194 protein-coding genes and 1 pseudogene (1 of these 195 cut by a window edge) are annotated in these 230,686 nt (G+C 63.5%); 129 read left to right on the top strand and 66 right to left on the bottom strand.

What is annotated here, in order from left to right:
• Positions 1–74: the beginning of a carbohydrate ABC transporter permease gene (locus PQT43_RS12440; protein ID WP_267268186.1), read on the bottom strand. The gene continues 889 nt to the left of window position 1, outside the view; the window shows 74 of its 963 coding nt (coding positions 1–74); it begins with the start codon at positions 72–74; its stop codon lies off the left edge, out of view.
• A gap of 21 nt (positions 75–95) precedes the next feature.
• Positions 96–1,370 carry an ABC transporter substrate-binding protein gene (locus PQT43_RS12435; protein ID WP_170003472.1) on the bottom strand — a complete coding sequence of 425 codons (1,275 nt, stop codon included), beginning with the start codon at positions 1,368–1,370 and terminating at the stop codon, positions 96–98.
• A gap of 165 nt (positions 1,371–1,535) precedes the next feature.
• On the opposite strand from PQT43_RS12435, the gene PQT43_RS12430 reads away from it, so the two are divergent.
• Together PQT43_RS12430 and PQT43_RS12425 are read left to right on the top strand one after the other, a co-directional pair.
• On the top strand, positions 1,536–3,101 hold the full coding sequence (locus tag PQT43_RS12430) for a carbohydrate porin (protein ID WP_102879346.1): 1,566 nt from the start codon (positions 1,536–1,538) through the stop codon (positions 3,099–3,101).
• 126 nt (positions 3,102–3,227) lie between these two features.
• A complete protein-coding gene (locus PQT43_RS12425) occupies positions 3,228–4,124 on the top strand; it encodes a carbohydrate kinase family protein (protein WP_267268188.1) in 897 nt (298 codons plus the stop codon).
• Between the two features lie 3 nt (positions 4,125–4,127).
• Here the strand turns inward: PQT43_RS12425 and PQT43_RS12420 are convergent, their stop codons facing one another.
• The gene (locus tag PQT43_RS12420) at positions 4,128–4,517 is read right to left on the bottom strand and encodes a MerR family transcriptional regulator (protein ID WP_102879344.1); all 390 of its coding nucleotides are present in this window, start codon (positions 4,515–4,517) and stop codon (positions 4,128–4,130) included.
• Between the two features lie 73 nt (positions 4,518–4,590).
• On the opposite strand from PQT43_RS12420, the gene PQT43_RS12415 reads away from it, so the two are divergent.
• The gene (locus tag PQT43_RS12415) at positions 4,591–5,661 is read left to right on the top strand and encodes an SDR family oxidoreductase (protein ID WP_110595690.1); all 1,071 of its coding nucleotides are present in this window, start codon (positions 4,591–4,593) and stop codon (positions 5,659–5,661) included.
• Positions 5,662–5,782: 121 nt separating this feature from the next.
• On the opposite strand, the gene PQT43_RS12410 is transcribed toward PQT43_RS12415, so the two are convergent.
• From PQT43_RS12410 to PQT43_RS12400, 3 genes are all read right to left on the bottom strand, one after another.
• Positions 5,783–6,643: a hypothetical protein gene (locus PQT43_RS12410; RefSeq protein WP_272754004.1), complete on the bottom strand. Its 861-nt coding sequence runs from the start codon at positions 6,641–6,643 to the stop codon at positions 5,783–5,785.
• Positions 6,644–6,752: 109 nt separating this feature from the next.
• Complete coding sequence (locus PQT43_RS12405) at positions 6,753–12,209, bottom strand: WGR domain-containing protein (RefSeq protein ID WP_272754003.1); 5,457 nt, start codon at positions 12,207–12,209, stop codon at positions 6,753–6,755.
• A complete protein-coding gene (locus PQT43_RS12400) occupies positions 12,197–13,399 on the bottom strand; it encodes a M48 family metalloprotease (protein ID WP_268561401.1) in 1,203 nt (400 codons plus the stop codon). The genes PQT43_RS12405 and PQT43_RS12400 overlap by 13 nt, the downstream gene beginning before the upstream one ends.
• A gap of 286 nt (positions 13,400–13,685) precedes the next feature.
• On the opposite strand from PQT43_RS12400, the gene PQT43_RS12395 reads away from it, so the two are divergent.
• Entirely contained in the window at positions 13,686–15,377 is a 1,692-nt protein-coding gene (locus tag PQT43_RS12395; RefSeq protein ID WP_110595694.1) for a SulP family inorganic anion transporter, read from the top strand.
• Between the two features lie 72 nt (positions 15,378–15,449).
• On the opposite strand, the gene PQT43_RS12390 is transcribed toward PQT43_RS12395, so the two are convergent.
• Entirely contained in the window at positions 15,450–16,109 is a 660-nt protein-coding gene (locus tag PQT43_RS12390) for a hypothetical protein (RefSeq protein ID WP_123728193.1), read from the bottom strand.
• A gap of 339 nt (positions 16,110–16,448) precedes the next feature.
• On the opposite strand from PQT43_RS12390, the gene PQT43_RS12385 reads away from it, so the two are divergent.
• The gene (locus PQT43_RS12385) at positions 16,449–17,309 is read left to right on the top strand and encodes an RNA ligase family protein (RefSeq protein ID WP_102865020.1); all 861 of its coding nucleotides are present in this window, start codon (positions 16,449–16,451) and stop codon (positions 17,307–17,309) included.
• Positions 17,310–17,323: 14 nt separating this feature from the next.
• The gene (locus PQT43_RS12380; protein ID WP_272754001.1) at positions 17,324–18,481 is read left to right on the top strand and encodes an AAA family ATPase; all 1,158 of its coding nucleotides are present in this window, start codon (positions 17,324–17,326) and stop codon (positions 18,479–18,481) included.
• Between the two features lie 39 nt (positions 18,482–18,520).
• Here PQT43_RS12380 and PQT43_RS12375 read toward each other — a convergent pair whose 3' ends face one another.
• The 5 genes from PQT43_RS12375 to PQT43_RS12355 form a co-directional block, all read right to left on the bottom strand.
• Complete coding sequence (locus PQT43_RS12375) at positions 18,521–21,013, bottom strand: fimbria/pilus outer membrane usher protein (RefSeq protein ID WP_272754145.1); 2,493 nt, start codon at positions 21,011–21,013, stop codon at positions 18,521–18,523.
• Positions 21,014–21,183: 170 nt separating this feature from the next.
• Complete coding sequence (locus PQT43_RS12370) at positions 21,184–21,924, bottom strand: fimbrial biogenesis chaperone (RefSeq protein ID WP_272753999.1); 741 nt, start codon at positions 21,922–21,924, stop codon at positions 21,184–21,186.
• Between the two features lie 69 nt (positions 21,925–21,993).
• Positions 21,994–22,584, bottom strand: a complete 591-nt coding sequence (locus PQT43_RS12365) for a fimbrial protein (protein WP_272753998.1) — start codon at positions 22,582–22,584, stop codon at positions 21,994–21,996.
• A gap of 453 nt (positions 22,585–23,037) precedes the next feature.
• A complete protein-coding gene (locus tag PQT43_RS12360) occupies positions 23,038–24,057 on the bottom strand; it encodes a fimbrial protein (protein WP_272753997.1) in 1,020 nt (339 codons plus the stop codon).
• A gap of 417 nt (positions 24,058–24,474) precedes the next feature.
• Positions 24,475–24,957 (bottom strand): hypothetical protein, encoded by a 483-nt coding sequence (locus PQT43_RS12355; protein WP_272753996.1) that lies wholly within the window; start codon positions 24,955–24,957, stop codon positions 24,475–24,477.
• 569 nt (positions 24,958–25,526) lie between these two features.
• On the opposite strand from PQT43_RS12355, the gene PQT43_RS12350 reads away from it, so the two are divergent.
• The 8 genes from PQT43_RS12350 to PQT43_RS12315 all read left to right on the top strand — a co-directional run bounded on the left by PQT43_RS12350 (position 25,527) and on the right by PQT43_RS12315 (position 44,926).
• Positions 25,527–25,862 (top strand): hypothetical protein, encoded by a 336-nt coding sequence (locus PQT43_RS12350; protein WP_102879333.1) that lies wholly within the window; start codon positions 25,527–25,529, stop codon positions 25,860–25,862.
• Between the two features lie 92 nt (positions 25,863–25,954).
• Positions 25,955–26,884 carry a hypothetical protein gene (locus PQT43_RS12345; RefSeq protein WP_272753995.1) on the top strand — a complete coding sequence of 310 codons (930 nt, stop codon included), beginning with the start codon at positions 25,955–25,957 and terminating at the stop codon, positions 26,882–26,884.
• Between the two features lie 2 nt (positions 26,885–26,886).
• Positions 26,887–30,444: a hypothetical protein gene (locus PQT43_RS12340; RefSeq protein ID WP_267268203.1), complete on the top strand. Its 3,558-nt coding sequence runs from the start codon at positions 26,887–26,889 to the stop codon at positions 30,442–30,444.
• On the top strand, positions 30,441–31,808 hold the full coding sequence (locus PQT43_RS12335; protein ID WP_102879330.1) for a hypothetical protein: 1,368 nt from the start codon (positions 30,441–30,443) through the stop codon (positions 31,806–31,808). The genes PQT43_RS12340 and PQT43_RS12335 overlap by 4 nt, the downstream gene beginning before the upstream one ends.
• Positions 31,809–31,823: 15 nt before the next feature.
• Positions 31,824–42,248: a hypothetical protein gene (locus PQT43_RS12330; protein ID WP_272753994.1), complete on the top strand. Its 10,425-nt coding sequence runs from the start codon at positions 31,824–31,826 to the stop codon at positions 42,246–42,248.
• Between the two features lie 67 nt (positions 42,249–42,315).
• Entirely contained in the window at positions 42,316–42,708 is a 393-nt protein-coding gene (locus PQT43_RS12325; RefSeq protein ID WP_272753993.1) for a hypothetical protein, read from the top strand.
• Positions 42,699–43,697 (top strand): DegT/DnrJ/EryC1/StrS family aminotransferase, encoded by a 999-nt coding sequence (locus PQT43_RS12320; protein WP_272753992.1) that lies wholly within the window; start codon positions 42,699–42,701, stop codon positions 43,695–43,697. The genes PQT43_RS12325 and PQT43_RS12320 overlap by 10 nt, the downstream gene beginning before the upstream one ends.
• Positions 43,694–44,926 (top strand): hypothetical protein, encoded by a 1,233-nt coding sequence (locus tag PQT43_RS12315; RefSeq protein WP_272753991.1) that lies wholly within the window; start codon positions 43,694–43,696, stop codon positions 44,924–44,926. The genes PQT43_RS12320 and PQT43_RS12315 overlap by 4 nt, the downstream gene beginning before the upstream one ends.
• 20 nt (positions 44,927–44,946) lie before the next feature.
• On the opposite strand, the gene PQT43_RS12310 is transcribed toward PQT43_RS12315, so the two are convergent.
• Complete coding sequence (locus PQT43_RS12310; protein WP_221812222.1) at positions 44,947–45,771, bottom strand: enoyl-CoA hydratase/isomerase family protein; 825 nt, start codon at positions 45,769–45,771, stop codon at positions 44,947–44,949.
• A gap of 164 nt (positions 45,772–45,935) precedes the next feature.
• On the opposite strand from PQT43_RS12310, the gene PQT43_RS12305 reads away from it, so the two are divergent.
• From PQT43_RS12305 to PQT43_RS12285, 5 genes are all read left to right on the top strand, one after another.
• Positions 45,936–46,745, top strand: coding sequence for an AraC family transcriptional regulator (locus tag PQT43_RS12305; RefSeq protein ID WP_272753990.1), 810 nt, complete (start codon positions 45,936–45,938; stop codon positions 46,743–46,745).
• Positions 46,746–46,830: 85 nt separating this feature from the next.
• Positions 46,831–47,466 (top strand): LysE family translocator, encoded by a 636-nt coding sequence (locus PQT43_RS12300; protein ID WP_220039253.1) that lies wholly within the window; start codon positions 46,831–46,833, stop codon positions 47,464–47,466.
• 190 nt (positions 47,467–47,656) lie between these two features.
• Positions 47,657–48,073 carry an NUDIX hydrolase gene (locus tag PQT43_RS12295; protein WP_170005055.1) on the top strand — a complete coding sequence of 139 codons (417 nt, stop codon included), beginning with the start codon at positions 47,657–47,659 and terminating at the stop codon, positions 48,071–48,073.
• A gap of 228 nt (positions 48,074–48,301) precedes the next feature.
• On the top strand, positions 48,302–48,907 hold the full coding sequence (locus PQT43_RS12290; RefSeq protein ID WP_102880055.1) for an SCO family protein: 606 nt from the start codon (positions 48,302–48,304) through the stop codon (positions 48,905–48,907).
• Positions 48,907–49,386 (top strand): copper chaperone PCu(A)C, encoded by a 480-nt coding sequence (locus PQT43_RS12285; protein WP_267268209.1) that lies wholly within the window; start codon positions 48,907–48,909, stop codon positions 49,384–49,386. The genes PQT43_RS12290 and PQT43_RS12285 overlap by 1 nt, the downstream gene beginning before the upstream one ends.
• 108 nt (positions 49,387–49,494) lie before the next feature.
• Here the strand turns inward: PQT43_RS12285 and PQT43_RS12280 are convergent, their stop codons facing one another.
• The 3 genes from PQT43_RS12280 to PQT43_RS12270 form a co-directional block, all read right to left on the bottom strand.
• Positions 49,495–50,112 carry a class I SAM-dependent methyltransferase gene (locus PQT43_RS12280; RefSeq protein WP_213666390.1) on the bottom strand — a complete coding sequence of 206 codons (618 nt, stop codon included), beginning with the start codon at positions 50,110–50,112 and terminating at the stop codon, positions 49,495–49,497.
• 80 nt (positions 50,113–50,192) lie between these two features.
• Positions 50,193–51,533, bottom strand: coding sequence for a DUF6687 family protein (locus PQT43_RS12275; protein WP_267268210.1), 1,341 nt, complete (start codon positions 51,531–51,533; stop codon positions 50,193–50,195).
• A gap of 36 nt (positions 51,534–51,569) precedes the next feature.
• Positions 51,570–52,985, bottom strand: a complete 1,416-nt coding sequence (locus tag PQT43_RS12270) for an MFS transporter (protein ID WP_267268211.1) — start codon at positions 52,983–52,985, stop codon at positions 51,570–51,572.
• 214 nt (positions 52,986–53,199) lie between these two features.
• Between PQT43_RS12270 and PQT43_RS12265 the strand changes: the two genes are divergently transcribed.
• The 5 genes from PQT43_RS12265 (at position 53,200) to PQT43_RS12245 (ending at position 56,856) form a co-directional block, all read left to right on the top strand.
• Complete coding sequence (locus PQT43_RS12265) at positions 53,200–53,877, top strand: helix-turn-helix transcriptional regulator (RefSeq protein WP_272753988.1); 678 nt, start codon at positions 53,200–53,202, stop codon at positions 53,875–53,877.
• Positions 53,874–55,352: an alpha/beta hydrolase gene (locus PQT43_RS12260; RefSeq protein ID WP_272753987.1), complete on the top strand. Its 1,479-nt coding sequence runs from the start codon at positions 53,874–53,876 to the stop codon at positions 55,350–55,352. The genes PQT43_RS12265 and PQT43_RS12260 overlap by 4 nt, the downstream gene beginning before the upstream one ends.
• A 90-nt stretch (positions 55,353–55,442) precedes the next feature.
• Positions 55,443–55,913, top strand: a complete 471-nt coding sequence (locus tag PQT43_RS12255) for a sn-glycerol-3-phosphate transporter (protein WP_123390800.1) — start codon at positions 55,443–55,445, stop codon at positions 55,911–55,913.
• A 113-nt stretch (positions 55,914–56,026) separates the two neighbouring features.
• Positions 56,027–56,617, top strand: coding sequence for an AzlC family ABC transporter permease (locus PQT43_RS12250; RefSeq protein WP_272753986.1), 591 nt, complete (start codon positions 56,027–56,029; stop codon positions 56,615–56,617).
• On the top strand, positions 56,614–56,856 hold the full coding sequence (locus tag PQT43_RS12245) for a hypothetical protein (RefSeq protein ID WP_267268214.1): 243 nt from the start codon (positions 56,614–56,616) through the stop codon (positions 56,854–56,856). The genes PQT43_RS12250 and PQT43_RS12245 overlap by 4 nt, the downstream gene beginning before the upstream one ends.
• 18 nt (positions 56,857–56,874) lie before the next feature.
• On the opposite strand, the gene PQT43_RS12240 is transcribed toward PQT43_RS12245, so the two are convergent.
• On the bottom strand, positions 56,875–57,345 hold the full coding sequence (locus tag PQT43_RS12240) for a hypothetical protein (protein WP_272753985.1): 471 nt from the start codon (positions 57,343–57,345) through the stop codon (positions 56,875–56,877).
• Positions 57,339–57,794 carry a glucosaminidase domain-containing protein gene (locus PQT43_RS12235; protein WP_242553852.1) on the bottom strand — a complete coding sequence of 152 codons (456 nt, stop codon included), beginning with the start codon at positions 57,792–57,794 and terminating at the stop codon, positions 57,339–57,341. The genes PQT43_RS12240 and PQT43_RS12235 overlap by 7 nt, the downstream gene beginning before the upstream one ends.
• A gap of 224 nt (positions 57,795–58,018) precedes the next feature.
• Between PQT43_RS12235 and PQT43_RS12230 the strand changes: the two genes are divergently transcribed.
• A complete protein-coding gene (locus PQT43_RS12230; RefSeq protein WP_110651786.1) occupies positions 58,019–58,231 on the top strand; it encodes a FecR/PupR family sigma factor regulator in 213 nt (70 codons plus the stop codon).
• Positions 58,232–58,242: 11 nt separating this feature from the next.
• Here PQT43_RS12230 and PQT43_RS12225 read toward each other — a convergent pair whose 3' ends face one another.
• Positions 58,243–59,187, bottom strand: a complete 945-nt coding sequence (locus PQT43_RS12225) for a site-specific integrase (protein ID WP_267268216.1) — start codon at positions 59,185–59,187, stop codon at positions 58,243–58,245.
• 477 nt (positions 59,188–59,664) lie between these two features.
• Here PQT43_RS12225 and arnB point away from each other — a divergent pair, with 477 nt between their 5' ends.
• The 11 genes from arnB (at position 59,665) to PQT43_RS12170 (ending at position 71,672) form a co-directional block, all read left to right on the top strand.
• A complete protein-coding gene (gene arnB / locus PQT43_RS12220; protein WP_267268217.1) occupies positions 59,665–60,804 on the top strand; it encodes a UDP-4-amino-4-deoxy-L-arabinose aminotransferase in 1,140 nt (379 codons plus the stop codon).
• A gap of 5 nt (positions 60,805–60,809) precedes the next feature.
• Positions 60,810–61,829: an undecaprenyl-phosphate 4-deoxy-4-formamido-L-arabinose transferase gene (arnC, locus tag PQT43_RS12215; protein ID WP_102864990.1), complete on the top strand. Its 1,020-nt coding sequence runs from the start codon at positions 60,810–60,812 to the stop codon at positions 61,827–61,829.
• Positions 61,826–63,832, top strand: a complete 2,007-nt coding sequence (arnA, locus tag PQT43_RS12210; protein WP_253084749.1) for a bifunctional UDP-4-amino-4-deoxy-L-arabinose formyltransferase/UDP-glucuronic acid oxidase ArnA — start codon at positions 61,826–61,828, stop codon at positions 63,830–63,832. Before arnC ends, arnA begins: the two co-directional genes overlap by 4 nt.
• Positions 63,832–64,716, top strand: coding sequence for a 4-deoxy-4-formamido-L-arabinose-phosphoundecaprenol deformylase (gene arnD, locus PQT43_RS12205; RefSeq protein ID WP_110651792.1), 885 nt, complete (start codon positions 63,832–63,834; stop codon positions 64,714–64,716). Before arnA ends, arnD begins: the two co-directional genes overlap by 1 nt.
• Complete coding sequence (gene arnT, locus PQT43_RS12200) at positions 64,713–66,362, top strand: lipid IV(A) 4-amino-4-deoxy-L-arabinosyltransferase (protein ID WP_267268219.1); 1,650 nt, start codon at positions 64,713–64,715, stop codon at positions 66,360–66,362. Before arnD ends, arnT begins: the two co-directional genes overlap by 4 nt.
• Positions 66,359–66,703, top strand: a complete 345-nt coding sequence (arnE, locus tag PQT43_RS12195; RefSeq protein WP_267268220.1) for a 4-amino-4-deoxy-L-arabinose-phosphoundecaprenol flippase subunit ArnE — start codon at positions 66,359–66,361, stop codon at positions 66,701–66,703. The genes arnT and arnE overlap by 4 nt, the downstream gene beginning before the upstream one ends.
• Positions 66,700–67,113, top strand: coding sequence for a 4-amino-4-deoxy-L-arabinose-phosphoundecaprenol flippase subunit ArnF (gene arnF / locus PQT43_RS12190; protein ID WP_110651794.1), 414 nt, complete (start codon positions 66,700–66,702; stop codon positions 67,111–67,113). Before arnE ends, arnF begins: the two co-directional genes overlap by 4 nt.
• Entirely contained in the window at positions 67,110–68,474 is a 1,365-nt protein-coding gene (locus PQT43_RS12185; protein WP_267268221.1) for a UDP-glucose dehydrogenase family protein, read from the top strand. Before arnF ends, PQT43_RS12185 begins: the two co-directional genes overlap by 4 nt.
• Complete coding sequence (locus tag PQT43_RS12180; protein ID WP_267268222.1) at positions 68,475–70,100, top strand: ArnT family glycosyltransferase; 1,626 nt, start codon at positions 68,475–68,477, stop codon at positions 70,098–70,100.
• 42 nt (positions 70,101–70,142) lie between these two features.
• Positions 70,143–70,658 carry a GNAT family N-acetyltransferase gene (locus PQT43_RS12175; protein ID WP_267268223.1) on the top strand — a complete coding sequence of 172 codons (516 nt, stop codon included), beginning with the start codon at positions 70,143–70,145 and terminating at the stop codon, positions 70,656–70,658.
• Between the two features lie 309 nt (positions 70,659–70,967).
• Entirely contained in the window at positions 70,968–71,672 is a 705-nt protein-coding gene (locus PQT43_RS12170) for an HPP family protein (RefSeq protein WP_102879305.1), read from the top strand.
• Positions 71,673–71,865: 193 nt separating this feature from the next.
• On the opposite strand, the gene PQT43_RS12165 is transcribed toward PQT43_RS12170, so the two are convergent.
• Positions 71,866–72,729 (bottom strand): LysR family transcriptional regulator, encoded by an 864-nt coding sequence (locus PQT43_RS12165; RefSeq protein ID WP_110595725.1) that lies wholly within the window; start codon positions 72,727–72,729, stop codon positions 71,866–71,868.
• 263 nt (positions 72,730–72,992) lie between these two features.
• On the opposite strand from PQT43_RS12165, the gene PQT43_RS12160 reads away from it, so the two are divergent.
• Positions 72,993–74,099 carry an enoyl-CoA hydratase/isomerase family protein gene (locus PQT43_RS12160; protein ID WP_267268224.1) on the top strand — a complete coding sequence of 369 codons (1,107 nt, stop codon included), beginning with the start codon at positions 72,993–72,995 and terminating at the stop codon, positions 74,097–74,099.
• 4 nt (positions 74,100–74,103) lie between these two features.
• Positions 74,104–75,255: an acyl-CoA dehydrogenase family protein gene (locus tag PQT43_RS12155; protein ID WP_272753983.1), complete on the top strand. Its 1,152-nt coding sequence runs from the start codon at positions 74,104–74,106 to the stop codon at positions 75,253–75,255.
• Between the two features lie 398 nt (positions 75,256–75,653).
• On the opposite strand, the gene PQT43_RS12150 is transcribed toward PQT43_RS12155, so the two are convergent.
• Together PQT43_RS12150 and PQT43_RS12145 are read right to left on the bottom strand one after the other, a co-directional pair.
• A complete protein-coding gene (locus PQT43_RS12150) occupies positions 75,654–77,249 on the bottom strand; it encodes a type VI lipase adapter Tla3 domain-containing protein (protein WP_336314621.1) in 1,596 nt (531 codons plus the stop codon).
• Positions 77,249–79,417 carry a T6SS effector phospholipase Tle3 domain-containing protein gene (locus PQT43_RS12145; RefSeq protein WP_267268227.1) on the bottom strand — a complete coding sequence of 723 codons (2,169 nt, stop codon included), beginning with the start codon at positions 79,415–79,417 and terminating at the stop codon, positions 77,249–77,251. The genes PQT43_RS12150 and PQT43_RS12145 overlap by 1 nt, the downstream gene beginning before the upstream one ends.
• A 272-nt stretch (positions 79,418–79,689) precedes the next feature.
• Here PQT43_RS12145 and PQT43_RS12140 point away from each other — a divergent pair, with 272 nt between their 5' ends.
• The gene (locus PQT43_RS12140; protein WP_253085533.1) at positions 79,690–80,454 is read left to right on the top strand and encodes an SDR family oxidoreductase; all 765 of its coding nucleotides are present in this window, start codon (positions 79,690–79,692) and stop codon (positions 80,452–80,454) included.
• Between the two features lie 120 nt (positions 80,455–80,574).
• Here PQT43_RS12140 and PQT43_RS12135 read toward each other — a convergent pair whose 3' ends face one another.
• The 6 genes from PQT43_RS12135 to PQT43_RS12110 all read right to left on the bottom strand — a co-directional run bounded on the left by PQT43_RS12135 (position 80,575) and on the right by PQT43_RS12110 (position 87,383).
• Positions 80,575–81,348, bottom strand: coding sequence for an enoyl-CoA hydratase (locus PQT43_RS12135; protein WP_102863560.1), 774 nt, complete (start codon positions 81,346–81,348; stop codon positions 80,575–80,577).
• Between the two features lie 20 nt (positions 81,349–81,368).
• Complete coding sequence (locus tag PQT43_RS12130) at positions 81,369–82,496, bottom strand: acyl-CoA dehydrogenase (protein ID WP_110595731.1); 1,128 nt, start codon at positions 82,494–82,496, stop codon at positions 81,369–81,371.
• 12 nt (positions 82,497–82,508) lie between these two features.
• Positions 82,509–83,699: an acetyl-CoA C-acyltransferase gene (locus tag PQT43_RS12125; RefSeq protein ID WP_102879296.1), complete on the bottom strand. Its 1,191-nt coding sequence runs from the start codon at positions 83,697–83,699 to the stop codon at positions 82,509–82,511.
• 12 nt (positions 83,700–83,711) lie between these two features.
• Positions 83,712–84,473 (bottom strand): SDR family NAD(P)-dependent oxidoreductase, encoded by a 762-nt coding sequence (locus tag PQT43_RS12120; protein WP_123390772.1) that lies wholly within the window; start codon positions 84,471–84,473, stop codon positions 83,712–83,714.
• Between the two features lie 14 nt (positions 84,474–84,487).
• Complete coding sequence (locus PQT43_RS12115; RefSeq protein WP_102879294.1) at positions 84,488–86,152, bottom strand: AMP-binding protein; 1,665 nt, start codon at positions 86,150–86,152, stop codon at positions 84,488–84,490.
• Positions 86,153–86,360: 208 nt separating this feature from the next.
• Entirely contained in the window at positions 86,361–87,383 is a 1,023-nt protein-coding gene (locus PQT43_RS12110) for an AraC family transcriptional regulator (protein WP_102863555.1), read from the bottom strand.
• A gap of 388 nt (positions 87,384–87,771) precedes the next feature.
• Between PQT43_RS12110 and PQT43_RS12105 the strand changes: the two genes are divergently transcribed.
• The 7 genes from PQT43_RS12105 (at position 87,772) to PQT43_RS12075 (ending at position 96,077) form a co-directional block, all read left to right on the top strand.
• Positions 87,772–89,043: an ABC transporter substrate-binding protein gene (locus PQT43_RS12105; protein ID WP_272754142.1), complete on the top strand. Its 1,272-nt coding sequence runs from the start codon at positions 87,772–87,774 to the stop codon at positions 89,041–89,043.
• Between the two features lie 157 nt (positions 89,044–89,200).
• A complete protein-coding gene (locus PQT43_RS12100; RefSeq protein ID WP_253085532.1) occupies positions 89,201–90,127 on the top strand; it encodes a carbohydrate ABC transporter permease in 927 nt (308 codons plus the stop codon).
• Between the two features lie 10 nt (positions 90,128–90,137).
• Complete coding sequence (locus PQT43_RS12095) at positions 90,138–90,968, top strand: carbohydrate ABC transporter permease (protein ID WP_102863552.1); 831 nt, start codon at positions 90,138–90,140, stop codon at positions 90,966–90,968.
• 23 nt (positions 90,969–90,991) lie between these two features.
• Complete coding sequence (locus tag PQT43_RS12090; protein ID WP_102879290.1) at positions 90,992–92,095, top strand: ABC transporter ATP-binding protein; 1,104 nt, start codon at positions 90,992–90,994, stop codon at positions 92,093–92,095.
• A gap of 31 nt (positions 92,096–92,126) precedes the next feature.
• A complete protein-coding gene (locus tag PQT43_RS12085) occupies positions 92,127–93,629 on the top strand; it encodes a mannitol dehydrogenase family protein (RefSeq protein ID WP_253085531.1) in 1,503 nt (500 codons plus the stop codon).
• Positions 93,626–95,119 carry a xylulokinase gene (gene xylB / locus PQT43_RS12080; protein WP_253085530.1) on the top strand — a complete coding sequence of 498 codons (1,494 nt, stop codon included), beginning with the start codon at positions 93,626–93,628 and terminating at the stop codon, positions 95,117–95,119. Before PQT43_RS12085 ends, xylB begins: the two co-directional genes overlap by 4 nt.
• 13 nt (positions 95,120–95,132) lie before the next feature.
• Positions 95,133–96,077: a carbohydrate kinase family protein gene (locus PQT43_RS12075; protein ID WP_253085537.1), complete on the top strand. Its 945-nt coding sequence runs from the start codon at positions 95,133–95,135 to the stop codon at positions 96,075–96,077.
• Positions 96,078–96,194: 117 nt separating this feature from the next.
• Here the strand turns inward: PQT43_RS12075 and PQT43_RS12070 are convergent, their stop codons facing one another.
• On the bottom strand, positions 96,195–97,496 hold the full coding sequence (locus PQT43_RS12070; RefSeq protein WP_123391138.1) for an OprD family porin: 1,302 nt from the start codon (positions 97,494–97,496) through the stop codon (positions 96,195–96,197).
• 647 nt (positions 97,497–98,143) lie between these two features.
• Here PQT43_RS12070 and PQT43_RS12065 point away from each other — a divergent pair.
• The 17 genes from PQT43_RS12065 to PQT43_RS11985 all read left to right on the top strand — a co-directional run bounded on the left by PQT43_RS12065 (position 98,144) and on the right by PQT43_RS11985 (position 116,512).
• Entirely contained in the window at positions 98,144–99,496 is a 1,353-nt protein-coding gene (locus PQT43_RS12065; RefSeq protein ID WP_110653237.1) for a UDP-glucose dehydrogenase family protein, read from the top strand.
• On the top strand, positions 99,493–100,512 hold the full coding sequence (locus PQT43_RS12060; protein WP_102879285.1) for an NAD-dependent epimerase: 1,020 nt from the start codon (positions 99,493–99,495) through the stop codon (positions 100,510–100,512). Before PQT43_RS12065 ends, PQT43_RS12060 begins: the two co-directional genes overlap by 4 nt.
• A 57-nt stretch (positions 100,513–100,569) precedes the next feature.
• The gene (locus tag PQT43_RS12055) at positions 100,570–101,322 is read left to right on the top strand and encodes a sugar transferase (RefSeq protein ID WP_102879284.1); all 753 of its coding nucleotides are present in this window, start codon (positions 100,570–100,572) and stop codon (positions 101,320–101,322) included.
• Position 101,323: 1 nt separating this feature from the next.
• A complete protein-coding gene (locus PQT43_RS12050) occupies positions 101,324–101,968 on the top strand; it encodes a CpsD/CapB family tyrosine-protein kinase (RefSeq protein WP_102863544.1) in 645 nt (214 codons plus the stop codon).
• A gap of 22 nt (positions 101,969–101,990) precedes the next feature.
• Positions 101,991–103,010: a polysaccharide biosynthesis/export family protein gene (locus PQT43_RS12045; RefSeq protein WP_102879282.1), complete on the top strand. Its 1,020-nt coding sequence runs from the start codon at positions 101,991–101,993 to the stop codon at positions 103,008–103,010.
• A gap of 11 nt (positions 103,011–103,021) precedes the next feature.
• Entirely contained in the window at positions 103,022–104,614 is a 1,593-nt protein-coding gene (locus tag PQT43_RS12040) for a GumC family protein (protein WP_110597023.1), read from the top strand.
• A complete protein-coding gene (locus PQT43_RS12035) occupies positions 104,599–105,726 on the top strand; it encodes a glycosyltransferase family 4 protein (RefSeq protein WP_110653184.1) in 1,128 nt (375 codons plus the stop codon). The genes PQT43_RS12040 and PQT43_RS12035 overlap by 16 nt, the downstream gene beginning before the upstream one ends.
• Positions 105,723–107,084 (top strand): O-antigen ligase family protein, encoded by a 1,362-nt coding sequence (locus PQT43_RS12030; RefSeq protein ID WP_170002835.1) that lies wholly within the window; start codon positions 105,723–105,725, stop codon positions 107,082–107,084. The genes PQT43_RS12035 and PQT43_RS12030 overlap by 4 nt, the downstream gene beginning before the upstream one ends.
• Before the next feature lie 27 nt (positions 107,085–107,111).
• Positions 107,112–108,077, top strand: coding sequence for a glycosyltransferase (locus PQT43_RS12025; protein ID WP_102879278.1), 966 nt, complete (start codon positions 107,112–107,114; stop codon positions 108,075–108,077).
• Positions 108,070–109,206: a glycosyltransferase gene (locus PQT43_RS12020; protein ID WP_102879277.1), complete on the top strand. Its 1,137-nt coding sequence runs from the start codon at positions 108,070–108,072 to the stop codon at positions 109,204–109,206. Before PQT43_RS12025 ends, PQT43_RS12020 begins: the two co-directional genes overlap by 8 nt.
• Before the next feature lies 1 nt (position 109,207).
• On the top strand, positions 109,208–110,206 hold the full coding sequence (locus PQT43_RS12015; RefSeq protein ID WP_272753979.1) for a polysaccharide deacetylase family protein: 999 nt from the start codon (positions 109,208–109,210) through the stop codon (positions 110,204–110,206).
• Positions 110,203–111,510 (top strand): lipopolysaccharide biosynthesis protein, encoded by a 1,308-nt coding sequence (locus PQT43_RS12010; RefSeq protein ID WP_110653188.1) that lies wholly within the window; start codon positions 110,203–110,205, stop codon positions 111,508–111,510. The genes PQT43_RS12015 and PQT43_RS12010 overlap by 4 nt, the downstream gene beginning before the upstream one ends.
• A complete protein-coding gene (locus PQT43_RS12005; RefSeq protein WP_253085527.1) occupies positions 111,510–113,435 on the top strand; it encodes a hypothetical protein in 1,926 nt (641 codons plus the stop codon). The genes PQT43_RS12010 and PQT43_RS12005 overlap by 1 nt, the downstream gene beginning before the upstream one ends.
• Positions 113,432–114,136 (top strand): GNAT family N-acetyltransferase, encoded by a 705-nt coding sequence (locus tag PQT43_RS12000; protein ID WP_102863534.1) that lies wholly within the window; start codon positions 113,432–113,434, stop codon positions 114,134–114,136. Before PQT43_RS12005 ends, PQT43_RS12000 begins: the two co-directional genes overlap by 4 nt.
• On the top strand, positions 114,133–115,257 hold the full coding sequence (locus tag PQT43_RS11995) for a GNAT family N-acetyltransferase (protein WP_267268236.1): 1,125 nt from the start codon (positions 114,133–114,135) through the stop codon (positions 115,255–115,257). The genes PQT43_RS12000 and PQT43_RS11995 overlap by 4 nt, the downstream gene beginning before the upstream one ends.
• Positions 115,254–116,033, top strand: coding sequence for a ChbG/HpnK family deacetylase (locus tag PQT43_RS11990; protein WP_102879272.1), 780 nt, complete (start codon positions 115,254–115,256; stop codon positions 116,031–116,033). Before PQT43_RS11995 ends, PQT43_RS11990 begins: the two co-directional genes overlap by 4 nt.
• Positions 116,034–116,248: 215 nt before the next feature.
• Positions 116,249–116,512, top strand: coding sequence for a DUF2790 domain-containing protein (locus tag PQT43_RS11985; RefSeq protein WP_102879271.1), 264 nt, complete (start codon positions 116,249–116,251; stop codon positions 116,510–116,512).
• A gap of 57 nt (positions 116,513–116,569) precedes the next feature.
• On the opposite strand, the gene PQT43_RS11980 is transcribed toward PQT43_RS11985, so the two are convergent.
• Positions 116,570–116,836, bottom strand: coding sequence for a DUF1652 domain-containing protein (locus PQT43_RS11980; RefSeq protein WP_102863530.1), 267 nt, complete (start codon positions 116,834–116,836; stop codon positions 116,570–116,572).
• Positions 116,837–117,175: 339 nt separating this feature from the next.
• Between PQT43_RS11980 and PQT43_RS11975 the strand changes: the two genes are divergently transcribed.
• Positions 117,176–117,481 carry an NIPSNAP family protein gene (locus PQT43_RS11975; RefSeq protein WP_102863529.1) on the top strand — a complete coding sequence of 102 codons (306 nt, stop codon included), beginning with the start codon at positions 117,176–117,178 and terminating at the stop codon, positions 117,479–117,481.
• A gap of 107 nt (positions 117,482–117,588) precedes the next feature.
• Here PQT43_RS11975 and ilvA read toward each other — a convergent pair.
• Positions 117,589–118,611 (bottom strand): annotated as a pseudogene (gene ilvA, locus PQT43_RS11970) (threonine ammonia-lyase, biosynthetic); the annotation flags it as partial.
• 301 nt (positions 118,612–118,912) lie between these two features.
• On the opposite strand from ilvA, the gene PQT43_RS11965 reads away from it, so the two are divergent.
• Positions 118,913–119,113 carry a ParD-like family protein gene (locus tag PQT43_RS11965; protein WP_102863527.1) on the top strand — a complete coding sequence of 67 codons (201 nt, stop codon included), beginning with the start codon at positions 118,913–118,915 and terminating at the stop codon, positions 119,111–119,113.
• Positions 119,110–119,874 (top strand): type I methionyl aminopeptidase, encoded by a 765-nt coding sequence (gene map, locus PQT43_RS11960; protein WP_110597033.1) that lies wholly within the window; start codon positions 119,110–119,112, stop codon positions 119,872–119,874. Before PQT43_RS11965 ends, map begins: the two co-directional genes overlap by 4 nt.
• Positions 119,875–119,877: 3 nt before the next feature.
• Here the strand turns inward: map and PQT43_RS11955 are convergent, their stop codons facing one another.
• Together PQT43_RS11955 and PQT43_RS11950 are read right to left on the bottom strand one after the other, a co-directional pair.
• Positions 119,878–120,819 carry a magnesium transporter CorA family protein gene (locus PQT43_RS11955; protein WP_110597034.1) on the bottom strand — a complete coding sequence of 314 codons (942 nt, stop codon included), beginning with the start codon at positions 120,817–120,819 and terminating at the stop codon, positions 119,878–119,880.
• A gap of 7 nt (positions 120,820–120,826) precedes the next feature.
• On the bottom strand, positions 120,827–122,413 hold the full coding sequence (locus tag PQT43_RS11950) for a RimK family protein (protein ID WP_102879267.1): 1,587 nt from the start codon (positions 122,411–122,413) through the stop codon (positions 120,827–120,829).
• Positions 122,414–122,506: 93 nt separating this feature from the next.
• Here PQT43_RS11950 and rimI point away from each other — a divergent pair, with 93 nt between their 5' ends.
• Entirely contained in the window at positions 122,507–123,610 is a 1,104-nt protein-coding gene (gene rimI, locus PQT43_RS11945) for a ribosomal protein S18-alanine N-acetyltransferase (protein ID WP_102879266.1), read from the top strand.
• A 111-nt stretch (positions 123,611–123,721) separates the two neighbouring features.
• Here the strand turns inward: rimI and PQT43_RS11940 are convergent, their stop codons facing one another.
• The 3 genes from PQT43_RS11940 to lpxO form a co-directional block, all read right to left on the bottom strand.
• Positions 123,722–124,873 (bottom strand): PQQ-dependent sugar dehydrogenase, encoded by a 1,152-nt coding sequence (locus PQT43_RS11940; RefSeq protein ID WP_272753978.1) that lies wholly within the window; start codon positions 124,871–124,873, stop codon positions 123,722–123,724.
• Positions 124,874–124,951: 78 nt separating this feature from the next.
• On the bottom strand, positions 124,952–125,326 hold the full coding sequence (locus tag PQT43_RS11935) for a hypothetical protein (RefSeq protein ID WP_102879264.1): 375 nt from the start codon (positions 125,324–125,326) through the stop codon (positions 124,952–124,954).
• A gap of 162 nt (positions 125,327–125,488) precedes the next feature.
• Positions 125,489–126,388, bottom strand: a complete 900-nt coding sequence (gene lpxO / locus PQT43_RS11930; protein ID WP_102863520.1) for a lipid A hydroxylase LpxO — start codon at positions 126,386–126,388, stop codon at positions 125,489–125,491.
• Here lpxO and PQT43_RS11925 point away from each other — a divergent pair.
• The 4 genes from PQT43_RS11925 to PQT43_RS11910 all read left to right on the top strand — a co-directional run bounded on the left by PQT43_RS11925 (position 126,351) and on the right by PQT43_RS11910 (position 130,764).
• Positions 126,351–126,746: a hypothetical protein gene (locus PQT43_RS11925; RefSeq protein WP_253085522.1), complete on the top strand. Its 396-nt coding sequence runs from the start codon at positions 126,351–126,353 to the stop codon at positions 126,744–126,746. The genes lpxO and PQT43_RS11925 overlap by 38 nt on opposite strands.
• 1 nt (position 126,747) lies before the next feature.
• Complete coding sequence (locus PQT43_RS11920) at positions 126,748–127,482, top strand: alpha/beta fold hydrolase (RefSeq protein WP_110597037.1); 735 nt, start codon at positions 126,748–126,750, stop codon at positions 127,480–127,482.
• A 249-nt stretch (positions 127,483–127,731) separates the two neighbouring features.
• A complete protein-coding gene (locus tag PQT43_RS11915; protein ID WP_102863518.1) occupies positions 127,732–129,318 on the top strand; it encodes an ABC-F family ATPase in 1,587 nt (528 codons plus the stop codon).
• Between the two features lie 258 nt (positions 129,319–129,576).
• Positions 129,577–130,764, top strand: a complete 1,188-nt coding sequence (locus PQT43_RS11910) for an MFS transporter (protein WP_123390727.1) — start codon at positions 129,577–129,579, stop codon at positions 130,762–130,764.
• 1 nt (position 130,765) lies between these two features.
• On the opposite strand, the gene PQT43_RS11905 is transcribed toward PQT43_RS11910, so the two are convergent.
• Together PQT43_RS11905 and PQT43_RS11900 are read right to left on the bottom strand one after the other, a co-directional pair.
• Positions 130,766–131,803, bottom strand: coding sequence for an alpha/beta hydrolase family protein (locus PQT43_RS11905; protein WP_102879260.1), 1,038 nt, complete (start codon positions 131,801–131,803; stop codon positions 130,766–130,768).
• A gap of 263 nt (positions 131,804–132,066) precedes the next feature.
• Entirely contained in the window at positions 132,067–132,678 is a 612-nt protein-coding gene (locus PQT43_RS11900; protein ID WP_272753977.1) for an FMN-dependent NADH-azoreductase, read from the bottom strand.
• Positions 132,679–132,808: 130 nt separating this feature from the next.
• On the opposite strand from PQT43_RS11900, the gene PQT43_RS11895 reads away from it, so the two are divergent.
• Positions 132,809–133,717, top strand: a complete 909-nt coding sequence (locus PQT43_RS11895; RefSeq protein WP_102863515.1) for a LysR substrate-binding domain-containing protein — start codon at positions 132,809–132,811, stop codon at positions 133,715–133,717.
• An 11-nt stretch (positions 133,718–133,728) separates the two neighbouring features.
• Positions 133,729–134,073: an MmcQ/YjbR family DNA-binding protein gene (locus tag PQT43_RS11890; protein WP_181433961.1), complete on the top strand. Its 345-nt coding sequence runs from the start codon at positions 133,729–133,731 to the stop codon at positions 134,071–134,073.
• Here the strand turns inward: PQT43_RS11890 and PQT43_RS11885 are convergent.
• Both PQT43_RS11885 and PQT43_RS11880 read right to left on the bottom strand, forming a co-directional pair.
• A complete protein-coding gene (locus PQT43_RS11885; RefSeq protein WP_267268243.1) occupies positions 134,070–134,492 on the bottom strand; it encodes a DUF1294 domain-containing protein in 423 nt (140 codons plus the stop codon). The two genes, PQT43_RS11890 and PQT43_RS11885, sit on opposite strands and share 4 nt — an antisense overlap.
• Positions 134,489–135,319: an undecaprenyl-diphosphate phosphatase gene (locus tag PQT43_RS11880; RefSeq protein ID WP_272753976.1), complete on the bottom strand. Its 831-nt coding sequence runs from the start codon at positions 135,317–135,319 to the stop codon at positions 134,489–134,491. The genes PQT43_RS11885 and PQT43_RS11880 overlap by 4 nt, the downstream gene beginning before the upstream one ends.
• 295 nt (positions 135,320–135,614) lie before the next feature.
• On the opposite strand from PQT43_RS11880, the gene PQT43_RS11875 reads away from it, so the two are divergent.
• The 9 genes from PQT43_RS11875 to PQT43_RS11835 all read left to right on the top strand — a co-directional run bounded on the left by PQT43_RS11875 (position 135,615) and on the right by PQT43_RS11835 (position 143,722).
• Complete coding sequence (locus tag PQT43_RS11875; RefSeq protein WP_272754141.1) at positions 135,615–137,249, top strand: methyl-accepting chemotaxis protein; 1,635 nt, start codon at positions 135,615–135,617, stop codon at positions 137,247–137,249.
• Positions 137,250–137,337: 88 nt separating this feature from the next.
• Entirely contained in the window at positions 137,338–137,901 is a 564-nt protein-coding gene (gene pnuC / locus PQT43_RS11870) for a nicotinamide riboside transporter PnuC (protein ID WP_102879254.1), read from the top strand.
• Positions 137,898–138,422: an AAA family ATPase gene (locus tag PQT43_RS11865; RefSeq protein ID WP_102863510.1), complete on the top strand. Its 525-nt coding sequence runs from the start codon at positions 137,898–137,900 to the stop codon at positions 138,420–138,422. The genes pnuC and PQT43_RS11865 overlap by 4 nt, the downstream gene beginning before the upstream one ends.
• Before the next feature lie 329 nt (positions 138,423–138,751).
• Complete coding sequence (locus PQT43_RS11860) at positions 138,752–139,204, top strand: hypothetical protein (protein ID WP_102879253.1); 453 nt, start codon at positions 138,752–138,754, stop codon at positions 139,202–139,204.
• Position 139,205: 1 nt separating this feature from the next.
• Positions 139,206–139,784 (top strand): adhesin, encoded by a 579-nt coding sequence (locus PQT43_RS11855; protein WP_110597041.1) that lies wholly within the window; start codon positions 139,206–139,208, stop codon positions 139,782–139,784.
• A 63-nt stretch (positions 139,785–139,847) separates the two neighbouring features.
• Positions 139,848–140,843 (top strand): heme utilization protein, encoded by a 996-nt coding sequence (locus PQT43_RS11850; protein ID WP_253085519.1) that lies wholly within the window; start codon positions 139,848–139,850, stop codon positions 140,841–140,843.
• Between the two features lie 64 nt (positions 140,844–140,907).
• The gene (locus tag PQT43_RS11845; protein WP_213666421.1) at positions 140,908–141,588 is read left to right on the top strand and encodes a C39 family peptidase; all 681 of its coding nucleotides are present in this window, start codon (positions 140,908–140,910) and stop codon (positions 141,586–141,588) included.
• Between the two features lie 49 nt (positions 141,589–141,637).
• Positions 141,638–142,372, top strand: coding sequence for a hypothetical protein (locus PQT43_RS11840; protein WP_267268244.1), 735 nt, complete (start codon positions 141,638–141,640; stop codon positions 142,370–142,372).
• 54 nt (positions 142,373–142,426) lie between these two features.
• Positions 142,427–143,722 (top strand): hypothetical protein, encoded by a 1,296-nt coding sequence (locus tag PQT43_RS11835; RefSeq protein ID WP_102879248.1) that lies wholly within the window; start codon positions 142,427–142,429, stop codon positions 143,720–143,722.
• Positions 143,723–143,791: 69 nt separating this feature from the next.
• On the opposite strand, the gene PQT43_RS11830 is transcribed toward PQT43_RS11835, so the two are convergent.
• Positions 143,792–145,117 carry a sigma-54 dependent transcriptional regulator gene (locus tag PQT43_RS11830; RefSeq protein WP_110597043.1) on the bottom strand — a complete coding sequence of 442 codons (1,326 nt, stop codon included), beginning with the start codon at positions 145,115–145,117 and terminating at the stop codon, positions 143,792–143,794.
• Positions 145,118–145,470: 353 nt separating this feature from the next.
• Here PQT43_RS11830 and PQT43_RS11825 point away from each other — a divergent pair, with 353 nt between their 5' ends.
• On the top strand, positions 145,471–145,737 hold the full coding sequence (locus tag PQT43_RS11825; RefSeq protein ID WP_102863502.1) for a hypothetical protein: 267 nt from the start codon (positions 145,471–145,473) through the stop codon (positions 145,735–145,737).
• A 183-nt stretch (positions 145,738–145,920) separates the two neighbouring features.
• Here PQT43_RS11825 and PQT43_RS11820 read toward each other — a convergent pair whose 3' ends face one another.
• The 4 genes from PQT43_RS11820 to paaY all read right to left on the bottom strand — a co-directional run bounded on the left by PQT43_RS11820 (position 145,921) and on the right by paaY (position 151,088).
• Positions 145,921–148,068, bottom strand: a complete 2,148-nt coding sequence (locus tag PQT43_RS11820) for a phosphocholine-specific phospholipase C (protein ID WP_102879246.1) — start codon at positions 148,066–148,068, stop codon at positions 145,921–145,923.
• A 241-nt stretch (positions 148,069–148,309) separates the two neighbouring features.
• Positions 148,310–149,320, bottom strand: coding sequence for a poly(ethylene terephthalate) hydrolase family protein (locus tag PQT43_RS11815; RefSeq protein ID WP_267268245.1), 1,011 nt, complete (start codon positions 149,318–149,320; stop codon positions 148,310–148,312).
• Positions 149,321–149,506: 186 nt separating this feature from the next.
• Positions 149,507–150,430 (bottom strand): phenylacetic acid degradation operon negative regulatory protein PaaX, encoded by a 924-nt coding sequence (gene paaX, locus PQT43_RS11810; protein WP_267268246.1) that lies wholly within the window; start codon positions 150,428–150,430, stop codon positions 149,507–149,509.
• 64 nt (positions 150,431–150,494) lie between these two features.
• Positions 150,495–151,088: a phenylacetic acid degradation protein PaaY gene (gene paaY, locus PQT43_RS11805; protein WP_102879244.1), complete on the bottom strand. Its 594-nt coding sequence runs from the start codon at positions 151,086–151,088 to the stop codon at positions 150,495–150,497.
• Between the two features lie 448 nt (positions 151,089–151,536).
• Between paaY and paaG the strand changes: the two genes are divergently transcribed.
• From paaG to paaZ, 10 genes are all read left to right on the top strand, one after another.
• Positions 151,537–152,328, top strand: a complete 792-nt coding sequence (paaG, locus tag PQT43_RS11800; RefSeq protein WP_102863586.1) for a 2-(1,2-epoxy-1,2-dihydrophenyl)acetyl-CoA isomerase PaaG — start codon at positions 151,537–151,539, stop codon at positions 152,326–152,328.
• 187 nt (positions 152,329–152,515) lie between these two features.
• Positions 152,516–153,835, top strand: coding sequence for a phenylacetate--CoA ligase PaaK (gene paaK, locus PQT43_RS11795; RefSeq protein WP_102879242.1), 1,320 nt, complete (start codon positions 152,516–152,518; stop codon positions 153,833–153,835).
• Between the two features lie 178 nt (positions 153,836–154,013).
• Positions 154,014–155,015, top strand: coding sequence for a 1,2-phenylacetyl-CoA epoxidase subunit PaaA (paaA, locus tag PQT43_RS11790; RefSeq protein WP_102879241.1), 1,002 nt, complete (start codon positions 154,014–154,016; stop codon positions 155,013–155,015).
• Positions 155,016–155,045: 30 nt separating this feature from the next.
• Entirely contained in the window at positions 155,046–155,327 is a 282-nt protein-coding gene (gene paaB, locus PQT43_RS11785; RefSeq protein ID WP_110597045.1) for a 1,2-phenylacetyl-CoA epoxidase subunit PaaB, read from the top strand.
• A gap of 8 nt (positions 155,328–155,335) precedes the next feature.
• Positions 155,336–156,097: a 1,2-phenylacetyl-CoA epoxidase subunit PaaC gene (gene paaC / locus PQT43_RS11780; RefSeq protein ID WP_272753974.1), complete on the top strand. Its 762-nt coding sequence runs from the start codon at positions 155,336–155,338 to the stop codon at positions 156,095–156,097.
• Positions 156,084–156,614, top strand: a complete 531-nt coding sequence (gene paaD / locus PQT43_RS11775) for a 1,2-phenylacetyl-CoA epoxidase subunit PaaD (RefSeq protein WP_272753973.1) — start codon at positions 156,084–156,086, stop codon at positions 156,612–156,614. Before paaC ends, paaD begins: the two co-directional genes overlap by 14 nt.
• A gap of 29 nt (positions 156,615–156,643) precedes the next feature.
• Positions 156,644–157,720, top strand: coding sequence for a 1,2-phenylacetyl-CoA epoxidase subunit PaaE (gene paaE, locus PQT43_RS11770; protein ID WP_272753972.1), 1,077 nt, complete (start codon positions 156,644–156,646; stop codon positions 157,718–157,720).
• 49 nt (positions 157,721–157,769) lie between these two features.
• Complete coding sequence (locus tag PQT43_RS11765; RefSeq protein WP_253085511.1) at positions 157,770–158,078, top strand: DUF485 domain-containing protein; 309 nt, start codon at positions 157,770–157,772, stop codon at positions 158,076–158,078.
• A complete protein-coding gene (locus PQT43_RS11760) occupies positions 158,075–159,721 on the top strand; it encodes a cation acetate symporter (RefSeq protein ID WP_272753971.1) in 1,647 nt (548 codons plus the stop codon). Before PQT43_RS11765 ends, PQT43_RS11760 begins: the two co-directional genes overlap by 4 nt.
• Positions 159,722–159,784: 63 nt before the next feature.
• Positions 159,785–161,839 carry a phenylacetic acid degradation bifunctional protein PaaZ gene (paaZ, locus tag PQT43_RS11755; protein WP_272753970.1) on the top strand — a complete coding sequence of 685 codons (2,055 nt, stop codon included), beginning with the start codon at positions 159,785–159,787 and terminating at the stop codon, positions 161,837–161,839.
• A gap of 252 nt (positions 161,840–162,091) precedes the next feature.
• Here the strand turns inward: paaZ and zwf are convergent, their stop codons facing one another.
• On the bottom strand, positions 162,092–163,609 hold the full coding sequence (gene zwf / locus PQT43_RS11750; RefSeq protein WP_102879232.1) for a glucose-6-phosphate dehydrogenase: 1,518 nt from the start codon (positions 163,607–163,609) through the stop codon (positions 162,092–162,094).
• Complete coding sequence (gene gnd / locus PQT43_RS11745) at positions 163,606–164,586, bottom strand: phosphogluconate dehydrogenase (NAD(+)-dependent, decarboxylating) (RefSeq protein WP_102879231.1); 981 nt, start codon at positions 164,584–164,586, stop codon at positions 163,606–163,608. Before gnd ends, zwf begins: the two co-directional genes overlap by 4 nt.
• A 481-nt stretch (positions 164,587–165,067) precedes the next feature.
• On the opposite strand from gnd, the gene PQT43_RS11740 reads away from it, so the two are divergent.
• The 5 genes from PQT43_RS11740 to PQT43_RS11720 all read left to right on the top strand — a co-directional run bounded on the left by PQT43_RS11740 (position 165,068) and on the right by PQT43_RS11720 (position 170,162).
• Positions 165,068–165,241 (top strand): DUF6026 family protein, encoded by a 174-nt coding sequence (locus PQT43_RS11740; protein WP_170002794.1) that lies wholly within the window; start codon positions 165,068–165,070, stop codon positions 165,239–165,241.
• A gap of 258 nt (positions 165,242–165,499) precedes the next feature.
• Positions 165,500–167,242 carry a phosphoethanolamine transferase CptA gene (locus PQT43_RS11735; protein WP_267268250.1) on the top strand — a complete coding sequence of 581 codons (1,743 nt, stop codon included), beginning with the start codon at positions 165,500–165,502 and terminating at the stop codon, positions 167,240–167,242.
• A gap of 275 nt (positions 167,243–167,517) precedes the next feature.
• Positions 167,518–167,742 carry a hypothetical protein gene (locus PQT43_RS11730; RefSeq protein ID WP_102879229.1) on the top strand — a complete coding sequence of 75 codons (225 nt, stop codon included), beginning with the start codon at positions 167,518–167,520 and terminating at the stop codon, positions 167,740–167,742.
• 321 nt (positions 167,743–168,063) lie between these two features.
• Positions 168,064–168,738: a heavy metal response regulator transcription factor gene (locus PQT43_RS11725; RefSeq protein ID WP_102863484.1), complete on the top strand. Its 675-nt coding sequence runs from the start codon at positions 168,064–168,066 to the stop codon at positions 168,736–168,738.
• Positions 168,735–170,162 (top strand): heavy metal sensor histidine kinase, encoded by a 1,428-nt coding sequence (locus tag PQT43_RS11720; protein ID WP_267268251.1) that lies wholly within the window; start codon positions 168,735–168,737, stop codon positions 170,160–170,162. Before PQT43_RS11725 ends, PQT43_RS11720 begins: the two co-directional genes overlap by 4 nt.
• A gap of 65 nt (positions 170,163–170,227) precedes the next feature.
• Here PQT43_RS11720 and PQT43_RS11715 read toward each other — a convergent pair whose 3' ends face one another.
• The 7 genes from PQT43_RS11715 to PQT43_RS11685 all read right to left on the bottom strand — a co-directional run bounded on the left by PQT43_RS11715 (position 170,228) and on the right by PQT43_RS11685 (position 177,499).
• A complete protein-coding gene (locus PQT43_RS11715; protein WP_267268252.1) occupies positions 170,228–170,719 on the bottom strand; it encodes a GNAT family N-acetyltransferase in 492 nt (163 codons plus the stop codon).
• A 157-nt stretch (positions 170,720–170,876) separates the two neighbouring features.
• The gene (zapE, locus tag PQT43_RS11710; protein ID WP_102879227.1) at positions 170,877–172,004 is read right to left on the bottom strand and encodes a cell division protein ZapE; all 1,128 of its coding nucleotides are present in this window, start codon (positions 172,002–172,004) and stop codon (positions 170,877–170,879) included.
• Positions 172,005–172,108: 104 nt separating this feature from the next.
• Positions 172,109–172,447, bottom strand: a complete 339-nt coding sequence (locus tag PQT43_RS11705) for a ketosteroid isomerase (RefSeq protein WP_102879226.1) — start codon at positions 172,445–172,447, stop codon at positions 172,109–172,111.
• Positions 172,448–172,499: 52 nt separating this feature from the next.
• Entirely contained in the window at positions 172,500–173,219 is a 720-nt protein-coding gene (locus PQT43_RS11700) for a helix-turn-helix transcriptional regulator (RefSeq protein WP_272753967.1), read from the bottom strand.
• Positions 173,220–173,440: 221 nt separating this feature from the next.
• Complete coding sequence (locus PQT43_RS11695; protein ID WP_267268253.1) at positions 173,441–175,876, bottom strand: TonB-dependent siderophore receptor; 2,436 nt, start codon at positions 175,874–175,876, stop codon at positions 173,441–173,443.
• A gap of 161 nt (positions 175,877–176,037) precedes the next feature.
• On the bottom strand, positions 176,038–176,994 hold the full coding sequence (locus tag PQT43_RS11690) for a FecR family protein (protein ID WP_102879224.1): 957 nt from the start codon (positions 176,992–176,994) through the stop codon (positions 176,038–176,040).
• Positions 176,987–177,499: an RNA polymerase sigma factor gene (locus PQT43_RS11685; RefSeq protein ID WP_272753965.1), complete on the bottom strand. Its 513-nt coding sequence runs from the start codon at positions 177,497–177,499 to the stop codon at positions 176,987–176,989. Before PQT43_RS11685 ends, PQT43_RS11690 begins: the two co-directional genes overlap by 8 nt.
• A gap of 257 nt (positions 177,500–177,756) precedes the next feature.
• Between PQT43_RS11685 and PQT43_RS11680 the strand changes: the two genes are divergently transcribed.
• Together PQT43_RS11680 and PQT43_RS11675 are read left to right on the top strand one after the other, a co-directional pair.
• Positions 177,757–179,196, top strand: a complete 1,440-nt coding sequence (locus tag PQT43_RS11680) for a nucleobase:cation symporter-2 family protein (protein WP_272753964.1) — start codon at positions 177,757–177,759, stop codon at positions 179,194–179,196.
• 167 nt (positions 179,197–179,363) lie between these two features.
• The gene (locus PQT43_RS11675; protein WP_102879221.1) at positions 179,364–179,825 is read left to right on the top strand and encodes an LEA type 2 family protein; all 462 of its coding nucleotides are present in this window, start codon (positions 179,364–179,366) and stop codon (positions 179,823–179,825) included.
• A gap of 3 nt (positions 179,826–179,828) precedes the next feature.
• Here PQT43_RS11675 and glsB read toward each other — a convergent pair whose 3' ends face one another.
• On the bottom strand, positions 179,829–180,737 hold the full coding sequence (gene glsB / locus PQT43_RS11670) for a glutaminase B (RefSeq protein ID WP_102863474.1): 909 nt from the start codon (positions 180,735–180,737) through the stop codon (positions 179,829–179,831).
• 503 nt (positions 180,738–181,240) lie between these two features.
• On the opposite strand from glsB, the gene PQT43_RS11665 reads away from it, so the two are divergent.
• The gene (locus PQT43_RS11665; RefSeq protein ID WP_272753962.1) at positions 181,241–182,494 is read left to right on the top strand and encodes a ferredoxin reductase family protein; all 1,254 of its coding nucleotides are present in this window, start codon (positions 181,241–181,243) and stop codon (positions 182,492–182,494) included.
• Here PQT43_RS11665 and PQT43_RS11660 read toward each other — a convergent pair whose 3' ends face one another.
• Complete coding sequence (locus PQT43_RS11660) at positions 182,495–184,030, bottom strand: MFS transporter (RefSeq protein ID WP_267268255.1); 1,536 nt, start codon at positions 184,028–184,030, stop codon at positions 182,495–182,497. It abuts the gene before it with no gap.
• A gap of 127 nt (positions 184,031–184,157) precedes the next feature.
• Between PQT43_RS11660 and PQT43_RS11655 the strand changes: the two genes are divergently transcribed.
• Together PQT43_RS11655 and PQT43_RS11650 are read left to right on the top strand one after the other, a co-directional pair.
• Positions 184,158–185,072 carry a LysR family transcriptional regulator gene (locus tag PQT43_RS11655; protein WP_110653217.1) on the top strand — a complete coding sequence of 305 codons (915 nt, stop codon included), beginning with the start codon at positions 184,158–184,160 and terminating at the stop codon, positions 185,070–185,072.
• Positions 185,069–185,617: a GNAT family N-acetyltransferase gene (locus PQT43_RS11650; protein WP_416375917.1), complete on the top strand. Its 549-nt coding sequence runs from the start codon at positions 185,069–185,071 to the stop codon at positions 185,615–185,617. The genes PQT43_RS11655 and PQT43_RS11650 overlap by 4 nt, the downstream gene beginning before the upstream one ends.
• A gap of 14 nt (positions 185,618–185,631) precedes the next feature.
• Here the strand turns inward: PQT43_RS11650 and PQT43_RS11645 are convergent, their stop codons facing one another.
• A complete protein-coding gene (locus PQT43_RS11645) occupies positions 185,632–186,552 on the bottom strand; it encodes a carbon-nitrogen hydrolase family protein (RefSeq protein WP_267268256.1) in 921 nt (306 codons plus the stop codon).
• An 84-nt stretch (positions 186,553–186,636) separates the two neighbouring features.
• Here PQT43_RS11645 and PQT43_RS11640 point away from each other — a divergent pair, with 84 nt between their 5' ends.
• Positions 186,637–187,572, top strand: a complete 936-nt coding sequence (locus PQT43_RS11640) for a LysR family transcriptional regulator (protein WP_272753960.1) — start codon at positions 186,637–186,639, stop codon at positions 187,570–187,572.
• On the opposite strand, the gene PQT43_RS11635 is transcribed toward PQT43_RS11640, so the two are convergent.
• Positions 187,544–187,798, bottom strand: coding sequence for a hypothetical protein (locus tag PQT43_RS11635; RefSeq protein WP_011061196.1), 255 nt, complete (start codon positions 187,796–187,798; stop codon positions 187,544–187,546). The genes PQT43_RS11640 and PQT43_RS11635 overlap by 29 nt on opposite strands.
• A 234-nt stretch (positions 187,799–188,032) precedes the next feature.
• On the opposite strand from PQT43_RS11635, the gene PQT43_RS11630 reads away from it, so the two are divergent.
• Positions 188,033–188,353: a DUF883 family protein gene (locus PQT43_RS11630; RefSeq protein WP_102863467.1), complete on the top strand. Its 321-nt coding sequence runs from the start codon at positions 188,033–188,035 to the stop codon at positions 188,351–188,353.
• Between the two features lie 56 nt (positions 188,354–188,409).
• Here the strand turns inward: PQT43_RS11630 and PQT43_RS11625 are convergent, their stop codons facing one another.
• Positions 188,410–189,447, bottom strand: a complete 1,038-nt coding sequence (locus tag PQT43_RS11625; RefSeq protein WP_213666435.1) for an Ldh family oxidoreductase — start codon at positions 189,445–189,447, stop codon at positions 188,410–188,412.
• Between the two features lie 290 nt (positions 189,448–189,737).
• On the opposite strand from PQT43_RS11625, the gene PQT43_RS11620 reads away from it, so the two are divergent.
• A complete protein-coding gene (locus PQT43_RS11620; protein WP_102863465.1) occupies positions 189,738–190,739 on the top strand; it encodes a FecR family protein in 1,002 nt (333 codons plus the stop codon).
• A gap of 52 nt (positions 190,740–190,791) precedes the next feature.
• Here PQT43_RS11620 and pvdQ read toward each other — a convergent pair whose 3' ends face one another.
• Positions 190,792–193,125, bottom strand: a complete 2,334-nt coding sequence (pvdQ, locus tag PQT43_RS11615) for a bifunctional acylase PvdQ (RefSeq protein WP_272753953.1) — start codon at positions 193,123–193,125, stop codon at positions 190,792–190,794.
• Between the two features lie 299 nt (positions 193,126–193,424).
• Here pvdQ and PQT43_RS11610 point away from each other — a divergent pair, with 299 nt between their 5' ends.
• A complete protein-coding gene (locus tag PQT43_RS11610; protein ID WP_102863463.1) occupies positions 193,425–193,805 on the top strand; it encodes a fe2+ zn2+ uptake regulation protein in 381 nt (126 codons plus the stop codon).
• A gap of 17 nt (positions 193,806–193,822) precedes the next feature.
• Here the strand turns inward: PQT43_RS11610 and PQT43_RS11605 are convergent, their stop codons facing one another.
• Positions 193,823–194,011 (bottom strand): hypothetical protein, encoded by a 189-nt coding sequence (locus tag PQT43_RS11605; RefSeq protein WP_042941707.1) that lies wholly within the window; start codon positions 194,009–194,011, stop codon positions 193,823–193,825.
• Positions 194,012–194,182: 171 nt separating this feature from the next.
• On the opposite strand from PQT43_RS11605, the gene PQT43_RS11600 reads away from it, so the two are divergent.
• Complete coding sequence (locus tag PQT43_RS11600; protein WP_256596732.1) at positions 194,183–194,311, top strand: hypothetical protein; 129 nt, start codon at positions 194,183–194,185, stop codon at positions 194,309–194,311.
• A 93-nt stretch (positions 194,312–194,404) separates the two neighbouring features.
• Here the strand turns inward: PQT43_RS11600 and PQT43_RS11595 are convergent, their stop codons facing one another.
• Positions 194,405–195,319, bottom strand: a complete 915-nt coding sequence (locus tag PQT43_RS11595; protein ID WP_102863462.1) for a LysR family transcriptional regulator — start codon at positions 195,317–195,319, stop codon at positions 194,405–194,407.
• Between the two features lie 118 nt (positions 195,320–195,437).
• Between PQT43_RS11595 and PQT43_RS11590 the strand changes: the two genes are divergently transcribed.
• Positions 195,438–196,433 (top strand): aldo/keto reductase, encoded by a 996-nt coding sequence (locus PQT43_RS11590; RefSeq protein WP_123390676.1) that lies wholly within the window; start codon positions 195,438–195,440, stop codon positions 196,431–196,433.
• A gap of 48 nt (positions 196,434–196,481) precedes the next feature.
• Here the strand turns inward: PQT43_RS11590 and PQT43_RS11585 are convergent, their stop codons facing one another.
• Complete coding sequence (locus tag PQT43_RS11585; RefSeq protein WP_102863460.1) at positions 196,482–197,018, bottom strand: hypothetical protein; 537 nt, start codon at positions 197,016–197,018, stop codon at positions 196,482–196,484.
• A gap of 454 nt (positions 197,019–197,472) precedes the next feature.
• Here PQT43_RS11585 and PQT43_RS11580 point away from each other — a divergent pair, with 454 nt between their 5' ends.
• The 16 genes from PQT43_RS11580 (at position 197,473) to PQT43_RS11505 (ending at position 218,472) form a co-directional block, all read left to right on the top strand.
• A complete protein-coding gene (locus PQT43_RS11580) occupies positions 197,473–199,467 on the top strand; it encodes a methyl-accepting chemotaxis protein (protein ID WP_267268260.1) in 1,995 nt (664 codons plus the stop codon).
• Positions 199,468–199,546: 79 nt separating this feature from the next.
• Positions 199,547–200,002 (top strand): SRPBCC family protein, encoded by a 456-nt coding sequence (locus PQT43_RS11575; protein ID WP_267268261.1) that lies wholly within the window; start codon positions 199,547–199,549, stop codon positions 200,000–200,002.
• An 85-nt stretch (positions 200,003–200,087) separates the two neighbouring features.
• Entirely contained in the window at positions 200,088–201,800 is a 1,713-nt protein-coding gene (locus PQT43_RS11570) for a copper resistance system multicopper oxidase (protein ID WP_272753950.1), read from the top strand.
• The gene (locus PQT43_RS11565; protein WP_416375918.1) at positions 201,790–202,719 is read left to right on the top strand and encodes a copper resistance protein B; all 930 of its coding nucleotides are present in this window, start codon (positions 201,790–201,792) and stop codon (positions 202,717–202,719) included. Before PQT43_RS11570 ends, PQT43_RS11565 begins: the two co-directional genes overlap by 11 nt.
• Before the next feature lie 154 nt (positions 202,720–202,873).
• Positions 202,874–203,323 (top strand): DUF411 domain-containing protein, encoded by a 450-nt coding sequence (locus PQT43_RS11560; RefSeq protein WP_102879207.1) that lies wholly within the window; start codon positions 202,874–202,876, stop codon positions 203,321–203,323.
• Positions 203,320–203,757 (top strand): YqaA family protein, encoded by a 438-nt coding sequence (locus PQT43_RS11555; protein ID WP_102863454.1) that lies wholly within the window; start codon positions 203,320–203,322, stop codon positions 203,755–203,757. Before PQT43_RS11560 ends, PQT43_RS11555 begins: the two co-directional genes overlap by 4 nt.
• A gap of 501 nt (positions 203,758–204,258) precedes the next feature.
• Positions 204,259–205,827, top strand: a complete 1,569-nt coding sequence (gene glgA, locus PQT43_RS11550; RefSeq protein WP_267268263.1) for a glycogen synthase GlgA — start codon at positions 204,259–204,261, stop codon at positions 205,825–205,827.
• Positions 205,828–205,841: 14 nt separating this feature from the next.
• Positions 205,842–207,638, top strand: coding sequence for a malto-oligosyltrehalose trehalohydrolase (gene treZ, locus PQT43_RS11545; RefSeq protein WP_110653228.1), 1,797 nt, complete (start codon positions 205,842–205,844; stop codon positions 207,636–207,638).
• Positions 207,635–209,716, top strand: a complete 2,082-nt coding sequence (gene malQ, locus PQT43_RS11540; protein WP_272753948.1) for a 4-alpha-glucanotransferase — start codon at positions 207,635–207,637, stop codon at positions 209,714–209,716. Before treZ ends, malQ begins: the two co-directional genes overlap by 4 nt.
• Positions 209,713–212,499: a malto-oligosyltrehalose synthase gene (locus tag PQT43_RS11535; protein ID WP_272753947.1), complete on the top strand. Its 2,787-nt coding sequence runs from the start codon at positions 209,713–209,715 to the stop codon at positions 212,497–212,499. The genes malQ and PQT43_RS11535 overlap by 4 nt, the downstream gene beginning before the upstream one ends.
• A 21-nt stretch (positions 212,500–212,520) precedes the next feature.
• Entirely contained in the window at positions 212,521–212,820 is a 300-nt protein-coding gene (locus PQT43_RS11530; RefSeq protein ID WP_102879202.1) for a DUF2934 domain-containing protein, read from the top strand.
• A 115-nt stretch (positions 212,821–212,935) separates the two neighbouring features.
• On the top strand, positions 212,936–215,095 hold the full coding sequence (gene glgX, locus PQT43_RS11525; protein ID WP_272753946.1) for a glycogen debranching protein GlgX: 2,160 nt from the start codon (positions 212,936–212,938) through the stop codon (positions 215,093–215,095).
• 334 nt (positions 215,096–215,429) lie between these two features.
• Complete coding sequence (locus PQT43_RS11520) at positions 215,430–216,188, top strand: PIG-L deacetylase family protein (protein ID WP_102863443.1); 759 nt, start codon at positions 215,430–215,432, stop codon at positions 216,186–216,188.
• An 84-nt stretch (positions 216,189–216,272) separates the two neighbouring features.
• Positions 216,273–217,091 carry an endonuclease/exonuclease/phosphatase family protein gene (locus PQT43_RS11515; protein WP_102879200.1) on the top strand — a complete coding sequence of 273 codons (819 nt, stop codon included), beginning with the start codon at positions 216,273–216,275 and terminating at the stop codon, positions 217,089–217,091.
• 45 nt (positions 217,092–217,136) lie between these two features.
• Positions 217,137–217,280, top strand: a complete 144-nt coding sequence (locus PQT43_RS11510; protein WP_253085497.1) for a hypothetical protein — start codon at positions 217,137–217,139, stop codon at positions 217,278–217,280.
• 214 nt (positions 217,281–217,494) lie between these two features.
• A complete protein-coding gene (locus PQT43_RS11505; protein WP_102879199.1) occupies positions 217,495–218,472 on the top strand; it encodes an autotransporter domain-containing protein in 978 nt (325 codons plus the stop codon).
• A gap of 57 nt (positions 218,473–218,529) precedes the next feature.
• Here PQT43_RS11505 and glgB read toward each other — a convergent pair whose 3' ends face one another.
• The 3 genes from glgB to PQT43_RS11490 form a co-directional block, all read right to left on the bottom strand.
• Positions 218,530–220,764, bottom strand: coding sequence for a 1,4-alpha-glucan branching protein GlgB (glgB, locus tag PQT43_RS11500; RefSeq protein WP_110596902.1), 2,235 nt, complete (start codon positions 220,762–220,764; stop codon positions 218,530–218,532).
• Positions 220,761–224,111: a maltose alpha-D-glucosyltransferase gene (gene treS / locus PQT43_RS11495; RefSeq protein ID WP_272753945.1), complete on the bottom strand. Its 3,351-nt coding sequence runs from the start codon at positions 224,109–224,111 to the stop codon at positions 220,761–220,763. The genes glgB and treS overlap by 4 nt, the downstream gene beginning before the upstream one ends.
• Positions 224,112–224,248: 137 nt before the next feature.
• Positions 224,249–226,243 (bottom strand): alpha-1,4-glucan--maltose-1-phosphate maltosyltransferase, encoded by a 1,995-nt coding sequence (locus tag PQT43_RS11490; protein WP_267268269.1) that lies wholly within the window; start codon positions 226,241–226,243, stop codon positions 224,249–224,251.
• Between the two features lie 204 nt (positions 226,244–226,447).
• Between PQT43_RS11490 and PQT43_RS11485 the strand changes: the two genes are divergently transcribed.
• From PQT43_RS11485 to mapR, 4 genes are all read left to right on the top strand, one after another.
• Positions 226,448–226,627, top strand: a complete 180-nt coding sequence (locus PQT43_RS11485) for a hypothetical protein (RefSeq protein WP_102863437.1) — start codon at positions 226,448–226,450, stop codon at positions 226,625–226,627.
• Between the two features lie 171 nt (positions 226,628–226,798).
• Positions 226,799–227,032, top strand: coding sequence for a DUF3203 family protein (locus PQT43_RS11480; protein WP_253085495.1), 234 nt, complete (start codon positions 226,799–226,801; stop codon positions 227,030–227,032).
• 208 nt (positions 227,033–227,240) lie between these two features.
• Positions 227,241–228,656: a cytochrome c oxidase accessory protein CcoG gene (gene ccoG / locus PQT43_RS11475; RefSeq protein WP_102863435.1), complete on the top strand. Its 1,416-nt coding sequence runs from the start codon at positions 227,241–227,243 to the stop codon at positions 228,654–228,656.
• Between the two features lie 155 nt (positions 228,657–228,811).
• Entirely contained in the window at positions 228,812–230,221 is a 1,410-nt protein-coding gene (gene mapR, locus PQT43_RS11470) for a GntR family transcriptional regulator MpaR (protein WP_053151441.1), read from the top strand.
• The last annotated feature ends 465 nt before the right edge of the window (positions 230,222–230,686 follow it).

Here is a 230,686-nt window from a genome sequence, read left to right as displayed (position 1 = left end):
CGGCGACGCTGTAGGGGCGTCTCCCGGGTGAGCAGGAGCGCGTCACTGGAGACGTGGGTAGTAGAGACAGACATGGTGATTTCCTTCCCTGTGGCTTACCAGTTCCGACGTTTGATGCGTGTGAGTTCGCTTTCCAGTTCGGCCAGTGCCTGATCGACAGGCAATTCGCCCGCCAGCACGCCATGCACGCGATCGAAGAACGCATTGGAGACCCGTGGATAGCGATCGGCGGTTATTGAGGCGGGGCGCATGACCCCGTCGTTGAGGATGCTGTGGAGCTGAGCGTAGTAAGGCATGGCCGCGAGCAGTTCGGGATCCTGATACAGCGACTCGATCACCGGGTTATAGGCGCCTATCAGGGCACGGCGTTTTTGCTGTTGGGCGCTGGTCAGGTAGCTCACCAGCTCTGCGGCCAGTTTGGGCTGGGTGCTGTAGCGCGATACCGCCAGGCCCCACCCGCCGAGGGTGGATGCATGGTTGCCGGTCTCGCCGCCTCGGGGCAGGGGAGCGACCCCAACCTTGTCTTTTACGGCACTGTCCTGGCTTTGCACCAGGGCCCAGACATAAGGCCAGTTACGCATGAACAGCGCATTTCCCGACTGGAATACGCCACGTCCTTCTTCCTCGGTGTAATTGAGCACGCCACGCGGGGAGATGTCTCCTACCCAGCTTTTGGCCAGGGTCAAGGCAGCTCTTGAGGCCTGGGTGTTAACGATGATGTCTCCTCGTGGATTGACCAGTCCGCCTCCCGGTTGGCTGCTGATCCACTCCAGCGCATTGCACGTCAGCCCTTCGTAGGCGCGCCCCTGAAATATGTAGCCCCACACATTGGGGTTGCCGGCGTTGCGCTCGGCCTGTTGCACATCTCTGGCGGTAGCGGTCATTTCCTCCCACGTCTGGGGCACCTGCTTGTTGTACTTCTCGAGCAAGTCCTTGCGGTAATACAGCAGGCCCGAGTCGGTGAACCACGGCATGGTCACCAGCCGTCCGTTTACCGTGGCGTTATCAATCTGGGCCTGGAAGTAGCCTTGGGTCGCGTCGGCTGGGAGCCCCTCGCGCAGATCCATCAGATGTTTGGCCAGCATCCCCGGCCACACCATATCGATTTGAATGATGTCGATGTCGGTGGACTGCGCACTGAGGATCTGTTGGTAGAACGACAGCCTTTCGGTCGCCGAGTTAGGCGTGGAAACCACCTCGACGTGGTTGCCGGTCTGCTTCGACCACGCGTCGACTGCCTCCTTGCAGAGTTGTAACTCTGCACCTACCGCACCGCACGAGATCGTCAAATCAGCGGCGGTGGAGACCGACGGAAGTCCGGCACTGAGGGTGAGCAGCACTGCTGGAAGGAGAGATTTGAGCTGTTTCATGAAGGCCTCTTTATTTTTGTTTTTAGAGAAGTTAACGTTAACACGGCAAATGTAACAGCACATTTTCGATAAGGCATCTTTTTTGTCGAATTGGACCCTCACCACTCGCGAAAAAAGCGCTCTGTCGCTGGAACAAAACAATAAAAATAAAACAGGGAAATCCACATGCAGAAAGCATCAAGATGGCTACTTGCAGGCGTGCTCAGCAGCTCGGCGGCGACCTCTCAGGCCGCGACTCTGGAAGAGCGCATGGCCGCGTTCGAGGCCCGCGCCAGTGCAGCGGAAAAGCGCGCAGCCGCAGCCGAACAGCAAACCCAGGCACTTGCCAGAGAATTGCAACAGATCAAGCTCGCCACCTCCGCTTTGCAGCCTGCAGCATCCACTGCATCCCAGGCCACGAATCCCGTTGTGGACACCCGACTGGCAAAACTCGAAGCCCGCCAGGAAAGCATGGAAAAGCAGGCCAGCACTTCAAACCTCACTGATGGATTCAGCTTCAACGGCTACGCCCGTTCCGGATTGCTGATCGACGAGGGGCTTGGTGGTGGTCGCGGCGGCCCTTATACAACTCCGGCCGGATCGGTGGGGGGAGCGGTCGGGCGGCTCGGTAACGAAGACGACACCTACATGCGCATAGACCTGTCGAAAGAAATCTATGCGCAGAATGGCACCCGTTCCAAATTCACGGTCTCCATCGCCGACGGAGTGGAAAGCTCCAATGACTGGACCGCCGACGAAAGCAAACTGAACGTGCGCCAGGTGTTCACAACGCTCGACCATATCGCTGCGTTCAAGGGCAATCCCGTGTTCGAGAACGCCACCCTGTGGGCAGGCAAGCGATTTGACCGGGATAACTTCGATATCCACTGGATGGACTCGGACGTCGTCTACCTGGCCGGTACCGGCGGTGGAATCTACGACGTGCAGATGAACAAGGATTGGCGCTCGAATTACTCCTTGATCGGGCGTAGCTACGGGGATTTCAGTCAAGGAGGGCTTAATGCCGATGTGGCGAGTTACATCCTGACCTCCAACCAGTTCTTCGAGGAGGGCCAGTGGCAGTGGATGTTCAATGGCATCGGCGCAAAGAAAAACGATTTCGGTACCCGCACCAATAAAGCGGGTTTGACGCCTGCGGATTCCGGCTTGCACAGCATGCTGGCCAATCACCAGAAAAACTTTTTCGGCAGAGAAGGCTTCTTCAAAACGGCACTGCTCTATGGGCAAGGTCTGGGGGCAGAGGTCAAGAACCTTGGTTCGGATGGTGAACTGATTGACGAGGCCCGGGCTCTGCGTCTTGCTCTTTACGGCGAGACTCCAATTGCGCCTGACTGGCGCATCGGACCCAGCTTGCTGGCCGAGCAGAGCAAGGATAGATACGTCAAGGGTGACGACTACCGCTGGCTGACCTTGAACATGCGCTTGGCGAACACAATCAACAGCAACTTCGAGATGGCCTACGAACTGAGCTGGCAAACCATGGACCTCGACCCCAAGGGCTATCTACAACGTAATGCGGTCGACGGTAACTTCTGGAAGTTCACCGTCGCCCCGACATTCAAACTTGACGTTGGAGACCTTCTCACACGTCCGGAAATGCGAGTGTTCGCAAGCTACATGAATTGGTCTTCGGATCTGGACAAGTACAGTACCTCAGACTCCTTCGGCAAGACGGACTTCAACGCCGGAGGTGTATGGCAATACGGTATACAAATGGAAACCTGGTTTTAATAGTTGAACGCGCCGGCAAACACGCCTTCAGCGCGTCTGCCGGCTGTTGTTGCATTGAGTAAGAAACTACCGGTCGGAACTGATCAGCCAGCAGTTATCCCGGTAACAAAAAATTGAGGAAATGAGATGGTATTGCCTCGCGCGGTCATATTTGGCGAAGCCCTGATCGACCTTGTCCAAGGCACGCCTGGACAGTGGAAGGGTTACCCCGGTGGTGCACCCTGGAACGTTGCACGAGCCTTAAGTCGCTTGGGTGTCAGCAGCGCCTTTGCTGGGTCGGTGAGCTTAGATTCATTGGGTGACGAGATCGTTTTGCAGTCGGAAGCGGCAGGATTGGATATGCGTTTTATCCAACGAGTCGATCGAGATCCTCTGGTCGCCATCGTTCCATCGAGCCGTCCTCCAAGGTACTTTTTTGCTGGAGAGGCCGATCTGTTTTTTGATCCGGACCTGATGCCCGAAGGATGGCTCAAGCAAGCAGAGCTGTGTCATTTCAGCTGCATCAGTTTAGCTCGACAGCCACTCGCAGATACGCTGGTTAACATTGCTCAGCAGGCCAAAGAAGCCGGTAAACGGGTTAGCTATGATCCGAACTGGCGCAATTTAATGGGTAGCCATTATCGGGAGCAGACCTTCCCGACCATGACCAGCCTTGCTGACATGATTAAGCTGTCCGACGAAGACCTGCGGCACATTTATCCAGGGCTGAGCGAACAGCAGGCAATGCATGAGCTTCGCGCGCTTAATCCTCAGGCGCAGATATTGTTGACCCGTGGGGAACACGGGATGACTCTCCACACCCCGGACAGCCAACTCGATCAGCTGGCTATTGCCGTGAACGTGCAAGACACGGTTGGAGCAGGGGACGCTTGTATGGCCGGTTGGCTGGCTGCAGAGTTGTTGGGGATCGCAGGCTTGAGAGAGCGCCTGCGATTTTCAGCGGCTTGCGCATCCATATCCTGCCGCCATGCCGGAGCCCATGCTCCTTCGCTGACTGATGTGGAAGGTTTGCTCACTACCTAGCGTTCAGTTGGAAGCGTTGCTCAATCGCTGAAGCTCAAGTTGCCTGGCGGCACTGGCTTCGAGGTTGGCACGCTCTTCATCCAGATACTGATAAATGCTCTGGAGGTTGGCGATCTTCTGTGTGATTTCTGCCATCTTCTTTTCGATTAACTTAGCGCCTTCAGCACAATCGATCTGCTTGTTGCGTTGCGCATCCAGAATCTCGCCTATTTCCCCCAGGGAAAACCCCATGCTTTGCGCGCGCTGGATAAAGTCCAGATCTTGCAGGGTTTGCGCTGTGTAAACGCGATAGTTGTTCGTTCGCCGCTGCGATGAGATCAGGCCGATTTGCTCGTAGTAGCGCAGCGTATGGCGACTGGCACCACTGCGGGCCTCGATTTCACCGATCTTCATAAAACATCCCTTGACTGTAGAGTTGGGTCGATAGTTTACGCTTGATTTCTTACCTTAAACAAGGAACGGGGAAATGAGCGTGGAGTGCTTTGTCACGGGGGGTACCGGCTTTATCGGCCAACATCTGGTGGCTCATCTGAGTGCAAAAGGTCACACCGTTCGGGTGTTGATGCGGCGCCCAGAGCGACTGACTGAATTGCGCGAGCAAGTCGTCAAATTGGGAGGGAGTGCAGCCCGGGTATTTGCCGTAGCTGGCGATCTGGAGCGGGACAACCTCGGTCTGAGTCCTGCTGACCGAGAACAGCTAAGGCAGGCCAGAGTCGTATTTCACCTGGGCGCCCACTTCGCCTGGGGGCTGTCCTTGGAGCAGTCTCGTGCGGTGAACGTAGAAGGGGCAAAGCGGGTGGCGCTGTTGGCGGTGGAGCAAAACAGCCGCTTAGTGATGATCGGCGGCTACATGCTGAAAAACCATGAACATCTGCAACGCATCGGAATAGATCCTCGTTCTGCGCAGCAGACCCATTGGCCTGCCGTCTACCGGCGTGTTGGCGGTTACGAGGCGAGCAAGCTGGAGGCGCATTTTGCGACCCTGGAGCTCATGTCCGCCAAAGGCGGGGAGATCACCGTTGTCCACCCCGCGACAGTTTGTGGCCACAGCCGCACGGGGCATATCCTTGACGGCCAGCCGCTGGTGGAGCTGATACGCAACCTGATACAGGGAAAGCTCACTGCCGTGCCCGGTACCGCCAAGCACTGGCTGCCACTGGTCACCGTGGATTACCTGGTTGAGCTGATGGTGGTGAGTGCTTTTGATCCTGCCATGGTGGGCCAGGAACTGCTGGCGCTGGATGAGCAAACTCCCAACTTGCAAGAACTGCTGGTACAGGTCGCACAACCTTTGGGCTTGAAGCCTCCCAGGCATCACATTTCGCTGCGATTGCTGAAGTTGCTGCTGAGCATTCCTCCCGTCGCCCGGTTTATGAATACAAAACCCGAAGCCTTGGACTTTATCCAGACCACTCGTTTTGATACGGCGGCGGTCGAGCAGTTTGCCAAAAGCCATGGAATCGCCAAGCCAGATATACGTCAGTCCTTGCAGCACACCGCAACGTTCGTCAACTCATCTTGCATAGCCAAGGGCTAAGCCCGCCGAGTTCGCCCTTCGGGGCGACACCGCAGTCATCCGCACTATGCTGCGGCAGCTGTGGCGGTGCTGATGGCCAGTGTCGAATCCAAGGCGTGCGGCTGGAGTACGCCTTTACACTTCAGAGGGCGATTAGCTTCCTGCTCGGGTCTTGCTGCATGAAGAGCAGGATGTCGAAAACCCGACCCGGTTCGACTTGAAGGGCAGGGTGATCGCTCTTCTGAACGGCCTTAATCAACAACTCCTTGTTTTGCCCCCAACAGTGGCCAAGCGAGAAGGGCAGTCTGCAGAGCTTTTGACCAGCAGCTTTGAGGGTGTCGCTGGGGAGCAGGTACTGAGTGCTACTGAATCCTCGAAAGCCCGCGTGCTTCAATCCATTCCTGACCTGGCTATCCAGTGCTGGCATGAATCCCGTTATGAGGAGTAATGCTTTCATGGGGTAGGTGACGTTGGTGTTATTAGCGAACAGAGCGTCTGCCAACATCCTCAAGACCCCGAGCAGCTCTGCATCAAAGTGAACCGCTGACGGATACATTCCCTCGGTGGTGAAGATCCGTCGATCTTCGGATGACAGCGCGAATGCCCCCAGTTGGTGAGTGTCAAAACGGACAAGCTTGGCGTGCAGGTTCGGATTGCAAAGTCCGGCTGCGGCTTCAGCCGGCAGATGCAGTATTGGGGCTTTCCGCGAGCCAGCGCCCCAGTTCAACAAGGCATTTCGAAGCACGTCGGCTAATAATTCGGCGTTATGCGGCGTAAGTGTCGCCAGGTAGGCCTTGGAGACCTCCCTAACCCGAAAGAAGTCCTCATGGTAGGAGGAGTTGAAGCTGTTGATCGCTGAACGGATATCTTGCTCTTCACCAATCACTCTAAGCATGTCTGATCCATTGAATACGGCGGGCAAGCACTTTTGATTTGCGCCCTGGGGGTGATGAAATAGCGCAGCGTCCGGCGCCTTGCTCATGTTGTGGAGCTGAATGCTCATGAATTGATGTTCATGAGCATTCAGCTCTCTATGGGGCCGCCCCTTTTCGAGCCGCTGCAGCGCGTGCAGATTGAATGCGCTTGTCTCTTTCGTGCTAGAGCGACGCAGCTCACCCCTGGGCGATTGACCCTGCCTGCTCTTGATAGCCTTTACGCAGTTTCTCCGCGATCAGCTTTTCTGCTTCACGCAAAGCGCGTTCGGGACTGTCGAGGGACTTGATCAGGGTCTGGCCCTTGGTGCCGATACGGCCGAAATTCACCATCACCTCAGCCTCGGCGACGCCGATACGCCAGAACTTGTTGGAATTGCCCTCACCAAAGGTGAACTCGCGCATCAAGGGTGACGCTTGAGTGGTGACTGGCGGCTGGGCTTGGATCTCGATGGTTTCCTCTGGCTGTTGCGGTTCTGGAAGTGCAACGGCTTCCTCGCCCCTGAGTAACGCTTCGATGCGATTGAGCACCTCTTCTTGGTCGCGCAGCCAGTCATTACTGAGCACGTCGATGATCTTCCAACCAAAGCTGCGTAGTACCGTCGGGCGGAAAATGTAGCGCTCACGTACGTCAGGGGCGGCCGCGGTATCACTGTCCAGCAGTACGCCGAGGCTGAAGTGTTCACCACTGGCGTCACTGATCGCGAGGTCGCAACGGAACTGCGAACGTCCGACATATTCCTGAACCGAATGCCCGCGCTTTCGCAACGCGGCAGCGAGGGCGCCGCGCAGGTGATCCTTGGGCAGGCTGACGGCAAAGGACTGCTTGGCGCCCGGATTGAGGTTGGCGAGGATACCCTGGGAGCGCGGCGCATCCCCGTTGGCACTGGCCTGGGCGAACTGCAGGAACGCGCGCAGTGCGGCGGCACCATCGTTGTGGGTGTTGGTGATGGCTTCGGACTCGATGCTGGAGACAATCGCCATGCGCTTGCGGGCGCGACTGAAGATCACATTGAGGCGTTTTTCCCCACCACGCTGGTTGATCGGGCCGAAGTTCATCAGCATCTTGCCGTTCGGTCCTGGCGCGTAACAGATGCTCAGGATGATCACATCACGCTCATCGCCCTGGACGTTTTCCAGGTTCTTGACGAACAGGCCATTGAATTGCCCGGCATCTTCACGCACGTACTCGCGCTCAAGCCGTGTGGCAAAGGCCGAGTCGCCGCTGGCCAAGTCTTCCAGGGCCTGCTCGATGGCGCCTTGCTGGGCCTCGGAAAAGGCCACGATACCCAGGCTCAGACCCGTCTCCCGTTGCAGCAGCTCCCGTACCAGGTTGGCGATGTACCGCGCTTCGGCCAGGTTGCTGCGGCTGAGGTAGACACCGTCGGTCATCTTCAAGAAGCTGATCGGGCTGTCGAGCAGCGCGTCGGCGCCGCGGATGACGGCCTGGGCGTCCGTGGAGTCCAGTACGGTTTGGGCCGGGGCAGGGCGCTCGATACGACGGTCGGGAATGGTGATCAGCCGCCCTTCGTAGAACGCCGCGTTAGAAAAGCTGATCAAGGCTTCGTGGCGGCTGCGGTAGTGCCAGGCCAGGAGGGTTGCCGGCAAGTTTCGCGCGGCCTGGCTCAGCAGGCTGTCGGCATCAAGGTTGATTGCGATCTGCTCACCATCCTCCATGGCAATCAGTTCGTTGTCGTCCTGGTCGCCGGCACTGGAGAAGAAGTTGGTCGGTGGCAATTGCATCTCGTCACCGACCACAATCACCTGCTGCGCACGGCTCAGTGCCGGCACGGCTTCTTCGCTGGGGATCTGACTGGCTTCGTCGAAAATCACCACGTCAAACAGGTCCGGTGTCAAAGGCAGGGTGTCGGACACCGACAGCGGGCTCATCAACCAGATGGGCTTGAGGTCGTTGATCACGAGGCCACTGTCGCCACTCGCCATTTCGCGAATGGAGCGATAGCGCATGGTCTTGCCCAGTTCATGTTCCAGTTCACGTCGGCCTTTGGCGTAGGCTTTCTTGAACTCACGGGCCTGGGCGTCGAGTTGAGTCACCGACATCGCCGATTGCTTCACATGCTCCAGAAAACGCTGGTGCAACGTGGCGCTAAGCACCTGCGCGTTGCTTTTGAGCAGGTTGCATTCAGCCTGGCTGACCTCGCGCGCGGCCAAACTCAAGGCCGGGCCGTCGAAGCGCGCCAGCTGCGGATTGGCGCGGTACAGGCGGGTCAGGTTTTCCTGGGCAATCAAACCGTCCAGTACGCGTTGCGCCAAGGCGTACTGTTGCACGACCGCCAGGCAGACAGGATCGGCTTGGTGCAGCTCATTGAGCAGGGGCAGGGTGTCGGGCAGTTCGTCGAGTTCTTCACGCAGATCGCGCAGGTACTCGGCCAACTCGACCAGGCTCAGCGCCGGGTCGAACACACAATGTTGCGCGACCAGCTCGGCCAAGCGCGCCACCGGCTGGCGCAGGCTGGCTTCCTGGCGTACACCGGACAGGGCGTCGGGATTTCCCCGCAGGCCCTCAACCCATTGGCGCAACAGCGGTGATGCGCTCAGTTGCTGGAGCAAGGCTTGCAGGTTGTGCAGGAACAGGTCGACATCCGGGATGCCGTAACGCTCTTGCAGGCGTTGCTGCTCGGCGTGCAGCTCGGCAGTGACGCGATGCTCGCGGGCCAGGTTGTCTAGCACGCTCCCGAAACTGGGTCGAATCGCGTGCTGACTGAAGTCGTAGCGTCGTTGCAATTCACCGCGCAGCCGCCACCAGGCCGGTTGCAGCCAACGCAGCAGCGAGCCTTCCAGCCGCTGTACCAGATCGATGGCAGCCTGAGTGTCCTGGGGCGCGAGTTTTTCACGCCAGTGGTGGGTGGATTCACGGGCGTTGTGTTGCTGTACGGCCAGTGCTTGCAGCGCGGCCTGCTCGGCGTGCAGCGCTTGGGCGCCTGATGAGCCCGGTTCCAGCAGGTCGAGGTGCGCTGCCAGGTTGGCGCTGGTCAATTGTTCGGCGGCCTGGGTCAGCACGCACGCATCCGCCAGGCGGGTGTCCCCGGACAACAGGCTCGACGATGACTCGAAAAATTGCTCGACGCTGTCCATCAGCCCACTGGCTTCATCCAGGAACGCCTTGAGTTGGCCGTAGGCATGTTCGTGGGTAATCAGGCTTGAGGCCAAATGGCTGAAAGGATGACGTGTGAAGCTGTCGAGGCCGAAACGTTCTTTGAACGCCTGATACACGCGCCCCGTCAGCTCGCTTTGTGCCTGCCACTGACGCCATTCGGGTAAACGTTCCAAGGCTTCGGGGGGCAGCTTGGCAGCAACGGGCGGCAGTTCGATCAGATGACCTACCAGCTCGCGTACCGAACATGCCAAGGACTCCGGCACCCCACGCATTGCCTGTTCAAAACGCTCGATCAAGCCCAACTGTTGGCTCAGGCCAGCCAGCAAGGTGTCGCGCCGGGCTTGCAACTGCGACGACTGCGCATCACCGGCGATCCAGCGCTCATAGCACTCGCGCAGGTTGCTCACGAAGGCCTTCTTGTCGGTCTGGGAATCGTGGATCAGGCAGCACAACTCACCCAGTTGACTTTGTTGCAGGCGATGGAACACAACGTCCAGCGCTGCACGCTTTTCACAGACAAACAGCACGCGCAGGCCACGAGCGGCGTAGTCCGCGATCAGGTTGGTGATGGTCTGGGATTTGCCGGTGCCTGGCGGTCCCTGGATGATGAAGTTACGCCCGGTACGGGCCAGGCTGACGGCCGCATTCTGCGTGGCGTCGCCTGCCACCACGTTCCACTGTTCGGGCAACGGGGTCGGCTCGGGGGCCTGGACCTCGACGTCCCGAGGCTCGATGGAGAACATCCGGTCAAAGGCTTCGTTCTGCGCCGGTTCGTCGATCAACTGTGCATAGTCACGCACCAGCGACATCTTTCGATAATTGAAGTTGGCCAGGGTCACCTGGGTCAGGTCTATGTCCCAGGCGTAACGATGCCCCTGGTTCTCGGGCATGGCGAAGGTGCTGTTTTCGGCGCTGCTGGCAACCATCTGAGGGTGCTGGTTGCGCAGAACGGGCTTGGCGCCTATGGCCAGACGCAGCGGCAACTCGCTGGGCAGCACCTTCTGCTGGAACAACTGCAGGCCCAGCGGACGGAAATCTTCGCGGTCGTAGCTGAAATCCGGCTTCAGCAAAGGCGTCGACATGCGCTGGCGGGCACGACGGCGCTGGAAGTGGTGCAGATGCTGCACGGCTTTCTGGTGGATCAGTTCGATTTGCGGTTTGCTTTGCAGGTGTAACTCGACGCCGGGCTCGGTCAGTTTGATCTGGCGCGCAATATCGGCGTGGATGTCTTGCACCGAAGTCTTTTGCAGGTCGACGGTTTCCGGCAACTGGATGTCGTAGAGCTGACGCAATTGATGACGCAGTACCGGGTTGAATTCGGCCTCGGTTTCGTCGCACTGCAACACGAACTGGTCACGTACCCCTTTTTTGCGACTCAACTCTACCGGCAACCACAGCAGCGGGGTGACGATGCGTTCTTCCGGCGTGTCCTTGAGGTTGTGCCAGCGCATGAACGCCACCACCAGGCGCAGGTTGCTGAAGCCGAATTCGGCGCGGTCGCGACGGGTTTCCTGGATGATGCGCTCCAGCGACGCCTGCAGCCAGGTCTGGTCTTCAAAGCGCAGCCATTGCTGCAGGCCGACAGGTTTGCCGCCCAGCACTTGCTCGGAGAATCCGCCGAAGGTGGGTTGCCAGGTACACAGCGCTTCGGGCCGGATACTTTCAATGCGCATCACCAACGGAACGCTGGCCACGGTCAAGTTGACGCTGGTCTGGGTCGGCCGGAAATACAGCAGGCGATTGCGACGCGAAAGGTCAAACAACCGGTTGCGCAGATGTTCCAGCACCACAGTGCGTCGCGAAGCCGGGCCTTCGGCCTGGGCCAACACACGCTCGACATCCAGGCTGGCCGGCTGTTCGCGCCAGGACTCCAAGCGGCGTGCCAGCGAGCCCACATCAGTGGCGCGCTCATGGCGGTTGAGCTCGGTCATCTCGACGATCAAGTTGGCCAGCACCGGGTTGAGCCGGCCATTGAGCTGGAACAGGTTGCGCCGGTGCGCGGCGAACGACTTGAGGTCGTTGACGTCGGCAAAATCCAAGCCGCAGGCCAGGCACGCGAGCAACTGACCGAGCTGGAAAATATCGGTGATTTCGTCGTGATGCCCGAGCCGATGTTCCCAACTGTGCAAGTCCGTGAGGAACACCGGGTGGTTGATGGGCTGCTGCGGGTCTTCCTGGACTTGCAGGTCGGTAATGGCCACGCCGGTTTCCGAATCCCGGGTCAGGCGGACCTTGCCGACGATATTCAGCGCCGACTCTGGATTGGGCTGCACCTCCTTGATCGCCTCCAGCGCCAGGCGCGGCGACTGGCCGTCGGGATGGCGCAGTTGCAGGGTGCGTTCCGGGCCTAGCACCACATCCAGGTAACTGAGCTGGGCGACATGCCCCCGCTCATGCAATAGCGCCACCTGGCGCAGCAGCGGCAGCGCCAGGAACAGCACATCGTCGATGGGCACGGCGGCGCCATCGTGGCTCTGCAGCAATTGAGCGAAGTTCAGCGGTTGAGTTATTGGGTCCATGTGTCGACCTCCGCCTTGAGCGCACGAACAATCGGGTCGAGCTCACGTTTGGGGAATTTGATATCGCGCTTGAGCACGTTGATGAAGTCGTCGGCGCTGCCGAGTTTTTTCGCCGTGCGAGCGGCATGCAGCAAGGCTTCATCCCGCAGGTCACGGTCGACCAGGCACAGGTCGAGCATGATGAAGTGCAGGTATTCGTGAATGCTCGCGTCGATGCGCTCGGCATTCAGCGTGCCGAGGTCCAGCGGTGTTTCAGGCGCCTTCCAGTCGGGAAAGAAGCCGCGCACCTGATTGAGCACCGCCTCGGACTGCAACACCGTGTTGCCGATGAAGCGGGCGATGAAGCCGCGGGTGAGGGCGGTCAACTCGACCTGGTCGGTCACGTCCAGGCGGTTGAGCGACAAGGGCCCGCGCAGTCGGCGGTGCAGCCAGGCGTCGGTATCCGGGAGCTGTCGCCACCAGCTTTCCACCGCTTGGGAACGCAGAAAAGTCTCCGGATGGGAAACGCCCTGGGACAACGGCGCATCCTTGCCATCCAGTTCACGGGCCTGCTGCAGATAACTGGCGGCATCGACGCTGAGAATCCCGGTGTGGACCTTGACCAGCGAGGTGATGGAGGCTTGCGCACAGCCAGCCGCCAGCGCCGCCCCGCGGTCGGCGTAGATTTCGGTGTGCAGGCTATATAAACGTGCGGTCTGTTCCAGGCTCGGAGGCGTGTACACATCGGCCATCGCGTGATTGAGAATCCGCTCGGCGGTGAGGTAGTCGCCCTCGTGCTCCGACCACAAGCGGTAATGCGCCAGTTCATGCCCCAGCAACGCCAGCAGCTCCTGAGCATCGAGTCGTTCAAGGATCGGCCCGTAGAACACCACATGCACCTCACCGGCCAGGTAATACAGGCTGGCATTCATGGTGCCATCGCCGGCCTGGTAGAGGGTCGCGGGGGCCTCGATCTGCAGGCGTTGCAACGCCGTCTCACAGGCCTGATAAGCCTGCGAGTGCGTTTCCGGGCTCAGGCGATAGGTGTCTCGCAGCAATTGGGCGCGCACATCCTGGGCGTGTTCCTGCTGAACGCCCAGGGATGAGGCCCAAGCCCACACCGCAGGTTCACTGGTTTTCAGGTAGTCGACCACCTGCTGGTGGTAAGGCAATGGCGTCAGGCTGGTGATATCCAGCGCGGGGGTACTCATCGTTCAAACATCCTTGAGGATACGGCTCCATGAGCTGCGCCTGCGCAGCAGAGGCTTGGGCTGGCATCCCGGTATCAGTGATCGGCAATAAAAGCGGAGCATACCTAGGGGTTGGTGAAATTACTTGTGAAAGTACATAACCCTTTCGATCGACGCAAAAGCTGCTCCAGCTCATGGCGCCAAGTGGCCCGATTCGCTTGAATACGCGCCCGCGTCGCCTGGCCAAACAAGAGGGCCGCCAGAGCGCAACCAAACATTAGAACGCAATACTTCGAAAGGACCCGGCATGTCGTTATCGCGCTGTCTATCTGGCCTGTCCAACTTGTTGCACTACCGCCGCGAGTGGTTTCGCGCCGACCTGCGGGCCGGGTTGTCCGTGGCGGCTATCCAGATCCCCATCGCCATCGCCTATGCGCAGATTGTCGGCCTGCCGCCGCAGTACGGGCTCTACGCCTGTGTGCTGCCGATGATTGTCTATGCCTTGATCGGCAGCTCGCGGCAACTGATGGTCGGCCCCGATGCCGCCACTTGCGCCATGCTCGGCGGGGCCGTGGCGCCTTTGGCCATGGGCGACCTGCAGCGTACCGTCGAATTGTCGATGATCGTCACCGTGCTGGTGGGCCTGATGCTGATTGCCGCCGGGATCGCCCGGGCGGGTTTTATCGCCAGCTTCTTCTCGCGGCCGATCCTCATCGGCTACCTCAACGGCATCGGTCTGAGCCTGATCGCCGGGCAAATGGGCAAGGTGGTGGGCTTCAAGATCGAAGGCGACGGCTTCATTCTGGGGTTGGCGGACTTTCTTCAGCGGCTGGGGGAGATCCATGGCCTGACCCTGGCCGTTGGCCTGGCCAGCCTGGGCCTGTTGATCTGGCTGCCGCGACGCTACCCGCGGCTGCCGGCAGCGCTGCTGACGGTGGCGCTGTTCACCTTGCTGGCCGGGCTCTTGGGCTTCGACCGCTTCGGGGTGGCGATCCTCGGCCCTGTGCCGGCCGGGATTCCCGAGTTGTCCTGGCCCAAGACCACCCTGGAGGAAAGCAAGAGCCTGCTGCGCGACGCGCTGGGCATCGCCACCGTGAGTTTTTGCAGCGCCATGCTCACGGCCCGCAGCTTCGCCGCGCGCCATGGCTACGCGATCAACGCCAACCATGAATTCATCGCCCTGGGCCTGAGCAACCTGGCGGCCGGAGCCTCCCAGGGCTTTGCCATCAGCGGCGCGGATTCGCGTACCGCGGTCAATGACATGGCCGGAGGCAAGAGCCAGTTGGTGGGCATCATCGCCGCCCTGGCGATTGCGCTGATTCTGCTGTTTTTCACCGCGCCCATGGCGTGGATTCCGCAGCCGGCCCTGGGCGCGGTGCTGTTGATGGCGGGCTGGGGCTTGCTCGACGTCAAGTCCCTGAAGCAAATCTACCGCCTGAGCCGCTTCGAGTTCTGGCTGTGCCTGCTGACCACCGTCAGCGTGCTGGGCCTGGGCGTGCTGCCGGGCATCATCTTCGCCGTGACCCTGGCCATCCTGCGCCTGCTGTACAGCATCTACCAACCCACCGACGCGGTGCTGGGCTGGATGCCGGGCATCGAAGGCCAGGTGGACATCCGCCAGTACCCGCAAGCGCGCACCGTGCCCGGCCTGGTGGTGTATCGCTTCGACGACGCGATCCTGTTCTTCAACGCCGACTACTTCAAGATGCGCCTGCTGGAAACTGTGCAGCGCGAGAGCCAGCCCGAGGTGGTGCTGTTCAATGCCGAGGCAGTGACCGATATCGATGTCAGCGGCATCGCGGTGCTGCGGGAAATCCGCGAAACCCTGGCCGCCCAGGGCATCTACTTCGCCATCGCCCGCGCTCGCGGTACTTTCCTGGCGATGCTGGAACGCTCGGGGATGACCCGGGAAATGGACGGCCAGTTGCTGTTCAGTTCGGTGCGTTCGGGGATCAGGGCCTACCGCATATGGCGCAACAGCATGCGCGGCAAGCAGTGATGCAGAGGAGGGTGGCCGGCAGGGAGCGACCCCGCCGGCACTTGACCGAAGTTCAGCCGAGCCGGCATGGCCTCACTGGGTGATGGTCATGCTGCTGGTGGCCTGGACCGAGCCGTAGCGGATGCGCGGATAAGTCGGATCGGCGTAGCTGAAATCCATCACTGTGCCGACGGAGCCGAAGTACAGGGCCTGGCAATTGAAGTTCACCGCCACCTGGCCGCCGTAAGGGGTGACCCCGATGGCGACCTGGGTCGGCCCGGTCCATTCGATCTTGCACCCCAGCGTACCGCCTGCTGCGCCGGCATTGTATCCGCGACAGTTCAAGGTGGCGTTGCCGTTGCTGGTATTGGGAAAGCCCGCCCATTTGGCGATGGCCAGGTTGGCCGAGCAGGACGTGTTGACGCTGCTGGCGCCCGGGGCGAGCTTGTAGACCCCGGACGGTGGCGCAAGCGTTGCCGTGACGGGCGTCAATGGCAGGGCGGCAAGGCTCGATGCCGCCTGGTTTTCCACCACGGTGGTGGGCGACGGCGGGAGCTTGCACACCACCACGGCGCCGACGTCGTCGGACTTCTTCAACTCACCCAGCGCAGTGATATCGGCGCCGCCCTTCGACTCGCAGAAGAGTTTGCGTAACTGGGCTTTTTCTTCGCTGTCAGCCGTGGACGAGGCCTGGGCCAAAGGTGCAAGGGCCAGGCCAATGACTCCAGCCATCAGCACGCTTGAAAGTTTCATGATCGATTCCTTATCGGGGTTATGACTGGCTGCACCCTATGAGCACCAGGCGGTTTTTTTCATGACAAAAGCTCGGGTGTTGCGCGCAAACAGGGCCGCTGGAGTTTTGCCCTCTCGGGACTTGACCTGATGCCGCTGTCTGCTGTTGAATGCGCGCCCTAAAGCCTCTGCAACCTTTTCTCCAAGTGGTGAAGCCAGTGCCCTACGCCAGCCAACACGCCTGATACCGACGACGGTCCATCCTGCCTGATGGCTGCCCGTGCCTATGCGCGGCGGCGCTTGATTGCCATGCCTGCCTGATCCTGTCGTTGGTTTTTCTCTGTTTTCGAGGACAAACCCATGCACATGGATATTCGTGCCACCGCGCACAACCTGGAACTGCTCAAATACCCCCGCACGCCCCATCTGCAAGGTTCGCGCCTGCAAGATGGCGACACTGACACTGGCCAGGTGCGCTATGCCGCCCTGGCCGGGCAGTGGCTGGTGGTGGAAGAAAAACTCGATGGCGCCAACGCCGGCATCAGCTTTAGCGCGAGCGGCGAGTTGCGCCTGCAATCTCGCGGTCACTACCTCACTGGCGGTGGGCGCGAGCGCCAGTTCAATCTGTTCAAGCAGTGGGCCGTGGCTCACGAACACTGGTTGCTGGAGCGCCTGGAAGATCGCTTCGTGCTGTATGGCGAATGGCTGCACAAGAAGCACTCGGTGTTCTACGACCGCTTGCCACATTATTTCTGCGAGTTCGATGTGTGGGACCGCGCCACAGGGCTGTTCCTCTCCACCGCGGCGCGCCGGTGCCTGCTCGAGGGAGGGCCGGTGCTGTCGGTGCCGGTGCTGTACGAAGGCCCGGCGCCGCGCCGGCATGCCGAGCTGATGGCGCTGGTGGGTGATTCGCTGGCCAAGACCGAGCGCTGGCGCGAGGTGTTCGAGCAGGTGGTACGCCGCGAAGGCCTCGACCTGGCCCGTGCCTGGCGCCAGTGCGACCGTTCCAGCCGCATGGAGGGCCTGTACCTGAAGCTCGAGGACGAGCAGCAGACCCTCGGCCGACTCAAGTGGGTACGCCAGGACTTCGTCCAGGCCATCCTCGATGCCGACCAGCACCATGCCAACCAACCCTTCATCCCCAATCAGCTGGCCGACGGCGTCGACCTCTATGCCCCGCGCCTGTCCATGGACTGGCAGGGCCCACGCCACGGCTACTGAAGGAGCATCCCGATATGGATATTCGACAACTGCAACAACTGGTCCCCGAGCCGGGGCGCGATATGGATGTCGCCGCCTGCCTGGCGGCCATCCCGGCCCTGGCGCGCCTGGCCGATACACCGCAAGACCCGACCTACCACGCCGAGGGCGATGTGTGGATTCATACCCGTCTGGTAGTCGAAGCCTTGCTGGCGCAACCCGCTTACCAGCAGGCCAGCGCCGAGCAGCGCTTTGTGCTGTTTTTCGCCGCCCTGTTGCACGATATCGCCAAGCCCGACACCACGGTGATCGACCCAGATACCGGGCGTATCGGCCAGCCCGGTCACTCGCGCCGGGGCGCAGTGGACGCGCGACTGCTGTTGTGGCGCGCCGGCGTGCCATTCGAGCTGCGCGAGCAGATCTGCCGCATCATCGCCGTGCATCAGGTGCCGTTTTTCGCCTTGCAGGGTGATCGCAGCGGCCGCAGCGCTGAGTTTCTGTTGCACAAACTGTCCTGGGAACTGCCGCTATGGATGCTCTGCGCCGTGGCCGAGGCCGATATGCAGGGCCGCGATTACGCCGGCAAGGCCGATGTACTGGACGCCATCGAACTGTGGCGCGAACTGGCGCAGGAGGAGGGCTGCCTGCACGGGCCGCGGGCCTTTGTCGACGAGTACACACGCATTCAGTACCTGCGTGGCGCTCGGGTACATCCCGACTACCCACTGCACGCGCCGCAGGGCTCGTCGGTGGTGATGCTCTCGGGCCTGCCGGCCAGCGGCAAGGACACCTGGACCGCGCAACATTACCCGGAGCTGCCGGTGGTGTCGTTCGACGACGCGCGCCAGGCCCTGGGCCTGCGCCACGGACAGAACGAAGGCGCCGCTGCGCATTACGCCATCGACCGGGCCAAGGCCTTGTTGCGCGAGCACAAACCCTTTGTGTGGAACTCCACGCACCTGTCGGCGCAGATGCGCAACCGCACCCTGGACTTGCTCTACGGCTACGGCGCCGAGGTGGAGATTGTTTACCTGGAGCGGCCCGAGGACGAAATCATGCGGCGCAACCAGAAGCGCGACACCTCGCTGCGCAACGAGGATATCCGCCGCATGTTGTTCAAGTGGGAAGTGCCGCTGCCGACCGAGGCGCACCGGGTGGTTTATCAGGCAGCTACGCAGGCGGTTAGCGCTTGATCCGCATCAACGTTTGCTAGCGAGGGTTGAGTTGCCCGTTCAATAACCCTGCATTGAACCGCTTTCAGGGGCGCAGGTCAGCGACACACGCTCATAGTTGAGCGCCTTGTCGCGCTCAGGCAATGCGTAACTCGCCTGACATTGTTTATCCGCCCATTTGATAGTCAGCGTGGCGCTCGGCTCCTGCACCAGCGCCAGGGCCCTGCTGGAAGGATCGGCAAGCGCAATTTGTTTGCCGGCTGCGTCTTCAAGTACAGCGCCAAACGGCAAGTGCTTGTGCTCATGATCAAATAACTCGAACTGCACGCGTCGCCCGGTCTGCGCCGGGTAGCGCACTAATACCGCGGCGCCACGTCGAGGCACCACTTGTTGGGTGGCGTTTTCAATCTCTACGTCGGCACCCAGATCCCGGGTGTCGAGGCTAATCCAGTTGACCCGATAGGGCTGGGTATTGGGAATCACGGCAAAACCATTGCGGCCGGTTTCGGTGCCGCTGTAGCTGCCGATCTTGACGCCGCCCGGTACGCCTGGCACTTCGGCCAGCGCGAAAGTCTCACCGAGGGTTTGCCCTAAGTTGATCCCGCCAGCGTGCGCCACCATCGAACCGGCCAGGCTAAGGTTCTGCGAGGTGTAACCGCGCCCCTGACTGTAACCGGCGTTGACGTCGACGAATGAAGTGCGCGAACTGATACTCGCCGAGCCCGAACTACCCCCGGTGCTGCTGGTGCCTGCCTGTACAGAGTAATAAGTATCGCTATTTTCCGAGAGATAGCCGTTCACGCCCAACTGGCTGCTGTCGCTGGATTTCTGTCGATTGGTCGAGAGAAACGCCCGTGGCGCGCGAGGCTTGGAGCCCAGGGGGAATGACAGCGAAAGGTTCACCTGCGTGTCGTTGTTCGGCGAGCCGAAATAACCCACGTCCTGAGTGTGCGTAACCCCAAGGTTGTAACTGACGTCGCCCCAGTTGTTGCTGTAACCCGCCGACAGGCTTTGCGAACCACCACGCCCCCAATAACGCTGGTCAGTTGCGTTGAGGTAGAGGCTGCCGAATTGTCGGTTGCGGCCCAAGCTCTGGCTCACGGTCAGGTCGGTTCGAGTCTTGGAACTGCCACGACGCTGTTCCCCGCGGCCTTGATCCTCGATGTGTTCGGTCAGGGTTCGATAACCCTCGGTCGAGTAACGATAGGCGGCGAGGGTGAAATTGGTATCAGTGCCGGTAAACGTTTTTGCATAGAGCATCCGCAGGCTATTACCCTCGGTTGGCTGGCCGCGCGTCTGGCTGGAGGAGTGGGTCAGGTCGAACGACACAGCACCAAACGCCGTATTGCGGCCCATGCCCAAGGACATCGCATTGAAACTGTCGGTAGCCTGCACGCCGAGAATCCAGGTTATGTTGCTGGTCATGCCGTAAGCCAGCGTGCCGCTGACAAACTTTGGCGAGGCCAGACCTTCGGTGTTGCTTTTGTATTGACCAGCCGAGAGGCTGTAGTTGACTTGGCCCTCGCGCACCATGGTCGGCAGAGTCGAAAACGCCTGCCGTGTTTCATGCCGCGAGCCGTCCGCCTCGATGATGGTCACCTGCAAATCACCGTTAGAGCCGCTCGGATAGATGTCGCTGATCTCGAACGGGCCGGGCGGCACGTTGGTGCTGTAGAGGATGTAGTCGTTCTGGCGGATTTCCACAGTGGCATTACTTTGCGCCACGCCGCGGATCACCGGCGCGTAACCGCGTTCACTGTCGGCGCGCATGCCTTCGTCGGAGCTCAACTTCAATCCACGGTAACGCACGCTGTCGAAGAGCTGCGAGTCGGAGAAAATGTCACCGGCGCTGAACTGGCCCTTCAGTGCTGTCACGTCATGCTGGACGTAGCTGCGGTTGCTTTTGAACGTATTTGGCTGACCGGTACGGCTGCTGAAGTTCGATTCGTTACGAAGTCGCCAGGCACCGAGGTTGATGCCGTTACGTAAACCGAGGTTGCTCGAGATCGTGGTGATGGAATCGGTGCTGTTGCGGTTGCTGCTCAACTGATAATTGATGAATGCCGCAGAGACGCCGGCATCCCACAACGCAGGGTCGACATAACCGCGCATGCCGCGTTGCATGGCAATCTGCGGCACGCTGATCAAAAGTCGCAGACGGCTTGGGTCGTAACTGACGGTCGCTTGATCAATCAGGGTCGGCAAGTCGTAGCAAGTCTCGGGCGCGTCAGGTTTGAGTTGGCCTGCCGCCTCCAGCGTGCGCATGTTGATGCCCAGTTGCTGCAACATGTCCAAGGTCAGACAGGCCTCGACCTTGTTGGTGTGCTCGGAGCGGCGGAAATCGATATCACGCCGGCCCACCAACACTTCGTTGCTGTAAACGTCGACCCGGTAATTGCCCGGCAAAACGCTGTTGGCCGAGAGCAACAGATTAAGATCAACGGACGATCCAACCCCCTGCAGAAATGTAGTATTGAATTGGGCGAGTTGATCTTGCTCTGCTCCAGCGACGGCGTCACTGGCGTTCGCCAAGTAAGGAAGACTAACTAACATGGCCAGATACAGCGCATTCAATCGTGAGTTTTTCGGGCAGCATTGTTCAGTCAGCGAATTGGAGTTGCTGCGCGGAATTAAAGACATACCGAGCCCTATACTGCTACGGAGAACGAAGATTTAATTAATTAATGGAATCAAGAGAGGGGGCGAACTTTTCGATGCAGGTGCTATTGCACGGCTTGGGCATTGACCGCGGTATTGGCCGATAAAGTTGCGCTGTAACGATCCTGTGCGCCGTAATCGTTAATGCTTGAAAAGTTCAGATTGGAATAATTCGAGTTCATTGTGCCTTTGAGCGCGATGGTCTTGCTTTGGCCAGGAGCGATCATCATCGAGTCGATGGCTTGTTCCGTTGTAGCACCCGCTTGCACAGAAACATCCGAAAGCGAAACATGATAGAGGCTTGGATTCGTGATTTTTAATGCCGCATGTCCGCCTTGTTTGCCGATCTGCCATAACAACTGGGTCGGTGCGAGGTAGGCCGTGCTGGCTAGTCCGGCAGGGCGGAAAAACACCTTGATGCGCTGGCGCACTGCCAGTTGCAGGGTATTTTCCGTTTTGGCGGTCTGGGGAATTTCCTGAACGTTCAGCCAGACAACGGATTCCTTATCGGCAGGCATACCTTTGCCTTCGTAAATCACTCGAAGTAGTTGCTGCTCTTTGCCCGGGATGCGCGCCAGCGGCGGTGTTACGGCGAAAGGAACCGACGTGGCGCCACTATCATCACTGTCGATCCACGACTGGATTAACACGTCGTCGCCGTTGTTGCGGACCTTAATGCTGACCTCTTTGTGCTCGCCGTCGAACACCAGACGGGTCGCGCTCAGCGTAATACCGGCGCTCGCTTGCGTCGCAATCAGCGCGCAGTGCAAGCCCATGCACAGGGAAAGAATGAGTCGATTAAACATGGAGAAGTGCCTGAAATTGAAAAAAGACGGGCCGCTGGCGGCCCGCACAGTGTCAGTCTCGACTGCGGTTTACTCGTATTGCAGAGTGAACGGCAGAGTGGCATCACCACGACCAGCGACCGCGGTTTTCGGGTCGGCAGTGGTCACGTAAGCGGCGGAGAATTTCAAAGTTGCGCTGCCGTCTTGCAGGGTGTTTTCAATTTTTGCGGCGGTTGGCGAGCTCAGGTCGACCAAATCGCCATTGGCGTCGAGCAAGGCGATGCCGATGTTCTTCGCGGCGCCCAGACCAGGGATCAGGTTCAGCACTTTGGTTCCGGTGACGACGCCCGAACCGTTGGCTCGGTTTGGCTCGAACATCATCGTTACCTTGGTGCCCGCATTGCAGTTGATCTTCATGTTGAAGTTCTCGGCACTGAGTTTGCCACTACCCTTAGGGGCGGAAGCAGTGCCCATGTCTTTAATTGACACTTCACCCATTGGTACGGAAATGGTTTTATTCAGATCAATATCTTCGATAGAGCAAGCATCATTGTTAATATTGCCGGTGAAGTTGATGGTGCCGCTGCCCGCTCTAGTTGGGGGGACTGGATCTTCTGCAAACGATTGACTCGCAACCGAAAGCATTGAAAGTGTCAGCAGTGTCAGCGAAAACTTTTTCATCTTTATATCCATTAGATCGTGATTAAGTTGTGTTGAAAAACACAATCCAGAATATAAAGCTCAAGGCGCTGCACAGAACATAAGACGATTCCCAACAGAACATCAGGCGATTCCTAGAGTGTGGCGGGGCTACTGGGTCTTTGTCGAATAAACGAACGTCACTCAATCAATGATCACCAGGTCGAAGGACTGGTTGTGCAGCAATTCGATCAGCTCGTTAGAGCAGAGCGTGAGACGGTCCATTTGCCTGGGCAGCGCCGAAGGCGCCGGCCATGCCATGCAGGTGCTGGGCAAGCGTGTGGACGTCGTTACTCTGCAGCAAAAAACGGCGAGCGGCGTTTGGCGTAGACAGTAGGGAGTTGATCTGGTGAAGGTAGTTCTTCAGTTTCATCCGGCCCCTATAAAGGGGTATGGCCGGACTCGTAATCAGACGATTCTTAAAGCAATGCACCGCTACTCATAGGTAATCGTGTAGGTCGCGCTGCTATTCGCGGTACCCGATTTCAGCGTTTCAGCGCTGCGGTAATAGCGAGCCTTGAGTGGAATAGTAAAAGTGCCCGTCGCGCTTTGAGTTCCGATATTCAATGCCTTGTCGTAGGTAACCGGTGTCTCGTTTGACAGTATTTGAATTTTTACGCCTTGGGCGGTATCGGTCGATGTGGCATCGGCGAGATTGAGCAGGCCTTTTACATTGTCGTACACGCCGGCATTGCCTGCGCTGAGGGTCAATTTGACCTTCGTACCAACGTCGCAAGTGAGTGGGATAGAAAACGCCTGCTCAGCCGCAGTGGTGCCCACGCTGGCCAGTTGTTTCATGCCTACTTCGCCCAGCGGCACCTTGATTTCAACCTTGTCGACAAAGCAACCGAGGGTGTTTACGGTAAATCCGGATGAGCGCACCGCTGCTTCTGGATAGACCCAGGTGGTTTCGTTGTTTTTCAGAGCAAAACTGCCCACCTTTTGCGGCGCCCGTTTGCCGGGCGAGATGGCGCCTATCTTGTAGAACACCAGTTTTATGGCGCCTTTGATGGGTTGCGATCTAAAGGTCCCGTTAACCCCACACAGCCCGCTGACATCCTGGCCACCGGCGGCACTGTTGCCAATGATCGGATGGAACCCCGGACAGGTTCCCACGGACTCGCCGTACACCGCATAACCAATGCCGGCATCGGCGGTTCCGAGCTTATAGATGTTCATTCCATTGATTTTTGGTGCGGCCAATCCAAAACCTTTCACGTAGAACGCTTGGAAGTCAAATCCTTTGGTGCAATTAAAGGTGTCAATCGGAGCGGATACGACTGAAGTGCCGATCTCGGCGCCAATGGGGGTGTCGTGTCGCACCGTCATGTCGGGAATATTCAACACGGTTTCCGCGGTGGTGGTGGTACAGCTCGGGTCGGCGCCAACCGCTGTCGTTGAGTACAAGAGCGTTAGCGCAAACATGGATGTTAAAAGTCGTGCATCTATCTTCATGGGCTTTCTAAGTCGCGAAAAGTACTGACGAAGATAGTGCTAGGCGCAGTGATTCATTGGCAATCAGAAGATTCCTAGGCTCTGCACGAAAAGTTTTGAGACAAAGGTCAGACCGTTTTCAACAAACCTCCCAGTCGATGCCCGTTCGCGGCACTGTGCTGCGAGTACATTCGTTCCTAGCGACCAAGGCCAACGGTTATTGCCCTGGATTGCACGTTTTGCGAGGCACAGAGCTGGCTGCGTCGCAAGCCAGTTCAGATACTTATAGATGAACTAGGCACTTAAGATTTAACATAATATACATTATATGAACTGTAATATGCATAACACGAGGCTCTGGGCGGTCAGATTTAAAGCCTGGCACTTGCCTCCTGCCAGCGTTTTTGCGGACGCGAAAATGAGATTAGAACTGCCTTTTCAATCGATTGATGTCTGCGTCATTTCCGCGATGATCAGCTCCAGATGCGGAGCCAGTTCAAAGACATCCGTATCCAAGCCCTGAATGGAACCATGTTCATAGGTGTAGCGAGTGCCGACAAAAAGCTTTGAGCAGTCATCAAGGCGACGCTCCAACTGAAAGCCAGGTGAGAGACGTTCTGATATTTGCCGTATTGCCTCAGCGTATTCAGAAGGAATCGCTTTATAAAGAACAACGAGATTGTGTCCTTTTTTACCACTCAGAAACCATTCCGGGTCATCAATCTCTCCTGGATGAGCAGGATCGTAATCGACAAGAAATGACTTGAGGTATAGCTCCGAGGCTAATCCGGCATTCATTGCTGCTGGCCAAAAAAGTTCTGTATTGCCGTTGTCGGCATGTTTTTCTATGAGCCTTGCTGCCTTTAAAAAAACACGTGCTTCTGATACGACCTGATGACTTGGTAGACGTACAGAATTCATGGCTTCCTTGCTCCAGAGCTTTGAGGTAGAAATGGCTACAGGCCACGGATAACTTAGCTTATTACCGATTACACGTACTGTCAGAGAGTAGCTGATTTACCTGCCCCGAAAGATACCGAACATGCTTGAAAGATAGTGATCAAGGGTGAACAAACCCTAGTTGATCTAATGAACCACTCTCATTTTTTTGATAGCCAGTAAGAATAACTCAACTAAATGCTTGTTTAGTTGAGTTAATCATGTGCCCTCTTTCGCAACTTCCAGCGTCGCTGGGGTTTCGCCTTGTCCGTGTGCATCGACGCAGAACTCGGGAGTGTCCAACTATTTTGTATTAACAGTGATAACAAAACGCTATTAGAGGCCTTGTTCCTCGAACTCGCATTCAGGCCAAGAGCCTTTAAGTTATGCGGTCTACAGCGCTAAACGCGGTGTGTCCGGAGCATCGCCAGAGGGTCAAAAACGCCTTTCGAACGCTTGTTCAGCGACCTCGACAGACCAAGAAGCACACCTAGACTCTCACCCGGTTCAGCCAGCTGAATCATGCCCAACACACGAAAAGGATATTCAACATGAACGCCTTCACCTCGGTAAACACCGTCACCACCCCCCTGACCATCAACAGCCAGTCCACCGCGACCTACAACGGCGACCCCAACCAGACCACCAAAGTGACCTTCAGCTATCAGAACAACCTGCTGTGGGCCACCCAGGTCAACAACACCGCAACTGTCCAGACTCTCAGCGCTGACACCTCCGCCGGCCCGGTCATCCTGCGCAAGGGTGCCCAGGTCAAACTGCAGAACGTGGGCTCGGCGTTCAGCATCCTGTTCACCGGGGTGATTATCGACAGCGGCTCGGAAACACCGTTCAACAACACCAACATCGGGACCTTCACCCTGTCGTGATCGACTCGGGCTCCTAGGCCGGAGCCCATTTGCGAAGCCGGCATGGCGCCGGCTTTGCCTCATGCAATATGGGACATGGACGGTACCCTCGCGTGACCAGGCAACGGATGCTCTACACCCGGATTCTCTGGGCAACCCTCGGCGCGATCCTGGCGACTGCAATGTGGCTGATGACCACCGGCAGCCGCTTGCCAACGGTATCCAGCAGCCACGACCAGGCCCTTTCCAGCAGCGATGCCATCGCGCCAGCCGCAGATTGCGTCGACCTCTCGCCCTCCTCCTCTGCCACCACCAATGATCCTTGCGTACCGGGCCCCGTGCTGCTGCCCGGGATGAAGGTCAATCGCCAGGTCGGTCCGGTGATGTTCGTGCTGGTGGTGGACAGCAACGAAGCCCGGGTCAATGCCCAGGTTTCCCTGGGCAACGCCGCCCTGACCGACTTGAACATGACCGCCGCCGCTCCCACCGCCGACTTCAATCTGGCCAACGGCGATGGCCAGCGGGTCTGGGGCAGCCTGGGCGCCTTCTTCTGCGCACCACCCAACACTTCGCACCTGCTGGCCGACTTCACCATCGAGAACCTGCGCGACAGCGGAAAATCCGTGACCCAGGCCTATCGTGGCGACCTGATCCGCTGGCAGAGCCCGATCACCAGTGTCCTGGCCCGCTACCGCCAGCCCTTGCTGCCGGACCTGCAAGTGATCGTGGAGCTGCTGGACCCTTACAAGGCCGACAGCAGCAACGCGCTGACCGCCCAGGTGAGTTTCTATTACGCCAGCGATCTGATCGACCGCTACACCCTCATGGCCACCGCCACCCCGGTGAGCCTGCGGCAGTCCAGCGTCGGACCGGTGCGCATCGAGGGCGGACTCCTGGACTTTCGTCCCGCCACCCAGGAGCAGCAAGGGCAGCTCAGCCTGGATGGCACCTTCCAGTCCGGTCACAACCCACCGAACCACTACGTCGGCAGTGTCGCCGACTGGTCGTGGATCCGTGGCCGCGCCGACAATTGCAGGGGATAGACATGACCAGCACGTCCGACTACCAGCAGATCGCCCACAGCGCCGCTTACGCCCTGCCGGATGCCAGCGGCTATGGCTGGCGCGGTTATGTCATGCCCAAAGGCACCGCGCCCGGGAGCCTGCCGGCCAGCCTGAGCCCGGCCGACGCCTTCGACAAATATGCCGGCCATTACCTGTTCGCCCCCAGTGAACCGGCCGCCCTGCGCAGCGACCCCACGGCATTCGTCAACGCCCTGTACGACTTTCTGTTCGCCGTCGACCAGCGCAACTTCGTCGGCCGCGCGCTGCTGTGGCTGCCCGGCTCCAGCCTGCCGGCGCCCCAGGCCTTCAACAGCTACGGCCTGCGCATCAGCGTGACGGCCCCCAGCCAGGTGCAGAACAACCTCAACCTGCAGCTTGGCGATCGCCTGACGTTCTTCATCAGCTTCGGCACCTACGTCAAATACGACCCGGACTTCAACGCCCTGCGCCTGAAATCCAATGCTGGCATCACCATAGGCTTGATCGACAAGCTGGCGGCCGACAGCGGCCTGCAGCTGACACCGCCGCAACAGCCGCTGGCCTACGTGCCCCTGGACGGCAATCAGGCCGGCAGCCTGACCTACGCCTTGACTTACAGCAGCCAGCCCGCCCTCAAGTATTTCCAGACCGGCTTTACCTATGTGGCCAACACCACAGGCGGCCAGAGCGTGCTCAATTACCCGGTGTTCAACCCCAACGGCATGCCCGCCAAACTGACCATGGGCGGCGTGCTCGACCCGCTGGACCCGCTCAATCAGAACGTCCCTGCGGCGCAACTGGCCGCCGGTCTGATCCGTACTGCCATGAGCTTCGCCAACACCGGCACGACCGCGTTGCCTAGCCAGTGGCGCAGCACCGCCGGCAACCCGATCAGCCTGATCCCGCTCAATGGCCTGGACGCCAACGGTTGGCCCCGGCCCTATGCCGCCAGCCTGGTGTTCTGTGCCCAAGGCGGCAGTTACAGCCTGACCCTGGCCGGCGACTTTGGCCTGAGCCTGCCGGCCGCCAGTGCCGGGCAGAACCTGCTGTGCGGGATCTTCGGCACCGAGTGGCTGAGCTTTACCGCCTACAACTCTTCCCTGAGCCCGCAAGACAACGACCGCTTGCGCCTGTTGGCGGCGCAACCGGCCTATGCCCCGGTGTTTCCGTTCCAGACCAGCAGCCTGGTCACGCCCACCAGTGGCGCGGTCAGCGCCCTGCTGAACGACGCGCACCGGACCTCCTGGTGCAGCCTGGTGGCCGGCGCCTCCATCCCGGCCTACAGCGCCCAGCCCGACGGCAGCCCGCTCTATGGCCAGAGCCGCAGCAACGGCGCCACACCGCTGCTGGCCCCGGCCGCGCCGAGCACACCCCTGCCCCAGGACGCCGGGTTTGCTTTCCCGCTGGTGCCCTACGCGGGGGTCAGCAGCAACGCCAGCCTCAACCTGACCCAGTTCGAAAGCGAAATCCTCGCTGCCTCGCGCAAGAGCCTGATCAGCGCCGCGACCCTGCCGGGCAAACAAGCCGCGCGGGCCCGGCGCCTGCAACGGCTGCTGACCGCCGACGCGGCACTACCTGATCGGGCGACCACCCCGCAAGGCCTGCTGGTGGACCTGGACGCCGACGGCATCGGCTACGCCAAGGTGCTGCTGGCCCGCTCGCCATCCACCCAGGGGCCGCTGGACTTTGCCTTCGTGCAGCCCAGCGAGGCCCTGCACGAGGCTTTGCAGACCAACCAGCTGTTTCTGGTGGGGGTCAATCCGCTGCCGTTCTTCACCCAGGGCGCAAGCTTCAGCAACCGCATGGACATCGCCGACTGGCGCTTTATCGCCAACATCGGCGTCGGCGTGCAAACCACCAGCTACCGCAATGTGCTGATCATGAAGTACTGCGCCGGCAGCCTGAAGGAGCGCATCGACAACCCCAATCGCTGGACCATGCCCGAGACGTTCTCGAAAACCGCGGACCTGGCGCCGGGCCTGGAAACCCTGGCCTACACCGGCCTGTCCCAGTGGCTGCAGGACTTCATCGCCGTCGCCGAGGCCAAGGCCGCGGCCAGCCCCGACAGCCTCTACGCCGACTTCGTCGCCCAGGTCAGCGACCCGGCCTGGAACGGCTTCATGGTGCTCAACGCCGACCTGCCCCTGGACAGCCTGCCCGAGCAACTGGCGGGCATCGCCGCGGGCATCGACTACAGCCGCTTCCTGGCCCACCATTTTGGCGCCAGTGTCAGCCGCATCAGCCAACAGGGCGACACCCTGGATATCCAGGGCATCTCCACCTTGTTCGGTCTGATCGACTACCAGAACCCCGCCTATGAGCAGGCCCAGGCCAACGGCGCGACCCCGGACATGCCGGTGGCCCTGAGCACCAGCAACGGTTACGCCTTCAGTGTCCTGCAGCTGCAGGCACTGTTCCGCCAATCGCGGCTGGTGACCTTCAACAGTCGCATCCAACTGAGCCTGGACCTGCTGTTCGGCTCGCCGATCCGCGCCACCCTGCGCGCCGGCCAGCCCAGCGCGGTGAACGCCATGGTGCTCGACGGCAGCGCCCTGCAACAGAACGACACCACCACCTACGTGTTCGAGCAGAGCCAGAGCTACCTGTTCAACCTCGACAGCAACGTGCTGCCGGCCGCCTCGGTCAACCGCATTCAGTTCAACACCCTGGGCAGCCCGGACGGCGGGGTCACCACCGCCAGCCGCTTTCTGCTGTGGGGCAAGCTGGATTTCACCCTGCTCAAGACCTCGGACGGGCCCTTCGACCTGCTGTCCTTCGGCAGCGCCGACGGCAGCCCGAGCAACCAGGGCCTGGCCTACACCAACCTGGAAATCGCCATGGCCTTTCCCAGCGCCACACCCAATGCCGTGGGCTTTGCCTTCAACCCCGACAACCTCGGGTTCGACCCGGCCACCAGCCAGGTGCGCGGACAGAGTCTGTACAAGGGCTTCACCCTGCAGCTCAAGCAGTTCATCCAGGCACCGGCGCAGAAAAAGCCCGCGGACTATGGCTTCCTCCCGGTGTTGCCGCAGGACCTGGCGCTCAAGGCGCTGTCGGGCGCCTGGTCGGGCATCGTCTACAAGGTCACCATGGGCTCCCCCGGGTCCCTGGTGTCGGGCACCGGTTTCGAGTCCGACCTGCTGATCGCCTGGTCGCCCGGCAGCAAGAGCAGCGACGCCAGCCCAATGCTTTTTGTCGGCCTCAGCCTGCCCGGCGCCGCGCCGTCGGCCAGCGTGTTTTCCCTGCAGGGCATCATCAAGGTCTCCACCGGGCCGATCAAACTGCTGTACCAGACCATCCCCGGTCAGACCGACACCCAGGCCAGGTTCTTCAACCTGCAACTGACCGATATCGGCATCAAGATCCTCGGCATCGCCAAGTTGCCGCCGGGCGCCACCCTGCAGTTCTTCCTGTTCGGCGACCCGCAATCCTCCGGCAGCCTGGGCTGGTACGCCGCCTACGTCAAAGACCCGCAGAGCAAGACCGCCAGCCTGCTCGCCGTGGAGTCGGGCCAGTCCACGCAACCGGCATTGACCGGACCATCGGAGGTGACGCCATGACTCGGGTCCTGTACTGGAACATCGAGAACTTCGGCTACAACAAGATCCGCCCGCTGAGCACCAAGCACGATCGCAACGGCGCGCTCATTCCCGACCTTGAGGCCGCCGACCGACTGGCCCTGATCCTGGCCCATATCACCGCGTTCAATCCGGACATCTTCGTCGTGGTGGAGACGGCCAGCGGTCCGAGCCACGGCCCCGGATCGCTGATTTCCCCCACCGGCGGCTGGCAGGGCTGCGCCGAACTGCTGCTGCGCATCCGCAACCAGACAACCGAGCCCTGGAACCTGGTGCCGCCCCTGGTGGTCGGCCAGGCCGGGCGCGCCGAGGGCGTCGCGGTGTTCTACAAGCCGGTGATTCCGGCGGGCGGCGGCGTGGCGGCGGGCAAGCGCTTGTTCACCGGCCCCAATGCCTGGTCGTCGGCGGGCAATGGCGTCAGCTTCAACCCCAAGGTGAAGCCTTCGCCGGACGCCGACAACTACCCGGCGTTGCAGACCCAGACCTGCTTCAGCGTGCCCAACCGGGCCATTCCGCCCACGGCGCTGAACTTGGGTAACCTCAACGAAAGCCGCTGCGCGGCGCGGGTCGCGTTCGTCGACAATTTCGGCGCCGCGATCAATTACGGTGGCTTGCGCGAACCCTACATGGTGACCTTCTGCGAAACCGTCGACGGCACACCGGATGTGGTGTTGCGCAACCTCACGCTGTTTGCCATCCATTCGCCGCCGCAATATGCCGCGGCCAACGCCTACCTCAACGCCCTGGCCAATGTGCGTGACATCAGTGCCGCCCTGGGCGCGCTGGAAACCCGGATCATCACCGGCGACTTCAACGTCAACCTGTTGAGCCAGAACGGCAACGATCCCGGGCGCTATGGCGCCCTCACCGCCCTGGGCTACGGTTTGCAACTGCAACCTCCGGCCCTGGCCCCGCCGCCGGCGCTGGAGGCCTACACCGGCTACTTCGCCACCCACCTGCGCAGTCGCAACGCGAGCATCTTCTGGTCGACCAACGCCGGGGCCGTGCCCTATCCGGGCTACCGCTACATCGGTTCATCCAACAGCAGCAGCCTGTATTCCATCGACAACATCCTGGTGCGCGGCGGCGCGGCGGGCAATTTCACCATCGCCAACACCGTGGTCGGGGTGCCGCTGAACGTGGTCAACCCCGCGCCCGGCGGTGCGCCCATGGGCCTGGTGGCCATGGCCAGCGATTTCCAGGAGCCGCCGCTCGCCTGGAGCCCGGCGCCCCCCGCCCCCGCCCCGGCATTCGCCAAGGGCGATCGGCAACGCTACCGCGGCTGGCGCAACCTGGGGCACATCCGCTCCACCAGCGATCACCTGGCCCTGTTTGTGACGGTCTGAACAAGGAGAAGACAGATGGCCAACAGCCCCCTGAGCAACCTCGCCGCGGCCCTGACCGGCGATGCCGGCGCGCCGATCGTCCTCACCCGCGACTACCTGATCGCCGGCCTGGCGGACGCCACGGTCAGCGTGTCCGCGACCCTGGACAACGACCTCAAGGCGGCCTTCCAGTCGCCGGTCGCCGGGCTCACGGTCAACCTCACCGCGCAGAGCGTGCAGCCGCTGAACCCCGCCACCCAGAGCTTCAAGGTCACCGGGGTCAGCGCGCGCTTCCTGCAACAGGACATCCAGCAAGGGCTGGTACTGACCTTCGGCCTCACGGGCGCTGTCGGGGCCCAGAGCCTGAGCCTGGAAATCGTCACCACCCCGGCCAGCTGGACCTGGGCCGACCTGTCGAGCTTCGCCACCGGCATTCCCTTCAAGTGGACCGGAATCAGCAACGCGGTCTTCACCTTCAAGGCCAGCCAGGGCCCGCGCCAGGGCTTCGCCGCCCAGCTGACGCCGCCGCCCCAGCTCAGCACCGCGGTCGCGGTGGTGCAGAACCTGGGATTCCCGACCCTGGCCCTGCCCTTTACCGGCAGCATGGACTTCGCCAAGGTCGACGGGGTCGAGGTGTTCATGCCCACCACCACCTTGCAGGCGCCGTTCCTCAACGTCAGCGGCGGCCTGAAGCTGCTGTACCTGAACGTCGATACCCCGGTGTTCGGCCTGATCATCGGCCCGCCGGAACTGCAGGACGGCGAAGACCCGGCCGAAGCCTTCTACGACCAGCAGGTCAGCCTGTATTTCGGCCTCAACCTGAGCCTGACCGACCAGAACGGCAAGTCCGTCGACTACCAGATGCGCGCCCTGGCCCAGATCAACAACGGCAGCGCCTTCAATTTCTACCTCGGCCACAGCGATGACGGCAGCGCCCTGCTGACCCCGGCGACCATCATCGGCCTGCTGGACAACAACGGCAGCTTCTTCAGCGGCACGCCGCCGGTGCTGCAACAGTTTCTCTCCGGAATCGGCCTGCGCAGCCTGGCCCTGAGTGGCGTCACCCGCCCGAAACTGGCCCTGAGCACCGCCAGCGTGACCCTGGGCGCCGACCCCACGGTGATCAATCTCGAGCATCCCTGGGTGCCCCTGCAGGACCCGACCAACCAGCTGGTGTTCGGCGTCACCGATTTCGAACTGGTGTGGGGGATCAACTTCCTGCCCGAGGGCAACGCCCAGAGCTTTCTGTTCCAGACCCGCTTCCTGTTGTTGCCCGAGGTGTTCAAGGGCAAGACCGCGGACGAAAACGGCCTGTTCTTTGTCCAGTTCAATTCCGACCTGCAACTGCTGGCGCGCTTCGACGGCACCGCCAACCTCAATGACCTGATCGCCACCCTGACCGCTCAGTTGATCCGCATCCCCAAGAGTTTCGTCGACGCCTCGCTGTCCGACGTCGGCCTGAGCCTGGATGTGGGTGCCAAGAGCTACGCCTTCAACGCCGGTTTCGAGCTCGACCTGAACCTGTTCACCTTCGCTGGCCAGCCGATTCTCTCGGTCACCGACGGCCAGCTGTACATCAAGGCCACCACGCCCACCAGCGCCAGCGGCAGCGATGCCCCAGCGGTTACCACCTACCAGGCGGGGATCGGTGGCCTGGTCGGCATCGGTCCGTATTTCGCCAATGCCAGCCTCGACTACGACGGCAGCAAGACCCCGGCCACCTGGCAAGTCGCCGCGCAGCTGGCGCAGCCGGTGGACGTGCAACAGCTGGTCAGCCAGTTCCTCAGCTTCGGCGGGACCTTCAGCTTTCCGGATTTCCTGCCCGGCCAACTGCTGGTCAACACCTTGGAGGTGGACGCCAGCCTGAGCACCGGCAACACCCCGCTCGACAGCTACACGGTGGCCGGCAGCCTGCGCTGGATCTTCAACCTGGGCCAGGCCTTCAGCGTCGACACCCTGGCCACCCTGAGCCTGAGCTACGACGCCAGCAAGCCGGCGAACCAGCAGTACAGCGGCAGCGCCACCACCCTGTGGGATTTCAGCTTTCTCAACGACAGCGTGCTGCTGGGCTACAGCTTCGCCCCCGACAACCAGGGCAGCAACGCCCAGCTGACCCTGTCCTGGGAAGGCCTGACGGCGATCTACCAGGTCGACAAAAAGGCCCTGACCTTCACCCTGAAAAACTGGAGCCTGGGCCGGCTGATCCAGAAACTCATGCAGTCGCTGAGCGACCCGTATTTCACCCTGAGCTCGCCCTGGGACGTGCTCAACCAGATTTCCCTCGACGGCCTGTCGCTGATCATCAACCTGGAAAACAGCAGCGGCAGTAGCGTGCCGAGCATCAGCGCCAAGTACACCCTGGCGAGCAAGATCGACCTGGGGTTCATGAGCATCGACGGCCTGGTGTTCGAGCGCAAAAAGGTCAATGGCGTGGACAAGATCACCCTGGGCATCGACGGTTCTTCGGTGTTCAAGGGCAACAACCCCCAGGAGCAGCAGGACTGGAGCAACCTGCTGGACCCGAGCAAAGGCCAGCCAGTGGACAAGCTGCCTACGGTGCCGGGCCAGGGCACGGACTACTTCAGCCTGCCGCTGCTGGTCCTCGGCCAGCGGGTGGCCATCAGCGGCTACGACAGCTTTGCCAACACCAAGGCGGTGATCGACGCCCTGAAGGACGTGCCGTCGACTACCGGTTACACCAACCCGCTGAACCCCAGCGACAGCGGCAGCAAGGGCGTGCCCTACTACAACCGCAACAGCGACTGGCTGATCGCCGGGCAACTGTTGCTGCTCAAGACCGGCAAGGACTGGACCGTCGACCTGATGCTGGTGTTCAACGACCCCAACCTCTATGGCCTGCGCCTGGCCCTGGCCGGGGAGAAAGCCAAGGCCCTGGGCAACCTGGTGCTGGACATCCTGTACAAGAAGATCACCGACGACGTCGGCGTGTACCAGATCGAATGGACCTTCCCCGACAGCATCCGCAACCTCAACTTCGGCGCGGTGTCCATCGTGCTGCCGGAGATCGGGGTGAAGATCTACACCAACGGCGACTTCTTCATCGACATCGGTTTTCCCTACAACCTGGACTTCACCCGCTCGTTCTCGATTTCCGCGATCGTCTACGGCGTGCCGGTGCTCGGCGCCGGCGGTTTTTACCTGGGCAAGCTGTCGTCGGTGACCGCCACCCAGGTGCCGAAAACCACCCAGGGCACCTTCGACCCGGTGATCGTCTTCGGCCTCGGCCTGCAGCTGGGCCTGGGCTACAACTTCGTCAAGGGGCCGCTCAAGGCCGGTTTCGCCCTGACCGTGTTCGGCATCCTGGAAGGCACCATCGCCGCCTTCCACGCCTATCGTCCGTCCACCGCCCTGGTGCCGGCCGGCAAGAGCGTGCAGGACGACTACTACTTCAAGATCCAGGGCACGGTCGGGGTCATCGGCCTGCTCTACGGCAGCATCGACTTCGCCATCATCTCGGCCGCGGTCAACGTGCGCATCACCCTGTCGCTGTCCCTGACCTACGAGAGCTACAAGCCGATTCCGATTGCCGCCCGGGCCACGGTGGAGGTCAGTGTCAAGGTCAAGATCGACCTCGGCCTGTTCAGCTTCAGCATCAGTTTTTCCTTCCATGCCGACGTCTCGGCGCGCTTCGAGATCAACGCCATCGAGAGCGGCCCGGCGCCCTGGGCCGAACCCGGCCTGCTGCTGGCGCGCCAGGCCCGCCATGACCAGCTGGCCAGTGCGCGGCGGGCCACCACGCCGCAACCGATGACGCTGCTGCGCGCCGCCGGCAAACCGCTGCTGAACCTCTACGCCACGCCGCAATTCACCGTGCTGTGCAACGAGGGCGCCAGCCACTACGCCGACCAGCAAGGAGCCTTCGTGTTCCTGCTGACCATGGACGCGCCCTCGCCGACCGGGGCCTCGGCCGACAGCGCCGGCAACAGCAGCTTCGAACGCCTGTGCGCCGACTACCTGCCCTGGCTGGTGGGCAGCCTGGGCTCGGCCAGCAGCGAGCAGGACACCCTGGCCGACATCCTCGGCACCCTGGTGGACAAGGCCATGCTTGTGGAGGACATCAAACGCCTGGCCGACCTGGCCAACCCGCCGTTCGGCATCAGCGAACTGCTGACCTTCCTGTCGTCCTTCGAGGTCAGCATCACCCTGCCCGACGCCACCAACCAGGCGCAGATCCAGCAGGTACTGCAAGCCGGCTCGGTGCTGTTTCCGGTGTTCGACGGTCTGTCCCTGGGCGTGCCCCTGGCCAATGCCGGCAGCGCGACCGTGGATTTCGCCCACTACGTGGGCACCAACAGCACCTACCGCAGCAATGTCGCGCAGATGTTCAAGGAACTGGCGGCGCTGGTGACCAGTGAGGAAACGCCGACGCCGGCACTGCGCGCCGCGGCGGACGACAGCGAATCCATGGCCGCGGTGATCTTCACCGATGCCTTCATGGTCATCGGCCGGCAACTGCTGCAGGTCGCGCTGAACGCCTTCGACGATTACGCCTATGCCACGGCCAATGGCAACTCCGTCAGCGCGATCCTGAGCTGGACCAACGACCTGCGCGGCAACAACCTGACCCTGGACGACATCATCCGGCCCAACGCCGAAGTCGCCCTGAGCGACGGCCTGAGCCTGGATATCCCGCTGCCGGCCTACACCCTGCAGAGCGGCGACACCCTGGCCAAGGTCGCCGCGGCCTGGTCCGACAGCAGCGTGCCGGCGCGCTGGAGCACCAGCGCATCGGGGCTGATCCTGGCCAATGGCAACTCGTTGGTGATCGCCGCCAATCAGGTGATCAGCCTGCCGGTGGGCAACGACATCCACCAGTGCACCACCGGCCCCGGGGAAACCTTCAACAGCCTGGCCCGGACCCTGGGTGTCACGCTGGCGCAACTGGCCCAGGACAGTGCGCTCTACGCCATGCCCGGGTTACTACTGGCCGGCCAGCCCCTGCTACTGCCGAACCTGGCGTACCGCACCGCCGGCGACAGCCTCAACAGCGCCGGCGCGCGCTTCGGCGTCAGTGCCATGGCCCTGTTCAGCGACCCGGCGTCGGCCAACTTCAGGGTGGCGCCCCTGTTCGCCAAGGCGCAAATCACCCTGACCTCACTCAACAGCCTGTACACCGAGGACCTGTGGAATCTGCTGGTGACCACCGACCAGCTGTCGCAACTGGCGGGCATGCTCTCGCGCTTTCTGGCCTACGGCCTGCGCCTGCCGGCGAACCCGGCGGGCATGGGCGGCCTGAGCCTGAGCCCGGCGTTTCTCTACCCCGCCCAGCAGAACGCCTATGGCCTGTACCAGTTGACCGGGCAGCAGTTCCCGACCCCGGCCGACCTCTTGCCCGGCAGCGACTTGCCCATCAGCCTGAGCCGGGCCGCCACCAGCCACGGGGTCGATCTGTCGTTCGTGCAGATCGCTGGGGCCAGCAGCGGCTCGATGAACCTGAATCAGGCCTACAGCAACCTCAGCGGGGTACTGGCCTACGCCCGGCAAGGCAAGTTCCAGCCGGCGCCACGCATCGAGCTACTGCCCACCGTGGCCCGCAGCCCGAAAGACTACGCGGTGAAAAGCGTGTCCCTGTGGTCGACCGCCGACCTGCAGCAATTGCGCAACCTCTGTCAGCCGGGGCTGCGGGCCAGCAGCGAGGGCGGCGCCAGCGTGCAGCCCATGCTCTGGTCCCTGCCCGACGGCCTGATCCAGCTGATCAACCAGCGGGTTGGCAACCTCGCCCGGCAGTTGCCGAAGCTGACGCAGCAAATCCCCTACCTGCCGGCGTTCACCCCGTGCGAGGTGTCCACCGACCCGGCGACCCTGGAAACCACCCGCCGCGAGATCCCGGCCTACAGCTACGCGACCCGGGTCGACTTCACCATCAAGCGCCTGCCCCAGGCCGAACCCGGGGCCATCGCCGGCAGCGGCAGCAACCTGTCCTACACCTATGAACTGCTCGGCCCGTCGGCCACCGATGCGCAGTTGCTGGAACGCCTGCTGATCGCGGTCAGCGAGCTGGGCAGCGGGATCATCAGCGGCCAGTTCCTGCTGATGCCCCAGGGCAACGCCAAGGCCAGCAACCTGCTGAGCCAGGCCGCCAGCGATTTCCTGGCCTTCCTGACCCAGACCAACCTGTCCACCGAAACCAACCCGCCGCCGGCCCTGATGGCCGCGCGCCTGGCCGAAGAGGCCGGGCCGCGGGGCATCCTCAATCCGCCCGAGGAAGTGGTCAAGCTGCTCTGGGAACTGTCCACCGTGCGCTCCGGCGGCTACTACCTGAGCTATTACGATGCGATCGCCGCCGCCGGCCTGCCCGACAGCATCTTCGACGACAGCGGCACGGCCACCCTGACCCTGGTGGTGACCTACCCCCGCGACGCGCTCGACGGCCGCCTGTGCAACTTCGTCAACGCCTTCGTCAGCACCGACACGGTGATCCAGCAAGGCAGCCACATGACCCTGCGCTCGGCCGCCACCGCCGACAGCAGCCAACCGACCAGCGCCGGCGACAGCCTGGACAGCCTCGCGGCCTTCTACGGCATCGGCACTGGACGCATCGCCGAGCTCAATGCCGGCGTAACGCTGAGCAAGGCGGCGCAGGTGCCGGTGGACGGCATCATTCACCTGGTGACCCCGGCCGAGGCCAGCGCCGGCAACGGCCAGAGCGCGAGCATTCTCGACAACCTGGCGCGCTACTACTCGGTGGGCGCGCTGCAACCGATCAGCGCCACGCAGATCGCCAACCTCAACCCCGGGGTCAGCGCCGCCGGCGGCGTGGCGCTGTTCGTCCCGGCCCTGACCTATGTCGTCGACGCCAGCCTGGCGCCGGGCAACAGCCTGCAGTCTCTGGCCAGCTACTACGGCCTTGACCTGGACGCCCTGGCGGTGAGCGCCGCGCAGGTCACCGGGCTGTTCAGCGTCGGCAGCAGCCTGAGCATCGACACCCAGACCTTCGATCTGCAAGCGGTGTTCAAACAGGGCAACGCGGCCTTCAGTGTGCTGCGCAACAACCCGCCGCCGGTGGATTCGCCAAGCCTGGACCCGGACGGCTACGCCAGCGCCTACCTGTACAACCTGTACTCGGTGCTGTCCGCCGGGCTCGACGGCTCGCCCTGGTTCAGCGCCAGCGAGCTGGCCCTGCCCTTCGGCCCGCAGCGGCCGGACAGTGGCGTCGACTCGCCCGAGGCCCAGGCCCACCGCCAGGCCATGCGCGATCCGCAAAGCCGCGCCCGGGCCCTCGATGCCCTAGCCGAAGACAGCCAGTACAGCTACCAGCAAACCCTTGGCCTGGCCCGGCGCGCCACCAGCAATGCCGCGCCAGTGCCAGCCCGGCCCGGGCTGCCGAGCGCCGCGGACAACCCCTACCGTGGCGTGGGCAGCTTCGCCCAGGTCAACCTGACCTGGCTGGACATCTTCGGCAACATCACCGTCACCCCCTTCCAGGCCCCCACGCCTGGTTATCCCGGCAGCCTCAATCACCCGCCGCTGCCGCTGCGTTACTGCGACCGGCTGATCGCCCTGTCGGCCTGGCCCAATACCCGCAGCTTCTATACCTACGAAGCCGTTGCCGGTGGCGCGCAACTGGTGATCAGCCTGAGCCTCGACACTTCCAGCTATGACCCGGCCGGCGGTGACAACGTCAAGGAGCAGGCCAAGAAGGACCTGGGGATGTTCAACCTGATCTACTACCAGCTGAATCAGTCCTACAAGGATTTGCAGTTGCCCTGGTGCCAGGGCCGCGCAGTCAGCGTGGAGCTGGTCAACAGCCTGTTCGCCCAGCCCCTGAGCCGGCTCGACGACAGCCAGGCGCAGCCGCTGCTGGACTACGTCAACGAGGTGATCCTGTACCTCGCCCAAGTGGTCCAGGGCACCCGCCCCGCCGCGCCGGCCACGGTGCAACTGAAGCTGGCGGTGGACATCGACGCCCTGGCTCCGGGCTCGATCCTGCCCCTGAGCCTGACCCTCAGCCTGCGCCGGGTGGCGGCGCTGGTGGAGCCGGATGTCGCCGGCCTGGAAGGTGGCGTGGCGGTGACCAGCACCCTGCTGCCAGTCCCAGACGCGCTGAGCGCCAGCACCAGCGGCTACAGCCAGTTCGCCCGGGCCTTCGAGGCCCTATTCCAGCGGGCTGGGGCCTGGATGACCCGGGTCGGCAGCGGCACCGCGGACCCGGGCAGCACTCCGGACGGCCGCAGCCAGACCCTGTGGGCCGCGCGCTTCGCCCTCGGCGACGGCAACGACGGCATCCGTTACCGCATCGATCCGGCCCCGGGCTACTTCGCCGCCCAGCCGATCGCCCGCAGCCTGACCTCGGACAGCGTGCAGATCTACCCCAACTACCAGCCGGACCAGCCATTCCCGAGCGGCGATCCAGTGACCCTGACCCTCACCGGGGTCGATCAGAACCTGTGGTTCGAAACCGCCCTCAAGGCCATCGACGGCTTCCTCGCACCGACCTACGCGCCCTCGGTGTTTCTGCTCGACACCCTGCTGGGCAGCAAGGACCCGCTCAAGGACGGCAACCTGGGGAAAATCCTCAGCGCCAAGCAGACCCTGGCCGACGCTATTGCATCGACCATCAAGCCGGTGCTCTCGGCGGGCCCGCAGGACGGCCCGGCGCGGGCCGCCGCGGGCGAGAAGCTGCGCCAGACCCTGCTCAACCAGTTGTATTCGGCCTACAGCACCACCGCCATCGTCGGTTTCTCGGTGCAAGGCAGCGCCACCGGCGAGCCCCTGTCGCTGTACGGCCAGCCAACGGTGGCGAGCGCCGCCAAAGTGGCGGGCAACAGCGAAGCGCCGGAGGCCGGCAACGACAACTATGCCTTTGGCAGCGGTCGTATCGGCCTGCCCGACGCCCCTGGGGAAAGCGCCCTGGCGTTTGTCTTCAATTCGCGCAACGAGGCGGCAAGAAGCTATGTGCCGCTGGACCTGGAGCTGCAGATCAGCCACCTGGAGCACGACGTGCGCAACGTGCCGGGCATCAGCGGCTACACCCAGTCGAACTGGATCTCGCTGATTTCCGGCCCCTTGCGGGTGCCCCTGGCCGACGGCCAGACCCTGAACCTGCCGGTGCTGCTGCGGGCCCTGCCCGAGCCGCCGACCATCCAGGGGCAGACCGCGACGGCCTGGGCCCAGGTGCCGCAGCAAGTCTCGGACCTGAGCAAGTGGACCTACGCCTTCGACTCACTGGTGCGCGGCACGGCCCAGGACAGCCTGAACGTGGCCATCGCCCTCAACACGCCGACCGTCGATGCTGCGCTGCGCAGTGTCGACAAGAGCCTGGTCACCGCCCTGGCGCAATTCGTCAGCGTGTACCCGAGCATTGAAGTGGCGATGCAGGACAACCTCAGCGCGATCAACTTCGGCGAGCCGACTGCGGTGCAGATTGCCGCGGCGCAACAGGCGGTGGAGGCCTTCGTCTACATCGTCCAGCAAGTTACCGAGGCCTACGATGCCTGGGCCCGGCCGCTGTTGCGCAGCGCAGCGGCGTTTGTCGCGCCCCAGGCCCTGACCTGCAGCTTCAGCCAGGTCCTGGCACCGGTGACGGTGGATGGCCAGGAGCGGGCCGAAACCCTGCTGCTGGATGTCAGCATCAATCAGGTGGCGGCCAGCTACGATCCGGCCAGCGGGCAGATCAGCGCCACCCTGCCAGAGTTCGGCAAGGTCAGCCTGCCGGTGCCACTGGTGCAGATCGCCCCGCAACAGTACGACGCGGTGAGCGTGGTCGATCCGAGCAACCCGGGGCTGATCGCCTACCGCTACCGGCTCAAGGGCAGCCAGCCGGCCGTCTGGCTCGACTACGCGGACGCACTGCTGATCGACGAGCGCCGCACCAGCCTGCCGGCCCTCAATGTCTTCGACCACCAGAACGCCTGGGCCTCGCTGTCGGTGGAGCGCAACCGCATCCTGTTCCCCGCAGCGGATATCGGCACCCTGCAGACCAATGCGCTGTTCCGCTTCTCGACGCCGGTGGTGCGCTTTGTCGAAAGCATCAGCCCGCACATCAGCCAAGGCACCTTCTCCCTGGACAACCTGCAGGTACCGAACGCCAGCCTGGACGACTACCTGGAGGTGTTTTTCGCCGCCCTGGGCGAAGGCAGCAATGGCACCACGGTGCAGGTCGGCATGGAGGGCCGCTACAGCTACGAGGTCGCAGCGCCGGGCGTGGTCGCGCGCACCGTGCTGCCGGCGGCGCTGCTGTTGCCGGTGGCGACCTCGCTGAACAGCCCGCCGGCCTTCACCAGCGCCTTCAGCCAGGCCATCGACCGCTGGCGGCTGGCCGAACAGGTCACGCTCCAGGGCAACGCCCGGGTCGACCTGACCCTGCGGGCCTTCAGCGCCGACGATCCGGCGCAACTGGCACGGGGCGCGGTGGCCGCGGACAACCAGCCACCGCTGCTGAGCATCGAAACCCTCTGGGTATCCGCAAGCAAGGTTCCACCGGAACAAGGAGGTGCATGAGGCCACCACTACCGCGCACTGTTGATGAAGATGACCGGTTTAAATCAAACATATTGGAGTACACCACATGAACGGACACACCAATCCCTCCTTTGACGAAGCCATGCCACTGGGGGTGTCTGATGCGCAATTCATCAATGACCTGCATGAGCTACTGGAGCGCCACGGCAACCTGGATCGCTTCGGACTCTGCCTGCTGCACGATCACTTCGCGGTCGCCGAGGACGAGATCCTGCTCGAATGCAACGACCATGAAGCCCGCACCCTGCACCTGGATGTGGTCAAGCGCGGTGCGCTGCCGGAAAGCAAGTTCACCAGCTGGCGCATCGGCGGCCCTCGGGCCGAGGCCCTCACCGCTTGCGCCATGGACAAGTGCAAGGTCGAAGCCCTGACCGCTTGTGCCATGGACAAGTGCAAGGTCGAAGCCCTCACCGCTTGCGCCATGGACAAGTGCAAGTAGTTCCAGGTCCTGCCGATGGCCAGTGGCGGGCACGGGAGGCCGATCGGCTGCCGTGCTCGTCCTGGCTCGCGCAGTTTTATCAGCGGCGCCACGGTGCCTTGGTCGGCTCCGGCACCGCGGCGCTGGAACTGGCGTTGCGCCAACTGGGGGTCACCGGCACCTGGCGGGTCGCGGTTCCGGCCGCCACCTGCCATCAAGTGGTGGCCGCCGTCCTCAATGCCGGCGCGATACCGGTGATTATCGAAAACGCCGCCGACCTGCTGCTCAGCAGCGAGGCGCTGGCGCCCCATATCCATGGCCTGGACGCGGTGATCGCGGTCCATCAATACGGCTTGCCTTGCGACATCCCGGCCTTGCGCCAGTTGCTGGGCCCGCGCCTGCCCATCATCGAAGACAGCGCTGGTGCCTGGGATCTGTGCTGTCCCGGCGCATCGCTGGTGGTCACCTCCCTGGGCCACGGCAAGGCCCTGGACATTGGCGGCGGTGGCGCGCTGTTCGGTGACCTCGCGGTGGATGGCGATATCGACGTCTGGTCGCCGGGCCAGCGTTCCCGCGCACGCCCGGCCTTGAGCCCGGCCCTGTCGATTCATGCCCTGCCGGCGCTGATGCCAGCCGTCGCCAGGGCCCAGGCCCGCAGCCAGCGCCTGCGGCAGCAGATGCCCGGGCTGCTGGCGCGCTTGCGCGATGCCGGCCTGGAGCCCTGGACCGCGGCTGGATCGGCGCTGCCCAACGGTCAATACCTGGCGATCCGCACCCGCGAACCGCAGTTGTTCGAACGCCTGCGCCACAGCCCCCATGCCGAAGCCCTGGGGGTCTGCGCCCCGGCGGCCGGCGCGCTGCGGGAACTGCCCATGCTGCGCGGCCGTGGCGAGGTGGCCCAGGGGCCGCAAGCCAGCCTGGAACTGCGCCGCAACTGGGTCCTGCTGGACCCCATCGCCGCCCTCGACCACCCCGGGCGCCTGGATGCCTGGGCCGGAGACACTCGATGAACAGTCCCGCCGCCTGGCAACCCCAGCACGATCTGAACCGGCCTTTCGCCGCAGGCCCACGGGTGCAACGACTGGCCGACTACGCCCAGAGCGGTCAGACGCTGAGTACGGAACAGTTGCTCGGGGTGGCCGGTGCTCGGGTGCTGTTCGCCAACTACCCGGCGCTGCGCGCCGACTTCGATGCCCCCTGGGAGGGGGCAACGAAGGAGGCCATCGACCGCTGGCTGCTGGACCACGCCGCTTATATATCCACCAGCCAGGCAGCGGCCCAGGGCATCAACACCCCGATTGCCCTGGACGACCGACGAGTAACGGGCTGGCGTCCGCCGCGTTATGGGCGCGCCGCGGTGCTGTGCGCGCCGGCCAGCGAGCAGGTGCTGTTCGACATCAAGGGCATTGGCGTGCCGCCGGACGAAGCCCCGCAGTTGCCCCATTCCAACGGCTTGCTGACCCTGGCCGAGGCGGTGCATGAAGTGCTGATGGAGCACCTGGTGTTCGCCGCCATGAGCCACGCCGGCGCGGCGATCACGCCATTGCCGGCCTATGCCCTGATCGACCTGGGCTTCGATGCCTTGTGGCATGACGGGCGTGCGGCGGAACCGGCGGTGCTGCTGTTGCGTCGGGCCTGCACCCGTCCGCGCTGCCAGTGGCAGCGCTACTGGCAGGGCCCCGAACTGGCCGGGGCCCTGATGCAGGCCGAGCTTCTGCTGCGGCGTTATGGCTTGACCGCCAGCAGCTGCGGCGCGGTGCGCTTTCACCTGTGCCAGGAGAACGGCGAACTGCAAGTCAGGCGCGATGAGCAAAGGCTGGCGGTCAGTGCTCAGGTGGCCGAGACGCTGCACCGCCTGTTGAGCGCCAACCGGGGTGCGCCGTTACTGATCGATGGGGTCAATGTGCAACTGGCGGGGGTGTCCAGCGTGGCGCCGTTGCAACTGCAGGTGATGGACTTTGGCCGCTATCGGTTTGCCGAGCGTTTCGAACATCACCTGTACGCCTGGATCGACGCCGATTACCAGAACCTCAACGGCCTGTACCTGGCGCCGGACGATCCGCGCTACGTCCAGCCCGATCCGCGCCTGAGCCTGGCACGCAGTGCCGAGGGCCGGTGTTTCGCCGAACTGCAACGCCAGGTCGAGGGGTTTCGCCAGGGCGGCGAACCCCAGCGTCTGTGCCAGGCGTTGCGCGCCGCCCTGGCGGAAGCCTGCCAACCATTGCGCGGTCCGGCCTGAATTGCGGAGCTGGATGAGGCTCAGTCCCTGCGTATGCCCGTCGCGGGTCGGCCCCCACGATCAGGGTGATCGCGCTCGATGAAGCGGCGCAGTCCTTCCTGGGTTTCAGGGGCGTGGATCGAGCGATTGAAGCACTGGGCTTCTATCTTCAAGCCTTCGGCCAAGGGCAATCCGTATCCCCGGATGGCCGCTTCCTTGTCCGAGCGCATCGCCGGTTGCGGCAGTCCGGCCAGCACCTGGGCCAGTTCCAGCGCGCGCTTGAGGGAGCGCCCGCTGGGCACTATTTCGTTGACCAGGCCGATGCGGTAGGCCTCTTGGGCATCAATCACCTTGCCGGTCAGAATCAGTTCCATGGCCCGGCCCATGCCGACAATCCGCGGCAGGCGCTGGGTGCCACCGTCCGCCAGGCCGATGTTCCAGCGGCGGCAGGTGACGCCGAACGAGGCATGCTCTTCGGCAATGCGCATATCGGCAAAACAGGCCCACTCCAGGCCACCGGCATAGGCCACGCCATTGACGGCGGCGATCACCGGTTTATAGACGTCGACCCAACGGCTGGGGCCGATGATTCCGGGACGTTCGCCACGATCATGGGCGGCCATTTCCTCGGCGCTCGACGGCACCAGTTGCGCGGCGGCCTTGAGGTCGCCGCCGGCACAAAAGGCCCGGTCGCCGGTGCCGGTAATGATCGCTACCAGGGCCGTGTCGTCGTCGCGAAAACGCGTCCAGGCGTCGATCAATTCAAGGTGGGTCACAGGGCCGATGCAGTTGCGCTGCTCGGGGCGATTGAAGCGGATGACCACTACGGGTCCGTGCTGCTCGTAGGCGATTTCCTTGAAGTTCATGGCAGCTCCTGTTGCAGGTCGTGGCGCGGTTGAGCGAAACCCGAGTGCAGTATAGGCAGCCCTGGCGAGCGCTCCCGTCCGGCATCCGCGCTCAGCTCGAACTGGCACCCTTGCAATCGCCCCTGTTAGCCTGCTCATCCGTCCCCTGACCGCAGAGCTGCAGCATGACGCCTTCAGCGCAATTCTGGCGCGACCCGAACCTGCCTTACGTAGAAAGCCGCCGAGCCTGTGACAGCCGCGCCAACTACAGGGCCCACAGCCACCCGACAGTGTCCATCGGCGCCGTGGACCGTGGCGTCAGCCTGTTCACTGGCGGCGCCGAGGGGCCCACCCTGATCCAGGCCGGCAGCGTGGTGTTCGTCCCGGCCCATTGCGCCCATGCCTGCAATCCCCAGCCCGACACGGCCTGGAGCTACCAGATGCTGCACCTGGAGCCGCGCTGGGTCGAAGGCGTGCGCCTGGAAGCACAGCAGCAGGCGGCATTGGCGCCTGGCCAGGTGCTGTTGAGTCACGACGGGGATCTGTACCAGCGCTTTTGCCGCCTCAACGACCTGCTGTTCTCCACCGCCAGTTGGCAAGACAAGGAAGCAGCGCTGATCGAGTTCATTGGCGACTTTCCGCTGCAGGGGCAGCCGGTGATTGCCCTGGCCGCCGATCCGGGCCTGGCCGGCGCCGGGGTCCGGCGGGTCATGCAATTTCTGCAACAGGAGGCGCAACAGGCTCACCCGCTGCAGCGCCTGGCAACGCTGGCGGGCCTCAGCCGCTACCAACTGATCCGGGCCTTTCGCGCCGCCACCGGAATGACGCCCCACGCCTACCAATTGAACCAGCGCATCATCCAGGCCCGCACCTCGCTGCAGGCCGGCGAGGCCCCGGCGGCCCTGGCCCAGCGTTTGGGCTTTGCCGATCAGGCGCACTTCCAGCGGGTGTTCAAGGCCCATGTCGGGGTCACCCCGGGTTTGTACAAGCGCTGAAGGCCGCGCAATTTTCTTCAATACCCCAGCGCTGACGCCCGGCAGACTTCCAGCCCCTTCTCGCCTCTGGAAGTCTGCCTTCATGATTCAACAGTTCCTGCTGATCGCCGCCGCGCATTTTCTCGCCCTGCTCTCCCCCGGGCCGGACTTTTTCCTGGTGGCGCGCCTGTCCATGGCCAGCGGCTGGAAACCGGCCACCGGCGCCTGCCTGGGCATCGCCCTGGCCAACGGTCTGTTCATTGTCCTGGCCTTTGGCGGGGTCTCGGTATTGCGCCCCGACAGCTGGCTGTTCCTGGCGATCCAACTGGCCGGTTGTGGCTACCTGCTTTACCTGGGCTGGTTGTTCATCCGTCACGCTGGCACCAGTTCCCTGGCTGCGGTGGATGCCCAGGGCGACAGCCGGGCGCTGCACCGGGCCACCTGGTGGCGCGGCCTGGGCGCGGGCCTGCTTTCGGGCCTGCTCAACCCGAAGAACGCCCTGTTCTATGTCAGCCTGGCGTCCCTGGTGGGCGCCCAGACCAGCACCGCCTGGAAGCTGGTCTATGGCGTATGGATGTTCAGCGTGGTCTTGCTGTGGGATGTGTTGGTGGCGCTGGCCATTGGCAATGGCCGGGTACGGCAGCGCTTCTCCCGCGCCCTGCCCTGGCTGGAACGAATCACCGGGGTGATCCTGATCCTCATGGCACTGGCTGTGATCGCGGCCACCCTGTTGCGCCACTGAGCCGGGCACTTGAGTCAGGTTCTAAACCGAGCATTGAATCGACGGCCGTCCTGCACGTTGAAAGTTACAAATAAACAACAAAGCAACACGCGGTTGTCATCCTTGACAGTCGATAGTGTGCGAAGCGCACATCAGCTGCCGGGCAGGACCACGGGCCTTGCCCTTCTCCCCAACGCACAGGAGTACAGCCATGTCACAACAGCCTCGCCTGGGATGCGGCGCCGCTATCGTCCGCGATGGCCAGTTACTGCTGGTCAAGCGCCTGCGGGACCCCGAGGCCGGTTGCTGGGGATTGCCCGGAGGCAAGGTCGATTGGCTGGAGCCGGTGGAGCAGGCCATGCGCCGTGAAATCCTCGAAGCACTCGGACTGACCCTGCAAGGCGTCAGCCTGTTATGCGTGGCGGACCAGATCGATCCCGAACGGCAGGAACATTGGGTTTGCCCGGTGTACCTGGCCTCCGCCCCGGCCATGGCGCCGCGTAACAACGAGCCGCACAAGCACAGCGACATCGCCTGGTTCGAGCTGGACCGGTTGCCCAAGCCCCTGACCCTGGCCACCCGCGCCGCCGTGCGGGCGCTGGTGCAGATCGCGGCGCTGGAAGATTGAACGCGCATATCACCCAAGGCCCAGAGGTTGATCGTCCGGGGCATGGCTGCAACAGCAGGACCCGCCTCCGGGCAGCGTTCGACACTTGGCCGTGAGTCCGGCTCAATCCACAACCCAGACTGCGACCGATGGCCGCAGGCATTGGTCTAATTAGCCCGCCGCTGCTTTCGTCTGTTTGCTACCATGCGCGGGTTTTTGCCTGTCTGGCTGTTCAAAGGGCGTTATTTCATGAGTGTTTTGCTGACTCGCCGCACCCTGCTTACCAGCGCCGGGGTGCTTGGCCTGGGCCTGCTCGCCGGTTGCGACAACAGTCCCCGACTGTCCTTCAAATATGGCAAGGACCTGAGCAATCAGATTCTCGGCCGCACCTTCAAACTCACCGATTCCCAGGGCGAAACCAAGTCGCTGTCCAGCTACCGTGGCCTGATGCCGATGATCTTCTTCGGCTTCACCCAGTGCCCGGCGGTCTGCCCCACTACCCTGGCCCGCGCCGCCCAGGCCAAGAAACTCATGGGCCGCGACGGCGACCGCCTGAAAGTGGTGTTCATCACCCTGGACCCCGAGCGCGACACGCCCGAGGTGCTGGACGCCTACGTCAAAGCCTTCGACCCGAGCTTCGAGGCGCTTTACGGCACCCTGGAAGAAACCGCGGCCACCGCCAAGGAATTTGGCGTGTTCTACGAAAAGATCCCCAGCGGTTCGACCTACACCCTGTCCCACACCGCCACCAGTTTCGTCTACGACTCCCGGGGCACCTTGCGCCTGGGTCTGTCCCAGTCCCTCAACGCCCAAGAGTGCGCGGAAGATCTGCTCACCGTCATGGAGGTCTGTTAATGAACTCGCAACGTCGCCCATCCCGGATTCAATCCGCCCTGCTGCTGCTCTCCCTGCTGGGCCTGGCCGGCACCGCCAGCGCCGCGACCCAGGTGGACAACGCCTGGGTCCGCGCCACCGTCCCTGGCCAGCACGCCAGCGGCGCCTTCATGGACCTCACCGCCAGCAGCGACAGCAAGCTGGTTGAAGTGCAATCGCCCGTGGCCAAGAACGTGCAGATCCATCAGTCGAGCATGCACAACGACGTGATGAGCATGCAGCAAGTGGACGCCTTGGCCCTGCCGGCCGGGAAGAAAGTCAGCCTGGACAGCCACGGCTATCACGTGATGCTCATGGAGCTGACCGGCCAGATCAAGGTGGGTGACAAGGTGCCGCTGACCTTGATCGTGGAAAACGCCAAGGGCGAGAAGCAGTCGATCAAGGTTCAAGCCGAGGCCCGGGCGCTGGATGCGCCGGATCACAGCATGATGAAGCACTGAGTGCGGTAAACGACAGCGCTCCAAAGATCTGAAAAAGCCGGTTTCTGTTCAGCAGAAACCGGCTTTTTTTTGCCCCGCACCTTGCCAAGAGACGGGGCGACTTGAGCCTCAGTAAATCCCCCGCGCCAACCACACCGTCAGCCCGCAGCACTCCGGGTCTTCACTGACCTGCTGCACCACCTCGAAACCGTGGGTATCGAGCAAGGTGCAGTATTCCCCCGGGTCCAGGCTCGCGTGGTACAGGGCCTCGCCTTCGAACTCGCCGATGGCCTCCCCTGCTGCAGGTCCGCTGGTGAACATCAGGGCGCAGCCCGGGCCGGCATGGCGTTCGAACACGGCGAACATGGCGCGCTGATCGTCCGGGCTCAGGTGGAACAGGCTGTTCCAGGCCAGAATGCCGGCAAAGTCCTGGTCCAGGGCCAGACCGCGCATGTCGGCGTTGATCCACTGCTGTTGGGGAAAGCGCTGGCGACACTGATCCAGCAAGGCAGCGCTGCTGTCGACGCCAGTGACCGCGTATCCATGTTCGAGCAGATAGCGCGCTACCGGCTCGCCACCGCCGCACCCCAGGTCCAGTACCTGTCGGCCAGACCCCATGACCTGGCGAAAGCGTTCGAACCAGGCTTGTTCGCTGTGAAACGCCTGGGTGTTGGCCCGGCGCGCCCGGTCCCAAGCCTGGGCATGACGCTGATACAGATCGACGATGTGACGGGCGGATTCGTGCATCCACAGGCTTCCTTGTGCTGTTCGGTGGCCGCGAATTACAGCACAAGGGCGCCAGGCAAAGCGAAGTTGGCGGTGCTGCGTTATGTGGCCTGGCCGTTGGCATCCCAGGCCACCGGGGCCTGACCGAGGAACTGACGCAGTTCGGCCAGCAACTTGTCGCTGGAGTGGCTGCTGGGCCGGTCGGCGACAAACCTCAGGCCCGGCATGATTGCCTGCACCCCGTCGTAGTGCCACTGCCCAGGAGTGCGCTCCGTTTCCTGCAAGGCCCGGGCGAAGATCGCCAGGTCCCGACGGGCCCGGGGAATGCCGCTGCTGCGCTCGACCCAGCTTTCATAACGCTGGCGGATTTCGATACGCCCCTGATTGACGATGGCCAGCACCGCGCAGCGGCTGCGATTGTGCAACGCCACCGGCGACAGGCCGAAGTACTCGCCCTCGCCCTGCCATGCGCCGTCAGGCAGGCGAAAGATCGCCAGATCGATGTCCGGGTACTCTTCGATCCGTGTGGCGGGATGCTCCACCAGCGCCGTGCTGCGCTGCAGCTCCTGCATGGCCGGGTCGTACAGCTCGGCGTAACGCCGGGTGTTATCCAGCACATCGGCCAGTTGCGGCAGCAGTGCGGTGAAACGCGCCATGAGTTGCCGGTCGTTGCCGCCCTGGCTGTGGCTGCGCACTCGGGCGGCCAGGGCATGCAGGGTAAAGGCGCAGTGCAGGGCCTGGGGCGAAGTGCCCCGGGTGAAGTCGCCGAGTCGTGCGATATCGATCAGCGATTGACGGTGCCGCAGGGCCTGCTCGGGGGCCAGGAAGGCGTAGACCGAGGCCAGCCCGTCAAGATCGAAATGATCGCTGGTGATCACCTGCGCCTGTTCCACCCTCAGCCCCTGCTGGAGAAAGATCAGGGCGCTGGTGGTGGACAGGTTGGCCTTGTAGGCGCTGGGAGTCTTGTTGGCCGGCCAATGGGACAGGGTCAGCACGGTGGCCGGATTGTCGATGGAATCCAGGGAGATATTGGACCGTCTGCGGGTCTGGCCCAGGGGCAGGAATCCATAGGGGCTGTGGGGCCCCAGGCGCCAGGGTTGCAAGCCAAGCTCCAGCGGCGCTTCGCCGGCGCCGGGCGCCGGTCGCTGATGCAACTGCCGGGGCAGCTCCCGCAGCGCCGGCGTTGCGCTGCTGAGTTCGCCCGAACCGTCCAGGCGATAGCTGAACTGGCGCAGGTTCTCCCGGCGCAGGTCCCGGGGGTTGCCATTGCACACCCCGCAGCCCGGGCCGCCAAGGACGCTGAGCAGATCGGTGAACTGATTGTCGGCAATGCCGATGGCGCGTCCCCCCAGCAGACGAAGGTCCAGGTGCGCGAACAATGGGGCGACTCCCGGATCGAAAAGGAAGCCCTGTTCCTGGCAAGCGGTATTGAGGCTGTTCATCTGTATGTCCTTAGAGAGTGATGAGTCAGGCAGGCCTCAGGCCTCGGCCAGCGCCCGGGTATGGTGGCGCCGGACCTGACGCATGCTGATAAACAGCAGGGCCGATACCCCGGCGTAGAGACCGAACAGCCAGCCCGCGGCCTGGGCCGTACCGGCAACACCGGCGCTGGAGCTGAGTCCGGCCAGGTTGACAATCATCCCCGCCAGCGCCGCGCCCAGGGCCGTGGCCACCAGTTGCACCGTGGTGATCGAAGCGCCCGCCAGCTCCTTCTGGTCATCGGCCGCGTTTTCCAGGACTCGGGACAACAGATGGGGCCACGCCAGGCCGATCCCTGTGCCCACCAGCAACATGGCCAGGCACACCGCCCCCAGGCTCAGGAGCGGCGTGGCCGTGGCAGGCATGAACAGACAGGCCAGGAGCAGGCCGGCCACCACCAGAAACGGCCCGCTGGCGATGGCCCGGGCCGCGCCCCGGGGGCTCAGGCCAGAGCTGAAGATCGCCCCCAGGGTCCAGCCGGCCGCCATCAGCGCGGCGATGTAACCCGCCAGCAAGGGCGTCTGCTGATGCAGTTCTTGCAGGAACAGCGGAACAAAGACCTCGCTGGTCATGCCCACCACCAGCAGCGCCATGGAGAGGTACAGCGCCAGCAAGGGGCTACCGGACTTCAGGCTGTCGCGGGGCAAGAGACGTTTGCCGGAGCGGTTCTCCAGCACCACCACCAGCAGCAACAGGCCCAGACCGACGCTCAGGCCCAGCGCGTTGTACCCGGGCGAAGGTGTGATGCTGCCAATGGAGATCGCCAGCACCACCGCGGTCAGCAACACCAGTTGCAGCCCGGGAATGGGGCTGCGGGGCGCCGTTTCGCGGCTTTTGCCCGGTAACAGGGCGATCGCCAGCAGCATGAACAGCAAGGTGCAGGGCAGCAGCACCCAGAACGCCGCACGCCAGGCGCCGTGTTCGGCGAAGACCCCGCCCACGGCTGGGCCGATCAGGGTGGCCGCGCCCCACATGGCGGAAATCAGCGCCATCGCCCGGGGCCATAGCGGCTCGTCGAACACCAGGCGGATCATCGCGTAGGGCAAGGCGAACAGCAGCCCTCCGCCCAGGCCCTGGACACTGCGCCCGATGATCAGCCAGCCCATGTCCGGGGCCAGGGCACACAGGCCGCAACCGAGCATGAACACCAGGCCGGCCAGGGCATAGGCGAGCTTCGGCCCCAGTATCCCCAGGGCCCGGGTGGACAGCACCGAACCTATGATCGAGGCCACCACGAACAAGGTGGTATTCCAGGCGTAGTAGTCCAGGCCGCCGATATCCTTGACCACCGAAGGCAACAGCGTGGTGACCAGGTACACATTGATTGCATGCAGCGCCACGCCACCGGCCAGGGCTGCCGAGCGCAGTCCGTTCTTGCCCAGTAACAGTGCTGACCATCCGCTTGTCGAAGCCATGCCTTGCTCCCTTAGGGTGTTCGATAAAGCCGCACTGTATTACACAAGCAATTACTTTGATAATTAATTTTTCATCGCCTCGCTCTCTTGCCCAATCCGCCGTTCAAAGCGCGACAATCGCCGGGCCCCTTGGCCGGAGCCTGTTATGCTTGCGCGGTTAGCAGCGTCCTGCACGCCCTTGATACCCCACTTGCGCATTGGTTAATGGCCCAGCATGTCCTCGATATCCTCCCCTGCCGAGAAAAAGAACCCCGGAGCCACCGCCGAGCGAATTCTGTTTCTGCTGAAAACCCGCGGCCCCTTGAAAACCGCCGACCTGGCCCCGCTGCTCAAGGTGTCCCTGGAAGCCACCCGCCAGCAGCTACAGAAACTGCTGGACGCTGAACTGATCGCCGGGCAGATGATGGCGGCCCAGGGCGCCGGGCGTCCGTCGCAGAAATGGGTGTTGACCGAGCAGGCCCAGGCCCGTTTTCCCGACACCCATGCCCACCTGACCCTGCAACTGATCGATTCGATTCGCGCGGTCTATGGGGCCGACGGCGTGGAACGCATCGTCACTGATATGGAGCGGGTCAACACCGCGCAGTACCTCGACGTCTGCGCCCCGCTACCGACCCTGGAAGAACGGGTCCGGGCCCTGGCGCAGATCCGTGAAGTCGCCGGCTACATGGCCAGTGTCGAGGCCGACGGCGAGGGCTGGCTGTTGATCGAGAGTCACTGTCCGATCTGTGTCGCGGCCCAGCAGTGCCAGGGTTTCTGCCGCTCCGAACTGCAAGTGTTCCAGGCCGCCATTGGCGACCTTGGGCAGGTGCAGCGCGTGGAGCACCTGATCACTGGCGATCGACGCTGCGTTTATCGCATCAGCGCCCTCCAGCCGAGTCCCCGCCCGTGATCGCCCCGACCCTGTCGCGCCTGCTCAAGGGTGGCGCGCTGATCCTCGGCGTTGCCGCACTCACCCTGCTGGCCTGGCGTGCCTACGACAGCGAGCGGGGGCCGGCGCTGCAACCCTGGCACCTGCGGGTGCCCCATGAACTGAGCATCGAACAGATCGATCGCGCCGATTGGGCGGCCTGGATGCAGGCCGAGGAGCGTTTGTTTGCCGAAGTCCGGCATGAAGTCAGCGACCGCCTGGACCCGACCCAGGTCCCGCCCTTCAACCGTTATCGCGTGGACAGCCGGGTCTACCCGCCCCGCTTTGCCACCGACTGGAACCGCTCCTACCTGCTGCGGCCCTCAGGCACGCCACGAGGCGTGGTGGTGCTGCTGCATGGTTTGACCGACTCGCCCTACAGCTTGCGCCACGTTGCCCGGCGCTACGTCGAGCACGGTTACCTGGCCATCGGCCTGCGCCTGCCCGGCCACGGCACGGTGCCGGCCGGCCTGACCGACGCCCACTGGCAGGACTGGCTGGCCGCTACCCGCCTGGCCCTGCGTGCCGCTCGGGCCGAAGTCCCGGCGCCTGCGCCCTTGCATGTCGTCGGTTACTCCAACGGTGGTGCCCTGGCGGTCAAGTACGCCCTGGACGCCCTGGACAATCCGCAGTGGCCCCAGGCCCAGCGCCTGGTACTGATTTCGCCGATGATCGGCGTGGCCCCGTCGGCGCGCTTTGCCGGTGTGGCCGGCTGGCCGGCGGTGTTTCCGGCCTTCAGCAAGGCGGCCTGGCTGAACCTGCGCCCTGAGTACAACCCGTTCAAGTACAACTCGTTTCCGGTCAATGCCGCGCGCCAGTCGTGGCTGCTGACCGATGCCCTGCAAAGCCAGTTGCTGGCCCTGGTGGGCGACCCGCGCCTGAACCGGTTGCCACCGATCCTCAGCTTCCAGTCACTGACCGATGCCACAGTCAGTACCCCCGCCCTGGTCACCGGCCTGTACCGGCAACTGCCGGCCAACGGCAGTGAACTGGTGATTTTCGACCTCAACCGGGACCGGGACTTCGAAGGCCTGCTGGACCCCGCCAGCCTCACCTCCCTGGCCAGCCTGCTGCCGGCACCGCCGCGCAACTACAGCACCCGGGTGCTGACCAATGAAGGCAGCGGCGGCGCGGCCCTGGCCGAAGTCAGCACCCCCGCCTTGAGCCTGGACAGCCAGCGACGGCCCCTGGACCTGGCCTATCCGGCGGGGGTGTTTTCCTTGTCCCACGTGGCCTTGCCGTTCCCAGTGGACGACGGTTTGTACGGGACCCAGCCCACCCCCCGTGAAGACTTTGGCGTGCACCTGGGCACCATCGCCGCCCGCGGTGAACGCGGCGTGCTGGTGGTGCCCATGGAGGAGCTGATGCGCCTGACCGCCAACCCGTTCTTCCCCTACCTGATCCAGCGCATCGAAGCCGATATAGATCAAGCAACAGTTCAATCATTGATTCGCTGAATAGCTGGATGTTAGCGTCTGCCCCCTTTTTTCCCCTTGATTTCCGAGGGGGCACGACTGCCGCGATGGCAGGGAACCCTGATGAAAGCAATGCTTCGAACCCAAGTCGCGGGCCTGGCCCTGCTGCTGGCCGCCGCCAGCCAGACGCTGCAAGCCGCCGCGCAACAGGACTACTGGTACGTGCAGACCAGCGTCTACACCAACCACTGGAGCAACGATCCCGACCACAACAACCACCAGGATCTGATCGGCCTGGAGCGCAACTACGCCGACGGTCAATTGTGGGGCGTGAGCACCTTTCGCAACTCCTTCTCCCAGCGCTCCTACTACGCGTACCTGGGCAAGGCCTGGGAACACGCCGACTGGCCGGTCTACGCCAAGCTCAGCGGCGGCCTGATCCAGGGCTACAAGGGCGACTACAAGGACAAGATCCCGTTGAACCACTTTGGCGTGGCGCCGGTGCTGATTCCGGCGGTGGGCGTGCACTACGGACCGGTGGGCACCGAGCTGGTGGTGCTGGGCGCTGCCGCAGTGATGGTCAACGTCGGCTACCGCTTCTGAGCGCCGGCAAACTCGCACAATCGTACAAGACGCTGTCTCGCTGCCTTTCCTAGACTCCATCGACCAATGACTGGGGCGCCGCTCCGGGTCTTTGCCTCGGTAATGAGCAAAAGGTGAGGAAACCTATGCAGGTCGAGCAACAGATGCCGTTCGCACAAAGCACGTCAGGTGCTCTGCGCAGGGTGGCCCCGGCCGCGCTGGCCATTGTCCCGGTGAGCATGCTGTTCGGCCTGCTGGCAGGTCGCGCCGACTGGTCACTGCTGGAGGTGGCACTGGTGGGGCTGCTGGGATTCACCGGCAGCGGTCAGTTCGCCGCCCTGCCCCTGGCTCAGTCGGGAGCCGGGTTCTTCACCCTGTTGCTGGTCTCGGCTTCGATCAACAGCCGTTACCTGCCCATTGCCTTCACCTCCAGCCCACGGTTGCCCCGGGGGTTCCTGCAAAAGGCCGGGGCGGCCCATATGCTGGGGGACGAGGCCTACGCCACCGAGCACGAACGGGACAATCCGGTCACGGTGCTGGTGATACGCGCAACGATCTTCCTGACCTGGGCACTGGCCGGGGTGCTGGGGGCATGGCTGGGCAAATGGCTGCCGCTGCAGTGGATCGGCACCGAGGTCAACCTGGGCTACCCGGCCAGCGTGGTGCTGATGTACCTGTCGCTGGCGCAGTTGCGCAGCCGCTTGAGCCTGGCGCACGAACCGTGAGCATCCGCCTGCAACCCGGCCTGCAGCGTTGCCTGGAGCAGGTGCTGCCGGTGGCGGTGTTCATCAACTTCGCGGTGTACATCGCCTTCAGCGAGATGAGCCGCGAGCCCCTGGCAGCCTCGGTGTCCCTGTTGCTGGTGGGGCTCATTGCCCTGAGCAACAGCCTGGGCCTGATCAGCACCGCGGCAATTGGCACGGCGGCCTATTTTACGGTCCTGCACCTGAGCGCTGCGGCCTGATGCAGGCCGGTTTCGGGACTATGGTTGATCCTCGCACCCCAGTCCCTGGCGCTGGGGCTCTTCATCCGCCAGGGTCTTGCCGGTACGGGCCATGATCTGCCCCTGCAAGGCCCGCAACTCACTGCCGTCCAGACGCTTGCAGCTGTTGATTTCCCAGACATCGCCGGTGGCGGTGCTCACCGAGAACAGCCCCCAGTACTCAGTGGCGCCGGCCTTGGGATCGTTGTAGCCGAGGCTGAAGTCGAAGTAGCCCGGATGCGGCGGCTGGCCGCTGTCGTCCTGCAGGTCACCATCGACAAAGACCCCGGGTTTGCTCAGTTGATAGTCCTGATGCTTCAAGGCTACCAGCAGCACTTCCTGGGCCTGCTCGCGGGTCAGGCCCGTGGCCTTGACCTCATCCGGCTGCAGCACTGCACCGGCACAGGCGACGAGTGCCGCGCAGACCAGGGGCAGGCCCAGCAGCCATGCGTGGGGTTTTTTTCTCAGCACGCCATGCGCCCTCTGACCGCGACAATGATCTTCGCCAGGTACTCGGCAAAACCGTTGCGGCCACCGGAGGCCGCGTCGCCACTGTTGTAGCCGCTGCGCACCAGGGCCTGGGCGAACTCCATGGGGTCGCGCTTGCTGCGCACCGACGAGCCATAGCGCAAGGCGAAGGACTGGGCACACTTCTGGAACGAGTCGAACTTCGCCACCTTGATGTTGGCGTTGCCCTGAGGCGCCTCGGCCCCGCTCTGCAGGGGCGCCGGGGCATGCAAGGAGAAATAGTTATTGAGCTCGCGGGCAATACGTCCGGCGCCGTACTGGCTCTCCTGGGCCGCCAGGCCAAGGATGTTTTCCACCGGCAGGTCCAGTTGATCGGCGATCGGCTGGCAGGCTGCCTTGTATTTGCTGACAAAGGTCACGGCATTGGTGTTGTTGCACAGTTTGGCGCTCACGATTGCTCCCTCATTTGACTGGTCGATTCCATTTGCCACAGGTGAAACATGCCGATTATAGAGCAGCATCCAGGCCTTGCCTCAGGCCTGCGCACCGATACCAATGACTGATTTCACGCAAAAAATTGACGCTTTTTTCTCGTTATACACTCTAGATTGCAAGTGATTTCTACGTGCCGCGCCTGTTCCTCATGAGCGGCGCCACTTTGAACAAGGACCGCACGATGAACAGTCCTGCCAGCGAAGCAGATGAATACTTGATGATGCAGGCCGCCCACTGGTGCATCCGCCTGCGTGAGGCCGATTGCAGCCTGGATGAACGCCAGGCGTTCGAAGACTGGCTGCAGAGTGACCCAAGCCACGCCTTTGAGTACGCCAAAATGCTCGAGGCCTGGGACCTGACCGGGCATCTGGCCCCTTCCGGGCCGACCTATTGAACGGCTGACACTCACAGGTCAAAGCGGTCGATGGCCCGGCGTCGTTCATTGTCATCACGCATGTCATAGCTGGCGGTGGTCTGGATATTGGTGTGGTGCGCCAGCTTCTGGGCGATCGACAGGTCATGTTCCTCGATCACCCGGGTAATGAACGAACGACGAAAGTCGTGGGGCATGATGCGCACGCCAACCTGGGCGCCCCGCTGGCGGGCGATGTAGTAGATGGCGTGCTTGCTGATGCGTTCACGGGTGATATGACCACCGCGACGGATCCGGTTGAACAGGAAAGCGTCGTCCTCAAGGCCTGCCGGCAAGTCTGCGCGACGCAGGTCCAGCCAGTCCTGGAGCTTGTCGAAGGCCCAGGCCGGGGCGTACTTGATCAGTTGTTTGTTGCCCTTGGCCAGCACCTGCAGGCTGCGCTGGACGAAGTCCACCTGGGCCAGGTCCAGGTTCACCGATTCGGACTTGCGCATGCCCGAGCCGTAGAGCACCGCGATGATTGCCGCGTCGCGCACGCCCTGGGGCCGCGGGTCGGCGGCACACACCGCCATCAGGTCCTGGATCAGCCCACGCTTGAGATTGCGCCCCCGGGACAGGCGTGTACCGCCCATGGCCTTGACCGAGCGCATTTTCAGCAGATGGTCCTGGCTGATCAGACTGCTGCGCCAGGCTTCGTTCATCACCCCGCGCAGGGCATTGACGTACAGCGACGAGGTATTCGGGGCATAGCCGTCACGGCGCAATGTGGCCACCAGGGCCGTCACCTGCTCGGGTTGCAGGTGGTGCCAGGGGATGTCCTCAAGGTTGAGTTCGTCATACCCCAGGCGATCGGCGGCGTCCTGCAGCACGTAACGCAGGGTCGACTGGCTGGAGGGCGCCAGACGGGCCAGGTACAGGCGCAACGGGTTGGCCTTGTGCGCGTTGTCGGCAACGGCCGGTTGTTCCTGCGAAGTCATGCTCCCCCCGAAGGCAAAGACGATGCCGGAGCGCAGTTCCCTGCGCCGTTCATGGCCAAGTTCAAGACACCGTTCAAAGCCTCCTGCAAGCGCTCCTTAAAGTGCTTCTTCAAGCCCTTGAAATGGCTGCCGGCACCCCGCCGCACTACAACCTTGACAGCAAACTGAACACTAGCTGTCTGGCCCGCAGAAAAACGGACTTTTGCCCTATTTTTCATATTCGTTTCACATTTTTCCGCTTAATCTCAGCCACCAACAAGCCTCCTGCCGAACGCAGTGCTTTCTCAGGTTGTCAAGATAACACCTTGATCTGCATTTACTTTTAACAAACACCTTCTTTACTCAAACGCTGCACGGATCGCCACCCCGGCCCAATAACTGGATGAGCCTTGATGACTGCATGACCTCCCCCGCGCTCCATCAATCGTTCGTTCGCATCACCCCGTATTTCCGGTATCAGCTAAACCCGAGGTAACCATGAACCAGGCTTTCCTTCCTTTCTCGCGCCCGAGTATCGGCGACGAAGAGATAGCTGCAGTGGAGCAGGTTCTGCGCTCCGGCTGGATCACCACCGGCCCGAAAAACCAGGAACTTGAACAGCAATTCGCCGACCGCGTTGGCGCCCGCCACGCCGTGGCCCTGTCGTCGGCCACCGGCGCCATGCACATCACCCTGCTGGCCCTGGGCATCGGTCCGGGGGATGAAGTCATCACCCCGTCGCAGACCTGGGTCTCCACCGCCAACATGATCTGCCTGCTGGGGGCGACCCCGGTATTCGTCGATGTCGATCCCGACACCCTGATGAGCGACGCCGCCACCATCGAGGCGGCCATTACGCCACGGACCAAGGCCATCATCCCGGTGCACTACGCCGGCGCCGCCTTCGACCTGAACCCGCTGTACGCCCTGGCGGACAAACACGGCATCCCGGTGATCGAAGACGCCGCCCACGCTGCCGGCACCACCTATCGCGGCCGCGCCATCGGCGCGCGGGGCACGGCGATCTTTTCCTTCCATGCCATCAAGAACATGACCTGCGCCGAAGGTGCGATGTTCGTCAGCGACGACCAAGCCCTGGCCGACCGGGTGCGCATGCTCAAGTTCCACGGTCTGGGGGTGGACGCCTACGATCGCCTGACCCACGGTCGCAAGCCCCAGGCCCAAGTGATCGAGCCCGGATTCAAGTACAACCTGGCGGACATCAACGCCGCCATCGCCCTGGTACAGCTGCAGCGCCTGGACGACATCAACGCCAAGCGCGAAGTGCTGGCCAAGGCTTACCTGCAGCGCCTCAAAGGCCTGCCGGTACAACCCCTGCACCTGCCCCAGTACCCGCAGCAGCACGCCTGGCACCTGTTCATCCTGCGCATCGACGCCGAACGCTGCGGCCTGGACCGTGAAGCCTTCATGAAGGGCCTGCAGGAGCAGAACATCGGCACCGGCATCCACTTCATCGCCACTCACCTGCATACCTATTATCGACAGCGCTTCGCCGATGTGCGGCTGCCACACACCGAATGGAACTCGGCGCGTCTATGCTCGATCCCACTGTTCCCGGACATGACCCTCGACGATGTCGAACGGGTCTCCGATGCCATTGCCAACCTCCTGGACTGAAGCCTTTGAAACCTTACCCAATCCAGTTCGTGTCGATCGTCATTCCGGTCTACAACGAAGAACAGAGCCTGCCGGAGCTGCTGCGCCGCACCGAAGCGGCCTGCCGCCAGCTCAAGCACGACTTTGAAATCGTCCTGGTGGACGACGGCAGCCGCGACCAGTCGGCGACCCTCCTGCAAGAAGCCGCCGAGCGCGAAGGCAGCCCCGTAGTGGCGGTGATCCTCAACCGCAACTACGGTCAGCACGCGGCGATCATGGCCGGCTTCGCGCAGTGCCGCGGCGACGTGGTCATCACCCTCGACGCCGACCTGCAGAACCCGCCGGAAGAAATCCCGCGCCTGGTGGCCCAGGCCGAGCTCGGCTACGACGTGGTCGGCACTGTGCGCAACAACCGCCAGGACTCGGCCTTCCGTCGCTGGCCGTCGAAGCTGATCAACCTCGCTGTGCAGCGCTCCACCGGTGTGGCCATGAGCGACTACGGCTGCATGCTGCGGGCCTACCGCCGCACCATCATCGACGCGATGCTGGCCTGCACCGAACGCAGCACCTTTATCCCGATCCTGGCCAACAGCTTCGCCCGGCACACCACCGAGGTACTGGTGGAGCACGCCGAGCGCGAGCACGGCGACTCCAAGTACAGCCCGATGCGCCTGATCAATCTGATGTTCGATCTGATCACCTGCATGACCACCACCCCCCTGCGGCTGCTGAGCATCATCGGTTTCGGCATGGCCGGCGTCGGCGCGCTGTTCGCCCTGATGCTGATCATCCTGCGGCTGATCTTCGGTGCCACCTGGGCCGGCGACGGCACCTTCGTGCTGTTTGCGGTGCTGTTCGTGTTCACCGGTGGCCAGTTCATCGGCATGGGTCTTTTGGGTGAATACCTGGGACGCATGTACAGCGACGTGCGGGCCCGCCCGCGCTTCTTCATCGAAAAAGTCTTGCGCAGCCAGCCGGCGGTCCCCGCCCCGGCTGTCACTGTCGACGGTTTAACTTCCACTCATACTGATCAGGTTTCGCCATGAGCAATAAAGCTGTTGTCTTCGCCTACCACGATATTGGCTGTGCGGGCATCGAAGCCCTGCTCAATGCAGGCTACGAGATCGCTGCCGTGTTCACCCACGCCGACGATCCCAAGGAGAACACCTTCTACGGCTCCGTCGCCCAGCTGTGCGCCCGCAAAGGCATTGCCGTGCATGCCCCGGAAGATGCCAACCACCCGCTGTGGATCGAGCGCATCAGCAAACTCGACCCGGACTACCTGTTCTCCTTCTACTACCGCAATCTGCTGAGCGAACCCCTGCTGGCCACCGCCCGCAAGGGTGCGTTCAACCTGCACGGCTCGCTGCTGCCGAGCTACCGCGGCCGTGCTCCGGCCAACTGGGTGCTGGTCAAGGGCGAAACCGAAACCGGCGTGACCCTGCACCGCATGGTCAAGCGTGCCGACGCCGGGGCCATCATCGCCCAGCAGCGCGTGGCCATCGAACGCAGCGACACCGCCCTGAGCCTGCACCACAAACTGCGTGACGCCGCTGCCAGCCTGCTACGCGACATCCTGCCGGCGCTGGCCCAGGGCAAGATCACCGAGACCGCCCAGGACGAATCCAAGGCCAGCTACTACGGTCGCCGTACTGCAGCCGATGGCAAGATCGAATGGAAGCGCCCCGCCGAAGAGCTGTTCAACCTGGTACGCGCAGTGACCCAGCCTTACCCGGGGGCCTTCTGCGCCGTCGGCGAGCACAAGCTGATCGTCTGGAGCGCCGAAGTTGCCAAGGGCAACGAAGGCCAGGCCCCGGGCCGGGTCATCAGCGTCGACCCGCTGCGCATCGCCTGTGGCGAAGACTCCCTGGTGATCACCTCCGGCCAGCGCAACGCCAACGGCCTGTACCTGGGTGGCCCGCAACTGGCCAATGAGCTGGGTCTGGTGGACGGCTCCCTGCTGCGCGGTGCCGAGTCCGGCCGCAAGCCACGCCGCACCCGCGTGCTGATCCTCGGCGTCAACGGCTTTATCGGTAATCACCTGTCCGAGCGCCTGCTGCGTGACGACAAGTACGACGTCTACGGCCTGGACATCGGCTCGGACGCCATCGAGCGCCTGCGCAGCCATCCGAACTTCCACTTCGTCGAAGGCGATATCAGCATCCACTCCGAGTGGATCGAATATCACATCAAGAAGTGCGACGTGGTCCTGCCGCTGGTGGCCATCGCCACCCCGATCGAATACACCCGCAACCCACTGCGCGTGTTCGAGCTGGACTTCGAAGAGAACCTCAAGCTGGTTCGCTACTGCGTCAAGTACAACAAGCGGGTGATCTTCCCGTCGACCTCGGAAGTCTATGGCATGTGCCAGGACAACAACTTCGATGAAGACAACTCCAACCTGATCGTGGGTCCGATCAACAAGCAACGCTGGATCTACTCGGTGTCCAAACAGCTGCTGGACCGGGTGATCTGGGCCTACGGCGCCAAGGGCCTGAACTTCACCCTGTTCCGTCCGTTCAACTGGATGGGCCCGCGCCTGGACCGCCTGGACTCGGCCCGTATCGGCAGCTCCCGCGCCATCACCCAGCTGATCCTCAACCTGGTGGAAGGCACGCCGATCCGTCTGTTCGACGGTGGCGAGCAGAAGCGCTGCTTCACTGACATCGCCGACGGCATCGAAGCCCTGGCGCGCATCGTCGACAACGACAACGACTGCTGCAACGGCCAGATCATCAACATCGGCAACCCGGACAACGAAGCCAGCATCCGTCAGCTGGGCGAAGAGCTGCTGCGTCAGTTCGAAGCTCACCCGCTGCGCAGCAACTTCCCGCCGTTCGCCGGTTTCCGCGACGTCGAGAGCAAGGCGTTCTACGGTGCCGGCTACCAGGACGTGGAACACCGCAAGCCCAGCATCGCCAATGCCAAGCGCCTGCTGAACTGGGAGCCGACCGTGGAGATGAGCCAAACCATCGGCAATACCCTGGACTTCTTCCTGCGTGAAGCGATGCTGGAAATCGCCGATCGTTCCAAAGAAGAAGCTCGCTGATGCAGGCAGGTCTGCGCATTGACGTCGATACCTACCGCGGCACCCGGGAGGGGGTGCCACGGCTGCTCGAATCGCTGGACGAAGCCGGGGTCAAGGCCACGTTTTTCTTCAGCGTCGGGCCGGACAACATGGGGCGCCACCTGTGGCGCCTGATCCGTCCGCAGTTCCTCTGGAAAATGCTGCGCTCCAATGCCGCGGGCCTGTACGGCTGGGACATTCTCCTGGCCGGCACCGCCTGGCCGGGCAAACCCATCGGCCGCGACCTGGGGCACTTGATGCGCCAGACCCTGGCCGCCGGCCATGAAGTCGGCCTGCACGCCTGGGATCATCACGGCTGGCAGGCCAACACCGGGCGCTGGAGTCAGGCACAGCTGATCGAACAGATCCGCCGTGGCGTCGACAGCCTCAACGATATTCTCGGGCAAGCGGTGAGCTGCTCGGCGTCTGCCGGTTGGCGCGCCGATGAACGCGTCATCGAAGCCAAGCAACAGTTCGGCTTTCGCTACAACAGCGACTGCCGCGGCCAGAGCCTGTTCCAGCCACGACTGGCGGACGGCAGCCTGGGCGCCCCACAGATTCCGGTGGACCTGCCGACCTTCGACGAAGTGGTCGGGCCGGTGGTGGCCGCCAAGGATTTCAACCGCTACATCCTCGACCGGTTCAGTCCGGACAAACTCAATGTCTACACCGTGCATGCAGAAGTAGAAGGGATTCTCATGGCCAATGATTTCCGCCAGTTGCTGGCCAGCGCCAAGCAACGCGACATCCACTTTCAACCCCTGGGGCAGATGCTCCCGGCGGATCTGGCCAGCCTGCCGGCGGGCAAGGTCGTGCGTGGCGCGCTGGAAGGTCGTGAAGGCTGGCTGGGAGTGCAAGGCGCATGACCAGACGTTGGGCCCTGCCACTGCTGCTGATCGCTTTCGGTCTGTTCTACCTGTTGCCCATGGCCACCCACGGCCTGTGGATTCCCGACGAAACCCGCTACGCGCAGATCAGCCAGGAAATGCTCCTGACCGGCAAATGGGCGTCGCCGCACTTCATGGGCATCCGCTATTTCGAAAAACCCGTGGCCGGCTACTGGATGATCGCCATCGGCCAGGCGCTGTTTGGCGACAACCTGTTTGGCGTGCGCGTGGCGTCGGCCCTGAGCACCGGCTTGAGCGTGGTCCTGGCCTACCTGTTGGCCCGGCGCCTGTGGAACGACCCGCGCAAGAGCCTGGCCAGCGCCCTGCTCTATATGAGTTTTACCGTGGTGGCGCTGCAGGCCGGCTACGCCAACCTCGATCCGCAGTTCACCTTCTGGGTCAACCTGAGCCTGGTGGCACTGTGGTTCACCTTCGACTGCCAGAGCCGACGCGGACAGATCGGCGCCTGGGTGCTGCTGGGGCTGGCCTGCGGCATGGGCTTCATGACCAAGGGCTTTCTGGCCTGGCTGCTGCCGGTGCTGGTGGCCCTGCCCTACGCCATCTGGCAGAAGCGCCTGCGCTCGCTGCTGACCTATGGCGGCATCGGCGTGCTGGTGGCGATTCTGCTCAGCCTGCCCTGGGCCCTGGCGGTGCATGCCCAGGAGCCGGACTACTGGCGGTTCTTCTTCTGGCATGAGCACATCCGCCGCTTTGCCGGTGAAGACGCGCAGCACGCCTCGCCCTGGTGGTACTACCTGCCGTTGCTGGTGGGCTTCTGCGTGCCTTGGGTGCTGCTGTTGCCGGCCAGCCTGAAGCAGGCCTGGGAACAACGGCGGCTGAACAGCAGCGGCTTCCTGCTGCTGTGGCTGGTGCTGCCCCTGGCCTTCTTCAGCCTGAGCAAAGGCAAGCTGCCGGCCTACATTCTGCCCTGCCTGCTGCCTGTGGCCCTGCTGATGGGTCACACCCTGATGGACCGTCTGGCCACCGGCAAGACCCGTATCCTCAGCCTCAATGGTGTGCTCAACCTGCTGGCCGGCCTGTTGGCCCTGCTGGCCCTGGTGTACTTCCAGCTGAAGAAGCCGGTGTATGTGGACGAGCCCCAGCATCTGGTCCTGGTGTACATCCTGTTGCTGGGCTGGATCATCAGCAACCTGTTGCAGGCCATGCGCCCCTTGAGCCTGTGGGCCGCCCCGGCCCTGGGCAGCTTCCTGCTGGTGGCCCTGGCCCCGGCGGCGCTGCCGAACAAGGTGGTCTACAACAAGATTCCCGACCAGTTCATCATCGATCACGTGGCCGAACTGGGTCAGGCCAAGGCCCTGCTGAGCAACGACCTGGGCGCTGCCGCTGCGCTGGCCTGGCGCCTGCGTCGCCCCGACGTGACCCTTTACAACACCCAGGGCGAAGTGAAGTACGGCCTGGGCTACGAGGACACTGCGGCGCGCAAGGTCGACCTGAACCAAGTCCAGCCGTGGATCGAGCAAGCCCGTAAGCAAGGCTCGATCGGCGTGGTGATGCGGGTCAAGAGCAGCGACGAGGAACATGAAGTCGAGCGGCTGCCCAAGGATGCCAAGCGCTACGAGCAAGGCAATATCGTGATCTTCATCATTCCCCAGAGTCAGCCATGAGCCTGTTGTTGCTGTTGCTCGCCTGCGGGCTGACCTGCCTGGGCCAGGTGGCGCAGAAGTTCGCTGTGGAAAACTGGCGTGACCAGCCCTCCGGCATCCTGCAAAAACTGCGTTCCGGCTGGCTGTGGCTGGCCCTGTTCAGCCTCGGCCTGGGCCTGCTGGTGTGGCTTTTGGTGCTGCAACGCATGGAGGTGGGCGTGGCCTACCCGATGCTCAGCCTGAATTTCGTGTTTATCACCCTGATCGCCCGCTTCGTCTTCCATGAGCCCATCGACCGTCGCCATTGGCTCGGCGTGGCCCTGGTGATTGGCGGCGTGCTGCTGTTGAGTCGCCACGCATGAGCCGGGTCAAGGGTTTTGCCTTCGCCTTGGGCAGTGTGGCTCTGGTCAGCGGCGCCCAGTTGGGCATGCGCTGGAGCATGACCCGCCTGCCCGCCCCGGATCAGTGGCTGTCGGCGCTGAGTGCTGGCAGCGTCGATCTGGCCGCCCTGGGGGTGGTGATCACGGCCATCGGTGCCTACGCCCTGTCGATGCTCTGCTGGCTCCTGGCCCTGCGCGACCTGCCCCTGGGCCGGGCCTATTCGCTGCTCAGCATCAGCTACGCCCTGGTCTACCTGCTGGCCGCCAGCCTGCCGCTGTTCAACGAACCCTTCACGCTTGCCAAAAGCCTCGGGGTGGCTCTGGTCATCCTTGGGGTCATCACCATCAACTCTCGATCTGCACCCGCGACAAGTCCCAGGAATACCCCATGAAAATCAGTGTATTTGGAAGTGGTTACGTCGGCCTCGTACAAGCCGCCGTATTGGCTGAAGTCGGCCACGATGTCATCTGCATGGACATCGACGAGCAAAAGGTCAAACAGCTGCAACAAGGCTACGTGAGCATCTTCGAGCCGGGGCTGGCCAGCCTGGTCAAGGAAAACCTCGAAGCCAAGCGCCTGCACTTCACCACCGATGAAAAACTCGCGGTGCAACACGGCCAGGTGCTGTTCATTGCCGTGGGCACGCCGTCCAGCGAAGACGGCTCGGCGGACCTGCGCTATGTGCTGTCGGTGGGCGACGCAGTGGCCCGCCACCGTGAGAAGCCGGTGATCCTGGTGGAAAAATCCACGGTGCCGGTGGGCACCGGCGACACCTTGAAGGCGCACATAGAGAAGGTCCTGGACGGCCGCCCGCTGCAGTTCGATATCGTTTCCAACCCGGAATTTCTCAAGGAAGGCTCGGCCGTCACCGACTGCCGCCGTCCGGACCGGATCATCATCGGCTGTGAACGCGAGGAAGTGCGCGATGTGATGCGCAACCTTTACGCGCCGTTCAACCGCAACCACGACCGCATCATGTTCATGGACCTGCGCAGCGCCGAGCTGACCAAGTACGCGGCCAACTGCATGCTGGCCACCAAGATCAGCTTCATCAACCAGATCGCCGAGCTGGCCGAGCACCTGGGTGCCGACATCGAATCGGTGCGCTTGGGCATCGGCGCCGACTCGCGGATCGGCTATCACTTCATCTACCCCGGTTGCGGCTACGGCGGCTCCTGCTTCCCCAAGGACATGCGCGCCCTGATCCACAGCGCCGAGCAAGCCCAATGCTCCAGTGACCTGTTGCAAGCGGTGGAAGCCATCAACGAGCGGCAGAAACACAAGCTGTTCGAGCGCATCAAGGCGTTCTACAAAGGCGACCTTGAAGGCAAGACCTTTGCCCTCTGGGGCCTGGCGTTCAAGCCCAACACCGACGACATGCGCGACGCACCGAGCCGGGTGCTGCTGGACGCGCTGTTCGCGGCCGGTGCTGAAGTCCGGGCCTTCGACCCGGAAGCCATGCAGGAAACCCAGCGTCTGTACCCGGACGAATCGCGCCTGATGCTCATGGGCACTCCGGAATCGGTGCTCCATGGCGCCGACGCGCTGATCATCTGCACCGAATGGCAGCAGTTCAAGGCGCCGGATTTCGACCTGATCCAGCAGCGTCTCAAAGCGCCAGTGATCTTCGACGGCCGCAACCTGTACGACGCCGAGCGCCTGGCGCGCAACGGTTTCACCTACTTCCCGATCGGTCGCGGTGAATCGCGCAACCTGCCGATTCCGCACCGGCAGTGGTCCACCGAGGCCTGAATGAACCCGCACTCCAGTTCCCCTGCGAACACATTATTTTGGCAATCGTTGGGGCTGGGGCTGCTGGCCTTGCTGCTGTTCTGCGCCGGCGCCGGCCACGATTCGGTCATCGGCTTCGACTCGCGCTTTGTGCTTTTCGCCAAGGAGATGCTGCGCCATGGGCCGGGGTTCTTCCCTACCACCTATGGCCAGCCCTATGCCGACTATTCCAGTGCCTCGACCCTGCTGGTGTGGCTGTTCTCCCTGCCCACCGGGCAGGTCACCCGCTTTACTGCCTGGCTGCCGACGGCCATTGCTTCAGCGCTGATCGTCAGCCTGATCTATCGCCTGCTGGCGCCCTACTCCCGCACCTGGGCCCTGCTCAGCGTCGCCTTGCTGCTGCTGAGCAATACCTTTATCAGCGAAACCCGTGCCGTCTCCCTGGACCAGATGCTCGCCGCGGTATCCCTGGCGGTGTTCTACCTGGGTTATGCCCACGACCATTTCGGTGCCCGCCGGCACCTGGGCTGGATCTTCCTGCTGCTGGTGCTGGGCTTTGCCATTCGCGGGCCCATCGGCCTGGTGATTCCCACCGGCATGCTGTGCAGCTACTACCTGCTGGGCGGCCAATGGCGTCGTTTGTTCGGCGTCGGTTTCAGCGCGCTGTTGCTGCTGGTGGCCTGCGTCGGCCTGCTGCTGTGGCTGGCCAAGCTCAGCGGTGGCCAGGCCTTTGTCGACGAGGTGATCCGCATGCAGTTCATGGGACGCATGGACGGCAGCGAAGGCTCCAGCGACGTCTTCTATTACTTCACCAGTTCCCTGGGCAACTACGCCCTGGCCTATCCCCTGGCGATCCTCGCCTGGGTTGCGGTACTGCTGAGTCGTCCCGCGGAACAGGGCCCGGCCCTGAAACTGCTGCGCCTGTGCACCGCCGCCGGGTTGATCGTGATGATCGGCCTGTCGATTCCCCAAGCGAAGAAGGCCCGCTACCTGCTGCCGATGCTGCCCATGGCGGCGATCGTTGCGGCTTATCCGTTCCAGGCCGGACGCGGGCGGGTCATGGGCTGGCTGCGGGGGCTGATCCAGGGCCTGTGGTTGCTGCTGCCCGGGTTGCTGATGGTGGGACTGCTGGTACTGCGGCGCAAATTCCCTGAACAGCTCACCCACCTCTTGCCCATGCTGCTGATCCTCGGCCTGTTGCAAGCGCTGTCCCTGGGGTTGCTGTTCAAGCGCCAGTGGCGCGCCGTGGGCCTGGCCTACAGCGCGGTGCTGGCGGTCTGGGCCTGTTACATCGGGGGCTTCGAACCGGTGGAGCAGCGTCTCTATGACACTCGCGCCTTCAGCCTCGGCGCCATGCAACTGATCGAGGCCGACCCGGCACCGGTAGTCCTGCACCGCATGGGCAAGGACGCCAAGGCGATCAAATTCATGGTCAACCTGGATCGGGACCTGCAGCCACAGTTCACCGATCAGGCTGCCGCCCTGGCGCAAGTGCCGGCCCCGGCCTGGGTGATTCTTGATCAGAGCGATCTGCCCAGCCTGCAAGGCACGCCCCTGGCCGGGTTGACTGCGGTGCTGAGCGGGCGTTTCGACAAGAACGACTTCGTCTTGCTGCACCTGCCCAAGAGCGCTGCCACGCCACCCTGAAAGCGTTGCGCAACCCCCTGGCGGCTCCTTACACTCGCGCCCATGACTATTCAGATCCGCCGGGCGCGGGTGGCTGACGCGGCCTTCCTCCCCGCCATTGAAACCTCGGCTGCGGCACTGTTTCGCAGTGATCCGCAACTGGCCTGGCTGGCCGACGCCGAGGTGGCCGATGCCCAGAGCCATCGAGAAAACATCCAACACCACCCGATCTGGGTTGCGCTGACAGAGGACGGCACCCGCTGCGCCTTTCTCAATGCCCAGGTCTGCGACCTGGAACTGCATGTGTGGGAAATTTCCGTTGCCACTGGCCACCAGGGCCAAGGCATTGGCAAGCGCCTGTTGCAGGCGGCACGCGAGTTCGCCCTGGAACAGCAGCTCACGGCCTTGACCCTCAGCACCTTCCGCGAACTGGCGTGGAACGAACCTTTCTACCAGCGCCAGGGCTTTGTCACCCTGCAACCTGCACAACTGAGCCCGCGCCTGCGCCAGGTCCTGGCCGATGAAACACAGCACGGCCTGCCCGAATCACGCCGCTGCGCCATGCGCCTGAGCTTGTAAAAACGCACTGCCACACTCACTGCTGGAGCTGGCCCAGGGGGCTGGCTGTAGGGGCTGGTTTGCCAGCGAAAGCGCCCTCAAGACCCGCTCCCAACTCCAAGCCCTCTTAGCTCCCCTCGCCGGCAAGCCGACGCGTAATACAGCAAAATAAATGCACTTAAACGGCATTATTATGAATTTGTCAGCTACACCAATGCTCGGCACACTGTGCCCGTTCCTCCCCCAAATGTTGGAACGTTCAAGGGCTTTCTGGTGATCCAGGCAAGCCCTTCTTTTTGCCCGTCATTTAGCCCTGGACCATTCTTGCCGATGTTTGCCCGCTGGAAACCCGCCGCCATCAATACCCGCCCACTGGAATGGAGCCGCGCCGCCATCGGCATGGCCCTGGGCACCCTGTTCAGTGTCTGGCTCTGCGCCCAGGTGTTCGGCATGCCGGTGGCGCTGCACCTGATCGGTCCGCTGGGGGCCTCGGCGGTGCTGCTGTTTGCCGTGTCTTCCGGGGCCCTGGCCCAGCCCTGGTCGATCCTCGGCGGCTACCTGTGCGCCGGGGTCGTGGCCTTGCTGGTGGCTCATGTCCTGGGCCGGACCCTGGGCAGCGCCTGCCTCGCGGCGGGCATGGCCCTGGTGCTGATGTGCTGGTTGCGTTGCCTGCATCCCCCGGCCGGCGCCCTGGCCCTGACCCTGGTGCTGGCAGACCCGGCCAGCGTGGCTTTGGAGTGGCGGGAACTGGGTCCGGTGATGCTCGCGGCGGCCAGCCTGTTGGCCAGTGCCTTGGCCTACAACAACCTGACGCGGATTCGTTACCCCAAGGGCCCGAGCGATACTCCGGTGCTGCTGCCCTCGGCGGCCCCCGCCGACAGCCTGGCGATCACCGCCGAAGACCTCAAGCAGGCCCTGGCCGAGATGGAAGAATTCTTCGACGTCACCCCTGAAGACCTTGAGCAACTGATCCACGCCAGCGAAGCCCACGCCCGCCGGCGCAGCATTGGCCAGGTCCTGTCCTCGCGGCCCTGATAGCGCCCCAACCTTCGCCCTCGCTGGTGCTGACTTGCCAGCCAAGACAGCTTCAGAAGCGCCGCACGCGTAAAAGGCCTGTTGGCTGGCAAGCCGGTTCCTGCAAGGGCATCGTCGATTGCGCGCCAGGCGCAGCCACTGGCTGGCCAGCGCAGGTGCGCTCAAGTGCGGTGCCAGGCTCAAGTCAGTGGGTTCAAACCATCGGCGACCAGCGCTGGGACCAGTCGTGGTCTTGTTCGATCACCTCGCGCAATACCGCAAAAGCCTGCTGCAGCTGCGCCGAGTCGCGCTCCCGGGCATACAGCAGGTAAGTGGGAAAACTGAATTCCGGGGCCCTCTCCACCCGTTCCAGCACACCGCTGTCCAGGTAGCTCTGCACCACCCGGGTGCGGAAATAGCCGCTGCCACCGGCGTCGAGGATGAACTGCAGCGCCAGGGGCCCAAGGTTGAAGCCCACCGCGGCCTTGGCCTGCTCCGGCAATGCGGCGTCGTGCTGACGGCGAAAATCATCGCCCCAGTCGATGTACACATAAGGCTCGGGACGCCCCGCCAGGCGCACCTGGATCAATTTCTCCTCCAGCAATTGCTCGACCTGCAATCCCGCGCAATACAGCGGCTGGAACACCAGCGCCGCGTCCAGCACGCCCAACTCCAGTTGCCGTTGCAGGCTCGCGCCTTCGGCGATCTGGGTGCGTACCGCATGGTTGGGCAGTGCCTGGCGCAGGCCTCGTACCCAATTGAGCATCAGCGGATTGCACAGGCTCAACTCACCGCCGATGTGCAGCACGTTGCGATAGCCCGCCAGCAACGGCAGGTCGCGCTGGGCGGCCTCCCAGGTCTGCACCAGCTGATTGGCATAGGCGATAAAGGCCTCGCCATCGGCGGTGGGTCGGGCGCCGGCGCGGTTGCGTACCAGCAGTTTGCAGTTGAGCTGGCCTTCCAGGTTCTGCACCCGGGCGCTGATGGCGGTCTGGGTCAGGTGCAGGCGTTCGGCGGCGGCGATCAGGCTGCCGCTGCGGACGATTTCCAGGAAGGTGCGGGCCAGATCGATGTCCATGGTGCCTCGCCGGCAAAAAATTCGAGCGCCATTGTAGCGGCGCTCGCACCGTCGTGCCCCTAGGCCGCGGACATTCGCCGGATCGGCACCGACACTGCGGGCCAGAGCGCTGGCGCAAGATTGAGGGCGGCTTTTTCAACATGCAAAAATGCACAGTCAACCTGCAGTTTTCGGGGTTGTACTGGGCAAAATTGCACTGTTACGATCCGTCGATGCTCGCGCGCGAGCCTCATATAAAAAACAATAAAAGCAGGGAGTTAGTGATGACTGCTCAGGTTTCATCCCAGGCGACACAGGACATCGACGCCACCCCCGGCGAAGTACTGGTCGAGGTGCGCAACCACATCGGTCACCTGACCCTCAACCGCCCCGCCGGTCTCAATGCCATCACCCTGTCGATGGTGCGTACCTTGCAGCAACAACTGGACACCTGGGCCCAGGACCCGCTGATTCACGCGGTGGTGCTGCGCGGCGCCGGTGAAAAGGCTTTCTGCGCCGGCGGCGACATCCGCTCGCTGTACGACAGCTACCAGAGCGGCGATACCCTGCACGAGGATTTCTTCGTCGAGGAGTACGCCCTGGACCTGACCATCCACCATTACCGCAAGCCAGTGCTGGCCCTGATGGACGGCTTTGTCCTCGGCGGCGGCATGGGCCTGGTGCAAGGCGCCGACCTGCGAGTGGTCACCGAGCGCAGCCGCCTGGCGATGCCGGAAGTGGCCATCGGTTACTTCCCGGATGTGGGCGGCAGCTACTTCCTCTCACGGATTCCCGGCGAACTGGGCATCTACCTTGGGGTCAGCGGCGTGCAGATCCGCGCCGCCGATGCCCTGTACTGCGGCCTCGCGGACTGGCACCTGGAAAGCGACAAGCTGAGCCTGCTGGACCAGCGCCTGGATCGCCTGCACTGGAGCGACTCACCGCTCAAGGACCTGCAGGGCCTGCTGGCCAAGCTGGCGGTACAGACCTTGCCCGATGCGCCACTGCAAGCCTTGCGCCCGGCCATCGACCACTTCTTCGCCCTGCCGGACATGGCCAGCATCGTCGAGCAATTGCGCAGCGTGACGATTGCCGACAGCCACGAGTGGGCCAAGACCACCGCCGACTTGCTGGAAATCCGCTCGCCCCTGGCCATGGCCGTGACCTTGCAGATGCTGCGCCACGGCCGCCACTTGAGCCTGGAACAGTGCTTCGCCCTGGAGCTGCACCTGGACCGTCAATGGTTCGAGCGGGGTGACCTGATGGAAGGCGTACGCGCCCTGATCATCGACAAAGACAAGACCCCCCGCTGGAATCCGCCGACCCTGGCAGCCCTTGAGGCCGAACGGGTAGCGAGTTTCTTCAGCGGTTTCGACGGCAGCGGGAGCTGAACTCATGCACGACATCGAATTGACCGAAGAACAAGTGATGATCCGCGACATGGCCCGGGATTTTGCCCGGGGCGAGATCGCGCCCCATGCCCAGGCCTGGGAAAAGGCCGGCTGGATCGACGACGCCCTGGTGCGCAAGATGGGCGAACTGGGCCTGTTGGGCATGGTGGTTCCCGAAGAATGGGGCGGCAGCTACCTGGACTACGTGGCCTATGCCCTGGCGGTGGAGGAAATCTCCGCCGGCGACGGCGCTACCGGCGCGCTGATGAGCATCCACAACTCGGTGGGCTGCGGGCCGATCCTCAACTACGGCAGCCAGGAACAGAAACAGCAATGGCTACCGCGCCTGGCCGCCGGTGAAGCCATCGGCTGCTTCTGCCTGACCGAGCCCCAGGCCGGTTCCGAAGCCCACAACCTGCGCACCCGCGCCGAACTTCGCGATGGCCAGTGGCTGATCAACGGCGCCAAGCAGTTCGTCAGCAACGGCAAGCGCGCCCAACTGGCCATTGTCTTTGCAGTGACCGACCCGGAACTGGGCAAGAAAGGCCTCTCGGCGTTCCTGGTGCCCACCGACACCCCGGGGTTCATCGTCGACCGCACCGAACACAAGATGGGTATTCGCGCCTCTGACACCTGCGCCGTGACCCTCAACCAATGCACGATCCCCGAAGCCAACCTGCTGGGCGAACGGGGCAAGGGCCTGGCCATTGCCCTGTCCAACCTCGAAGGCGGCCGCATCGGCATCGCCGCCCAGGCCCTGGGCATCGCCCGTGCGGCTTTTGAAGCGGCCCTAACCTACGCCCGGGAACGGGTGCAGTTCGACAAACCGATCATCGAGCACCAGAGCATCGCCAACCTGCTGGCCGACATGCACACCCGGCTCAATGCCGCACGCCTGCTGATCCTGCACGCCGCGCGCCTGCGCAGCGCCGGCCAGCCGTGCCTGTCCGAAGCCTCCCAGGCCAAGCTGTTCGCCTCGGAAATGGCCGAGAAGGTCTGCTCCTCGGCGATGCAGATCCATGGCGGCTACGGGTATCTGGAGGACTATCCGGTGGAGCGCTACTACCGTGACGCACGGATCACCCAGATCTACGAAGGTTCCAGCGAGATCCAGCGCCTGCTGATTGCCCGCGAGCTCAAGCACTATCAGCTCTAGGCACCAGTGGCGCCCACAAAAAATCGCAGCCCAGGCTGCGATTTTTTTGTGGCTGCTCCCCCGGAGCCGGCTTGCCGGCGAAGAAGCCTTTGAGCGTGGCGTCGCCCTGCTGGACGCCATCGCTGGCAAGCCAGCGCCTACACAAGCCTGCCCCTTCGCAAGCGGCTTTCTACAACAAACGAGGTTCAACGGTCATTGTGGAAGCCTTCCTGTCTGAGGTATAGGCCATCACGGGCGGGGCCGAACTGGCAAAGCAACGACCAGAAGTCAGGGGCAGTTCGGCGGCTTGAACACCGTGATTGAGTAACAACAGGCAGCCCATCAACAACAATATGCGGTGCATCGAAACAGCCCTCTCCCTTTGACCCGGGTCTTCAGCGCAGCTTGATCAGCCAGCGCTAGAGATCATCCATCCAGTTGTCCTTGGGCCTCAGCTCAGCCAGAAACTCTTCCAGCGTGTAGTCCTCTTCCACAACCGGTATCCGCGATGCGGCAGGAGCAGCCGGCGCGGGTTTTACCGAGGCGCCGTCGTCATGGCTGGCGGTTTGGGGCATCAGGTTGATGCCAAATTTGTTGCCAACGGGCTTTTGCCCAGGTGTCGGCGAGGTGATGGTGATAAGGGTCGCTTGATCCTTGCGACGCAGAGGCATGACCACGCTGGTGTCGGCATTCTGGTAACTGGCCATGGTCGCCAGCGCGATGCCCACGAACGGCGAGGCGGCGCCGGTATCGCCCAAACGCTGGGTCAGGTCGTAGCCTTCGCGGGAATCGAGCAGGTCCAGGGAGCTGCGGGCAGCCGTGAGCGCAGGAAGCAATTCGGCCAGTGGCGTGCTGTTCAGACCGCCGTCGTAGAACACCCGGGCCGGTGCTGGTGCAACGGCATCAGTGGCTTTTTTCCAGCCGGCGGCCAGTTGAGCGGTCAAGGCTTCGCGCTTGAGGCGCTCGCCGTTGTCCGGGCGCTGCAGGGAAACCGTGACCGGGCGATGAATCCTGGCCAGCACTGGCAAGGCGTCCCACTGTTCAAAAGCGCGCTCGGTCCAGGGTTGCGGGATGAACTCAGAAGGTTGGAACTCGACGGGAGGTTTACGCCAGCCCCAACCGCTGAATTCGGGATCGATCTTGTTCTGGTTGACCTTGGTGAAGGGGGCGTAATAGCGCAGCCATTCGACACGTTCGGGACGGCCGACGACCAGGGCGACCATGGCGTCGGTTAACTTGTCTGGCTGGCGAGGGCCGGCGACAGCCCCAAGCGACTTTAAAGAAATGTCCTTGCTTGATAGAGCGCCAGCCATATTGATTCCATCGAGGTTGTAAACCAGAACAGCCGGTAGATCGGGATTACGCTCAAACAACTGGAATAGACTCTCCACCAAACCTTCGGGGGTGTCATTGCAAACAATACCGTCGTGCACATTGCGGATGCGGTGCCAGTGCAAACCCGAGTCTGTCCGATAGCTATTTACCGTGTTTATCAGCATTCTTTGTGTTCTTTCGGGCCTAAAACGCAAGTTAGGCGTTTTAGGGTCCCAATCACGAACCACTGTAATAGTTGGGATTGGCCACTTCTCCATAAAGTCTCGCAGCCCCAGTTCCAGTGCATCGGCAATACGCTTAGTCCATGCCATGTTTTTATCATCAGAAGTTACTGGGTACTTCGTAGGATCCATAGGCAAAACGCTACCTACGTGTAGTGATTCAGGCTGTTTTGCGCCTTGCTCTTGCAACTTCTGCCAGACCTGTCCCTGACGAAAAACGTCCAGGCTAACACCGACGCTGAGCACATCCAGAGTCTCCAACCGAGGCGAAGTAGTGGGTGCACGATAACGAGTGTCAACAGTCATGTTGGAGGCCTTTCTGGACGAGGTATAAGCAGTTACGGCCGTGGCCGCACTAGGAAAGCAACGAATAGATGCCAGTGAGAGTTCATCAGCCTGGGTCAAGTGACTAGTCAGTAGCAGGCTGGTGAGAGACCAGTACGTAAACATTCGGCGCATCAGACGGTTCCCCCAAAACTGACGGGGACTCCGGCTTTGCGCCCAGCAAGAGACTGGGTAGCTACCAGAGAAGGTATTTTGTCCTTCACACTTGTCGGTAGTACGCCACCGGTACGATATGCCACCGTAGAATCGATCAGCGCACGATTTTGAGACTCCTCTGCGAGGTATAGTTCTTCTACAGCGTCATCGGGCATATCAAAACTTTCCTCATCATTTTGGCCATTGATTTCAGTGTGCGTTCTCTCCCAATCCAACCGCCAATCCGCCACTCGACACAAATACGCATAAAACGTCACATCATCCACACTCTCCCCCGCCCCTATCGCCACGTCATACGCCAGCACTCGACGGCTGTGTTCAGGGTTGTTTGGAATGGCCGAGTGGAAAGACAGCGCCTCTTCGTGCTCCTTGTCCTTGCCGCCACTTTGCAGGCGCATGCGTGCCTCGTAGGGTGTTTCCGAACGCGTCACCAGCACCGTGCCGTCATCGGTCGCTCGGGCGGCAAACACGTGGGTGGTTTCAGATATCTCCTTGCCTTCGTTGAGGGCCTTTTGAACGCTACCAATGTCGCGTCCGTGCTTGAAGGCGACGGCCTCATCGATCGCCTCCAGCCGGGTGTGCCGGGTGCTTTCGGGGGTCCAGGCTTTATTGCTGATCGCAATCGCGGCGTCGATGGGCGCCAGTTTGTCCTTGATCTGATAGACACCGCTGTTGGAGTCCGCTCCCGGCATGACCACTGTGCCATCGGCGTCAAAGTTGGTTTCAACGGGCACTGGCAATAACGGTGCGGTCAACATCACCGACTTCCCTTGCTCAAGGGAGGCGCGGGCCACGGACATCCGCTGCTTGCACGGCAGACCGGTATCTTCCCAGGTGTCCTCTCCCCGAAGCAGCAATGGGTAGGCATGGGGCGGCGTGCGCAGACCGATCAGTTCCTTTTCGCCACCGCGCTTGCGCAGGGTAAAGATTCGCTGGTGGAAACTCAGCGGTAAGGTCCGGCGCAGGGGCTTGCCATACAGCTGCTCGTCAACACCCTGCCAGCCGATTCCCTGGACGTTGGCCAGGCCAACGGTCTGGTCCTGTGGGGTGAAATACAGGTAGACACTGCCTCGGTTGTCGCGCTCGTTGAAGGCAATGCGCTTGGCGTCAATCGTGGTTTCGCAGGCGCTACCACCGCTCCAGCCAGGCCCGCCAATAGCGCCATAACCCTGGCAGTTCTTGAGGGCGATACTCGACAAGGCCGGGTACGGATTGGGCGCTGCGGCAATGAACTTCAGGATGGCGTCAAGCGTCGCCAGGCGGGCCTCGGCCGTCTGCTGCGCGCCGAAGCCCTGAAGCTTCTCCATGTTGGGTTCGCACAGGCTGTAGGGCGAGTTGATCATCACCACGCCGTCGGCTGGCCGCACCTTGTCTTCATTGAGAAAAGCATGGGCCAATAACGTGATGAGCGTGCCTTGGCTGTGGCCCACCACATTCACCGTGTCGTTGGGGTAGCGCTTGCGGATGATCCTGATCAGCATCGCCAGGCGCATCGCCGCCAGCACCATGTAGCGGCGTCCAGGCGCGGAGAACAATGGGTGAGTCAGCTCTCCGGCAAACAGATCCAGGGAAATGAAGCCAAACAGCTTGCCGTTGAAACCCTTGCCCCACATGTCCGGCAGGTTGGTGGTGGCATTGACGAAATGTCCCCCCTCCAGCGTGCCCGCCTTGTCCAGGCGGTTTCTGTTGCGATCCATCCACTCGCCGTGGGGCGCATCCTTGATGATGTGCTTCTCTTCCTCGCGAAAGCCCCAGTAGAACGGAATGACCACACTGCGGGCGTCGGTGCCATTGGCCGCGGCGGCGAACTTGCGCCGGTAGTACACCGCGTCGGGGTTGCGGGCCTTGCCCTCATCGTCCTCGGGCAGGCTGTAGCTGGCCGGACGCAGAAAGCCCGGATTGCTCACGCCATTGGGCAGGGTCGGCGCCATGTCCAAGCGCTCGTTGAGCCCCTCGCACAGGCCGCGCTCGATGCGCTCGTAGCAACCGGCCAGGTCGTTGACGCCGTGCACCACGATGGTCACGCAGGGCTTGGGGGGCGGCGCGATCAGGTGTACGTCGCCACCGCCCGGCAGGGTGATCGCTTCAGCGGTGCAAATGGTCCTCATCCGAACGGCGTCATTCATCGTGCTAGTCCTCCTTGATGGCACTGATGCGGCGCAAAACAAAGCCGGCGCCGCACCATAACAAAGGACCAGGACGATAAATCTAGGAGTTCTCTGAAAGGCGCTCGGACTCGGGGCGCCTGATTGTCACAGATGCCGCCGAGGCAAAAAAACATCGATTTGCCGGCGATCAGCGCGGTGCGTTGAAAAAGACATTCAACGCAAGATCCGGAGTTCAGCGCCGTTCGCCGCGGCCTAGGGTTGGCCCAACGCTCATGCAAAGGAGGTCAATCATGAAACAACTGCAAGACAAAGTCGCGATTGTGACGGGGGCCACGTCGGGAATCGGTCAGGCTGCCGCCCGACTGTTCGCCCAAGAGGGCGCGCGCCTGATAGTGACCGGCCGTCGGGGCAACGCCCTGGATGCGTTGGTCGCCCAGATCCAGCAAGCCGGTGGCGAGGCGCTCGGGGTTGCCGGTGACATTCGCAGCGAGGCACTGGCCGAACGTCTTGTGGCGCTGGCGCTGGAGCGTTTCGGTGGCTTGGATATCGCGTTCAACAACGCCGGAATGACCGGTGAAACCCGGTCCGTCTCCGAGTTGACCCTGGGCCAGTGGCAGGCCGTGCTCGACTGCAACTTGACCAGTGCCTTTCTTGGGGCCAAGTACCAGTTGCCTGCTCTGCGCAGCCGGGGCGCAGGGTCGATCATTTTCACTTCCAGCTTTGTCGGGCACCACGTCGGTTTTCCCGGCATGGCGGCGTATGCCGCGAGCAAGGCCGCGCTGATCGGCTTGACCCAGGTCATCGCGGCTGAAGAAGGCCCCCATGGCATTCGCGCCAACGCGCTACTGCCCGGAGGCACCGACACGCCAATGGGCCGAGCAGCCACCGACACGCCAGAGAAACGCGCCTTTGTCGAAAACCTGCATGCCCTCAAGCGCCTCGCCCGTCCCGAGGAAATTGCCCGTGCGGCGCTGTTCCTCGCGTCGGACGCCGCCAGTTTCGTCAGCGGGACGGCGATGCTGGTTGAGGGGGGAGTTTCCATCAACCGCAGCTAGGGTCTGTTCCCGTTTGGTGACGAGCCGCGTTGCTGGGCCAAACGGGAACAGCCCCTAGGCGCTGCGGTTGAGGCTGCAGGGACGCTGGATGAACGCCGCGTCCTGCCAGGGGCGGTGCGCTTACTGATCCTTGAACTGCGGATCACGCTTGGCGATGAAGGCGGCCATGCCCTCTTTCTGGTCCTGGGTGGCGAACGCCGCGTGGAACACCCGGCGTTCGAAGCGCACGCCTTCGGACAGGCTGACTTCGAAGGCGCGGTTCACGCTTTCCTTGATCATCATGCTCACCGGGATCGATTTTGCGGCAATCAGGGCGGCGACTTTCAGGGCTTCTTCCACCAGGTCGTCCGCTGGGACGATGCGCGCGACGATACCGCAACGCTCGGCTTCCACGGCGTCGATAAAGCGTCCGGTCAGGCACATTTCCATGGCCTTGGCCTTGCCCACGGCGCGGGTCAGGCGCTGGGTGCCGCCCATGCCCGGCAATACGCCAAGGTTGATTTCCGGCTGGCCGAACTTGGCGTTGTCGCCGGCCAGGATAAAGTCGCACATCAAGGCCAGTTCGCATCCGCCACCCAGGGCGAAGCCGTTGACCGCGGCGATGATCGGCTTGCGCCGGTTGGCCACGCGGTCGCTGTCGCTGAACAGGTCGTCGAGGTAGATCTGCGGGTAGGTGAGTTCGGCCATTTCCTTGATGTCGGCACCGGCGGCGAAGGCTTTCTTCGAGCCGGTGATGACGATGCAGCCGATCTGCGGGTCGGCTTCCAGGCGGTCCAGGGCCTGGTTCACTTCACCGACGATCTGCGCGTTGAGGGCGTTCAGCGCCTGGGGACGGTTGAGGGTGATCAGACCGACGCGGTCCTTGATGTCCAACAAAATGGTTTCGTAGCTCATGAATCAGCTCCTGCTAAAAGTCAGAGATTGCGCGAAATGACCATGCGCTGGATGTCGCTGGTGCCTTCGTAGATCTGGCAGATGCGCACGTCGCGGTAGATGCGCTCCAGCGGGAAGTCGCTCAAGTAGCCATAACCGCCCAGGGTTTGCAACGCCGCCGAACAGACCTTCTCGGCCATTTCCGAGGCGAACAGTTTGGCCATCGAGGCTTCCACCAGGGCCGGCTTGCCGCTGTCGCGCAGGGCGGCGGCGTAGTGCACCATTTGGCGCGCCACGGCAATCTGGGTAGCCATGTCCGCCAGGCGGAACGCCACGGCCTGGTGCTCGATGATCGGCTTGCCGAAGGTCTCGCGCTCACGGGCGTAGTCACGCGCCGCTTCGAACGCCGCCCGGGCCATGCCCACCGCCTGCGAGGCAATGCCCACGCGCCCGCCTTCGAGGTTGGCCAGGGCGATCTTGTAGCCCTCGCCCTCCTCCCCCAGGCGGTTGGCCAGCGGCACCTTCACATCCTCGAAAAGGATCTGGCAGGTGTCGCTGGCGTGCTGGCCGAGCTTGTCCTCGATGCGTGCGACCTTATAGCCCGGCGAGTCGGTGGGCACGATAAAGGCGCTGATGCCGCGCTTGCCGGCCGCCGGGTCGGTGACCGCGAACACGATCACCACCCCGGCGTTCTGCCCCGAGGTGATGAACTGCTTGCAGCCGTTGAGCACATAGTGATCGCCATCGCGACGGGCCCGGGTCTTCAGGCTGCTGGCATCGGAGCCGGCCTGGGGCTCGGTCAGGGCGAATGCGCCGAGCATGGCGCCGCTGGCCAGGGGCTTGAGGAAACGCTCTTTCTGCTCGTCATTGCCGAATTTGAGGATCGGCACGCAGCCCACCGAGTTGTGCACGCTCATGATGGTGGAGCAGGCGCCGTCACCGGCGGCGATTTCTTCCAGGGCCATGGCATAGGCCAGGTAGCCGGTGTCGCAGCCACCCCACTGTTCAGGCACCAGCATGCCGAAGAAACCCAGCTCGGCCATCTCGGCAATGGCTTCCTTGGGAAAGCGGTGCTCGCGATCCCACTCGGCGGCGAAAGGCTTGAGGCGTTCCTGGGCAAATTGCCGGGCCGCGTCGCTGATCTGCAGTTGTTCGTCATTGGGCAACATCGGGATTCCTCGTTACAGGCATTCAACGGCCATGGCCGTGGCTTCACCACCGCCGATGCAGATCGCGGCCACGCCACGCTTGAGGCCTTTCTGGCGCAGGGCCGACAGCAGGGTCACCAGAATCCGCGCACCGGAGGCGCCAATGGGATGGCCCAGGGCGCAGGCGCCGCCATGGACGTTGACCTTGGCGTGGGGGATTTCCAGCTTGCTCATGGTCACCAGGCTGACCACAGCGAAGGCTTCGTTGATCTCGAACAGGTCCACGTCCTGCAAGGACCAGCCGGTCTTTTTCATCAAACGCTCGATGGCACCCACCGGCGCCACCGGGAACAGCCCCGGGGTGTCGGCGAAGGCCGAGTGGCCATGGATCACCGCCAAGGGCTTGAGGCCGCGTTGCTCGGCTGCGGAACGACGCATCAGCACCAGGGCCGCGGCGCCGTCGGAGATCGAACTGGAGTTGGCCGCGGTGACCGTGCCGCCGTCGCGGAACGCCGGCTTCAGGGTGGCGATCTTGTCCAGCTTGGCCTTGGGCGGTTGCTCGTCATCGCTGATCAGCTTCGACTCTTTACCGATCATCACCTGCAGGGGAACGATCTCGTCCTTGAACAGACCGTCCTTGATCGCCTGCTGGGCGCGGGTCAGGGAAGCCACGGCAAACTCATCCTGGGCCTGACGGGTGAAACCGTTGGCCTCGGCACAGTCTTCGGCGAAGGTGCCCATCAGACGGCCCTTGTCGTAGGCGTCTTCCAGGCCATCGAGGAACATGTGGTCGAGGACCTTGCCGTGGCCCATGCGGTAGCCGCTGCGGGCACGGTCCAGCAGGTATGGGGCGTTGGACATGCTTTCCATGCCACCGGCGATCACCACCTCGGCGCTGCCGGCCAGCAGCATGTCGTGGGCGAGGATGGTGGCCTCCATGCCGGAACCGCACATTTTGTTCAGGGTGGTGCAGCGGGTGCCCTTGTCCAGGCCCGCGCCCAGGGCGGCCTGGCGCGCCGGGGCCTGGCCGAGGCCGGCAGACAGCACGCAGCCGAACAGCACTTCTTCTACCGCGTCAGCCGCAATGCCGGCGCGCTGCACCGCGGCGCGGATGGCCTCGCTCCCCAGTTGCGGGGCGCTGAGGCCTTTGAGTTCACCCTGGAAACCGCCCATGGGGGTGCGGACGGCGCTGACAATGACAATCGGATCGTGGGCAATGGACATGAGAATTCCTCCTTACTTGGCGGCCATGCGCAAGGCACCGTCGAGACGGATCACCTCACCGTTGAGCATGCTGTTTTCAATGATATGCCGCACCAGCGCGGCGTACTCGGCGGGTTTGCCCAGGCGTGGCGGAAACGGCACGCCAGCGGCCAGACCGGCCCGTACTTCCTCGCTCATGCCGGCCATCATCGGGGTTTCGAAGATCCCCGGAGCGATGGTCATCACCCGGATGCCGAAGCGTGCCAGCTCACGGGCCACCGGCAGGGTCAGGCTGGCAATGGCGCCCTTGGAGGCGGCATAGGCGGCCTGGCCGATCTGCCCGTCGAAGGCGGCGATGGAGGCGGTGTTGATGATCACCCCGCGCTCGCCCTCGGCATTGGCAGTGCTTTCGGCGATGGCCGCCGCGGCCAGGCGCAACAGGTTGAAACTGCCGATCAGGTTGACGTTGATCACCTGGCTGAAGCTGGCCAAAGCGTGGGGGCCATTCTTGCCGAGGATTTTCTCGCCCCGCACGATACCGGCGCAGTTGACCAGCCCGTTGAGCTTGCCAAAGGCCTTGACCGTGGCCTGCACCGCCGCTTCGGCCGCCGCTTCCTGGCTGATGTCCGCCACCACGCTCTGGCAGCCCAGTTGCTGGGCCTTGGCCGCCACGGCCTCGGCGTTGAGGTCCACCAGCATCACTTTGGCGCCGGCGGCGACGAGCATTTCAGCGCTGGCGGCACCGAGGCCGGACGCACCGCCACTGACGAGAAACACCTGGTTTGCAATGTCCATCATTCAAATCCTGTTCATGCGGTAGCTGTTGACGCCGCGGCCTCTTGAGCCTTGGCGATTTCCTGGTTGCGCAAGATAAAGCGCTGCAATTTGCCGCTGGGGGTTTTCGGCAAGTCGCTGACAAATTCGATTTCGCGGGGGTAGGAATGGGCCGCCAGGCGCTTGCGCACGTGCTGGCGCAACTCCTCGGCCAACTCAGGGGTGGCGCGGTACTGCTCGCTGAGCACCACAAAGGCTTTCACCAGCTCGGTGCGTTCGGGATCGGGCTTGCCTACCACCGCCGCTTCCACCACCGCCGGGTGTTCGATCAGGGCGCTTTCCACATCGAAAGGGCCCACCCGATAGCCGGAGGTGGTGATCACATCATCGCTGCGGCCGACAAAGCTGATGCTGCCGTCCTGGTTCAGCTCCACGGTGTCTCCGCTGAGGTAGTAATCGCCGACAAAGGCCTTGGTCGGCACCCCGGCGTAACCGGCGAACCAGCACATCGGCGACTGCCTGCGGTCGATGGCCAGGATCCCCGGCTGACCGACACCCAGCTCCCGGTACTCTTCGTCCAGCACCACGATGCGGTGGCCCGGCGAGGCAAAGCCGGCGGCGCCGACATGCACCGGGTGGTCCAGGCCGTGGTGGTTGCACAGCACCATGCCCAGCTCGGTCTGGCCGTAGTGGTCGTGGATCACCACGTCCAGCTGCTCGGCGAACCAACGGATCACTTCCGGGTTCAGCGGCTCGCCGGCGCTGCTGACGATGCGCAGGCGGCCCTTGATCGACCGGGCGAACTGGTCGCCACCGGCGATCAGCAGGCGGTAGGCCGTGGGCGAACCAGTGAGGTTGGTGATGCCGTACTTGTTGATCACCCGGCAGGTGCTTTCCAGGGTGAAGGGGCCGTCGTAGAAAGTGATCGGGTGACCCAGGCCCAGGGGCCCGGTGACGCCGAAATAGATGCCATAGGCCCAGCCCGGGTCGGCGACGTTCCAGAAGGCGTCTTCCGGGCGCAGGTCCACGGCGTCGCGGGTGTAGGCCTGGAACGCGACAATGGCCTTGAGCGGCACTTCCAGGGCCTTGGACGGGCCGGTGGTGCCGGAAGTGAACATCAGCAGGAAGGGGTCTTCACCACTGAGCAGCACCGGTTCGCACTGGGCCGGGTACTGTTCCAACTCGGCCCAGAAACTGAAATCGCCGCGCACGATGCCCTGGCCCTTGGCGCCTCCCACTGTGACGACGGTGGGGCAATCGGCGACCTCCAGGAGCTTGGGTCGGTTGACCCCATCGGTGACCACCACCTTGGCCTGGGAACTGTTCAAGCGATGCTCGATGGCCTTGGGGCCAAAGGCAGTGAACAGCGGCTGGTACACCGCGCCGATACGCCAGGTGGCAAGCACCGTGATCAAGAGTTCGACATTGCGCGGCAACAGTCCGGCGACCTTGTCGCCCTTGCCGACCCCCTGGGCCAGGAGGAAGTTGGCCAGGCGTGCGGCCTTGTCCTGCAATTCAGTGAAGGTGTAGGTGGCGCTGCTGCCATCCCGGCCTTCCCAGAACAGCGCGATACGACCAGGCAATGCATGCCGGTCACAACATTCGACACAGGCATTGAGCGCCGACAGCGAGCCTGCAAGGGCGGCGTCGACGGTGTGCTGATAGTTGAACTCTTTGATAGCGGACAGGTAGTTGCGCATTGCCAGAATCCCTCGCTGTTCTTATTAGGATGGGAACCTCATGAAAACCGGGGAAATACTGGCGCCAGAGCCCTCGCGGAACAATGGTCAAAGCTATCAAGTTGCGTGACCGGTTTGGCCAAGCGCCCGCTCCAACAGATCCGGCGAGATGGCCGGATCTGTCGGAGCGGCGCGTGGCTTGCTGGCCCCTTCGCCGGGCAGCCGGCTCCTAAGAGAGGTCCGGGTCGTTGAGGATCAGGCTGCGATAGTGCCCGGGGTTGGAGCCGGACCATTTGCGAAACGCCTTGTAGAACGAGCTGGTGTCGGCAAACCCCAGGCGCCCGGCTATCTCGGCGAAACTCAGTTGCGGCTCCGCCAGCCAGACAATCGCCAGTTCCTTGCGCACGCTGTCCTTGAGGGCCTGGTAGCTCTGGCCCTCTTCCGCCAGGCGCCGGCGCAGGGTCGAGGCGGACATGCACAGGCTCTGGGCCAGGCTTTCACTCTCCGGCCACTGCTCCCCCGGCAATTGCCGCAGTTGCTGCTTGATGCGGCTGGCCAGGCTTTCGGGATCGCGGTATTTCACCAGGATATTGGCCGGGGCATGGGCCAGAAAGCGCTTGAGTTCCGCCTCGCTGCGCTTGATGGGCAGGTCCAGGCAGTCGGCGGCGATGATCATCCGCGTGCGCGGTCGATCAAAGCGCAGGTTGTCGGAGAACATCACCCGGTAGTCGTCGCAGAAATCCGGCTGCGGGCAACGCAGTTCGATGGCCAGGATCGGAATCCGCCGACCCGCCAGCCAGCAGGCCACGCCGTGGACGATCATCCAGTAAGTGAAGTAGGTAAAGGCCCGCCGCGGCTCGTGTTCATCCTCCAGCAGGACGATTTCCGCCAGGCTCTGCTGGTGCACCAGTTGCGCCGGCAGGCGCTCGAACATCAGCGACAGAAAGCCCAGCACCGAGTCCAGCCCCATGGCCAGGGTCGGCTGGGCCATGGCCGAGCGACAGAGAAAGGCCAGGCTGCCGGACTTGAGCTTGCGCGGGTCCATACCGAAGAACTCGTCATCCAGACGCCGAGCCAGCAGCCGCCAGAGCCTAGCGTAAGCGCTGGCCGGGACCCGTGCCCGGCCCTGCTGCAAGCCCGCCGGATCGATGCCGACCTTGTGCAGCACTTCATCGGTGGCCGCGCCCGGAGCGCAGCTTTGCAGCAGCGCCTCACGCACCAGTTGCATGGAGATGGTGTCTTTTTCGGACATCGTGGCCAAGGGTTTCCTGGATCGGGGTTTAGGACGGCCATCTTAGGCAGTGATCGGAAAAATGCCAGTGGGCTTTGGGCTAAGAGTCGCCTCCCGCCCACCTTGAAACCGATACGGATTCGCGGGCTCCGTAGCGGCTTGAACCCGGGGCAAGCCCTGCAAATCGAGACCCGGGCCCTGGCAGCGGCAGCAAAGCAGTGCAAAAAAGTATCAACTCCAGTGTCATGGATGATTTGTCAGCGCCGCGTTTGAGGGCTGTAATCAGCCCACATTCTTCCTCTCTGGCGGAAGACATAACAACAATAACCGTCCTTCTGTCGCCAGCACTGGCGCAGAAGAGGAGTGACCGATGAAACCTTGCACCCAAGCCCTGCTCCTCAGCACCTGCATGACCCTCAGCAGCGTCACCTTCGGCGCCCAGACCCTGACCATCGCCACCGTCAACAACAGCGACATGATCCGCATGCAACGGCTGTCGAAAACCTTCGAGAGCCAGCACCCGGACATCAAGCTCAACTGGGTGGTGCTGGAAGAAAACGTCCTGCGCCAGCGCCTGACCACCGACATCGCCACCCAGGGCGGCCAGTTCGACGTGCTCACCATCGGCATGTACGAAGCCGCACTCTGGGGCGCCAAGGGCTGGCTGCAACCGATGCAGGACCTGCCCGCCGCCTATGACCTGGACGATGTCTTCCCTTCGGTCCGTGAAGGGCTGTCGGTCAAGGGCACCCTCTACGCCCTGCCGTTCTATGCCGAAAGCTCCATGACCTACTACCGCACCGACCTGTTCCAGGCGGCCGGCCTGAGCATGCCGGAGCGGCCGACCTGGGAACAGATCGGCGAATTCGCCGCCAAGCTCAACAAGCCCGAGCAGGAGCAATACGGCCTGTGCCTGCGGGGCAAGGCCGGCTGGGGCGAGAACATGGCCCTGATCACCACCTTGGCCAACAGCTACGGCGCACGCTGGTTCGATGAACAATGGCAGCCCGAGTTCAGCGGGCCAGAATGGAAGAACGCCCTGAGCTTCTATGTCGACAACATGAAGCAGTCCGGCCCGCCCGGGGCCTCCAGCAACGGTTTCAATGAAAACCTGGCGCTGTTCAACAGTGGCAAGTGCGCGATCTGGGTCGACGCCAGCGTCGCCGGCTCCTTTGTCACCGACCAGAGCCAGAGCAAGGTCGCCGAGCAGGTGGGATTCACCTACGCGCCGCACCAGGTCACCGACAAGGGCAGCGCCTGGCTGTACTCCTGGTCCCTGGCGATCCCCGCCAGCTCCAAGGCCAAGGACGCCGCGAAGACCTTCACCACCTGGGCCACCTCCAAGGAATACGCAGCCCTGGTGGCCGAGAAGGACGGCATCGCCAATGTGCCGCCGGGCACCCGCGCCTCCACCTACAGCCAGGCCTACATGAGCGCCGCGCCGTTCGCCCGGATCACCCTGGAATCGCTGAAGGCGGTGGACCCGAGCAAACCGACCCTCAAGCCGGTGCCCTACATCGGCATCCAGCTGGTGACCATTCCCGAGTTCCAGGCCATCGGCACCCAGGTCGGCAAGCTGTTTTCCGCGGCGCTGATCGGCCAGACCACCGTGGACCAGGCCCTGGCAGCCGCGCAGCAGAGCACCGAGCGGGAAATGAAGCGCGCCGGCTACCCGAAATAACCCGGCACGCCTTGTAGGAGCCGGCTGGCCGGCGAAGAGGCCCTTGAGTCTTGCGCAGTGTTCAAGGACGCCTTCGCTGGCACGCCAGCGCCTACGCGCAGCCCGGCCACGCCAGCGCAGTGTCGCGCCCCCTCATACCCAACTGGTTGTGATCCTCATGAATACCTCGACTGCCAAGCTCCATCTGCCAGCGCAGGCGGCCCCCCGCAAGCGTCGCCTGGCCAGCCCCGGCTGGTTCCTGGTCAGCCCCTCGGTGGTGTTGTTGCTGCTGTGGATGATCGTGCCCCTGGGCATGACCCTGTACTTCTCGCTGATCCGCTACAACCTGCTGTACCCCGGTGAAAACCAGTTCGTGGGCCTGGAGAACTTCAGCTACTTCCTCAGCGACTCGGGCTTTGTGCCCGGGGCCACCAACACCCTGTTGCTGGTGGGCAGCGTGCTGCTGATCAGTGTGGTGCTCGGGGTGCTGATCAGTGCCCTGCTGGAGGCTAGCGAATTCCTCGGCCGGGGCATTGTCCGGGTCCTGCTGATCTCGCCGTTCTTCATCATGCCCACGGTGGGCGCGCTGATCTGGAAGAACCTGATTTTCCACCCGGTCTCGGGAATTCTGGCGGCGCTGTGGAAGCTGTTCGGCGCCCAGCCAGTGGACTGGCTGGCCCACTACCCGCTGCTGTCGATCATCATCATCGTCTCCTGGCAGTGGCTGCCGTTCGCCATCCTGATCCTGATGACCGCCATGCAGTCCCTGGACCAGGAACAGAAAGAGGCCGCGCGCCTGGACGGTGCCGGCCCCATCGCGATCTTCTGGCACCTGACCCTGCCCCACCTGGCGCGCCCCATCGCCGTGGTGGTGATGATCGAGACCATCTTCCTGCTCTCGGTGTTCGCCGAAATCTTCACCACCACCAACGGCGGCCCGGGCTACGCCTCGACCAACCTCGCCTACCTGATCTACAACCAGGCGCTGGTGCAGTTCGACGTGGGCATGGCTTCCGCCGGCGGCCTGATCGCTGTGGTCATCGCCAACATCGCCGCGATCATCCTGGTACGGATGATCGGCAAGAACCTGACTGACCAGAGCTGAGGTGCCCGCCATGACCCTGCAACAATCCCGACGCCTGCAAAGCCTGCTACTGGGCACCCTGGCCTGGGCCATCGCGATCCTGATCTTCTTCCCGATCTTCTGGATGGTGCTGACCAGCTTCAAGAGCGAGATCGACGCCTTTGCCACGCCGCCGCAGTTCATCTTCACGCCAACGCTTGAGAACTACCTGCACATCAACGAGCGCAGCAACTACCTGGCCTTCGCCTGGAACTCGGTGGTGATCTCCTTCAGTGCCACCGCTTTGTGCCTGCTGATCGCGGTGCCGGCGGCCTACTCCATGGCCTTCTACGAGACCCGCAACACCAAGCGCACCCTGCTGTGGATGCTCTCCACCAAGATGCTGCCGCCGGTGGGGGTGCTGATGCCCATCTACCTGCTGGCCAAGAGTTTCGGCCTGCTGGACACGCGCATCGCGCTGATCGTGATCTACACCCTGATCAACCTGCCGATCGTGGTGTGGATGGTTTACACCTACTTCAAGGACATCCCCCGGGACATTCTCGAAGCCGCGCGCCTGGACGGCGCGACCCTGGCCCAGGAAATGCTCCGGGTGCTGATGCCCATCGCCAAGGGCGGCCTGGCCTCCACCGCGCTGCTGTCGCTGATCCTGTGCTGGAACGAAGCCTTCTGGTCGCTGAACCTGACCTCCTCCAATGCCGCCCCGCTGACCGCGCTGATCGCCTCCTACTCCAGTCCCGAAGGGCTGTTCTGGGCCAAGCTCTCGGCGGTCTCGACCCTGGCCTGCGCGCCGATCCTGATCTTCGGCTGGATCAGCCAGAAGCAACTGGTGCGCGGCCTGTCCTTTGGCGCGGTGAAGTAACCCTCGAATTCTGGAGACATCCCATGGCTCACCTGAAAATCAGCAACCTGCAAAAAGGCTTCGAAGGCTTCGAGATCATCAAGGGCATCGACCTTGAAGTGAACGACAAGGAATTCGTGGTCTTCGTCGGCCCCTCCGGCTGCGGCAAATCCACCCTGCTGCGGCTGATCGCCGGGCTGGAGGAAGTCAGCGACGGCAGCATCGAACTGGACGGGCGCGACATCACCCAAGTCAGCCCGGCCAAGCGCGACCTGGCCATGGTGTTCCAGACCTACGCCCTGTACCCGCACATGAGCGTGCGCAAGAACATGTCCTTCGCCCTGGACCTGGCCGGGGTCGACAAGGCCCAGGTGCAACAGAAGGTCGACGAGGCGGCGCGCATTCTCGAACTGGGGCCGATGCTCGAACGCAAGCCCAAGCAACTCTCCGGCGGCCAGCGCCAGCGCGTGGCCATCGGCCGGGCCATCGTGCGCAACCCGAAGATCTTCCTGTTCGACGAACCCCTGTCCAACCTCGATGCCGCGCTGCGGGTGCAGATGCGCCTGGAGCTGGCACGCCTGCACCAGGAGCTGCAGGCCACCATGATCTACGTGACCCACGATCAGGTCGAAGCCATGACCCTGGCGGACAAGGTGGTGGTGCTCAACGGCGGCCGGGTGGAACAGGTGGGTTCGCCCCTGGAGCTCTATCACCGCCCGGCCAACCTGTTTGTCGCAGGCTTTCTCGGCACACCGAAGATGGGCTTTCTCAAGGGCAGCGTCAGCCAGGTGGACGGCCAGGGGTGCGAGGTGCAACTGCAGGCCGGAGCGCGCCTGCGCCTGAGCCAAAGCCATCCGCAGCTCAAGGTCGGCAGTCCGGTGACCCTGGGCATTCGCCCCGAACACCTAGAGCTGGGCGAGCCCGGCCCCGGCAGCCTGCCAGTCACCAGCGACGTGGCCGAGCGCCTGGGCAGCGACACCTTCTGTCATGTGCGCAGCACCTGCGGCGAGGCCCTGACCCTGCGCATCCGCGGTGATCTGGCCAGCCGCTGCGGCGAGCAACTGCACCTGCGCCTGGACCCCGAGCACTGCCACCTGTTCGATGCCCAAGGCGTCGCTGTTCCCCGTTCCCTGCGCGCCGCCGCCTGATGGCCGCCGCCCGATTACCGAGAGCCCTTGCATGAAACTCAATCGCTTCAACCTCAGCCAGCTCCCGCCCCAGGTGCAGGTGCCGGCCTACAGTACCGCCGACACCCGCCAGGGCATCGTGCACATCGGCGTCGGCGGTTTTCACCGGGCGCACCAGGCCTACTACACCGACGCCCTGATGAATCAGGGCCAGGGCCTGGACTGGAGCATCTGCGGGGTCGGCCTGCGCGCCGAGGACCGCCGCGCCCGGGACGACCTGGCGGGCCAGGACTGCCTCTACACCCTGTTCGAACTGGGGGACGGCAACGACCACGAAGTGCGGGTGATCGGCTCCATCAGCCAGATGCTGCTGGCCGAAGACGGCCCCCAGGCGCTGATCGACAAGCTGGCCAGCCCAGAGATCCGCATCGTCTCCCTGACCATTACCGAGGGCGGTTACTGCATCGATGACAGCAGCGGCGAGTTCATGCTCCACCTGCCGCAGATCCAGCACGACCTGGCCCACCCCCAGCAGCCACGCACGGTGTTCGGCTTCCTCTGTGCCGCCCTGGCCAAGCGTCGCGCCGCGGGCATTGCGGCTTTCACCCTGATGTCCTGCGATAACCTGCCCCACAACGGCGCCGTGACCCGCAAGGCACTGCTGGCCTTTGCCGCCCGGCGCGACGCCGACCTGCACGACTGGATCGCCACTCAGGTGAGCTTTCCCAATGCCATGGTGGACCGCATCACCCCCATGACCAGCACCGCCCACCGCCTGCAACTGCACGACCAGCACGGCATCGACGATGCCTGGCCGGTGGTGTGCGAGCCCTTTGTGCAGTGGGTCCTGGAAGACCAGTTCGTCAACGGCCGCCCGGCCTGGGAACAGGTGGGCGTGCAGTTCACCGACGACGTCACGCCCTACGAAGAGATGAAGATCAAGCTGCTCAACGGCAGCCACCTGGCCCTGACCTACCTGGGCTTTCTCAAGGGCTACCGCTTCGTCCACGAAACCATGAACGACCCGCTGTTCGTCGCCTACATGCGCGCCTACATGGACCTGGACGTGACCCCGCAACTGGCGCCGGTGCCGGGCATCGACCTGGCGGCCTACAAGGACACGCTGGTCCAGCGCTTTTCCAACCAGGCCATCGCCGACCAGCTGGAGCGGGTGTGCAGCGACGGCTCGTCGAAATTTCCCAAGTTCACCGTGCCCACCCTCAACCGCCTGATCGCCGAGGGCCGCGATACCGAGCGGGCGGCCCTGGTGGTGGCCGCCTGGGCCCTGTACCTGCGGGGCGTGGACGAAAACGGCGTGCGCTACACGATTGCCGATCCACGGGCCGAGTTCTGCCAGGCCCTGGTGGCGGACGACACCCTGCTGACCCAGCGCCTGCTGGGAGTGGAGGAAATCTTCGGCCTGGCGATCCCCAGGTCCGCCGAGTTCGTCGACGCCTTTGAGCGCTGCTTCAACAGCCTGCGCGAGCATGGCGTCAGCCTGACCCTGGAACGCCTGCTGGCCAAGCCAGCGCGTCCAGCGCGGAGCGCAGGATGAAAACAGCCGCCCTGTACCTGGGTCTTGATTGTGGCACCCAGGGCACCAAGGCCCTGATCCTCGACAGCCACAGCGGCGCCGTCCTGGGCCTGGGCGCCGCCCCCCACAGCCTGATCAGCGGCGCCAACGGCCGACGCGAGCAAGACCCCGGGCAATGGCTGCAAGCCTGCATCAGCGCCACCCACCAGGCGTTGCAGGCGGCCGGGGTCGATGGCCGGGAGATTCTTGGCCTTGCGGTCTCCGGCCAGCAGCACGGCCTGGTGCTACTGGATGACCAAGGCCAGGTGCTGCGTCCGGCAAAGCTCTGGTGCGACACCGAAACCGTGGCCGAGAACCAGCGCCTGCTGGATCACCTGGGGGGCGAACAAGGGTCTCTTGAGCGCCTGGGTATCGCCCTGGCGCCGGGGTACACCCTGTCGAAGCTGCTGTGGACCCGGGAACAGCACCCCGCCTTGTTCCAGCGCATCGCCCATATCCTGCTGCCCCACGATTACCTCAACTTCTGGCTGACCGGGCGCTGCTGCAGCGAATACGGCGACGCCTCCGGCACCGGTTACTTCAATGTCCACCGCCGTGACTGGGACCGAGCCCTGCTGGCCCACATCGACCCCGAGGGCCGCCTGGAGCGTGCCTTGCCGGAACTGATCCAGGCCCAGCAGCCGGTGGGACGGATACTGCCGCAGATGGCCGGGCTCCTGGGCATCAACCCCCAGGCCCTGGTGGCCAGCGGCGGTGGCGACAACATGCTCGGGGCCATCGGCACCGGCAATATCGAGCCCGGCATCATCACCCTGAGCCTGGGCTCTTCCGGCACCCTGTATGCCTATGCCGAGCAGCCGCTGGTCAGCCACGCGTCGGTGGCGTCCTTCTGCTCGTCCAGCGGTGGCTGGCTGCCGCTGATCTGCACCATGAACCTGACCAACGCCACCACCCTGGTGCGCCAACTGCTGGAGCTGGACCTGGACAGCTTCAACCGCTTGGCGGGCCAGGCGCCAATCGGCGCCGAAGGCTTGTGCCTGCTGCCGTTCTTCAATGGCGAGCGGGTCCCCGCCCTGCCCCAGGCCCGTGGCAGCCTGCTGGGCATGACCCTGGACAACCTGACCCAGGCCAACCTGTGCCGCGCGGTGCTGGAGGGCACCACCTTCGGCCTGCGCTACGGCCTCGACCTGCTGCGGGCCAATGGCTTGCAAAGCCAGAGCATCCGCCTGATCGGCGGCGGCTCAAAAAGTCCGCTATGGCGGCAAATGGTCGCCGATATCATGCACACCCCGGTGATCTGCACCCGTGAAGCCGAAGCCGCCGCCCTGGGTGCGGCGATCCAGGCGGCCTGGTGCCATGGACGGCAGACGGACCCGGCCTTTAGCCTGGCGCAACTCTGTGAACGCTGCGTAAGCCTCGACCTCGACAGCCAGACCTGGCCCCAGGCCGAACAGGTGAAGGCCTACGAGCCGGCGTATGCGCGCTATCAACAGCATCTGGCAACCCTTTGAAGAGCGAATGACTATGTATCTGGTGTGTGGCGAAGCGCTGTTCGATTGTTTCAGCGTCGATGACGCAAGTACCCAAGCCAATAAAGTGCAGTTCCAGGCTATTGCCGGGGGCTCGCCCTTCAACGTGGCGCTGGGCCTGCGTCGCCTGGGCATTGACGTGGCCCTGCTGGCCGGGCTGTCCCGGGATTACCTGGGCCAACGCCTGCGACGGGTACTGCAGGACGAAGGGGTCAACACCCGATACCTGCAGGAGTTCGACGCCCCCACCACCCTGGCCATGGTGGCGGTTGGCGCCGACGGCTCGCCCCACTACAGCTTCCGTGGCGAAGGCTGTGCCGATCGCCAGCTTCTGCAGGAGCACCTGCCGGAGCTGGACCCGAGCGTGCGCGGCTTGCACATCGGCTCGTTTTCCCTGGTGGTGCAGCCGATTGCCGACACCCTGCTGGCCCTGGTGCTTCGCGAGCGGGGGCGGCGCCTGATCAGTCTCGATCCCAATGTGCGACTCAACCCGCAGCCGGATATCCAGCTGTGGCGCCAGCGTATCGGTGAACTGGTGCAGCATGCCGACCTGATCAAGGTCAGCGACGAGGACCTGGCCCAGTTGTATCCCGGGCAGGCGCCCGAGGAACTGATCCAGGGCTGGCTGCAAGAGCATGCGCAGTTGGTGTTCCTGACCCGTGGCAGCCAGGGCGCCACAGTATTCAGTGCACGGCATGGCAGCTGGTCGGTGGCCTCGCCCCAGGTGCAGGTGGCCGACACCGTGGGCGCCGGTGACACCTTCCAGGCGGCGTTGATCGCCTGGCTCACCGAACAGGGCCTGGACTCGCCTCAGGGCCTGGGGCAACTGCCCCCTGCCCAGATCGACAGCCTGCTGCGATTTGCCGTCCAGGCCGCGGCGCTGACCTGCACCCGCACCGGCCCGGACCTGCCCTACCGCCATCAACTGCAACCGCTATAGAAGCCGGCTTGCCGGCGAAGAGGCCCGTCAGCCTTGCGCCGATTCGGGCGACGCCTTCGCCGGCAAGCCAGTTCCTACAACATTCAGCGCCACCGTGGTGCTTTTCCTGGGCCTTGGTCAGAGCAACGAGAAGTTGTAGCTGACGATCAGGCGGGTCTCGTCCATGTCACGGGCGATCTTCTGGTAGTTGCTGCGGTAAGTGGCGTTACGCAGGCGCAGGCTCACGTCCTTGAAGGTGCCGCTCTGCACCACGTACTTGAGCTCGCTGTCGCGCTCCCACTCGCGACCTTCACGCAGGCTGCCCGGCACCTTGATGTGGTCACCGCTGACGTACCGGGTCAGGAAGCTCAAGCCATTGAGGCCGAGCGCCTTGAAGTCGTAGTCGTAGCGCAGTTGCCAGGAACGTTCCTGGATCGCGGCGAAGTCGTTGACCTGGACGTAGTTCACCAGGTACGGGTTGCTGCCATCCAGGTAGGGCATCGAGTTGTCGCCATACATGCGCTGCCAGCCGGCACTGAACACATGGCCGCCCAGGCTGTAGCCCAAGAGGGTGCTCAAGGCACGGTTATCGATGCTGCCGGCGCGCTCGGCGCCACTGTCGGCGCTCTTGAGCAGGCGCAAGTCGCCCTTCAATACCCCGGGCCCCAGCGGCTGGTTGGCCAACAGGCCGACAAAATGCTGGCGGTAGATGTCTTCCAGCTCGGCGTAGTGGTACTGGCCGGTCAGGCGCTCATTGAACTGGTAGTCCACGCCGTAGGTGTCGAAGTGGTCCGCGGTGGTGTTGCAGGCATAGCGCTTGTTCTTGCAGTGCACGCGAATGTCCTGGGCATCGGTGGAATCCCGGGCGGTGTAGCGGTTCAAGCGCGCAGCCGTCAGGGTCAGGCCCTTGACCTCCTTGGACGTGAGCACGGCACCGTTGAACATCGTCGGCAGCAGGCGTCCGTCGTTGTACTTGAGCAATGGCAGGTCCGGCAGTTGCGCACCGTATTTGAACACCGTCCGGGACATTCGCACCTTGGCGGTCAAGCCCAGCTTGGCGTACTGATCCGCAGAACCCCGTGGGTCGTGTCCGCTGGAAGGCAAGAGACCACTGTTGCTGCGGTCAGGGCTGGAATCCAGCTTGATACCCAACATGCCCAAGGCATCCAGGCCAACACCCACGGTGCCTTCGGTGTAGCCCGATTGCAGGTTGAGGATGAAACCCTGGGCCGACTCTTCACGCTTGGAAGCCCCCTGATCAGTGCGGGTGTGACCGTCGCGAAAGTCCCGATTGAAGTAGACCGTGCGTGACTCCAGCTTGGCGCTGCTGTCCTCGACAAAACCACCGGCCTGGGCCAGCGGGGCAAATCCTGCGCACAGGACGACAGCTCCGAGGCCCAGGAGTGGGCACGGATTGAGTAACGCAAAAGGGGGACGCATGAACGGGCTCCAGCAGAAAATCAGTGACGCGAGGTAAAGAAAGACCCAGGTGAAATCCATCCCGCGAATCAAAAGTCGCAGGCTGAATTGATTGAATCAATGAAGGTCGGCAATGATGGCAGATGGCCCGCCCTGCCCCCAACCCGACTTTAGTCTGACTCCCCCAGTCGCCGCGACTGCACTCACTGCCCACGCCGTCGAACAGCCATAACCAGCAGAAAAGCTGTCAATTTTGGCAAATTTCAGCACGATAAGACCGGTCAAAAAACCTGACTAAATAATCAGAAAACCACCTGACCAAGACAACGCGGTAGTCAATAGTGGCGAAAAAGCATCATATTTTTTACGTTTTTACCTACCGTTCGTCGGTTTTATTATTCTTTCTGAACAACTGATCAAGTATTTGACGCTTTCCATTATGACCATCATTAATCAATCTAACCTATTGTATTAAAAGGATTTGTTATCAATAAAAGATTCGCCGAAAACGCCAGCGTCATTTATGCATCACTGCAAAACGTCAATTAACCGTCTCAACCTTATGATAGTGTCAAAAAAAGAGCGTGATAGCGGCCATGTGCCACACGCCTTTTTCAGAAGGTGAGGCATGCCCTCACCCAACACTCATCATGGACGAGGTCGTTCCCTTGGAAGTCAGCGTTTTTGGTACTGGCTATGTTGGCCTGGTGCAAGCAGTTGCCCTCGCCGATGTCGGGCATAACGTGGTCTGTGTCGATATCGACAGCCATAAGATTGCCCAGCTGCAACGTTCCATTCCTCCGATTCACGAGCCGGGTCTGGCGACCCTGATCGAAGAGAATCAAAAGGCCGGCCGACTGCACTTCACCACCCAGGCCAGCGATGCAGTGGGCCATGGCCAGGTGATTTTCATCGCAGTCGGCACGCCCTCCAACGAAGACGGCTCGGCGGACCTGGACCATGTCCTGGCAGTGGCCCGCAACATTGCCAGTCTGATGCACAGCGACAAGACCCTGGTGATCAAATCCACCGTACCGGTGGGTACTGCTGACCTGGTGATCGAGACGGTCGCCGAACAACTGGCGGACCTGGGCAAGTCCCAACTGCGGGTGCACGTGGCCTCCAATCCGGAGTTTCTCAAGGAGGGCTCGGCGGTGGCCGACTGCATGCGTCCGGACCGGATCGTCGTCGGCTGTTCCCACGAACGGCCCCGCCAGCAGTTGAGCGAGCTGTACGCACCGTTCAACCACAACCATGACCGCCTGATGTTCATGGATAACCGCAGTGCCGAACTGGTCAAGTACGCCGCCAACGCGATGCTCGCCACTCGCATCAGCTTCATGAACGAGATGGCCAACCTGGCGGAGCGCCTGGGGGTGGACATCAATGCTGTGCGCAAAGGCATCGGCGCCGACCCGCGCATCGGCTACCACTTCATTTACCCCGGCGCCGGTTTCGGCGGCTCGTGCTTCCCCAAGGACCTGCGGGCGCTGATCCACACCGCGGAAAGCCACGGGCTGGAGCCGCACATGCTCAAGACCGTGCGTGACGTCAATGAACAGCAGCGCCATGTGCTGTTTCGCAAGCTCAAGGCGCACTTGGGGGACAACCTCAAGGGCAAGGTCATTGCGTTGTGGGGGCTGGCCTTCAAGCCCAACACCGATGACATGCGCGAAGCCACCAGCCGCTACCTGATGGAAGCGCTGTGGCAGGCCGGGGCCAAGGTCCATGCCTATGACCCGGAAGCCATGACCGAATGCCGACGGCTGTACGGCTACCGCGACGACCTGCAGCTGTGCGCAACCCGTGACGACACCCTGCAAGGCGCAGACGCCCTGGTGATCTGCACCGAGTGGAAAGCCTTTCGCGTGGTGGACTTCAAGCTGCTGCACGACACCCTCAACGATCGCCTGATCGTCGACGGCCGCAACCTGTACAACCCGCAACAGGCAGCGGACGCCGGCCTGCATTACCTGAGCATCGGCCTGCCCTACCGCGTACCGGAGGCGCTGCGCGCATGAATATCCTGATCACCGGGGCCGCCGGTTTCATCGGCGCCCATACCGCACTGCGCTTGCTCAAGGATGGGCATCAGGTCACCGGACTGGATAATTTCAACGACTACTACGACCCCCAGCTCAAGCGCGACCGGGTGCGCTGGGTCGAACAGCAAGTGGGACACTTCCCCCTGCAACGCCTGGACCTGGCGGACAGCGAGGGCCTGGAGCGGCTGTTCGCCGAAGTCCGGCCCCAGGTGGTGATCAACCTCGCCGCCCAGGCCGGGGTGCGCTACTCCCTGGAAAACCCCAAGGCCTACCTGGACAGCAACCTCTCAGGCTTCCTCAACCTGCTGGAAATGTGCCGGCGCTACCCGGTGGAGCACCTGATCTACGCCTCATCGAGCTCGGTGTACGGGGCCAACCAGCAAACGCCGTACAAGGTCAGCGACAACGTCGACCACCCGCTGTCGCTGTACGCGGCGAGCAAGAAAGCCAACGAACTGATGGCCCACAGTTACAGCCACCTGTTCGGGGTGCCGGCCACCGGCCTGCGCTTCTTCACCGTCTACGGTCCCTGGGGCCGGCCGGACATGTCGCCGATCCTGTTCGCCGACGCCATCAGCCAGGGCCGGCCGTTGAAGCTGTTCAACTACGGCCTGCACCAGCGCGACTTCACCTATGTCGACGACATCGTCGAGTCCCTGGTACGCCTGCTGGGCAAGCCGCCGGTGCGCGACCCGCTGTGGGACCGCGAACAACCGGACCCGTCCACCAGCATGGCGCCCTGGCGGCTGTTCAATATCGGCGGCCAGCGCCCAGTGGAACTCAAGGAGTACGTGGCAACCCTGGAAAAGCTCCTCGGACGCCAGGCCCAGGTGGAGTACCTGCCCCTGCAGCCCGGTGACGTGCTCAACACCTGCGCCGACGTCAGTGCCCTGGAAAACCTCACCGGCTTCGGCCCCCAGGTGACCCTGGAAGAGGGCCTGAAGCACTTCGTCCAGTGGTACCTGAGCTACTACCCGGGCGGCGCGTCCTGAGCCCACGCCCCTGGGCGTTTTTACCCAACCTTTGCTATGGAAGTATTCCCGGTGGATATGGAAAGACCCTTCTCATTGCCTGCAACCGAGGTGCCGGCGCCTGCTCGCATCGACCGGCGCAACGATCCGTTCCGGCGCAAAGTCCAGGCCGCCATCGAGCTGCAACAGCATGGCTGGATCAGTGGCCGCGACGGCGGCCGACCCTGGACCCTGTCACGCAGCAAGCGCCTGACCTCGGCGCTGCTGGCGGCGACGCTGCTGGTGCTGCTGTCACCGGTGCTGTTGACGGTCGCGCTGTTGATCAAGCTCAGCAGCCCCGGGCCGGTGTTCTTCGTCCAGTTGCGCACCGGTTTTCGTGGCCGGCGCTTCGGCATGTACAAATTCCGCACCATGGTGGTCAACGCCGAAGCCTTGAAGGACTCGGTGCGCCACCTGAACAAGCACGGCCCGGATTCGGTGGACTTCAAGATCGACCGCGACCCGCGGATCACCGGCATCGGCGGTTTCCTGCGGCGCACCAGCCTCGACGAATTGCCGAACCTGATCAACGTGGTACTCGGCCAGATGCGCATCGTCGGCCCGCGTCCGACCTCGTTCCACGCCCAGACCTACAAGGAACACCACCTCGGACGCCTGAGCATCTACCCCGGGATCACCGGCCTGTGGCAAGTGTCCGGACGCAGCGACGTGGACTTCGACGGTCGGGTCACCCTCGACATGACCTACATCTTCCAGCAGAGCCCCTGGCTCGACCTGAAGATCCTGATCAAAACCCCTTTCAAGGTCCTCAATGGCCATGGAGCAAGTTGAAATGGCGGCAGCAACCCTAGCCAGTCTGAAGATCCAGCGTCCCAGCGAAAGCAACCTGGCAGTGACCGTGCTCGACCGCGAGCTGCGGGTGATCCTGCTGACGGCGGCCAACCGCAACAGCGGCATCACCAGCAGCAGCCTGAGCATGGCCAGCGAACTGGCGCGCACCAGCCGCGGCCGGGTCCTGCTGGTGGACACCAGCCTTTCGGACAACAGCCTGACCCGGCGCCTGGACCTGGGCGAACGCCCGGGCTTTCTCGACCTGGCCCTGGCCGATACCCCGCCGCTCCTGGCGCAGTGCATCGAAAGCAGCGATGAACTGGGCTTCGATTTCCTGCCCCTGGGCCGCCGCCAGCAATACGCCGAGCGCCTGACCCCGGAACTGCTGCAGGAACTGTTGCAGGCCCTGGCCGCGGACTATCGCTTCGTGATCATCGACGGCGATCCGGTGTACAGCAGCGGCGACATCCTCACCCTGAGCACTCAGGTGGACGGCGTGGTGCTGGTGGTACGCAGCGAGGAAACCCGCTGGGAAGTGGCCCAGGCCGCGGCGCAGCGCTTGATCCAGGCCGAGGCGAAGCTGATCGGCAGCGTGTTCAACGCCCGCAAGTACTACATGCCCAAGTGGGTTTATGACCGTCTCTGACCGGCACAAGGACCGTGTAACCATGAACAAGCCAAGACTCTCCCTGCTGGGCCTGTCGTTGCTGGCCGCCCTCGGCGGCTGCGTCAACCGCGAGCCGCAGCAGATGCCGGTGCAGATCCTCAGCGCCCCGGCCGACCAGGCCCAGCTCACCGAGGTCATGCCCATCGAACAGGTGCTGCGCCCGCAGGACGTGCTCGATGTGATCTTCCATATCGGCACCACCAGCCAGCAGCCGTATCGGGTGCAGCCCGGCGATCAGGTGGACGTGAGCTTCCTCACTGCCCCGGAACTGGGGGGCAGCAAGCTGGTGCTGCCCGACGGCAGCATCGACATGCCCTACGTGGGCAATCTCCAGGTCGCCGGGCTGTCCGCCGAACAGGCGCGCCAGGCCCTGGAAGCCCAGTACGCCAAGGTGCTGAAGAAGCCGCAGATCACCTTCTCGATCTCCCACGCCATGGCCCAGCTGGACAACCTGCGCACCAGCCTGACCAACCCGGCCACCGGCCTGAGCCGGGAGATCGTGGTGGGTTCCGATGGCCGCGCCAGCTTCCCGCTGCTGGGCAGCCTGTCCTTGCAGGGCAAGAGCCTCAGTGAGCTGCAGACCCTGATCAACCAGCGCTACGCCAAGGAAGTGGGCCAGGTCAGCGTCGACGTGCTGCTCAAGACCACCGCCGCCAACGAAGTGTTCGTGATGGGCGAAGTCGGCCAGCCCGGGGCCTACCCGATCCGCCGGCCGATCTCGGTGCTTGAAGCCCTGACCCTGGCCAAGGGCGCCGGACCCACCGCGCGCCTGGACTCGGTGGTGATCATGCGGCGCAAGGGCAATCAGGTCGAAGCCCGGGTCTATGACGCCGATGCGGCGCTGGACGGCAAGGCCCTGCAGTTCGCCTACCTGCAACCGGACGACATGCTCTACGTGCCCAAGACCCGCCTGGCCAAGGCCGGGGCCCTGAGCAAGCAGCTGGCGGACGTGATCATGTTCCAGGGTGTCGGGTTCAGCTTCGGCTACCGCGTCGACAACAAAGAAACGAACAACAACTGAGTTCCCTCTTGATGACCAAGATCGAAAACTACCTGCACGAGTTTTTGCTCGTGTTCTTTGTCAATCGACGCCTGATCAAGCGGGTGTTCCTCGGTTTCGCCCTGATTGCGCTGGTGCTGCCGCTGGTGCTCAAGCAGAGCTTCGAGATCACCGCCGAAGTCATTGTGCAGTCCAAGAAACTGTCGCAGACCGACGCCAACACCGTGCTTACCCCGGACAGCGACAAGTTCATCCCGCCGTCCCTGGCGGACATGGAGACCGAGAGCAATATCCTGCGCTCGCCGACCCTGATTCGCGACACCATCGACCAGCTGCGCCGCGAAGGCCAGTTCGGCGGTAGCGAAGGCCTGTTGACCCGGCTGATCTTCAAGCCCATCCGCAATGGCCTGATCGATCCGCTGCGCAACCATGTGATCAACCCGGTACGCGGTTTCTTCGGCCTGGCCGTGGACCCGGTGCGTGACACCAGCCTGGATGCCTTCACCGATCAGGCGGTCAAGGACCTGAAGATCGGCACCCTGCCCGGCTCCAATGTGATCTCCATCGTCTACGCCAGCCCCAATGCCGCCGAAGGCACGCGCTTCGTCGAGCGCCTGCTGGCCAACTACCTGAAGAACCGCCAGGACCTGCAATCCAACGAACTGCCCGAAGCCTTCTACGAGCAGAAGAAGGCCCAGTACCAGTCGCGCCTGGATGACCTGGAAGGCAAGCGCCAGGCCCTGCTGGAAGCGGCCCATGCCTCCGACCCCAAGGAAGAGATCACCTTCCGCCTCAATGCCATCAACACCGAGGAACAGTCCCTCAACGGCTACCGCGACCAGGCCCTGGAGAACCAGCGCCGCCTGGATTACCTGCAGAAGAACCTGAGCGCCGCACGCAAGGCCGGCATCACCGACTACACCTTCCCCTTCGCCTTCGCCAACACCGTGGACAACGTTGCCTACGAAGACCGCGAGATCAAGCAACTGGGCGAACAACTGACCAATCTGGTCAGCCAGTACGGCACCACCGCCGACACCTACCGCGCCGACAGCGTGCCGATGCAGCAGCAGCGCGAGCAGATCGTGCGGGCCCGGGCGCAGTTCCTCAAAGTGGTGGAAAACCGTGTTCGCGAGCGCAGCAGCGACCTGCAGATCACCCAATCGGTGATCGCGCAGAAAACCGCGCGCATCAACGACTACAAGGCCCGGGTCCGCGACCTGCAGGAAGTGCTGAGCAAGCTGCGCCAACTGGACACTGAAATCGACGCCTTGCACAAAGCCTTCTTCACCTACACCCAGCGCTACGAAGAGAGCCGCGGCGAGCGCCTGATCAGTGGCGAGCTGTCCAACGCCCGGGTGCTCAGCCAGCCTTACGAACCCAGCGAAGCGGCCTTTCCCAAGCCGATGCTGATCATTCCCCTGGGCCTGCTCACCGGCCTGCTGCTGGCGATTGCCCTGGGTTATGTCTACGAGTTCTTCGATCACCGCTTCAAGCACCCGGCCCAGGTCAGCGATCACCTTGGCCTGCCGGTGCTGATGGTGCTCAACGCGGTTGAAGAGCAACAGGTCAATCCCTATCCACGCTGGACCTGGCGCTGGGCCTGGTATTGGGCCAAACAGTGAACGACCTGAGCCTGGCCGCACAGCCTATCGTGCACCTGATCCACAGCGGCGGCTTCTATGGCGCCGAACGCATGCTGCTGGATCATTGCCGGATCACTCCGGGACAGCATCGGGTGGTGTTCATCAATGCCCCGCAGAGCTTGCTGCAGCGGTTCAACGAGGCCGGAGTGCCAAGCCATAACTGCCACTGTTTGAAGGCGCTGCTGGCCCATCTGCGGCAGCAGCCCGGCCTGCTCAACGCCCACAACTTCAAGGCCCAGGTGTTCGCCTGGGTCTGTGCCCGGCGCCTGCAACTGCCCCTGGTGCTGACCCAGCACGGCTTCACGCCGCGCAGCCTGAAACAGAAGCTCTACACCTGGATCAGCCTGCGCCTGTGCCGCAGCCCTCAGGTGCGCCGGGTGGCCTGTGTGGCCCAAAGCATTGCCCAGTTGCACCGCCAGGCCGGCGTGGCCGAGGGCAAGCTGCGGGTCATTCCCAACGGCCTGCCCGAGCCCAAGCGGGTGCTGCCGGTGAACCAGGAAGGGCCGCCGCTGCGGGAGGCCGAAATACGCCGCGACGAGATGGAGCCGATGGTGGGCTTCGTCGGACGCCTGAGCGCGGAAAAGGGCCCGGACCTGTTTCTCGACGCACTGATCAGCCTGTGCCGGCAGCGCCCCACGCTCAAGGCGGTGCTGCTCGGTGATGGCGAACAGAACCAGGCCCTGCGCCAGCGCATCGACGCCGCCGGGCTGTCGCTGCGCATTCTGTTGCCCGGTTACCAGCAGGACATGCAGCCCTGGCTCAAGCGCTTGAATGTGCTGGTGCTCAGTTCGCGCACCGAAGGCACGCCGATGATCCTGCTGGAAGCCATGCAGGCCGGCACCCCGGTGGTGGCCTTTGCCGTCGGCGGCATTCCCGATGTCCTGCAACACCGGCAGAACGGTTTGCTGGCCAAGCCCCTGGACAGCGTTGACCTGGAGCGGCGCATCGGCCAATTGCTGGATCAGCCGGCCCTGGCCGAGGAACTGGCCCAGGCCGCCCGCGTCACCCAGCGCAAGCACTATCACCTGCCCACCCTGGCCCGCAGTTGGGATGAGCTGTATCGCCTGGCCAGGGAGAGCACCCCGGTATGATCGCCGCCCCGTTTCTCGGCCTCCTGCTGGGCCTGGCCAGCCTGCTGCTGCTCGCCAGCCCCTGGCCGTTTCTGGCGCCGCTGGTGGTGGTCGGGCTGGTGGGCCTGGCCCTGCTCTATCGCCGTCCGGGTTGGGGCCTGCTGGGCATCTGCGCCCTGGTGCCCTTCGAGGGCCTGTTCAAGGACAGCGCGTTCTCCGGGGCCAAGCTGCTGGGGGCCTCGCTGATCCTGATCATGCTGTTCAAGCTGCTGTTGCGGCACATCCCCGATACCCGCCTGCGCAGCAACCTGTGGCGGGCCCTGGGGCCGTTCCTGCTGTGCCTGCTGCTGAGCCTGATGTACAGCGAGAACCTGCTGGTGTCCCTGGACAGCCTGCGAGAACTGGCCGTGGGCCTGGTGCTGTTCTTCGTCACCTTGCTGATCGCCCGGGAAACCAACCTGCTGATGCTCTGCCGCCTGCTGGCGGTCAGCGTGGCCATCACCTGCGTGATCGCGCTGATCTCCGCCAAGTATCAGGTCGGCGGCCGGGCCATCGGCCTGCTGCAGGACGCCAACTACTTCGCCCTGCTGATCGCCATGGCGGTGCCGCCGGCGATCCTCCTCGCCCTGCGCTCGCCCCATTGGCCGGGGCGGCTGTTCTGGGTCGGCATCAGCCTGACCCTGATGGCCGGGATGACCAAGACCGACTCGCGCTCCGGCCTGTTGGTGGTGCTGTTCACCATCGCTATTGGCCTGTGGCACTACCGCGACCGGCTCAAGGGCCTGCGGCCCAAGCACCTGGGGTTCGCCATGTTCGCCGTGGCGATCGTCGTGCCCCTGGGCATCGCGGTGCTGCCCGCCGAATACGTGGCGCGAATTCAGTCCCTGAGCATGCTCAAGTCCGGCGCGCATTCGGCGGACACCTCCCTGGGCCGACGGACTTCCTACCTGGTGGTGGGCGGCCAGATGATCCGCGAGAACCCGCTGCTGGGCTCGGGCCTGGGCACCTTCCCGATTCATTACGCGCAGACCGGCTTCGCCAGCAGCTTCTCGGAAAACATGAACGAGCCCGACCTGTTCCGCCGGGCCCACAACACCTACCTGGAACTGTTCAGCGAACTGGGCATTCCCGGCGGCCTGAGCTTCGTGGTGCTGATGCTCATGGGCCTGCGCAACTTCGAGCGGGCGCGCCAGGGCTTCCTCGCCCGGGGCCAGCGTGAACAGGCGGACATCGCCACCCACCTGGGCCTGAGCCTGTTGGCCATGGCGCTGTTCCTGCTGTTTCTCAGCGCGCCGAACCACAAGTACCTGTGGATCTTCCTGGCCCTGTCCAGCGTGCTGCGGCTCGAAGCCGAAGAAGATCCGGCGCCCACCTCATAAATGCAAACCTGGCCAAGGGAGGCAAAGATGCAAAGGATCAGCGTGATCGTGCCCATGTACAACGAGGCACGTCACATCACCCGGACCCTGGACAGCGTGATCCTCGCCGCCCGGGTCGCAGCCATCGACTACGAGTTGATCGTGGTGGACAACGGCTCCACCGACCAGGGGCCGCAACGGGCCCGTGAGCTGGGGGCGCGAGTGCTGCTGTGCCCGGGCCTGGGCATCGGCGCCTTGCGCAATCGCGGCGCCGCCGTGGCCACTGGCGACTGTCTGGCGTTTCTCGACGCCGACATCGAGGTGCCCGGCAACTGGCTGCAACTCTGGCAGCAGGCCCTGGCGGACAACCGCGCCGAGGTCTTTGCCCTGGACTGCGCCGCCCCGGACTGCGCGCCCTGGTTCGCCCGGGCCTGGCAGCGCCGCAGCCTGGCGGGCAGTCAGCCGGCGCGCCTGCTGCATTGGATGCCAACCCCCAACCTGTGCCTGAAACGGGTCTGGTTCGAGCGGGTCGGCGGCTTCGACGAACACTTGCGCACCGGCGAAGACAAGGACTTCGGTCTGCGGCTGCACGCTGCCGGCGCCCGCCAGTTGAGCCTGTCTGAGCCCCAGGTGCTGCATTGGGGCTTTGAAGGCAGTTGGGGCGAATGGGCCGGCAAGGAGCGCTGGCGCCAGGGCAGCCACCTGCAGCTGCTCAAGGGTGGCGGCCTCAATCTGCGTCTGTTGCGCTTTCCCCTGCTGTGCCTGAGCTGTGCCTTGCTGAGCCTGCTGGCGCTGTTCGGCCTGCTGCTGGGCCAGCCGGGCGGCGCCGCGCTATGCCTGCTGCTGGGTTCCCTGGCGCCCCTGGTCCTGGCCCTGCGCCAGGGGCTGCGCCAGCGCGATCTGCTGTTTGTCCTGCAACTCTGGCTGCTGCATTGGGTGCGCTTGCACCTGGGCGCCGTGGCCCTGGTGCAGGGTCTGTTCAACCGTTCTGTCGTGAGACCTGACCGTGGCTAAAACTATTTTCTGGCTGTGCCTGTTACTGCCCTTCTATGCCTGGATCGGTTATCCCCTGCTGCTGGCCCTGCTCAGCCTGTTCGTGCGGCCGCGCCCACTGCAGACGGGTGAGCCGCTGTCGGTCAGCGTGATCATCGCCGCCCACAACGAAGGCCCGCACATCGAGCACAAGCTGCGCACCTTGCTGCAGCAGGACTACCCGGCCACGGACCTGCAGATCATCCTCGCCAGCGACGGTTCCAGCGACGATACCGTGGCCACCGCCCTGGCGGTGCGCGACTCGCGGGTGCTGGTCCTGGACCTGCCCCGGGTGGGCAAGGCCGGGGCCCTGAACGCCGCAGTGGAACTGGCGCGCAACGACATCCTGGTGTTCACCGACGCCGACAACCAATGGTCCGGCGACACCCTGGGCAAGCTCCTGGCGCCCCTGGCCGACCCACAGGTCGGCGCCTGCGGCGGGCACATGATCATCCCCGACCCGGGGCACAACCTGAGCCTGGGCGACAGCCTGTACCGGCACTACGAAGCCTGGTTGCGCCAGGCCGAGAACCGCACAGGCTGCATGGTGTCCGCCGACGGCGCGCTGCTGGCCCTGCGCCGCGAGCTGTTCCAGCACATTCCCGCCGAGGTCAACGATGACTTCTTCATCAGCACCTGCGCCCCGGTGGCCGGCAAGCGCATCGTCTATGTGGAGGAGGCCCAGGTCCTGGACCAGGGCGTGGACGAAGCCGGCAAGCAATATCGCCGGCGCCTGCGGGTCACGGTCGGCGGCCTGCAGAGCCTGGCTCAGCGCCGCGAGCTGATGAACCCCTTGCGCCACGGTGCCTACGCCATTGCCCTGATCAGCCACAAGCTGATCCGCCGCCTGGCCCCGGTGCTGTTGCTGCCATTGCTGTTGAGCAATCTGTGGCTGTGGAACGCCGGCGCTTTCTACAGCCTGGGCCTGGCGGCCCAACTGCTGGGTTACGCGGCCGGCGTGATGGGGCTGCTGGACAGTCGCGGGCGCCTGCCCAAGGTATTTCGTCTCGCCGGCTTCGTGCTGGTGACCCTGGCCGGCATGAGCATGGGCCTCTGGCAGTTTCTCCGCGGGCGGCGCTACGCCCTGTGGAACCCACAACAGAATCGCTGACATGGCCATCAAACAATCCTTCAAGCGCCTGCTGGGCAGCGCCTATCTGCACAGCTTCGGCCGTATCCGCCTGAGCGACGCCGGCGCGGTGCTGATGCTGCACCGGGTAGTGGCCGATTCCACGGACGCCAGCCTGCCCCATCGGGCGCCGCTGTGCGTCGGCCAGGGGCATTTCGAACACTTGCTGCGCTGGCTGCGCCGGCACTTCGACTGTGTGCCCTTGCAGCACCTGCTGGAGTTGCCCGCGGGCGACCGGCCCCGGGTGGCCCTGACCTTCGACGATGGCTGGCGGGACAATGCCGAGGTCGCCTATCCCCTGCTGGAGCGCTACGAGGTGCCGGCGAGCATCTTCCTGTCCACGGACTTCATCGGCAAGCGCCAGGGTTTCTGGTGGGAGTCCATTGGTGAAACCCTGTGGCAACAGGCCGACAGCGCCGCCGCTCAACCGCTGTTGACACAGTTGCGGGCCCTGGCGCTGGCACCACCACCGGAGCTATTGCAACCCGGCGCCAGCCGCGCTCGCAGCAGCATCCTCGGGGGCTACCTGCAGCAGCTCAAAGGCCTGCCGCCCCAGACCCTGCAAGCCCTGGCCGACAGTTGCCCCGACGACAGCGCGCCCCACAGCCTGGACTGGGGCCAGGTCCAGCGCCTGGAACGCTCGGCACTGGTGCGCTTTGGTCCCCACGGTGCCAGCCACGGCATTCTCACCCGGCTCGACGGCGCCGCGATGCGGGCCGATCTGCAGCGCTCCCACCACGCCTTGCAGGAGCACTGTCAGGCGCCGCTGGGGGTCTATTGCTACCCCAATGGCGATCACAATCCCGAGGTGCGCGCAGCGGTGGCCGCACTGGGTTATCGCTATGCCCTGGGCACCCGCCCGGGGCTGATCGAGGCCGATGGCAATCCGCTGCTGGCCCTGCCCCGCATCGATGTCAGCCACGCCAGCGCCGGACGTCCCGGGCTGCTGGCCTGGCGCCTGCTCCAGGGAGCCCGGGCATGAAGCGCGGCAGCTACCTCTGGCACCTGGCCCTGAGCATGGGCACCCGACTGGCGATGATCGGCCTGCGGCTGCTGCGCAACGTGTTGCTGGCGCGCCTGCTGGGCCCGGCAGATCGCGGCCTGTTCGCCCTGCTCAGCACCCTGCCGGACCTGATCGCGGCCCTGACCAGCGGCGGCCTCAATACCGCCGTCGGCTATGAAGCCGCCCGCCAACGCCCCATGGGACTGTTGCTGACTCAGGTGCTGGTCTACGGCTGCCTGCTGGCCAGCCTGCTGACGCTGGCCGGGCTGGCCCTGATGAACACCTGGGGCAGCCACTGGGAACTGAGCCTGCAACTGGGCGACCTGGCCTGGCTGTTGTTGCTGGCGGTGCCGATCACCGTGCTCAAGAGCGGTCTGTTGACCCTGCACAACGCGGACGGTCGGGTCGAAGCCTTCAATGCCCTGCGTCTGCTGGAATCCCTGGTGCCACTGCTGCTGTTCGTCGGGCTGTGGTGGATCTGGCGCGACCAGCCGCTGTCGGCGGCCCTGGTCAGCTGGCTGGGCGGCACCGTGCTGGTGGTGGTGGTCGGCTGGTGCTGGCTGCGCCGCTGGCATGACCTGCGCTTGCGCTGGCAGGCCGGTGAGCAGGGCAAGCTGCTGCGCTACAGCGCCCAGAGCCACCCGGGGGTGTTGTCGCAACAGTTGATGCTGCGCTCGGACTACCTGTTCATCGGCGCCCTGCTGGACCCCGTCGCCCTGGGCTGGTACGCCATGGCCAGCGCCGCCGCCGAACTGCTGCTGATCATTCCCGAGGCGGTGACCACGCCGCTGATGAAACGCCTGCTGCAACAAGGTTCCGGTATCGAAGAACTGACGGCCCTGGCCCTGCGCCTGACGGCCACGGTAATGCTTGGCGCCTGCCTGGGCATGGCGCTGATCGGCCAGTGGCTGATCGTCACCCTGTTCGGCGCCGCCTACGCCCCAGCCTACGACGCGCTGCTGGCCCTGCTGCCGGGGCTGTTCGGCCTGTGCTACGCCAGCATCCTGCGCCTGGACCTGCTGGGCAAACAGCGCCCCGGCAGCCTGTCGCTGCTGCTGGCCGGGGGCGCGCTGCTGAACCTGATCCTCAACGCGGTATTGATTGCGCCACTGGGCATCGTCGGCGCCGGCCTGGCCTCGTCGATGGCCTACCTGGCGGTGAGCCTGGTGATGCTCGGCCTGTACTGCCACCTCAGCGGCGTGGCCTGGTACCGCACCCTGATCCTGCTACCTGGAGACATTGTCTACGTGCGCCACCTACTGCGCCCTAAGGAAACGGCCTGATGAAACCCTGTTCCCTGCTCGCCCTGATGCTGATCGCGGCGGCCTCATCCCTGCACGCGGAGCCCATGCAATGGGGGGATATCCGCGACGGCAGCCTGTACCTGCAAGCCGACAGCGCCGACACCCTGCAACTGCGCTGGAGCCCGGCCTGGCAAAGCGACGCCAACCAGGAACAGCTGTACCTGCTGCAACCGGACGGCCAGTTGCTGCAACAGCTGGACATCCGCGCCGACCAACCTTACGGCCAGCGGGAGATCCAGCTGCCCGCCGCCCGCGGCGACTATCGCCTGCAAGTGCCGGGCTACAGCTTTCGCAACTTCAAGGTCGGCCACGACCGTTCGACCCTGGCCCAGTTCGAGCCGGCCAAGGTGCATTTCAGTGCCGATGTGCCCAGCGGCGTCGAGCTGTACTTTCGCGTGGCCGCCGGAGAGCAGGCGCAGCTGGCGGGCAAATACTACGGTGGGGTCAGCGTGCTTCAGGCCACGCGCCTGAGCGACGGCCAGCAGGTACGCCTGCCGTTGGTGGAGCACCCGCACTATGGGCAGTTCGACCAGAGCGCCTTGCCGGTGGCCCAGCAGGACGAAGTCTGGCGCCTGTCCCTGGGCGGCTCCGGCAAGGTGGCGTTCTGGCTCGACGGCACTGCCAACCTGTTCGCCCAGGACCTGCGTCAGCTGCACCCGCTGCAATGGACACCGGCGCGGGTCGAGCTGCGCCTCAAACCCCAGGTGCGCGGTCCCAGCCCGCACCTGGGGATCGCCCTGCCCTATGCCGAACCGCCGTCGTCGACCTTCGAACTGCTGCGCGCCCTGGGCCCGCAGGCTGCCAACTTCTACAGCTTCGTCGATGTGATCCAGCAAGAACCCCAGCGGGAAATCACCTTTCGCCGGCTGTACCGCGAAGACTTCAAGATCGAGCGCGACATCACCTTGCTGGCCGGCACCGGCCGCCGGGCCGTGCTGGACGCCGACAGCGCCACCCTGGCCGGGCTCGACGCCTGGCTGGCGGACAGCGTGCGCCTGGGCAACCAGGGCCTGCATTACCTGGCCTTTGCCGACGAACCCAACCTCAACTTCCCCAGCTACGCAGCGTTTGCCGCCTATTTTGCGCAAATGCTGGAACACACCAAGGCCAACTCCGACGCCCGCGCCGCCGGAGTGCGCATTGCCATGCCGGTGAGTTCACGACTGCTGGACGGTCCCTTTCGCATTGGCGCCGGGCAACGCCGGGGCATCGACTGGGCCCGGCAGTTGCTGGCCGAACACGGTGCCGACATCGATGCCCTGGCCTGGCACGAATGGATGGTCCGCGACCTGCTGGCCACCCGTCGCTATCGCACCAGCGTGCGCGCCGCCGCCGATCTGGTGGGCCTCGATGAGCAGGGCCGGCCACGCAAGGCGCTGTTGCTGAGCCAGACCAACATCTCCAGCGGCCCGGACCTGAGCCCCTATCAGCAGGACACCCACTACGCCGCGCTGTGGTGGACCTCGGTGGTGATCAACGCCTCCCAGGACGGTCTGCTGGACATGCTCAACTGGTTCCAGGCCGCCGACGAACCCGAATACCCCAAGGGCATGCTGTCCCAGCAGGATGCCCAGCGCTTCAGCCTGAAGCCGGTGGCCGTGGCCCAGCAGTTCATCCGGCAGCATTGGCTGGGCCAGGTCCAAGCCCTGGACAACCCCTCCTTTGAGGTGGATGCCCTGGCCCTGCGCGACGGTCAGCGCCACAGCCTGCTGGGGGTGGCCAAGACGCCGCGCACGCAAAACGTCGAACTGGGCGACGCCACCATCTGCCAAGCAAACCCCACCCTCGAACTGCTGGGCGCCGATGGCCGCAGCCGTCACACCGAGCTGCACTGCAGCGATGGCCGGGCCAGCTTCCAAGTGCCCGGTGAAACCCTGTTTGCCTTGACCTGGAAAACCCTATGAGTCGCTTGACCGGCCTGTTGGCCAAAATCCGTCGCAAGGGCCTGCGGGGCAGCCTGCGGGTCTTTTCTGAACGCTTCTTCTATTACCACTGGGAGCTGCTGACCCTGGAGCGCTCCCTGGCCTTGCCGGTGCCCTGCCCCATCAACCCCAGCCGCTGGCCCCAGGTGCCCATTACCCGGGAGTTGCTGCCGGCCTTCGACAAGTACTTCAAGGCCCAGCTGCCGGCCATTCGCGGCCTGCTGGACAAGGGCAACCGGGGCAGCGCGCACCTGGACCCCGACGGCAACGTGATGATGATGGTCTGGGTCAGCGAGCGCGATTACTACGACGATCAGCTGTACCGCTGCTGGATGCGCATGCCGCCGGGCTGCCTGTATCAGTTCGCCGGTGAATGCGCGCCGCCGTTTCGCGGTTCGGGGGTGGTGATCCTGGCGCAGAAGATGCTCTGGGACGAGTACCGCGAGCGGGGCTTCAAAGCCACCCGGGCCCTGGTCAATGTGCGCAACGAGCCGGCGCTGAAGATGCACATGCGCCTGGGTTTCCAGGAAGTCGGCGAATCCCTGCACGTCTACTGCCTGCTGCGCTGCCTGCATTTCCACCGGCGTCGCCCTTATCACCAGACGCGCCTGCATCACTTGCGCCGGGGTCGCCTGGCCGAGTCACCGGCCCCAGCCACTGAAATAGACAAGGAGCGGACGTGAACCTGCGTTGGCAATGGTGCACCAGCCTGAGTGCCCAGGATTTCCCGGTAAAGGCCTATGAACAGCTGCGACAAACCGTCGAGCAGGCCACGCCGTTCAATCGTTTGAGCTGGTTGCGAGGCGCCGAACAGGCACTGCAGGGTCAGCAGCTGCAGATTCTGCTGGGCTGGCAGGACCAGCGCCTGCTGCTGTGCCTGCCGCTGATCCGCGGCCGCGAATCCAGGGCCGGGCTGCCCCTGCAGGTGGTCCGCCACCTGGGCCATCCCTTGAGCGACCGCCTGGCGCTGCTGGTGGCCGCTCAAGCACAAGACGCCATGCCCGCAGCCCTGCGGGAAATCCGCCGGCAACTGCCCCATGACCTGCTGCAATTCCATGAACTGGTGGATGCCGCCCCCCTGCTGGCGCCCTGGCGCCGGGCAAGCGGGTACAGCGAACAGTCCCTGAGCTGCCGCGCGCCAGAACACCTGATCGTCCCCAGCGACCAGGAGGAAGCCAGCGGCACCCTGCGTTACGAGCTGCGCCGGGCGAAAAAGCGCTGTGCGGAGATTGACGCCCGGGTGATCCGCGTGACGCCCCAGGCCGACGGTATCGATGCGGTACTGGACATGCTCCGCGAGGTGGAACAAGCCAGCTGGAAAGGCGCCGACGGCCTGGGGATCTTCTCCGGAGCACAACGCCAACAGTGGATGCACACGGCGTTGCATGGCCTGGCGGCCGAGGGTTGCGTGCGGGTGGTGATGCTGGAACACCAGGGCCGCTGCATCAGCTATCGCCTGGGCCTGCTGGAGCGCGGTCGCCTGTATGACTACAACATCGCCTTCCTCGCCGACTACGCCAACCTGGGCAGTGGCCGCCTGCTGCTGGACGAATGGATTCGCTGGGGCCTGGAGGAAGGCTGGCAGTGGGTGGACGCTTCCCGGGTCAGCCTCAGCCGCTCCAGCCATCAGTTGCATGAACGCATGAGCGGCCTGGTGGAGCACCAGCGCTGGAGCTTCTACTCCTGGCGTCCCCGGGGCCTGCTGGCCGGTGTTGCCGAGCGCCTCTGGCAACAGCTCAAACCTCATCTCAAGGCCTGGCGCGAGCGCCGCCAGACCACCACCGCACAAGGGGCTCGCCCATGAAACACACCCTGGCCGTCACCCGAGCGCAGCGGGTCATCGTCAACGCCGACGACTTCGGCCTCGACCTGGACTACAACCAACTGACCCTGCGTGCCTTCCAGCGCGGGGTGATCAGCTCCGCCACCCTGATGGCCAACATGCCGGCCTTCGAGGATGCCTGTCGCTTGAGCCACGAGCACGCCTTGCTGGGACGCATAGGCCTGCATTTCAACCTGACCTACGGCGCGCCCCTGAGCCAGGGCATCCGCAGCCAGGCACTGTTCTGCAATGCCCAGGGGCAGTTCGACCTGAACCTGCCGCGCTCCGTCCTGCGCCTGCCGCCGGCAGCCGCCAAGGCCGTGTGGCAGGAACTGGCGGCGCAATGGCAGCGCTGTGTCGACCAGGGGCTGCGGCCCAGTCATATCGACTCCCACCAGCACGTGCACAATCTGTGGCCGGTGGCGGCCATCGTTGCCCGCTTCGCCGCCCGCCAAGGGGTGCCGGTGCGCCTGGCGCGCAATGTCGGCGGCAATATCGGCCCCCTCAAGCGCCTGTTCAAAAGTGCGTTGAACCGGCGCATTAGCTGGCTCGCGGGACGCTGGGTGAACACGGTGTGTACGCCGAAGGATCTGCTGGACGGCTTCATCCCCACGGGGGTGGTCGAAGTGGTGGCCCACCCGACGCAGTTGGCCGACGGCGATTTTGGCGACGATTACCTGCCCCCGGAACAATCCCTGGAGCAACTGTTGAACCGCGCCTTGCCCAGTCATCAGCGGATTGCCTACAGCGAACTGTGAAACCGGACCGGGCGTGACCCGGGAGCAGTCGGTCGCTGGATCGTATATGGGACGGGAACTAAATATTTCAAAATCTATCAATGACCTCTTAATGATAGATTAATCATAAATCAGCACTCTGTTCCGGAGCGCACTGGCCCGCAACGCTTTCAGGGCTTCGTGCAGCGGGTTCAGTCCCCAGACTGAACCGTCATTGCCTGTAATGGAGAACCAGTATGAACACACACAAGCGCTTTGCCCTGGCCGCCCTGGCCCTGTGCGGATTCAGCGGCCTGGCCCAGGCCTCGGATGTCAATGTCGAGGTGGTGCCCTATGAGTACGGCATGCGCCTGGACGTCGCCAAGGTCATCTCCATGACCGAGCCGCCGACCAGCCGCTGTGAGGTCGTGACCGCCAATATGCGCTACATCAACAAGGCTGGAGAACTGGCGGAAATCTCCTACCAGAAGCACGCCCACGCCTGCATGTACGAAAACTGATGCGGCGAGCCGTAGCCAGAGCGGCCCGCGCTGGTGAGCGTTGTCAGGGGACCGCGCTCAATGGGCCCTGCGCTTGAGGCCAGACAGCCCGCCCGGGGCATTGGCCAGGTCGTAGCGCAGTTCGGCGATCAGTTCGTTGATTTCCCGGCAGCCATTGAGCTGCGCAGCGTCGATACCGCTGACCACCAGCTCGACCCGGTCGGTTTCATGGTCGCCATAGACCTTGACCGTCATCGACAGGTCCGGGCTCAGGGTGCATTGGCAGCGTTTGGGCAGAAAGCTGCTCTCAATGATGTTGCGCAGTTCCAGGGCAGATAAAAACATGCTGACGCTCTCCTTTTATTCAACACGACCAATGATTGGGCGAATGCCTGCTGGCCGCGACGTCCATGTTCGCTAGCGATTCTGGCTCAGGTCCGTTTTGTCCTGACAGACGAAGCCAGACTACAGAGTAAGCGGCTTTGGCGACCTTGCTAAATTCGATTTCGCTCTCAGTACCAGGGGTTTTGACTTTAACGCCGGGAATGGCAGGCGGTTGCGCTGTTGGTTTGCCGCCCCACAGAATGCCCGGGTCGTTGTGCCAGCCTTGCTCAACAGCGTGGCCCGCTCGAAGAGTCACACCTGATACAAGGCTGATCCTTGCCCTCGCCCGGAGTTCCCTCCTTGATTACCTGCCATGTCAAATACGTGATTGATCCCTACCAACTGGCCGAATTCGAAGCCTATTCCAAAGCCTGGATCGCTGTGGTCAGGCGTTTGGGCGGCACCCATCATGGCTATTTCCTGCCCTCGGAAGGGGCCAGCAACATTGCCTATTGCCTGTTCAGCTTCCCGTCCCTGGCCGATTACGAAGCCTACCGCCAGAGCGCTCTGAGCGATCCGGACAGCGTGGCCCTGGTGGCGTCGGTGATGAAGAAAAAATTCATCCTCAGTTACGAGCGCAGCTTCCTGCGCCCGCTGCTCTCCTAAGAACCAGCCGGGCGGCGTTCCGCTTGCCGGCGAAGAAGCCTGAAAGGCGGGTGCCGCCCTAGCCGGCATCTTCGCTGGCAAGCTCGCGTCTACATCGGCAGGCTGCTCAAGGCGGCGCGTTCGACGACGTGGCGCAGGCTGTCGAAATTGATGTTGGCGCCGGAGTCGATGGCCACCAGGGTCTGGCCGCTGCTGCCGCTGCGGGCTACGTATTCCTTGATCCCGGCCACCGCCAGGGCGCCCGACGGCTCGGTGATGGAGCGGGTGTCGTCGTAGATGTCCTTGATTGCGGCGCACAACTGGTCGTTGCTGACGCTGATCACCTGATCCACGTGATGGCGGCAGATCTGGAAGCCATGCTCGCCGATCTGCGCCACTGCAACGCCGTCGGCAAAGGTCCCGACCCGGGGCAATACCACCCGTTCCCCCGCGGCGAGCGCCTGTTGCAGGCAATTGGAATGCTCGGATTCGACACCCACGATACGGATCTCCGGCCGCAGGTATTTGACGTAGGCGGCGATCCCGGCGATCAACCCACCACCGCCCACCGGGACGAAGATCGCGTCCAGCGCCCCCTGTTGCTGGCGCAGGATCTCCATGGCCACGGTGCCTTGGCCGGCAATCACATGGGGGTCATCGAAAGGTGAAACAAAGGTGCCCCCAGTGCGCTGGGCCAGGCTCAGGGCGTGGGCCAGGGCAAAGGGAAAGCTTTCGCCATGCAGGATCGCCTCGGCGCCACGACTGCTTACGCCCAATACCTTGAGCTCAGGAGTGCTGTCGGGCATGACGATGCTGGCCTTGATCCCCAGCTCCCGCGCGGCCAGGGCCACCCCCTGGGCATGATTGCCGGCGGACGCGGTGACCACCCCGCGCTGCCTTTGCTCGGCGGTGAGCTGGGCCAGACGGTTATAGGCGCCGCGGATCTTGAAGGAAAAGGTCGGCTGCAGGTCTTCGCGCTTGAGCAGGATCTGGTTGCCCAGCCGCTGCGACAAGGCGGGCGCCGCCTGCAGCGGCGTGCAGATCGCCAGGTCGTAGACCGGCGCGGCGAGGATCATCTTCACATAGCGTTCCAGCAGGGCCATGTCGGCGCTGGGCTGGGGCGTGCTGGCAAGACGGCTGGGGCAATGCATGATGGATCTCCTGGCTGTGTTCGGAGCCCGGGAGACAGAGAGAAAAAACCCGCCTCCAGGGCGGGTTGGGTGCAGTCGTCAGCAAGCCCGCCAATCAGGAATGGCGGTAATAATGCTTGGCTGGGAACGATTGGCAGAAAAAGTCATGGACCGGAAACTAACCGCGCCAGCCCCTGGCGGTCAACGCATTTCTGCGAGGCTCACGCACAGCAACACCGCTCCCCCACCTGCTCCCCGCTTGCGGCTGACTATACGAAACATATACGATTCATATATCCCCTCAAGAGAGTCCCCTATCCACATGGGTATCGTCAAAATCTCCGATGAACTGCACCAGCAGATCCGCGTCGCCAGCGCCGCCATGGACCGCTCGATCAACGCCCAGGCCGAATTCTGGATCAAGATCGGTCTCTTGGCCGAGCTCAACCCACACCTGGCCTATAACGACCTGATCAATAAACTGCTGCTGAACAAACCCGACCTGCTCAGGGGGCGCCCATGACCCAGGCCCTGATCAAGACTCCGGAACAACTGGCGCTGATGCGCGAATCCGGGCGCCTGCTAGCCCAGGTGTTCGACTTTCTCGACGGTTTTGTCGCCGCCGGCCTGTCCACCCTGGAGCTGGACAGCGCGGTGGAACATTTCATCCGCCATGAGCTCAAGGCACGCCCGGCGAGCAAGGGTCAGTACAACTACCCCTACTGCATCAACACCTCGATCAACGAAGTGGTGTGCCACGGCATGCCGCACCCCAAGGCGGTGCTCAAGGACGGGGATATCGTCAACATCGACATCACCCTGGAGAAGCACGGCTACATCGCCGACGCCAGCAAGATGTACCTGATCGGCCAGGTCGGCCCCAAGGCTCAACGCCTGGTCGACACCACCTTCGAGGCCATGTGGGCGGCGATCAAGGTGGTGCGCCCGGGCGCTCGCCTCGGCGACATCGGTCATGCCATCCAGTCTCACGCCGAAGCCAGGGGTTACAGCGTGGTCCGCGAATACTGCGGCCACGGCATTGGCCGGCAGATGCACGAAGAACCGCAGATCCTGCACTTCGGCCGCCCTGGCACCGGCCTGGAACTGCGCGAAGGCATGGTCTTCACCATCGAACCCATGCTCAACCAGGGCAGTGCCCGGGTCCGCGGGCTCAAGGACGGCTGGACCGTGGTCACCCGCGACCATGGCCTTTCCGCCCAGTGGGAACACACGGTGGCGGTGACCCGCGACGGCTTCGAAGTGCTGACCCTGCAAGCGTCTTAAGGCTCACATGACCTTGTCGCCATGGCCGGTGAGCCGGCGCAGCCCCAGGGACATGGCCCCAGCGGCCAGCAACATGGCCAGCAGCAACAGCGAGTAGGCGATCCACCACGGCGTGCCCGCGGTCATCATGCTGAATTCGGACATGCCGCCGATGCTGGCAATCAGGTTCAGCGGCAGGAACACCACGTTGATCAGGGTCAGTTTGCGCAGCAACTGGTTGGTGCTGTTGTTCATCAGATTGCCCCGGGCATCCATCAGCCCGGCGAACACCGTGGAGTAGATCTCCGCCTGCTTGTAACACTGGTTGTTCTCGATGATCAGGTCGTCGATCAGGCCGATGGCCTGGCTGCCGAACTGCTCCTTCTCGGCGTGGTTGCGCAGGCGGGTCAGCAGCGCGCCGTTGCTGTGCAAGGCATTGAGGTAATAGATCAGGCTCTCGCTGAGATTGAACATCTGCATCAGGTGGCGGTTTTCCATCGAGCTGTTGAACTTGTGCTGCAGCTCCCGGGCCACCAGCTTGATCACCTTGAGGTGGCCAAGGTAGTGATGGATGTTGTTGAACAGCAGGTCCAGCAGCACATCCAGCGGGCTGTGCAGGTTGTGCCGCGCCCCCAGCCCTTGGAGCGGCGTATCGTCGGGAGCGATCACCAGCAACCGGTCCGCAGAAAACAGCAGGCCGCAGGACGACACCTCGAAGGACAGGCTACCGCCGCCGGAATAGTTTTCCGGGCGCTTCCAGATCAGGAACAGGTAATCGGGATGAAACTCGATGCGCGACACCTCGTCCGGGTCCAGCGCCGAGGCCAGGGCGTGCTCATCGAGCTTGAAGGCACTGTGCAGCAAATCACGCTCTGCCAGGTCCGGGTTGCTGAACAGCATGACCTGGGCATCCAGTTCCGGGACGGCTTGCAGGCCGCCATGGGCCAGTCGATAGCTGTGGATCATCGCCGCCTCACCAGGCCTGGCCGCGACGCTTGAGCTCCAGGCGGCGCACGAACTCTTCCAGTACCAGGGAATACAGGTCGTCCTGCAGGTAGGCGTCCTCGATACCGGCGTCGAGATTGGGGTTGTCGTTGACCTCGATCACCACCACCTTGTCGCCGGACTGCTTGAGATCGACCCCGTACAGACCGTCGCCGATCAGGTTGGCCGTCTTCACGGCCAGCTCCACCACGGCCCGCGGCGCTTCGTGTACCGCCAGGGTGCGGCACTCGCCGTTGATGTCCTGGCCCTTGGCCTTGTGGTTGTAGATCTGCCAATGGCCCTTGGACATGAAGTACTGGCAGGCAAAGATCGGCTTGCGGTTGAGCACGCCAATGCGCCAGTCGTACTCGGTGTAGAAGAACTCCTGGGCCAGCAGCAGCACCGAGTGCTCGAACAGTTCGGCGGTGGCCGCCAGCAAGGCCTGTTGGCTTTCGACCTTGATCACGCCTCGCGAGAAACAGCCATCGGGAATCTTCAGCACCAAGGGAAAGCCCAGGCGTTCGCCGACCCGTTCGAAGTCTTCCGGTCGCTCCTTGTAGAGGATCTCGGTGGCGGGCATCCCCAACTGATGGCCCTTGAGCAGGTCAGTGAGGTAGACCTTGTTGGTGCAGCGCAGGATCGAGGTGGGGTCATCCATCACCACCAGCCCTTCACTCTCGGCCTTCTTGGCAAAACGATAGGTGTGGTTGTCGACGCTGGTGGTTTCGCGAATCAGCAACGCATCGTATTCGGCAAGACGGGAGTAATCCTTCTTCTCGATCAACTCCACATCGATGCCCAGCCCCTTGCCAACCCGGATGAAGCTTTCCAGCGCCCGGGCATTGGAAGGCGGCAGGACTTCTTGGGGATCGTGAAGTATCGCCAGGTCATAACGGGCCAACTGCCTTGAGCGTGGAATACGCCAGACCTTGCGACTGAAACTATCCAGAGAGTTGGCGAACTGATCTTCCTGATCCTCTCGCAACTTATGCAAGGCCCCGGATTTCACGCCTTCGATACGCCATGTGTTAGTTCGTTTGAAATCAACTAACAAGATCGGACACGGAAACAGCTCGAACAACTGACGAGCCAGTTCCTGCAAGGGCTCGATATGGGTCCGGCCAAAATACAGCGTCAGGGTAAAACCTTCGGTATCACTGTAGAGGTGATTGCTCAGGGCTTTTTCCAGGGCCTTGTCCAGGTCGTCCAGGGCCAATCCATAGAGGGCCTTGCGGGTCAGTTCACTGATGGTCCGTACCGATGGAATCACCCGGTGGCCGCGGGCTTCAGCCAGCAGCGAGCAGTAGTAGCCGTGTCCCAGGTACTTGTAGCTGCGGCACAGGTTGATCACCTGAACCCGTTTTCCCGGAGCACGTTCGCGGCTCTGCTCGAGGTACTCCTGGGCCGTGAGAATATCTTCACTGGGAAAGTAGGAAGCCCAGTCTTCCTTGCGTTCGACAATGATAATCACCTGACTTGAAGCTTTATCCCCAGGGGAAAAATAACTTGCCGAAGTGATTGTCGCCGGCAAACTTTGCTCGGATACTTCTCGCCAATGACCTTGTACCGCTGACATAAAGTTCGCTCTCGCTTAAGAACCTGACCCTTTCTATTAAGCACGAACTTTTTTCGAAGTCTCGTTTCGTTACGCAACTTTTACGGCGGTTATATGGATCTTGTCTTTCGCACTGCAACCCCCGACGATCTGCCGGCGCTGGTGGCCCTGGAACAGCAATGTTTCACCAGCGACCGGCTGACTCCACGCAGCTTCCAATGGATGATCAGCCGCGCCCACGGGCAACTGCTGGTGGCCGAGCATCAAGCGCGATTGCTGGGCTATGCCGTGGTGCTGTTTCATCGCGGCACCTCGCTGGCGCGGCTGTATTCCATCGCCATTGCCGAAGACGCCCGGGGCCTTGGCCTGGGCCGGCGCCTGCTGCAACGGATCGAGGCCTGTGCCCTGGAACACGACTGCGCCTATCTGCGCCTGGAAGTGCGCACCGACAACCCGGCCGCGATTGCCCTGTACGAACGCCATGGCTACCGGCGTTTTGCCCGCATCCACGACTACTACGAAGACCACGCCGACGCTTTGCGCCTGGAGAAACGCATTCTCCAGCACCGTGAGACCCGCAGCATCCGCGTGCCCTACTACCAGCAGACCACCGACTTCACCTGCGGTCCGGCCTGCTTGCTGATGGCCATGGCCGCCCTGCAGCCATCGCGGCCCCTGGAGCGCCGAGAGGAACTGCAGATCTGGCGTGAAGCCACCACCGTATTCATGACCGCCGGCCATGGCGGCTGCAGTCCCCAGGGCCTGGCGCTGTCCGCCTGGCGCCGCGGCTTTGCCGTGCGCCTGCAGGTCAACAGCGCCGGGCCATTGTTTCTCAGCGGCGTGCGCGACGAGCATAAAAAGGACGTCATGCGCCTGGTCCACGACGAGTTCTGCAAGGAGCTGGATGCCAGCGATGTGCAACAGGTACTGGGTGGCCCTCTGGACCTGCCGAGGTTACTGAGTGCGGGCGGCCAGCCCCTGGTGCTGATCAGCAGCTATCGCCTGACCCGCTCCAAGGCGCCCCATTGGGTGATAGTCACCGATTGCGACGAGGACTTTGTCTACCTGCATGACCCGGATGTCGACCATAGCCAGCATCGCCAACCGATGGACTGCCAGCACCTGCCGGTCAGCCACAGCGAGTTCGACAAAATGTGCAGCTTCGGCAGCAGCAAACTGCGGGCCGCCGTCATCCTCTCCACGCGCCCCCAAGCGTAGGAGCCGGCTTGCCGGCGAAGCGGCCCTGCCCTCGCCGTCGCCCTTGGCTGGCGAGCCAGCTACAGCAGCGAGCTGGCTCGGTGTTGGGGATGGGGATGGGGATGGCGCGGATTACTCCAGGCCAACCTTGTACAGGCCGCCCTGATCCTCGTCGGTGAGGATGTAGAGATAACCGTCCGGGCCCTGGCGCACGTCACGGATACGCGCATTGAGGTCGCCCAGCAGGCGCTCTTCATGGGTGACACGGTCGCCGTCAAATTGCAGGCGGATCAGTTCACGGGTGGCCAGGGCGCCGATGAACAGGTTGTGCTGCCAGGGTTTGAAACGATCACCGTCATAGAACGCCATGCCGCTGATGCCGGGAGACTTCTCCCAGACATGACGAGGGCCCACGGTGCCTGGCGCTGTCTGGCCACCGGCCTCGGGAATCGGTTGGCCGGAGTAGTTGACCCCGTGAGTCGCCAGAGGCCAGCCGTAGTTCTTGGCCCGTTCGATGAGGTTGATCTCGTCACCGCCCTTGGGTCCGTGCTCGTTCTCCCACAAGGTGCCGCTCCAGGGGTTGAGCGTCGCGCCCTGCGGATTGCGGTGGCCGTAGCTCCAGATCTCCGGACGCACCCCGGGCTGGCCGACAAAGGGGTTGTCGTCCGGCACCCGGCCATCGGCGTACAGGCGCACGATCTTGCCCTGGAGTTTGTCCAGGTCCTGGGCGGTGGCCCGGTTGTTGTTCTCGCCCAGGGTGATGAACAGGTAGCCGTCGCGGTCGAACACCAGGCGAGAACCGAAGTGGTTGCCGGTGGACAGCTTCGGCTCCTGGCGGAAGATCACCTTGAAGTCCTTGAGCCCGCTCAGGTCGTCGGCCAATCGGCCCCGGCCGACCGCAGTGCCGGCTGTGCCGTTCTCGCCACCGCCTTCGGCGTAGGACAGATACACCAGGCGGTCCTGCTTGAAGTCCGGCGACAGCACCACGTCCAGCAAGCCGCCCTGGCCATTGGCCCAGACCTTGGGCACGCCGTTCAAGGGGGCCGAAAGCTTGCCGTCCGGGCTCACCAGCCGCAGGCTGCCGGGACGCTCGGTGACCAGCATGCCTTGGCGATCCGGCAGGAAGGCCAGGGCCCAGGGGTGGTTCAAACCTTGCACCAGCGGCGTCAGGCTCAGAGTGCCCTGCTCGCTGGGAAACGACTGTTCGCCCGCCGCCGCGACCGGCAACGCGCTGCCCAGCAGGACGCTGGCGCACAAGGTGGCGAAAAGGGTTTTACGCAACATGCTCGCTTCCTTCTGTGGATCAAGAAATTCCCTCGCGCCCCCAGGCAGGCGGCGCCGACAACGCAGTACACCGGCATCTTAGCGCCGGTTGTTCGGATCGTTGGCTCGGGGGCTTTGCACTCGGGGATCGGGGTTGGGGCGCTGCACGCCGCCCCGGGGATAACCGTTGCCGATACCGCCGTTCTCCAGGGTGGGCCGCCGGACGCTGGGGGCGGTACTAGGGCCGCGCACAGGCGGGCTGATGGGCTGGGTGCCCTGCATGCTGTTGGGATTGGCCCGGCGAATGGGGTTGCTGTAGGGATCGTTGTTGCCGCTGTTGGGCAGGTTCTGCGCCAGCAGCAGAGTGCTGGGCAAGTGCGGGGACGGGAGCGGTTCAGGAGCGGCGGCCCAGACGGCGCCACTGGCCCAACTCAGCGCGATGAATGCGGCAAACCTGCGAGCCAGACTGTTCATGACAAGCCTCCTGAAGAGCGACAAGGTATCGAATACGATTCCACGCTACGCCCAGGGTTCGCCTTTGTTAATTAAATAATCCTGCAGAACATGTAACACCCGGTATCCGCGGCCCGCCATTGGCGGCGCCGCGTTACCGCTGTGCAGAAGGCGGATGGCCCATCAGATATAGATGAACAGCAACAGCAGTGCGGCGAAGATCGCCCACTTTTCCAGGTAGTAACGGGTGCGGTTGCGCTTCTTCAGTTCCTTGCCCCGCAGGCGGATCTTGTACAGCTTGTTGAAGGCACGGTTCAGGCCACCGGTCTTGTCCCCGGCATCGTTGGGCGAACCGGCAGCGGACATCACCGTGCGGCTGAACCAGCCGTTGAACGCTGCAGCCCAGCGATACTTCATCGGCCGCTCCACGTCGCAGAACAGAATGATGCGGTTCTGATCGGTGGTGTTTTCCGCGTAGTGGATGTAGGTCTCGTCGAACATCACCGCTTCGCCGTCGCGCCAGTGATAGCGCTCGCCATCGACCTCGATGTAGCAGCCTTCGTTGTTCGGCGTGGACAGCCCCAGATGGTAGCGATAGGAACCGGCATACGGATCGCGGTGACGCACCAGCTTGGAGCCCGGTGGCAGCTCGGCAAACATCGCTGCCTTGATCGAGCCGATGCTCTGCACCAGCTCGGTGGTGCGCGGGCACAGCTTCATCGCCGAAGGGTGGCTGTCGCCGTACCACTTCAGATAGAAGCGTTTCCAGCCGGTCTTGAAGAACGAGTTGAAACCCACATCGTTGTACTGATCCGAGCGCTTGATCTCACCGGCCTGCAACAGGTTCTGGCCCTCGGCACGAATCTCCTCCCAGTGTTCCTGCAGCTTGTTCATCTCGGGAAAGTCGGCCGGGTCCAGGTAGGGCCGGTTGGGAAACTTGGAAAACAGATAAAGGAAGCAGTTGATGGGGGCCAGGAAGGTGGAGTGATCACTCAGTTGGCGACCCAGCTTGTGGCGCACGCGCCCCCGCAGGTGTACGTACGCAATGGATAAAACGTATACAGCGGCAATGATGAGTTTCACGGAAATTGTCACACTTCAGAAGAGAGCATGCTGCGCCCCTGAAAGCCCGAAGGGCCAAAGGCAAATGGCAGCGTCTGAGTTGAAAAAAGCGCAATCGGCGAACATCTTCGTCGTCGATCCGACCCTCGGCGTCCGGCCGTCGGATCGCATTTTAGCCACAGTTTGTAACCAATGGTTAACTCAAATTTGTGAAAAGCTGCGCGACTTCTGTCGAAATTTGCCTGTATTGCGCCAGGTTTTGCTCCAGCTCAATAAAATGCCCTCCAGCGCTCTGGCCGGCACAAACGGGCTGTGTTGGCCGGACTCCCGAGGTATCCTGCCGAGCGCTTTTTTCTTTGTACCCGGCAAGGATCGCTGAATTGATCGACCCCACACCGCTCCCGATCCTGGTCCTGCTGCCTGGAATGGATGGCACCGGCAGGCTGTTCGACCCCCTGCTCCACGCCCTGCCCCCGAACGTAGCGGTGCAGGTGCTGCGCTATCCCCCCGATCAGGTGCTGGACTACCCCGCCCTGGTAGAGCGGGTATGGCAACAACTGCCGCTGGACCGTCCTTTCGTGTTGCTGGGCGAGTCGTTTTCCGGGCCGGTGGCCGTCAGCATCGCCGCCCGACGACCCAGCGCTTTGCTGGGGCTGGTGCTGTGCAGCAGTTTTGTGCGCAATCCACGTTCGGCACTGGCGCCGCTGTCACCGTTGCTCAAGCTGCTGCCCTTGCGACACCTGCCATTCTGGCCGATGGATGCCTTGTTGCTCGGCGGCTTTTCCACTGCCTCCCTGCGCAGTGCCCTGGCGGCAGCCATCGCCCAGGTGACGCCCCAAGTACTGCGGGCCCGGTTGCAGTCAGTGATTGCGGTGGATGCTAGCCAGGCCCTGGTGGCCACGGATGTACCGCTGCTTTACCTCCAGGCCCGCCACGACCGGCTGGTGCCGGCCTCGGCATCCATCCTGATCCGGCAACTGCGCAAGGACGCCCGGCTGGTGGCCATAGACGGCCCCCACTGCCTGCTTCAGGCCGCACCCACTGAGGCCGCCGTGCACTTGCAGCGGTTCATGCACGAGTTGGCTCAGGCCCGGGTTGCACTTAACGGCAGTTGAACATCGGCCATTGCGGCGAAAATCCCTACCCGAGCGTCATACAACTGCTCGGTTACATATGCGACAATGCGCACAAATTCCAACATGCACCCCGCACTCTTTGCTCAGCAACCCGGCCCCGTCGCCGGAATGTTGCGCTCGACGTACGCCCGCTGGCTCAGTTCCACACCCAGACCGGCCCGACCTGGAAGGCTCCAGATCGCGCTTCGTGGATTCAAGGCTGGCGCTAAATCATTGGTAGGTAAGTAATTGATCTCCACAGCTAACATCACCATGCAGTTCGGCGCCAAGCCACTGTTCGAGAACGTTTCGGTCAAGTTCAACGGTGGCAACCGTTACGGCCTGATCGGCGCCAACGGTTGCGGCAAGTCGACCTTCATGAAAATCCTCGGTGGCGACCTCGAGCCGTCCGGCGGCCAGGTCATGCTGGAGCCGAACGTGCGCCTGGGTAAACTGCGCCAGGACCAGTTCGCCTACGAAGAATTCACCGTGATCGACACCGTGATCATGGGTCACGAAGAGCTGTGGAAGGTCAAGGCCGAGCGCGACCGCATCTACTCGCTGCCGGAAATGACCGAAGAAGACGGCATGGCCGTGGCCGAGCTGGAAACCGAATTCGCCGAGATGGACGGCTACACCGCCGAATCCCGCGCCGGTGAGCTGCTGCTGGGCCTGGGCATTCCCCTGGAACAGCATTTCGGCCCGATGACCGAAGTCGCTCCGGGCTGGAAGCTGCGGGTGCTGCTGGCCCAGGCACTGTTCTCCGATCCGGAAGTGCTGCTGCTGGACGAACCGACCAACCACCTGGACATCAACACCATCCGCTGGCTGGAAAACATTCTCACGGCGCGTAACAGCACCATGATCATCATTTCCCACGACCGGCACTTCCTCAACAGCGTCTGCACCCACATGGCCGACCTGGACTACGGCGAGCTGCGCCTGTTCCCGGGCAACTACGACGAGTACATGATCGCTGCGACCCAGTCCCGCGAGCAGCTGCTGTCGGACAACGCCAAGAAGAAAGCCCAGATCGCCGAACTGCAGACCTTCGTCAGCCGCTTCTCGGCCAACGCCTCGAAAGCCAAGCAGGCCACTTCCCGGGCCAAGCAGATCGACAAGATCCAGCTGGCCGAAGTCAAGCCATCGAGCCGGGTCAGCCCGTTCATCCGCTTCGAACAGACCAAGAAGCTGCACCGCCAGGCCGTGACCCTGGAGCGCATGTCCAAGGGTTTCGATGGCAAGACCCTGTTCCAGAACTTCAGCTTCACCGTCGAAGCCGGCGAGCGTGTGGCGATCATCGGCCCCAACGGTATCGGCAAGACCACCCTGCTGCGCACCCTGGTGGGCGAGCTGACCCCGGACGCCGGTACCGTCAAGTGGACTGAAAGCGCGGAAATCGGCTACTACGCCCAGGACCACGCCCATGACTTCGAAGACGACGTCAGCCTGTTCGACTGGATGGGCCAGTGGACCCAGGGCGAGCAGATGATCCGTGGCACCCTGGGCCGCATGCTGTTCTCCAACGACGAGATCCTCAAGTCGGTGAAGGTGATTTCCGGTGGGGAGCAAGGCCGCATGCTGTTCGGCAAGCTGATCCTGCAAAAGCCCAACGTGCTGGTGATGGACGAACCGACCAACCACTTGGACATGGAATCCATCGAGGCCTTGAACCTGGCCCTGGAAAACTACCCGGGCACCCTGATCTTCGTCAGCCACGACCGTGAGTTCGTATCGTCCCTGGCCACTCGCATCATCGAGTTGAGCCCAAGCGGCGTGACCGACTTCAGCGGCACCTACGACGACTACCTGCGTAGCCAGGGCGTGATGTTCTAAGGCGGCAGCCTGTTTCAAACTACAAGCGTCAAGAAAAGCCCCGTCCGTTGTGACGGGGCTTTTTCGTATGCGCCCCCCCCTCTCGTAGGAGCCGGCTTGCCGGCGAAAAGGCCCTTGAGTCGGCATTGCCCCTGAGAACGCCTTCGCTGGCAAGCCAGCTCCTACAGGGCGGAGGGGCAAGATAGTTAGCCTGCTTCCTTTTATGATCGCGGCACGCGATGATGCGGTTCTCTAACCGCCGCCCGCGAACGAGCCTTCATGCCCGAGCCACAGACCTCCGCTCAAAGCTCCATGGCGATCACCCTGCAGATCGTCTCCATCGTCTTCTACACCTTTATCGCCTTCCTCTGCATCGGCCTGCCAATCGCCGTGCTGCCGGGCTACGTCCACGAACAGCTGGGCTTCAGCGCGGTGATTGCCGGGCTGACCATCGGCGCGCAATACCTGGCCACCCTGCTCAGCCGGCCCATGGCCGGGCGCATGTCGGACACCGTGGGCACCAAGCGCTCGATCATCTACGGCTTGCTGGGGATTCTCCTCAGCGGGCTTTTGACCCTGATTTCAGTGTGGCTGGAACACTGGCCACTGCTGAGCCTTGCCGTGCTGTTGGGCGGACGCCTGCTGCTGGGCGTGGCCCAAGGCTTGATCGGGGTCGGCACCATCAGTTGGTGCATGGGCCAGGTGGGCGCGGAACACACGGCACGCTCTATTTCCTGGAACGGCATTGCCTCTTACGGCGCCATTGCCATCGGCGCGCCGCTGGGGGTGGTGATGGTTGAGCAATACGGTTTCACCAGCCTGGGCATCGCCCTGTCGGTTCTGGCGGTGCTGGCCCTGCTGCTGATTCGCAACAAACCCTCGGTGCCGGTGATTCGCGGCGAGCGCCTGCCGTTCTGGGCGGTCTTCGGGCGCATTGCCCCCTTCGGCGCCAGCCTCAGCCTGGCCTCCATCGGCTATGGCACCCTGACCACCTTCATTACCTTGTTCTACCTGAGCCGCGGCTGGACCGGCGCCGCCTATTGCCTGACGGTGTTCGGGGTGTGCTTCATCTGCTCGCGGTTGCTGTTCATCTCCAGCATCAGCCGCTTTGGCGGCTTTCGCTCGGCCATTGCCTGCATGTGCGTCGAAACCCTTGGGCTGACCCTGCTCTGGCTGGCGCCGTCCACGGCCTGGGCGCTGATCGGCGCCGGGCTCACCGGCTTCGGCTTGTCGCTGGTGTACCCGGCGCTGGGGGTGGAAGCCATCAAGCAAGTGCCCAACAGCAGCCGTGGCGCCGGTTTGAGTGCCTATGCGGTGTTTTTCGATCTGGCCCTGGCCATCGCCGGCCCCTTGATGGGCGCGGTAGCCTTGAACCTGGGGTATTCGTGGATTTTCTTCTGCGCCGCCCTGCTCTCGATCACCGGCCTGGGACTGACGCTGCTGCTCAAGCGCCGGGCCGGTGCCTGAGTTACTGGTCGGCGGTCTGCATCCCTGCCCGGCTCGGCCGGCCCAGGGTATGGGTAAAGAACCTGCCGGCCTCGGCAATCAGGTTGCGATGGATATCCTCGCGGTCGACGCCGTCGGCATCGGTGCACAGGGCCGGCATGGCCGCCAACTGCTCGACGCTGCACGGCGCCATGAACACGAAGTGCCCGGCGCCGGCCAGCAGCTTGAAGTCCGGGGCCACGGGCAGCTTGCGCGCCAGGGCCGCGGCATTCTTGTCCAGGGCCACCAGCTGGTCGCCATCGCCGCTGTAGAGCAGCACGGGCACATGCACCCCGGCCAGGGTCTGGCGACCGAATTTCAGGCTCAGGGGCGCCATCAGCATCAGTGCATGCACCCGCGGGTCGGCCACTGGCTGCAGATCCTCGCGGTCGACAATCAGTTCGCCCTGGGTATTGCAGGCATCGCGATCATCAGGACGTTCCTGGCAGTAACGCCGCAGGCGGTCCAGGTCAGGCGTGGCGCCGGACAGGATCAAGGCGGTCTCGCCGCCGGCGGAATAACCGATGACCCCGACCTGATCGGCATTGACGAAGGGCGACAGCATCGGGTCGCCAAGGGTGGCGGTTATGGCTTCGGAAATCTGGATCGGCCGTCCGTAGAGGTTGCTCAAGGTGCCCAGGCGGCTGTGGTCCTTGGAGTTGTCACCGGGATGAATCACCGCCACCACGACAAAACCCTTGCGTGCCAGGGACGTCGCCAGGTCATGCAGGGCCAGGGGTGTACCGGTATTGCCGTGGGACAGCATCAGCATCGGGAAGCGGCCGATGGCGACCTTGGCATCCCGGGATGCGGCGATCTGATACCCCTCGACCCGACTGGGGTGCTCGATACCGGTGGACGGGTAAAAGGCAATGGCGCGCATCGGCTGCAGGTCCAGGGGATCGAGAAAGCTCATCTCATGGAAGCCGACGCTCCAGTGCGGGTGTGGCGCGGGAGCGGCCTGCACTGAAATCGGGCTGCCGAGCAGGCACATCAGTAACACTGCACAAACACGCTTCATCACACGCCCACCTTTGCTGCCGGATCGAGAAAGCCCGTTACCCCTGCCATCCCTTGCTGCCAAGGCCTTGAAGCAAGATTGGCCCATCAATGCGAATGCACGGCCAGGGAGCACGACTCCCAGCCTCGAAAAACCTGCATAACCTGGGCCAGCAACACTGAAAACGCCCACAAAAAAACTCCGCATTCTGATCACTTCAAACAGTCATCAGAATACGGAGTCTAGTGGCGCTTGCCGTGCCGGAAAGCGTCTTTACACAAGCCTTACGCCGCGGCGAAGAGCTGTTCGCTGATCTGCGCCTGGGCGTCGCTCATGGCTTTGTTGCGCACGTCTTCACCGTACCCCAGGCCGTGAGCGCGAACGAATTCGATATCGGTGATACCGAGGAAGCCGAACAGCACCTTGAGGTAGTCCTCATGAGCCGTCCCAGTGGCCTGGCCGACATGCAAGCCGCCGGAGGTGGAGACCACGATGACCTTCTTGCCGCCGCACAGGCCTTGCGGGCCGGCTTCGGTGTAGCGGAAGGTCTGGCCGGCCACGGCAATGCGGTCGATCCAGGCCTTGAGCTGGGTCGGGATGGTGAAGTTGTACATGGGCGCCGCGATCACCACCGCGTCGGCGGCCTGGAATTCGGCCAGGGCCTGGGCGCTGAGTTCGGCTTCGTGCTTTTGCGCAGCATCACGCAGCTCGGCGGCGGTGCCGGCGGCCACCAGGGTCGCAGCAGAGAAGTGGCTGATGGCATCGCCGGCCAGGTCGCGATAGGTCACTGCCAGGTCAGGCTGGGCGGTTTTCCAGGCCTGGACCACGGCGTGGCTCAGTTGGCGGGACGCCGAGTTGTCACCCAGGATGCTGGAATCGATATGCAAGAGTTTCATGTGGGATCTCCAAGTGAGGACCGCCACTGGGCGATCGGATGCTGGCAATCCTACAGGTGAATTCAATAGCTGATTAGTCGGCATAAATGCGATAGTTCGTCCCACCAGCAGGACAATCGAGCCTTTCCCCATGCAAGACCTCAACGATCTCTATTACTTCGCCAAAGTGGTGGAAGCCGGTGGCTTCGCCGCCGCCGGGCGCCAATTGGGCATTCCCAAGTCGCGTCTGTCGCGGCGCATCGCCGAACTGGAGGAGCGTCTCAAGGCCCGGCTGCTGCAGCGCACGACCCGGCAGCTCAAGCTCACCGCCGTGGGCGAGCGCTACCTGCGCCATTGCCAGGCCATGTTGCTGGAAGCGGAGATGGCCGACGAAGCCGTGGCCAGCATGGCCAGCGAACCCCGGGGACGCCTGCGGGTGTCGAGCCCGGTGGGCCTGGCCCATGAATTGCTGACGCCACTGGTGAGCAGCTTTCTGGAGAAATACCCGCAGGTGCAGCTGGAGATGCTGTTGCTCAACCGCCGTGTCGACCTGGTGACCGAAGGCATAGATGTGGCCCTGCGAGTACGCGAGCAAGGCGACGAAGACCCTTTGTTGGTCACCCGGCGCCTGCGCCCGGCGCAAACGGCGATGGTCGCCTCCCCGGCCTTCCTGCGGGACAACCCGGTGACCCACCCGCAAGACCTGAGGCACCTGCCCATACTCGGCGCCCTGGAAGCCGACCGGCTGGTACACCTGCGGCTGCTGGATCAACAGGGCAACGCCTGCGACCTGGCCCTGGAGGCGCGCCTGGGCATCGATGACTTCATCGTCCGTCGCGCCTGCGCCCTCGCCGGCCTGGGCTGCACCGTGCTGCCAATGCTGTACTGCGAAGCGGAACTGGCCAGCGGTCAGCTGGTGCAACTCCTCCCCCAGTGGTCACTGCCCGGCGGCTGGCTGCAAGCGGTGTATCCTCACCGCCGGGGTGTATTGCCGGCCGTGCGGGCCTGGATCGAGCACCTGAGTGAATCCTTCGAACGTTGTGGAGAACGTGCCCTGTGAAAGCTGCAACCCTGAATGAAGAGCAAGTGGCGCAATTCTGCCTGGGCCTGCCAGGCGCGCGGGAAGACTACAAATGGGGCGGCGTGCGGGTATTCTCGATTGCCGGCAACAAGATGTTTGCGTTGCAGAACCTGCGGGGCGAGTCCCTGGCCTTCAAGGTCGACCGGGAACTGTTTCTTGGCCATGTCGACCGTCCGGGCATTGCCCCGGCGCCCTACCTGGCCCGGGCTCACTGGATCATCATGCACAGCCCCTACCCGCTGGGGGCCGATGAACTCAAGGCCCTGCTGCAAGCGTCCCATCAATTGGTGGTGAGCAAGCTGCCCAAGCGCACCCAGGTCGGCCTGCTGCTCTAGAACAGGCTCAGCAGCCCGCTTTCCAGGAACAACCGATCAATCCAATAGACCTGATGCAAGGCCACGATCAGCCAGAACAGCGTCTGATAGGACACCTTGCGGGTCTTGTGCCGCAACAGTTGCTGAGCCAGCAAGGCACCGGGCCAGCCACCGGCCAGTTCCAGAGCGTGCAGGACCTTCTCCGGCGTGCGCTGCCCCTCGGCCCTGGCCCGGCGCTTGTCGTGCCAGTACAGCAGGAAGGTCAACAGGCTGACGGCGCCATAGGCGACCAGGGGGATGATCGAGATTGCTCGCCACCACAGGGACAACGAGCCGAACAACGGCAGTGCGCACAGCAGGACCCATACCAGCAACTTGAGCTTCAGATTGTGGATGCGCGCGCCACTGCCGGCGCGCGGTTCGCTGCGGCCCGTCGTCACGGCTGGACCGCCGTCCAGTCGACCCAACCGAACTGCCAGGTCGCCAGGATCAGCAGGCCGAAGGCAATGCGATACCAGGCAAACGCCGCATAGCTGTGGCTGGCAATGAACTTCAGCAGGCCCTTGACCGCGATCATGGCGAAGATGAAGGCCGTGACGAAGCCGATGGCGAACACCGGAAAATCATCCGGCTGGAACAGGTGGCGGTACTTGTAGCCGGAGTACACCGCGGCCCCCACCATGGTGGGCATCGCCAGGAAGAACGAGAACTCGGTGGCGGTCTTGCGCGACAGGCCGAACAGCAGCCCGCCAATGATGGTCGAGCCGGAACGCGAGGTCCCCGGGATCATTGCCAGGCATTGGGCGCAACCGACCTTGAGCGCGTCCTTCCAGGTAATGTCGTCCACCGTCTCGGCATGTACCTGATGCTGCCGGCGCTCGGCCCACAACATGATGATGCCGCCAACCACCAGGGCCGAAGCCACGGTGATGGGGTTGAACAGGTAAGCGTGAATCAGGTCGGCGAAGATCACCCCCAGCACCACCGCTGGTAGGAAAGCGATCAGCAGGTTGACGGTGAAGCGCTGGGCCTTGGGTTGGGTGGGCAAGCCCAGCACCACATCGAAGATCTTGCGCCGAAATTCCCAGACAACCGCAAGAATCGCCCCCAGTTGAATGATGATGTTGAAGGCCATCGCCCGCTCGCCCCCGAAGTCGAGCAAGTCGGCGACGATGATCTGGTGCCCGGTACTGCTGATGGGTAAAAACTCGGTCAGGCCTTCGACAATCCCAAGTATCAATGCCTGCGCGGCGGTCCAAAAATCCATCAATCCCCCATAAGGCGATGCTCCAGGCATGCCTCTTTTTTAAGTATTCAAAGCCATTACTGCGACGAGCGTAGCCGAGTTTTCGGCGCCCATAAGATCAACACAAACCTATGAAAATTCTGTGAAAAATTCAGAAAGGTTCAGGTTTTGCGTGAAGGCGCCGAAATCCTAACAGACAGGCGCAAAATGCGCCTGTGGTGTTATTGGACTTCCGTAGGGTTGGCGCTCGAAGGCAGGCGTGCTTGGATGCTCACGGCCTTTTATGACAAGAACAAGAATCTGGAGTGACCGGATGATGAATAGCTTACGCAAGATGTCCATCAGTCAGCGTTTGTGGCTGATCCTGATCGTGGCGGTGCTGACCCTGGTGACCCTGGGCGTGATGATGCTCAAGCAGATTCATGGCGACCTGTACCAGGCCAAGGCGCAGAAGACCCAGCACGTGGTGCAGACCGCCGCCGGCGTGCTCACTTACTACCAGGGCCTGGAAGCCGCCGGCAGCATGAGCCGCGAACAGGCACAGAAACAGGCGCTGCAGGTGATTCGCGGGCTGCGCTACAACCAGAACGACTACTTCTGGATCAACGATCTGACGCCGGTCATGATCATGCACCCGGCCAACCCCAAGCTCGACGGACAGAACCTGGCGGCAGTCAAGGACCCGGACGGCTTCGAAGTGTTCAACGAAATGGTAGCCCTGGCCAAGTCCAAGAGCGCCGGCATGGTGGACTATCGCTGGCCCAAGCCCGGGGCCGAGCAGCCGGTGCAGAAGACCTCCTATATCCAGCTGTTCCAGCCCTGGGGCTGGATCATCGGCTCCGGGATCTACATCGATGACCTGCAACAGGAGTTCTATGCCCAGGTACTGCGGGCCTCCTCTGTCGGCCTGGTGATTGCCCTGCTGATGGCGGGCCTGGTGGTGCTGATCGTGCGCAGCATCGTCAGCCCGCTGCGCGAGACCGTGCACGCCATGGCCAATATCGCCAGCGGCGAAAGCGACCTGACCCGCAGCCTGGATACCCATGGCCAGGATGAAGTCACCGAGCTGGCCCGACACTTCAACGGTTTCACCGCCAAATTGCGTGGGGTCGTGACGCAGTTGCAGACCAGCGCCGCGGCCCTGGAACAGTCCTCCAGCGAGCTGGGCAGCAATGCCGCCGAGGCCCAGGAGCGCAGCCAGCAACAGTCCCAGCAGATGGAACAGGTGGCCGCAGCCATCAGTCAGGTCACCAGTGGCGTTCAGGATGTTGCGAGAAATGCCGAGCACGCCGCCAGTGAAGTGCGCGAGGCCGAAGCCCAGGCCCAGCAAGGCCAGGTCAATATCGACGGCAGCCTGCAGCAGATCGATCAGCTGTCGAGCACCATCGATCAGGCGGTGGAAGTGATCCGCACCCTGGCGGCAGAAAGCACCCAGATCGGCACCGTACTGGAAGTGATCCGCTCCATTGCCGAACAGACCAACCTGCTGGCCCTGAACGCCGCCATCGAGGCGGCCCGGGCCGGGGAACAGGGTCGGGGTTTTGCCGTGGTGGCCGACGAGGTGCGCCTGCTGGCCCAGCGCACCCAGCAATCGACCGCAGAAATCCAGGGCATGATCGAGCGCTTGCAGAATCACTCGGAAGCGGCGGTCAAGGTGATTGGCGACAGCAGCCGCGCGTCGCAGTTGACCATCGAGCAGGCGGGCCTGGCCGGTACCAGCCTCAATGCCATTGGCCAGGCACTGCGTACCCTCAACGGCCTGAACGCCTCGATTGCCAGCGCCACCCTGCAACAGGCCCATGTGGTGGAAGACATCAACCACAACGTCGGCCAGGCGGCAGGCCTGTCCCAGGGCACCGCTCTGGCGGCCCAGCACTCCAGCGCCGCCAGCCGCCACCTCAAAGAGCTGTCGGAACAGCTCAATGGCCTGCTGCGCCAGTTCCGCGTCTGAGTCACTTCAGGGTCTGGGCCCCGGGCTGACGCCCAGGGCCCAGACTGGGTACAATCCGCCCCCTCCTCCACTTCCCCAAGGAACCGCCATGTCCGGGCTTGAACTGTTTGCCGCTGCGCTAGGCGTCATTGCCGTCTGGCTGACGGTTAAACAGAACCCCTGGTGCTGGCCCATCGGCCTGGTCATGGTGTTGCTCTACAGCTGGATCTTCTACGAGGTCAAACTCTATTCCGACATGCTGCTGCAGGTGGTCTACGCCGTGCTGCAGCTCTATGGCTGGTGGCAGTGGACCCGGGGCGGCGACCGCCATCAGGGGCGCCCGGTCAGCCAGTTGCAGCCCGTCGGCTTGCTCCAGGGCCTGACCCTCGGCGCGCTGGGCAGCCTGATGCTGGGAGCGGCCATGGCCCACTGGACCGATGCCGCGCAACCCTGGCTCGACGCCGCCCTGACCGCCTTCAGCCTGGTAGCCCAATGGTGGATGGCGCAGAAGCGCGTGCAATGCTGGCCGCTGTGGATCGCCGTGGATGTGATCTTCGTGGGTCTGTTCATCTACAAGGAGCTGTACCTGACCGCGGCCCTCTACGCCCTGTTCACCCTGCTGGCGGTCCAGGGCTGGCGCACCTGGCGCGCCGACCCGGCGTTGCAGTCGTGAAGGTACTGGTGCTGACCGGCCCCGAGTCCAGTGGCAAAAGCTGGCTGGCGGCCGAGCTGCAAGCGCACTTCGGCGGCATCCAGGTGGGTGAGTACGTGCGCCACTTCATCGAGCAGGAGTGCCGCGATACCTGCCTGGCGGACATCCCCGAGATCGCCCGTGGCCAGTTGGCCTGGGAGGACCAGGCCCGGGCCCGGCAACCCGCCCTGCTGATTCTCGACACCCACCTGCTGAGCAACCTGCTGTGGAGCCGGACCCTGTTCGGCGACTGCCCGCCGTGGCTGGAAACCCAGTTGCTGGCCCGGCATTACCACCTGCACCTGCTGCTGTCCCCGGAGGATGTGGCCTGGAGCGACGACGGTCAGCGCTGCCAGCCGCAACTGGCGCAGCGTCAGGCTTTCTTCGACGCCACGCAGCAGTGGCTGGACCTGCACGCGCAGCCTTATCGGGTCATTCGCGGCGATTGGCAGGAGCGCCGGCAGCAGGCCTTCGCCCTGGTTCGACAACTGCTGCTGGACTGATCCCGCCGCAGGTGCGCCCCCCCAGAGTGTCCATTCCTGAAACACTCCCCTGGCGATCAGGCCGCCATTTTCGGGGGCGGCGCCCACTGTCGGCGAAACTGTTGCGCCACTGATACACCCCCGCAGCAACCCTTGTTCCAGAGCATTGTCCCGGTTATGGCCAATGGCCGTCGGTGGTGTCTGTCTCAATCCTGAAACACCTGCTGCGTCCTTTTTCCCAGCATTTTCCCAACCCATTGATTCTTCGCAAGAAATCAAAAGCGGCACGGCTTCTGCTCTCTCCCTCTCAACGCTGACTAGGGCCAGCACTGAGAAGAAGGAATACCGCCGTGGGGACTCTGAACAAAAGTTTCACCCGCTTACTGCTGATCGGCTGTGCCGTCAGCGCGGTGTCCAGTCTTCCGGTTCTGGCGGCGGGCAATGGCGAGATCATCATCCAGCGCACCTTACAGGCACAGCCCCTTGGCCGTGCGCCTCTGCAGAAAGATCCCAATCCTGTTTCGGTCAATACCAACCCTTCAACGTTGGTCAATCAGATGACCGGCAATGAAATGACCGATGGCGATTTCGCCGGCATCAGGACTGGCGCGCTGATCCGCGGCACCGTGCTGTCCGGCAACAGCGGTGTACCGGGGATGAATGTCCTGAGCAACAGCAATAGCCATGGCCTGCCAGGCATGGCAGTGGGTCATGGCGGCGGCGCCGGGGCCAGTATTTCCGGCTCGATCAATCGGAGCATCAACACCGGCATGGCTCCCTTGAAAAATATCGGGGGCCAATGAGATGAATCGCTCAGTCCTGTTCCTTGCCTTGCTCGCCTGCTCCGGGGCCATGGCCGACTCCGCCAATCAAGCCGCCGCCACCTCCAGCATCCAGAACTCCGGCACCGGCTACACAGGCAACTTCAACGTCAACCAGGCCGCCGGCGACCAGCAACAACAGACCAACGTGCGGGCCATTGCCATCGGCACCAACGCCACGGCCACCACCAGCGTCAACCAACGCATCACCACGCCAGCCGACCGCTCGGTCAATACCAGCAGCACCATCGGCGGCAACTCTTTCAGCAACGGCAGCGGCGCACTGGGCGTGAACCAGTCGGCCGGGGCCAACAACCAGATGGCCAATGCCCTGCGGATCAGCATCAGCGCCAATCCGCAAAGCATTGACGACAGCGCCCTGTCCCAACAGAACGTGGCGCTGTTACCAAACTCGGGAGCAACTGGCACTCAACAAGGCAGCCGCCAGGTCGTTACCAGCGACCAGGCCTTCACCGGCAGCCGTGGAGTGATTCAGGTGAACCAGAGTGCCGGGGTGGGGAACCGAATGGCTAACACCCTGAGCATACGGGTCGCAGATTGACCCCTCGTAGTGCAATTAGAAAGTACCAACACTTAACCAACTAATAAGCACCGGAGAAACACCATGAAACCTACAATGGCTCTCAAACCACTGGTTTTCGCACTGGCCGCAGTCATGGCAATGGCCGCCCAGGCAGGTGGAAATAACAACGGTCACAACGGCGGTCATGGCAATGGCCATGGCGATCATGATAGAGGTCCAGATCTCGGCACTCTGCTGCAAATCACCGCCGGGGCCGGTGCTGCAGTGATCGACGTGCAGACCAGCACCTCCAACGTGGTGAAAAACCAGGGCACCAACAACAACGCCAAGATGGACAACTCCCTCAACAACTCCAACGGCAACATGGGCGCCAACGTCGCCGCCGGCGACGGCAACCAACAAGACAACGCCGCTGCCCTGGCAACCGCTGACGAAAGCTTCATCTTCGGCAGCGCCGTGGCAGCTTCCAGCGCCACCCAGATCAATAGCAACAACCATGTGAAAAACTCTTCGACACAGAACAACGCTGTGTTGAATAACTCCGGCAACAACGGTTCCGGCAACATCGGCATCAACGTCACCGCCGGCAACTTCAACCAACAGAAAAACAACCTGGCCATCGCCGTATCCGGCGGCCGCGTCGCAACCGCAGCGGCTGCAGCCAACCAGTCCTCGACCAATCTGGTCGTAGAGAACAAAGGCGTCCAGGCCTACAAAAAAGACACCCTCTCGGGCGGCTTCGTTGCCCGCGGCAGCTACAAAGGCACCGGCAGCGGCACGATCGAAGGTGACGATCATCACGGCGGCGGCTATGGCAATAACAACCGCGGTGGTGGCCACGACAACGACGATCAAAAATTCACCTTCAAGGAACAAGGCTCCATCGAACTGGCTGGCTACTGGACCCAGCAAGTGCTGACCAAAGACGGCTGGAAAAACCCAGTGGTCAACAACGCCAGCATGACCAACTCGATGAACGGCTTCTCCGGCAACGGTGGCGCCAACGTCTCGGCTGGTGTGGGCAACCAACAAAGCAACTCGCTGTCCATCGCCGCTGGCTGCAAAGCCTGCATGTAATCGCGATCGTAACGAAAGCCCCGGAAACGGGGCTTTTCCACAGTCCGGCTCAGGCGTAACGATCATGCGTACTGCGATCCTCTCCCTCCTGCTGTGCCTCTGTGTTCCCGTTGAGGCTGCGCAGATGGCCGTCGCCGGCCTGCCCGGTGGCAACCTGATCTTCAAACAGGTGCAGAGCGTACGTGAACGCAAGTTCAGCGACATCGTCGAGCAGAAGACCGACTTCAGTTGCGCCGCCGCCGCGCTGGCGACCGTTCTGCGCCAGGCCTACTGGCTTGACGTCGATGAGGAGCACGTCATCAAGGGCATGCTGGTCAATTCGGATCAGAATCTGGTCCGCACCCAGGGCTTTTCCATGCTCGATATGAAGCGCTACGTGGAAAGCATCGGCATGCGCGCCCGAGGCTACCGGATTCCGCCCGACAAGCTCGAAGCGGTGACCATTCCGGTGGTGGTACTGATGGAAATTCGCGGCTACAAGCACTTCGTGGTGATGCAGCGGGCCCAGAAAGGCTGGGTCTACATCGGTGACCCGGTATTGGGTCACAAGCGTTACTCCCATGAAGACTTCGTCAAAGGCTGGAATGGAATCGTGTTCGCCATCATCGGTCCCGGCTACGACAAGACCAACGCCTTGCTCGACCCGCCTGCCCCGCTGACCGCGAAAAACAAGCTCGATGGTTTCTACCCGGTCAAAGACACGGACCTGATGGACTTCGGTTTTATCCAGAGCGACTTCTTCTAGAAGCCCGAACAATCATAAAGGGGCAGGACGCTCCGGGAGCAGCAAGCAGATGAAGACTTCATACTGGCTGGCCGCCGCCTGCCTGGCAGCAGCTCTTCCAGCCCATGCTGGTTTCAAGCCCGAACTTATCCAGGATCAGGAATTATCGCAGTTACGGGGCCGTTACGTGATGCCGGGGCGGATTATCAGCTTCGGCATTGTCATGAGCAGTACCTGGCGCAACGCCAGCGGTGACCTGATCGGTGCGACCACCTCGCTGCAGATCCAGCAAGCCACCATCAAACCGGAATTCTACGTCTCCACCATCACCCAGACCGGTGACGGCACCACGCCGCCCCCAGGCACCGGCAATGTGATCGGCGGTGCAGGCCTGGCCAGTGGCCAGGGCGTGACCCAGAGCGTGAGAGCCGCCGGTGATGGCAACTCTGCCTACAACAACATCAGCATCAATGTCACAGAGGCCAACCAGGCGCCCGCCTTGGCCGCTGGGGCCGGCCAGGCCTTGATGAGCGGCCAGACCATCACCGGCAGCAACGCCGCCGGTAGCGTGGCGGTATCGGCCCTCAATGGCGGTATCCAGATGGCGATACAGGCCAACGGCAATCAGGGCAGCGCCCTGCAGCAAGTGGCCCAGGGCAATCTGTTGCAGAACACCCAGTTGTTGGGTAACAGCAACCTGGTCAACAACCTGACTCAACTCAATGTGGTGCTCAGAAACAACGGGCCCAGCAACGGTGTTTTGGACTGCAACCTGACAACGCTCGACGCTCTACGCAAATTCTGATCTTGAACTACGCTGGTTCTCGACCATTGGGGTTCACAAGGGACGGTTTATTTCATGTACCGATCGGTGTCACTGCGCGCAGTCATGTGTTTAAGCACTCTATTTCCGGCGGCGCTGGTTCAAGCCGCGCCGGATGCCGATGTAGAGACCCTGAAACGCGAACTTCTGGAGCTCAAGCAACGTTACGAAGTGCAGCAGAAGGCCCTGGCGGTACTGGAGCAGCGAGTCCGGCAGGTAGAAGACCAACCCGCGGCGCCACCGCCCAAGCGCCTGGCCAAATCGCCAGCTGATCTCAGAGGCAATCAACAGGTTGCCGGCACTGGCGCCGCAGCGGCGTCCGGAGGAGCAGCCGGGGGCGCTTCCTACGGTCAGTCGCTCAAGGACGATTCGGCTCCGGCCCAAAGCGTCAGCAACCTGTACGACGAGGCCAGTGGCTTCTTCGGTGGCGGCAAGTTCAGCGTCGAGACCGGCTTGACCTACGCCCGCTACGACGCTCGGCAACTCACGGTCAACGGCTTCCTTGCGCTGGACTCGATCTTTCTCGGCAACATCAACCTGGACCGGATCAAATCCGATACCTGGACCCTGGACCTGACCGCTCGCTATAACCTCAACAACCGCTGGCAATTCGACATCAACGCCCCCGTGCTGTATCGCGAGTCCACCTTCCAGTCCGGTGGTGGCGGCGGTGCCGGCACCCAGACCACCGAAGAATCGGTGACCCGTGACCCGACATTGGGGGACGTGAACTTCGGCGTGGCTTACAAATTCCTCGACGAATCGGAGTTCTGGCCCGACGCCGTGGCGACCCTGCGAGTCAAGGCCCCCACCGGCAAGGAACCGTTCGGGATCAAGCTGGTGCAATCTGCGGGCAACAACAACCTGTTCGTACCTGAAAGCCTGCCGACCGGTAACGGTGTCTGGTCGATCACCCCCGGGATCTCCCTGGTCAAGACTTTCGATCCGGCGGTGCTGTTCGGCACCTTGGCCTACACCCACAACCTGGAAGAGTCGTTTGACGACATCAGTTCCACGGTTGGCAGCAAGACCCCTGGCAAAGTCCGCCTGGGCGACAGCTTCCAGATCGGCGCCGGTGTGGCTTTCGCCCTCAACGAGAAGATGAGCATGTCCTTCTCGGTGTCCGACCTGATACAGCGCAAGAGCAAACTCAAGCAGGATGGCGGCGATTGGCAGTCGGTGGTTTCCAGCGACGCCAACGCCGGTTACTTCAACGTCGGCATGACCATTGCGGCCACCGACAACCTGACCATTGTGCCCAACCTGTCCATCGGCCTGACCGAGGACGCCCCGGCCTTCACCTTCAGCCTGAAATTCCCTTACTACTTCTGATCCACCGGCAAAAACGCCAAGGCCCGCGGCGATTCCCCAATCGCAGCGGGCCTTGGCGTTTTTGCCGCCCTAGCGGATCTGGTGTTTGTGCAGCAAACGGTAGAAAGTCGGACGCGAGATGCCCAGGACCCGGGCGGCAACGCTGAGGTTGTCACTGTGCCGGTTGAGCACGTCGCACAGGGCCTGACGCTCGGCGCGGTGCTTGTAGTCCTCCAGGGTGCCCATGGGCAGATCCTGGGCTTGCAGGCCTTGCAAGCCCAGATCACTGGCCTGAATCTGCCGGCCCTCGGCCAGTACCAGGCCCCGGCGCACCCGGTTGGCCAGTTCGCGGACATTGCCCGGCCAGTCGTGCTTGCCCATGGCCACCAGGGCGTCCTCACTGAAACTGCGTGGCCGGCGTCCGGTTTCCTGGCTGTAGAAGTGGGCAAAGTGGCTGGCCAGCATCCCTAAATCGCCATGACGCTCACGCAGTGGCGCGGTAATCACCTGCAGCACGTTCAACCGGTAATACAGGTCCTCACGAAAACGACCGCTGGTGATGGCCGCCTCGAGGTCCACGTGGGTCGCAGCCAGGACCCTGACATCCACCGGTATCGGCTGGCTGCCGCCCACACGCTCGATGTGCTTTTCCTGCAGGAAGCGCAGCAGATTGGCTTGCAGCTCCAGCGGCAGATCGCCGATCTCATCGAGGAACAAAGTGCCGCCGTGGGCCGCCTCGATGCGCCCGACCTTGCGCTGGTGCGCCCCGGTAAAAGCGCCCTTTTCATGGCCGAAGAGTTCGGACTGGATCAGGTGTTCGGGAATCGCCCCGCAGTTGATCGCCACAAATGGCTTGTCGTGACGCTGGGACTGGCGATGCAGGGTACGCGCCACCAGCTCCTTGCCGGTGCCGCTCTCGCCGCGGATCAGTACCGGCGACTCGGTGGGCGCCAGCTTGCTCAGCAGCTTGCGCAGGTCGCGGATGGGCCGGCTGCTCCCCAACAACTCGTGCTCGGGCTGGTCCACATGGACCGCGCCCTGGCCCCTGAGGCGGGCCATGCCGAAGGCCCGTCCCAGGGTCACCTGGACCCGGGAGACGTCGAACGGCAGGGTATGGAAGTCGAAAAACCATTCACAGACAAAGTCACCGACCTTTTGCAGGCGCAGGACTTCCGGACTCAGCACCGCGATCCACTCGGTGCCGCTGTGGCTGATCAGGTCCTTGACCGCTTCCGGACGCTCCAGGTGAAAAGGTTGCAGGCGCAGCAAGCCGACATCGCAGGAGCGCTCGCGGGCAGACTCCAGGTCACAGCTGTCCACATCCCAGCCAATAGCGCGCAGCCCGGGCAGAAGACGATGGCAGTCATCACAGGGGTCGACCACCAGCAAGCGGCGCTGCACGGGAGCTTCGAGCATGACTGGTCCTTGGCGCCAAAAGAGGGAAAAGTTATTAGAAACAGTGGTTTGGCAAACCTGGCTGTAACGTTAGCAAGAACTTGACGCTTGAATGTATCAATTGCTTATAGCGCTGCTTACCAAAGGAACTAACGCGCTGCCAGAACTTCGCCCCGAGCGACTGATTGTCGCAGTCTTTTTTTAAGAACCCCGTAACTAATGGTGTTGTCACAGGGCCCACGTACGAAAGTTGTAAAAACTTGTTTTTCAGTGTGACCCGATCACTACCTCAGTGCATCAGTACAAGTGACCAGCCGAACGGTAAGCCCAACCGACGGCACATCATCTGATTGGGCACATAGAGAGAAGACCCCATGAACGCCCCGCTCCGTAGAAACGAAGCACTTTTGATCGCCGACCGCGCATTCAAGCCTTTTCAATGCGTGGCCTGGGCCCCACAGGACGGGAACGGCGAGCTCAGCCTGAGCGTCATCGACCGTACCAGTACCCGTATCGGTCACACCCAGATTCCCAGCAGTGCCTACTCCGATCCAGCCCAACTGGAAGACCTGCTCAAACAAGCCCGCGCTGAACTGAGCCAGGAAGGTTATATCTTGCAGTCCTGGGCCATGCCCAAGTAAGTGATGCTGTTAGCGGATCACCCGAACAGGTGATCCGCTATTTAGGCAAAACAACTAAGCACGCTATCTATTTTTCCCTCGCTGCAACTTTTATCTTCAGCGTAGTGGTTGTTTTCGCTAGTGCAGAAGCTGCACCTCCTCGCTATTTCCAACCAGTGTCCCTTTTGCTTCATCGATGCCCTCTCAGGGCCGCCCCATCAGCGGGTCACTGATACTGTGTGCCCCGGTTTCCAGTCGTCCGGCTACCCTGCGCAACCAGCCTGCGTCACTGCGCAGGGTCAAGTCATACCAGCCACCGCTGGACTCACAGGCGAAAACCTGGCGCACCTCTGCCCCCCCAGGCACGACCAGGGTCCATGGTCCCTGTTGGGTATAAGGGCAGCGATCGATAGTGACCGATACCCCACGCGTCCCCGGATTGCTCAGGGTGAACTGCAGTTGGTTATTGCTGGACGTCACCAACAGCTCAGGCTGGAGCTGTTGCAGTTGGCCGCTGAAGCTGCGGTGGAAGCCATTGGGACCCAATACCCACAGCTGGTAGCGCTCCACCACTGGCCAGCTGTCCTGCAGCGCCTTGCCGGCCTCCACCGTGTAGCGCCGCGGGATATCGCTCAGGTGCAGGCCGTCGTACACATGGAACACCGCGCCCTGCTCGCCAGTGTTCTGCAAGCTCAGGGACAGGGTCTTGGCCTTGGGGTCCACCTGGCTGTCGACATGCAGACGATAAGGCAGTGCCCGTGAAGGTCGGGCCAGCCGCGGCTGGTGCGGTGGCAACTGCTGGCTGGCCAAGGGTAGCGGCACCTGGAGCAGCTTCTCCTGGCGCTGGCGCAAAGCGTCGGCGGCCTGCCGGGTGGTGGTCTGCAGCGCCGGCAATGGCTCATGGTTGGGGTCGACGAAATTCAACGCCGACGTCAGGTCGCCACATACCGCCCGCCGCCATGCACTGATATTGGGCTCGCGCACGCCAAAGCGTTTTTCGAGAAATTGCAGCACCGAGGTGTGATCGAACACCTGGGAATTGACCCAGCCTCCCCGGCTCCAGGGAGACAGCACCAGCATCGGTACCCGCGGCCCGGGACCATACACGCCGCCATCGGGCAGCGGTTGCTGGGTCGAACCGGGTGGCGCCGGATGCTTGAACAGTTCGCTGTCGAAACCCAGCGTGGACTTGCCGGCAAAGCTGCCATCCTGACGCTGGGAAGGTGCCGACGGCGACGGCATATGATCGAAGAAGCCATCGTTTTCATCGTAGGTCAGCAACAGCACGGTCTTGCTCCAGACCTCGGGATTGCGGGTCAACGCCAGGAGAATCTCCTGGGTGAACCAGCCGCCCTGGACCGGACTCGATGGGCCGGGATGCTCGGAATAGGCGGCCGGCGCCACAATCCAGCTGACCTGGGGCAACTTGCCGGCCTGCACGTCATTGCGAAATCCACCAATGATCGCCTCCAGATTGCTGCCGCTGCTGGCCGGCAAGGTATTGCCATTGCCCTTGTACAACGCAGCGACGGCGTTCAAGGCATCGCTGTAAGGCACAAAGGCATTGAAGTCCTTGGGCGGTTGGGCCGGATTGCCCACCTGTACGCTGGCGGCGCGGTACTGACGGAAGCCGGCCAGGGGGTTGTCGCCAAAATTGTCCGGCAGGTGCTGGTAGACCTTCCAACTGACACCCTGCTCTTCCAGGCGTTCGGGATAGGTCTTCCAGCTGTAGCCGACGTTTACCGCACCCGGGCCATCCCATTCATTGACCACCGCAGCGACCTTTGCCGCGCTCGGGCCGTTGCTGCCGGTCCAGAGAAACAACCGATTGGGGTTGGTCCCGGCGTGTACCGAACAGTGATAGGCGTCGCACAGGGTGAAGGTGTTGGCCAGGGCGAACTGGAATGGCAGCTCCTGCTCACGGTAATAGCCCATGGACGTCGCTGTCTTGTGGGTCGGCCAGGCGCTCATGCGGCCGTTGTCCCAGGCCGAATGGGCATCCACCCATGAATGAGGCGTGCCACTGACGCGCTGGGCGTTGCCTTTGCTGCTGTCCAGGTGATAGGGCATCACCAGCCGGCCCTTACCCTGTTGCTCCCAGACCGTGCGCTGACCGGGCAGTGGAATGGTAAAGCGGTCGCTGAAGCCCCGTACCCCGGGAAAAGTACCGAAGTAATGATCGAAAGAGCGATTTTCCTGCATCAGGATCACTACGTGTTCGACATCCTTGATCGTCCCCGTACGGTTATTCGCCGGTATGGCCAGGGCTTGGCGAATAGCCAGGGGCAAGGATGAAAAGAATGAACCGATAGCGGCCGCTTGCAATAGCTTCCTGCGTGAAAGACTGGGCATGGGTCTTTGAATCCTTGTGGTTGCAGCGCGATATATGACGCTGCAAGCAAAAGTATTCATTTCAAATAACAAGGCAGTGACATTGCCATTGCAATTACATCAAGCCGATATTGCCCAGACCTGCGACTTCGCAAATTGACCATGTTTTCAAGGTTGCAAAAGAATGTTTTATGAAGAAAACACCCGAGCCTGCAAACTTGTCATCAATAGCCAGGTCCAGAAACAATATCGACCCGTCGCCTTACTGAAGATTGTCCGCCACTTCATTGCGTTGAACCCGCAACGGATTGAACGCCAGCCGGATAAACTGCGGGTCCCGCGCGAGTTTGTAGTCCGGACCGACAAAGTACTCCTTGGCCCCCGGATCATTCTTGCCCAGATATAGAATCCAGGCCGTTGTAATACCGGCGAACTCGTTTTCCCGGACACTGCGCACCGGACTGAAATGGGTGGCGTTATGGGCCGTGGCACTCCATCCCGGCACCGCCTTGATCAACCCGCCCTGCCAAAGCCGCGGCCAGGCCCAGGCCGGCACCACTACATCCGCGGCCCCGGTAAGCACCAGGGTCGGGGTCTTGACGGTGGAGCCCAGGCCTATGGGACCGGGTTCGATGGGCAGTGAGCCGATGTAGCGCAGCTGTGGATCGATGCCCTGCAAGGTGCCAGGCAGCAGGCTCGACGAGAGGATCGACGCCCCGCCGCCAGCGGAATGCCCCGCCACTATCGTGCGAGTCAGATCGACCTTGCCGAACAACGGTGAGGTTGGGTCCTGGTTGAGCTTGCTCAGCTCAAGGGCACCCAGGACATGCATGGTGGGCGCGGTATTGATGAAGTCGGAGGAGATGATCACGATAAAACCGTAACTCGCCCACAGCCTCATCAAATCGGTGTATTGCCCCTGATTGGAAAGGATGCCGCCAACAAAGTTGACCGCCGGCAACTTGTCCAGATTCCTTATATTGCTCGGATAATAAACACTGGTGGAAACCGGACTGGCAAACCCATAGGGAAAGGACGAATTGCATTGAACGCTGTTGTCCAGCAGCATGATCCTCGCCAATACACCCAACAGACCGCGACAGTCACTCAAGACCGCATTGGTAGTGACCTTGTAGGGCCCTGGAGACTTGGCATATTGATCATTGGCCAGCCCCAGTGCCGGAACAAGTTGCGAGGCACCGGCCAGACTCCCAAAAGCAACTAAGACTCCAGCCAAACATAGTTGCACTGCCACCTTGCGTATCGATCTCATTGATAGTTCCTTTATCTGCCTGCTTTCCCTGCAAGACCGGATACTCCCTCCTGGCCGTGCACTCACTACTGCCAATCACCTGAACTTCATCTCACTGCAACAAGCCTGAAACACTCAACCTTAGTTGCCCAGCGGACTCTGGCGACCCTAGAACAAGACAAATTCCAAGGTCAATCCTTATTCAAACTAGAGCAGCCCACCGAAGCGCCGATAGAAGCTTTCCCCCACATCCGGTAGCGGGCCATCAGCGCTCTCCAGAGCCGTGGCCAGCCACTCCTCGGCCTTGGCCTGGATCAAGCGATAGATGTTGCGACACAGCTGGCGCGCCGCACGGCCCTCCCAATCGCCGGGAAGCAGTTCGTCCGGCAACTGCGGGTCGCGCAGCAACAGCTTGCGGTACTCATGAATCAGCAGCAGGCGAGCCAGGAAACAGTCGGATGGTTGCAACTGCTCCTGCTCGCGCAGGGCCTGCCAGAGGGGGCGAAACAGTTGGATGAATTCACTGTAATGGGCTGCCAGTTCGTCAATGTTCCAGCTCTCGCGCACCTGCTGGCGCAGGGCCCTGGAGCCGAGCACGTCCTCGGGTGCAGTGGCAAAGACAATGGTGTCGTCCTGGGCGCCAAGCTCCAGCAAGGTGGCATTGATATCGGCGCGATCGCTGCGCGGGCACGCCAGCATCAGCGGCGCCATCGCGGCAAACCCTTGCCACTCCAACTCTTCACGCACTTGCTTGCGCAACTCCGGTTGCAGTTGTCCGAGCATTACCAGGCTCCAGGAACCATCCCAGGCCGGCACACCGGCGCTGTAGACCCGCTTGAACGCCTTGTCGAATCGCCGGCGACCGGCCAGGGTCAGGCTGTAATAACTGCGGCGCCCGACCTTTTCGGCAGTCAGCCACCCCTCCTTGCTCAGGCGGAAGATCGAAGTGCGGATCAGCCGCTCGTTGATCCCCATGGGCTCCAGCAGTTGAATCAGGCTGCCCAGCCAGACGGTGCCGCCATGGGGTTCGATGGCATCGCCGTACAGGGTGATGATCAGCGAACTGGCGCGGATCGGGGTCTGCTCCTGAAAGCGTTTGATCAGATGGTTCAGTGGCGCTAGGGACGACATGGGCGTACCGGAAAAAAAGGAAGGAATATAGCCGGTTTCAGGCCGTCGCAGCGGCCCGGGGTGTTCATTGGCCGGCCTTGGGACGAAAGCCGCCGTCGGCGATTCGCGGCCGGTCGTCCTCGACCCGAGACAGCGGCTCACAGACTTGCATCTGCTCCAGGCAGCGACGGGTCAAGTGCTGGTACTCCCGAGTGCCGGCCAGCTTCCAGGCCACTTCCTCGTCGCTCAACTGACGCGTGACCCGCGCCGGCGCGCCCATCACCAGCGATTGCGGCGCGCATTCGAAACCGGCCTTGACCAGCGCCGCCGCCGAAACGAAGGAACGCGGCGCAATGAAGGCGTTGTCCATCACCACCGCATTCATGCCCACCAGCGCGTCGGCGCCAATCCGGCAACCGTGCAACACTGCGCCATGGCCGACATGGCCATTGCGCTCCACCACCGTGTCGCTATCGGGGAAACCATGCATCACACAGGTGTCCTGCAGATTGGCCCCCTCTTCGAGGACAATCCGGCCAAAATCCCCCCGCAGGCTGGCCAGGGGGCCGACATAGCAATGGGGGCCGACTATCACATCGCCGATCAGCACCGCCGAAGGGTGCACATAGGCACTGGGATCGACCACCGGAATCAAGCCATCAAGGCTGTAGCACGTCATGCTGCTTCCCTCTCTGATCAGCAGAAACTGCTGTTGTTGGAGCGGCTGGGGGGCGCTGCACTTGCCTGCGAATACAACGCCGAGAATGCGCGACGCCACCCAATCCAGGATACCGATACAACGCGGACGGCATTTTGTATCAGGTTATTCTCGCTACACAACCGTTCTCCAAGACACAGGCCTGGCTCGCCACAGGCGCCACAACCCGCAAAGCATAAAGGATACGGCCTCAATTACCGGCCCAAGGCAGCATCCCATCGACCTGCCGCCCCGAATAGAACGCAGCTGAAGCCGAAAGATAGGACACATTAACAATCTATTAATCTTGATTTTATGTATCGCATTGGCGATATACTCGGCGAAAACCGGCTCCCGGGCCGACCCGACAATCGAGCCGGCAACCGGCCGCATCACTCCGAGGACATCCGCCATGCCTCAACACCCGACCATGAACTTTGCCACCATCCTGTTCTCCATCAGCGAGGGCGTCGCCCTCCTCAGCCTCAACCGTCCCGAACAGCTCAACAGTTTCAACCCACAGATGCATGGCGAGGTGCAGGCGGCCCTCAAGCACGTGCGCAACAACCCCGAGGTGCGGGTCCTACTCCTGACCGGCGAAGGCCGCGGCTTCTGCGCGGGGCAAGACCTTGGCGAGCGCGACGTCGCCCCCGGCGATGCAGCGCCTGACCTGGGGGAATCCATCGAACAGTTCTACAACCCGCTGGTGCGCGAGCTGCGCGACCTGCCATTGCCGGTGATCTGTGCGGTCAATGGCGTGGCCGCCGGCGCTGGCGCCAACCTGCCCCTGGCCTGCGACCTGGTACTGGCAGCGCGCTCCGCGAGCTTTATCCAGGCCTTCTGCAAACTCGGGCTGATTCCCGATTCCGGCGGCACCTGGCTGCTGCCACGGCTGGTGGGCATGGCCCGGGCCAAGGCCCTGGCCCTGCTCGGCAACCGCCTGAGCGCCGAACAGGCCGAGCAATGGGGACTGATCTACCAGTGCGTGGACGACGCCTTGCTGCGCGATGAAGCCCTGAGCCTGGCCCGACACCTGGCGACTCAACCCACCTATGGCCTGGCGCTGATCAAACGCAGCCTGAATGCCAGCCTGCACAACAGCTTCGACCAGCAACTGGAGCTGGAGCGCGACCTGCAACGCCTGGCGGGACGCAGCGAAGACTATCGAGAAGGTGTCAGCGCCTTCATGGACAAGCGCCCTCCTGTGTTCAAGGGGCGCTGACATGGCCCCGCTGCGTCGTAGCGCAGAGACTGCCGCAGTGGGTGCCGGGGCATGGGCCCCCCCTGATCCTCCAGAGGCGCCAACCCGCGCCTGCAGAACTCCCCGCAAGCCCTTCGTGCCTCTTGCGGGTCATGCACTCAGAACCCGCAGTGACGGGTTGAACGACAACAACAATACGAGTGACACCATGAACATGCCGATAGCCAGAACCGTGCCCGAAGCGCCGCTGGACCCGATGGAAACCGCCAGCATCGACCACTTGCGCCAGCATCAGCTGGAGCGCCTGCGCTGGAGCCTGAACCACGCCTACGCCAACGTCCCCCTGTATCGCCAGCGCTTCGACGCCCTGGGCGTGCACCCCCAGGACATCCAGCGCCTGGAGGACCTTGCCCAACTGCCCTTCACCACCAAGTCCGACCTGCGGGACAACTACCCCTACGGCATGTTCGCGGTGCCCATGCAGGAGGTGGTACGCCTGCATGCCTCCAGCGGCACCACCGGCAAGCCCACGGTGGTGGGCTATACCCGCAACGACATCGATACCTGGGCCCAGGTGGTGGCCCGGTCGATCCGCGCGGCCGGCGGCCGGCCCGGCGACAAGGTGCATGTTTCCTATGGCTACGGCCTGTTCACCGGCGGCCTGGGGGCACACTACGGTGCCGAACGCCTGGGGTGCACCGTGATTCCCATGTCCGGCGGCCAGACCGAGAAGCAGGTGCAACTGATCAAGGATTTCCAGCCGGACATCATCATGGTCACGCCGTCCTACATGCTCAATATCGCCGACGAGATCGAACGCCAGGGCCTCGATCCCCACAAGCTGGCCCTGCGCCTGGGAATCTTCGGCGCCGAACCCTGGACCGACGAACTGCGCAGCGCCATCGAGCAGCGCCTGGGCATCCGCGCCCTGGATATCTACGGGCTGTCGGAGATCATCGGTCCGGGAGTGGCCATGGAATGCGCCGAGACCCGCGACGGCCCGACCCTCTGGGAGGATCATTTCTACCCCGAAATCATCGACCCGCTGACCGCTCAGGTGCTGCCCGATGGCGAAATGGGCGAGCTGGTGCTCACCTCCCTGAGCAAGGAGGCACTGCCGATGATCCGTTACCGCACCCGCGACCTGACCCGCCTGCTGCCGGGGACGGCGCGGCCCATGCGACGCATCGACAAGATCACCGGGCGCAGCGACGACATGCTGATCATTCGCGGAGTCAATGTGTTTCCCACCCAGGTGGAGGAGCAAGTGCTCAAAGCCGTGCACCTGGCCCCCTGTTACGAGATCCATCTGTATCGCCACGGCAACCTCGACAGCGTCGACATTCACGTCGAGCTCAAGAGCGAGCATCAGCAGCTGGGAGATGAACAGCAAAGGGCCATCTGCAGCGAGCTCAGTCGCCACATAAAGACCCATATCGGCATCAGCTCACGTATCGTTTTACAGCCCCCCTTCAGCATCAAGCGTTCGGAAGGCAAGGCCTGCCGAGTGGTCGACCGCCGCAAATAGCGTTGACGCAAGCACTGGAGCCCCGCCATGACGGGGCTTTTTTTCGCCCGCCATTCAAGCCGCGAGGCAAAGCGATACGGAAACAAAACATGACACGTTATTTTGTGTTTGATATTTATTTGTGTATCACATATAAACATTCACAGCCTCACCCACACCTGCAACCCGGGAGACACTCATGTACGCACAGCTGGTAGAGACGGGGATCAAGCGCATCAAGCCGCTGGCAGAAATGTCCGAGCAGGAGCGCACCTTCCAGGAAAAAATCGACGGGGAAATCAAGATCGAGGCCAAGAACTGGATGCCCGATGCCTACCGCCAGACCCTGATCCGGCAGATTTCCCAGCACGCCCATTCGGAAATCGTCGGCATGTTGCCCGAAGGCAACTGGGTCACCCGCGCCCCGACCCTCAAGCGCAAGCTGCAACTGATGGCCAAGATCCAGGACGAAGCCGGCCACGGCCTGTACCTGTACAGCGCCATGGAAACCCTCGGCGCCGATCGCGACGAGGAAATCGCCAAGCTCCACAGCGGCCGGGCCAAGTATTCGAGCATCTTCAACTACCCGACCCTGAACTGGGCCGACATGGGCGCCGTGGGCTGGCTGGTGGACGGTGCCGCCATCGTCAATCAGGTGGTGCTGCAACGCACCTCCTATGGCCCCTACTCCCGGGCCATGGTGCGCATCTGCAAGGAAGAGAGCTTCCACCAGCGCCAGGGCTACGAAATCCTCCTGACCATGATGCGCGAGGGCAACCCGGCACAGCGGGAGATGGTCCAGGACGCCATCAACCGCCTCTGGTGGCCAGCGCTGATGATGTTCGGCCCCAGCGACGAACACTCCCCCAACAGTGCCCAGTCCATGGCCTGGAAGATCAAGCGCCAGAGCAACGACGAACTGCGCCAGCGCTTCATCGACCAGACCATCCCGCAACTGGAGCTGCTGGGCTGCACCTGCCCCGACCCGGAGCTGAAATGGAACGCCGAGCGCGGTCATTACGACTTCGGCGAAATCCAGTGGCAGGAATTCTACGAGGTGCTCAAGGGCAACGGCCCGTGCAACCAGGAGCGCCTGGAGACTCGCCGCCAAGCCATCGACGACGGCGCCTGGGTCCGGGCCGCCGCCGTGGCCCACGCCCAGAAGAAAGCCCAGAAGAAAGCCAACAAGAACGCCGCCTGAGCGCGCCCAGCCTGATCCGGAGTCAATGCCATGTCTGAATGGACCCTTTACGAAGTCTTCGTGCGCAGCAAGCACGGCCTCAATCACAAACATGTGGGCAGCGTGCATGCCGCCGACGACGCCATGGCCATGAACAATGCCCGGGACCTGTACACCCGACGCAGCGAAGGCGTCAGCCTGTGGGTGGTGCCCTCGGCGCAGATCGTCGCCTCCTCCCCGGATGACAAGGACCCGCTGTTCGATCCTGCGGACGACAAGGTCTACCGCCACGCCAGCTTCTACCAGCTGCCCCCTGAAGTCGGACACATGTGAGGCCGGCCATGACCCCTGCAAACGATCTGATCAACCACCTGCTGCGCCTCGGCGACAGCGCCCTGATCCAGGGCCAGCGCCTGTGCGAATGGTGCGGCCGGGCCCCGGCCCTGGAAGAAGAACTGGCGCTGATGAACGTCGGCCTCGATCTGGTGGGCCAGGCCCGCAACTGGCTGGACTATGCCGCCGAACTGCTGGCCGATGGGCGCGACGCCGATCACCTGGCCTTCCGCCGGGACGAGCGAGCCTACCGCAACCTGTTGCTGGTGGAGCAGCCCAATGGCGATTTCGCGGTCACCCTGCTCAAGCAGTTTTTCTACGACGCCTGGCACCTGGAAACCCTCAAGGGCCTGAGCCAATCAACGGATGAACGGATGGCCGGCATCGCCGCCAAAGCGCTCAAGGAAGTCACCTACCATCTGCGCCGCTCCAGCGAATGGGTCGAGCGCCTGGGAGACGGCACCGAGGAAAGCCACCAGCGCATGCTTCAGGCGATCCCGCGGCTGTGGCGCTTCACTGGCGAGCTGATCGACCAACACGCCGCTGAAATCGAACTGCACCGGGCCGGCCTGTGGGCCGATCCGGTCCAGGTGGCCGACGCCTGGCGCGCCTGCGTCGAAACCCTGTTCGCCCGGGCCACTCTGCCCGTGCCCGAAGCCCCGAGCCACTTCTACCTGGATGCGCGCCAGGGCCTGCACACCGAGCACCTGGGCCCGCTGCTGGCCCAGATGCAATTCCTGCCGAGGGCCTATCCCGATGCGGTCTGGTGAATTGATCGGCAGCGACCAGGGTGCGCGCGCGCTGCAACAAGGCGATCTGGAGCTGGCCTGGAGCACCCTGGATCAGGTCATGGACCCGGAGGTGCCAGTGGTCAGCGTGCTCGACCTGGGTATCGTGCGCGACCTGGACTGGCAGGCCGGCCATCTGCAGGTGGCGGTCACCCCGACCTACTCCGGCTGCCCGGCCACCGAAGTGATCGAGAGCGATATCCGCCAGGCCCTGGAACAGGCCGGTTTCCAGGCCCCGCGGCTGATACGCCAGCTGACCCCGGCCTGGACCACCGACTGGATCACCGAGCGCGGTCGCCAGCGCTTGCGAGCCTATGGCATCGCGCCGCCTTCGGGCAGCAGCAAGCGCAGCCTGCTGGGGGAGGTGCCCGAAGTGCTCTGCCCGCAATGCGGCAGCGCCCACAGCGAGCGCCTCAGCGAATTCGGCTCCACCGCTTGCAAGGCCCTGTACCGCTGCCGCGACTGCCTGGAACCCTTCGACTATTTCAAGTGCATCTGAGCCGCTCGCCGCCTCAGAGGAGAATCAGCATGAGCCAGTTCCATTCCCTGACCATCAAGGACGTGCGCAGCGAAACCCGCGACGCGGTGTCCATCGCCTTCGACATACCCCAGCACCTGCAGGCGCAGTTCCACTTCACCCAGGGCCAGCACCTGGTGCTGCGCGCCGAGCTTGAGGGCGAGGAGGTACGGCGCTCTTATTCGATCTGCAGCGGCGTCAATGACGGCGAACTGCGCATCGCGGTGAAGCGCGTCGTCGGCGGGCGCTTTTCGGCGTTTGCCAACGAACAGCTCAAACCCGGGCAGTCGCTGGACGTCATGCCCCCCGCAGGCCGCTTCCATGTCGAGCTTGATCCGGCGCGTCACGGCCACTACCTGGCGGTGGCCGCAGGCAGCGGCATCACGCCGATCCTGTCGATCATCAAGAGCACCCTGGAGGGCGAGCCGCTCAGCCGCTTCACCCTACTCTACGGCAACCGCTCCAGTGCCTCGGCGCTGTTTCGCGAACAGCTGGAAGACCTGAAAAACCGCTACCTGCAGCGCCTGAACCTGGTGTTCGTCTTCAGCCGCGAGCAGCAGGACGTCGACCTCTACAACGGCCGCATCAACCAGGAAAAGTGCCAGCAGCTATTTACCCGCTGGCTCGACGTCAGCCAATTGGACGCGGCCTTCATCTGCGGCCCCCAAGCCATGACCGAGACCGTGCGCGACAGCCTCAAGACAGCCGGCATGGGCGCCGAGCGCATCCACTTCGAACTGTTCCACGCCGCCGGTGACAGCCAGAAGCGCCAGGCCCGGGAAGCCACCCGCGCCCAGGACCCGCAGGTCAGCCAGATCACCGTGATCAGCGATGGCCGGGCCCTGGCCTTCGACCTGCCGCGCAACAGCCTGAGCCTGCTGGACGCTGGCAACGCCCAAGGCGCCGAACTGCCCTATTCGTGCAAGGCCGGGGTCTGCTCCACCTGCAAATGCAAGGTCGTCGAAGGTGAGGTGGAAATGGACAGCAACCACGCCCTGGAAGATTACGAAGTGGCGGCCGGTTACGTCCTTGCCTGCCAGTCGTTCCCGGTCAGCGACAAGGTGGTGCTGGACTTCGACCAGCTCTGAGCGAACCGGTAGTGCGCGTGCCCATAACAAGAACAACAGAGAAAACCTCATGAGCCCACAAGAGATAGACCGCATCACCTGCCACCCGGACTTTATCCAGCTGGTGCGGCGCAAACAGCGACTCTACTGGTCGCTGACCCTGATCATGCTCCTGGCCTACTACGGCTTCGTCCTGCTGGTGGCCTTTCACCCCGGCCTGCTGGGCCAGTCGCTGTCCGGCGGGGCCACCAGCGTCGGCATGCCAGTGGGGGTGGCGATGATCGTCCTGGCCTTCGCCCTGACCGGCTTCTACGTTTACCAAGCCAACCAACTGCTGGACCCGCTGAACGACAAACTCAAGCGCGAGTACCGGTCATGAAGCGCGGTGCAGGAGTCATCCTGCTGCCCTGCCTGCTGGCCTCGGACCTGGCCCTGGCCGCCGACGACAGCGCCCGCGCGCTGAACTGGAACGCCATCGGCATGTTCCTGGTGTTCGTCCTGCTGACCCTGGGGATCACCCGCTGGGCCGCCTTGCGGACCCGCTCGGCCAAGGACTTCTACACCGCCGGCGGCGGCATGAGCGGCCTGCAGAACGGCCTGGCGATTGCCGGTGACATGATCTCCGCGGCGTCCTTCCTCGGCATCTCGGCGATGATGTTCCTCAATGGCTACGACGGCCTGCTGTACGCCCTGGGGGTTCTGGCCGGCTGGCCGATCATCCTGTTTCTGATCGCCGAACGCTTGCGCAACCTGGGCACCTACACCTTCGCCGACGTGGTCTCCTATCGCCTGGCCCAGACGCCGGTGCGCCTGACCTCGGCGTTCGGCACCCTGACCGTGGCCCTGATGTACCTGGTGGCGCAGATGGTCGGCGCCGGCAAGCTGATCGAACTGCTGTTCGGCCTCAGCTACCTCCACGCGGTGATGCTGGTGGGCCTGCTGATGGTCTGCTACGTGACCTTCGGCGGCATGCTGGCCACCACCTGGGTGCAGATCATCAAGGCGGTGATGCTGCTGTCGGGCACCAGTTTCATGGCCTTCATGGTGCTCAAGCACTTCGGTTTCAGCACCGAGGCGCTGTTCGCCCGAGCCAGTGCGGTACACGCCAAAGGCAGCGCGATCATGGCCCCCGGCGGGCTGCTGTCGAACCCCATCGACGCCATTTCCCTGGGCCTGGGAATGATGTTCGGCACCGCCGGGCTGCCCCATATCCTCATGCGCTTCTTCACCGTCAGCGACGCGCGGGAAGCGCGCAAGAGCGTGCTCTATGCCACTGGTTTCATCGGCTACTTCTATCTGTTGCTGATCGTGGTCGGCTTCGGCGCGATCGTCATGGTCGGCACCGAGCCCGAGTATCGCGACGCCAGCGGCGCCATCATCGGCGGCGCCAACATGATCGCGGTGCATCTGGCCCAGGCGGTGGGCGGCAACCTGTTCCTGGGTTTCATCTCGGCCGTGGCCTTCGCCACCATTCTCGCGGTGGTGGCCGGGCTGGCGCTGTCCGGCGCCTCGGCGGTGTCCCATGACCTATATGCCTGCGTGATGCGCAAAGGCCAGGCCAGCACCCAGCAGGAAATGCGCGTCTCGAAGATCGCCACCCTGTGCATCGGTGTCCTGGCGGTGCTGCTGGGGCTGTTGTTCGAGTCGCAGAACATCGCCTTTCTCTCCGGGCTGGTGCTGGCGATTGCCGCGTCGGTGAATTTCCCGGTGCTGTTTCTTTCCATGTTCTGGAAAGGCCTGACCACCCGGGGCGCGGTGGGCGGCAGCTTGGCCGGGCTGATCTCGGCGATTGTCCTGCTGATCCTCAGCCCGGCGGTCTGGGTCAATGTGCTGCACCACCCCCAGGCGCTGTTTCCCTACGCCAACCCGGCGCTGTTCTCCATGAGCCTGGCGTTCTTTGCCGCTTGGGCTTTGTCCGTCAGCGACCGCTCGCCCCGGGCCGAGCTGGAGCGCGGCCGCTACCTGGCGCAGTTCATCCGTTCCATGACCGGCATCGGCGCCTCCGGCGCCAGCCATCACTGAGTTACTTCCCGGCGCCCAGCACGCTGCGCCGGCCCTCAATTGACCCTTCGGAGCCTTTCTTCCATGCCTCAGTCTCCTACCCTGCAAAGCTTTATCGGCGGCCGCTGGATCGGCCAGCACCCGGCCCAGGCCTTGCGCAGCGCCATCGATGGCGATGAAGTGGCGCGTACCCATGAAGAGCCCCTGGACTTCGCCGAAGCGCTGCAACATGGACGCGTGAACGGCGCCCGAGCGCTGCTGGCCCTGGATTTCCAGCAGCGGGCCCAGCGCCTCAAGGCCCTGGCGCTGTACCTTGGCGAACGCAAGGAACAGCTGTACGCCCTGTCCCACCACAGCGGCGCGACCCGGGCCGACAGCTGGATCGACATCGAAGGCGGCAATAGCACCTTGTTCAGCTACGCCGGACTCGGCGCCCGCGAGCTGCCCTCGGGCAACCTGCTGCACGAAGGCCCGGCGCAATCCCTGAGCAAGCTCGGCAGCTTTGCCGGCACCCATATCCTGGTGCCCCGGGGCGGCGTGGCGGTACACATCAACGCGTTCAACTTTCCCATCTGGGGCATGCTGGAGAAGTTCGCCCCCTGCTTCCTCGCCGGCATGCCGTGCATCGTCAAGCCCGCCAGCGCTACCAGCTACTTGACCGAGGCCGCCGTGCGTCTGATGCATGAATCCGGCTTGCTGCCCGAAGGCAGCCTGCAACTGGTGATCGGCGGCACCGGCGACCTGCTGGATCGCCTGCAAGGCCAGGACCTGGTGACCTTTACCGGTTCCGCCGTCACCGCCGGCAAACTGCGATCCAACCCCAACCTGATCCGCCACTCGGTGCCCTTCAATGCCGAAGCCGACTCGCTGAACTGCGCGATCCTGGCGCCGGACGTGACCCCGGACGACCCGGAATTCGAGCTGTTCATCAAGGAAGTGGTGCGGGAAATGACGGTCAAGGCCGGTCAGAAATGCACCGCTATCCGCCGCGCCATCGTTCCGGCCAAACAGCTGGATGCCGTGGCCACGGGCTTGCGCGAGCGCCTGTCGAAGGTGGTGGTCGGCGATCCGTCGGTGGAAGGCGTACGCATGGGCGCCCTGGCCTCCCATGAGCAACAGCGGGACGTGGCCGAACGTCTGGAGAGCCTGCTGTACAGCAGCGATCTGTTGTTCGGCGCCCGGGACGGCTTCGAGCCCCGGGGCGACAACGTCAGCCAGGGCGCGTTCTTTGCCCCAACCCTGCTGCTGTCCCTTGATCCCCTGGCTCAGGGCGGCGCCCACGACATCGAGGCCTTTGGCCCGGTCAGCACCTTGATGGCCTACGACGACCTGGACCAGGCCCTGGACCTGGCCGCTCGCGGCAAGGGCAGCCTGGTGGCCAGCCTGGTGACCAAGGACCCGGGCATCGCCGCCCAGGTCATTCCCCGGGCCGCCAGCTGGCACGGCCGGCTGCTGGTGCTGGACCGCGAGTGCGCCGGCGAATCCACCGGCCACGGTTCGCCATTGCCGCAACTCAAGCACGGTGGCCCCGGTCGCGCCGGTGGCGGTGAAGAGCTGGGCGGCCTGCGGGCGGTCAAGCACTACCTGCAGCGGGCGGCTGTCCAGGGCTCGCCGAGCATGCTGGCGGCAGTGACCGGTGAATACGTGCGCGGCGCCAAGGTCATCGAAACCGAGGTCCACCCGTTCCGCCGGCACTTCCAGGACCTGCAGATCGGCGAGTCCCTGCTGACCCACCGCCGCACCGTGACCGAGGCCGATCTGGTGAACTTCGGCTGCCTGTCCGGGGACCACTTCTATATGCACTTCGACGAGATCGCCGCCAAGGACTCCCAATTCGGCAAGCGTATTGCCCACGGCTACTTCGTGCTCTCGGCGGCGGCCGGGCTGTTCGTGTCCCCGGCGCCGGGCCCGGTGCTGGCCAACTATGGCCTGGACAGCCTGCGCTTCATCAGCCCGGTGGGCATTGGCGACACCCTGCAGGCGCGGCTGACCTGCAAGCGCAAGATCGACCAGGGCAAACAGAGCCCCCAGGGCACGCCGCAGGGGGTGGTGGCCTGGGACGTGGAAGTGACCAATCAACTGGGTGATCTGGTGGCCAGCTACGACATCCTGACCCTGGTTGCCAAACGCACCCCCTGAGCGTAGGAATGGCCCTCAAACATCGACCTTGGGGCTGCCTTCGCCAGCAAGCTGGCTGCTGCGAGAGAGGGGGGGCGGCCTTTCTCGACGGCCTGCCCTACATCGTAGTGATGGGCCTGCTGGGCTGGTATGCGGTGAGTTACTGGTTGTAGCGCTGGAGGATGTTTGAAGGGCTGAGGCGCTGATCCGGGTGCAACGGGGTGCCGTCCATATCGCTGAACAGGAACGCGATGGACCGCACCTTGCCCCCCTTCATCCGAGGGCGTGCCAGACGCGGCCATCCCGGGCCAGCAACTCATCAGCGGCATCCGGGCCATCCTCACCCGCAGGGTAAGTCTGCACGCTCGCGTCCTGCTTCCAGGCATCGAGGAAAGGCTGCACGGCGCGCCACCCGTTCTCGATATTGTCCGCCCGCTGAAACAGCGTCTGGTCACCGACCAGGCAGTCGTAGATCAGCGTCTCGTAGCCGGTGGACGGCTGCATTTCGAAGAAATCCCGATAGGCGAAGCCCAGTTCGATATTGGCCATGTCCAGGCTCGGCCCGGGCTTTTTCGCCAGCAGGTCGAACCACATGCCTTCGTTGGGCTGGATCTGAATCCGCAGATAAGTCGGCGACAGCTGATCGACTTCGGTATCGCGAAACTGCGCGTAGGGTGCCGGCTTGAAGCAGATGACGATTTCGGTGTCGCGCACGCTCATGCGCTTGCCGGTGCGCAGGTAGAACGGCACCCCGACCCAGCGCCAGTTGTCGATCATCACCTTCAGCGCGACATAGGTTTCGGTATTGCTGTCCGGCGCGACATTAGCTTCTTCGCGGTAACCCGCCAGGGCCTTGCCCGCCACTTCGGCGGCGCGGTACTGGCCGCGCACCGAGTTGGCCCGCGCCTCCTCCAGGGACCAGGGGCGGATCGCCCCCACCACCTTGGCCTTCTCGCCGCGCACTGCATCGGCGCCAAAGGCCGCTGGAGGCTCCATGGCCACCATCGCCAGGAGTTGGAACAGGTGATTGGGCACCATGTCTCGCAGGGCGCCGGTGTGTTCATAAAAGCTGCCACGGGTTTGGACCCCGACGGTTTCCGCCGCGGTGATCTGCACGTGGTCGATGTAATGGTTGTTCCAGAACGCCTCGAACAGGCTGTTGGAAAAACGGCTGACCAGGATGTTCTGGACCGTTTCCTTGCCCAGGTAATGGTCAATGCGATAGATCTGCTTCTCGCTCATGACCTTGAGCAAGCAAGCATTGAGGGCCTCGGCGCTCTGCAGATCGGAGCCGAAGGGCTTCTCGATGACCACCCGGCGAAAGGCCTCCGGCCCCTCCGCAAGCAACCCCGAAGCCCCCAGGCGCTGCACCACTTCACTGAAGAAGCGCGGCGCGGTGGCCAGGTAGAACACCGCGTTGCCGGTGCCGCTGGCGGCAATTCGCGCCGCCAGTTCGGCATAGGTGGAGTCGTCGAGGAAGTCGCCCTGGACGTAGCTGATGCCACGGGTCAGGCGGGCCCAGACGGCGGCGTCCACGGACGCCCCCTGGCCTTGTTTGCTCAGCACTTCATCGCGAAGGAAGTCTTCCAGCAAGGTGGCGAACTCAGCGTCGCTCACCGCGTTGTGGTCGACGCCGACAATCCGCAGTCCCTCATCCAGCAAGCCGTCGCGGCTCAGGTTGTACAGCGCCGGGGTCAGCAGGCGCTTGACCAGATCACCGCGGGCGCCGAACAGGAACAGCGTGGTCGGCGGCGCGGGCAACGCCTTGGACTTCTTTCGCGTAGAGGTCATTTCTTACCGGTCTCCACGTGGCCGCCAAAGCCGAAGCGCATGGCCGACAGCAGCTTGTCGCCGTAGGTGCCCTGGCCGCGGGAGCGGTAGCGGGAGAACAACGAGTTGGACAGCACCGGAACCGGCACCGCCTGCTCCATGGCCGCTTCGATGGTCCAGCGCCCTTCGCCACTGTCGGCCACGGCACCGGAAAAACCGTCGAGCTTCGGATCGCCAGCCAGGGCATCGGCGGTCAGGTCCAGCAGCCAGGAGGACACTACGCTGCCGCGCCGCCAGACTTCGGCGATGTCCGCCACATTGAGGTCGAAGCGCTGATCCTCCGGCAGGATGTCCGAAGACTTGGTCTTGAGAATGTCAAAGCCCTCGGCGAAGGCCTGCATCATCCCGTACTCGATGCCGTTGTGGATCATCTTGACGAAATGCCCGGCACCGGCAGGACCGGCATGGATATAGCCACGCTCGGCACGGTCGTCATCAGAAACACGGTCCTTGGTCCGTGGAATCGAACCCAGGCCGGGGGCCAGGGCGGCGAACAGCGGGTCCAGGCGCAGCACTTCATCGGCATCGCCGCCGATCATCATGCAGTAGCCGCGCTCCAGGCCCCAGACGCCGCCGGAGGTGCCGACATCGATGTACTTCAGGCCCTTTTGCGCCAGGTCCCGGGCACGGCGGATGTCGTCCTTATAGTAGGTGTTGCCACCGTCGATGATCACATCACCCGGTTCCAGCAACTGGCTCAGGGTGTCGATGGTCTCTTCGGTGGGTGCGCCGGCGGGCAGCATGACCCAGACCGCGCGGGGTTTTTCCAGGCCGGCCACCAGGGCCGGCAGGTCGGCGACGCCCTTGGCGCCTTCGGCGGCCAGGGTGCTGACGAAATCGGTGTTGCGGTCAAAGACTACGGTCTCGTGCCCATTGAGCATCAGGCGCCGTGCAATGTTGCCGCCCATGCGGCCCAGTCCAATAATCCCCAGTTGCATGTGCTGATGCTCCTACTGCAAAAAATTCAGATCAAAAATGTATAGCCCAAAGGGCTGGGTGCAAACGTCGAGGGGCGCAACTATACAAGGCGAGACGCTCCAAGACAGCGCAATCTTCAGACATAACGCCAGTTTTTGCGGCCACCTGCGCGCAACGCAGCGCGCCCAAGCCCGATCTCTTGCCCCTCGGCCGGCGCGAACCGCGTGGAGATTAGTCCCGGCACTGGGGGCGAAGTTTCTCAGAAACTGGGGGGATAACGACGCAAAACACCAGGAAGGCACAACGACCACGAAAAATAAAAAAGTTCCAATTGCGCTAAAAAGAAATAAAATTGCCGCCTTCAGGCTGCGTGAAAACGTCACGAGTGAAGGCAAGACGGTTGCCTGACACCGTCATTTTCGCGCTGCCGACGATAGTGCTTTGCGCAAGGGATGCGACCAGCGAAGCATAGTTGAGGCACTCCATTTGCGAGGTGAAGCAATGGGCACAGTACTACCGGCACGACCAGCACAGACTCTCTACGTGACCATTCGTCGTGACGAATTGCGCCAACTCAAAGACGAGCGCGATCAACTGCAACGGGAACTCGCCCAATTGCGCCTGCTGTTGCAGAACCAGGGACAAGCCCCTGCCGTAGCGCTGCAGCGCCCCTGAGCAACCTCAGCTGTGCCCCAGAACGCAGGCCCGGCCTGCGTTCACCGCTCTACCCGCTCCCTTTCCTGTCACCTATCTCCCGCCACACCTGATCCCGCCGCCTGCTACGCCGGACAAAAATCCAACGCTGCGCTAACGAACTTTTCACACTTGCCTATCGATACTCCCGGCCATTGTGGCCGTCATGTTACAGACGGCGGCCTTCATTCGCAGCGCTGAACCGGCGCGCAATGATCACGGAACGGCGGGGAGCGCTGAATGGCATTGTTCAAACGCAGTAACACGTCTGCGACAGGTTTTGACTGGATGGGGCTGCTCTGGCTGTTCCTGTTCTTCTGGTATTTCTCCGGCATCACCCAACTGCTGATTCAACTGACGGACACGTCCGGCTTCGCCGGTTTCCGCCAGGCGTTCTTCATGAGCGCCATCTGGCTGGCGCCGATGCTGCTGTTCCCGGCACGCACCAGAGTCATGGCGGCAGTGATCGGCGTGGTGCTCTGGGCCTGCTCCATGGCCAGCCTGGGCTATTTCTTCGTCTATCAGCAGGAGTTCTCGCAAAGCGTCATCTTCATCATGTTCGAGTCCAACCCCTCGGAGGCCGGTGAATACCTGACGCAGTACTTTGCCTGGTGGATGCTCCTGGCGTTCCTGGCCCACACCGCCTTCGCCCTCTTCCTCTGGACCCGCCTGCGCCCGGTGTACCTGCCCCGGGGCCAGGCCCTGGCGGCTGCCGTGGCAATCCTGGTGGCGATTGTCGGCTACCCGCTGATCAAGCAAATCGCTCGCACCGACACCCTGGCCGAGGGCCTGGAGAAATTCGAAACCCGTATCGAACCCGCCGTGCCGTGGCAGATGGTGGTCGCTTATCGCCGCTACCGTGAGCAACTGAACGGCATGCAGGGCATGCTCGACAGCGTCAGCAAGATCCCGCCGCTGACCAACCTCAAGGACAGCATGGCCAACCAGCCGGCCACCCTGGTGCTGGTGATCGGCGAGTCCACCAACCGCCAGCGCATGAGCCTCTACGGCTACCCGCGCCAGACCACCCCGGAGCTGGACAAGCTCAAGGACCAGCTGGCGGTGTTCGACAACGTCATCACCCCGCGCCCCTACACCATCGAGGCGTTGCAACAGGTGCTGACCTTTGCCGACGAAGAAAACCCCGATCTCTACCTCAAGACCCCGTCCCTGGTCAGCGTGATGAAGCAGGCCGGCTACAAGACCTACTGGATCACCAACCAGCAGACCATGACCAAGCGCAACACCATGCTCACCACCTTCTCCGAGCAGGCGGACGAGCAGGTGTACCTGAACAACAACCGCAACCAGAACGCCCGCCAGTACGACGGCGACGTGCTCGAGCCCTTCTCCAAGGCCCTGGCCGACAGCGCCCCGCGCAAGTTCATCGTGGTCCACCTGCTGGGCACCCACATGAGCTACCAGTACCGCTACCCGCCAAGCTACGACAAATTCACCGATCGCCAGGGCGTGCCGGCCGGTGTGCGTGACGATCAACTGCCGACCTACAACAGCTACGACAACGCGGTGCTGTACAACGACTTCGTGGTCTCCAGCCTGATCAAGGATTACGCCAAGACCGACCCCAACGGTTTCCTGCTGTACCTGTCGGACCACGGCGAAGACGTCTTCGACTCCGCCGGCCACGACACCCTGGGACGCAACGAAGGCAAGCCCACGGCGCCGATGTACACCATCCCGTTCATGGCCTGGGCCTCGCCGAAGTGGCGGCAAACCCATGACTGGAACTTTGCTTCCGACCTCAGCCGCCCTTACAGCAGCTCCCAGCTGATTCATACCTGGGCCGATCTGGCGGGCTTGAGTTTCGACCAGCTGGACCACAGCCGCAGCCTGGTCAGCGACAGCTTCAAGCCGCGCCCGCTGCTGATTGGCGATCCCTACTCGCGCCAGAGCAAGGCGCTGATCGACTTCAGCCTGATGAAACCCAAAGCGCCGACGGAAGCGACCGTGGTCCAGAAATAAGAACCCGACTCGGGGGCCGCAACGGCCCCCATCCCTGCGGGGCCCGGCATGCCGGCAAAGGCGCCATCCTGCCTTGCAGCGAGCTCTGCGACGCCCTCGCTGGCCAACCAGCTGCTACAGGCTTTGATTGTCTGCAGACACATAATGTCAAGAATGTAATATCCCGCTCAGGCTGACGTTAACCCTCACTTAATACACTTCGCTGAAACTTGCCCCATCACTTCTTGTGCAGGGACGAAACAAGTTACCGAACACTCTTAAGTAGGAAACGCAGTATGAAACTTTCAACTTTGGTATTTAGCGGTTTGATTCTCGCCACTTCCAGTGCAGCCTTTGCCGAAGGCGGAGCCGAGCATATGCAACGCTTTTACGAGAACTTCCGGGTCAACCAGCAACAGATTCACGGCGATAAAAACCAGAACCTCGCCAAGACCGAGCAAGACAAGGCCGGTACCCACTATTCCGCACCGGACGCCAAGCAACAACAGCCCGGCGCCTGATACCTCTTCAACGCAGTACCCACTCTGGACAATGTGCTCCTTTGGCAGAGATGGACGTTTGGCGCCCTCTATAGGGCGCCTTTTTTTATCCGCTGGCAGGCCCTCACTGTCACGCCAATGACAGGAATATTACAACTCTGTCATCCGCCACTTTCCCTGCGTGCAATCAACTAGCATGCCTGCGCCCAAGCACTCACCCGCTATCGGGTGACCTGGCTAATCCTATGAATTAGCTGATTAATTTTCTTGACCCTGTAGCTACTTCAGGCTTCACCCTGCACTCATTCGATAATGCCCAAGCGGTTTGGAGAGGATCTGGCAATGCGTATTCTGGTGGTTGAAGACGAACCCAAAACAGCGGACTACCTGCATCAAGGCCTGAGTGAAAGTGGTTATGTCGTGGACCGTGCCAACAATGGCGTGGACGGCCTGCACCTGATACAGCAACAACCTTACGAGTTGGTGATCCTGGATATAAACCTGCCGGGCCAAGATGGCTGGCAAGTGTTGGAACATATGCGCGGACATTCTCCGGCCCGGGTCATGATGTTGACCGCTCGCGGGCGCCTGGAAGACAAAGTCAAAGGGCTGGATATGGGCGCCGATGATTATCTGGTCAAACCTTTTCAATTTCCCGAGTTGCTGGCCCGGGTCCGGACCTTGATTCGCCGCAGCGAACCCGTGTCCCAGCCGCAAGTATTGCAAGTGGCCGACTTGCAACTTGATCCTCGCCGGCATCGGGCTTATCGCGGCGACCGCCGGATAGATCTCACGACCAAGGAATTCACCCTGTTGCATGTATTGATGCGCCACTCGGGGGAAGTGCTGACCCGCACGCAAATCATTTCCCTGGTCTGGGACATGAACTTCGACTGCGACACCAATGTGGTGGAAGTCTCCATCAGCCGCCTGCGGGCCAAGATCGATGACGCCAGTGAAGTCAAGCTGATCCACACCCTGCGCGGTGTCGGTTATGTCCTGGAAGTGCGCCAATGACGCCCCAGCCAGCGGCGCCGACCAACAGCAGCCTGTCCATGCGCCTGGGGCTGACCGTCAGCCTGATGGGGGCGGCCCTGGTCCTGCTGCTGGCGACCCTGGCCTATCTGGCCCTGAACCACGAGTTGGACAACCTGGCGCGCAAGGGCCTGGAGAGCAAGCTGGAACAGATCCAGCACAGCCTCACCAGCGACCTCAAGAGCAGCGACCTGGCCGCCCGCCCCCATTCCCTGCTGGACCTGGTGATGGGCCACGACAATCTGCAATTGAACATCCTGAGCAGCGCCCCTCTGGCCGAACCCTTGCTCAATGTTGGCGGCATCGCTGAGCAACCGCTGCCCCGGGCCCTGAGGGAGAGCAGCGCCGAGGGTTACCTCGACTGGCGCGACAGCCGCGGCAATCCCTTGCTCAGCGCCACCCGGCAAATGAACCTGCGCAATGGCGAGCCGGTGCGAGTGGTGTTGAGCCTGGACCGTGGCAATGACCAGGCACTGCTCAGCGCCTACCTGCGCTCCACGGTGATTGCCCTGCCCCTGTTGCTGCTGCTGATCGGCATGGGTGCCTGGTGGCTGGTGCAAAGGGGCCTGCTGCCCCTGCAGCAGTTCACCCGGGTCGCCGCCAAGGTCACCACCCAGGACCTGACCCATCGCCTGAACCTGGACAAGCTGCCCCGGGAACTGGCGGAACTGGGCCAGGGCATCAACGTCATGCTGCAGCGCCTGGATGGCGGCGTGCAGCGCCTGTCGCAGTTCTCCGACGACCTGGCCCACGAACTGCGCTCGCCCATCAGCAACCTGATGGGCAAGGCCCAAGTGACCCTGTCCCGCGAGCGCCCCCCGGAGGAATACAAGGCCGTGCTGGAGGCCAGCATCGAGGAGCTGGAGCGGGTCACACGAATCGTCGCCGACATGCTGTTCCTGGCCCAGGTCAGCCAGCCGGCTTCCCAGGCCCGCTTTGCCCGGGTGTCTCTGGGCGAGGAAGCACGGCGGGTCATGGACCTGTTTGCCCTCAGCGCCGAGGACAGGCAACTGCAGCTGGAACTGCGCGGTGACGCCTGGGTGCTGGGGGATCGCCTGATGATCCAGCGGGCCATTTCCAACCTGTTGTCCAACGCCATCCGCCATTGCCCGGATCAGGGCCGGATCGAGCTGCGGATCGAGCGCCAACTGCAGAGCGTGAGCCTCGCCGTGGGCAATCCCGGGCCGGGCATCGCCGCCTGCCACCTGCCCCATCTGTTCGAGCGTTTCTATCGGGTCGACAGCAGTCGCGCCCGAGCCGAAGGCGGCACCGGGCTGGGCCTGGCAATCGTGCGCTCGATCATGAACCTGCATCAGGGCCGCACCGAGGTCGACAGCGTACCGGACAGCCTCACCGAGTTCCGCCTGGTGTTCCCCAAACTCGACCCGGCATTGCACGACGCTTAGAGCAGTCAGCCCCGCTCCCCTACAGCACCAGGGCGCCAATCAGCCGGGGGGCCTGACATCGGACATTACAAAGCTTTGCTCCAGAACAGCATGCGGCCATGGGCGGGATCGAGCATGGCATTGGCAAAACCGCAGGCCTGGTAGGCGGCCTGGGCCTGGGCGTTGCCTTCCAGCACTTCCAGGGTGATCTTGCAGCAACCCCGTTGCCGGGCAATGTCCTCGACCTTCTGCAGCATCCGCTTGCTCAGGCCCTGGCCGCGAAAGCTGTCCAGCACCACCACATCATGGACATTCACCAGGGGCCGGCAGGCAAAGGTGGAAAAGCCCTCGAAGCAGTTCACCAGCCCCACCGGCTGGCCACCGGCAAAGGCCAGCACGCTGAACGCCTGAGGTCGCTTGGCCAGCTCTGCCGGCAGTTGCTGAAGCTGGTCCGGCGCCAGGGCCTGGCCGCCGCCCATGGGGTCCTGGGCGTAATGATTGAGCAGCACACCTATGGCTTCGGCATGCACCGGGTTGCTGTAACTGGCTTGCAGCACCACGACATCGACAACGTCCATGTTCATCCTCGATCAATGCAGTGAAAGTGAGCGTTCAGGGCTCAGGCAGCCTCGATTGTAGGCTGGGGGATTTGACCAAACGAAGATTTTTCTCCCTCCTTCTGCAGAAAAATCCTAATGATTGGCCAGGATGAACCACAGCCGGAAGCTCTTCCCCTCAAGCGCGAGGCTGGCTGGCAAACCGTTGCAACTGCATTTCCTGCAGGCGGCTCAAGGTGCGGCGGAAGGGAAACTCCAGGTAACCCTCGGTGTACAGCTGCTCCATCGGTACCTGGGCCTCCAGATAGAGCGGCACCTTGCGGTCGTAACATTCATCCACCAGGGCAATGAAGCGGCGCACGCTGTCGTCATGGATCGACAGTTGCGGCAATTCGCGATCCCCTGCCACCACCCGCTGGGCGCCATCCTCGGTGCCTCGGGCAATGCGTCCCGGGCGTTGCTGGGCACTGAGGTTGGGGACCTGGCTGAGGAGGATTGCGCTGAACCTGTCACACAGCGCCATGAAGTCCATGGCGGAAAACGGCTGTTCGCACAGATCGGCAAAACGGCACCAGATCACGCTGCCGGCGGCCTTGACCACCTGCACCGGCCGATAGCCGATCAGCAGCGGCTCAGTGGAGACCGCCTGGCCGCCGCTCAACTGCTGGAACAAGGGTTCCAGGGCGCTGGGCTGGCCCTCGGCACTGAGCCAGTAGCGCTGCGCGGCAGCCCCCGGATGCAGACGGTGATCCTGCTCGCCGTCCACCGCCACCACTTGCATATGCTGGCTGATGGCGCTGATGGCCGGCAGGAAACGTTCACGATTGAAGCCCTCGGCATACAGCTGCTCGGGAGGCTGGTTGGAGGTGCAGACCATGACCACGCCCTGCTCGAACATCACCTGGAACAGGCGCCCGAGAATGATCGCGTCACCGATGTCGTTGACGAACAACTCATCGAAGCACAGCACCCGCACCTCTTCGGCGAGCTCTCGGGCCAGGGCTTGCAAGGGATCGGCGGTGCCGGTGAGCTGGAACGAACGTTGGTGCACCCAGCCCATGAAGTGATGAAAGTGCTGACGCCGCGCCGGCACCCGCAGGCTCTGGTAGAACTGATCCATGAGCCAGGTCTTGCCCCGCCCGACCGCCCCCCACAGATAGACCCCTTGCACCGCTGTACGCCCCTGATGCAAGGCCTCGTGACAGTTCTGCAAGGCTTGCACGGCCCGCGCCTGTGCCTCGTCGGCGACGAAGCCGTCCTGCTCCAGGGCATGCCGATAGGCGCTCAAGGGGGAATCGAATGGCATGGGCCGCGGGCCTCCCGGCAAAAAAGCCGCAGTATGCCACCGCGCCCCATTCCATGGAGGAACCGGCTTGCCGACGAACCGCTCGACACACCGGTCGACAAGCCTCAGCGGGAGATATCCAGCCGTGCAATCCGTCCCTGCGGGTCCAGGCGAAAGGTGTAGCGCAGCGTCTGGGGGCTGGCGGAAAAATCCCCGCAGACCAGGCTGTCCAGCAACACCTTGCCGGTGCGCTGCTGGACCCCGAGGATCTGCAGCCGCGGACGCACGCGATGGCTGGCGTCCATCCAACGGGCAATCTCCTGCGGCCCGACCCGGTGTTCTCGCTCGTCGAACACTTGGGCCTCGGCGGCAAAGATCGCCGCCGCCACCGAGCTGTCGCCAGTGTTGGCCGCCATCACGTAGGCGCGGATCGCCGGGGCCAGTGAAACGTCGATACCTGACATGAGAAAAGCTCCTGATGAGTCGATGATCGCGCCATGTTAAAAGCCCCGCGCGTCATTTCCTGTCAGGAGTGAATTGACCGCCATGCTCGTCCTTTTGCAGGCACTGGCGCCAGGCTCGCAGCCAATCGCTGCGCCGCCCCGGATAGGTCTGTCCCTGCTCCTGGGCCGCGGCAATGCGGTCGGTGCGAAAGGTCCGGTAATCGCCCCGCAGCTCACACCAGGCAACGATCACCCGGGCCTCGTTGAGAAACCCCAGAGCCAAGGGCCAGATCAGCCGCTGGCTGGGGTTGCGATTGACGTCGGCATAGTCGATCAACAGCTTGGCCTGATGCCGGATCGCCTGGCGGAACACGTTCAACGACACGCTGTTGTCGGGAAAGCCCCAGCCCGCGGGGCCCGGCAGCAAGGTCGGATTGCGCAGGGCATCCTGGGCCGCCGGGGCCAGCACGGCGGCGATCTTGGCCATGGCATCGGCCGCGGCCTTGCTCAGCACCTCGTCGCCACGCTGATCGACATAACGCAAGCCCAGGACCACGGCCTCGGTCTCGTCGGCATTGAGCATCAAGGGCGGCAGGAACAGCCCGCTGCGCAACACATAGCCGATGCCCGCCTCACCGTAGATCGGCGCGCCCAGTGAAGTGAGCTCGGCGATATCGCGGTACAGGGTGCGCTCGGACACCTCCAGCTCCGCCGCCAGGGTGGCCGCGGTAACGGGACGGCTCTTGCCCCGCAGCATCTGCAACAGGGTGAGTAAACGGCTGGCTCGCGACACCTTGGGTGGACTCCGGAGAAAAAACACCGGCGCAGAATATCAGAGCCTCCTGACAGTCAGTGTCAGGAGGCTTGCGAGGCGAGACAGGCAATGTCCACGGATGCCACGGGCCCGAAGCGTGCTCCGCAACGACTGGTGGTGCCGGTGTCGAAGGGCACGCCACCGAGGAAGACCTGCTGCGGGCCTTTGCCTGGGCCGTGCCGATCCCGGGGCATGGCCCCTCAGTAGGCCATGCTCCAGCTCAGGGTGTAGGTGCGGCCACGACCCTGGTAGTCATACAAGTAGTCCGGCCCATAGGTCGGTGAGTAGAACAGCTTGGCGCGCTGGCCCCAGACGGTGCTGTATTGCTTGTCCAGCAGGTTCTGGATACCGCCGCTGAAGGTGCCGAAGTCGGTGTCGTGGCTGCCCAGCAGGTCGAAGGTGGTGTAGCCGTCGATGGTGTTGGGGGCATCAACGCTGTGAGTGGCGTCGATGACCTTGACCGCATCGTCCTTGAGGGTGAAGGCGTGGTTGCCCTGCAGGCGAACGTTGCTGCTGTCACCCTTCCAGCCGACGAAGGCGGTGAGTTTCGACAGCGAGGCATAACGGGCGTCGCGCTTGCTCCAGCCGCCGTTCTTGTTCTCCTCCTCGGAACGCACGGCATGCAGGGTGCCGCCCACTTCCCAGCCGCTCTGGAAGTGCCGGGTCAGGGCGCTCTCAAAGCCGTAGTCGCGGCTTTTCTGATCCTTGACGTCAATGGTCAGGGTGGCCTGGTCGGTGCTGATCACCTTGTCCGACCAGATGTAGTACAGCGCCGCCTGGGCCTCCCAGTCGCTATCGGAGAAGCGCCAGCCGGTCTCCACCTGGCGGCTCTTGATCCCGGCCAGGGGGTTGTCGTCGACGCTCAGGCCCGGCTTGCCGTAGAACTTGGCCGGGTCCGGCAGATCGAAGCCCTCGCCGTAGTTGACCCAGACCTGATGACCGTTCTTGAAGTCGTAGATGCTGCCCAGGTTGTACAGGTTGACCGCATATTGGTTGCTGCCACCGGGGACGTTCTTGAAGCGGCCGACATCCACGTCCATCTGCTGACGCCGGTAGCCGCCGGAAACCGTCAGGTTGTCGGTGGCATGCCAGTCCAGCTGGGCGTAGCCGGACAGGCCGTCGACCCGATAGCTGGGATAGCGCGGCGCCTTGCTCAGGGTCACCAGATCCAGACCGCCACTGTCCGAGGAAATCTGCTGATCGAAGGTGCTCTGCTCGGCGTTGAAGCGCTCCCGGTCCAGGTCCACGCCGTAGGTCAGCTTGAAGGCATCGAGCTCCTTGGCGAACAGCGCCTTGAGGCTGGTGACCTCGAAATTCTGCTGCGACGCGGCAAAGTACACGCCCTTGGAGCCAGCGGGACTGCCGCTGTTGTAGTAGGGGAACGGGAAGAAGTTGTTGTCTTCCTTGCGGTACGAGGCCTGCAGGTAGAAGTCCTGGCCCAGCACATCGCTGTGGTGATAGTTGGCGTTGAGCAGCAGGCGCTTGGTACGCGGCTCCAGGTCGGTGGAATAGCCGCCCCGCAGCTCGGCGTTTTCCAGGTTGGACGGTGCCCGGTACTTGAGGTTGGGGAAATAGATCCCGGTGCTGCCGTGGTTGCCCGAGTCGTAGTACTGGGCCAGCAGGTCCAGGCTCTGCTCGTCATTGAACTGCAGGGCCAGGCTGCCCATCAGGTCCAGGGTGCGGTTGTACTGCAGGTCGGTCTGGGTGTTGTCGATGAAGATCTGCTTGCCGGCGCCGTCATAGAACGCCTGGTTCTGCTCCCCCGCCACCGCCAGCCGGCCGCTGATGGTTTCGTTGCCGCCGCTCACCGACTGGGCGACGCGGGTGCTCAGGTCGTCGCTGTTGTTGAAGCCACTGCTGGCCCCCAGCTGGGTCTCGAACCGCGCCGGGCCCGGTTCGCCTTTCTTGGTGACGATATTGATGATGCCGCCGGTGGCGCCGCCGCCGTAGATGGCGCTGGCCCCGGACAGCACTTCGACGCGCTCGACGTTGAACGGCGAAATGCTGTCGAACTGCCGGGACAGGCCCCGGGAACTGTTCTGGCTGACGCCGTCGATCATCACCAGGACGTTGCGCCCGCGCATGTTCTGGCCATAGTTGGTGCGCCCTTCAGGGGCCAGGTCGAGGCCCGGCACCAGCTTGCCAATGGCTTCCTTGAGGCTGACGCCAGTGCTCAGTTGCTCGCGCAGCTGGCTCTGCTCCACCACCCACACCGTGCCGGGGATCTCACTGATGGCGGTGCTGGTGCGCGACGCCACGCTGACCTGGGTCGGCTTGAGGTTGAGGCTGGCGGCCGGCGCCGCGCGGCGCAGGATCACCGTACGCGAATCACTGAAGGACCAGCTCATGCCGCTGCCGGCCAGCAGTGTCTGCAGGGCCTGGGCCACCGTGACCTCGCCATTCAGGGCCGGTGCTTGCAGGCCGTCCACATCAGCGGTGGTGTACAGCAGGCGCAGGTCGGCCTGATCGGCAAAACGGGTCAGCGCCTGATCCAGGGGCTGGGCCACCAGCTTGAGCGCCACCCGGCGCTCCTGGGTGCTGCTGCCCTGGCTGGTGGAGCTGGCGTCCTGCGCCTGGGCCAGCAGTGGGCTCACGGCACCGGCGAACAGCGCCTGGGCCAGTAATGTGCGGCGCATGAGGTGTTGACCGCGCCCCAGTATCGACAGCTTGAACATAGCTTTCACGTGTTCCTTCCCAGCCCGTTGAAATGACGTCAATGAGAATGATTGTCTTCTCAGTCTCACTACGACGATTGGCCGGGAAAGAACTTGCAGTGCCCCAAGCAAAAAAAATCCACTCAGTGCAAAACCGCCAGCCACGGCAGGTAGGTAACCTGCAGCGGATAGCGCTGCTGCAAGGCCTGCAGCGAACCCTGCGGGTCGTGCAGATCGAACACACCGCTGATGGCCAGGGCCGCCAACTGGCTATCGGAGATCAGAATGCGACCATGCTGATAACGCTCCAGCTCGCCAATCACCTCCCCCAGGGGGCGACCGTTGAAGATCAGCTTGCCCCGCTGCCAGGCGGTGAGACTGGCAGCGTCCACGGCTTGCTGGGCCAGCAGCGGCTGGCCGGATTGATACTGCAGACGCTGATCGGCCTGGAGCAGCACTGGCGCATGATCACCAGTGAACTGCACCTGGCCTTCACGCACCACCACCGTCAACCGGCTGCCGTCGCGGCGCAGGCTGAAGGCGCTGGCGGCACTGTGCAGGTATTGGGCGTCGGCCTGCACCACAAACGGCCGTTGCGGGTCGGCAACCGGCTCGAACAGCGCCTCGCCAGATTGCAGGATCACCCGGCGCTCGCCCGCCGAGTACGCCACCGACAATGCGCTACCGCTGTTGAGCGTGACCCTGGAACCGTCCGCCAGGGTGATGTGCTGTTGCTGGCCGACCGCGGTGTGGTAGTCCGAGGTCAGGGCCGGCCACTGCCACCAACCGACGCCGCTGGCCACGGCCAGTACCAGGGACGCCACCAGCGCCGGCCAACCACGCCAGGAACCGGTGGCTGTCGCCGCCCGGTGCTGTTCGGCGGCCCGGGTCTGGCCCAGGTCGCCCCACAGCTGCTGCGCCTCTTGCGCTGCTGCCGCGTGGGCCGGACTGGTCTGGCGCCATTGCTGATAGGCCATGCGCTGGGCCGCCGTGGCGTTGCCGGAATGCAGCAACACCTGCCATTCGAGTGCAGCGTCTTCAAGGCTTTGGGAGTGTTCGGTCATGGGGATGTCGGCGGCGGGCAAGGGGGAATCACTCATGATGCTGTTGCAGCCAGTCGCGGCAATGGCGCAGGGCCTGGCCGATGTATTTTGCCACCATGCTTTCGGAAACGCCCAGGCGTAACGCAATCTGCGCCTGAGTCAGGCCTTCCAGGCGATTGAGCAGCAAGGCCTGGCGGGCGTTGTCCGAGAGTTGCGCCAGGGCCTCGTCGAGCACCGCCAGGCGTTCCTTGGCCAGCAGCACCGCTTCCGGCGCCGGTGCCGGGTCCACCACTTCACTGTGTTGCTCAGTGTCGCTGAGATTGGCCGCCAGACGCCGCTCGCGGCGCAGGGTATCGATGGCCAGGTTGCCGGCAACGCGAAAAATGAAACGGCGATCGTTGTGCACCTCCACCGTCTGCTGGTCGACCTTGAGCAGCTTGAGGTAGGTGTCCTGGGCCACGTCCGCCGCCCGTTGGCGATCGCTCATGCGCCGGGTGAGAAACTTCAGCAGATCGTCGTAGTGCTCTTGAAAGCTGCGCAGCAGGCTGGGTATGGGCAGCATCGAGGGAAGGTCCGCAAATCGGGGAGGCGGATTATTCCACAACGGCAAATGAGAAACAGTATCTTTCGTATCTCTGCAAAATTGACCCTTCGCGCCTGTTTGCCCTTCTGACAACAGGACCTTTCTGGCATCCTGCGCCTCCTTTTTCTGACCGGGTGCGCAAGTCTTGTCTGATGCCATGACATTGCGGCCCAAGTCCCGTCCACTTTCCGGCGTGCGCCCTGGCGTTTTCGCACGCCACTGGCAGGCCTTCTCCCATGACCGCACCTGATCGTTCCCCTCCCCGCTACAAGTCCGACCTGATCTACGGCCTCAATGACCGTCCGCATTTCAGCGCGGCGATCTTCGCCGCCCTGCAACATGTGCTGGCCAGTTTTGTCGGCATCATCAGCCCAACCCTGATCTTCGGCGGCGTGCTGGGCCTTGAGAGCGAACTGCCCTACCTGATCAGCATGGCGCTGTTCGTCTCCGGCCTGGGCACCTTCGTCCAGGCCCGGCGCCTGGGGCCCATCGGCTCGGGGCTGCTGTGCGTGCAGGGCACCAGCTTCTCGTTTATCAGCGTGCTGCTCAGCGCCGGCTTCATGGTCAAGGGTCGTGGCGGCAGCACCGACGACATCCTCTCCACCATCTTCGGCATCTGCTTTGTCGCGGCCTTTATCGAGATGTTCCTCAGCCAGTTCATCGGCAAGCTGCGCAAGCTGATCACCCCGGTGGTCACCGGCACCATCATCACCCTGATGGGCCTGTCGCTGATCAAGGTGGCGGTCACCGACATGGCCGGCGGCTACGGCGCCAGCGACCTGGGTGCGGCGAGCAACCTGGGGCTGGCGGCCCTGGTGCTGCTGACCATTGTCGTGCTCAACCGTTTCAATCACCCGATGCTGCGCCTGGGCTCGATCGTCATCGGCCTGACCCTGGGCTTCGTGGTGGCCTGGATGCTGGGCCGGGTGGACATGGCGGCCATGCCCGAGGTGCCGCTGGTGAGCGTGCCGGTGCCGTTCAAGTACGGCTTCTCCTTCGACCTGATTGCCTTTATTCCCCTGGCGGTGATCTTCCTGATTTCGCCCCTGGAAGCGGCCGGCGACCTGACCGCCAACTCGATGATTTCCCAGCAGCCGGTGAAAGGCCCGCTGTACATCAAGCGCATCAAGTCCGGGCTGCTGGCGGACGGTTTCAACTCGGCGGTAGCGGCAGTGTTCAACAGCCTGCCGATGGTGACCTTTGCCCAGAACAACGGGGTGATCCAGCTGACCGGCGTCGCCAGCCGCTACGTGGCCTACTTCATTGCCGGGCTGCTGGTGTTGCTGGGGCTGTTCCCGGTGATCGGCGCGGTGCTGCAACTGATGCCCAAACCGGTGCTGGGCGGCGCCACCCTGATCATGTTCGGCACCGTGGCCGTGGCCGGGATCAAGATCCTCGCCGAAGCCGGCCTGCATCGGCGCAACGTGCTGATCGTGGCCATTTCCTTAGGCATGGGCCTGGGGGTGGCGGCGGTGCCGGAAGTGCTGCGTGAGCTGCCCAAGGCGCTGCACAATATCTTCGAGTCGCCGATTACCGTGGGCGCTTTCTGCGCGATCTTCCTCAACATTTTCCTGCCGGAGGAATTCCTTGAGCTGGAAGAGGATGAGTTCGACCCCGAAGCGGCGACCCTCAAGGTGATGCAAGACCCGGACATGAGCGCTAAAGCGAACTCCTGAGGCTGGCGGGCGTCTATGCTGCGTGCGCGGGTGATGGGCTCTCGGCCTTGGAGGTTGGTCGGGGGCTTTCCAGGCAAGGCCCTGCGGGCCTTGTCGCAGCCTCGCAGGCTCGGCAGCAGCTACAAGGTGCCGGTCCGCCATTCATTTCCATTGCCGACAGGTATGCCATGCGTAGATTGATCGCCTTGACCCTGGTACTGCTCAGTCTCAGCGCCTGTGCGCTGTTGCCCAACCGCGACCCGCTGGCGATCAACGTGGTGGGTATCGAGCCACTGCCCAGCCAGGAGCTGGAAATGCGCTTCGCGGTGAAGCTGCGCCTGCAGAACCCCAACGAAAATGCCATCGACTACAACGGCGTCGCCCTGGACCTGGAAGTCAACGGCCGCCCGCTGGCGTCCGGGGTCAGCGACCAGCGCGGGCATATCGGCCGTTACTCGGAGGACATCCTGGTGATTCCGGTGAGCGTCTCGGCGTTTTCCGTCCTGCGCCAGACCCTGGGCCTGAGCCAGACCCAGACCTTGGACAACCTGCCCTACGTACTGCGAGGCAAGCTGGCCGGCGGCCTGTTCGGCACCCAGCGTTTCATCGATCGCGGGCAAATCAGCCTGAGCAACCCGGGCGCCTGGTAAGTCCTAGAACACCGACCAGCCGATGCGTTGGCTGAGCAGCTCCAAGGCCGCCATGCCCACCAGGGAGTTGCCGGCGCTGTTGAGTTCCGGTGACCACACGCACACCGTGAACTGCCCAGGCACCACCGCGACAATCCCCCCACCCACCCCGCTCTTGCCCGGCAAGCCGACCCGATAGGCAAAGTTGCCGGCTTCGTCATACAGCCCGCTGGTGGCCATGATCGAGTTGACCTGCTGGGTCTGGCGCCGGGTGAGGATCTGCTCGCCGCTGTGCTTGCAGAAACCGTCGTTGGCCAGAAAGCAGAACGCCCGGGCCAGATCGACGCAGCTCATGCGCAAGGCGCAGTGGCTGAAATAACTGCGCAGCACCGCTTCCACATCGTTATGGAAGTTGCCGAAGGACTGCATCAGGTAGGCCATGGCGGCGTTGCGGGCACGGTGCTGGTATTCCGAATCGGCCACCCGGCCATCCACCATCACCTGACTGTTGCCCGACAGGCGCCGGACAAAGTCGCGCATGGACAAGGCCGGCGCGGCGAAGCGCGACTGGTTGATGTCGCAGATCACCAGGGCCCCGGCATTGATAAAGGGGTTGCGCGGCCGACCCCGCTCGAACTCCAGTTGCACCAGGGAGTTGAACGGCTGCCCCGAAGGCTCATGACCCAGGCGCTCCCAGATCGCCTCGCCGGAGTGACCGATGGCCTGCACCAGACTGAAGACCTTGGAAATACTCTGCACCGAGAACGGCGTATCGGCGTCACCGGCGCTGAACACCTGGCCGTCGTTGCCATACACGGCAATCCCCAGCTGGTTGGCTGGCACATCGGCCAGGGCGGGAATGTAGTTGGCGACCTGGCCTTGGCCGATCAGGGGGCGGACTTCATCGAGGATCTGGTTCAACAGGGCTTGCATGGTCGGGCTCATCGTCACGGGCCCCGATACGGCTGCGGGGCTATGGCTGCTAGACGCGCGCCAGAGCCTGCGCAGCACACCCGCGTGCAAATCCTCCGCACCTCGCAGGCGCTAGCCGGGCCAACGCCATCGCGGAGCCGGTTTGTCAGCCCAAACACTCCCTAGCCCTGCACAGGTCTTGAGGGGCCCTTCGCCGGCAAGCCGGCTGCTACTCGCCAGTTGCAGCAATGCCCAGCACATGAAATCGAAATGCAATTGAGATTCGATCATTTTCAGCAATCATAAAACACCGGATCGATGACCAAAATCAGCTTGAATTAAGGTTCAAGCGCTAGAATGGCACTCGGTCACGCGCACAAAAACCTGTCATATCCAGCTTTGCCCCAGCGCCACACCATTCCATGCATCGCTCCCTTTGGCAGCGCCCACCCGTTGCAAAGGGGCCCTTTGCGGCAGTCGATGTTCATGCCATGACGGCATTTCCTGAGCGGAGTCATGCACCCTTGAAAACCTGGCACACGATCGTCGGTGTCCTGCTGATCACCACCTTCACCCTCCTGCTGGAGATTCCTTCCGCCACCTGGCTGACCTCCGCCACCCTGAGCATGATCCTGGGCAGCACGGCCTTGGCCTACATGGCCCTGTCCTGCCTGCTGGCCGCCCGCTGGGGCTTGGTCGAGCGCCTGTTCGGCGGCCTCGACCGGGTCTACGAGGTGCATAAATGGCTGGGCATCTGGGCCCTGGCGTTTGCCAGCTATCACCTGGTGTTCAAGGCCAACCTGGAAGAATGGAACAGCGTGCCGATCCTCGAACTGTCGAAGTACTGGACACGTCTGGTGCGCCAACTGAGCTACGTGGCCCTGGGCCTGATCGTGCTCCTGGCGCTGAACCGCAACATTCCCTACAGCCAGTGGCGCTGGTGGCACAAGCTGTCCGGCCCGCTGTTTTTGATCGTCATCCTGCACGGGCTGAGCTTCAAGTCGCCCATCACCCTGGACTCGCCCTCGGGTATCTGGCTCGGCGCGCTGTGCATCCTCGGGGTGCTCGGGGCCCTGTACAAGCTGCTGCTCTACCCTTTCGTGGCCAAGGTCGGCGAATACCAGGTGAGCGCGGTCAAGGTGGAGAAGAACTCCCTGCACCTGGAACTGACGCCCCTGGGTCGGGGCTTTCCGTTCAAGGCCGGACAGTTCGCCTTTTTGTCGATGCAGGAAAAGGGCCTGCGCGAGCCGCACCCCTTCACCATCGCCAGCGCCCAGAGCGAAGACGGGCGTATCGAATTCGTGATCCGCGCCCTCGGCGACTACACCCAACGGCTGCGCAAGCAGGTGCAACCCGGCATGCGCGCTGACCTCTACGCGCCTTATGGTCGCTTCAAGCGGCCCCGAGAAGCGGCTCGGGAAATCTGGATCGGCGGCGGCGTGGGCATCTCGCCGTTCATTTCCTGGCTGCAGGATTCGGCCGCCGGGCAGTTCGACAAGGCGACCCTGGTGTACTGCTACAACCCGTCCCGGGCCTTTCCCAGCGTCGACACCCTGCAAGGCATGGCCCAGGCCCGTGGCGTGGACTTCGTCGCCAACAGCGGCGGCACCGAGTCCCTGGCCCAGACCCTCAAACGCACGGCCACGGAAACCGACCCGCAGCAGATCCAGATCAGCTTCTGCGGACCCAAGGGCCTGCTGGCCCAGGTGCGGGAGTTGATGAGCGAGTACCGGATTCCCGAAGGCAACCTGCACTACGAGTTCTTCGAGTTCCGCTGATCAGTCACGGGCCTGACACGGGTGGCGCGGCTCATGCAACGCCACCCTCACCACCAGGGCCGCCAGCAGGGTGATGACCATCAACACTTGCAACAGCTGGCTGAATGCCTGGGAGTAGATGTGCAGCAACCCTTCCCGGGACAACGTCGGCAAGGACCCGGCACTGGCCGCCAGATCGCCACCGGCCAACTGCCGCGCGGCCAGCAGCGACTCCCCCGGCGGTGCCAGGCTTGCAAGGCCGTGCTGCAACAGCCCCGCCAGCAGCGCCACCACCAAGGCCAGGGCAATGCCCTCACCCGCCACCCGGGTGGTACTGAAGATGCCACTGGCCATGCCGGCCCGCTCCTTGGGCACCACGCTCACCGACAGCCCATCCATCAAGCCCCAGGGCAATCCGCTGCCCAGGCCGATCACCAGCAATGGCCAGACCCGCTCGACCGCGGCCTGCCCCGGCTCGATCCGACTGAGCCAGAACAGCCCGCCGGCAGCCACCAGCAAACCCAGGCCCGACAGGTTGCCGGCGCTGAACCAGCGGTTGAGCCAGCCCGCGGCAAAGGGCACCACCAACATCGGCGCCGACAGGGCCATCATCAGGATTCCGGCGTCGATCTCGCTGTAGCCTTCGACGCCGATAAAGCGGATCGGCAGCAGGATCAGCAGCACCACGTAGCAGTAGCAGGTGGCGATGGGCAGCACTTGCACCCCGACAAAGCGCGGGTAGCGAAACAGCGACAGGTCAAGCATCGGCCGCGAGGCCCGGCGCTCCACAACAATGAACAGCCCCAGCGCCAGCAGCGCTCCCGCCAGCAACAACAGGACCCAGGGGCTGTCCCAACCACTCTGGGGCGCTAGCAGAATGCCCCAGGTGAGCAGCACCAGGGCCAGGGTGAAACTCAAGGTGCCGGGCCAGTCCACGCCCCGGGCCTCGGGGTCCCGGGACTCCTCCATGCGCGGCACGCCAAAGCCCAGGGCCAGACCGCCGATCAGCGCTCCGGAGACAAAGATCCCGCGCCAGCCGCTGTGCTCGATCAGGACCCCGGCAAGGATCGGCCCAAAGGCCAGACCGACGCCGAAGGTGGTGCCCAGCAGGCTGAAGACGCGGGTTCGCGCAGGCCCTTCGAAGGCCTGGGCCAGGGCGGCCGAGCCACCGGCCAGGGCAGCGGCGCCTGCCAGCCCCTGGACCCCGCGCAACAGGTTGAGCCACAGCAGCGACGGCACGAACACCAGGGCCAGGGAGCTCAGGCCGAACAGCGCCACCCCCAGGCTGAACAAACGCTTGCGACCGTACTCGTCGGCCAGGGTGCCGGCCGCCATCAGCACACTGCCAAAGGTCAGCATGAAGGCGTTGGTGGTCCAGCTCAGGGCCAGCGGGCTGCCCCCCAGTTCGCGGCCAATGGCCGGGGTCGCGACCGCCACGCCGACAAAGGTCAGGGGTAACATCAAGGCCGCCAGACAGACCGCAGCCAGTACGCCATAGGAAGCCCGCTCGCGGGCACGGGCCGGCTGCCCCAGGGACAATTCGAGTTCAGGATTCACACACACACCTCAGCCCTGGCAACCCGGGCGATTTGCAGAAAAATCCATGATAGGTGTGCCGCAATAGGCGAAAAACCAGGCATTCTTCCGCTCTTTACGGACAAAAACGCTGTAATCGAGGTGAGCGATGGACAACCTTAACGGCCTGCAGGTGTTTGTCTGCGTGGTCCGCAGCGGCAGCCTGGTGGGGGCCGGCGAGCGTCTTGGACTGTCCGCCTCAGCGGTGGGCAAGGCCCTAGCGCGCCTGGAACAACGACTCGGTGTGCGTTTGCTCAATCGCAGCACCCGGCGCCTGAGCCTGACGGACGAAGGCGCGCTGTTCTACGAGCGCGGCCAGCGTATCGTCGACGAGGTGCTGGAGGCCGAGGCCGAGCTGGCGCGGATCAGCGACAAGCCCCGGGGCCGGCTGCGGGTCAGCCTGCCCGCCATCGGCTATCGCATGCTGCTGCCGATCCTGCCGGAATTCGCCGCGCGCTATCCGGACATCGAGCTGGACCTGGACTTCAACGACCGGCTGATCGACGTGATCGCCGAAGGCGTCGACGCGGTGATCCGCAGCGGCGAGCTGCCAGACTCCCAACTCAAGTCCAGGAGCCTCGGCCCCTTCGGCTTCGTGCTGATCGGCGCCCCCGGCTACTTTGCCCAGCGCGGCATCCCGCACACCCCCCAGGACCTGGAGCGGCACGCCTGCCTGCGCTACAAGTTCCCCGGCGGCAGCGTGCTGCAGCCATGGAATCTGCGCCTGCCCGACGGCGCGCCGCCGCTGGTACTGGGCAGCGCCCTGACCAGCAACAACCTGGAGTCATTGATCCACGCCGCAAGCCAGGGCCTGGGCATCGCCTACGTGCCCGAATTCGTGGTTTGCGGCGCCCTGGCCGACGGCAGCCTGATCTCGGTGCTGGACGACTATCAGCAAGAGCGCGGCAAGTTCTCCATTCTCTGGCCCAGCAGCCGGCACTTGCTGCCAAAATTGCGGGTCTTCGTCGACTTTCTCAGCCAGCGACTGAGGCTAGGCAACGCCCACAAGGAGTCCCGCTCATGATCGACCCTGTTCCCACCCTGCACACCGAACGCCTGCTGCTACGTCCCCTGGAACTGGCGGACGCCGAGGCCATCCAGCAGCTTTTTCCGCAGTGGGAAGTGGTGCGCTACCTCAATGCCGTGGTGCCCTGGCCCTACCCGGCCGACGGCGCCCTGAGCTACCTGCGGGACATGGCCCTGCCGGCCATGGCCCGGGGCACAGAATGGCACTGGACAATCCGTTTGCGCAGCGAGCCTGAGCAAATGATCGGCAGCATCAGCCTGATGGACGAAGCCGACAACAACCGCGGCTTCTGGCTGGCCCCGCCCTGGCAAGGCCAGGGCTACATGAGCGAAGCCTGCACCGTGGTCGACGAGTTCTGGTTCGAAGTGCTGCAACGACCGCTGATGCGGGTGCCCAAGGCTGCGCCGAACCAGGGCTCGCGGCGCATCTCCGAGCGTGGCGGCATGCGCCTGGTGCGCTCCGAGAGCGGCGACTTTGTCGGCGGGCATTTCCCCCTGGACATCTGGGAAATCACCCGCGAGCAGTGGTGCCGCCGACGCTGAGCAACACCGGCGACTCAGATAAAACGCACCCCGGATCGGGGGCGCTGGTCCACGCTCAGTTCAAACACATCCGGACGCGCATAGTGGCCGACCACGTCGTAGTCATAGCGGGCCTTCACCAGGTCAGCCGTGTCGATCTCGGCGCTGATCAGCCCGGCGCTGCCCACCAGCGGCCCGGCCAATACATCGCCCATGGGCCCCACGATGACGCTGCCACCGGCAATTAGCGGGCGCTCTGCCGGCCAATTGGCAATCTTCAGCCCCAGCTCCTGGGGCGAGGCCTGGACCTGACAGGCGCTGACCACGAAACAACGACCTTCATGGGCGATGTGACGCATGCTCACCTGCCACATCTCGCGCTCGTCCACCGTGGGCGCGCACCAGACTTCGATGCCCTGGGCGTACATCGCGGTGCGCAGCAACGGCATCATGTTTTCCCAGCAGATCACCGCGCCGACCCGTCCCACCTGGGTGTCCAGCACCGGCAGGGTCGAGCCGTCACCCTGGCCCCAGATCAGGCGCTCGGTGCCGGTGGGCATCAACTTGCGATGCTTGGCCACCAGCCCCTGCTGTGGATCGAAATACAGCGCCGTGCAATACAGGGTGCTGCCACTGCGCTCGATCACCCCCAGCACCAGATGGGCTCCGGTACGGGCCGACAGCCCGGCCAGCGCCTCGGTCTCCGCACCCGGCACATCGATGGCATTGGCAAAGTAACGGGCAAAGGCTTCGCGCCCCTCCGGCAGGCGATAACCCAGTTGGGTGCCGAAGCCTTCGCCCTTGGGATAGCCCCCCAGCAGCGCTTCGGGCATCACCACCAACTGCGCCCCCGCTTCGATGATGGCGCCCTCATAGGAGAGGATCTGCTCCAGGGTGGCGGCCTTGCCTTCTGGCAAGGCCCCGATTTGCAGCGCGGCGACGATGGACTTGGGCATGACATGACTCCTCGAACGATCAGGTGTTGCGCATTGTCCTGCCGCCGCTGATCATCGATAAACCCCAACCCAGTGCTTAATGATATGAACCATATGAATATCGCCAGCGTCGACCTCAACCTGCTCAAGGCTTTCGAAGCCCTACATGACGAGTCCAGCGCCAGCCGCGCAGCCCTGCGCCTGGGAGTGACCCAATCGGCCATGAGCGCAGCCTTGCGCCGCCTGCGCGAGTTGTATGGCGATCAATTGTTCGTTCGCACCGGCCGCGGCCTGGCGCCGACCCTCAAGGCCAATCAATTGAAGCCGGTGGTCACTGAGGCCCTGAACAAATGTCGCCAGAGCCTGGCCATGGTTGCCCCGCACAGCGCCGATTATCAGGGACGCTCGGTGACGGTCGGCCTGTCGGATGATTTCGAGATTGCCTACGGTCGGCGCCTTATCGAAGCCGTGGCCCGCCGTGCCCCCAAGTTGCGGCTGATCTTCCGCCAGACCCACAGCCAGATCGTCGCCGAGGCGCTGTTGCAGCGCAGCGTCGACCTGGCGATCAGTGCCGGTGGCTTTGCCGAGCGCCTGCTCAGTCGGCAGGTGCTGGGGGAAGGCGACTACCTGTGTTTGGCGGACCCGGCCAGCCTGGAACCCGGGCAACGACAGATCGACCTTGAGGAGTTCGTTCGGCGCGAACACCTGCTGGTGTCGTCACAAGGGTTTATCGGCATCACCGATGAAGGATTGGCGAATCTGGGACTCAGTCGCCAGGTCTGCGCCTCGACCACGCATTTTGCCGCGCTGCCCTTTCTGCTCAAGGGCAGCCAGGCGGTGGCGACCATTCCTGCCCATGCCGCACGGCGCATCGCCGAGTTCACCGGCCTGCAGCTGCTGCCCTGCCCCCTGGCGCTGCCGCGCTATCCGATCGAACTGGGTTGGCGCACCAGCCCGCAGATAGACCCGCTGCTGGTAAAGGTACGTGAAGCGATTGTCGAGTGTTTCGCGGTTACTTGTTCGCCGCCATCAGCCGATTGACTTCACTGCGCACCATGTTGGAGTACTCCGGCGGCGACATGCCGTCCAGTTCCGCGCGCACCCACTCGGCCCACTTGCCCTTGCGCTTGCCGCGCTCGCCGAACAACCGTGCCGCCTCGCCCTTGGCCTTGCCCAGGTTGCTCTGCCACAAGTCGAACAGACGGGACTTCTCGTCCTCGATGGCGGCGCGTTCGGCCAGGGTCTTGTTAGCCAGATTGAAACTCATGGGAAATTCCTGCTGCGTAAAATAGGCGCCATCTTACACTGTAGGGGCTGACGGTTTTACTCAAGGGTGGCGAGCAAGGTGCAAAATGGCTGCAACTTTTGCCCCAGCGCCGGACTCCATTGCTTGTACCCGATGACTGCAGCCGCTGCCGCAGGCTGCTATCGACTTGGGCAATACGCCTGATACCGCAGGCGTGCCCTTGCACCACCGACCACATTTCCAAGGAAAAACTTCATGGCTCGCAAATCTGCCGCGCAAGCGGAAAACGATCAAATCAAGGACCAGGCCTTCAGCGAACTGCAGGCGCTGATCGAAGAATCGGAAAAGCTGCTCAAGGGCAGCGCCAGCCTGGTGGGCGAAGAAGGTGAAAGCTTGCGCCAGCAAGTGAGCCTCAAACTCAAGCAGGCGCTGGACTCGGTGAACAACGTGCGCGAGCGCAGCAAGCCGGTGGTGGATGCCACCGAGCAATACATCGGTGGCCACCCGTGGCAGACCGTGGCCATCTCCGCCGGCGTTGGCCTGGTGGTCGGCCTGCTGCTGGGCCGGCGCTCGTAACCGCCCCGCTCGCTCCAGGGCCAGGTGCGCCAGTGGCGGCCTGGCCTTTTTTCGTTTCAGGCCTGCGCCAGCGCCCGCAGCTGTTGCAGTTGCTCCACGCCAATGGCGATTCCCTTTTGCAGCGAACGTTCGCGCTGCTGATGCCGACGATCCCCCGGTAGACGCTTGAGTCCCACCGCGTGCATCTGCCGCACCAATTCCTGGCTGCGCTCGGCGAAGCTCTGTCCGGCGGCCTTGCTCGGGTCGATGACGATCAGCAACTGCCCGGTCCAGGGCGTCTTGGCCCCAGGATGGTTGGACCAGTCGAACTCGAAGGAGAAGTGACCTCCGGTCAGGGCCGCGGCCAGCAACTCCACCATCATCGACAGGGCCGAACCTTTGTGGCCGCCAAACGGCAGCAAGGCGCCGCCTTCGAGAATCGCCTTGGGGTCCTGGGTCGGCTGCCCCAGGCTGTCGACGCCGATGCCAAGGGGCAAGCGCTCGCCCTTGCGCGCGGCGATCTGCACATCGCCGTGAGCGATGGCGCTGGTGGCCAGGTCGAAGACGATCGGCTGGCCCTGGGCCTGGGGCGCGGCGAAGGCAATCGGATTGGTGCCGAACAACGGCCGGTCAGCGCCGTGAGGCACGACACAGGTCATGCTGTTGACCACGCTCAGGGCCACCAGCCCCTCTTCGGCAAAGGGCTCGACATCAGGCCAGAGTGCGGCGAAATGGTGCGAGTTACGGATCGCCAGCACCGCGATCCCGGCGTTGCGGGCCTTGCTGACCAGCAGCTCGCGAGCGGCCGCCAGGGCCGGTTGAGCAAAGCCGTTGCCAGCGTCGACCCGGACAAAGGCCGCCGCTACGTCTTCCACCACAGGCACCGCCCGACCATCGACCCAGCCACTGGCCAGGGTCGAGACATAGCCGGGGATACGAAACACACCATGACTCTGGGCACCGTCGCGCTCGGCGGCGGCGCAGTTCTCGGCCAGGCAACGGGCCACTTCGGCGCGACAGCCATGACGCAGGAAAATCGTCTCCAGCAACTGCACCAGGGCCGGCAGAGAGAGGTATTGGCAAGGCGTTTCAACAACCAGGGACGATGCAGACATCTGAAGCTCCAGAGTAATTATTGGAGGGGGCGACAGCGTGTGACCCGGCGATTAAACAACGCTGACTGTTGGCCCTGTCAACCCGATCCCATGGCGCGCAAGGAAGGTGCCAGAGTTGCTGGCCAACAGACACGGCCGCAAGGCGTGCCCATTTGTAGACACTTTCGATACACAGCGGGTTTTCAGGGCATGGCCGATGAAAATAAGTTCACTTTGATGCGCATTAGCCATGACGGCTGTTCTACAAGCCTTGCGCCGGAGGGTAGAATGCGGGAAATCAGGAAGAGTCAATGAGCGAACAGATCCTCTCAGAAGCCGAATACGACGCCATTACCCAAGCTGCGGCGCAATGGTGCATGCGTTTGCATGAAGCCGACTGCAGCGATGCGGAGCGTCTGGCCTTTCAGCAATGGCATGATGCCGACCCCCTGCACGCTTTCGAATACGAGGCGATGCGGGAGATATGGGAAGTGGCCGATCAACTGCCGCCCTCCACTCTGGCGCCGGCTCCGGTCAAGCCTGCCCCCCGGCGCACCTGGCAGCATTACGGTGCGGCCGCGGCCGTCGCCCTATGCGCCCTGCCCCTGGCCGCCTACAGCGGTTGGGAACTGGGCTGGCTGCCATCGTCCTACGAACATTTCGAAGCCGGCGACAGCCTGCGCAACGTGACCCTGGCCGACGGCAGCCAGGTGGAACTGAACCTGGGCAGCAGCCTGACCTACAGCAACTACAAGGATCAGCGCCGGGTCACCCTGAAGAAGGGCGAGGCGTTCTTCAAGGTCAGCCACGACAGCAGCCATCCGTTCGTGGTCAAGGCCGCCCAAGGCCAGATCAAGGTCACCGGCACCCAGTTCAACGTGTGGATGTATGAGGATCAGGTACGGGTCACCCTGCTTCAGGGCTCGGTGCTGGTCACCAGCAATACCGCGCTGCCCGGCGAAGGTTTCCGCCTGGAACCGGGCATGCAGGCCCACTACAAGGATGGCGACTACGCGCCGCAGATCAGCCAGACCTACAGCAACGACAGTTCCCTGGCCTGGCGCAACGGCAAACTGGTGCTGGACAACCTGGCCCTCAGCGATGCCCTGCCACTGATCAATCGCTACCTGGACACCCCGGTGCAGTTGGCTGACAGCTCGACCGGCAAGATCCGCGTGGGCGGCATCTACAACACCCGGGAAATCAGGAGCCTGCTGACTTCGTTGCCCAAGGTGCTGCCGGTCTACCTGACGCGCAATCGCGACGGCAACCCGGTGATCAATTCGTTGCCCCAGTCCCCGCCAAAAAGCTGAAGGCCGCCCCGTTAGGGGGGCGGCCTCGATTCCTGTCAACCTCTGACACCCACTACTTGGCCAATGGCTGCGAATCCTGGCGCGGCTCCTGGATCAGTTGCGACTGATACTGGCCATCGGCGCGGATCTGCGCCTCGGTAAAGGGCAGCACACTCCACTGATTCCGGGCAAAGGCCTCGGTCTGGTCGCGAAAGTGCGGCGACGCCGGATCGCTGGACAGGGAAAACGCCAGCAGGCCCAGGGCCCGCGGCCCCTGCTCATCGAAACTGACCACATTCAGGTAGCTGGTGCCGCTCACCACCTCGCGCTTGCCGTCGGCACCCGGCACGCTCTGGATAGCGTTGTACACCCCCAGGCTTTCCGGGCCGCCAGGCACCGGGGTCGGCCGCCCGCCCTGGCTCACCTGCTGGATATCGCCCCAGCGCACATCGGCGCCCAGCCCGGCCTGCGTCACTTGCAGCGCCGAGGCCAGCATCGCCTCACGCAGGGCCTGGGCAACTGCTGGACGGCTGATGGCCAGGCCCCGTGGCGTGTGCTGCGGGTCCTTGGGGTCGAAGGCGACACGCCAGATATCCGGACGCTGCAACAGCGGCTGCATGATGCCCTGGAAATGCACGAAGCCCAGGCCCGTCTGCAACCCGGCGCTGCGGTCCCAGGACTTGAGGCTGGCGCACAGCGCGGCCAGTCGCTGGGCGTCGGGCCCCAGGTCCTGCGCGCAGAATTGCAGCAGGTCCGGCATCACCTGACCGGCCAGGTACACCTGATCATCGGTGACCATATGCTGCAGATCGCTGACCTGGGCCTTGGGCATCCGGCTCAAGCGATCCAGGGCGAAACGCGCACGCATCTTCAGCGGCACGTCCTGCTGGCTGATCACCGGCGAAAAGCCCTGCAGCGGCGCCGCCGGATTGACCATCCAGGCCGAGTCATTGGAATGCTGCAGGTAGTCGTTGCGTGCCAGTTGCGGCAATTGGCCAGCGGCGAAGATCCCCGGCTGGGCCGCCGCCGGGTCGATGTCCCAGGCGCAGCTGCTGCGGGAACCATCAAGGACGATGACCTGGGTGCCGACCCGTGGATCGCTGCATTGGGCGAGCTTGGCCTGGGTGACGTTGGGCACCACCGACTGGTTCATGTACAGCGCACGGCCCTGGTCATCTACCGCCAGGGTGTTGACCCAGGGAATGCCCTGCAGCTGATGCACGCTGTTTTGCAGGCCCGTCACGCTGCTGGCCTGGTTCATCGCGTACCACTGGGCCAGCACCCGGGTGTTGTCGAGGTTGGCATCACGCAGGCTGTAGGCATGTTCGCGGTCCCAGTCCAGCTCCCCCGGCCACTGCACCACCGGGCCGAAGACCGAGCTGTAGAGGGTCCGCGACTCGCTATGCAACTGACCATCCGCGCCTTTGACCTGCACCGTCACACTCTGGCGCTCCAGGGGTTGCGAGCGGCCGTCCAGCAAATAGCGGGTCGGGTCCTTGGGGTCCAATTGCAGGCGGTACAGGGTGAAATGCTTGGATGCATCCACCGTGTGGGTCCAGGCCAGGTGCTGGTTGAAACCTATATTGATCAGTGGCAGGCCGGGCAAGGCGGCCCCCATCACATCCAGCTGGCCGGGAATGGTCAGGTGCATCTGATAGAAACGCATGGCGCCGATCCAGGGGAAATGCGGGTTGGCCAGCAGCAGGCCGCGACCGTTGAACGAACGCTCGCTGCCGATGGCCACCGCATTGCTGCCACGGTCCAGGGCGAAACCTTGCTGGCGGGCTGCCGCCAGTTGCCAGTGCCCCTCGCTCAGCGCCGCCTGGGCCGTGACGCCCGGTGGCGTGGCTCCCGCCAGGGCCTCGGCGAACTGCCCTGCGCCGCCTTCCACCAGCAGGCGCCGGGTCAGCTTCACCAGGTCCGAGGTGGCCAGCGGCCGTACCCAGTCGCCCTGGCACTGCTCAGGCAGCCCCTGGCCCCGGCGCTCCGCCAACTGGCGGTTGTAGCCCTCGACATAACCCTGCATGCGCTCACGCACCGCCGGCGGCTGCGCCTGCCAAAAGCCGGCCACCGCCTGAGGCGTATTCAGCCAACTGAAAAACACGTCGCTGCTCAGGTTATCCCGTTGCTCCAGAGTCTGACCTTCGGCACCGAAGTACCTGGCCCGCTCGGCGTTCACCGTCAGCACTTCATTGGCCATCAGGCACAGATTGTCCTGGGCGTAGGCGTAACCGATGCCATAACCCAGGCCGCGCTCGTCGCTGGCACGGATATGCGGGACACCAAAGCTGGTGCGGCGAATCTCGGCACGGGTCGGTTCGGGCTGCGCCTGTGCATGGGCACCGCAACTGAGACTTAGAAACAGGGCTGCAAGGCAAAAATGCGGTAACTGCCTGGAAATGATCACGCCGACTCCTGATGCAAAAATACAGAACCAGGACTGGTGTGCAGGAAGGGTTGGGCAACGCCGCCAGTCTGGGAATCCGGCCGCGCACGGATCAACCGACGCCTGCCTGCCCCTATGGACGAATGGCCGCCGAAAAAATTACCCCCCGGAGGTCAACACCGACCTGGCGCTGACAGGTCAGCGACTTGATACCGACAATTTTCTACATCCCGGGCTTCATGATTTGCCGTGCTCGTTCGTCTAGTTACTAGAGCACCCATCATTCTTTTCCTGATAAGGCTCTGCTAAGGAGTTTTTGCATGTACAACCCGCAACTGCCAATGGACGGCATCACCGTGAACAACACGCCTTCCCTGAATGCCGGCGCCGGTGTCTTCGGCAAGAACGCCGAGCGCAACAGTAACGAACGGATCAAGCAGCTGCTGAAAAGCTTTGGCCTGCGCACCAGCCTGATTCGCCTGAAAGTCATCGACGCCCTGCTCACCGCCGCCCAGAGCGAGCGCTCCCTGGGTGTGCGGGGGGTCCACAGTCAACTGCTGGAACTGGATATTCCACTGTCGTTCTTAAGCGTGCGAGAAGTCTTGAAGCGCCTGTGCAGCGAGGGCGTGCTGACCCTCAACGCCGACAAGAGCTACAGCCTGCATCAGCAGGCTGCGGCAGTGCTCGACGGTCTCTCCTGAGACGGTCGAGCCACGGCTCAGGGCTTGACCTTGCGGCGCATCACGCCATTGATCACCACCACGACCACCGCCACGCCAATGGCGATGTACTGGAACAGTTTTTCACTGATGACGCCGTGGTTCTGCAGGTAGGAAAGGCCAAGCATGATCCCCAGTACCACCAGGGAAATCAGGATCGAGTATTTCAAGCGTTGTGACTGGGTCATTGCGGGGTCCTGAAGCTGAAAATGTATCCGCCGTGTATCAAGAACGATGCCAAGCACCTACCCGGATTCGGGGATGCGCCGGGGAAATCGGGGTCACATGGTACAGGCGCGAAAGAGATTTTTCTCCTTCATCGTCCTGTCGAGTTCCCTGTGCCCTTTGAGGATTGAGAAATGTTCCGTCGAATCACACTGCTGATTCCCCTGCTGGCGATCCTGACCCTGTCAGGCTGCATCATCATGCCCCGCGATGGCGGGCATCACCGTTACTACGACGGCGGCCCGGGCTACTACCACCGCTGAGTCATTCGGCCAGTCCATCGGCCCCGCTGAATCTGCCACTCCCCCAACCAACGCCCGCCCCGCTGCGGGCGTTCTGCTCTTTGTGACAAACCTTCAGGGTCGCGAGGTGCCATTGCCAGGACGGGCGAACAGTTCCAGCAACCAGTCGACGAAGACCCGCACCCGGGTGGACAGATGACGCTGAGGCGGATACATCGCGGTCAGCGGCAGCGACGGCACCGGAAAATCCTCCAGGACCTCGCGCAAGACCCCGGCCCGCAACTGTCGGGCAACGTTGTAATACGGCGTCTGCACCAGTCCGTAACCGGCTTCGCAGGCCGCCAGGTAGCCGTCAGCGCTGTTGACCGCCACCTGCTTGGGCAACTCCATCGGGCGCAACTGGCCATCGATGTAGAACTCCAGGCCATAACGCTTGCCGCTGACACTGGAGAAATACTCCACCATCCGATGCCCTTGCAGGTCGGCCAGCGACTGGGGCGTTCCCTGTTGCTGCAGGTAGCCCGGGCTGGCGCACGTCACTTGCTGCAACTGCACCAGCGGCCGGGCCACCAGGCTGTCATCCAGGGTCGGGCCGCCCCGCAAGGCGCAATCCACGCCCTCACGGATCAGGTCCACGGGGCGGTCATTGAGGCCGATCTCCAGTTCGATCAGCGGGTAGCGGGCGGAAAACTCCGGTAACGCGGGAATCACGATCAGCCGACCGATGCCCACCGGCATATCGATGCGCAAGAGCCCCCGGGGGTTGTGCCGGGTCACCGAAAATGCCGCTTCGGCCTCCTCCAGGTCCGCCAGCAGGCGCACGCAGCGCTGGTAATAGGCGGCGCCGTCCAGGGTCGGGCTCACCTGACGGGTGGTGCGGTGCAGAAGCTGCACGCCCAGGTGAGCTTCCAGTTGCTTGATCAGGATGGTGACCGAGGCCGCCGGCATGTGCAGATCCTCGGCGGCCCTGGCAAAGCCGCCCAGCTCGACAATTCGGGTGAAGACACGCATGGCGTTGAAACGGTCCATGAAACAGGCTCAGGATTATTTAGATAATGATAATAGTGATAGCGATTTTAGCCTGTTTATACAGTTTTTGTCGAGTAGCACACTGAGCGCTCTTTCCCCCTCATCGGAGTATTGAGCGATGCACACTCGACAACTGGGCCATCAGGGTCCGCAGGTTTCTGCCATTGGCCTGGGCTGCATGGGCATGAGCGATTTCTACACCACCGGCAACGACCCCAAGGAGGCCATTGCCACCCTGCACCGCGCCCTGGAACTGGGGATCAACCTGCTGGACACCGCCGATATGTACGGCCCCCACAGCAACGAGGAACTGATCGGCCAGGCGATTCGCGGCAAGCGCCAGCAAGTGTTCCTGGCCAGCAAGTTCGGCATCGTCCGCGATCCGGGCGATGCGCAGGCTCGCGGCGTCAACGGCCGTCCCGAATACGTGCGCGCATCCATCGACGGCAGCCTGCGGCGCCTGGGCGTAGAAACCCTGGACCTGTATTACCTGCATCGGGTCGACCCGGACGTGGCCATCGAAGAAACCGTCGGCGCCATGGCGGAGCTGGTCCAGGCCGGCAAGGTGCGCTACCTGGGCCTGAGCGAAGCGTCGGCAAGTACCCTGGAGCGCGCCCACAAAGTGCACCCCATCAGCGCCCTACAAAGTGAATACTCGCTGTGGAGCCGGGATCAGGAAGACAACGGCTGCCTGGCCGCCTGCCAGCGCCTGGGGATCGCCTTTGTCCCCTACAGCCCGCTGGGTCGCGGCTTTCTGACCGGCGCCCTGAAAAGTCCTGATGACTTTGCCGCCGACGATTTCCGGCGTTCCAACCCGCGTTTCCAAGGCGAGAATTTCCAGCGCAACCTGCAACTGGTGAAGCAGGTGCAGCAACTGGCGGCGGACAAACAGGTCAGCGCCGGGCAACTGGCCCTGGCCTGGGTGCTGGCACAGGGCGACTACCTGATCCCGATTCCCGGAACCAAGCAACGGCGCTATCTGGAGGAAAACGTGGCAGCGCTGCAGATCCGCCTGAGTGCCGCGGAGCTGGCTTCGCTGGAGGGCATTTTCAGCCCGCAGGCCACCGCAGGTCCCCGGTACACCGAGGAGGTGATGGCGCTGCTGAATCGCTGACGCAAGGAACGCGGCGCGGGCTCGGCAAGAGCGCGCGCCGCGTCTGGATCAGGCTTTGGCGGAGACGTTCTTGTCGGTCACCGTAGTGCCGTTGCCCTTGCCATAGTTCTGCAGGCTCTGCAGGACGTAGATGGCCTTCTTGTACTCGGGAACCAGGTAGTTGGCGTACTTGTTGCCCTTGATGTTGTTGTTCTGGATGTCATCGAGCTTCATCGCGAAGTATTCCAGGGCATTGAACGGCTCATCCGGGTTCTTCGGAATGCCGAAACGGTCGAACTTGTCGCCGGCGTTGATCAGGTTCAACGCGGTGATGTCGGAAATCAGGCCGTTGTTCTTGAGGAAGGTACTCATGCCACCCAGGGACTTGGTGGTCACGTTGGTCGGATCGAAACCCTTGATCTGCTTGTGAAGCTTCAACTGGTCCATCTTGCGGATATCCAGCACGGTGGGGTTGCTTCCCACCAGGCTCAACATCTGCCGTACCTTGGCACTTTGCGAGACCGGCTTGGAGGAACCGCTGCCACCGCCGTCCTGCACCAACAGACCCGCCTTGCTGGTCCAGCCTCCAACGTATCCGATTGCCATGCTGACACTCCTGTAGTCCGGCTTGCCAATCCTCCTGTTCAGCCTGGCTCAGAGAGGACCGGAAAAGTCTTACCTGGCGCCTGAAACTGGGTGCAAGCCGTGTTGAATCATCTGAATGGGCGCAAGTATCAACGCCAGGACGACCTCCCAACAACGCTTTATTTCCACAAATTACAATTTCTGTACAAACTCGACACAATTAGCCAGAAGGCCCGATTTAAGCGGCGCCGGCTGTTTGCAGCACCCGCAAACCCTGATCTTTTCCTGCTTGCAATCGAACCGTTCAGCGGCTGTCTGATCCTCCTCTGTGTCACCTGCGACACTTTTTCAACGACATCGAAGTTTTTTGGACGATCGTACTAAAGAGCAGAAAAACCGCGCCGACATCCTGAGGATGCCCCGACAAGGCTCCCCCTCTCCAAATAATAAAAAACGCTCGGTAAGGACAGGTCCCATGCCCGCTTTGCGCACGATTCAAGCCCGCTACACGCTCTTTCTGGTCCTGTTCATTGTCCTGATGCTGGTACTCACAGTCGTGGGCATCAGCCAAATGGTGGCGCCCAAGTTGCGCCATACCGAGGAACAGGTGGTCCTCAATCGCATCGCCGAAGTGGCGCAGCGCATTCAGGGCGAGTTGAACAAGGTCCAGGCCCAGCAACGCAGCATCACCCAGACCGTGCCCCTGCTCGACAGCGACAGCATCGACAAGGTCCTGCCCGGTCTGGTGGACCAGTACGGCGAGCAAAAGGTCTTCGGCGGCGGGATCTGGCCGCTGCCCGGCCAGCGCACTCCGAGACGCAACAAGCACAGCACCTTCTGGCACCGTGATGCGTCGGGCCAGTTGGTGGTCAACACCTTCTGGAACAGCGACCCGGCCCCCAACTACTACGACCAGTCCTGGTACAAAGGCGGCCTGCAGAGCGCTCCCGGCCAGTGCGCCTGGGCCGCGGCCTACAAGGACGACGCCAGCGCCGAGCCACGCACCAACTGCGCCATGGCCATCCGCCGCGACGGCCAACCCTGGGGCGTGGCCACCATCGACGTCACCCTGGGTTTCTTCAACGACCTGGTGGCCCGCCAGGAGAAAGCGCTCGACGCCCAGATGCTGATCGTCGAGGCCGACGGCAAGGTCATCAGCAACAGCTCGCGGATCAATGGCCCGATCGTGCTGAAGAACATCCGGGAACTGGCCGCCGGCTCGCCCTTCGCGGCCCAGGTGCAGAGCGCCTTGGAACGTCGCGACAACAGCGCCCAACGTATCGAGTTCGATAACGCCGGGGTGCCCAGCACCTTCTTTATGCGCGCCATCGAAGGCACCCCGTGGTTCCTCGCCAGCGCCCTGCCCACCCACCTGATCACCGCCCAGCGCGACGATGTGCTGAGCACCCTGAGCCTGTTGCAGATCCCCATGGTGATCCTGCTGGTGCTGCTGCAGGTCTATGCGATCCGCCAACTGGTGCAGCGGATGAAGATCCTCAAGGGCAATATCGATGCCCTGGCCACCGGTGACGCCGACCTGACCCGGCGCATCGTGATCCGCGCCGAGGACGAACTGGGGGCCATCGGGCACTCGGTCAACCACTTCATCCAGTACCTGCAGAACATGATCGGCGAAGTCACCCAGGCCACCGAAGCCATGGCCGGCAGCCTGGCGCAGTTGCAGCAGACCTCGGCCCACAGCCAGCAGATCCTGATGCGCCACGCCTCGGAAACCGACCAGACCGTGACCGCCATCACCGAGATGAGCAGCACGGCCGACAGCGTCGCGGCCAACGCCGCCCAGACCGCGGACTTCACCCGGCGCGCCAACGAGCATGCCGAACACTCGCGGGTGGTGGTGGGCGAAGCCTCCGGCAGCGTGATTGCGCTGATCGACGAAGTGGCCGATGCCACCCACAAGGTCGAGGCCATGCAAGCCGACGCCCAGCGCATCACCGAGATCCTCGGGGTGATCGGCGCCATTGCCGGGCAGACCAACCTGCTGGCCCTCAACGCCGCCATCGAGGCGGCCCGGGCTGGGGAACAGGGACGCGGCTTTGCCGTGGTCGCCGATGAGGTCCGGGCCCTGGCCGCGCGGACCCAGGACAGCACCTCGCAAATCAACGAAATGCTCAGCCGCCTGACCCAGGGCGTGAGCTCCTCGGTCAGCGCCATGGAAAACACCCAGGCCAGTTGCCAGTCCGCCGCGGACGCCACAGCCCGGGTCAACAGCGGCCTGGATGAAATGGCCGACTCGGTGAACCAGATCAACAGCCTGAGCACCCAGATCGCCACCGCTGCCGAACAGCAGAGCGCGGTGACCGAGGAGATCAACCGCAGCATGGTCAGCATCCGACACATGGTCGAGGAGCTGGTGGAGAGTGCCCGAGCCGGTGAAAGCAATACCCAGAGCCTGCTGCAGGCCAATGCCCAGGTCAGCCACCTGATGAGCCGCTTCAAAGTCCGCTGAACGGTCTACCGCCGCCGCTGGCACCCCCAGGCGGCGGGACTATATTGGAGGCTCCGGTCACAAGGAAGTGGGGTGCATCATGGGTCAGCGCCAATCACATCTGCTGCAAGAGCGGCTCAGCCACGAGCTGTATATCCAGGCCGATATCGACACTGTCTATTACTACGTGACCCAGCCGGACCGCTGGCCGGAGTGGCAGCCCTCCTGCCTGCGGGCCGACACCGGCTTTTGTGGCTCGCTGCCGGCGGGTCACCGCTTCAGCGAAGTCATGAATCTCCTCGGAGTACAGATCCCCATGAGCTATCGCGTGCTGAACGCGGTATTTCCCAAGGAGTTCAAGGCCGTCTTCAGCTCCGCGGCCCTGGACGGCACTGTCCATTACCAACTGAACAAGCAGAGCGACGGCACGCTGTTGCGGCACATGCTGGACTATTGCACCGACCTGCAACTGAGCGGCCTGCGGGCGCGCATGGAACAACTGTCGACCCAGGCCCTGGGCAATCTCAAGCAACGCCTGGAGCATCCGGGCGACTGACAAATCTGTAATGCCCGCCTCAGTTTCCTGACAGCCAGCGCTGATTAGAGTCCCCTCCAATCCGCTGACCGACTGGAAGCCTGCCATGCCGTTCCCCCCATCAAGACACAGCCCGTCCCGACGCACCTTCGTCAAGGCCCTGGCGGCCGGAGGCGTTCTCGCCGGTCTGGGGCTGTGGCGCAATCCGGTCTGGGCCATCAGCAGTCCGGGTCAGCCCGAGGTCGCGGCAGGCACCGATTTCGACCTGTCCATTGGCCAGTTGCCGGTGAACTTCAGCGGCCAGCCGCGCCAGGCCATGACGGTCAACGGCAGCCTGCCCGGCCCCCTGCTGCGCTGGCGCGAGGGCGGCCGGGTCACCCTGCGGGTGCGCAACCAGCTGCACCAGATGACGTCGATCCACTGGCACGGGATCATCCTGCCCGCCGACATGGACGGCGTACCCGGCCTGAGCTTCGAAGGCATCGAGCCCGGCGGTCTGTACCGCTATTCATTCCCGGTCAAGCAGCATGGCACCTACTGGTACCACAGCCATTCCGGGCTCCAGGAACAACTGGGGGTGTACGGGGCACTGGTGATCGACGCCCGGGAGCCGGAGCCCTTCACCTACGACCGCGACTACGTGGTGCTGCTGTCGGACTGGAGCGACGAGGCGCCGGAACAGATCCTGCGCACCCTGAAAAAGCAGTCCGACTACTACAACCGGCACAAACGCACCCTCGCTGACTTCATCGAAGACGTCGGCCGCGACGGCTGGGCCGCCACTGTGGCCGAGCGCACAATGTGGGCGCAGATGAACATGACCCCCACCGACCTTGCCGACGTCAGCGGCGCCACCTACACCTACCTGCTCAACGGCCAGGCACCGGACAACCACTGGACCGGACTGTTCCGCCCCGGCGAACGCCTGCGCCTGCGGCTGATCAATGCCTCGGCCATGACCTACTTCGACCTGCGCATTCCCGGCGTGAAAATGACCGTGGTGGCAGCCGATGGCCAGCACGTGGAGCCGGTATCGGTGGATGAGCTGCGGATCGCCGTGGCAGAAACCTTCGACGTGCTGGTGCAGCCCAGCGCCGGTGCCCATAGTCTGTTCGCTCAGGCCATGGACCGCAGCGGCTACGCGCTGGGCTCCCTGAGCAGCGTCCCCGGCCTCAAGGCCCGTGCGCCGGCCCTGGACCCCAGGCCGCTGCTGACCCTGGAGGACATGGGTATGGCCTCAATGCCCGGCATGGACCACAGCGCGATGAGCAGCCAGATCCCCCATCCAGCCTCGGAAACCGCCAACCCGCTGGTGGACATGCAAGCCATGAATCCCCAGCCACGCCTGGACGACCCCGGCCTCGGCCTGCGCCACAACGGCCGTCGGGTGCTGACCTACGCCGATCTGAAAAGCACCTTCGCCGACCCCGACGGCCGCGAACCGAGCCGTACCCTGACCCTGCACCTGACCGGCCATATGGAAAAGTTCGCCTGGTCTTTCGACGGCATCGCCTTTGCCGAGGCCGAGCCCCTGCGCCTGGAGTATGGCGAGCGGGTGCGGATTGAACTGGTGAACGACAGCATGATGAGCCACCCCATCCACCTGCATGGCATGTGGAGCGACCTTGAGGACGAACACGGCCGCTTCCAGGTGCGCAAGCACACCATCGACATGCCGCCGGGCACCCGCCGCTGCTACCGGGTCACGGCCGATGCCCTGGGGCGCTGGGCCTACCACTGCCATCTGCTGTACCACATGGAGAGCGGCATGTTCCGCGAAGTCCGGGTCGAAGAACGGGAGGTGCCCCATGCCGATTGAGACGCCCCTGCTGCCACTGCTGCCGGGCGGGCTGACCGGTCTCGGCCTGGGCATCGTCCTGCTGGCCTGGCCCGGTACCCCGGCCCATGGTCAGTCCATGCCCGGCATGGACCACGACACCCGGGCACCACAACAGATGCCCGGACACGACATGCGCGGCATGGATCACTCAGCGATGCCGGGCCTGCAAGTCGCAGCCCCCTTGCAAAGCCGTACACCGATTGCGCCGTTGACCGATGCCGATCGCCGGGCGGTCTATCCAAGCGCGGCCGGTCATGTCCTCCACGGCAAGTCGCTGAACAGTTTTTTCCTGGTGGAGCGGCTCGAATGGCAGGACGCCGAGCGCGGCACGAGCCTGGGCTGGGAGGTCAATGGCTGGATAGGTGGCGACCGTGACCGGCTGTGGCTGCGCAGCGAGGGTGAACGCACCCGGGGCGTCACTGAGCATGCCGAGCTGCAAGCCCTCTGGGGCCACGCCATCAGCCCCTGGTGGGAGCTGGTCAGCGGCCTGCGTCAGGACTTCAAGCCCGGCACGGCCCAGACCTGGGCAGCCCTGGGCCTGCAAGGCATGGCGCTGTACAACGTCGAAAGCCAGGTCACCGCCTATCTTGGAGAAGGCGGCCAGAGCGCCTTGCGGGTCGAAGCCGACTACGACCTGCTGCTGACCCAGCGCCTGATCCTGCAGCCGTCGGCGCAACTCAACCTGTACGGCCGCAACGATCCGCAACGGGGCCAGGGCGCCGGCCTGGCCGAAAGCGAAATCGGCCTGCGGCTGCGCTATGAACTGCGCCGGGAATTCGCACCTTATATAGGTGTGACCTGGAACCGCAGCCATGGGCGGACCGCCGACTACGCCCACAACGACGGCGAACCGGACAACGGCGCTCGCCTGGTGCTGGGGCTGCGAATGTGGTTCTAGAACCCTTGCTCCGCGCCCGGGGCTTGGTATCAACTTGAAACAAAAGCCGCCGGCAGCTGGCAAAAAAAGCCGCAAAATGCACCACCCCCAGCGTGTCCCCACAAGGGCCGGCCCTGCCAGCGCCCCTTATTCAACAGCGACAACGAGACTTTCGATGAAAACTTCACTGCGTCTGGCGGCCCTGTCCGCCCTGCTGATCGGCTCCCTGGCTCAGGCGGGCGAACTGATCCCCATCGACGTGCACCGCGACGCCAACTGCGGCTGCTGCAAAAAGTGGATCGAGCACCTGCAGGACAACGGCTTTGCCGTCACCGACCACGTGGAAAGCAACATGAGCGCGGTCAAACAGCGCTTGGGGGTGGCCCCGCGCCTGGGCTCCTGTCACACCGCGGTGATCGACGGCAAGTTCGTCGAAGGCCACGTGCCCGCTGAACAGGTCCTGGCCTTGCGCAAGCGCGACGACCTGCTGGGCATCGCCGCCCCGGGCATGCCCATGGGCTCCCCCGGCATGGAAATGGACGGCATGGGCGCCGACGCCTTCCAAGTCATCGGCCTGACCCGTGACGGCCAGGATGTCGTGGTAGCGGACTACCCGGCCCGTTGATCGCCAGCGCCTACCTCGGCCTGTTTCTCGCCGCCTTCGCCGCCGCCACCCTGCTGCCCCTGCAGTCGGAAGCGCTGCTGGTGGGCCTGCTGCACAACAGCCAGCTGACGGTACTCGGGCTCTGGCTGGTGGCAACCCTGGGCAACGTCCTGGGCTCCCTGGTCAACTGGTGGCTGGGGCAGCGCCTTGACACCTACAAGGAGCGTCGCTGGTTTCCCGTTAGTCCGAAGCACCTGGAGCGGGCCCGGGTGCACTACCAGCGTTACGGCCACTGGACGCTGCTGCTGAGCTGGATGCCGGTGATCGGCGATCCGCTGACCCTGGTGGCAGGCGTCATGGGCGAACCCCTCAAGCGTTTCCTGCTGATCGTCAGCCTGGCCAAAGGCGCCCGCTACGCCGTGCTGGTGTGGCTGACCCTGGGCTGGCTCGGCTGAGCCGCTCCGCGCTCAACCGGACCTTGGGTCGCAAACAAATCCCCGGGGCCCTGCCCATTTTCGGGCAAGGCCACCAGCGATCTGCACCAACCCCTGGCGCGCCCTCACCGTTTTCGCGCCGAGGCCATTTCACCCGCGCTCTGCTGCGGTGCACGGCCGACCTTTCGTCGGGATAGATCCGTCGCCCTGCGCCCGCGCCGAATCAACGCCCCGCTCTGCCCGACACCGCTCTAGGTTCTGTCCTAGACTGATTTTCGCATTGTGACCGAGCGGTCACTTTGGCATTGAAAAAGTCGAAACTTTTCGCGTCGGCCCAAGGTCAGGTTAAAGGTAGGGTCGCTGCCACTGGTGCATTCCTTGCAACGGCTCCTCCACCCTTTCTGCTGCAGCGCTCGAGCAGCTCAGGCTGATCGATGTGTGGCGCAATTGCGCCCGGCCATAGGAATGGCCCGACAGCAGCGCTTGAGACAGCAGAACAGATCAATAAAACGGGAGAGACCTATGATCAGCGCCGCATTGGACACTCAGGGAGAGCATCCTCAACAGCAGGCCGGTGAACGTGCCCCCCAGGCGATTTCCATCCCTGGAGGCAAGACCCTGCTGCCGCTGGCTCGTCAGAATCCCAACCGCAAGCGGGTGCTGTTCGTCACTTCGGAAATCGCCGATCTGGTGAAAACCGGCGGCCTGGGCGACGTCTCCGCCGCCCTGCCCCGGGCCATGGCCCAGCTGCACGATGTGCGGGTGCTGATTCCCGGCTATCCCCAGGTGCTGCACAGCGAGAACCCCATCCATATCATCGGCGAGCTGGGGGGCCACGCGGCGCTGCCGGCCTGCAAGATCGGGCGCATGGACATGCCCGACGGCCTGGTGATCTATGTGCTGATCTGCCCGGAGCTGTACGAGCGCGAAGGCACGCCCTACGGCGCCAACAATGGCCGCGACTGGCCCGACAACCACATTCGCTTTGCCCGCCTGGGGCTGGCCGCCGCCGACATCGCCGCCAACCTGGCGCAGATCCACTGGTGCCCCGACCTGGTGCACGCCCACGACTGGCCCGCCGGGCTGGCCCCGGCCTACATGCACTGGCGCGGGCAGCGCACCCCGACCCTGTTCACCATCCATAACCTGGCCTACCAGGGCGTGGTCAGCCTGGCCTCGTGCCCGGAGCTGGGCATCCCCGAACACGCCCTGCAACAGGAAGGCATGGAGTTCTACGGCAAGCTGTCGTTCCTCAAGGCCGGCATGGCCTACGCCAGCCACATCACCACTGTGAGCGCCACCTACGCCCAGGAAATCACTACCCCGGCCTTCGGGTGCGGCCTCGACGGTTTTCTCGCCAGCAAGACCCAGCAAGGCTTGCTCAGTGGCATCCCCAACGGCATCGACGAAAGCTGGGACGCAGCCACCGATGCGCACCTGTTCTGCCCCTTCAGCATGGGTGATTGGGACGGCAAGGCGGCCAACGCCGCCCATGTGCGGCAGATGTTCGGTCTCGACCCCAGCAACGGCCCGCTGTTCGCCGTGGTCTCGCGGCTGGTCTACCAGAAGGGCCTGGACCTCACCGAGGGCGTGGCCGAATTCATCGTCGCCAACGGCGGCCAGATCGCCATCATCGGCCGCGGGGAACCGGAAGAGGAACAATCCATGCGCGCCCTGGCCCGGCGTTTTCCCGGGCGCATCGGGGTCAATATCGGCTTCAATGAAACCGACGCCCGGCGCATGTTCGCCGGCAGCGACTTTCTGCTCATGCCGTCACGCTACGAGCCCTGCGGGCTGAGCCAGATGTACGCCCAGCGCTTCGGTTCGCTGCCGGTGGCGCGCAACACCGGCGGCCTGGCGGACACCATCGAGAATGGTGTCACCGGCTTTCTGTTCGACGAATCCACGGTCGCCAGCTACCAGGAGGCGCTGACCCGGGCGTTCAAGGTCTTCGCCTATCCAGCGCTGCTCAACGCCATGCGCTGCCGGGCCATGGCCGCCCCGTTCAACTGGTGCAAGGCGGTGGAACCCTACGCCGAACTCTACGAACAACTGGTGGCCAAGGCCCTGGGGCAGGCCACCCGACAATAAAGGGGCCTGGACCCATGCCATCAAGCACCCTGCACAGCTGGACCCACGGCGCAGTGATGCTGGATAGCGAGCACACCCGGTTCGCCCTGTGGGCCCCGGATGCCCGTGAGGTCAGCGTTGCACTGGCGGACGGCCAGTCACTGCCGATGCGGCCCGAGGCCGACGGCTGGTTCGTGACTCAGGCACGCTGCCCGGCGGGCAGCCGCTACCGCTACACCATCGATCGGCAGATCCAGGTGCCGGACCCGGCCTCCCGGGCCCAGGACGGCGATGTGCATGGCCCCAGCCTGGTGGTCGACCACAACGCCTACGCCTGGCAGCAGCCCCAGTGGCGTGGCCGGCCCTGGCACGAGGCGGTGATCTACGAACTGCATGTCGGGGTCATGGGCGGCTACCTGGCGGTGCAGCAGGCCCTGCCGGCCCTGGTGGACCTGGGGGTGACCGCCATCGAGCTGATGCCCCTGGCGGAGTTCCCCGGCGAGCGCAACTGGGGCTACGACGGCGTCCTGCCCTACGCCCCGGAAGCCTCCTACGGTGCTCCCGACGACCTCAAGGCCCTGATCGACGCCGCCCACGGCCTGGGCCTGGCGGTGATCCTCGACGTGGTCTACAACCACTTCGGCCCCGACGGCAACCACCTGCAGCGCTACGCCAAGGGCTTCTTCCGCGAGGATCTGCACACCCCCTGGGGCGCGGCCATCGACTTCCGCCGTCGACAAGTACGCGACTTCTTCATCGACAACGCCCTGATGTGGCTGCTGGAGTACCGTTTCGACGGCCTGCGCCTGGACGCCGTGCACGCCATCGACGACCCGGACTTTCTCCATGAACTGGCCCAGCGGGTACGCCAGGCGGTGCCGGCGTCGCGCCAGGTGTGGCTCAACCTGGAAAACGAGTTCAACCAGGCCAGCCTGCTGCAGCAGGGTTTCGACGCCCAGTGGAACGACGACGGGCACAACGCCCTGCACGTGCTGCTCACCGGGGAAACCGACGCTTACTACGCCGACTTCGCCGACGACCCCACCGCGCAACTGGCCCGCTGCCTGAGCCAGGGCTTCGCCTTCCAGGGCCATGCCAACCGCCACGGCCAATCCCGGGGCGAACCCAGCGGCCACCTGCCCCCCAGCGCCTTTGTGCTGTTCCTGCAAAACCACGACCAGATCGGCAACCGGGCCTTTGGCGAGCGCCTCAACCAGCTGGCGCCGACCCAGGCGCTGCAGGCGGCCACGGTGTTGCTGCTGTTGTCGCCGATGATCCCGCTGCTGTTCATGGGCGATGAAGTGGCGGCCCAGGAGCCGTTCCTGTTCTTCACCAGCCACCAGGGGGAACTGGCCGAGGCCGTGCGCCAGGGCCGGCGCAACGAGTTCGCCGCCTTCAGCGCCTTTGCCGACGCCGCCCAGCGCCAGCGCATCCCCGATCCCAACGCCCCCTCGACCTTCCAGGCATCACGGCCCCGGCCCCAGTCGCAACAGGCCGAGACGACCCGTGAGCTGTACCGCAGCCTGCTGCGTATCCGCCACCGCGAACTGATCCCGCGCCTGCCCGGCGCCCAGGCCCTGGACACCCGGGTGCTGGCCGAAGGCGCCCTGAGCGCACGCTGGCGCCTGGGTGACGGCAGCCTGCTGCGCATCGACCTCAACCTCAGCCCACACCGGGTCGAACTGGAGCCCGAAGCAACAGCACAACTGTGGTTTGAACACCCACCGCGAGCCCTTGAACACTGGCAGCAGGGCTGGTTACCCGCCTTCAGCGCAGTGGTGCAACTGGACAGCGGGCCTTGCCCCACCGCCCCCCATGGAGAACGCCGATGAGCGATGCGCAACTGGAAATACTCGCCAGCCGCGCCGGCCTGGCAGTGGATTGGATCGACGCCAACGGCCGACCGCAAAAGGTTGAGGCCCGGGTGTTGCGGGCCGTGCTGGCGGGCCTGGGCCACCCTGCCGACAGCGACCAGGAAATCGCCGACAGCCTGCAGCAGTTGCACCAACTGCAGCAAAGCCGGCACCTGCCACCGCTGCTGACCGCCGACGTCGGCCAGGGCCTGGACCTGGCCCGGTACTTCGCACCCGGGACCCGCTGTGCCATCGAGCTGGAAAACGGCGAACCGCTGTCGTTGCAGCTCGATGAACAGAGCGTGCTGCCAGGGCAGATCCCGGTGGGTTACCACTCGGTGCGCATCGAGGAGGAACACTTCACCCTCGCGGTGGCCCCCGCACGCTGCTACAGCGTGGCCGACGCCGTGGGCCAGCCGACCCCGCGAGCCTGGGGCCTGAGCGTACAGCTGTATGCCCTGCGCCGCCCCGGTGACGGTGGATTCGGCGATACCCAGGCACTGGAAGAGCTGGCCCGGCAAGCCGCCGAGCGCGGCGCCGATGCCCTGGCCATCAGCCCGCTGCACGCCATGTTCAACAGCGATCCTGAGCGCTACAGCCCCTACTCACCCTCCAGCCGGCTGTTTCTCAACAGCCTGTACGCCGCTCCCGGGGCCATTCTCGGCGACCGGGCCTGGCGCAGCGCCATCGAATCCTGTGGCCTTGGCCAGACCTTGCAAGCCCTGGAGCAGCAACCACTGATCGACTGGCCCCAGGCGGCCCAGGCCAAGCAACAAGCACTGCGCGCCCTGTACGAAGGCTTCTGCCACGGCCAGCACCCCCTGCACGAGGACTTCGCCAGCTATCGCCGCAGCGCCGGCGAAGCCCTGGAAAACCACTGCCGGTTCGAGGCCATCCAGGCCGAGCGCGCCGCCCGCGGCGAAGACCTGGACTGGCGTCACTGGCCGCAACACTGGCGTAACCCGGCGAGCCCGGCCCTGGCCCGGTTCGCCGAGGAGCAGGCCCATGAAATCGGCTTCCATGCCTTCTGCCAGTGGCTGATCGCCCGCAGCCTGGAACGGGCGCAGAGCGCGGCCCACAGCAGCGGCATGGGCATCGGCCTGATCGCCGACCTGGCGGTGGGTGCCGACGGCGGTGGCAGCCAGGCCTGGAGCCGCCAGGAGCAGTTGCTGGCGTCCCTGACCGTGGGTGCGCCACCGGACATCCTCAATCGCCAGGGCCAGGGCTGGGGCATCTGTGCCTTCTCTCCCGAAGGTTTGCAGCGCCATGGTTATCGCGCCTTCATCGAAATGCTCCGGGCCAACTTCGCCCATGCCGGCGGCTTGCGCATTGACCATGTGATGGGCTTGCAACGGCTCTGGGTGATCCCGTCGGGAGCGCCGCCCTGCGACGGCGCCTACCTGTACTACCCGGTGGACGATCTGCTGCGCCTGCTGACCCTGGAATCCCATCGGCACCAGGCCATTGTCCTCGGCGAGGACCTGGGGACGGTGCCCGACGGCCTGCGGGAAAAGCTCGCCGCCCGGGCCATGCTCGGCATGCGCGTGCTGCTGTTCGAACAGGACCACGGCTGCCACTTCAAGCCGATCCTGGACTGGCCGGACAACGCCCTGGCCACCACCAGCACCCACGATCTGCCCACCCTCAACGGCTGGTGGCAGGGCCGCGACATCGACTGGAACCTGCGCCTGGGCATGGTGGATGAACAGGGCGCGCGACAATGGCGCGAACACCGCCAGCGCGAGCGTGACGGCCTGCGCCAGGCCCTGGCCCAGGACCCACAGAACTTTCACCAAGAGGCCCACGAAGCCGACCAAGTGCTGGACGCCAGCGTGCGCTTTCTTGGCCATACCCGTGCGCCCCTGGTGCTGCTGCCCCTGGAAGATGCCCTGGGCATCGATGAACAGGCCAACCTGCCCGGCACCCTCGACAGCCACCCCAACTGGCGCCGTCGCCTGGCCAGTGCCAGCCGACGCCTGCTGGACGACAGCGATGCCGCCCGGCGCCTGGAACTGCTGGCCTGTGCCCGGCAACAAGCCCTAGAGCGTGACCGATGAACCTGCCGTCCCTGCCCTTGCTGCGGGCCAGCCTGCGCCTGCAGTTTCATCAAGGCTTCACCCTCGACGACGCCGTACCCCTGGTGCCCTACTTCGCCCGCCTGGGCATCAGCCATCTCTATGCCTCACCCCTGCTCCGGGCCCGGGCTGGCTCCCAGCACGGCTATGACGTGGTGGACCCGACCCAGATCAACCCGGAGCTGGGGGGCGAAGCGGCCCTGCGGCGCCTGGTGGCGGCCCTGCGTCAACAAGGGATGGGCCTGATCCTCGACATCGTGTCCAACCACATGGCCGTGGGCGGCAGCGACAACCCCTGGTGGCTGGACCTGCTGCAATGGGGGCGGCTGAGCCCCTATGGCGAATTCTTCGATATCCAGTGGCACTCCGCGGACCCGCTGATGGAAGGCCAGTTGCTCCTGCCGTTCCTCGACAGCGACTATGGCGTGGCGCTGCAGGAAGGCCGCTTGAAGCTGCGCCTGGACGACGACCTGGGGGGCTTTCACGTACAGCACCACGAACATTGCTTTCCCATCTGCCCCTGGGACTACGCACCACTGCTGCGACTTCCGGAGCCGCTGGACGCCGAGTCCAGCGGCGCCCTGAAATCCCTGGCCGACGGTTTTGCGGCGTTGCGCTTCAACGGCGCCGCCCATGCCCAGGCCCGGCGCCTGCAACAAGCCCTGGCACACCAACTGCGCCAGCCGTCAGTGCGCCAGGCCATCGACGCCCACTTGCAAGGCTACGACTCGCGCCAGGCCGGCGGCTTCACCCGTTTGCATCAGTTGCTGGAACAACAGAGCTACCGTCTGGCCAGCTGGCGCACCGCAGCCGATGACATCAATTGGCGGCGTTTCTTCGACGTCAATGAACTGGGGGGCCTGCGGGTCGAACGCCCGGCCGTGTTCGAAGCCACCCACGCCAAGGTCTTCCAGCTGATCGAAGAAAACCTGGTGGATGGCCTGCGCATCGACCACATCGATGGCCTGGCCGATCCCCGGGGTTACTGCCGCAAGCTGCGGCGCCGGGTCGACCGCCTGCGTCCGGGCCAGCACCTGCCGATCTACGTCGAGAAGATCCTCGGCGCGGGCGAGACCCTGCATCGCGACTGGGGCGTGGACGGCAGCACCGGCTACGAATTCATGAACCAGCTGTCGCTGTTGCAACAGGCCCCCGCCGGCCAGCCGCTGCTGGCAGAGCTGTGGAGCCGGCACAGCCAGCGGTCGCCGCAGTTCGGCGAGGAAGCCCTGCAGGCACGCCAGCAGATCCTCAACGGTTCCCTGGCCGGTGACTTTGAAAACGTGGCCCAGGCGCTGCTGCAAGTGGCGCGGCTGGACCTGATGAGCCGCGACCTGACCCTGGGGGCCATCCGCCGGGCGCTGCAGGAGCTGATCGTGCACTTTCCGGTGTACCGCACCTACATCGGTGCCCTGGGCCGCGGGCCCCAGGACCAGCGGTTTTTCCAACAGGCCATGGACGGCGCCCGAGGCCGCCTGAGCGAAACCGACTGGCCGGTACTCGATTGCCTGGAGCGCTGGCTCGGCGGCCAGGGCTGGCGCCGGCAACCACCGGGCCGGGCGCGCAAGCTGCTGCGCCACGCCTGCGTGCGCTTCCAGCAACTGACCTCGCCGGCCGCGGCCAAGGCCGTGGAAGACACCGCCTTCTACCGCTCCGCGGTGCTCCTGGCGCGCAATGACGTGGGCTTCAACAGCGAACAGTTCAGCGCGCCGATCTCGGCCTTCCACAGCGCTTGCCAGCAGCGCCTGGACAGCTTCCCCGACAACCTGCTGACCAGCGCCACCCATGACCACAAGCGCGGCGAAGACAGCCGCGCGCGCCTGGCCCTGCTCAGTGAGCGGGCCCCCTGGTATGCCCGCCAAGTGGCCAGCTGGCGGCTGTTGGCTGCCCCCTTGCACCAGCACCCCGACGCCCCTTCGGCAGGCGATGAACTGATCCTCTATCAGACCCTGCTGGGCAGTTGGCCCCTGGATTTGCAGGCCGAGGATCAGCCGGGCCTGGAGCGCTATACCCAGCGCATCTGGCAATGGCAACTCAAGGCCCTGCGTGAAGCCAAGCTGCACAGCAGTTGGGCAGCCCCCAATCCTGATTACGAAGAGGGCGTTCAGGCGTTTGTCAGCGCCGTGCTGGTCTCGCCGCAAGGCCTGGCCCTGCGCCAGTCGCTTGCGGCGGCAGCCAACAGCATCGCCCCTGGCGGCGCCCTCAACAGCCTGGCGCAAACTTTGCTGCGCATGACCGTACCAGGGGTGCCGGACCTGTATCAGGGCAACGACTTCTGGGACTTCAGCCTGGTGGACCCGGACAACCGCCGACTGCCGGACTACCCGGCCCGGCAACGGGCCCTGGACAGCCCGCGCGATCCTCGGCAGTGGCTGGCCCAGTGGCGTGACGGACGCATCAAGCAAGGCCTGATTGCCCGCACCCTGGGCCTGCGCGGTCAGTACCCGCAGCTGTTCCAGCGCGGCAGCTACCAGCCGCTGACGGTGCTGGGGCAGGAAGCCGGCCGGGTGCTGGCGTTCATGCGTGAATACCAGGAGCAACGAGCCGTGGTGATAGTGCCGATCCAGGTCGCCGGCCTGCTGGATGACAGTGCAATCCCCAAGGTGGATGCGCAGCGATGGGGCGATACCCGGGTGCAACTACCGTTCACCGCTTCGGGCCGCAACCTGAATGGACTTTTTTCAACCGGAGCAGTCACACCCCACAAGGAATTGCTGATCAGCGCCGTATTGCAAGACTTTCCACTCAACCTTTTGATTCAACATTGAGTTCAGTCCAGGAGCATTGCGATGAGTACCGACGACAAACGCATACGTGAATTCGCCTATCAGATCTGGGAGTCGGAAGGGAAACCGGAGGGCCACGAAGCCCGACACTGGGAAATGGCCCGCAAGCTCGCCGAGGCCGAGGCCCTGGCCCCGAGCCAGCCGCCCAAGGGCGCCAAGAGCAAATCTGCCGCCGCCAGTCCGCCCGGCAAGAGCGCCAGCAAACCCAAGGCCAAGTCGGCCGCCGCGGTGGTAGTGCCGCCGGGAGAGAAGCCTGCGGCGCCGAAGAAACCCCGGGCACCGCGCAAGCCGCCAGCCCACTGACGACACTCCCGCCCCTCTATCGCCCTGAACCGGTGGCGCGCCCGCACGCCACCCTGGATGGCTTCGCCCTGGAAAACCCACGGCGGGGCCCCTGATCCTTTTTGCAGGAGCAACCATGAGCAGATCCAAGCAGACTCCGCCGACTCCCGAGAACGAACCCTCGCGCATCCGTGAAGGCCTGCCCTTCCCTCTGGGCGCCACCTGGGATGGCCTGGGCGTCAACTTCGCACTGTTCTCGGCCAATGCCACCAAGGTCGAACTGTGCCTGTTCGACGCTGCCGGCGAAGTGGAGCTCGAACGTATCGAACTGCCCGAGTACACCGACGAAATCTTCCATGGCTACCTGCCCGACGCTCACCCCGGGCTGATCTACGGCTACCGAGTGCACGGTCCCTATGAGCCGGCCAACGGTCACCGTTTCAACCCCAACAAACTGTTGATCGACCCCTATGCCAAGCAGCTGGTGGGCCAATTGAAATGGTCCGAGGCGCTGTTCGGCTACACCATCGGCCATCCTGACGCCGACCTCAGCTTTGATGAACGGGACAGCGCGCCCTTCGTGCCCAAGTGCAAAGTCATCGACCCGGCCCATACCTGGGGCCACGACCATCGGGTCAGCGTGCCCTGGGACAAGACCATCCTCTACGAGACCCACGTGCGCGGTTTCACCATGACCCACCCCGCAGTGCCGGAACACCTGCGGGGAACCTTTGCCGGGCTGATGGTGGACGACGTGCTGGAGCACATCCGCAAGCTTGGCGTCTCGTCGGTGGAGCTGCTGCCGATCCATGCCTTCGTCAATGACCAGCACCTGCTGCACAAGGGCATGACCAACTACTGGGGCTACAACAGCATCGCCTTCTTCGCCCCGGACCCGCGCTACCTGTCCAGCGGCAAGATCGCCGAGTTCAAGGAAATGGTCGCGCACCTGCATGAGGCCGGGCTGGAGGTGCTGCTGGACGTGGTCTACAACCACACCGCCGAAGGCAACGAGCAAGGCCCGACCCTGTCCATGCGCGGCATCGACAACGCCTCCTACTACCGCCTGATGCCCGACGACAAGCGCTTCTACATCAACGATTCCGGCACCGGCAACACCCTGGACCTGAGCCATCCCTGCGTGCTGCAGATGGTCACCGACTCCCTGCGCTACTGGGCCACGGAAATGCACGTGGACGGCTTCCGCTTCGACCTGGCGACCATCCTCGGCCGCTACCACGATGGTTTCGACGAGCGCCACAGCTTTCTCGTGGCTTGCCGCCAGGACCCGGTGCTGCGCCAGGTGAAAATGATCGCCGAACCCTGGGACTGTGGCCCCGGCGGCTATCAAGTGGGCAATTTCCCACCGGGCTGGGTGGAGTGGAATGATCGTTTCCGCGACACGGTGCGGGCCTTCTGGAAAGGCGACGACGGCCAGTTGGCGGACTTTGCCGGGCGCCTGACCGCCTCTGGGGAGATGTTCAACCAGCGCGGCCGCCGCCCCTATGCCTCGCTCAACTTCGTCACCGCCCACGACGGTTTCACCCTCCGCGACCTGGCGTCCTACAACGACAAGCACAATCAGGCCAATGACGAGAACAACCAGGACGGCAGCAACAACAACCTGTCCTGGAACCATGGCGTCGAAGGTCCCAGCGACGACCCCGAGATCAACGCCCTGCGCCTGCGCCAGATGCGCAACTTCTTCGCCACCCTGCTGCTGGCCCAGGGGACGCCGATGCTGGTGGCCGGCGACGAATTCGCCCGCACCCAGCATGGCAACAACAACGCCTACTGCCAGGACAGCGAGATCGGCTGGATCAACTGGAACCTGGATGCCGACGGCAAGTCGCTGCTCAAGTTCGTCAAGCGCCTGATCAAGCTGCGCCTGAGCTACCCGATCCTGCGCCGCGGGCGTTTCCTGGTGGGCAACTACAACGAGGACATCGGCGTCAAGGACGTCACCTGGCTGGCTCCCGATGGCAACGAAATGACCACCGAGCACTGGCAGGATGCCCATGGCCGCTGCCTGGGCATGCTGCTGGACGGCCGCGCCCAGGAAACCGGCATCCGCCGCCCCGGGTCCGACGCCACGGTGCTGCTGGTGGTCAACGCCCACCACGACATCGTCAACTTCCGCCTGCCGCAAGTGCCGGCCGGTGAGTTCTGGACCTGCATGCTCGACACCCACCAGCCGGCGGTGCACGGCCAGGAGCGCTTCGCCTTTGGCCACGAGTACTCGGTGACCGGGCGATCGCTGCTGTTCTTCGAGCTTGAGCATGAACAGGACGACTGAGCGCCAGCCTTGCAGCGCGCCCTCGATGCCGCCTTGGCCGACAAGCCAAGCGTCGGCAAATTCCAGGCATTCGTCAGGAGTTCGGGCCTGGCAACAAAATGCGACTACCCTGAGAAACGGGTCGCAATCGACAAATTCAACTCAACCCTCTGTGTAGGCAGCCACGGGCTGAGTATGATTGCGCTCGGATCAGGGTGCCCCAAAGGTATGGAGCACCGGTACATGACGCTGAGGCAGATGCCATGGAATCAGCGTACGTGCAAACCCAGGGTCGCCACTGAACGGATGTTCAGGCCTCATTGCCGTGACCCGGAAAACAGGGATGTGACACCTCATGAAAGCCATAACCGCAATAGACAACAGCTGGCCCAGCCAGATCTGGAACGGTGCCCGCCACCTGGCCGACGTTCCCCCCATCAACCTCGGCAATCTGGTTCCACCCGGCTCCCGGGCCGTGATCATCGCCCCCCACCCCGGCGATGAAGTGGTGGCCAGCGGCGGCCTGCTGCAAGTGCTGGCCCACCATGGCCACCCCCTGCAACTGATCTCCATCAGCGACGGCAGCGCCAGTCACCCAGGTTCCGAGCTGTGGCCCAAGCGCCGCCTCAGCGTGTTCCGGCCCCAGGAAAGCGCCGAGGCCCTGCGCCGCCTGGGGCTGCCCCTGCACAGCCTGAAGTGGATTCGTGGTGGCTTTGCCGACAGTGCCCTGAGCGAGCGCGAACAGCAATTGGCACCATTCATCAGCCGTTACCTGCGCGACAGCGACGTGGTGTTCAGCACCTGGCGCGGCGACGGCAACCTCGATCACGAAGCCGTGGGCCGGGCCGCGGCCAAGGCTGCCGGCCAGGTAGGCGCGCGCTTCTACGAGATTCCGATCTGGGCCTGGCACTGGTCCTCGCGCGAGGAGCACCAGATTCCCTGGCAGCGGGCACGCAAGCTGCGCCTGGACACCTGGACCGTGGCCCGCAAGCGCCACGCGGCCCACGCCTATGCCAGCCAGCTGCAGGGCGAACCGGAAATCGGCCTGGAACCGTCGCTGTCGCCGATTCTGCTGGAGCGCCTGCGCCTGCCCTACGAAATCATCCTGATGTAGGCCGGGCCCGGGCGGAAAATAACCTGAACGCGAGTGCCGGCCATCAGTCCCATGAGAAACCGTCACTGATTCACAGGAGTGAGCGTGAGCAGCGAGTCCACCCGCCAGCCCCAGCCGGGAAGCATCCAGCGTCTGCAGATCCTGACCGTCAACACCCACAAGGGTTTCACCGCCCTCAACCGACGTTTCATTCTCCCGGAGCTGCGCGAAGCGGTACGCAGCACCCAGGCCGACCTGGTGTTTCTCCAGGAAGTGCTGGGCGAGCATGAACGCCATGCGTCGCGCCTGGACAACTGGCCGCAGCAGTCGCAGTACGAGTTTCTCGCCGACAGCATGTGGAGCGATTACGCCTACGGACGCAATGCGGTGTACCCCGACGGTCATCACGGCAACGCCCTGTTGTCCAAGTACCCGATCCGCCAGTACCGCAACCTGGATGTTTCCATCACCGGCCCCGAGCGCCGCGGCTTGCTGCACTGTGTCCTGGATGTACCCGGATACGCCGAGGTGCACGCCATCTGCGTGCACCTCGGCCTGTTGGAAAGCCACCGGCAACTGCAGCTGGCGCTGCTCTGCCAACTGCTCGAATCCCTGCCCGAGGACGCGCCGGTGATCATTGCCGGCGACTTCAACGACTGGCAGATGCACGGCAATGTCGCCCTGGGCCGGCGCGACGACCTGCACGAAGCCTTCGAACGCCATCACGGCCGCCCGGCCAAGACCTACCCCGCGCGCTGGCCCTTGCTGCGCCTGGACCGGGTCTACCTGCGCAATGCCAGCAGCCACCGGCCACAGATCCTCGGCAACAAGCCCTGGACCCACCTCTCCGATCACCTGCCCCTGGCGGTGGAGGTGCAACTGCCGCCCGTGGCCGCACCGCGGACATCGAGCGATGAACGCTAAAACCGCGATCGTCCCGGCTCACGGATTCCGGGGCGGTGCCGCCCAGTGGCAGCAGGTCTGGTCGACCTGCTGAACCCTGGCGACGAGCAAATCCACGGGCTGGAGTCGCCCCTGATCGCCCTGCCCACCTCACATCCCTGGCATCCGGACAAAGTGCCATTTTTCAGTGATTTGGCCGCCCAAAAATAACCCTTCCGTTTGTCAGTCATTTTCTTGACGAGCCCCCTGCTCTCTCCTTAGCTACCAATGACCACCCCTGGAAAAAGTAACCGGGAAAGGGCCGAAAAAACCTGCTGCAGAGCGGGTCGGCGGACTTTACCCGATTGAATCCGGCTGCCTCTCGAACGGGGGTGGGAGAGGCGCCCCCAACGAGATAAAGCATGCATTTGCAAGGTAGGCCTCCATGAATACCTCACTCACCTCAAGCCCTCTGCCGTTCGCCTTGTGCAGCCTGTACACATCCTTGCTGTTGTGCTCCATGGAGGTCGCGGCGTCCCCGGGGGAGGACACCGACAACACCGGGTACCCCTCAACCCTGAGCAGCCTGCCGATCAGCGCCCCACCCCTGGGCAGCCCGCGACCGAGCGACTTCGCGGTCCTGGACCGGCCCGGCCTGCCGACGCACCTTGAAGTCGGCTACCTGGCGCTGCCCGGCGCTGGCAGCGAACCGCGCAAAGGCCCCCTGCTCTACAGCATCCAGAACAACGGCACCACCCAACAGATCGGCCTGCTGAGTACCCCCAACACCTACACCCTCACCCAAGGCAGCGCCCCGAGCACCGTCAACGACCCACGCAATGCCGGGCTCAGCGTCCAGGGACAAGGCCTGGGCGCCTTCTGGAGGCTGCAGGGTGCCGAGGGCTGGCACCTGGACATGTCCGCCAGCGGCGGCCGGGTCAGCGGTTTCAGTCGCAATGAGCAGGGCCGGGGCATGACCACCGAAGGCAACGCCATGACCTTTTCCGTGCAGGGCGGCGTGGCCATAGGCCTGAGTGACAACTGGGTGATCGAACCCCAGGCCCAGGTGATCAACCAACGCATTCGCCTGGACGGTGGCAATAGCAGTAACGACCTCAACGCCTGGAGCGGCCGGGTCGGCGCGCGCCTGCAAGGGCGCTATGACGTCCACGGCCTGCCCCTGGAACCCTATGTGCGCACCAACCTCTGGCATACGGTCTACAGCGGCGAGACCCTGAGCCTGGACCAGGTGGACAAGATCAGCAGCAGCCGCAAATCCTCCACCGTAGAGGTTGGCCTGGGGCTGGTGGCCAGGGTCACCCCCGCCGTGAGCCTGTACGTCAGTGCCGACTACAGCAGCGATGTGGATGACAACGACCTCAATGGCCTGATCGGCAGCCTGGGCGTGCGCATGCGTTGGTGATGCACCCAGGACGGTGCCGGTAATGGCCTGATGTTGACCATTACCGGCCACCCGCGGCTAAAGGCTGTCGGGGCGCAGGATCAACACCGCCAGGGGCGGCAGGTTGAGCACCAGGGACAGGGCCTGGCCATGGCTGCCCTGTTCTTCACTGAAGGCTTCGCCGCCATTGCCATAGTTGGAACCGGCATAGAGTTGCGAATCGCTGTTGAGCAGCTCGCTCCAGCGTCCCGCCAGCGGCACGCCGACGCGGTAGGCCTGGCGCGGCACCGGGGTGAAGTTGGCCACCACCAGCAAGGGCTCGCCGGTTTTGCTCCAGCGCAACCAGGCATAGACGCTGTTGATCGCATCGTCGCCGATCAGCCACTGGAAACCCTGGGGCACGTCGTCCTGGTCATGCAACGCCGGGTACTGGCGATACAGCCGGTTGAGGTCGCCCACCAATTGCTGCACGCCCCGGTGCTCCGGGTACTGCAGCAGGTACCAGTCCAGTTGCTGGTCGTGGTTCCACTCGCGCCACTGGCCGAACTCGCAGCCCATGAACAGCAGTTTCTTGCCCGGATGGGCCCACATGAAGCTCAGGTACGCCCGCAGGTTGGCGAACTTCTGCCAGCGATCGCCAGGCATCTTGTCGATCAGCGAATGCTTGCCGTGCACCACCTCGTCATGGGAGATCGGCAGGATGAAACGCTCGGACCAGGCGTACACCAGGCCGAAGCTCAGTTCGTTGTGGTGATGGGCGCGGTACACCGGGTCCTGCTGGATGTAATGCAGGGAGTCATGCATCCAGCCCATGTTCCATTTGTAGGCAAAGCCCAGGCCGCCCTGGTCGGTGCGCTGGCTGACCCCGGGCCAGGCGGTGGATTCCTCGGCAATCACCAGGGCGCCCGGCGCTTCCAGGGCCACCACATCGTTGAGGTGGCGCAGAAAGTCGATGGCTTCCAGATTCTCGCGGCCGCCGTGACGGTTCGGCACCCATTCACCGGCCTTGCGCGAATAGTCGCGATAGAGCATCGAGGCCACCGCATCCACCCGCAGACCGTCGACATGGAAATGTTTGAGCCAGTGCAGCGCCGAGGCCAGCATGAAACCGTGCACTTCCGTGCGCCCGAGGTTGTAGATCAGGGTGTCCCAGTCCTGGTGAAAGCCCTCCAGGGGGTTGCCGTACTCATAGAGCGCGGTGCCGTCGAACTGGGCCAGGCCATGGGTATCGGTGGGAAAGTGCGCCGGCACCCAGTCGAGGATCACGCCGATATCCGCCTGGTGGCAGGCGTCGACAAAGGCAGCGAAATCCTGGGGCGAGCCATAGCGGGCACTGGGGGCGAACTGTGACAGCGGTTGATACCCCCAGGAGCCGCCGAAGGGGTGTTCCATGATCGGCATCAGCTCGATATGGGTGAAGCCCAGGTCCTTGACGTAGGGGATCAGGCGTTCGGCCAGCTCGGCCCAACTGTACTGGCGGGCCACTTCCCCAAGGTCATCCACTTCGCACTGCCAGGAGCCGGCGTGCAACTCGTAGATGGACAAGGGCGCATCGGTTCGCTGATGTTCGCCCCTGGCCTGCATCCATGCCTGATCCTGCCAGTGGAATTGCAAGGGCTCGGCGACCCTGGACGCGGTGTCCGGCGGCAACTGGGTGGCCAGGGCCATGGGGTCGGCCTTGAGCGGCAGGATGCCCTGGGGCCCGAGAATCTCGTACTTGTAGGCCTCTCCAGGTTGCAGGCGCGGAACGAACAGCTCCCAGACCCCGGAGGGATGCCGCAGGCGCATGGGGTGGCGCCGCCCGTCCCAGATATTGAAGTCCCCCACCACCGAGACCCGCCGGGCGTTGGGCGCCCAGACTGCAAAGCGCACGCCCTGGACGCCGTCCACGGTGGTCGGTTGCGCCCCCAGGCAGGAGCCGAGGTCCCGATGATTGCCTTCGGCGAACAGATACAGATCCATCTCCCCCAGCAACGGGCCGAAGCTGTAGGGGTCTTCACTGACCTGCTCGCCACCGGCCCACTGCACCCGCAGCAGATAGGGCCGGCTCTGGCTGAAATGCCCGGCAAACAGCCCGGGCACTTCGGCGGCGTGGAGGCTGCCGAGCACTTGCTGCTGCTCCCGGTCCAGCACCTGCACGCTCAGGGCGCCGGGCAGATAGGCCCGGATGAATTGCCCGCCGGCACCGTCTCCGTGGGGCCCGAGCACAGCGAACGGATCAGGATGCTCGGCCCGCACCAAGGCATCGATGACCTCGGCTGAAGGGAGCAATGCCGGTTGGTTCTTTCCCTGTTCCTTGTTCGAGACACTCATGACTGCTCTCCATCACGCTCAAGATCGGAAAAGGGTTCCAGTTCACGCAACAGCCCCACCAGGCCGTGCAAGGGCACAGGCAGCCAGGTGGGCCGGTTTTCCGCTTCATAGGCCAGCTCATAGGCGGCCTTCTCCAGACTGAACAGGGCCAGTGCGGCATCCGCAGCCGCCGGGTCCTGCCACTCATGGGCAAGACTAGCCGTCGCCAGCCGATACGCCTGGACAAAGGCTTGCCGCGCCTCCTGCAGATAACGACGGACCACCCGTTGCCGGGCCTGCTCGGCCACCTGCGCGCCCTCCACCGCTGGCGTCTCCAGGGCCATGGCGGCAGCGTAGTCGAAGGAGCGCAACACCCCGCTGACATCCTTGTACGGGCTGTGCTTGCCCCGACGCTCTGCCAGAGGCCGCGCCGGCTCACCCTCGAAGTCGATCAGGTAGGCATCGCCCTTGACCACCAGCACCTGCCCCAGATGCAGGTCACCATGCACCCGGATCCGCAGCCCACCCACCAACTGCCTGGCCAGTTGCTGGATGTGACCGAGGATTTTCGTCTTGTGCTGCAACAATCGGCTCACCCGTTTCTGGTCGCCAGGACTCAGCTCGCCCTGATGCTGCTGGAGCAACTGCAACCCCCGTTCCACTTGTGCCGCCACCTGACGATTCCAGGCCTGGGTGTCCTTGAGGGTGCTCACTTGCGGTGCAAAGTCCGGTGGGCTGTCGGGGGCCGCCAGCAACAGGTGCATTTCTCCCAGGCGCTGCCCCAGCAGGCCGGCGAAATCCTCAAGCTCCCCGAGGGCGTTGTAGTGTTGTTCCTGCTCGGACATGGCCTGCGCCCACTCATCGCGGATGGCCCGCTCCAGGTTGTTCTGGGTCCATTCCCAGGCATCCCCCTGATTGCTCAGGTAGCCCTGGGCGATCATCAGCAGATGATCCTCGCCCTGCTCATCGCGGCGCACCACCGAGCCCAGCAAGGGCGAGATATGGCGGAATCCGGCGGCAGTGAGGAAGGCGCCCATTTCCAGTTCCGGGTGAATGCCTCCTTCCACCCTGCGAATCAGCTTGAGCACCAGGCTGCCCCCCACCACCACCGAGCTGTTGGACTGTTGCGCCGAGAGGTAGCGCACCTCGGAGTCGCCGGTCAGCCCTAACTCGGCCAACCGCTCGGTGCCGTCGAAACGGATCTGCCCGGCAGCACTGTCCAGCCGGGTCTGCGCCTGCAGGGCCTGCAGCACGCTGCGCACGAAACTGTCGAGGGCGAAGGCGTCGGTGATCAGCCCGACCTGGCGCCCGCGCCGCACCCGGGCCATGGCCAGTTGCTGAGGCAAGGCACTGCCGAGCGGCTCTTCCGCGAGCAGGCCGAAGGGCAGTTGATAGCGCTGGCGCTGCCCATCGCTGGTGACCTCGATCTCGCTGAGCAGCACGGGATGCTGGGGATCGCCAAAACCTACACCGTAGGCGATCTGTACCTGCTCGATGGCGCTGTCCTTGCCAGCGAACCAGCGGCGCTTGGGCAGCCAGTGGGGCAAGACGCTGTGCTCCAGCGTGGTGCGCGATGGCGCTTCGAGCAATTCTTCGAGGCGTTTTTTCAGCACCAGGGTGGTGAAGTCCGGCAGGCTCTGGGCCGGTTCCACATGCCAGCTGGGCATCTGGTTTTCTGCCGCCAGAACGAACCAGTAGAAGCCGTAGGGCGCCAGGGTCAGGAGGAAACTCAACTGGCCGATGGGAGGAAAGGCATTTCCGCCGAGCATCTCCACCGGCACCATGCCAGCGAAGGCCGACAGGTCCAGTTCCGCCGCCTGGGCACTGCGCGAGACGTTGGCCACGCAGAGGATGATTTCCTGCTTGCCGTCAGGCCCCGTGTATTCCCGGGTATAGGCCAGAATCCGCCGGTTGCTCGGCGACAGCATCTTCAGCGTGCCCCGGCCAAAGGCCTTGGACTGCTTGCGCACCGCCAGCATGCGCCGGGTCCAATTGAGCAACGAGTGGGGATCGCCGGACTGGGTCTCGACGTTGACCGACTGATAGCCATACAGCGGGTCCATGATCGGCGGCAGCACCAGGCTCGCCGGGTCGGCGCGGGAAAAGCCGCCATTGCGGTCGATGGACCACTGCATCGGCGTGCGCACGCCGTCGCGGTCCCCCAGGTAGATGTTGTCGCCCATGCCGATCTCGTCGCCGTAATACAGGGTCGGGGTGCCAGGCATCGACAGCAGCAGACTGTTAAGCAGTTCGATGCGCCGCCGGTCGCGCTCCATCAGCGGCGCCAGGCGCCGGCGAATCCCCAGGTTGATCCGCGCCCGGCGGTCGGCGGCGTAGTAGTTCCACAGATAGTCACGCTCCTTGTCGGTGACCATTTCCAGGGTCAGCTCATCGTGGTTGCGCAGAAAGATCGCCCACTGGCAGTGGGCCGGAATCTCCGGGGTCTGGCGCAGGATATCGGTAATGGGGAAGCGGTCTTCCTGGGCCAGGGCCATGTACATGCGCGGCATGAGTGGAAAGTGGAAAGCCATGTGGCATTCGTCGCCGTCGTCGCCATTGGTTGATTGGCCAAAGTACAGCTGGGTGTCCTCCGGCCACTGGTTAGCCTCGGCCAGGAGCATGCGATCCGGGTAGTGGGCGTCGATCTCGGCGCGGATCTGCTTGAGCACGTCGTGGGTCTCGGGCAGGTTCTCGTTGTGGGTGCCATCGCGCTCGATCAGGTAGGGAATGGCGTCCAGGCGCAGGCCGTCGATGCCCATGTCCAGCCAGTAGCGCATCACCGAGAGCACCGCCTTCATCACCTGGGGATTGTCGAAATTGAGGTCCGGCTGGTGGGAATAGAAACGGTGCCAAAAGTACTGGCCGGCCACCGGGTCCCAGGTCCAGTTGGACGTTTCGGTATCCAGGAAGATGATCCGCGTGCCGGCGTATTTCTGCTCGTCGTCGGACCACACGTAAAAGTTGCGCGCCGCCGAACCGGGCCGGGCCTTGCGCGCCCGCTGGAACCAGGGGTGCTGGTCCGAGGTGTGATTGATCACCAGCTCGGTGATCACCCGCAGCTCGCGCTTGTGGGCCTCGGCGATAAAGCGCCGGACGTCGGCCAGGGTGCCGTAGTCGGGGCTGACCCCGCGGTACTCGGCGATGTCATAGCCATCGTCACGGCGTGGCGAGGGGTAGAACGGCAACAGCCAGAGGGTGTTGACCCCCAGCTCCTTGATGTAGTCGAGCTTGGCGATCAGCCCTGGAAAGTCGCCGATCCCGTCGTTATTGGAATCGAAATAGGACTTCACATGCACTTGGTAGATCACCGCGTCCTTGTACCAGAGCGGGTCCTTGATAAAGGTCGCTGAGCGGGGTTTCTTGGCCATGTCGGACTCCTGAAAAAATGAATGAGCGCCGACGCACCTACCGATGCGCCACGACAACCGTAGGAGCTGGCTTGCCAGCGAAGGCGTCAGCCAGCCCGGCGCAAGGCTCACGGGCCTCTTCGCCGGCAAGCCGGCTCCTACAGGGGACTGATGCGCCAGATGCCGAAGGGTTGCGCCGGTTCCAGGCGCATGAATTGGGTCTTGCCGTACCAGGTCCAGCGATGGCCGTTCATCAGGTCCTCCCCCTGGGTGGCGGCATCGTCAGCCAGCCCCAGCTCCCACAGCGGCAGTTCGAAATGGGCCTCCTGGGCATTGAAGGGATCGAGGCTGACCGCCACCAGGACGAAGTTGCCGCCCTCGGCGTTGCGCTTGCCGAAGTACAGGATCTGATCGTTCCAGGCGTTGTACAGCTTGAGCCCCAGGTGACTGTGCAGCGCCGGGTTCTGCCGGCGGATGCGGTTGAGCTGGGCGATCTCGGCAATGATGTTGCCGGCGGCGTTGAAATCCCGGGGCCGGATCTCGTACTTCTCCGAATCCAGGTACTCCTCCTTGCCCGGCACCGGTGCCGATTCACAGAGTTCAAACCCGGAGTACATGCCCCACAGTCCCGAGCCCATGCTGGCCAGCACCGCGCGGATCAGAAACCCCGGGCGCCCCGAGTCATGCAGAAACGCCGGATTGATGTCCGGGGTGTTGACGAAGAAGTTCGGCCGGAAGCACTCGCGCCACGGCGACTGATTGAGCTCGCTGAAGTAGCTGGCCAGCTCGCTCTTGGTGTTGCGCCAGGTGAAGTAGGTGTAGCTCTGGGTGTAACCGACCTTGCCCAGGCGCGCCATCATCGCCGGGGTGGTAAAGGCCTCGGCGAGGAAGATCACCTCCGGGTGCTGGCGGCGCACGTCGCCGATCAGCCATTGCCAGAACGGCAGCGGCTTGGTGTGGGGGTTGTCCACGCGAAAGGTCTTGACCCCCTCCTCGACCCAGCCGATGACGATGTCCCGCAGTTCCAGCCACAGGCTGGGTATGGCGTCAGCAGCATAGAAGTCAAGGTTGACGATGTCCTGATACTTCTTCGGTGGATTCTCGGCGTACTTGATGGTGCCGTCCGGGCGCCAGTTGAACCAGCCCGGGTGCTGCTTGAGCCAGGGATGGTCCTGGGAACACTGGATGGCGAAATCCAGGGCGATCTCCAGGCCGTGATCGGCAGCGGCGGCTACCAAACGACGGAAGTCATCCAGGCTGCCCAACTGCGGATGGATCGCCTCGTGGCCGCCCTCCTCGCTGCCAATCGCGTAGGGACTGCCGGGGTCGCCCGGGGCCGCCGTCAACGCGTTGTTGCGCCCCTTGCGGTGGCTGCGGCCAATGGGATGGATGGGCGGGAAATACAGCACGTCGAAGCCCATGTCATGGATCATCGACAGTCGCGAGTGGACGTCGTTGAAAGTGCCATGGCGGGACGGATGCTCGGTGATCGAGCGCGGAAACAGCTCGTACCAACTGGCGAACTGCGCCTGTACCCGCTCCACATCCAGCGGGTACTCGGGGCTCAGGCTCAGGTAGGGCCGGTGGTCGGCCTCGGCCATCAGCCGGGCACTGGAATCCTTGAGAAACAAGGCGACCTGCTCGGTCTCCAGCAAGCCGGCAAGCTGTTGTTGCAGCGCCAGCAACCGCTCGCGCAACGGCCCTTCGCTACGCTCGGCGGCTTGCTGCACCGAAGTCCGCCCCTCTTGCAACTCCAGGCTCACCGGCACCCCGGCCCGGTGTTTTTTCTCCAGTTCGTAACAGTAGCTGGCGAACTGATCGATCCAGGCTTCGATACAAAAGCGATAGCGACCCACGGTGGGCACGGGAAAGCGCCCCAGCCAGCCGTCGTTGCCCTGGTCCTCAAGGGCCTGGCTGCTCCAGGCGTCCTGCTGCTCCTCGCGCCAGCGCACCCGCACGGCCAGTTTGTCGTGGCCGTCGGCGAACACCTTGCACGTCACCTCGACCTGTTGGCCGGCCACCGCCTTGACCGCGAACTGCCCGCCGTCGAGGACCGGGCGGGTGTTCTCGATGGCAATGCGCGGCAGCAACAAGGCCTGAGACAAGGGCAACTGCGCCTGGAATTGCTGTTCAGTCGGTTTTTCTGCAGTCATTGAGCATCACCCCTTTAATGCGCCATGGACGCTCTGGTCGCAGGGCGCCCAGCGCCCCGATGAATCAATGCACCTTGTTTCCGAGCCACCGGCATCGGCGAAAGTTCACCGCGATCGCTGGCCAAATCGACGGGAATCAATTCCCTGCTCCCAAGGTCCACCCAGAGAGCCCGTGCATCGACAAGCACAAAGGAGGCCACAGCGATGAATATCCCGATCCCGGCAGAAACTCCCGATCCGAACATCGACCAACCGACCCTGCCCCCCAGCGAGCCGCAACCGGTTCCCGAGCAGGAACCACCAGAGACCACCCCACCGCCCAAGGGCGATCCTCCCAATACCATGCCGCCGGTGGTGGTCACGCATGGAGCGTCGACCCGCTGACACCACAGCAGCCAGCTTGCCGGCCAAAACGCCCGCCCTCTTGACGGGCCTGTTCGCCGGCAGCCGGCTCCTGCACCCGCGGCCTGCAACGACCACCGTTGATCGCCGCTGCCGAACCCTGGCCAGGCCCTGCAGCCTAATCTGTACGCCCATTGCCAAGAGGTACGCATCATGAGCCTGCGCATCGAAAACCAGACCTGCTACATCGACACCGACACCCTCCACCAACGCCTTCCCGCCAGCGCCCTGACCGTCATCACCGACAGTGCCAAATCCATGTCGGCGGTGGAGCTGGCGGGAGAACGCATCTACGTCACCGAAGCAGAAGCCGATGCTTTGACCGTAGCAGGCGCCACCGACGGTCGGCGCCATCTGAAGGCCACCGACGGTGATTCGGTGATTTGACTGATCTGGATCAGGGCTCGCCGCGAAGGCCTGTGCCAGAGGCCCCTGCGGCCTTCCCTGGTGGCTCTTGAGGGGGTGCAGCAAGTTGTCGCAGGGGCACCGTAAAGGCTCATCTGATACGGTTTTTTATCAAATACCTGAGTCTGTTATGCAAACAGATCCGTGGTCATAGTTGCGCGGCCTGATGGAGGCTGATGAGCGAACGACCATGAGCGAAAGAATCCCCGTCCGATTAGTAGAGACCTTCGAACCTTCACCCCCTAAACAGATGAAGTCGAAGACCACCGACAAACACGTTTACACCCGTAGCTTCACCGGTTTGTTCCGTACCCTGCGCATGACCGGCGCAGGTTTCCTGTTCCTGCTGTTCTTCGGCACGGTCTGGTTGAACTGGGGCGGCCGCCAAGCGGTGCTCTGGGACCTGGCCGAAAGCAAGTTCCACATCTTCGGCGCGACCTTCTGGCCTCAGGACTTCATCCTCCTCTCGGCGCTGCTGATCATCTGCGCCTTCGGCCTGTTCGCCATCACGGTGTTCGCCGGCCGGGTCTGGTGCGGCTACACCTGCCCGCAAAGTTCGTGGACCTGGCTGTTCATGTGGTGCGAGAAGGTCACTGAAGGTGAACGCAACCAGCGCATCAAGCTGCAAGCTGCGCCCTGGGGCCTGAACAAGCTGGCCCGCCGGGCCATGAAGCACACCTTGTGGCTGGGCATCAGCCTGCTCACCGGTCTGACCTTCGTTGGCTACTTCACCCCGATCCGCCCTCTGGCCCAGGAACTGCTGACCCTGCAGATCGGTGGCCTGAGTCTGTTCTGGGTGCTGTTCTTCGCTGCGGCCACCTACATCAACGCCGGCTGGCTGCGCGAGGCGGTGTGCATGCACATGTGCCCTTATGCGCGCTTCCAGAGCGTGATGTTCGACAAGGACACCCTGACCATTTCCTACAACCCGGTGCGCGGTGAAAGCCGCGGCCCGCGCAAGCGTGACGTCAAGCCCGCCGACGTCGGCCTGGGCGACTGCATCGATTGCCAGGTGTGCGTGCAGGTCTGCCCTACCGGCATCGACATTCGCGACGGCCTGCAGATGGAATGCATCGGCTGCGCCGCCTGCATCGACGCCTGCGACTCGATCATGGACAAGATGGGCTATGCCCGGGGCCTGATCGCCTACACCTCGGAACACCAACTGCAAGGGGGCAAGACTCACCTGCTGCGGCCGCGCCTGGTGGGCTACAGCGCGGTGCTGCTGGTGATGATCGGCGCCCTGGCCCTGGCCCTGGTACAACGGCCGATGGTGTCCCTGGACGTGAGCAAGGACCGTGGCCTGTTCCGCGAGAACGCCCTGGGGCAGATCGAGAACATCTACAGCCTGAAGATCATCAACAAGACCCAGGAGCGCCAGAACTACCGCCTGGCCCTGGTGGATGGCGATGGTTTCGAACTGCAGGGCAAGACCGAACTGAGCCTGGCCCCGGGCGAAATCACCGACCTGCCGGTCTCGGTGGCGATGACCCAGGACCGCCCACAAAGCAGCTCCCAGGCCATCAGCTTCAAGGTCGCCGACAGCGATGAGCCAAGCGTCTACGCCATCGCCAAAAGCCGTTTTGTTGCGCCGATGAACCGCTGAGCCTCTAGAATGCCGTGGCCAGGGAGCCTGCTGCCGTCCCTCGGCCACGGGAACCCTGTACTCGACGCCGCCATGGCCCCCACCCTGGCCGTCGAGCCCTCCCTTGCGAATCTGAACACCTAGACCCGATGACCAGACTGGATCTTGCACCGCAGATGAAACGCTACGAAAAATTCGCCGACGACATCGCCGAACTGATCCGCTCCGGGGTCCTGGGCCCTGGCCAGCGCGTGCCTTCGGTGCGCTACGCCAGCCAGACCTACGGGGTCAGCCCGTCAACCGTGTTTCAGGCCTATTACCTGCTGGAGCGTCGCGGCCTGATCCGTGCCCGCCCGCGCTCCGGCTACTTCGTCAATGCTCACGCACCGAGCCCGTTCTCCGAGCCGGTGATCAGCAGCGAAGTCAACGAATCCACCGAAGTCGATGTCAGCGAACTGGTGTTCTCGGTGCTCGACTCGATCAAGGACCCGAGCACCGTGCCCTTCGGCTCGGCCTTCCCCAGCCCGACCCTGTTCCCCTTGCAACGCCTGTCCCGCTCCCTGGCCAGCGCCAGCCGCGAGATGGACCCGCGGGTGGTGGTCACCGACATGTCCCCGGGCAACCCGCAACTGCGCCGCCAGATCGCCCTGCGCTACATGGTGGCCGGGCTGATGCTGCCCATGGAGGAGCTGCTGATCACCAACGGCGCCCTGGAGGCCCTGAACCTGTGCCTGCAGGCCGTGACCGAGCCCGGCGACCTGGTGGCCATCGAGGCCCCGGCCTTCTATGCCAGCCTGCAAGTGCTGGAACGGCTCAAGCTCAAGGCGGTGGAAATACCCGTGCACCCGCGAGACGGCATCGACCTCGGCGTCCTGGCCCAGACCCTGGAGCGGCACCCGATCAAGGCCTGCTGGTGCATGACCAACTTCCAGAACCCCATGGGCGCGAGCATGCCCGAGGCCAAGAAGCAGGAACTGGTGGAACTGCTGCGCCAGCATCAAGTGCCACTGATCGAAGACGACGTCTACGCCGAGCTGTACTACGGCCAGCAAGCGCCGAAACCGGCCAAGGCCTTCGACACCGAAGGCCTGGTGATGCACTGCGGCTCCTTCGCCAAGAGCCTGGCCCCCGGCTACCGCATTGGCTGGGTGGCCGCCGGGCGTTACGCGCAGAAAATCGAACGGCTGAAACTCATGACCTCACTGTGCGCCTCGATGCCGGCCCAGGCGGCGATTGCCGACTACCTGCAGCACGGCGGCTACGACCGCCACCTGCGCAAACTGCGCTACGCCCTGGAAGAACAACAGAGCGCCATGCTGGCGGCGATTGCCCGCTACTTCCCGGCGCAGACCCGGGTCAGCCAGCCGGCGGGCGGCTACTTCCTGTGGCTGGAACTGCCACCGCAGATGGACTCGTTGAAACTGTTCCAGATGGCCCTGGCCCAGGGCATCAGCATCGCCCCCGGACCGATCTTTTCCCCGACCCAGCGCTTTCGCAACTGCATCCGCCTGAACTACGGCAGCCCCTGGAACGAAGCGGCGGAACAGGCCATGGAAACCCTGGGGCGGATCATCCGCTCCTTTTGAGTGGTGCGGCGCAGGGGGTAGCAGGTTTAGCGTCTGCTGCCTCGGAATGCCGCCCAAGCCGTTCGCAGCCTGCGGCAGCGTCTACACAAATCCCCGATCGACATTGGCCCTGTAGCCGCTGCTGAGCCACGGCGAAGCTGCGCAAAGGTCCGCAGGACCTTGCTTGGCGATCGCCTGCCGATCTTGGGCGGCCTTAAGATCCCCGCGTCTCCTGCGGAGCCGTTCGCAGCCTGCGGCAGCGGCTACACAACCCCGTTCGGCATTGGCCCTGTAGCCGCTGCTGAGCCTGCGAAGCTGCGAAAAGGTCCGCAGGACCTTCGCCCTGCCAAGAGCCACGTCGCCCTGTAAAGGACAAATGAAACAAGGCCGGCCGCCAGGCCGCCATCTTGCTCTTGATCTTGATCTGAACGCCCCGTTAACCACGATGGCCGAACGCAGGCATTGAGCCGTGGGTAACCCGGCAGG

The sequence above is a fragment of the Pseudomonas sp. BLCC-B112 genome, assembly GCF_028550695.1.
Classification (GTDB): Bacteria; Pseudomonadota; Gammaproteobacteria; order Pseudomonadales; family Pseudomonadaceae; genus Aquipseudomonas; species Aquipseudomonas danubii.
This window is presented reverse-complemented; position numbering and strand designations above follow the sequence as displayed.

What these genes read in the sequence shown, in the direction of transcription:
- PQT43_RS12435 (WP_170003472.1), bottom strand. Translation starts at nt 1,370, where the DNA reads ATGAAACAGCTCAAATCTCTCCTTCCAGCAGTGCTGCTCACCCTCAGT.
- PQT43_RS12430 (WP_102879346.1), top strand. Translation starts at nt 1,536, where the DNA reads ATGCAGAAAGCATCAAGATGGCTACTTGCAGGCGTGCTCAGCAGCTCG.
- PQT43_RS12425 (WP_267268188.1), top strand. Translation starts at nt 3,228, where the DNA reads ATGGTATTGCCTCGCGCGGTCATATTTGGCGAAGCCCTGATCGACCTT.
- PQT43_RS12420 (WP_102879344.1), bottom strand. Translation starts at nt 4,517, where the DNA reads ATGAAGATCGGTGAAATCGAGGCCCGCAGTGGTGCCAGTCGCCATACG.
- PQT43_RS12415 (WP_110595690.1), top strand. Translation starts at nt 4,591, where the DNA reads ATGAGCGTGGAGTGCTTTGTCACGGGGGGTACCGGCTTTATCGGCCAA.
- PQT43_RS12410 (WP_272754004.1), bottom strand. Translation starts at nt 6,643, where the DNA reads ATGAGCATTCAGCTCCACAACATGAGCAAGGCGCCGGACGCTGCGCTA.
- PQT43_RS12405 (WP_272754003.1), bottom strand. Translation starts at nt 12,209, where the DNA reads ATGGACCCAATAACTCAACCGCTGAACTTCGCTCAATTGCTGCAGAGC.
- PQT43_RS12400 (WP_268561401.1), bottom strand. Translation starts at nt 13,399, where the DNA reads ATGAGTACCCCCGCGCTGGATATCACCAGCCTGACGCCATTGCCTTAC.
- PQT43_RS12395 (WP_110595694.1), top strand. Translation starts at nt 13,686, where the DNA reads ATGTCGTTATCGCGCTGTCTATCTGGCCTGTCCAACTTGTTGCACTAC.
- PQT43_RS12390 (WP_123728193.1), bottom strand. Translation starts at nt 16,109, where the DNA reads ATGAAACTTTCAAGCGTGCTGATGGCTGGAGTCATTGGCCTGGCCCTT.
- PQT43_RS12385 (WP_102865020.1), top strand. Translation starts at nt 16,449, where the DNA reads ATGCACATGGATATTCGTGCCACCGCGCACAACCTGGAACTGCTCAAA.
- PQT43_RS12380 (WP_272754001.1), top strand. Translation starts at nt 17,324, where the DNA reads ATGGATATTCGACAACTGCAACAACTGGTCCCCGAGCCGGGGCGCGAT.
- PQT43_RS12375 (WP_272754145.1), bottom strand. Translation starts at nt 21,013, where the DNA reads ATGTTAGTTAGTCTTCCTTACTTGGCGAACGCCAGTGACGCCGTCGCT.
- PQT43_RS12370 (WP_272753999.1), bottom strand. Translation starts at nt 21,924, where the DNA reads ATGTTTAATCGACTCATTCTTTCCCTGTGCATGGGCTTGCACTGCGCG.
- PQT43_RS12365 (WP_272753998.1), bottom strand. Translation starts at nt 22,584, where the DNA reads ATGAAAAAGTTTTCGCTGACACTGCTGACACTTTCAATGCTTTCGGTT.
- PQT43_RS12360 (WP_272753997.1), bottom strand. Translation starts at nt 24,057, where the DNA reads ATGAAGATAGATGCACGACTTTTAACATCCATGTTTGCGCTAACGCTC.
- PQT43_RS12355 (WP_272753996.1), bottom strand. Translation starts at nt 24,957, where the DNA reads ATGAATTCTGTACGTCTACCAAGTCATCAGGTCGTATCAGAAGCACGT.
- PQT43_RS12350 (WP_102879333.1), top strand. Translation starts at nt 25,527, where the DNA reads ATGAACGCCTTCACCTCGGTAAACACCGTCACCACCCCCCTGACCATC.
- PQT43_RS12340 (WP_267268203.1), top strand. Translation starts at nt 26,887, where the DNA reads ATGACCAGCACGTCCGACTACCAGCAGATCGCCCACAGCGCCGCTTAC.
- PQT43_RS12335 (WP_102879330.1), top strand. Translation starts at nt 30,441, where the DNA reads ATGACTCGGGTCCTGTACTGGAACATCGAGAACTTCGGCTACAACAAG.
- PQT43_RS12330 (WP_272753994.1), top strand. Translation starts at nt 31,824, where the DNA reads ATGGCCAACAGCCCCCTGAGCAACCTCGCCGCGGCCCTGACCGGCGAT.
- PQT43_RS12325 (WP_272753993.1), top strand. Translation starts at nt 42,316, where the DNA reads ATGAACGGACACACCAATCCCTCCTTTGACGAAGCCATGCCACTGGGG.
- PQT43_RS12315 (WP_272753991.1), top strand. Translation starts at nt 43,694, where the DNA reads ATGAACAGTCCCGCCGCCTGGCAACCCCAGCACGATCTGAACCGGCCT.
- PQT43_RS12310 (WP_221812222.1), bottom strand. Translation starts at nt 45,771, where the DNA reads ATGAACTTCAAGGAAATCGCCTACGAGCAGCACGGACCCGTAGTGGTC.
- PQT43_RS12305 (WP_272753990.1), top strand. Translation starts at nt 45,936, where the DNA reads ATGACGCCTTCAGCGCAATTCTGGCGCGACCCGAACCTGCCTTACGTA.
- PQT43_RS12295 (WP_170005055.1), top strand. Translation starts at nt 47,657, where the DNA reads ATGTCACAACAGCCTCGCCTGGGATGCGGCGCCGCTATCGTCCGCGAT.
- PQT43_RS12290 (WP_102880055.1), top strand. Translation starts at nt 48,302, where the DNA reads ATGAGTGTTTTGCTGACTCGCCGCACCCTGCTTACCAGCGCCGGGGTG.
- PQT43_RS12285 (WP_267268209.1), top strand. Translation starts at nt 48,907, where the DNA reads ATGAACTCGCAACGTCGCCCATCCCGGATTCAATCCGCCCTGCTGCTG.
- PQT43_RS12280 (WP_213666390.1), bottom strand. Translation starts at nt 50,112, where the DNA reads ATGCACGAATCCGCCCGTCACATCGTCGATCTGTATCAGCGTCATGCC.
- PQT43_RS12275 (WP_267268210.1), bottom strand. Translation starts at nt 51,533, where the DNA reads ATGAACAGCCTCAATACCGCTTGCCAGGAACAGGGCTTCCTTTTCGAT.
- PQT43_RS12270 (WP_267268211.1), bottom strand. Translation starts at nt 52,985, where the DNA reads ATGGCTTCGACAAGCGGATGGTCAGCACTGTTACTGGGCAAGAACGGA.
- PQT43_RS12265 (WP_272753988.1), top strand. Translation starts at nt 53,200, where the DNA reads ATGTCCTCGATATCCTCCCCTGCCGAGAAAAAGAACCCCGGAGCCACC.
- PQT43_RS12255 (WP_123390800.1), top strand. Translation starts at nt 55,443, where the DNA reads ATGCTTCGAACCCAAGTCGCGGGCCTGGCCCTGCTGCTGGCCGCCGCC.
- PQT43_RS12230 (WP_110651786.1), top strand. Translation starts at nt 58,019, where the DNA reads ATGAACAGTCCTGCCAGCGAAGCAGATGAATACTTGATGATGCAGGCC.
- PQT43_RS12225 (WP_267268216.1), bottom strand. Translation starts at nt 59,187, where the DNA reads ATGACTTCGCAGGAACAACCGGCCGTTGCCGACAACGCGCACAAGGCC.
- arnB (WP_267268217.1), top strand. Translation starts at nt 59,665, where the DNA reads ATGAACCAGGCTTTCCTTCCTTTCTCGCGCCCGAGTATCGGCGACGAA.
- arnA (WP_253084749.1), top strand. Translation starts at nt 61,826, where the DNA reads ATGAGCAATAAAGCTGTTGTCTTCGCCTACCACGATATTGGCTGTGCG.
- arnD (WP_110651792.1), top strand. Translation starts at nt 63,832, where the DNA reads ATGCAGGCAGGTCTGCGCATTGACGTCGATACCTACCGCGGCACCCGG.
- arnT (WP_267268219.1), top strand. Translation starts at nt 64,713, where the DNA reads ATGACCAGACGTTGGGCCCTGCCACTGCTGCTGATCGCTTTCGGTCTG.
- arnE (WP_267268220.1), top strand. Translation starts at nt 66,359, where the DNA reads ATGAGCCTGTTGTTGCTGTTGCTCGCCTGCGGGCTGACCTGCCTGGGC.
- arnF (WP_110651794.1), top strand. Translation starts at nt 66,700, where the DNA reads ATGAGCCGGGTCAAGGGTTTTGCCTTCGCCTTGGGCAGTGTGGCTCTG.
- PQT43_RS12185 (WP_267268221.1), top strand. Translation starts at nt 67,110, where the DNA reads ATGAAAATCAGTGTATTTGGAAGTGGTTACGTCGGCCTCGTACAAGCC.
- PQT43_RS12180 (WP_267268222.1), top strand. Translation starts at nt 68,475, where the DNA reads ATGAACCCGCACTCCAGTTCCCCTGCGAACACATTATTTTGGCAATCG.
- PQT43_RS12175 (WP_267268223.1), top strand. Translation starts at nt 70,143, where the DNA reads ATGACTATTCAGATCCGCCGGGCGCGGGTGGCTGACGCGGCCTTCCTC.
- PQT43_RS12170 (WP_102879305.1), top strand. Translation starts at nt 70,968, where the DNA reads ATGTTTGCCCGCTGGAAACCCGCCGCCATCAATACCCGCCCACTGGAA.
- PQT43_RS12165 (WP_110595725.1), bottom strand. Translation starts at nt 72,729, where the DNA reads ATGGACATCGATCTGGCCCGCACCTTCCTGGAAATCGTCCGCAGCGGC.
- PQT43_RS12160 (WP_267268224.1), top strand. Translation starts at nt 72,993, where the DNA reads ATGACTGCTCAGGTTTCATCCCAGGCGACACAGGACATCGACGCCACC.
- PQT43_RS12155 (WP_272753983.1), top strand. Translation starts at nt 74,104, where the DNA reads ATGCACGACATCGAATTGACCGAAGAACAAGTGATGATCCGCGACATG.
- PQT43_RS12150 (WP_336314621.1), bottom strand. Translation starts at nt 77,249, where the DNA reads ATGCGCCGAATGTTTACGTACTGGTCTCTCACCAGCCTGCTACTGACT.
- PQT43_RS12145 (WP_267268227.1), bottom strand. Translation starts at nt 79,417, where the DNA reads ATGAATGACGCCGTTCGGATGAGGACCATTTGCACCGCTGAAGCGATC.
- PQT43_RS12140 (WP_253085533.1), top strand. Translation starts at nt 79,690, where the DNA reads ATGAAACAACTGCAAGACAAAGTCGCGATTGTGACGGGGGCCACGTCG.
- PQT43_RS12135 (WP_102863560.1), bottom strand. Translation starts at nt 81,348, where the DNA reads ATGAGCTACGAAACCATTTTGTTGGACATCAAGGACCGCGTCGGTCTG.
- PQT43_RS12130 (WP_110595731.1), bottom strand. Translation starts at nt 82,496, where the DNA reads ATGTTGCCCAATGACGAACAACTGCAGATCAGCGACGCGGCCCGGCAA.
- PQT43_RS12125 (WP_102879296.1), bottom strand. Translation starts at nt 83,699, where the DNA reads ATGTCCATTGCCCACGATCCGATTGTCATTGTCAGCGCCGTCCGCACC.
- PQT43_RS12120 (WP_123390772.1), bottom strand. Translation starts at nt 84,473, where the DNA reads ATGGACATTGCAAACCAGGTGTTTCTCGTCAGTGGCGGTGCGTCCGGC.
- PQT43_RS12115 (WP_102879294.1), bottom strand. Translation starts at nt 86,152, where the DNA reads ATGCGCAACTACCTGTCCGCTATCAAAGAGTTCAACTATCAGCACACC.
- PQT43_RS12110 (WP_102863555.1), bottom strand. Translation starts at nt 87,383, where the DNA reads ATGTCCGAAAAAGACACCATCTCCATGCAACTGGTGCGTGAGGCGCTG.
- PQT43_RS12105 (WP_272754142.1), top strand. Translation starts at nt 87,772, where the DNA reads ATGACCCTCAGCAGCGTCACCTTCGGCGCCCAGACCCTGACCATCGCC.
- PQT43_RS12100 (WP_253085532.1), top strand. Translation starts at nt 89,201, where the DNA reads ATGAATACCTCGACTGCCAAGCTCCATCTGCCAGCGCAGGCGGCCCCC.
- PQT43_RS12095 (WP_102863552.1), top strand. Translation starts at nt 90,138, where the DNA reads ATGACCCTGCAACAATCCCGACGCCTGCAAAGCCTGCTACTGGGCACC.
- PQT43_RS12090 (WP_102879290.1), top strand. Translation starts at nt 90,992, where the DNA reads ATGGCTCACCTGAAAATCAGCAACCTGCAAAAAGGCTTCGAAGGCTTC.
- PQT43_RS12085 (WP_253085531.1), top strand. Translation starts at nt 92,127, where the DNA reads ATGAAACTCAATCGCTTCAACCTCAGCCAGCTCCCGCCCCAGGTGCAG.
- xylB (WP_253085530.1), top strand. Translation starts at nt 93,626, where the DNA reads ATGAAAACAGCCGCCCTGTACCTGGGTCTTGATTGTGGCACCCAGGGC.
- PQT43_RS12075 (WP_253085537.1), top strand. Translation starts at nt 95,133, where the DNA reads ATGTATCTGGTGTGTGGCGAAGCGCTGTTCGATTGTTTCAGCGTCGAT.
- PQT43_RS12070 (WP_123391138.1), bottom strand. Translation starts at nt 97,496, where the DNA reads ATGCGTCCCCCTTTTGCGTTACTCAATCCGTGCCCACTCCTGGGCCTC.
- PQT43_RS12060 (WP_102879285.1), top strand. Translation starts at nt 99,493, where the DNA reads ATGAATATCCTGATCACCGGGGCCGCCGGTTTCATCGGCGCCCATACC.
- PQT43_RS12055 (WP_102879284.1), top strand. Translation starts at nt 100,570, where the DNA reads ATGGAAAGACCCTTCTCATTGCCTGCAACCGAGGTGCCGGCGCCTGCT.
- PQT43_RS12050 (WP_102863544.1), top strand. Translation starts at nt 101,324, where the DNA reads ATGGCGGCAGCAACCCTAGCCAGTCTGAAGATCCAGCGTCCCAGCGAA.
- PQT43_RS12045 (WP_102879282.1), top strand. Translation starts at nt 101,991, where the DNA reads ATGAACAAGCCAAGACTCTCCCTGCTGGGCCTGTCGTTGCTGGCCGCC.
- PQT43_RS12040 (WP_110597023.1), top strand. Translation starts at nt 103,022, where the DNA reads ATGACCAAGATCGAAAACTACCTGCACGAGTTTTTGCTCGTGTTCTTT.
- PQT43_RS12030 (WP_170002835.1), top strand. Translation starts at nt 105,723, where the DNA reads ATGATCGCCGCCCCGTTTCTCGGCCTCCTGCTGGGCCTGGCCAGCCTG.
- PQT43_RS12025 (WP_102879278.1), top strand. Translation starts at nt 107,112, where the DNA reads ATGCAAAGGATCAGCGTGATCGTGCCCATGTACAACGAGGCACGTCAC.
- PQT43_RS12015 (WP_272753979.1), top strand. Translation starts at nt 109,208, where the DNA reads ATGGCCATCAAACAATCCTTCAAGCGCCTGCTGGGCAGCGCCTATCTG.
- PQT43_RS12010 (WP_110653188.1), top strand. Translation starts at nt 110,203, where the DNA reads ATGAAGCGCGGCAGCTACCTCTGGCACCTGGCCCTGAGCATGGGCACC.
- PQT43_RS12005 (WP_253085527.1), top strand. Translation starts at nt 111,510, where the DNA reads ATGAAACCCTGTTCCCTGCTCGCCCTGATGCTGATCGCGGCGGCCTCA.
- PQT43_RS12000 (WP_102863534.1), top strand. Translation starts at nt 113,432, where the DNA reads ATGAGTCGCTTGACCGGCCTGTTGGCCAAAATCCGTCGCAAGGGCCTG.
- PQT43_RS11990 (WP_102879272.1), top strand. Translation starts at nt 115,254, where the DNA reads ATGAAACACACCCTGGCCGTCACCCGAGCGCAGCGGGTCATCGTCAAC.
- PQT43_RS11985 (WP_102879271.1), top strand. Translation starts at nt 116,249, where the DNA reads ATGAACACACACAAGCGCTTTGCCCTGGCCGCCCTGGCCCTGTGCGGA.
- PQT43_RS11980 (WP_102863530.1), bottom strand. Translation starts at nt 116,836, where the DNA reads ATGTTTTTATCTGCCCTGGAACTGCGCAACATCATTGAGAGCAGCTTT.
- PQT43_RS11965 (WP_102863527.1), top strand. Translation starts at nt 118,913, where the DNA reads ATGGGTATCGTCAAAATCTCCGATGAACTGCACCAGCAGATCCGCGTC.
- map (WP_110597033.1), top strand. Translation starts at nt 119,110, where the DNA reads ATGACCCAGGCCCTGATCAAGACTCCGGAACAACTGGCGCTGATGCGC.
- PQT43_RS11955 (WP_110597034.1), bottom strand. Translation starts at nt 120,819, where the DNA reads ATGATCCACAGCTATCGACTGGCCCATGGCGGCCTGCAAGCCGTCCCG.
- PQT43_RS11950 (WP_102879267.1), bottom strand. Translation starts at nt 122,413, where the DNA reads ATGTCAGCGGTACAAGGTCATTGGCGAGAAGTATCCGAGCAAAGTTTG.
- rimI (WP_102879266.1), top strand. Translation starts at nt 122,507, where the DNA reads ATGGATCTTGTCTTTCGCACTGCAACCCCCGACGATCTGCCGGCGCTG.
- PQT43_RS11940 (WP_272753978.1), bottom strand. Translation starts at nt 124,873, where the DNA reads ATGTTGCGTAAAACCCTTTTCGCCACCTTGTGCGCCAGCGTCCTGCTG.
- PQT43_RS11935 (WP_102879264.1), bottom strand. Translation starts at nt 125,326, where the DNA reads ATGAACAGTCTGGCTCGCAGGTTTGCCGCATTCATCGCGCTGAGTTGG.
- PQT43_RS11925 (WP_253085522.1), top strand. Translation starts at nt 126,351, where the DNA reads ATGGATAAAACGTATACAGCGGCAATGATGAGTTTCACGGAAATTGTC.
- PQT43_RS11910 (WP_123390727.1), top strand. Translation starts at nt 129,577, where the DNA reads ATGCCCGAGCCACAGACCTCCGCTCAAAGCTCCATGGCGATCACCCTG.
- PQT43_RS11905 (WP_102879260.1), bottom strand. Translation starts at nt 131,803, where the DNA reads ATGAAGCGTGTTTGTGCAGTGTTACTGATGTGCCTGCTCGGCAGCCCG.
- PQT43_RS11900 (WP_272753977.1), bottom strand. Translation starts at nt 132,678, where the DNA reads ATGAAACTCTTGCATATCGATTCCAGCATCCTGGGTGACAACTCGGCG.
- PQT43_RS11895 (WP_102863515.1), top strand. Translation starts at nt 132,809, where the DNA reads ATGCAAGACCTCAACGATCTCTATTACTTCGCCAAAGTGGTGGAAGCC.
- PQT43_RS11880 (WP_272753976.1), bottom strand. Translation starts at nt 135,319, where the DNA reads ATGGATTTTTGGACCGCCGCGCAGGCATTGATACTTGGGATTGTCGAA.
- PQT43_RS11875 (WP_272754141.1), top strand. Translation starts at nt 135,615, where the DNA reads ATGAATAGCTTACGCAAGATGTCCATCAGTCAGCGTTTGTGGCTGATC.
- pnuC (WP_102879254.1), top strand. Translation starts at nt 137,338, where the DNA reads ATGTCCGGGCTTGAACTGTTTGCCGCTGCGCTAGGCGTCATTGCCGTC.
- PQT43_RS11855 (WP_110597041.1), top strand. Translation starts at nt 139,206, where the DNA reads ATGAATCGCTCAGTCCTGTTCCTTGCCTTGCTCGCCTGCTCCGGGGCC.
- PQT43_RS11850 (WP_253085519.1), top strand. Translation starts at nt 139,848, where the DNA reads ATGAAACCTACAATGGCTCTCAAACCACTGGTTTTCGCACTGGCCGCA.
- PQT43_RS11845 (WP_213666421.1), top strand. Translation starts at nt 140,908, where the DNA reads ATGCGTACTGCGATCCTCTCCCTCCTGCTGTGCCTCTGTGTTCCCGTT.
- PQT43_RS11840 (WP_267268244.1), top strand. Translation starts at nt 141,638, where the DNA reads ATGAAGACTTCATACTGGCTGGCCGCCGCCTGCCTGGCAGCAGCTCTT.
- PQT43_RS11835 (WP_102879248.1), top strand. Translation starts at nt 142,427, where the DNA reads ATGTACCGATCGGTGTCACTGCGCGCAGTCATGTGTTTAAGCACTCTA.
- PQT43_RS11830 (WP_110597043.1), bottom strand. Translation starts at nt 145,117, where the DNA reads ATGCTCGAAGCTCCCGTGCAGCGCCGCTTGCTGGTGGTCGACCCCTGT.
- PQT43_RS11825 (WP_102863502.1), top strand. Translation starts at nt 145,471, where the DNA reads ATGAACGCCCCGCTCCGTAGAAACGAAGCACTTTTGATCGCCGACCGC.
- PQT43_RS11820 (WP_102879246.1), bottom strand. Translation starts at nt 148,068, where the DNA reads ATGCCCAGTCTTTCACGCAGGAAGCTATTGCAAGCGGCCGCTATCGGT.
- PQT43_RS11815 (WP_267268245.1), bottom strand. Translation starts at nt 149,320, where the DNA reads ATGAGATCGATACGCAAGGTGGCAGTGCAACTATGTTTGGCTGGAGTC.
- paaX (WP_267268246.1), bottom strand. Translation starts at nt 150,430, where the DNA reads ATGTCGTCCCTAGCGCCACTGAACCATCTGATCAAACGCTTTCAGGAG.
- paaY (WP_102879244.1), bottom strand. Translation starts at nt 151,088, where the DNA reads ATGACGTGCTACAGCCTTGATGGCTTGATTCCGGTGGTCGATCCCAGT.
- paaG (WP_102863586.1), top strand. Translation starts at nt 151,537, where the DNA reads ATGAACTTTGCCACCATCCTGTTCTCCATCAGCGAGGGCGTCGCCCTC.
- paaK (WP_102879242.1), top strand. Translation starts at nt 152,516, where the DNA reads ATGAACATGCCGATAGCCAGAACCGTGCCCGAAGCGCCGCTGGACCCG.
- paaA (WP_102879241.1), top strand. Translation starts at nt 154,014, where the DNA reads ATGTACGCACAGCTGGTAGAGACGGGGATCAAGCGCATCAAGCCGCTG.
- paaB (WP_110597045.1), top strand. Translation starts at nt 155,046, where the DNA reads ATGTCTGAATGGACCCTTTACGAAGTCTTCGTGCGCAGCAAGCACGGC.
- paaC (WP_272753974.1), top strand. Translation starts at nt 155,336, where the DNA reads ATGACCCCTGCAAACGATCTGATCAACCACCTGCTGCGCCTCGGCGAC.
- paaD (WP_272753973.1), top strand. Translation starts at nt 156,084, where the DNA reads ATGCGGTCTGGTGAATTGATCGGCAGCGACCAGGGTGCGCGCGCGCTG.
- paaE (WP_272753972.1), top strand. Translation starts at nt 156,644, where the DNA reads ATGAGCCAGTTCCATTCCCTGACCATCAAGGACGTGCGCAGCGAAACC.
- PQT43_RS11765 (WP_253085511.1), top strand. Translation starts at nt 157,770, where the DNA reads ATGAGCCCACAAGAGATAGACCGCATCACCTGCCACCCGGACTTTATC.
- PQT43_RS11760 (WP_272753971.1), top strand. Translation starts at nt 158,075, where the DNA reads ATGAAGCGCGGTGCAGGAGTCATCCTGCTGCCCTGCCTGCTGGCCTCG.
- paaZ (WP_272753970.1), top strand. Translation starts at nt 159,785, where the DNA reads ATGCCTCAGTCTCCTACCCTGCAAAGCTTTATCGGCGGCCGCTGGATC.
- zwf (WP_102879232.1), bottom strand. Translation starts at nt 163,609, where the DNA reads ATGACCTCTACGCGAAAGAAGTCCAAGGCGTTGCCCGCGCCGCCGACC.
- gnd (WP_102879231.1), bottom strand. Translation starts at nt 164,586, where the DNA reads ATGCAACTGGGGATTATTGGACTGGGCCGCATGGGCGGCAACATTGCA.
- PQT43_RS11740 (WP_170002794.1), top strand. Translation starts at nt 165,068, where the DNA reads ATGGGCACAGTACTACCGGCACGACCAGCACAGACTCTCTACGTGACC.
- PQT43_RS11735 (WP_267268250.1), top strand. Translation starts at nt 165,500, where the DNA reads ATGGCATTGTTCAAACGCAGTAACACGTCTGCGACAGGTTTTGACTGG.
- PQT43_RS11730 (WP_102879229.1), top strand. Translation starts at nt 167,518, where the DNA reads ATGAAACTTTCAACTTTGGTATTTAGCGGTTTGATTCTCGCCACTTCC.
- PQT43_RS11725 (WP_102863484.1), top strand. Translation starts at nt 168,064, where the DNA reads ATGCGTATTCTGGTGGTTGAAGACGAACCCAAAACAGCGGACTACCTG.
- PQT43_RS11720 (WP_267268251.1), top strand. Translation starts at nt 168,735, where the DNA reads ATGACGCCCCAGCCAGCGGCGCCGACCAACAGCAGCCTGTCCATGCGC.
- PQT43_RS11715 (WP_267268252.1), bottom strand. Translation starts at nt 170,719, where the DNA reads ATGGACGTTGTCGATGTCGTGGTGCTGCAAGCCAGTTACAGCAACCCG.
- zapE (WP_102879227.1), bottom strand. Translation starts at nt 172,004, where the DNA reads ATGCCATTCGATTCCCCCTTGAGCGCCTATCGGCATGCCCTGGAGCAG.
- PQT43_RS11705 (WP_102879226.1), bottom strand. Translation starts at nt 172,447, where the DNA reads ATGTCAGGTATCGACGTTTCACTGGCCCCGGCGATCCGCGCCTACGTG.
- PQT43_RS11695 (WP_267268253.1), bottom strand. Translation starts at nt 175,876, where the DNA reads ATGCGCCGCACATTACTGGCCCAGGCGCTGTTCGCCGGTGCCGTGAGC.
- PQT43_RS11690 (WP_102879224.1), bottom strand. Translation starts at nt 176,994, where the DNA reads ATGAGTGATTCCCCCTTGCCCGCCGCCGACATCCCCATGACCGAACAC.
- PQT43_RS11685 (WP_272753965.1), bottom strand. Translation starts at nt 177,499, where the DNA reads ATGCTGCCCATACCCAGCCTGCTGCGCAGCTTTCAAGAGCACTACGAC.
- PQT43_RS11680 (WP_272753964.1), top strand. Translation starts at nt 177,757, where the DNA reads ATGACCGCACCTGATCGTTCCCCTCCCCGCTACAAGTCCGACCTGATC.
- PQT43_RS11675 (WP_102879221.1), top strand. Translation starts at nt 179,364, where the DNA reads ATGCGTAGATTGATCGCCTTGACCCTGGTACTGCTCAGTCTCAGCGCC.
- glsB (WP_102863474.1), bottom strand. Translation starts at nt 180,737, where the DNA reads ATGCAAGCCCTGTTGAACCAGATCCTCGATGAAGTCCGCCCCCTGATC.
- PQT43_RS11655 (WP_110653217.1), top strand. Translation starts at nt 184,158, where the DNA reads ATGGACAACCTTAACGGCCTGCAGGTGTTTGTCTGCGTGGTCCGCAGC.
- PQT43_RS11650 (WP_416375917.1), top strand. Translation starts at nt 185,069, where the DNA reads ATGATCGACCCTGTTCCCACCCTGCACACCGAACGCCTGCTGCTACGT.
- PQT43_RS11645 (WP_267268256.1), bottom strand. Translation starts at nt 186,552, where the DNA reads ATGCCCAAGTCCATCGTCGCCGCGCTGCAAATCGGGGCCTTGCCAGAA.
- PQT43_RS11640 (WP_272753960.1), top strand. Translation starts at nt 186,637, where the DNA reads ATGAACCATATGAATATCGCCAGCGTCGACCTCAACCTGCTCAAGGCT.
- PQT43_RS11635 (WP_011061196.1), bottom strand. Translation starts at nt 187,798, where the DNA reads ATGAGTTTCAATCTGGCTAACAAGACCCTGGCCGAACGCGCCGCCATC.
- PQT43_RS11630 (WP_102863467.1), top strand. Translation starts at nt 188,033, where the DNA reads ATGGCTCGCAAATCTGCCGCGCAAGCGGAAAACGATCAAATCAAGGAC.
- PQT43_RS11625 (WP_213666435.1), bottom strand. Translation starts at nt 189,447, where the DNA reads ATGTCTGCATCGTCCCTGGTTGTTGAAACGCCTTGCCAATACCTCTCT.
- PQT43_RS11620 (WP_102863465.1), top strand. Translation starts at nt 189,738, where the DNA reads ATGAGCGAACAGATCCTCTCAGAAGCCGAATACGACGCCATTACCCAA.
- PQT43_RS11610 (WP_102863463.1), top strand. Translation starts at nt 193,425, where the DNA reads ATGTACAACCCGCAACTGCCAATGGACGGCATCACCGTGAACAACACG.
- PQT43_RS11605 (WP_042941707.1), bottom strand. Translation starts at nt 194,011, where the DNA reads ATGACCCAGTCACAACGCTTGAAATACTCGATCCTGATTTCCCTGGTG.
- PQT43_RS11600 (WP_256596732.1), top strand. Translation starts at nt 194,183, where the DNA reads ATGTTCCGTCGAATCACACTGCTGATTCCCCTGCTGGCGATCCTGACC.
- PQT43_RS11595 (WP_102863462.1), bottom strand. Translation starts at nt 195,319, where the DNA reads ATGGACCGTTTCAACGCCATGCGTGTCTTCACCCGAATTGTCGAGCTG.
- PQT43_RS11590 (WP_123390676.1), top strand. Translation starts at nt 195,438, where the DNA reads ATGCACACTCGACAACTGGGCCATCAGGGTCCGCAGGTTTCTGCCATT.
- PQT43_RS11585 (WP_102863460.1), bottom strand. Translation starts at nt 197,018, where the DNA reads ATGGCAATCGGATACGTTGGAGGCTGGACCAGCAAGGCGGGTCTGTTG.
- PQT43_RS11580 (WP_267268260.1), top strand. Translation starts at nt 197,473, where the DNA reads ATGCCCGCTTTGCGCACGATTCAAGCCCGCTACACGCTCTTTCTGGTC.
- PQT43_RS11575 (WP_267268261.1), top strand. Translation starts at nt 199,547, where the DNA reads ATGGGTCAGCGCCAATCACATCTGCTGCAAGAGCGGCTCAGCCACGAG.
- PQT43_RS11570 (WP_272753950.1), top strand. Translation starts at nt 200,088, where the DNA reads ATGCCGTTCCCCCCATCAAGACACAGCCCGTCCCGACGCACCTTCGTC.
- PQT43_RS11565 (WP_416375918.1), top strand. Translation starts at nt 201,790, where the DNA reads ATGCCGATTGAGACGCCCCTGCTGCCACTGCTGCCGGGCGGGCTGACC.
- PQT43_RS11560 (WP_102879207.1), top strand. Translation starts at nt 202,874, where the DNA reads ATGAAAACTTCACTGCGTCTGGCGGCCCTGTCCGCCCTGCTGATCGGC.
- glgA (WP_267268263.1), top strand. Translation starts at nt 204,259, where the DNA reads ATGATCAGCGCCGCATTGGACACTCAGGGAGAGCATCCTCAACAGCAG.
- treZ (WP_110653228.1), top strand. Translation starts at nt 205,842, where the DNA reads ATGCCATCAAGCACCCTGCACAGCTGGACCCACGGCGCAGTGATGCTG.
- malQ (WP_272753948.1), top strand. Translation starts at nt 207,635, where the DNA reads ATGAGCGATGCGCAACTGGAAATACTCGCCAGCCGCGCCGGCCTGGCA.
- PQT43_RS11535 (WP_272753947.1), top strand. Translation starts at nt 209,713, where the DNA reads ATGAACCTGCCGTCCCTGCCCTTGCTGCGGGCCAGCCTGCGCCTGCAG.
- PQT43_RS11530 (WP_102879202.1), top strand. Translation starts at nt 212,521, where the DNA reads ATGAGTACCGACGACAAACGCATACGTGAATTCGCCTATCAGATCTGG.
- glgX (WP_272753946.1), top strand. Translation starts at nt 212,936, where the DNA reads ATGAGCAGATCCAAGCAGACTCCGCCGACTCCCGAGAACGAACCCTCG.
- PQT43_RS11520 (WP_102863443.1), top strand. Translation starts at nt 215,430, where the DNA reads ATGAAAGCCATAACCGCAATAGACAACAGCTGGCCCAGCCAGATCTGG.
- PQT43_RS11505 (WP_102879199.1), top strand. Translation starts at nt 217,495, where the DNA reads ATGAATACCTCACTCACCTCAAGCCCTCTGCCGTTCGCCTTGTGCAGC.
- glgB (WP_110596902.1), bottom strand. Translation starts at nt 220,764, where the DNA reads ATGAGTGTCTCGAACAAGGAACAGGGAAAGAACCAACCGGCATTGCTC.
- treS (WP_272753945.1), bottom strand. Translation starts at nt 224,111, where the DNA reads ATGGCCAAGAAACCCCGCTCAGCGACCTTTATCAAGGACCCGCTCTGG.
- PQT43_RS11490 (WP_267268269.1), bottom strand. Translation starts at nt 226,243, where the DNA reads ATGACTGCAGAAAAACCGACTGAACAGCAATTCCAGGCGCAGTTGCCC.
- PQT43_RS11485 (WP_102863437.1), top strand. Translation starts at nt 226,448, where the DNA reads ATGAATATCCCGATCCCGGCAGAAACTCCCGATCCGAACATCGACCAA.
- PQT43_RS11480 (WP_253085495.1), top strand. Translation starts at nt 226,799, where the DNA reads ATGAGCCTGCGCATCGAAAACCAGACCTGCTACATCGACACCGACACC.
- ccoG (WP_102863435.1), top strand. Translation starts at nt 227,241, where the DNA reads ATGAGCGAAAGAATCCCCGTCCGATTAGTAGAGACCTTCGAACCTTCA.
- mapR (WP_053151441.1), top strand. Translation starts at nt 228,812, where the DNA reads ATGAAACGCTACGAAAAATTCGCCGACGACATCGCCGAACTGATCCGC.